Below are 230686 nucleotides of genomic sequence, written 5' to 3' on the forward strand. Positions count from 1 at the left end.
TGGGACGGGCTGTCGGCTTACCTGTATGACGGGAACCTGCAGATAGATAATAACCTATGCGAAAATGCGCTTCGTGGGGTTGCCCTTGGCCGGAAAAATTACCTGTTCGCCGGAAGCCACGAAGCGGCGCAGCGGGCAGCCATGATCTATTCCTTCTTCGCCATCTGCAGGAAACATGAGGTCAACCCCTTCCAATGGCTCAAATACACGCTGGAAAACATCATGTCCATCAACCACAAAAACCTCAAAGACTTATACCCGCAGAACTATAAAAAGATAGTTCAAAAATCAAACATGTAGTTCATAGGGCGGATACATCCACCAAGTCAAGCGACAACGCATCATCACCTATATGAGCCTAAAAGAATTAGATGATAGACTGTCCAATAGCGGCTTTATCAGGCTCCACAAATCGTTTATTATCTCATTTGCGCACTTAATTACGATAGAAGGCAATTGCGTAAGGATGTTAGATGAGGAGCGTCTAATCCCAATAGGCAGTGCCTATAAACAAGAATTTTTCAAGCTGTTAAACAAAAATCTTCTTTCGTCGCAGTGTACATCTTTTAATTGACTCAATCGCCTCAAACCTTCAAAAAAGCGTTCGAGTACCTGTACCAGCGGATCACAAAACCTCGCTGAACGTCAGGGCTTTTTTCAAAACCAAAAAATGTTGAGCTTCTATGCAAAGAGATTTGAACCTGTGAGCAAAATGCATCGCCTAAAAGAGTTCTAACTTTGCGCCATTATTGAAAATAAAACTTAGAAAAGATGAAAAAAGTCGTATTAATCACTGGGGCATCTGCAGGGATGGGCAAAGAAACCGCAAAACTATTGGCGCAAAACGGTTATGAAGTATATGGGGCGGCGCGTAGACAAGAAAGATTGGAAGATTTAAAGGCATTCGGGGTCAATCCTATTGTTTTAGATGTAACCAAGGATGAAACAATTACAGCTTGTGTCAAGCACATTTTAGCAGAAACCGGTGGACGGATTGATATTTTGGTCAACAGTGCAGGGTTTGGTTCGCACGGTGCCATCGAAGATGTTTCCATCAACGACGCTAAACATCAGTTGGAGGTCAATGTCTTTGGAGCCATGAGGCTTACACAATTGGTGTTGCCTTATATGCGCAGGAATAAATTTGGAAAAATTGTAAATATATCTTCGGTTGGTGGAAAATTGGCCGGCCCCTTAGGGGGTTGGTATCACGCCAGTAAATTCGCATTGGAAGGCTTGAGTGATAGTTTGAGAAACGAAGTCAAACCTTTCGGTATTGATGTTATTCTTATTGAACCGGGAGCCATTAAATCAGAATGGAGCAATATCGCCTATGATAATCTGATGAAGACATCAGGCAATGGAGCATACAAAGACATGGTATCAAAATTTGCAAATATGATTAAAAACAGTGATGATAAAAGTTCCGACCCTATTATTATTGCGGAACTGATCAAGAAGGCCATTGAATCAAAAAGTCCAAAAGCGAGATATGCAAAAGGTTACTTGGCTAAGCCCATTCTTTTTGTCAAGAAAATAACCTCAGATAAGTTAATGGATAAAATTCTCGCAAGTCAAATAAAGTAGTACCAAGTGAAATGGAAACGATAGACATTGTTCAGCATAATATATTGCTTTCTTACACGAGTAAGCAACAGTTTAGCCAAGAGCAATTTTGGAGTGAACATACATTGTCGATGCTTCTATCAGGAGAAGGGCGTGTCTACAACAATGAAGAAACACAACGATATACTCCGGGAACAATAGGATTGCTAAAAAGGAATCAGTTAGCCAAAACGGTTAAAATCCCTTCGGCTGACGGAAAGCCTTTTAAGTCCGTAGGTATCATTTTAGACCAGGAAACGTTAAGAAGATACAGTGCTGCGAATGGACTTGCCGCAACGTCGCCCTACACAGGGAAAACGATGCTTAAACTCAATCAAAATCATTTTATCTCAGGATTTTTTGATTCGCTTCTTCCCTATTTCGAACAGCCAGGACAGTTAACTAAACGATTATCAGAACTGAAAACGAAAGAGGCGATTGAACTTCTGCTGTCTCATGATCCCGGATTAAAAGAATTGCTGTTTGACTTCAGTGAACCTTTCAAAATCGATTTGGAAACCTTCATGAACAGCCATTTCACCTACAATGTGCCGATAAAACAATTCGCAAAATTAACAGGAAGAAGTATGTCAACCTTTAAAAGGGATTTTAAAAAAGCGTTCCACCAAACACCTGAAAGATGGTTAAAGGACAGGCGTTTAGATAAAGCACATTTTTTAATTTCAGAATTAAGACAGAGACCTTCGGAAGTTTATTTGCAAGTCGGGTTTGAGAACTTTTCGCACTTTTCTGCTTCGTTCAAACAAAGATTCGGATACAATGCTTCAACGGTTGGGCAGTGAGAACCATACGTGTAAATGACTATGTTTTTGCCGAATGACAAATGTCCCTAACTAACGATTGCTAACTTTGTGGAATGGAGAGGTTTATTGAATACATTTTACAGTTTGGGAATTTAAACCAACAGCAAATTGACCTTGTTTCAAGCAAAGCAACAGTGTTAGCGCTTGGCAAAGACGACTATTATTGGGAAGCCGGAAAGATGGTAAGACGCATTGGTTTTCTTACAGCCGGCGTGCTTCGGGTTTATTATTACACCAATAAAGGTGAGGAAAATACCCGATATTTTATAGATGAGAACCACCTGATTCTGGATGGCCCTGCCTTTGAGGGGAATTACGTACCCTCAGAATACCTGCAAGCCATGACAGACTGCGAGCTTGTCATATTCTCAAAAAAAAATTGGAACGAAATTTCCGAAACTATTGTCGATTGGGATAGTATCGTCCACAAAATAACGGCAAAACATCATAGGGAAAAATTAGAAAGGAGAAGTAATTTGGTTTCCCAGGATGCCACCACCCGCTACCTTGATTTTATCGAAAAATTTCCAACGCTGATCAATCGTATTCCGTTGTCTTATATTGCGTCATACCTGGGAATAACCCAATCTTCCTTAAGCAGAATACGAAAAAATATCCGCTAAAATTGCTTTTTGCCATATGGCAAATGGTTTCATTTTTTATTGAGCAACCTTTGTGGTATCAAATTAAAAATCAGTAAAAAAATGGAATCAAGAAAATTAGGAATTAGCGGACTGGAAGTATCTGCATTGGGGTATGGTTGCATGGGATTGAGCTTTCCGAATGCACCTGCCAAAGAAGAAAGCATCAGGCTAATCCGTTCAGCAGTTGAACAGGGCATAACGCTTTTTGACACGGCACAGGGTTATGGCGACAACGAACTCTTGGTTGGTGAAGCACTGGAGCCTTTGCGTAAGGGGGTTGTAATTGCAACCAAGTTTGGCTTTAAAGACGGAAATGTAAGGTTGGGACTGGACAGCCGCCCGGAAACCATCAAAGCCGCGGCAGAATCATCTTTAAAACGCCTGAAGACCGACTGCATTGATTTGCTTTACCAACATCGGTTTGACCCCAACGTCCCCATTGAGGATGTTGCAGGCACAGTAAAAGAGTTGATCCAACAGGGAAAAGTAAAGTATTTTGGTCTATGTGAGATAAACGCGGATATCATCCGAAAGGCGCACGCTGTTTTGCCTGTGACAGCTTTGCAGAGCGAGTATTCCATGTTCTATCGCGAACCCGAAAATGAAATTATCCCCGTATTGGAGGAATTAGGAATTGGTTTTGTTCCTTTCAGTCCCTTAGGCAAAGGATTCCTGACAGGAACAATCAACGCAGAGGTGGAGTTGGACAAGGCGGATACCAGGAATATGTTGCCTCGTTTCAGCAGGGAAAACAGAGCCGCCAACCAGGCATTGGTTGATTTAGTGGTTTCCATTGCGGAGGAAAAAAACGCTACGCCTGCGCAAATAGCGTTGGGTTGGCTGTTGGCCCAGAAGCCATTCATTGTTCCAATTCCTGGGACATCAAAGTTACATCGGCTGCAAGAAAACATGGGTGGTGCTGACATTTCATTGACTGCTGACGACTTGAACAAAATCAATGCGGCATTGGCGACTATTCGCATCGTAGGCGAACGCTATCCTGCACAAATACGGGATACGGCGGAAAAGAAATGAAAAAGAACACCCCGCTCATGACGTTGAAAAATTGCTTGGCAGAAGCCGCTTGATTTGAACATAACGTTATTGCAGACATCCTTGCTTCGCAGTACAAAGCAAGCCTTGGCATGCTTCGCCAAGCGATAAGCAAAGTACCGGAAGAACAGTGGAATACCGAAGAATACGGCAATCCAAACTGGCAAATTGCCTACCATATTCTATGGGGAGTAAAATTTATTTTAACAAATTATTAAATTTCTCGATAGCCGGCAAAACTGCTGGAACATCGTTAACAAAAGTCTTACCTTCGTTTCAATCAAGGTCTTCTTTGGAAAACTATCAATACCAAATAAACAGTCAAGCTATACAAGCTGAATAAACAATCAAGCAAAAGAAATATGGTTTAGACGTCTTAAACAAAGCCACGCGTTATATTTTTTGCGTACAAAATGCATATTCATGAGTCATAGATCGAATCTCCTGAAACTACTGGTATTATTTATGGTGCCTTGCTTTGGATCTCATCGGTCTACTGCCCAAACGGCAGTCATTTCTGGTATTGATAAACTGCATAAACGCACACCGGTTTTAGTCACGCGGTGGAACCCTACATTTGATGCACGTTATCAGCCTGCGTCAACCATCGCTCATGCTCATTATCAGAATGACAGTGTATTCACACTTGTTATTCCGGCGACGCGTCCTGTATCCGTAGATTTCCAAATGCCAAGCAGGGGATTCGCCCACAAATCGTGGGTTTCACCGAATGACAGCCTACGCGTTGAAATCGACCGGAATGCCGATTACCCCTTTTATTTTTCCGGGGAACATGCTTTCCATTACAATGTCTACCGCCAACTAAAAAGTTGGGAAGATGATTTATATAGCAAGGACATCCAAACGTTTGGTGATTTCAAGTCGGCATATCAGGGCATTGGCCACGCCGTAGATTCGTTATTGGAAGGTGCGGCCGGCGACCCCATGCTGTCCGCGTCATTTGCCGATGTGTTTAAGGAAGAAATTAAAGCCAAATACATCGCGGATTTAACGAATTTCATGAGGAAATTCGGCAAACAGGACCAATCGCTGGCCATGCAGGAAATTAGGCTTCAGCACGTGGAATTGGCCAATGACGATTTGCTTAGCTCCCGCTTTTTTACACTGGGGCTAACCGTCCCACTTCCCGTAGGAAAAGATAGCTCGTTGACCGAAATGGAGGAATTTGAACGAAATATAGATTATGTAGATGAACATTTCGAAAACCGCATCAGGGAATTTTTATTGGGTTCCCTGGCAGCCAAATATTCCGGAGTGTTTTCGGATAAGCCGCCGACTCACAAATTGGAGTATACCAGCGTTACACAAAAAATTGCCTCACAAATTACGGATACGGTATATAAACAATGGGTATTGGGCAGCCTCGATTATGTCAACAAACTAAATCAGCAGCTTCCGGACAAGGCACTCAATGCCGTTTTGACGGATGATCAGGGGAACGAGCTTTCCATGCGCCAGATCCTTGACGCCCATAAGGGCCGCTATTTACTAATTGATATATGGGCAAGCTGGTGCGTTCCGTGTCTTGCTGAGCTGGAACATGCCGGACAGACAAAAAGCAAACTATATTTTACAGTCTAAAGACTCTCCCCTATTCGAGTTTTTGAACATTGCAGGAGGGCAAGGTATACCACGCTATATCTTATTTGACGAGGAGGGTAAACTCAAATCCTTAAGCATGCCCCGGCCGAGCGACTTTAGCGCGTTTAAAGGTAGGCTGAATGATTTCAGAAGGGTTGAGATAACTTATTAAGGTGATAATGGATGTGGATATACCTCCTCCCGCTATTTCAAACGATGAGCTTATGGTTTTCTTTAATGTAAATTAACGCTTGGATAACATTACCCAGCTACCTTTGGCGCCGTACTAGACCATGAGCAGCGGCACGGCGTATGGACACCAACGATAATGCATCGACAATATACGAATCCAAGGAACAGTTACTGTCTCAACAGTCTTTGTTCGAAGCATACTATACCCGGCTGTGTGATTTTGCTCGGCGTTTTCTAGGCGATGTAGATATCGTTGAGGATGTGGTGCAAGATGTTTTCGTAGCCTATATCGAACGGCATACATCGGTTTCAAATCGGCCAGAATCAATCAAGGCATTCCTTTATCAATCCGTCAAGAATGCCTGCTTGAACAGGCTCAGGCACGAAAAGGTCACCGAGCGGTACGAAGCGACAAGGCCTTCGGAAGTCTTCGAAGAACACCACGCCCTTTCGTCGATGATTCATGCCGAAGTTGTTGGCGAAATACACCAAGCATTGCGGCAACTGCCTGAAGGATGCCGCATGGTGATTCGCTTGGGCTTTTTCGAAGGGCTGAACAACCCGCAGATTGCACATGAACTCAACATCAGCATCAATACGGTGAAAAGTCAAAAACAACGTGCGCTATCCTTATTGCGGACTTACCTAAGCCCGCAAGCCATGAGCTTGTTGCTTCCTATCCTACTTTTTTAAAAAAGTTGTTTTTCCGTTCCACCCACTTTCGGTATGTCCGTGTCTTAGGATAAAAGCGGAACATATATCATGGACGAAAAAGAGGCGCTTGATTTCTCCCAATCACTATTAAGGTACTTGCGGATGGAACTTACTCCGGACGAAGAGCGTGTTTTTTTGCAGTCCGTTGCTTCCGATCCGGCAAAACAAAAGTTACTGGACTATTACCGGAACACGAGTGCTTTGCAAAAAGACTTTGCCTATGCCGAACGACTGAACGTGACCGCTGCCTGGGAAAAGGTGCATGCACGGACAGCGCCGCACAGTTCAGCGCATAATCGTACGCAAAGAAGAATGGCTAACTGGAAATGGCTTTACCGGGCAGCGGCATTGGTCGCTGCGGTGGCAATGGCGATGTGGTGGTATAGCAGCCGACAAGATGGCCGTGTCATAGCAGACAGCCAATTTGGCTTCAAAAACGATGTACTACCAGGGGATGACCGGGCAACACTCGTGCTATCCAATGGCAAGACGGTATCGCTGGACCAATCCGAACGGTCTATCAAAGAGGGAAAACACGCCATTTCCCAAACGAAAAACGGAATGCTTAGCTACCTGCAGCAAAACGGTGTTGACCCTTCGCATTTCAATGAAATCAGGGTTCCTTACGCAGGGCAATATAAAGTGACGCTGGCCGACGGCACCGTCGTATGGGTCAATTCTGGCTCAACTTTAAAATTTCCAGTTCAGTTTAGTGGCAACGAGCGGCGCGTCTTCTTGGATGGCGAAGCCTTTTTTGACGTAGCTAAAGACCCCAATCGTCCCTTTTTTGTCGAGGCTGAAGGAAAAACCATCGAAGTGGTTGGTACCCGGTTTAACGTTTCTGCATACTCCGAAGAGGTGCAGGCTACTTTGGTTGAAGGGGCCGTCAAGATTATGGATACACGTTCGGTCCGCCTGCTCACCCCGGGTCAACAGGCTGTGTGCAAGCCGACGGGTATCGATGTGCTGCCGGCCAACCTGGAACGAGTCACCGCATGGAAAGACGGATATTTTGTTTTCGACGGCAACCATATACAAACCATCATGGAACAGATTGCGCGCTGGTATCAGGTACAGGTGCATTACGAAGGCAAGATACAGCAAGATGTTTACAGCGGTAGTGTACCGCGCAACTCCACATTGGGCGGTGTATTACGCATGCTCGCTGATGTAAGCGACCTGCGATTCGAGATTGATGGAAGGAATGTCATCGTATCAAATAACCACTAAAGTAAAATTACGTTCACTTAAACACTAACAGCATGGGATAATAAACGTACAAACAACTCCTAAGTAAGCCCCAAAAAAAACGCCGGAAGTGAGCCACCACTTCCGGCAATACAGAAGGGCTATCAACAGAGAATCAGTAGAATTCAATGGTATAATAGTAACCCTTTATTTGTGACGAAAGTATGAAATATTTGACACAAGTCAAAAACTTGGAACAGGCAAGTTTTGGACTTGCCTCGACCAGTAACATTCAATATCCGCTAATTTTCAGGATCATGAAACTGGTTATGTTTTTAACCCTGGCGCTGGCATTAGGCGCCCATGCCACGAGCAAGGCACAGTTGGTAACACTCGTTGTCGAAAAGGCAGATATCAAAGATGTTTTCGATGAGCTACAGAAGCAGACCAACTATCGTTTCTTATACAATGAACGTATTTTCGAGCAGATGAATCCGGTTTCATTGCACGTGAAAAATGAAAGCCTGGACAATGTACTGGACCGGTTGTTCGAAGGCAAGGATATCGCTTACCGAATGCGGACAGACGTGATCACCATCCGGTCGACTCGCCGCCCCAGGTATTACAACAGCTTGACCAAGCAAGACCTGACTGTCATTGGTACCGTCACCGATTCGGTCGGTCCCATGACCGGTGTTTCGGTATTCGTCAAAGGCAGGCCGTCTATCGGCACCACAACCGACCTGAACGGCAAGTATGTACTGGAAATACCCCAAGGCGAGGTCGTGTTGGTCTTCAGCATGGTGGGATTCGAAACCATGGAAATACCGGTGAGCGGGAAAAAAGTGATTGACGTGTTGATGAACGTAGACCAAAGCGGCTTGGACGAAGTTGTGGTGGTTGGATACGGTACCCAAAAAAAGGAGTCAGTGATCGGCTCCATTACCACAATAAACCCAGGGGAGTTGAAAGTTCCTTCGAGCAATCTGACAACGGCCTTAGCGGGCCGGGTGGCCGGTATGATCGCTTACCAGCGTAGCGGGGAGCCGGGTGCAGATGACGCGCAGTTTTTTATCCGGGGTGCCACCACCTTCGGGTACCGACAATCTCCGCTGATCCTGATTGACGGGATGGAATATACGACAACGGACCTGGCGCGGCTGCAACCGGACGATATCAAGGAGTTTTCTATCTTGAAAGATGCTACGGCAAGCGCAGTATACGGCGCCAGGGGCGCCAATGGTGTCATTCTGGTCACTACCAAGGGCGGTGCGGAAGGCAAACCCCGTATCAGTTTCCGGGCAGAAAACTCCATTTCAGCACCTACACGGCAAGTGAAACTGGCGGATCCCATCACATACATGCGGCTGAGCAACGAGGCGGTGCTTACCCGCGATCCGCTGGGCGAGATCATCTATCCTCAGAGTCAGATTGACAATACCATTGCAGGAACCAACCCCATCGCCTTCCCGCAAGTGGACTGGCAAGAAGCGTTGTTTAAAGACTATACGCTGAATCAACGGTATAATTTCAACCTGAGCGGGGGCGGGCAGGCGATGACCTACTACGTCGCCGGCACGTACAACCGAGACAATGGCGTCTTAAAGGTAGACCCGAGGAACAATTTCAATTCCAATGTGGATCTCAATTCATACAACCTCCGGGCGAATATCAACATCAACGTATCCAAATCGACCAAAGTGGGTGTTCGTCTTAACGGAAACTTCGACGACTACAGCGGACCGCTATCCGGCGGTGAAGATATCTTCAAGATGGTGATGCGGGCTCCGCAGACTCGCTTTCTTCCGTATTATCCAGAAACCCCTGACGACAGGGGGCTGAATCACATCAAGTTTGGCAACACGTTGGCCGGAAACGCGGTAAATCCTTATGCCGAAATGGTGAAAGGGTACCGCGAGTACAGCCGGTCGCTGATGGTTGCACAGGTAGAACTCGACCAGGATCTTCACTTCATTACCGAGGGGCTATCGTTCAACGGAATGATGAACACCAATCGGCGAGCTTATGCATCGGTAGGGAGGCAATACATCCCGTTTATATACGCCATGAATTACTACGATAAGCTGACCAACACCTACCAATTGATACCCCTTAACGACGGCCCTGCATCTTCCGGTGGTGGCACCGACTGGTTGGATTTCGTGCGCGGCGATGAGACGGTAAATGCTGTATTTCACTTACAGACAGCTTTGAACTACAACCGTTCGTTTGCGGAAAAGCACAATGTCTCGGCCATGGGCATTTTGGTGATGAGATCCGAAACAGAGAGCAATGCGGAAACGTTGCAGGAGTCATTGCCGTATCGCAACCTTGGCGTCTCCGGTCGGGCCACTTACAATTATGACAGCCGTTATTTCGTCGAGTTTAACTTCGGCTACAATGGATCCGAGCGATTTTCAGCGCAAAACCGCTACGGCTTTTTCCCATCGGCAGGTGTTGCTTGGGCCATCTCAAACGAACATTTTTTCGAGCCGCTGTCGTCATTCATCAATAAGTTGCGGGTACGCGCCAACATCGGGCTGGTCGGCAACGACGCCATCGGTAGTGCCAGTGACCGTTTCTTTTACCTATCGGAGGTCAACATGAATGAGGGTGGGTATGGATACCAATTTGGCACCAATGCAGGCTATGGGGGCGCGGGGTACAGCATCAGCCGCTATGCCAATCCAGCAATCACCTGGGAGACTTCCCGCAACACCACATTCGGTTTGGAGCTGGGACTGGGAGGACGATTTAACCTCATAGCCGAGTACTTCATGGATCATCGGTACAACATCCTGATGAATCGAGCGTCCATACCTGCTACCATGGGCTTGCAGGCCACGCCGAGGGCCAACGTAGGTGAAGTAAAGTCCCGGTCTACCGACCTCCAGCTGGATTACAGCAACAATTTCGGGCCGGACTTCTACCTCTCGTTCCGAGGCAACTTCACTTTTTCCCAAAACCGCTACGAAGCGTTTGAAGAACCGTCCTATGCTGAGCCTTGGTTATACCGAAAAGGGCATTCCACGTCGCAGCGCTGGGGATATATCGCCGAACGGCTTTTCGTCGATGATTATGAAGTGGCGAGTTCGCCGGTACAGAACTTCGGCGATTTCATAACCCGTGGTGGCGATATCAAATACCGCGATATCAACGGGGACGGTGTCATCAATTCATTGGATCAGGTTCCAATCGGCTTCCCTACGGTACCTGAAATCGTTTATGGCTTCGGCTTCTCCACACGGTACAAGTCTGTCGACTTTTCAGCGTTCTTCCAAGGGTCGGCGCGCTCCTCTTTTTGGATAGACGTCAATGCAACGTCTCCTTTTATCAATTACCGTTCGCAGGCAGAGATTGACGCAGGTTTCCTAGCCGGTAAACAGCTGCAGAACCAATTGCTCAAGGTTTATGCCGATAGCTATTGGTCCGAGGAAAACAGGGATCTGTATGCGGTGTGGCCACGATTGTCTTCAGTTTACAACAGCAACAGCAACCAGACCAGTACCTGGTTTATGCGAAATGGGGCGTTCCTTAGGCTAAAGAGTGTAGAGCTGGGTTATACCTTTCCCAGGTCGCTCGTCGAGCGCATTCAAGTGCAAAACCTGCGGCTGTACGGCTCAGCAACCAACCTATTTACCATCACCGGATTTAAGTACTGGGATGTCGAAATGGCCGGCAATGGGCTCGGCTATCCGATCCAACGTGTGATGAACATCGGTTTACAGTTAGATTTCTAATATCGATTACATGAAAGCTATTCGAATAAGCGCAGGCATTTTATTGGCGGTGTCGCTCAATGCCTGCAAGGACTATCTTGATATCATACCCGACAATGTACCGACCATCGACTATGCGTTTCACCTACGCTCGTCGGCTGAACGGTATCTGTTTACATGTTATTCCTATTTGCCCAATAATGGTCGAGTAGACCTCAATGCCGGATTCAACGCCGCAGATGAAGTTTGGTACTTCCAGCAGATGGGTGGAGCCGGCAGCGACTTTAATGCGTCGGTGTTCAATGTGGCTAGGGGAATGCAGAACATTCAGGATCCGCTGGTGAATTACTGGAATGGGGCTAACCAAGGGAAACCCTATTTCCAGGCCATCCGCGACTGTAACACTTTTTTGGAAAATATAGACCAGGTGGTGAACTTAGAAGAGTACGAAAAAGAACGGTGGATCGCCGAAGTAAAGTTCCTGAAGGCGTACTACCATTTTTTTCTTGTGCGAATGTACGGCCCTATTCCCCTGATCCGGACCAATCTGCCGCTGGAATCATCACCGGAGGACGTGAAAATCTATCGGGAACCGCTGGATGATTGTTTTGCGTATATCGTCGAACTGCTTGACGAGGCCATTGCCAATGAAAGCCTGCCCGATCACATCGGAGGATTGGAAAACACGGAGCTTGGCCGAATCACCCGCGCAATTGCTTTGGCGGTAAAAGCCAAGGTGTTGGTGACGGCGGCCAGCCCGCTGTTTAACGGCGGCAACCCTGGCTTCTTCACCGTGCAGGACAACCAAGGCCGCGAGCTGTTCAATACTGAACCTGATCCGCAGAAATGGGTACGGGCGGCCGACGCTTGCCGGGAGGCTGTTGAATTTTGCGAAGCGCAAGGTTTCGGCCTGCACCGGTTTGGCGGCAGTTTTTCCTATACCATCAACGACACCATCAAGACGCAGTTGGATATCCGGACGGCCGTCACCGAGCGAGAAAACAACCGGGAGGTCCTATGGCCGCTGACCAATAGCCGGCTCGGTGATATTCAGCGCCTATTCTCGCCCCAGATTATTCCTGGCGACCGCGGAGTGGAGGCGGTGACCCCCAAGGGTTCTGTAGCGCCTACGCTGAAGATGGTCCGGCAATATTATACGGACAAGGGGCTACCTATCGAATATGACCGGGATTGGGTGGCCCAGTCCGACGAAGCGCTCGTCACAGCGACGGAGGAAGACCGGTACTATATAAAAAAAGGGCAGGCAACCGTTAGGCTGCACTATGACCGGGAGCCCAGATTCTATGCCTCGGTCGGATTCGACCGCGGAATCTGGTTCGGCAATGCCACGAACAACTATGATGTGACCCTGGAAGACGACGGAAATAGTGGTATGTTGTACATACAGGGAAGGTCAGGCGAACTTTCCGCACGGCAAGGTGTGAACGGATACTCCGTCACTAGTTACCAGCTCAAAAAACTCGTTGACATCCGCACAGTGCAGACACCACAGCTGCCGGCCACAAATATCCACGCTTACAATTGGCCGGAGTTCAGGATGGCCGACCTGTACCTGCTTTATGCTGAAGCACTCAATGAAGTGGGTGGCTACAGTGCGGAGGTCTCCAAGTGGATTAATAAGGTACGCGAACGGGCCGGTATCCCCCCTTTGGAGAAATCCTGGGATGAGTACTCCACACAGCCAGGGTACTACCTGGATAGGAATAACCTGCGGCAGATCATCCGGCAGGAACGGACCAACGAACTGGCTTTCGAAGGTCATCGTTACTGGGACCTCAAACGATGGATGATTGCGCATACCAGCGGTAATCTGAACGGGCCGGTACACGGTTGGGATATTGAGCAGCGCGATGCTGAATCCTTTTACAGACCGGTGCTCCTGTTCAATCAGCGGTTCGCGATGCGTGATTACTTCTCGCCCATCCGCTTGTCTGAACTGCAAATCAACGCAAACCTGGTACAAAATCCGGGTTGGTAATCCTTTGGCAAAATTTATATCAATAAATAAAAAAAACTGGGTTATGACACAATTCTATATACGGCTGATACTTGTCCTGGCGGGCGTGTTAGCCTTGCTGTCCTGTTCTGATGACAATTTCGGTCCGATTGACCGGAGGGGCGGTATCCCCGGGCCAGTAAGTGACGTCCGGGTGGAAAACCTGGCCGGAGGAGCCAGGATATCTTACGTTTTGCCGTCCGATGAAAGTCTGCTTTATGTAAAGGCAGTGTATTTATTGAACGGAGAAGAAGTCGAATCGAAAGCGTCTTACCTGACGAATAATATTGTGCTGGAAGGCTTTGGCGACGAGAACGAGCGGGAAGTGACCCTCTATGCGGTAAGCCGTGCCGAGGAGACCTCCTCTCCGGTAACGGCAGTTATCAAACCACTGCAAGCGCCGGTATTTTCGGTGTTCGAGTCGCTGGACGTGCAGGAAACATTCGGTGGTATCGTGGTCAATTTCGAAAACCCGCACGCAGCGAGCAGGAGTGTAAACAGCAATGTGGTCGTCGGTACCCTGCGGTGGGATCAGGAATTGAATGAATGGGAGGAGATCGGCACGCATTACAGCGGATTGACGAAAGATCAATTTGCCGTGCGGGGACTGGAATCAAAACCTTATCGGTTCGGGATTTTCGTCAGGGATCGTTGGGACAATCATACCGATACGCTGGTGACCGAACTCACGCCGATTTATGAAGAGGAGATCAGCAAATCCAATTGGAGGGATGTACGGGGGCGTTATCCAGTGCCTCAAGTGGGCATTCTACCGGTGTCTGGAAATCCCATGTTGGAAGGTTTGGATTATTCCGGTGCCTATCCGATTACCAACCTGTGGGATGGCAATGTCGGTAGCTTTTTCCACACGAGATCGGGACTCGAAATGCCCATCTGGATCCCCTTTGATTTGGGGGAGCCCATTAAGCTGAGCCGCTACCAGATTTGGCAACGTTCTGTTGCTGGCGGATACTTCTCTCATGGCAACCCACATGAATGGGAAATATGGGGTACGAACACACCCGAGGATCCGGATAGCTGGGTACTGATCGCGCATGAGGTCATGGAAAAGCCATCGGGATTGCCCGTTGGTCAGAATTCGGCAGACGACCGGGCGGTTGCCGCGGCAGGTCAGGAATATGACTTTGTTTTGGACGCTCCTGCTGTTCGTTATCTCGCTTGGAAGCACATAGACAACTGGGCATCCATTCAGGGCGAATTTGGATTCCTTCATATCAATGAACTCTCACTTTGGGGACAGCGCAATCAATAATGAACATATCGAATACGCAAAAGATGAAAAAAATAAATGCCTTGTCGGTTCTCCTGTTAGCCGTCGTTTTGCTACTGCTCGGGCAGGCATGCGAGAAAATGGAAGACACCTATGCTCAATACCTACAGGGGGGCGAAATTATTTACCCCGGTAAAGCCGATTCCCTGCGGGCCTTTCCAGGGGATCAGCGTATCGCACTGCAATGGCTCATTGTATCTGATCCCAAGGTCGTGCGGACTGTGGTGTATTGGAATAATGGCACAGACTCGATAACAGTGCCCATCCAGAAAAGTGCCGACATAGATACGATTACTGTGATACTTCCCGATATGGAAGAAGGGCTGTATACCTTTGATGTCTATACGTACGACAGCCTTGGAAACCGTTCCGTCGGCTCGCAGGTCATCGGCGAGGTTTACGGGGAAACCTATCACCAAACGATTAGCAATCGACTGGTACGATCAGTTGAATGGCTGGATCTGCCTCAGGAAGGCGATATTCCGGCCTTTAAAGGTGCGCAAATCAATTGGTATGGGGTTAATATGCAGGCCGTTTTCATGGATATCCGGTACACACATGAGGATGGCCGGATTGTAGCGATCCGCGAGGAGCCCGTGCGTGTCAGCGGCCGCCCGCCGTTGTTCCGTGAAACCACGCGACTTCCGGATTGGCAGCGAAACTCCGCGATCACCTACCGGACTGCGTTCATGCCGGATACTTTAGCCATTGATACGTTTTTCACGGAATACACTGTCTATGCACCGCTATCAAGGGAGGAACAACCATGAAGGATCGATTTTTTTTAATGCTCTTGGCAGTATTCATACTGCTACCGGGATTTTCACTGCCTTCTTTTGAAGATGAAGAAGGTGCCTTCTCGATTGCGGTATTACCCGATACGCAGTTTTACACCGCTGAGGTGCACGGGGGAAAGAAAGAGATGTTTTTTGCTCAAACCGAATGGATTAGAAACAATCAGAAATCGGAGAACATCCAGTATGTAGTGCATCTTGGAGATATTGTGAACTACGGAGAGCAAGATACGTTGGCTTGGCAATACGCCGCTCAGGCGCTATATGCCCTGGAGGACCCCTTGCCCGGTATGCCTCATGGGATTCCCTATGGGACAGCTGTAGGCAACCACGACCAATCGCCAGGACAACGTGCACTGAGTGACAGGACAACGTCTTTTAACCGCTATTTCGGGGTTGACCATTTTAGGGGTAAACCTTGGTACGGCGGGCATTACCGTCAAGACAATGACAGCCATTATGATTTGTTTTCGGCTGGGGGGATGGATTTTGTGGTTGTTTACGTCGAATACGACATGCTGGATGAAGATCAGGAAAACATGAATGATTGGGCAGCTGACGTGCTGAAAGAACATGCCGACCGGAAAGCGATTGTGGTCAGTCATGCTGTCGTTGGGAACAACCGGAAGGCTGGTACCAACGAAAAAGGATTTGCTGAATTTTCGAAGCAGGGCGCCAGGCTGTACGACCGGCTGAAAAGATGCCCCAACCTCTTTTTAATGCTTGGTGGTCACGTCGGGCAAAATGGCGAGGGCTATCGCCAAGAGTGCTATGCTGGCCAAATGGTCAAAATCATGTTATCTGATTACCAAGGCCGGGAAAATGGAGGCAATGGATTGATGCGGCTGCTTACGTTCCATCCCAAAAAAGACCGCATCGCCGTGCGGACGTTTTCGCCATATTCCAGCCAAGAGGAAACCGACGAGGACAGCCACTTTACAAAACCACTTTTTATGAATACCAATGCCGGTCGTCAGTTTGATTTCGACAACGATGGCCGATCGGATATCACGACGTTCGATGCGGGGGTGTGGAGCGGTCCGGAAGGGCAGGTTGCCTTGGGACAAGCAGGCGACATTCCTGTGCCGGCCGACTATACCGGTGACGGACAGACCGACCGGGCGGTATTCCGGCCCGATGCCGGCATATTTATCATTGAGGGGAAGGATACAGTCCACTTCGGCCAGCAGGGAGATATTCCCGTGCCCGGTGATTACGACGGCGACGGGTATGCAGACATCGCGGTATTCCGCCCGGCCGTGGGAACATGGTATATCCAAGGGCTGGAGCCCGTCAAATTTGGTGGGCCAAGATCCATCCCGGTGCCTGGCGACTACGACGGCGATGGGAAAATGGATGTTGCGGTTTTCAATCCGCAGCGGAGTGTGCTGCAAATTTATATGATGGGCAATCAGCGCTTTGAGGGCTATGCGGCCGATGAACTGATTCCCGTTCCGGCAGACTATAATGTTGACGGGAGAACGGATATTGCGGCATTCCATGCACATAGCGGTGAATGGATTATCTATAACGTAGGGAAGGAAATCGTCCGGCTCGGGCAACCGGGGGATGTGCCGATTCCCGGAAACTATCACCCGAGTGGAAAAGCCGTGCCGGCGGTACTGAGGAATGGCAAGGTAGTACTTGCCGATGGCGGACAGCTCGCGCATCCCAAAATAGCCGGCGGTGAAGTGGTGAACATCCCGCCCGCCATCCGGATGACAATATTGAAACAGTGACCGATTTACAATACAACATAACACGGATAAGAACAATGACACGAATACATCTTTTATTGGCTGGTTTATCAATCCTTTGCTGCACGCTTTTACAGGCACAGGATAACGTGACAGGTTATGTGTTCCATGACGCAAACAATGACGGTATCCGCGATCGGAATGAGCAAGGACTGGCCGGTATCGCCGTGAGCAATGGCAGGGAAGTGGTAAAGACTGACCGGAACGGGCGCTACGAGCTACCGATTGGCCATGATGACATTATCTTCGTCATCAAACCTTCTGGGTACCGCGTGCCGCTCAATACGCATAACCAACCTCAATTTTATTACATCCACAAGCCGATGGGTTCACCCAGTAACTTGGAGTATCCGGGGGTTAAGCCCACTGGCGCGCTGCCGAAGTCCGTGGATTTCGCCTTAGTTCCCCAACGAGAGGACAGCACCTTTAAGATGTTGGTGCTCGGCGATCCGCAAGTCCTGGACCAACGTGAACTTGGTTTTTTTGAAAAAGGGATCGTTTCGGAAATCGCCGGCACAGATGACGCAGCGATGGGTATCACGTTGGGGGATATTGTCCAGAACGACTTGGGAATGCATCAGGATTATATCCTGTTGATGGGTAAGGTGGGTATCCCCTGGTATAATGTGATCGGGAATCATGACCTGAACATGGATGCTCCTGTTGATTCCCTCCATGACGAAACGTTTGAAGCAAATTTCGGCCCGGCCACTTACTCATTTAACTATGGGCAGGCTCATTTCATCGTGATGGACAACAACCTCTATCCCGATCCGCGCGGGCGCAAGGGCTTGTGGGCCGGCTACAGTGAAAAACAGCTTGCCTTCGTCGAAAACGACTTGAAGCATGTTGGTAAAGATCAGCTGATCGTGTTGGTTAATCATATCCAGATGAATATCGTCAATGAAAACTCCTTCCGCAAGCCGGACCGCCAACGGCTGTTTGAACTGTTCCGCGGTTATTCAAACGTCTTGGCCCTTTCGGCTCATACCCATCAGCATCAGCAGTTTTTCTATGGGAAGGAAGATGGCTGGCCCAACGAGACGCCTTTGCATGAGTTTAATGTTGGGGCTACTTGCGGCAACTGGTATTCGGGTATCATCAACGAACATGGCGTAGCCGATGCGACGATGAGCGATGGTACGCCGCGGGGCTATGTCTATTTGAATATTTCGGGTAACCGATATACGGCGAACTTTAAGGTAGCCGGTAAGCCAGCGGATTACCAGATTGGCTTATTTCACCGAAAAGTACTCGGTACCATCTGGTGGGAGGGCCGAGGCCGGATATACGCCAATTTCTTCATGGGACATAAAGGGAGTAATGTGGAGTATCGGATAGATGATGAGGAATGGAAACCTATGCGGTACATATTACAGCCGGATCCGGCTTACGTTGCCGAATTGTATCGCTGGGACACGGCTGACACGCTTTTCCCCGGCCGCCGGCCAACGGAGCCGGCCGATTGCTCTCACCTGTGGTGGGCCCCGCTTCCCAACGACCGTGGTTTGGGTTTACATCGCATCCAAGTACGGGCGACGGACGACTATGGACAGGTATTTGTACAAGAAAGCACCTATGAAATCAGAGCGGCAGAAGAATAATTAACTTTGCTGTCTGTCGCATAAAAAATCCCCGGCCAACAGCGGTCCGGGGATCTGGTTTTCATTTGCTCAAATCGGGCTATAACACTTCTGGCAGTCGCTGAGGCGATTCAATACGCACAGGCCGCTCACTGAAAAATACCCGCCCGAACATATCCTTCGCCCGGACCTGTAACGTATAGGTACCAACCGGGAGTTCTGCACTGATCGATCCCCGCCATAAGTGGTTACACGGCACCGCATTGGATGGACGCCTACCCGGCATCAGCGTTTCGGTTAAATCCCAACGAAGGAAACGTGTATAATACGATGGATCAATAGCTACATGGTGTACCATTGCTTCCCATTCGCCGTCACCAATCCGGTATTCCACGAGGCTGTCTTCAGTACCCATGAAGAAGTTCACAAAGAAATCAGCCCGTGTATCACGCCGGTGGGCGACGACCGAGGGGGCGAATATGCTCATTTGATAGGCTGCGTCTTTTCCCGCTACCTTATAATCGATCGTATAGCGATTCCCGTCGATATTCAAAAATGCATAACCCTTTTCTGTCCCGTCGCGCATCGTGGCATAAGGCACGTTGTTTTCATCCAGTTCACCCGAATACCAATCGCCTGACGTCGTCCCGGCGTTATATTCGTGTAACGGTTTTTCATGCAGCCAGCCCTCCGCTTTCGTGTAAAAGTTCTGCCGCTGCAGGTGGGTATGCCCGCACATCATCATGACGTGTGGATGGCGCTTCAGGCATTCAAATAACCTGTTCCGATCTTCCGTGCGGAACGAGCGCCCAGCCATCGGAATGTGGTAGGCGAGCACGATGAGCTTGGAAGTGTCCGTATGTGCCAAGTCATTCTTCACAAACTCCAACTGGTCTTCTCGGAATCCGCCCCAATAGCCGCTGTTCTTCCTGGGGTCAGGCGAAAGGATATTATCGAGTACGATAAAATGGGCATTTCCATATTCGAATGCATAATTCGCAGGCCCGAAATGTGCCTCGAAGCTTTCGTCGGTCAATGAGTCTACGCCGGTTTCCCAGTTGAGGTCGTGATTGCCGACCATGTTGTACCATGGAATACCAACAGCCGCCATCTCCTGCTTATAATCGGCAAAAAGAAGCAAGTTGTCGCCCACCAGGTCGCCCAAGCTGATTCCGAAGGCCACTTGGTCTACACCACGCGCTTCTTCCAGAATCCCTTTGCGGAACCAAGCGATATCCTGCTGTGAGTATACCTGTGGATCCCCGAATACCAGCGTGCGGAACTGCGACGGTTCTTCTTGCGGAACCAGTGCAAAGTTGACCTCCTTGGGCAGCGGACCGGTAGGTGCTACCCCGGGGTATTTCATCGTTGTCGGCGAACCTTCCGGTTTATGAATGTAGAAAAACTGCGGAAGCATCAGCGAATCCACGGGGACCCGGTATCCCGATGGTTTGATGACAAACAAGATATTGTCTTCCCCTACTGGAAGCACATAGCGCCCGGTGGCATCGGTTTGCACGACTTCCCGACCGTTACTCACCGATACATTGGGTACGCCCGTCTCGCGGCGGTCGCGCTTTCCGTTGCCATTGCTATCTACATAAACATAGCCCGTCGCTGTCTGAGCAACTACATCTGCTCCGCAGAGGAGACAAAATAAAAGTGTCCATGCCGCGATGTTGCGGACTGACCATTTGAGTCGATTCATTTTTATAGCCATTTAAATTATTTACGAAATCAAGGCATTACAAGTTTTTTTGCCTCACTGAAATTATACGCCTCGGGAACCTCTCCATTCATTGCTCCCCGAGCACCTACCCGTACATAGTAAGTATACCCACTTTGGAGTTCGACTCCGTTCGATGCTGTTGAAGTAATCGAAGCATCCACATTCAGAAACGCGTTTGCTGCTGCACCGGTCAATACCGATGTCAGACGGGTGTCGTAATTATTCGAACCAACGTATTGTGTCGTGCTGATGAATAACAGTACCTGACTCAAGTCGCCCTGATAGGCTGGATTGTCGGTACCCCTGGCGATGCGCACATTGGCCGTAACAGTGCCATTGGCATTGGGTATTAACGCTGGTTCTCCCCACTCGATGACAAAGAAAGGCTCGACGACAAAATCAACTTCTGTATCGCCCCTGACTTCGACGTTCTCGCGGCCCGCAACGGGCACAAATGGCCCCTGTGGCACCATCGTATAGGTACTGGCGAAAGTTTTATGATTGATGTAGCTTCCATCCATGCCCACGTTGAGGTAGTATTCCGAAGGATTATCACTATAGCCGTAATCAAGCATCTTAATCCGTACCGAGCTTGAGCCAGCGTTTGCAAATACCGGACGGCCCTCCGTATCGACGATTCGCCCGCGCACTGTTTCTTCAGGTGCCGCATAGTTATCAACTTTCATACAAGCGCTGAAAAAAAACAGGACTGCCACGACAGAGCCGCCGATTAACGATTTACATTTCATATTCAATAGTTTTTTAATATTCAAACCTTTATATTGTCGTATCTCAATAGCCCGGGTTTTGTATAAGATTCGGGTTTCTACTGATTTGGTCCACCGGTATTTGTAAGTAATACCAAGTTTCCAGAAACACCCGCTCGGCATTGCCGAGTTCCACGCCCTTCACGTCGAAAAACCATTTGTCTTCCGTCGGCAGATAGAACGCAAGCGCTCCCTTCAGTTTACGCACGGGATTATCTGGAAACAGGTCAGTAAACACGCGCCAGCGTACTTGGTCCCAATATGCCTTGCTCTCGAATGCCAGTTCCTTTTTCCGCTCGCGGCGTATCGTTTCACGGTTCAGCGCGGCTTGCGTCGTCATGAGGTCAGCCCCTGCCCGCCGACGGATCTGTTGGATGATATCATATGCCTCACCGAGGTAGTTACCCCCGTCATGTCCCAGCTCATGCAACTCGTACGCGGCCTCTGCTCGTGTCAGCAGGACTTCTGCATAGCGCATATCCACCCAATCCGATTCCGACCGGAAATTATCGACTTCCGCCGCAGGGATTGTGGGATCCATCAGCTTGCGGAGCAGGAATCCCGTCCGTGAGCCCCTGTTTTCGCTGCTGAACGCACCACTGAGCCCCGCGGCGCGCATGGTCTGCCCGTTGGGCAACGTATAATAGCGTTGTTCAATATCGCTGATCGAAGTCAGGAGATGACTATTGGATTGATAAAGGCTGAAGTTATCGTTGATATCATACAGTTTTGTTAAGCCATCTGCCGGGTAACTTCCTGTGTAAATGCCGCGATAGATTTCGATGACCGATCCTTTGTATACATCCCCCGGCAGCAATACCGTTGCGCGGAGCCGGGGTTCCGCATGCTGGAATGGCCCCATCGTGTTGTCATACAAGATATATTTGTTGTTTTGATCAACGAAATCACCGATCCCGTCGAATTCGCGGACCAAGTCGTAAGAAGGCGTAAGGCCTCCCGAAAGCCCGCCGTTGGTTAACTGCAACGGTCCGTAGATGGCATCCCATGAATGGGTCAGCTCGGGATAACGGAAGTACCGCACATAGATGGACTCCGAGTTGGGCACCTTATGGTGGATGTTGAGAAAGTTCTGGTATTGCGCTTCGGCATTCCCCTCCTGCCAATCATCGAAATAAAGCCGGTAGCCCCCTTCATCGACCATCTTGGCGGCTTCATAGGCCCACTGATAATACGAAGCGGCACGCGCCTTCGGAATCCCGCAGACCAAGGCACTGCCATTGCGGGTATCCTCCAGCCGGATGGTACTGAAATTGGCAATCGACGCTGCATACAGCATCGCCTGCGCCTTGTAAGCAGCGGCGGCATACTTGTTGAAGCGGCCATCCACCGACGTTTCATACATGTTGTCTATGGCATATTGAAAATCAGCTTCGATGGCGTCCCACACTTCTTCTTCTGAATTCCTTGGAAGTGCAGCAAGCTCAAAGTCGTCGATAACCTCGTTGACAATGGGGATGCCGCCGTACCGCTTCGCCATGGTCGCGTAGGCAAATGCCCGGATCATGCGGGCCTCGCCCAGCCAGTGCTGGACATCCCGCTCGTCATGATGGTCGGCGTATTCCATCAACGTCCGGATAAATACATTCACATCCCTCAGCAGTGCATACCCTTCCTGGAACCAGTGAGCCGCAGGGCGCATTTGCGTGTCGCGGCCGACTGCTTCCCCCGTGATACCTGCCACATTGTGGGTGACCCGTTCATTGTTCCATGCCCTGTTGTGGGAATATCGGAAATCCTCCAAAGGCAATGCAGCATACATCCTTGCGAAATAAGCGGTGATACCATTCCTCGTGGTAAATACATCTTCATCCCGCAAAAGATTAACCGGCGGTATATCCAAATTTGTGCACGAAACAAGAAAAAAGCTGGCTGATAAGAAAATCAGCAGTTTACGATGGTAATTTCTCATGTTAGTTTAGAATTTACAGGAAAGACTGATGTTGTAAGTTTTATTTAACGGGTACATGTAGCCGCCTTGGCTCTCCGGGTGCTCAGGATCGACGAAACTCACTGGGGAAAACGTCAGCAAGTTATACCCTCCTATCGAAAACCTGGCATTGCGGATGCCTATCCAGCGGATTACCGTGCTCGGAAGCGTATAGCCGAGCTCTACATTCTTCAAGCGGATGTACCGGTTGCTATATACACTGAATTCTGACTCCCTTCCCGGATAAGGTGAGCCCGGCATGGGATACCTTCCTGCAATGTACTCCGTTCGTTGATCATAAGGTTCAGCAGTAGGATCTACCGGACGCCATCGATCGAGAAACCGATCCAGCGTATTGTCATACCCTGACCATAGTGGCTGCCGCAGAATTTCATTGTAATATACATGCGATAAAGCAGCGCCCTGCCATAGCATAAAAAAGTCAAAGCCCTGATATGATAGGCTGGCTGTAAGCCCGAAGTTCAACAACGGCGCAGCACTGAATCCCATGGGACGCATATCCAGATCATCGATAACCCCATCGCCATTCCAGTCTACGTGATAGTAGTTTCCTGGAAGTTCGCTCCGGCTCGTATAAACCGGAAATTCGGCAATCTCCGAAAAGCTCTGGTATTGCCCTCCGGCTTCCAAGCCCCACCAAATACCCTTGTATCGATGCTGGGTGTTGTTTCTCCAATTGTGATAGTGACTCCGGTCAGCTGCACGCTCCACATGCATATCACGTAGCCTGGTCAATGCGATATTGCCCCCCACAGTGTACTTTACATTGCCCATCGAGCTGCGATGGTTTATCACCAGCTCATACCCATCATTCCGGTCGGAGTTGAGATTTTCCTGTGGAAATTCAGCGCCGATCATCCCGGGTATTGCCCCCTGCCGGGTAGCAAACATGCCGGTACGATTCCGTCTGAACACATCAAACGTAACGCCGAGCAAGCCGTCCCAGAGCGCCATGTCGAATCCGGCGTTGAACGTTTCGGATTCGAACCACGTGATGTTATAGTTGGGGATTCCGGTACTTGCAGCACCGTTCACGTAATTGCCGCCGAAGAAAGCCGCACCAACCGGATAATTATACCCGCTGACAAACTGGTAATTGATGCCCGAATCGTCGCCCATGACCCCGTAAGAACCCCGTATTTTCAATTCGCTGATTACGTTTAGGAACGAGTTTTTCCAAAAGTTCTCCTCTGAAATACGGTAACCTACGGAAGCGGCCGGAAACAACCCCCACCGGCTATTGGTCGGGAATCTGGAAGAACCGTCCACCCGGAACGCCCCTTCGACCAGGTATTTGCCTCGGTAATCATAATTCAGACGGCCAATGAACGATTCGTACGCGTAATCATACCGCAAGGATGGATCCATGCTTCCCTGCTGATTATCGGCGTCACCGGCAAATAACTCATCAATATCCAGTCTCAGTTGCCGCGACGCATAAAAACCGTCACCTTGTTGCCGGCGGCCTTCATGTACCACCACGGCATTGACATGGTGTGCATTGTTGAACGTATTGGTATAACCGAGTGAAAACCGGTAAAGGGACGAAAGTTGTTCATTAAAATCCCTTCGGATTGAACTTGGAGACTGGTGTATAAAAGGCGAATACGTACCCGACGATTCATCGTAACGGTACTGTTCATACGACCGTGAAAAATTTTTCTCCTCGTTCAGGCTATAATCATAGCTATAAAACACCTCCGCACTCAATCCTTTCAGAAACGGCGCATCGTATTTTAAAGATGCTGACGACTGGAACACCCTGTTTTGATACCGAATGTACCCCACGTAATCACTGTCGATCCACGCTACGGGATTATTGGCCTCTGAGATCGTGGTTTGGTAATAATACGGCATCGTACCATTGGCGTAGATCGGATCGATTGCGATCTGGCGCCAAGTTGCCCGGATAATCCGGTCGCTGCTAAATTGCGTCCGGTTTCGTTGATCGGTGATGGCGCTTGTCTTCAGATCAAATGTAAGGTCATCGGTAAGCTTGGACGTGAGGTTTGCCCGCAGATTAAACTTATCATAATTAAACCCGCGATCACTGTTGAAAAAGCTCTCCTGAAACTGATACCCGATGCTCGTAAAATACCTAGTCCGGTCGTTTCCATTGGAGATACTCAGGTTGTGCTGCCCTTGTGGGGCATGATTCCGCATGACGGCGCTGTTCCAATCGGTCGACTGCAGCTCACCGGAGAGAAAAGCATCGATCAACTCTTGAGAATAACGCCAAGTTCCGGCACCATCTACGCGATTCATGTCAAGCTCATTGGCTAAACGCATATAATCGACAGCACCGACGGTACGCGGTAAGCCTGAGGGCGCTTGTAAAATCATACTGCCACTGTAATCAATATTGAACGCGTTATCTGCGGCGCCGGTCTTGGTGGTCACCAGCACCACGCCGTTAGCAGCCTGGACCCCGTAAATCGCGGCAGAAGCGTCTTTCAAGATTGATATGCTCTCGATATCGTTTGGATCCAGCTTCTCAATGTTATTCCGGGGTACGCCATCGATGATAACCAATGGACTCCCCATACCACGGATGTCCATCGATGTGCCGAATAATCCAGGTTCGCTGTTCTGCTGCCTTACCCGTAGACCGGGAACGCGGCCGGTCAGTGCATTGAGTACATTCTCGTTCTTCGTCTGCACGATCTCGGCTTGCTGTATCGTCGCCACCGCTCCGGTAACGGTAGCGCGCTTTTGAGTGCCGTACCCCACGACAACGACTTCCGACAGATCCATCGCTTCAGGAACAAGAAAGATATCGGCCTCCTCACTACTGACGGCCAGTTCCCTGGTCTGGTAACCGGTGAACGAAATCACCAGGATTGCATCTTTTGGCAGTTGCAGAAACGAAAAACTTCCGTCTTCCGAAGCAACCGTAATCCGATCGGTGCCTTTCAGGCGGACCGTAGCACCTTCCAAAGGATTGCCGTGTTCGTCGAGCACCTTTCCCCTGAAGGGAAGTTGGAGAACGTCGGTACTCCTTGGCGGTATCGTTTTAGCACGATGCGCCTTTCTGGCGCTTGTCACTAAAATGGTATTATCCTGTATACTGTAGGCCAATCCGCGTGCGTCCAGCAGCTTGCTAAGCATCTGGTTCAATTCGCCCCGGCCCTGTATGGTTACTTTTTCCTCCGACATCGCCTCTCCATCCAAAAACAGGAAATTATAACCCGTTTGATTGCGGATTGATTCGAATATGGTTTCAAGGGAGACATTCCTGGCATTAAGCGAGACGGTCTGGCCGAATGTTGTTGCCGCACGCAGCTGTATGCATGATACGACCGTGAGCATCGCAATTAACTTCATGATGAATAGTGTTTTTCCTAACGCTTTTTTGTACGGTTTAAATAAATTCATCTTAAATTTGTAAAGGTTATACTATATAACTCTCCAACCCGGCATCCTCTTTCGCACTTTGTGATACGGGTTGAGTAATATCCTGTCCGTCCAGAATCTGATTCAGGGCGGGCTTTTTTTTGTCACTTTCTTATTTTATCATCGTTATTTTTTTTGGGGTTATCACTACTTGTTTTGTTGTTCTCGTTTTCCGCGCCTTACATAAAGTATCCGGTCCTCGATGTCAACGGTAACCTCGCCAACCTCTTCCAACATGGCCAACACCCGGTGAATCGGCAGGTCTCGCGACACGTACCCCGTCAACCGGCGGTTTTGGATGGATTCGGCAAACTGCACCTCTACATCATACCATCTGGACACCTGTTTCATCACGCCATGAATGTCCAGCCCTTTGAAACGGAACAGGCCGTTTTTCCAGGCCACAGCCTCCAGCGTATCGGTAGCCCCTACCTGTACCCGTGTCGAGCCATGATGCAAGACCGCTTCTTGCAGGGGACGCACCACATATTCCTGTGTGCCAACGTGCACATGTATGCTTCCTTCCAGCAGGGTCGTACGTGTTGTCGCTTCGTCTTCATAAGCATTGATATTAAACTGCGTCCCAAGCACTTCCACAGACTGGTGCTTGGTTCGCACCATAAAGGGTATGCGCCGGTTGTTTGCATCTGTCTGTTTGGCGACATCGAAATAGGCCTCACCGCTCAACGCCACGGCGCGGCCAGTTTCCGTGAACGAGGAAGGAAAACGTAAGGAAGAACCCGCGTTGAGCCACACCAGCGTTCCGTCTGGCAACCGAACTTTATACTTTCCGCCGTTTGGTACCTGAATGGTGTTCCAATCTGCACTGTCACCGTCAAGCTCGGCCCCTACCGGTCGGCCGTTGGCATACTGTAGTTGTTCACCTTCAACGACAAGCGTTTCCTGATCAGAAGCCAATTCAACCGTCTTGCCGCTGGAAAGGGTTAGGTAGGCCCGATCTTTCCCTGGGACGATAGCCTCCATCACTGCGGCGTTTCCCTCCGGCGTTTCTACCGCTTCTCTTTTGATGAGCTGATAGCTAACGCCAATGGCCAACAACAACGCTGCAGCAACGGCACCACGCCGGATATAACGGACAGCCGCGCTACGCCTGCTTACATCGCGCATCAGACGCCCGCGCAAGCGAGCCTGTAGTGACTCGGCATCTCGGTCTTCGCCAGGCCATGATTGGGCCCCTTCATTTCCTTCAAGGAACCAATTGTCCAGTTGCTTCATCTCGCCCTCCGAAATATTTCCCGCCGCCCACTTTCTGGCCAGTTCTTCAATCCTTTTATTCTCCGGATCGCTCATATGCATGCTTATATAAGTGTAGTGCGCAAAACAGCCGCACCACCCTTGGTCTGCCTATATTTTTTTTTGCCAGCTTGATGTTATGTGGATAATTTCAACCGGGCTCGTGATAAGTCCAATAAAGCCCAATAAAGGAACTACCGAATGAAGATGATGAACAGCGAAACAAGATGGGATAGCGAAACACGTAGTTTCCGCAATGCATTACTCAGGTGACCTTCCACCGTTTTTGGCGAAACGCGGAGATGTCTGGCAATCTGCTGGATGGAAAACCCATCTTCACGGCTGAGCTTGAATACCAGCTGGCACTTATCCGGCAAGGCTGCCACGGCATGTTCAATACGTTGCTGGCATTCTTTAAAACGGATGAGATCGCTTGCTCGGTCTGGAGCAGCCACGCCTGTTTGTTCCAGCTCCAATGTTTCGAGTTGAAGGATGCTTGGACTTTTTTTAGCCTTTGCCAGATGGGCAAAGATCTTATACTTCGCGATGGCGAAAAGATAATGCGCCAATGACGTTTTTATCACCAGTCGGTGGCGTGATTTCCAAAGATCGAAAAACACGTCATTCACGATCTCTTCCACTACCTCCGGAGCCTTGAGCTTGGCCAATGAAATAAGCAACAGCCTTTCCCAATAACGATTATATAGCTCGGCCAACGCCCTTGAATCATCGTTCCTTAACGCCGCTATCAGATCGAGGTCGCTTTGTTCGGTATAAGTCATATGCCACAACAGTCAGCGCAAACCTACTTTAGCAATAAAAATCTTTTGTTAAACCAGCATTAATCTTCGGTTGCTGCCACACAGACGTGCTTCTCCGAGCAAAGGCTATCATAGATCACTTACCTGTAAGACGGGGATAAATTTATCCCCTATTGTGTGTTTTTGAACGTAAGTATAATTTTGTGTCATGTATGAAAGAAAGATTTTACCGAACCTGAATTGTGGGCTTGACCTGGTGGGTGAGGTGTTATATGGTAAATGGAAAATGCGTTTACTTTGGTTTATCAATGAAGGCCATCAGCGCCCGAGCGAGCTGCAACGTAAAATTCCGGACGCAACAAGGCGCGTACTTAATATTCAACTAAAAGAGTTGGAAGAACACGAACTGATTAGCAAGGAAATATATCCCGTTGTTCCCCCCAAGGTAGAATATCATCTGACCGCTTTCGGCAGGACGTTAATCCCTGTTATCGGCGTCATCGGAAAATGGGGGGAAGAACACGAGGAAAAACTACAATCCGTAATCATGAAACGATATGAATGACCTTTTTTAACACTTACTGCAATTGCCGCTTGACGTGGTTCATCAGTTCATCAATATGAAAAGGCTTTTTTATGAAGCCTTCCGCATTGCAGCCGTTCTGAATATTTTCGAAATGGGCAGATATAAGCAAGATAGGGGTATGGCTGGTTTTCTCTCTTTTCCTCAATTTACAGCAAATTTCATAACCGTCGCCGTCAGGGAGCATAATATCCAACAAGTATAGATCGGCATGGAGCTGTTCCATCTCCCGCTCAAAAGGAACAGCCCTATCGAACAGTTTGACCTCGATATTTTCCTCGGTAAGCAGGTATTCAAGAAGTTCACCGATAGCAACGTCGTCTTCCAATACAACGACGGTTTTTTTTGTTGACATATTCATTGACAATAAAAATTAGGAATTAGATACATGAGCTAATGGAAGGGTAAAATAAAATTCTGTGTACGAGCCCGGCTCACTTTTTACCCCAATTTGCCCACCATGGCGCTCAATGATCGCTTTACAGAGGTATAGTCCAAGGCCGAGCCCCTGGATTTTCTCCACCCCTTCTGCACGGTAAAAGCGGGTAAACAGTTTCAATTGCTGGTCTGCGGTTAGCCCAATACCACTATCCAGGACAGAAAGCGTGACGGATGAGGGGCTGCGATGCAACCGGATGTGCACCATATCGGAAAAAGGAGAATATTTAACGGCGTTGCTGAGCAAATTGATAAGTACCTGCTCTATCCGTTGTTTATCGGCATAAATATATACCTCCGACTCAAGGCTCTCCAAATGAAACGTATGCGACGGAAAAGTATAGGTACAGACATTTATCGTATCTGCGACAAGTCTACCAAGACCGAACATTTCCTTATTTAACAGGAGCTTGTCTGCTCCAATTCTGACGACATCCAGAAGCTGTCCGACCAAAGTTTCAAGTTTTTCCACTTGGTCCGTTGCTTTGCTTATAAACTTTTGTGTTATGGGCTCTTGTGTCTTTTTAGCGATGATCTGGAGGTAGCCATATATCGAGGTCAGCGGCGTCTTTAGTTCATGGCTGGCCAGTGCGATAAATTTGTCTTTATGTGCGATGGCTGCCCGAAGTTCGTTCAGTAACTGGTTTGCCTGATGACGCGCATTGACTTCTACGGAAATATCCCTGGCGATTTTGGATGCGCCGATAATTCTCCCGTCACCATCCTTTATCGGTGATATCGTAAGCGAAATGGGTATACGCGTACCCGCTTTGTTTACCCGGATTGTTTGAAAATGATCGACCTTTTTACCTTTCCTAATCTGCCTTAGAATGTGATCTTCTTCCTTCCGCCGTTCTTTGGGTATCAGGATGGTAATCGGTTTGCCGATCACTTCTGCCTCACGATAACCGAAAATGCCCTCCGCACCGCGGTTCCAACTGGTGATGATCCCTTTTAAATCTTTACTGATAATGGCATCATCGGATGATTCGATAATTGCCGAAAGAAAAGCCTGCCGACTTTCCATCGTCTCGAATGTCTGCCAAACACTGTTATTTGCGTCATTTGTGCCCATAATTGGTACCACCCAAACTAAATCGATAAGACAACAGCACGACCCTACATTTTGTTTAAACAAACTTTTTGCAAGATCGCCGTCAACCGGTACCATGCGGAATACAAATGGCATCGGTGACAAAGGCCGTCACCGACACCAATATTGACAATATCGAGTTTTCCCTGTACCAAACAAACCACGGAAGCGGTTATCGGTGGCTCATAGCTTGAACGTTATCCCGGCATTGAGGACGGACACGCCGAACCCTAATTCGGTGTACAGACCGATGTTGTTGCTGAAAAACCAGCGGCCGCCCAAGTAGGCGGAGAATCCCAGGCCGCTGCCGTACGTGTTGGGGCCGTCGTAGCCCTCAGCTTTATAACTCGCGATATTATAAGCCAGCATCAGACCGCCGTAGACATCAAGATTAGGTACATTTTCAAACCCGTTGTAATGATAGGCGCTCCGGGCACCAACCACGGTATAGTTCCACCGTTGGGTATAGCCCGAACTGCGGTACCGGTATCCGGTATTGCCGATGTATCCGCCCAGGCTGATAACGCCCGGTCCGCCGACCTCCCAATTGCCGTATTCATACGACACACTGACAGCCGGCCTTGCGTTGCCCAGGCCGCCCAGGTTGGTTCCGAAACCGACACCGGCGTTGACCGCGCTGGTACCTTTTTGAAACGATTGCGCATACGCCCCCGTTGCCATCAGGGCAACACTAAGGATTAAAATTGTTTTCTTCATTTTGGGTTATTTATTTATCTCTTAATTAGCAGCATACAGAATATTCGGTCCCTGTTCGTAAAAACGGTCGCCCACATAGGAGTTATACAGTCCCCTCCAATCACCGGCTGCTGGAACCGTGGCATTGCCATCGCCATTGGTATCGCCCCCGTGGGCATCGTCTTTGATCGAGGTGAATATGGACGTGGAATGGAACTGTACATTCCGGGCATCATGCCGGGATATGCCGGAGCTTGTACCCATGAATTTGACCACGACACCCGGTCCAACGATGATAATTTTTTCGTTATAGGTTTGTATCCATTCACTAACTACGTACGGCACTTCGGTATGAAGCCAGGATGCCGTACCATTTGCGGCACTTCCGTCTGTTACATAAATACCATTGAGCGTGTTGGTTTCAGACGGATTCTCAGGATTGTGAAATACATTGCTGGGATCCAGCGTATACCGGATGCTCATATAAAGAGGTTTACCATTGTCATAAAAAGCGTTATTGGTAAATTTAGATACCGTTGGGTCGACCATCAGGCCGCCCGCATAAAACGCCGTGGAATTGTGGAATGACGCAGCGATGTTGGAGAAGGTATGGGCAAACCGGCAGTGATCAAAGGTGAAGGAAGCCGCCGTCCCTCCTATATTCACGGCGTTATAGTACCCACCGGAGTTCTGCCCGGCATAGAAGAAATCGCAAAACAGAAAGCTGTTGTTGGTGCCTCCGGTAATGTTGATTCCCCGCCAGTCTCCTTTTTCCGCTTTCGTGGCCGCACCATCGCCGTTGGAATCGCCACAGTAGCGGTCGTCCGCAAACGATGTGAACACGATGCGCTGATTGGCGGTTCCCTCTGCAATGATGTTGCCATCGATGACATCCAGCCGGGCGTCTTTGAGCTTGATGGTAACACCAGGCTCAATCGTCAAAGGCGCCCGCACGGAGATATTCCGTCCCACGATGACGTATACATGGCCCCTGCTCCAGACGGTGGGCTCGGTGATGTTGCTTTCTACCATCACCACATCGCAATGCTGCAATGCGGTGTCATCTTCATCCGGTTGAATGTCGTTTTTCTTACAAGACACCAGTGATAAGACCAGGGCCAGGAGTGCAGCCATTAACGTTTTCAACTGCCGGATGGCCCCGTCCTGACGGTGCCCAAAAAGGGTTATTGCAGCAGTCGCTTTTTTAGTGTACGTTGTTTTCATAACTTTAGTCATTTAAAAATTCCGTTATACTTGAGACATCAAACCATCAGTTGGTCCGACAGGCCAAAGGTAGCGTGGCAGCAAACTGCAAACACCCCCCTAAAGGGGGTTTTTATCACCGTGGCCGGGAAGTACTTTTGTCATGGAAAAATTAACCGCTTATGAAAAGAATACCCTTCTTTTGTCTCACCCTTCTACCACTGGCAGCAGGCCAGCCAGCGGACTCCCTGGAGCGGGAAGTAAAGAAAGGTGGGCTGACCGATACGGAAAAGATAACGATATACGATGATCTGAGCTGGGCTTACATGGACAGCGACATGCGGAAATCGGTCGATTTCAGCGCGCAAGGGCTGGCGCTCGCCAAACGAACCGGAAACGACCGGATGGTAGCCGTCTTCCACCGCAATATGGGCGTGGCGTATTACATGGGGTCGGTTTATGATTCGGCGGCCATCCATCTGGATAAGGCGATTCCCATCATACAGCGGATTGGCGACGATAGGCTGGAAGCCGTGGTCCATTCGGCCTACGGCAACCTATACAAAGTACAGGGCCTGTACAACGAAGCGCTGGACAACTATTTGAAGGCCGCAGCCTACTTTGAGCAGCAAGATAGCCCAAGGGAGCTGGGCAAGTTGTATTCCAACATTGGCGGCGTTTACCAGGTCATGATCAATTATGACCACGCCATGCGTTACTTTGAGAAAGCGCAAAAACTGGCCGAGCAGACCGGTGATCAGGAAGGGCTGGCCAGCGTGTACACCTCGCTGAGCGATATCCATTTGTATAAGGGAACGGATAAGCTGCAGTCGTTGCATTATGCACAAGAGGCGGTAAGGCTATACCAGGAAACGGGCAATAAGTTCAGTGAAAACATGGCCTTGCAGACCGTGGCCAAAGTACATTATTACCATGATGATTACTCAGCGGCCATGCCCATCGCTGAAGCGGCTTTACGGCAGGCGGAGGACCTTGGGTTTCCCAGCCTCATCGCCCATGCATTGATTATCGTATCCAATATCCACTACCATCAGGAGCAATATGCGCAATCTGCAACGACAGCCCGGCAAGTGCTGGAGCATGACTCAACCAACATCAACGTTCTGAGGAACGTGTACGCCAACCTGACGCGGGCTCACGCTTACCTCGGGCAGCCCGATTTCACGGCAAACTACCTGGATCGCTACCGCGAAGTGATGGATCGGTATGCCACCGAAACCTACCAGCAGGCGTTGTCGGCGATGGAAGTGAAATACGAAACAGAAAAGAAAGAACTGAAAATCGAGACGCTTGAAAAACAACGTCGGCTCTATACATGGCTGGGCGTGGCTGGCAGCATCATCTTCGTCTTAGCCTTGGCGTTTGCGGCCCTCCGGTACCGACTCGCCGTTAGCCGGCAGAAGCTGGCCGAACAGGAAACCATGCGCTTGCAGCAGGAAAAACAGCTGATTGCGGTGCAGGCGGCATTGGACGGCGAAGCGGCCGAACGCAGCCGGCTGGCAAGGGATTTGCACGACGGGCTGGGCAGCATGTTGTCTGTCGTCAAATTCACCCTGCCGCAAATGAAAAGTGGCGGGGTGCTGGAAGCAGTCGAAGTATCGCGCTTCCAAAAGGCGCTGGGCATGCTGGACGATTCCATCCGGGAGCTGCGCCGCATTGCCCATCATATGATGCCGGAATCGCTGGTACGCTACGGGCTGAAAGCGTCGTTATCAGACTTCTGTGAGGCCATTCCGACCGTCGACTTCCACTATTTCGGGAATGAAGCGCGGTTGCCGGAAAAGCTGGAAATCCTGGTCTACCGCTGCATTCATGAGCTGGTCAATAATGCGCTCAAGCACGCGCGGGCTACCCGCATTAATGTACAGCTGGTGCAAGAACCAAACCGGATATCGTTTACCGTGCAGGATGATGGCGTCGGCTTCGATCCCGGCACCGTAACCGAAGGCACGGGGCTGCAGAACATCCGGCAACGAGTGACCGCTTTTCAAGGGACAATGAACATTTATTCTTCGAAACAAGGTACTGAAATCCACGTGGAGCTCGAACTCACAACAAACGAACAAGATGATAAAAGTAGCGATAGTTGACGACCATAAGATATTGACCGAGGGGCTCCAGGGACTGATTGCTGAGTCAGGCATAGCCACCGTTGCCGGCGTGGCGCACAGCGCGGCGGCATGCCGCCTTTCCATCGGTTTCTGGAAACCGGATGTCGTGCTGCTGGACGTGGGCTTGCCGGATGGTAGCGGCATCGACCTGTGCAAGGAGCTGAAAACGCAGTTTCCCGGCATGAAGATACTGGCCCTGACCACACACAACGAATACACCGTTGTGCGGCAGATGCTGGACAACGGCGCATCGGGTTATCTGATAAAGAATGCCATGGCCGACGAAGTGCTGGCCGGAATACAAGCCGTTGCCGCGGGAAAAACCTTCCTCTGCCATGAAATTGACCTATTGATGAAGCGGCCGCAGGAAAAAAACATCTGGCTAAGCCAGCGCGAACGTGAGCTCCTGCGCCTGGTAACCGAAGGGTTGACCAATGCCGAAATTGCTGAGAAAATCTTTTTAAGTCCCGAAACCATCAAAGGTTACCGCAAAAATCTGTTACTGAAACTGGGGGCACGGAATACCGCGGTACTGGTAAAGATGGCCCTCGAACAGAAGTTAATCTGATCCCGCCCTGTGGCACAGAAATTCCACCGTGCCCCGGGCGCACTCCTACCCTATCCGCCGGCTTGCGGATAAGCATCTGGATCTCAACAACGCGATATACGGATTAACTCATGGATTGTGCCAAGACCTGCACCATCAGTTGACAAAAAGCACTTCAATATGTTGCATGTTTTCCAGCCTGCCCAGTACCTTTTCAACCTGCCGTCGCCTCACGGCTACGTCCATGGTGCAACGGTTATCAAAATCCTGCTTCAATACGCCCAACTCTTCCTCTTTCACGATACGCATCACCTCATTCATTTGCTCGTAACTGAACGATATGCGGTACACGTCTTTCACAGTGAGCTCCACGATATCGGCCGCACCCAACGCTTCCTGCGTGGCGGTCTTATACGCGTTGATAAGCCCCGGAACGCCCAACAGCGTACCGCCGAAATAACGGACGACCACCACGAGGATGTTGGTTATATCGTGCGACAGTAGCACGTTCAGTATCGGGCGCCCTGCTGTTCCGGACGGCTCGCCATCGTCATTGATACGGAAAACGGAACGGTCCGGCGTGAGCCTGTAAGCCCAACAGTGGTGCCTGGCCTTCGGATGCTGAGCTTTCAGGGAAGCGACCAGATCCTTTACCTCCGTCTCGCGTCGCAACGGATAGGCATACGCGATGAATTTACTTCCTTTTTCTCTGAATACGCCTTCTGCCGGGGCGGCTATCGTCTTATATGTGTCGTCAAACAGATTCACGAATAGGCAATGATAAAAACGGATACAACGGCCAAAAGTACCCCTATTTTATTGATCCGCGATAATTTTTCCTGGAAAAAAACCAAGCCGACAAGCGCGCCGAGTGCGATGACCCCCACGTTCATGCCCGTGAATACGGTGGACGGATTTTCGGGCAACGCCCGGTGGGCCATCATATAAAACAAAAAATTGCCGAGATTGAACGCACCCAGCACCAAGCCCCAGTATACGGCATGCATGGAAAAACGCCCCTTACCTTGTAAAATAACGATCAGGTAGCCGAAGGCAACCAGCATCGCCAGGCAGAAGATGACAAACAACGAAACGGTATACGGCGTGCCCGTATGCTGAGCAATGATCTTTAACAGGATATCGACCAAGCCATAACCGAAAAAAACGGATAGCGGATAAAGCCACACCCGGTGGTTGAGACCGTATTGGTTACTTCCCCGGTGCCAGCCGATGCTGCATAAAATGCCTACGAACCCTACAGCAACACCGATGAGCTTGCCGGTGTCGGGGGCTTCACGGAACAGCCAAAACGCAGCCAGCAATGAAATAAACAGCGAAAGCCGCTGCGCAACTTCCGTACGGACAATGCCGGTGTGCCGGATGGATGCGCTGAGCAGCACGAAAATACCCGGAAGCAGTACGGCCAGCGACAAATAAATGCCTACCGGAGCCTCCGTGATAACAACGTCACTGAAATCGGGCCGCAGCACGGCCCAGCTCCCCAAAACAGTAACCGGATAATTCCAGACAATAATCTGCCGGGTATCCACATGGTGCCGCCTGGCCAGCTTGAGAATGACAGAGACGGTAACACTACACACCACACTAAGCAATACGTATACCATATACCTGAGGTTTGTGCCGGCGAAGTTAAGGATAATGCGGCCTATTTTTGCTTTAATTGCTAAGTTTGGCTAAGTTTGCGTCCCTTAAACGTGTAGCAATTCAATGAGCATATCAAAGACATATAACCCCAAGGAAGCCGAAGATAAGTGGTACAGTTACTGGATGGAAAAAGGCTTTTTCCGTTCCACACCGGATGATCGCGAGCCCTACACCATCGTGATGCCTCCCCCCAACGTAACCGGCGTACTGCACATGGGGCATATGCTCAACAACACCATACAGGATGTGCTGATCCGCCGCGCCCGCATGCAGGGCAAAAATGCCTGTTGGGTACCCGGCACAGACCATGCCTCCATTGCCACGGAAGCCAAAGTGGTCGCGATGCTCAAAGAAAAAGGCATCGATAAGAAAGATTTAACACGTGAGCAGTTCCTTGAACATGCCTGGGAATGGAAAGAAAAATATGGAGGCATCATCCTCAAACAGTTGGAAAAACTGGGGGCATCGTGCGATTGGGATCGCACGAAATTCACGATGGACCCCGACCTGTCCGACGCAGTGATTGATACGTTTATCCGGCTGTACCGGAAAGGATACATCTACCGGGGTGTACGGATGGTCAACTGGGATCCACAGGGGCGCACCGCGCTCTCGGATGAGGAGGTCATCCGCAAAGAAGTGAATCAAACACTTTACTATGTCCGCTATGCCGTGAAGGATGCCGACGGTGATGCGCACGCCTACCTGACCATTGCGACCACGCGACCGGAAACCATCATGGCCGATACGGCGGTGTGCATCAATCCCAACGACCCGAGGTATGCTCACCTGAAAGGCAAGACGGCTTTGGTTCCGATTATTAACCGTGAAATACCGATTATCGAAGATGAGTACGTCGACATGGAATTCGGCACAGGCTGCCTCAAAGTAACTCCTGCCCATGATTTGAATGACTATGAGCTGGGGCAGAAACACAACCTGGAAGTGATTGACATCCTCAACGACGACGGCACACTCAATGAAAAGGCGCAAATACTGGTCGGCGAAGACCGCTTCAAAGCCCGCAAGTTGGTGGCCAAGCTGCTGGAAGAAGCCGGGCAGCTCGAAAAGACCGAGCCCTACAAATCGCAGGTGGGCTTCTCCGAGCGCACCGACGCGGCCATCGAGCCGAAGCTGTCCATGCAGTGGTTCTGCCGGATGCAGGAACTGGCCAGGCCAGCGCTGGACTATATGCTGAACGGCGAGGTCAAGCTGATTCCCGACAAGTTCATCAACACCTACCGCCACTGGATGGAAAACATCAAAGACTGGACCATCAGCCGTCAGTTGTGGTGGGGCCAGCGTATCCCCGCGTGGTACAATGCGCACAACGAATGGGTGGTAGCCAAGACTGAAGAAGAAGCACGCGAGTTATTTGAAGCGGAAGGCAAGTCTGCCGAGGGCATCCGGCAGGAAGACGATGTATTGGATACCTGGTTTTCATCTGGCTTGTGGCCCATGTCTGTATTTGATGGCACCCGCCATCCGGAAAATGCGGATATCCGCTATTATTACCCGACAAGTGATTTGGTAACGGCTCCTGAAATCCTGTTTTTCTGGGTAGCCCGTATGATTATCTTCGGCCATGAGTACAGGGGCATGCCTCCTTTCAAAAATGTATATCTCACAGGCATTGTGCGCGACAAATTGGGTCGAAAAATGTCAAAATCGCTTGGCAATTCGCCTGATCCTATCGAGCTCATGGCACAATATGGCACAGATGGTGTACGTGTGGGCATGTTACTTTCGTCGCCGGCAGGCAACGACCTGATGTTTGACGTGGCCTACTGCGAACAAGGCCGCAACTTCGCCAACAAAATATGGAATGCATTCCGGTTGGTGAAGGGGTGGGAAATCGCGGACATCCCCGCTTCATCCGCCCAACGTGAAGCCGCTAATTGGTTCGCGCATCGCTTCAACCAAGCGGTTGCCGAGATCGAAGGCCACTTTAGCAACTACCGCATATCCGATGCGCTGATGGCCACCTACAAGCTCATATGGGATGATTTCTGTTCGTGGTACCTGGAGCTGGTGAAACCTGCATATCAACAACCCATTGCCGCGGAAGCTTTTGAGGCGACCAAGGGATTCTTTGAATCTGTACTTAAACTCATCCATCCTTTTATGCCATTTATCAGCGAGGAACTCTGGCATGACGAACTCTTTGGCGTGAGGGGTGAACTTGATTGTTGCATCATCGCCGACTATCCCAAAACGGGAGCTTTCGATGAACAGGCGTTAGGCGATTTCACCGTACTACAACAGGTGGTTTCGGAGATCCGTAACCTCCGCAATGCTAAGCAAATTTCTCCAAAAACACCGTTGCCGCTGGCTATCCATGCTTCGTCAGGCATCGATTTCAACCGATATGCTGAAAGTATCCAAAAGATGGCCAATGTATCAGACGTCAGCTTCGTTGAAGGGAAACAGGCCGGAGCAACCAGCTTTTTGGTAGGAAAAGACGAATTTTACGTGAGCATCGCCCAACGTATTGACGTCGAAGCTGAACGCGAGCGCATCACCAAAGAAATCGATTACCTCAACGGATTTTTGAAATCCGTAAATGCGAAGCTTGGCAACGAACGCTTTGTACAGCATGCTAAGCCGGAAATCGTAGCTAATGAACGGAATAAGAAAGCGGACGCCGAGGCGAAAATCAAAATGTTGGAAGAAAGCTTGGCTAATCTTTAGGTCGGCCAGCGTGACCGTTGCCTTGCCTGTCATCTCCAGCGTTTTGGACCTAATACGTCTCATCAACGTCATTGTCAAGCCTAAACGATGCGAGGGCTTCCTCCGGCCAATGTAATGTGTTCAAAGGCGTATGGAGTTTGGATGATATCATTTTAACGTGGTTATCACCTGAAACCGCTAAAGCAATCCTGAAATTTGCCGGATTTCCGGGCACGCGGAAGGTGATGTCTACGCCTTTTCCCAAGGTTTTGGTTTCCAGCGGCTCACCGTAATGATTGGTTTTAATCAATTTCCATTCCGGCATTAGTCCATCATTGTCTTTCAGCAACCGCCAATCCTTACCATCGCGCAATAATACACGATACGTGACGGATTTATTTTTGCTGATTGTTGTGGCCGGCAACAATATTTTCAATTCGGGCAGTTCCCGTGGCAGTTCGGCACCGTCCCAGCGGTTTGCCAACCGGTGCATTTCAAATTTACTGTTCCCTGAACCATCCAGCAATCCATCAAACGAGACAAACCCGGGAGTTTGTTCGTCTTGCCAATTGGCAATAAAAAAGCCGGATCGGAGCTCAGGAATTGCTAAGTAATCGGAGGCATTTATTCTACTATAAAAATGCGGCGACTCAAGATTTTCTAATCCGGATCCCATAGCTGCTCCATCTCCTACCGCTAAACCAAAGCAGTCGATGTCAGGGATGTAATGGTGAAGCCAACCCATATGCTCACTTAGCTTACTGTCGACTTCGATGTCTACGCTAACGGGCCTATTGGGGTCCATTGATTTAATTTTAGCTACCAGCTTTTGCAGCCACAACACATAAGCCTCGTTATGGTAATACAGATCAGGCTTGTAATGATTAGCATACATTCTACGCAATGGGCTGTTTCCGATATTCCACATTATTATGGCCTCATTATCTTTCAAGGCTGCTACCGTTTTCAATATCCGGGCCGCATAGCTGTCCAACTCCGCACGGTTTGATATAAAATCAGCATTGCTGGGCAACCAAAAGCCATAGCTGACATCCAGCCCTTTTTGCCGCGCTACATGTAATATATTAAGGTCATAGAAAGTGGGGCCAAAATGCTTCACCGTATTGAATCCCATTTCCTTCATCTTGGAAAAATCGGCAGCAATTTCCTTTTTCCTCAACGCGTGACCATTTGTGGACCAGTTTTGCCCCTTCGTATAATTAACACCTTTGATATGATGAAATGACACGCCGCCGGAGCGCCGGACGGTGGTGTCCGCAGGGCGAGCAAGGGTCTCGTTAATCGGCCTGTTTGTAAGCCATTGGGTTTGCCTACGGGTATTGTTTAGTGCCTTACCTAAACTGCCGAAATCCTCGATCGTCCAGTCCAAAAAAACATCGCTTTCCGGATCCGGCGTATTATAATCGATATTGGCATTAAAAAAGACAACTGCCCCAATCTCCGGAAACCGCTCCTTTATGTCTTTAAAAGCCGTTTGAAACCAGTATGTTTGTTGGCCTTCCGCCGGTAACGAGCCCATTTCTGCCAACATAACGGGTATGCCTGATTGAAAAATAGGCTGTTCGTGGAAAGGCATGTAAAGCTCCTTCATACTGTACCATTTCCCGTCATTATTCCTTGATCCATAATTAAGGTTGGTCACTCCTATCCAATCTACATAGCGCCTGCCAGGGAAATAGGATGTTACGGCCTCGGGCTTCCAAGGATTCCAGACCCAAATAGCATTATAAGCTCCGCTACGGTTGAAATACCGGTGTATGTACCGCCAGGCCGCTTTAAATTCTTCGGCGGTATTCTGGCCGACCGCGGACCAAGGGTATTGCGGATTGTCTGCTTCGTGCGCAAACCGGATAAAAATCGGGCGGTTTACCGACTTGACCTGACCGGAAAAACGGGCCAGATAGTCGTCATAATCTCCTTTCAGAATAGCTGCAAACACGCGCTGTTCCTTGTCGTTATCGGATTTACCTTTCAGTTGATCAAATAGACTTTGCCTTGGCTCCCAAGTTATCATCGGGATGGAACCGAGCTCGTAAATGGAATCCAGCAGGTGGACGGGCAAATCACATTGAGGCTCGTCTCCCCAAGGTACATAACACGAGACGACACCAAAAGATATATTGCTTTGCTGTGCAAGCTCCTTCACTCGGCGCACCACCGTGAGCCCATTGGATTGCTGAGGAAAAAACACGCCAGGGACCAGGGTGGCGCTGCTATATTGCTCACCTGCCGAATACCCTTCTTTTTCTGGCTGGGTATTTATATGATAAAGGATGTAACATCCGATAAGCGCCGTAAGCATCAACGCCGTACTCCTCACTCCACGGTAAACATGCCGTCTAAATTTCCAGAACGATTTTTTGAACTCAGCTATGACAGCCATCAACGGTCTCAGCAGCCAATTGCGTTCTTTAAACCGCCTGAATCGATACTGTTGGCTTGCAACAATCGAAAACGACAAAATAAGGCAGTTGATCGCGGCGAAACCCGCCATAATAAAATTATACGGATTCCAGTCATTGGATAATCCGTAAGCAACAGCTGCCAATGACACCGCGATGACTAATAGATTTGGGATGTTCAACCGCCAGTTACTGTCTTCGCTATCATCTTTCGGCGTGGGGATATAAGGGACCTTTTTCCGAAGAAGGGTGTAAATCAACCCAGTAAGAAAGATCCACCATGTGCCTATCATCAACAAGCCTCCGACAATATGGACACCCCGCTCCTCTTCTTCCATCACCCACTTTTGGACAAAAAGCCGGATAAGCAAAATGGACATAAATAACGGAAAACCAATGGTGACGAAATTGAACAAGTCGAAATTTATGGGGCTCGTATTGAGCAGCAGGGAAATAACAGGTATCAAGAAATTAATTAAAATAAAGACACCCGACAAATAGTATATCGGTATGGCACCATAATGCAACTTTTGTTGCCAAGTAAATTTTCCGAAAAGGCGGGGATAGGAAGTCACGAACAGCTCAAAAACACCCCGCGCCCATTTCAACTGTTGGCTGTAATACGCAGATAAGGTAGACGGGACCAACCCTCGGGCAACGACCGCGGGCACATATACGGACTTCCAGCCTTTGGCGTGGAGTTGCATCGCCGTATGCATATCCTCCGCCAAACCCGCGGCGTGCCCCCCGATGGAATCCAACGCAGCACGCCTAAACGTACAATTAGCACCGATAGCAAGTACGGTACCGTATGTATTCATGGACATCATAATGGGGCCATAAAATTGATAAGTCTGCTGTGCGGCACCTTTCGCAATGAGCCCCTGGTCTTGATTTTTATAGGCTTGGACAATTTGTACGAAGCCCACGTTCGGATCGTTGAAGTGGGAAACTATGGGATCTAAAAAATCAGGGAACGGTACATGGTCGGGATCCAGAATCACACAAAGCTCCGCAGACGAATATTTTAATGCATTGTTTATATTGCCGGCTTTTGCATCTATTTTAACAGTTCTGGTGATGTGGAATACACCAAGCTCTTTGCAAAGGTTTTTTAGGTATGGGTCATCGGCCTCGTCACACAGGAAGGTTTGGTGGGGGTATTTGATTGCTTGAATAGCCATCAACGTTTCCCGAATCATTTCATAAGGCTCACCTGCGCAGAATGTCGTAAATATATCGACGGTAAACGGCCTCTCGTGCTTAGGTATATCTGGTACGGCAATACAAACGTAGTGAATCCATTCATGCACTATCTTGAGGCATGCGAAGACAAATGTAGCAATCAGCATCCAATACAGTGCCGGATATTCCGCGTTGGTGCCCAATATTTCTTTTAAGAAGAGCACCATGCATAAAGCGCCTATGGCAACCATCAGGCGCAGGGTATAACGCTCTCGTTTCGACGGCTTAATTACTGGTTTAGTTCTTTTCATTCGTTCCCACGACGTAAAAAGGCATATTGCACGTCGCAATATTGCCGTTATCATCATATACTGTTGCGAATATCCGATAAGGCCCTTCGCTGTCGGGTGTAATAAACCTAACATCCACACCCTCATTGCTTCGGAACAACCCGTTGACAGGCAATGGCTTGATCGTGTTGTTCCGTTCTTCCACCTTGTGCCAATCCTCCGGGAAAACCTCCCAGATTACCTTGGTGAATTTTGAACCATCCACCAGTCGCACCTTAGCCTCCACTTCTTCATTGGCGTTTAGGAAAATACTTGCAGGATGGTCCTGCCCGGCTAAAAGCATATCGCGTATTTTGGGCGCCGGCTCGACCGACGTCTTTCCTGTCCAAATCTTTTCAGCGACGGCAACGACCTCCGTTTTATGGCCAAGTTCATCAAATAAACTGAACCAAGTGTGGGTAGTCTCCTGCTTTTGTCCCCAATAAAAAATCAATGAGCCTAAAAAGCCGCTATCATCCAATGGCATTTGTTGTTCGTATCTCCAGCGGTATTGTTCTGCTTTATCGGTGCTCGTTGGTTCAATCCAAGCGCCCCATGCGGTCTGTGGCGTGCCATCCCAAGGGCCATCAATCCCCCATTCTGTAATTAAATAAGGCCCCCTCCATAGCCAAGAAAATCTTTTTAAGTCATCGCGCAAATAGGTGATCCTGCCGAATATGTTAAATGAAATGACATCTACATGAGTACGCATCTTAATATTAAAAATATCCTTACGCTGGAAGTTCACCATGGTGGTGGTGACGGGGTGATCAGGATCATCCCGGTGAATCATGTCGACGATGCCGTTAAAGGCTTTGTAAAAGTTGGCATACGCCGGTCTGTACGGGAAAGAAAGCTCGTTTCCTACGCACCACATGAGCAATGCAGGTGCGTCTTTGAATCGATTCACCAACGCCTTTATGTCTTTATACTGCTGAGCCACCTTCGATGAATCGTTGTAATAGTCCATATAACGGCTTTCTGGGATTGGCAAACCAACGATCACCGCAATTCCCAACTCATCAGCCTTTTTCAATATGGGGGCTATGCCGACGGTGTCCCATAGCCTGATGGTGTTGCCGCCGATTTGCTGCAATAAGTCCAACTGCGCATGGCCGGCGGCCCCTTTTATCTCAAACGGTTTTCCATGGCGATATAATGTGTATTTCCCTTCCTTCTTTTCAATGAAGACTTTGGCATTGCGCCTCGGTTTGGCGTCCGTACAGGCCACCAGCACCTGCAATAGCAACAAAAAAAAACAGGTATTTCTCATCGGATTAGGTTGCATCTTTCGGCCGACATGATTGTTTGCAATTTAGTTAGTCATCAGGAATAGACTGCTTCGCCCTTCAAATATCTTAATTGACTGAAAACCTGCGTAAAGATATGGTATTTCTAAAAACATCCAAACTGCTCTTCCTAATCAATTATTCCGTTAATGCTATCTCGCCGTTTAGACATTACTGCGCACTGTGAGGCCGGTGCTGTGGCGCAGCCTGCAAATTTGACTTTGAAGCCAGCCGGTTTTTTCATAGTTTAGTGGGCTTAAATTGAACTATTTCCGAAAAGTCATGAACAAACTATTGTACATTACCTGTATTGGTTTGATCGCCGTTGCTTGCCAGCAGGGGCAAAACCAACAAGAAGAGACCGCTGCAACCGATCCTAATGCGATCACCTGTGAAGGGATAGGCCCCGTAAAACTTACATACACGTACGCTGCGTTGGATAGCGCTGTCGGCGCCGGTAGCCTTGAAAATGGAACGATTGAAGAAGGTGGAAGCACGACACATATCACCAAGGTCTTCCCCAATGAAGCAGAAGAAATCACCGTATACTGGGCCGAAAGCGAAGAACCCTATACGACCATCACGAAAGTTGCGGTCGCTAATAATTTCGGCCCTTATCAAACCGCAGAAGGACTCCGTGTCGGTTCCACGCTGAATGAGGTAAAGCAATACAATAACTTCATGCCCGTCACCATGACCAATTTCTATAACAGCTTAGACGGCTTTGCAACCATTTTGGGGTTCAATGGAGGCGATCTGGAGGTTAACTATCCTTGCCTCGGCGGTAAACTTGACATCACCAAACAACGGGGCGTTGACGTCCGCACGTTGGATGAAATTAAGCCAGAAAACGAACTGCAATCATCCCATAAGCTATTTAACGCCATTGATGTGGAGGTAGTAGAGCTGAGCATATCCGCAAAATAAGCCACATATCGAGTAGGGGTTCGCTCCTACTCGATCCCTATTACACGTGCCACATTGTCTTTTAGCTTGGTCACGTCTGTTTTTAGTCCGCCGTACAACGACATCACATTGACCGACCGTTGCTGAATTTGCCGGAAATTATGCAGCCATCCGGCCTCCACAAACAAAAAGAAACCGCCGATCCGATAATCGGCCCCTACGCCTAACCTGAAGGTGGGCGTAAGGTGTGAAGTGCTTTCGATCGTTACTTTATGCTCAGCCGGAGAAACCATCGCACGAGGTTGTATCACGACGCCTGCACCGGGGCCTCCATAGGCATGCGCGTTTAGCTTACCAAATCGCTTCCGCATTCCGCCTGCAAGATTAAGAATGTAGAAATTGCTCCTACCCTTCTCCAAATCGTAAGCATAATCCGGATCGGGCACTTGTTGATCATACCGAAAGGTCAGAAAATCAAGCGATGGGTAGATAAAATAAGGACGTTTAGCCAGGGAAATATCTAAGCCCAGGGTGTTGGAAAATTTTGCCCGCAGTACCTCTTTCGTCTCGCCCAATGCGAACCCCCACCCCATGCCGCTGGTTACAAACACTTTCCGCTGGTCGGTGGAGTCTGTTTTTGACTGCGCAGCAGCATCGATCATCGTTAAGAGCGACGAAATGAGCAAATAATGTTTCAGCATAACTTTCCCTATAGATGATGACACTAAAACAGGGAAACTCGCGAAAAGTTTTCAATTGCTATAGATACGTCCGGCTTTGGGGTCCATGATTAAACAGCAGATCCACAATGCTTAGGCCGGCGATAAAGCCGTGTTTATTTTCGAATACTTGGTAGTAAGGTTTCGGATCGCCGCCCGCATGTCCCGTTTTGGGGTGGATGGCTTGCCTGAAATCCAAGTCGGACGGATAATTTTCGCGGTAGCTTTCGGTATATCCGACGCTCCTCGTTATCTTCAGCAACCGAAGCAGCAACTGCAATTGAAGCACGTTGTAATCAAACAGCCACTCATACCGTTGTTGGTAAAATGGCATAAAATCTTCTTCATAATATTCAAAATAAGCCGAGCTGCGGTATGCGGTCTGCAAACTCATCCAATGCAACCGTTGCCAGTCCGACTCATAACTGATCCGTACATCTTTCATCCGGGTATGTCCGCCACGGCCTTTTTTTACCGGCACAATAAGGTCCAATTTTCCGTTGGCCGAATAAACCGATGCCCGGGTGCGATAGGTCTGCTTGGGATAATGTTCGTATTGCTCAAGCAAGATTGGCATCGGAGCATTGTGGATAACACTGAAATAGGAAACCGGGGGCAAGTAAAAGGCAGGTAAGATGATCTGTTCGTCCATGTAACGCAAGAAATAAGTTTGTGCGGTAAAAATAATATAAATTAGGAATATATCATCCGAACCAACCTGCGCCTGAGGTCCGCACGGAACCCGCAGGCTCCGCCGCAATTAAATTGCATATAAAAGCAACTTTATCTAAGTTTGCAGTTTTACGCACTTGAATGGCCGTAATGCGAAAATCTTCCATTGTTTCTTTCTTTGTTTACCTGATTTCACTGCTGCCTTTTTGGGTGCTCTACGCGTTTTCAAACGTGCTATATTTATTACTATACTACGTCATTGGCTACCGGAAAGCGGTGGTATATGAGAACCTCCGGAATGCATTTCCGGAAAAAACGGATAGCGAACGCAGACAAATTGCACGGAAGTTTTACCGTTTTCTGCCCGATCTGATTGTGGAAGCCGTCAAAATGCGTAGTATATCGGCGGAGGCGGTCGAAAAGCGGATAGTTATCCATCAAAAGGAAGAGTTGGAACGTCATTTCAGGGCCGGCAAAGGCGTGATAGGCGTTACTGCTCACTATGCCAATTGGGAACTGGGCATTCACCGGCTGAGCTTACTCACGGAAAATCCGGTACTGATCATCTACAAACCGTTGCATAACCAGACGGTGGACCTCATCTACAACGCGATACGGGGCCGCTTCGGTGCCACGATGGTTCCGATGAAACAAACCCTGCGCAAAATCATTGCACATCGCCAACAACCGCACATCAGTATCTTTGTAGCCGATCAGACACCGATGTATAAGGATTCCAACTATTTTATCCCGTTTCTCAACCAGGATACGCTCGTATACACCGGAGCCGAGAAAATCGCTAAAATGACCAATTTCCCTGTCGTCTTTTGCCACATCGACCGCGTCAGGCGTGGCCATTATAGTTGCACATTCACGACGTTGGTTGAAAATCCCGCCGAAGTGCCGGGGCATGGCATCACGGATATTCATAACAAATTTACGGAAGATATCATCCGCAGAAAACCTGAATGGTGGCTATGGTCCCATCGGCGGTGGAAAAGGAAACCCAAACCATGAAGCATTATCCAAAGGTAGCCGTTGTCATCTTAAATTGGAATGGAAGGTTTTTCTTAGAGAAATTTTTACCTTCCGTATATAACAGCAATTATCCCAACGTAGAGTTTGTGGTGGGCGACAATGCGTCGTCCGACGATTCGGTGGACTTTGTCGCCGCACATTTTCCTGCGATACGCATTATCCGCAACAGCAGCAACCTCGGCTTTGCCGGAGGTTATAACGAAGTGCTGAAATCGGTGGATGCGGACTACTTTGTACTACTTAACTCGGATGTGGAAGTTACGCCCGACTGGATTACACCGGTCATTGAGCTATTGGAAGGCCACCCCGACATGGCAGCTGCACAACCCAAAATCCGTTCGTATTACCAACGCGACCATTTTGAACACGCAGGCGCCGGCGGGGGATTCATTGATTATTATGGCTTTCCCTTCTGTCGCGGGCGGATGTTGCACGTTGTTGAAAAGGACGACGGGCAGTATGACGATGCTTGCGAAGTATTCTGGGCCAGCGGCGCAGCACTTTTCATCAAACGCCAATGCTGGGAATTGTCGGGAGGGTTTGATGCAGATTTTTTTGCGCATATGGAAGAGGTCGATCTATGTTGGCGTCTCAAACTAGCCGGGTACCGCATCGGTTATTGCCCACACGCTGTCGTATACCATGTGGGTGGCGGTACGTTGGCTGCGAGCAATCCGAGAAAGACATACCTCAATTTCCGCAATAGCCTCTTTATGATGCAAAAGAATCTGCCCTTCCTCCAAGCAGTGTGGGTCTTGTTTGCACGCATGTGGATCGATTTTATTGCGCTTATCCATTTCCTCATTGCGGGAAAATCGAAAGATGCCTGGGCTATCAGTCGGTCGCACCAGCGCTTCTTTCTTGATTTTTTTAAAACCGCAAAAAAACGAAAGCAATATCGCCAGAAATTTGGCACCAAAGGTATCTATCGGGGCAGCTTTATATGGGCTTTTTATATCCATAAAAAAACACGATTCAGTCAGCTCAATCGCCGTAAGTTTCTGTAAAATACCGGCTACAGACAACTTTTTAAATAATAGTTTGTTACTTTAGTAATTTGTAGGCCAAAACAACAAACAATTAAAAACCATGAAAAGGTATCTCATTCTTCCGCTACTCGCAATTTGTATAACTGCTTGGGGTAGCCAAGCCCATCAGGCAGACGCACTTGCCGGAGCGTGGCACATGCAACAAGGCGACATCCAGCAAACAGCCGTGTTTGTGGATGGCTACCTATCACACAGCACCTATGACGTCAAAAACAAAAAGTTCATTGCCACAAGGGGTGGCACATATGACGTTGCAGACGGCAAGCTTACCGTTACGTGGCAGTATGATTCTGAAAAGGCCGCGAATGAAACGCCCGTAGATACTTGGCTGGGCCAAACCAGTACATTTGCGTACAAAGTGGCTAATACGCTCACCACCGATTTGTCAGGTTCGGAAGCCACTTGGCAACGTATCGATAACAACGAAGGTCCAATGGCGGGCGTATGGTACATGTCGGGGCGTAAGCAGGGCGATGAACTCGCCCAACGGACGTTACAGGATAGGCGGACGCTCAAAATATTGTCCGGGAAACGTTTCCAGTGGGTAGCTATCAACATCAAGACAGGCCAGTTTTCTGGTACCGGCGGAGGCACCTATACGTTCGGAAACGGAAAATACACAGAGAATATCGAGTTTTTCTCGAGAGGTGGAGATCGGGTAGGAATGTCCCTACCATTTGATGATCAAATCATCGATGGCCAATGGCACCACACCGGAAAAAGCTCTGCGGGAGATCCGATGTACGAAATATGGAGTAGGCTAAACGGTGATCGGTGAGCAATGATAGGCGGCCGGTATAGCCGGATGAAAACGAATAACCGGTTGCCGAAAGCCATAAAATTTGTATTTTCGCCGCTATGTCACCAGCAGAAGCAGCTATTCGGATCGAGGAATTAACCAAGGAACTCAACACGTACAACTATCAATATTACGTATTAGCTAATCCGACAATTTCGGATTATGACTTCGATCTGAAACTCAAGGAATTGGACGCCTTGGAGCAACAATTCCCACAATTTCTCGATCCGGACTCACCCACCCAAAAGGTGGGTGGAGATATCACGCAGCGCTTCGATACCGTTCGTCATAGATGGCCGATGCTTTCGCTCAGCAATACGTATAGCGAACAGGAATTGCGCGATTTCGACAATAGGGTACGCAAGGCCATTGGCAACGATTTTGAATACGTATGCGAATTGAAGTTTGACGGCCTCTCGATCAGCATCACGTACGAAAATGGTGTACTTAAGCGTGCTGTCACCCGCGGTGATGGCGTGCAGGGTGATGACGTGACGGCAAACGTACGCACCATAAAATCCATTCCCAACAGGCTAAAACCTAATGGATATCCTGACCTGTTCGAAATCCGGGGAGAAATATTTATGCACCGCGCGGCATTTCAACGGCTTAATAACGAGCGTATTGAAAACGGGGAGATGGCTTACGCCAATCCGCGCAACTTTGCAGCCGGCACGATCAAGCTGCAGGACTCCGCGGAAGTAGCCCGCCGCCCCCTGGACTGCTTTCTTTATTTTCTGTATAGCAACGAACGGAATCGGCTTTTCAGCAATCATTGGGACAGCCTCCAAGCGGTGAAAGCATGGGGATTTCATGTATCGGAGCATATGGCGTTGTGCTCATCGATCGATGAGGTGCTTGCATTCATCGCAAAGTGGGAACAAGGGCGCTACGACTTGAGCTATGACATAGACGGCATTGTTATTAAAGTAAATGATTACGGACAGCAGGAAGAGCTTGGGTTTACTGCTAAATCACCCCGGTGGGCCATTTCCTACAAGTACAAGGCCGAGCAAGCGGAAACCAAGTTTTTGTCCGTGAGCTACCAGGTTGGCCGCACCGGAGCAGTGACTCCCGTGGCTAATCTCAGCCCTGTATTGCTTGCGGGAACAACCGTAAAGCGGGCTAGCCTGCATAACGCGAACGAAATCGCCCGGTTGGATTTGCGGGAGGGCGACATGGTATTTGTCGAAAAGGGCGGCGAAATCATCCCTAAAATCACAGCCGTGAATCTCCTAAAACGGAAACCCGAATCCCAACCCATCAGCTATCCCTTGACCTGTCCTGAATGCGGGACGTCCTTGGTACGCAAACCTGGCGAAGCGGTGCATTATTGCCCGAATGACGAAGGTTGCCCCCCGCAGATAGTTGGGCGGATGCAGCACTTCATCGGCCGCAAAGCCATGGACATCGAAGGCATGGGCGACGAAACCATCGAGACCTTCTTCAAACAGGGGCTTCTCCATAACATCACAGACATTTATTCCCTTAAAGACAAACAGGAAACACTTGTACGGTTGGATCGCTTCGGCCAAAAGTCCATCGAAAATATGCTGGCCGGCATTGAAAAATCCAAGGAAAAACCATTTGAGAAGGTGCTGTTTGCACTTGGTATACGTTATGTGGGGGAAACAATCGCTAAAAAGCTAGCCTCACACTTTAAAAACATGGATGCGCTGGCGGCGGCTTCCAAGGAAGAAATTGAGTCAGTCTACGAAATTGGCGAACGGATCGCGGAAAGTGTGACCGAATATTTTGCTAAGGACGTCCACAGGGAACAGCTCGAACGGCTCAGGCAACATGGCCTGCATTTAGCTATCGAAGAAAAAACGAACGAACGCCTCGGCGACGCATTGTCAGGAAAAACGTTTGTGATCTCGGGCGTGTTTGAACACTTCAGCCGGGAAGAGCTGACCTCGCTTATTGAAAGCCACGGCGGCAAGCTGTTGAGCAGCATATCCGGCAAATTGGATTACCTGGTCGCCGGCGACAAAATGGGCCCGTCTAAACTGGCCAAAGCCGAAAAGTTGAAAGTCCCCATTATTTCGGAGCAGGAGCTGCTCAGCATGATTAATTGATCGTTATAAAATCATTTATTTACCTTAATTTTGGCGCGCTTATATAAACGCAATCATAATGGACGAACTTTATGGTGCCGGGGTGGCACTGGTTACCCCCTTTCATTCGGATGGAACAATTGATTACCTGGGCTTGGAAAAGCTCATTGAACACCAAATCAACGGTGGGATGGATTACCTGGTTTCACTGGGCACTACCGGTGAGGTGGCCACGCTGACCGAAGACGAACGAAAGGCGATATGGAAATTTACCGCGGAGAAAGCAGCGGGGCGCATACCGCTCGTTGCCGGTATCGGCGGCAACAATACCGTTGAGGTCGTACGCCAATTAAACGCGTTTGATTGTGATGGCTACACAGCTATCCTATCCGTAAGCCCCTATTACAACAAACCGACACAGGAAGGTATTTACCAACATTATAAAGCGATAGCGGCAGCCACTCCCCTCCCACTCATTTTGTATAATGTACCCGGCCGCACAGGTAGCGGCATAAGCGCTGAAACCACCGTGCGGCTGGCAAAAGAATTTCCGAATATTGTGGGCACAAAGGAGGCGTCTGGCAGCTTTGACCAGTTCAGCAAAATCCTGCGTGACAAACCCGATGAATTTTTATTGATTTCGGGAGACGATCCGGTTACCTTGCCCATGATGGCTTTGGGTGCGGCAGGGATCATTTCGGTAGTAGGCAATGCTTTCCCTACGGCGGTGTCCCAGCTTGCCAAACTATGCTATGAAAACCGATATGAAGAAGCCCGGACAATACATAACCGATTGATTCGTATCACCGAGCTGTGCTTTGCCGAAGGCAACCCTGCGGGGATAAAAACCATGCTTAGCGAACTGGGCATCTGCGGAGCATCGGTCAGGTTACCCTTGGTAGAAGCGAGCAGTCAGCTGACAACGACTATCCGGGAAGAACTGGCAAAAACTGACATTCGCTAAATCAGGTTGTGGGGAGTTTTATCCCCAAATCATTACTTTTTGTGGCGTGTGTAATATTCCACATGACTCCCTTTAGGGCGGCCTTGGCCAAATCAATCCTTCCTTTGGCCAGGTATCGGATGATGGCAACGGGCGTGGGAATAAGCAGGTAATAGCAACTAAAGAAAAACCTGGCCAGCAAGGGCGCATTGCGCCGGATGAACAGCCACCTGTTGCGCATCAGGAAATAAGTCTTTAAAGGACTTTCCTTACCTACGCTCATCGATTCCTTGTGGTAGATTTTGGCTTTTCCGGTAAAGGCCATTTTTAGCCCGGCACGTTTGAACTTTTCACACCAATCCAGTTCTTCGTAGTAGAGGAAAAAATGTTCCTCCATCAACCCTACCCTATCCAAATCGGTCTTGCGACACATCATGGCTGCCCCGTGGCAGTAGCCGGTCTCGTTGGTAGTATGGTCATATTGCCCTTGGTCATCTTCCATTACCTCGAGGCCTTTATTACGGCCGGTAAAGTAGTTTATCGGTGTATAACCAGCATACTGGATCTTGCGTTTGTCATCGAAATATAGGATAAGCGGCGAAAGGAGGCCGATGTCGGCATGGCGTTCAATTTCACCGCGCATCGAGAAAATGAACCCTGCTGTAATTTCGGTATCATTATTCAGAAACAGCAGATAATCGCCCTTGGCCTGTTTAATACCCAAATTGTTTCCGCCGGCAAAACCGAGATTTTTTTCGGACCGGATGTAAATCAAATTGGAATATTCGGCTCTAAAAAGATCGCCATAATCTTCGGTACTGCCGTTGTCGACAACGATGACTTCTACATCAGGCCCAGCGTATGCCCGTATAGATCTGAGCAAGTCAATGGTCATGCTGTTTTGATGGTAATTGACGGTGATGATGGAAACCATGCAACTATGTTAATTCAACTGATTTGCCTTTACTAAAACGGCACAAAGCTAATCCTTTCATCAAGCGGCACCGATAATAAGCTGATTAATTGTGAGAAAACGTCAATTTTCTACTACAAACAGGGGCATATTCCCAAAATTACTCACTGCTGTGTAGACGTATTTCGACAAAATAAAATTTATCAACCCAAATAGAAGACAACGATGGAACATTCAGGATACCTTTGGGAAACTATTTTAAAAAAAGCAGCTTCCTATGGGTTTACGGCAAAACGGATTTCAGCCGGTTTTCACTATCACTGACCTGTTCAGCACTGTTTTACAGGCCGGACATCTCGATACTATTGCCATCGAGTTTAATACGGATAGCCTGACTTACCGCGAACTAGACTTGCGATCCGACAGCGTAGCAAACGCTTTGGCACAATACGCCCCCGATGAAATGATAGTGGGCGTGAGCACCACGCGATGCACGGATATGGTGGTTTTTCTTTTGGGAATACTGAAGGCGGGTCGTTTTTACCTGCCCCTCGATCCCGCCCATCCTGACGAAAGGTTGCAACAAATCATCGCCGATTCAGGCATTCGTCACATCGCTTGCTCTTTGGGAGATACCAACCGATTTGAAAAACTGGGGCTGGCACCGATAACGTTGCCAACGGCAACAGAGCATGCGACAACGGTCCCAAAGGCGACCAGCTGCGCAGGCTATATCCTCTACACTTCGGGCTCAACAGGTAAGCCAAAAGGTGTAAAAATGGGTGAAACAGCTTTGGCGAATCTCTTACAATGGCAACGAAACCATTCTGTTGCGGCCACAGGAACGAAAACCCTTCAGTTTGCACCGCTCACCTTTGATGTCTCTTTCCAGGAAATTTTCGCTACACTGACCACCGGAGGTACACTGGTGTTGGTTGAGGACGATTTACGGCTCAATCCAATTGAGCTGTTGAAGTTTATTGAACAACGTGGAATCAATAGGCTATTTCTGCCCTTTGTGGCGTTGCAGCTGCTGGCAGACACGGCAGCGTTTTCTAACCTATATCCGCGATGTTTGCAAGAAATCATGACTGCGGGCGAGCAACTGAAAGTCACACCGCAAATCGTCAGTTTTTTTGAGCGTATCCCGGACGCTGTTCTTTACAACCAATACGGGCCTACCGAGGCGCACGTCGTGTCGTCACTCAAACTCGAAGGCCCTCCCTTAACGTGGCCGGAGCTACCGAGCATCGGTGCGCCGATATCCAATGTAGATTTGCTGATCCTGGATGAACAACAAAGGCTGGTAAAAGACGGTGAAATCGGCGAGCTTTATATTGCCGGTATGTGCCTTGCCGATGGATACCTCAATAATACGGCACTGACCGAAGAACGCTTTATTCACTGGACACACCCAGCGCATGGCACAATAAGGATATACCGCTCCGGGGATTTGGCCAAACGCCTCGAAAACGGAGCGATCGAATTTTTAGGCCGCATCGACCATCAAGTAAAAATACGTGGCTACCGCATTGAACTGGGCGAAATCGAACATGCACTTATCCAACTGCCGGAAGTCAAAGATGCCGTAGTCACTGCCGTAGGACAAACCGCTGACCAACGGAAACTCGCCGCCTATCTTTTGCTTAATCCGGACCAAACCTTCGATCCGCCTACGTTCCAAAAGGCATTGCGAAAGCGGCTGCCTGATTATATGGTACCGTCGGTTTTTGTCCAGTTGGATGCCTTCCCGAAAACGTCAAGCGGGAAAGTCGATCGCAAGGCCCTGCCCACTCCCGAAATGAAACGCCCTGATAGCGAAATCCCATACAGGGCACCAAAATCGATCATTCAGCGCCATTTAGCTACGATATGGAAGGATTTGCTCAACATTGACCGGGTGGGAATCGATGACAATTTCTTCGAGCTGGGCGGTAATTCCCTGCTTGCCCAAAAAACCGTCGTTTCATTGATGCAGCAGCATAAGATAAGCCTGCCGATTACCAAACTTTACCAGTACGGGACTATCGCCGGGATTTCGTCCTATCTCGAAGGCCAAGGTGAGGTAAACCCGCGGATACGCCCCGACATGAAAGCGCAGAAAAATAAACAAGCCGAACCAATCGCTATTGTAGGGTTTGCTGGGCGTTTCCCCGGGGCAAAAGACGTATGGGAGTTTTGGGACAACCTAAAGGAAGGGCGCGAGACCATAAAATTTTTCACCGAAGACGAGCTAGACCCATCCATCCCCCTTGCCGAACGCAGCGATCCGAACTATGTCAAAGCAAGGGGCATCTTGGAAAACGCTGAATGGTTTGATGAACGGCTTTTCGGTATTACGCCAATCTTAGCCCGGATCATGGATCCCCAGCAACGGATATTCCTGGAAATCTGCCGGGATGCATTGGAATCCACCGGTCACCTACCAGCCGTATATCAAGGCATTGTCGGCGTTTACGCCGGATCGGGCAGCAACACGTACTACCTAAACAACGTATTGAGCAATCCCGGAGAAGTGGCCAAAACCGGGGCCTTCCAAGCCCTGACCCTCAACGAAAAAGATTACTTAGCAACCCGAACAGCCTACCAGTTGAACCTCACAGGGCCAGCGGTAAGTGTTTCCAGCGCATGTTCCACGTCACTGTTAGCGGCAGCCCAAGCAGTTGAAGGGCTCCGCACCGGCCAATGTGATGTTGCACTGGCAGGTGGTATATCCATCACGGCGCCTATCAACAGTGGTCATGTTTATGAAGAAGGGGCCATGTTCAGCGACGATGGACATTGCCGACCATTTGACGAAGACGCAAAAGGCACCGTTTTCAGTGACGGTGCAGGGGTGGTCGTGCTCAAAAGACTGTCCGATGCAGCACAAGACGGTGACCAAATCTATGCGATAATCAAAGGAATAGGAGTCAATAATGACGGTGGGGTAAAGGCAAGCTTCACGGCGCCCAGCCCTGCGGGGCAGGCGTCAGCCGTTTCAATGGCATTGGATGACGCAGAGGTATCACCCGAAACCATCGGATATGTTGAGACCCATGGCACCGCAACGCCACTGGGCGACCCGATCGAGATAGAAGCACTGAAAATGGCTTTCGGCCAGCAGGCTACCCAACAATATTGCAAAATTGGCTCGCTCAAAAGCAATATGGGACACCTTACCCATGCCGCCGGCGTCGCGGGGTTGATCAAGACGGCCCTGATCCTGCATTTCAAAAAAATACCGGCTTCTATCAATTACAAACGGCCCAATCCGGCTATTGATTTCGAAAACAGCCCCTTTGAGGTTAATGATAGGCTCTCCGTTTGGGAAAGCGCGGCACCCAGACGCGCGGGCGTGAGCTCATTTGGCGTGGGTGGAACCAACGTGCATGTCGTACTGGAAGAATATGCGCATGCGCTGACCAAAACGGCAGATCCATCAACTGATGATGAACGGTGCCCGTACCTGGTCAATTGGTCTGCCGCTACCGAACAGTCCGCAGTGACCTACGGAAAGCAACTGGGCGCTTACCTGAAAAGCCATCCCGAAATAGCCGTTGGGGATGTCATTGCGACCCTAAACGCTACACGACAGCCGCTGAACCACCGCCACTTTGTCGTCGCAGCTGACCGCGACGATTTGCAGAAACAGCTAACAAATGGGTGCTCGAGACAACATTACCTGAATGAGCAAACATCAGACATCATTTTCATGTTTCCCGGCCAAGGTTCGCAATACGCCAATATGGGTAAAAAACTCTATGAGCGTTTCAGTGCATACCGGCACGCCGTTGACACGTGCGCTGCCTTGCTGGCAGATACGCTACAGGAAGATATAAGAGCGGTGATGTTTTCAGATGACGCCCAACGGCTTCAGCATACCCAATATACGCAACCTGCGATCTTCGTCACCGAATATGCATTGGCAACGCTTTGGATGAGCTGGGGCATACAGCCAACGGCATTCATGGGACACAGCGTCGGCGAGTTTGTCGGCGCCTGCCTCGCCGGTATTTTCTCGCTTTCAGATGCGCTGGCACTTGTAGCAATGCGTGGCCGGCTGATCAGCGGTCTGCCTACCGGCAGTATGGCGGCTATCCGGGAATCCGCCAGATTGATTGCACCGTCGCTTCCTGAAGGGTTGTCAATAGCCGCCAATAATGCGCCAAACCTGTGCGTCGTTGCAGGCCCTACCGATCAAGTTGCCGATTACATTCGCCAGCTCGAACGTGAAGGCATTAAGACCAGCTTACTTCATACAAGCCACGCCTTCCACTCGTCCATGATGGACCCTATATTGAACCAATTCAAGGCAGTCGTCAATCAGAAACCAAAACACGTACCCCAAAAACCGGTGATATCAACTGTAACGGGCACTTTTTTGGCTGATAGCGAAGCTACGAGCAGCGAGTATTGGGTACGCCATATACGCGAGATGGTCGATTTCTCGGGGGCGGCCACTTTTGCCTCACGGGAAATACCCGGCATCTTTTTGGAAGTAGGGCCCGGTGCAGCGACAGCCACTTTGGTAAAACAACATGCCAGCATCGAAGCATCGAGGGTCATCAGTGGCATCCGTAGTACCGCGTCAGTGGATGAACTGACCGCCTTGTATGAAAGCCTTGGACGAGTTTGGTCATTGGGATGCTCTCCAGATTGGAGCGCTATCCATGGTCAGCGCAGGGCGTTGCTTACCGATTTGCCTACGTATGCGTACGAAAGGAATTATCATTGGCTGGCTCCGCAGCCGAAAGAAACGGCCCCAGTGCAGCACAAACGGCCGGAACCCCTAACAGAACAGACTCAAAAACAACATGATACCATGAGAAAAACAATACTCATCAACAAGATTAGGGAGATTTTGGACGAAGCGTCCGGCATTGGCATAGATGATACCGCCATACATGACAGCTTCATCGAAATCGGACTTGATTCGCTCTTGCTGACGCAGGTTGCACAAACTTTAAAAAAGGAATTTAATCTGCCGATTACATTCCGGAAATTGAATGAAGAATATTATAATCTCGATCTTCTGGCAGATTACTTAGACAAAAATCTTCCTGCAAATCAATATAGCGCTCCGCAGCCACCGGCTCAGGCTCAGCCATCCGTCCAGCCGGTTGACCAGCATGCGCCCACGCCAGGGCACGCTGTCGCTTCCTTTCAGCAGCCGGTATTCAATCCGCAATCCACAGGTGCTGCTTCTCAGGTGGCATACGACAGTATAGCCCTTATTTCACAGCAAATTAACCTGATATCCCAGCAAATTGCATTGCTCCAGGGGGTCAATATGCCGGGCAATCAGCAGCCAATCATGCAGCATGCTACAGCGCCTCACGGATTGACTTCACTGGCCGCCGCCGCCGCACCGGCACCGAAACCAGCCGATGCAACCAACGTGGCACTTTCAAATGAAGAACTGGTTGAGCTCAAGAAACCCTTCGGTGCCACCGCTCGCATCGAGAAGCACGCATCAAATTTGTCCGGCCAACAGCATGAATATCTCAACAACCTGATTGAGAACTATGTCAACAAAACTGCCAGAAGCAAAGCTTACACCCAAGAACATCGGGCTTACATGGCCGATCCACGTGTTGTATCGGGGTTTAAGCCTTTAACGAAGGAAATGACCTATGCGTTAGTGGTCAACAAATCTGCGGGTTGCAGGCTCTGGGATATCGACGGCAATGAATACATCGACGCACTGAACGGTTTTGGCTCCAGTATGTTGGGCAACCAACCGGAGGTCATAAAAAACGCCCTGCTCAGTCAGATTGAAGAGGGTTATGAAATCGGCCCCCAGCACGAAAAATCAGGAGAAGTCTGCAAACTTATCTGTGAATTTACCGGCATGGACCGTGCAGGCCTGTGCAACACCGGATCGGAAGCGGTCTTGGGTGCAATGCGGATTGCGCGCACCGTTACCGGCCGGTCTACCGTTGTTGCCTTCTCGGGTTCATACCACGGCATCGTAGACGAAGTAATTGTACGCGGCACCAAAAAACTGAAATCGTTTCCCGCAGCCCCAGGCATCATGCCAGAGGCCGTGCAGAACATGTTGATACTCGATTACGGCACTGAGGAGTCGCTCCGCATCATTCGCGAGCGGGCAAACGAGCTCGCCGCCGTGCTTGTTGAACCGATCCAAAGCCGCAGGCCCGAATTTGTGCCCATTGAGTTTCTCAAAGCCTTGCGTGAAATCACTGAACAGTCCGGCACCGCATTGATCTTCGATGAAGTTATATCTGGCTTCCGCTTCCACCCTCGCGGTGCGCAGGGACTTTTCGGCATCACGGCCGACATCGGAACTTACGGGAAAGTAGCCGGGGCCGGTATTTCCATTGGTATCATTGCCGGTAAAAAACGCTTTATGGATGCGCTTGACGGCGGCTTCTGGCAATTCGGTGACGAATCCATGCCCGAAGCCGGCGTGACCTACTTCGCAGGTACATTTGTACGGCACCCGCTCGCACTTGCAACCACCAAGGCATCGCTCGAATACCTGAAGGCACAAGGACCGCAATTGCAGGAAAACCTGAATCGGAACACCGAATACCTGGCAAACCGACTTAATGCGATTTCGGAACGGTATGGAACCCCTATCTTTGTGGCCCAGTTCGGTTCACTTTGGAAGATCAAATACAAAGAAGAGTATCCTTATACCGAACTGCTTTTTGCACTCATGCGCTACAAGGGTATCCACATTCTGGACGGGTTCCCTTGTTTCCTGACAACTGCGCACGAAAAAGCGGATATTGAACGCATCATCCAGGCATTTGAGGAAAGCTTAAAAGAACTGATTGAAGCTGGTTTCATACCTACTTACCGAGATGGCCAAGCCAATAATCGGTCACTTACCTCGGCACCCACAATGGAACCGCCATTTCCCAATGCGCGGCTTGGAAAAGATCAGGAAGGGAATCCAGCTTGGTTTGTTGAAGACACCAAAAATCCCGGTCAGTATTTACAGGTAGCGTACCAATAAGAAGATGAACTCAACAACAAATTTGCAACTAATTCCGGTTGCTTACGACCCGTTTTCCGGCGGTGAAATTGAAAAGATCATCTCCCCTATTGAGCCCCAACAAGAAATATGGCTATCATGTATGATCGGCGGCGATGAAGCTAACCGAGCATACAACGAATCGGTATCCATCCGCTTCTCGGGCGTACTCGATATAACGGCGCTAAGTGATGCTATGCGTACTGTTATCCAGCGGCATGAAGCTCTTCGTTGTTCGTTCAGCAGGGACGGCCGGTCCATCTACATTTATATGAAAGGTAAAAGCAACTTTATTGTCAAAGACTTAAGGTCGCTGCCCCTTGATATTCAAAAGAAACAGCTTGACAAATACCATGAAACAGATGCCAAAACGCCTTTCGATCTTGAAGAAGGCCCGTTGGTTAGAACCACGCTTTTCCAGCTGTCCGACACCGAACACTTGTTTACGCTAACAGCTCATCATATCATTTGTGATGGATGGTCCTTAGGTACCATATTTGAAGATCTCAGCAGATTTTATTCAGCGGCTGTGCAGGGAACCATTCCTCAAGCGACCGAATGGACAACTATGAGCACCTATGCGGAGGAGATACGTTCGTTTGTCGATTCAGCTGACTACATTCAAACCACGCGCTATTGGCTCGACAAATACAAGGGGGGCATACCACAATTGGCATTGCCTTTGGATTTTCCACGTCCGAAAATGCGCACATACAAAAGCAGACGGGATGATTACCGTATTGATAAGGAGTTTGCAGCCAAAATCAAGGAACTGGGCGCTAAAGTAGGTAGTAGCTTCGTGATTACGTTATTGACTGCATATGAAGTGTTTATTCATCGGCTTACCGGCCAGGACGATATTGTTATTGGCCTTCCGGCCGCAGGGCAATCTGCCACCGGACATTTCAGCTTAGTAGGGCATTGCGTCAACTTACTTCCTATTCGGAGTAAGATCGATGGCCAGGTATCATTCTTGGATCACCTAAAGCGACGCAAATCAGCGATTCTTGATGATTTAGATCACCAACAGATCTCATTTGGAACGTTACTCCAAAAGCTGAACGTCAAGCGCGACCCGTCACAGATCCCGTTGGTCTCCGTGGTATTTAACATTGACATGGGGATGAATTCGAATGTATCATTCTATGGAACCACACATCGCCTGATATCAAATCCCAGGGAATACGAAACTTTTGACATCTTCTTAAACGTCTCAGGTTCTGAAGAAGCGCTGACATTGGAATGGTCTTACAACACACAGTTGTTTAAACCGACAACGATTGCGGCGATGATGAGGCAGTTTACAGATCTCTTGAACACCGTTATTGCGCAGCCTTCCGTGAAACTGATGGATATCTCGATCAATCAGGACGCTGAAGCCGATATCAGCCGGCACACGACGGAAGTAGCCTATCCTAAAGACAAGCCCTTCACTGCATATATTACGGAAATTGCCGCAGCAACGCCGGATAAAACCGCGATTAAATTCAAAAACAAGGCAATAAGTTACCGGGAGTTGGAAGAACGCTCAAACCAATTGGCGAATTACTTGGTTGCCAAAGGCGTGACGACAGGAGCTATTATCGGCGTAGCCTTGGATCGCTCTATCGACATGGTGATTGCCTTGCTTGGCGTCGTTAAGTCGGGAGCAGCCTATATACCCTTAGACCCAAACTATCCGGTTAACCGTATCGAGTTTATGCTTCACGATTCGGCGGCGAAATTCTTGCTGACCGAATCGAAATACAGCCGTCTTTTCGACAGCCAGGCGAAGGAGTTGCTTTACGATGAACTGCTTACCGATCTGGGCGCTTATCCAAGCGAAACACCACAGCGACTTATCCAAGGCGACAACCTTGTTTATGTGCTGTATACCTCCGGGTCTACCGGAAATCCGAAGGGCGTACAAATCGAACATCATAGCCTTTCAAATTTATTATTGAGCGTGCAACAAGAACCGGGCATTCATACCAATGATACCTTACTCGGCGTTACGACGATTTCGTTCGATATTGCGGGGGTTGAACTTTACCTGCCATTAATTGCGGGCGCCACTCTATTACTGGCGGATGCCGAGACGGCTCGGGATGGCAAGCAATTGCTCCATTTGGCCACAAAGGAACATGCAACGATTATCCAAGCAACCCCAGCTACGTGGCGCATGATGCTGGAATCTGGCTGGACGGCTAAATTGCCTATCAAAGCCATTTGCTGTGGCGAAGCCTTCCCAAAAGATCTCGCATATAAACTACTTGAAAAATGCCAATCCGTTTGGAATATGTATGGCCCGACCGAAACGACCATTTTTTCTACCGGAAAAGAGCTAACGAAGGATTCTATTGACCAGATTACCATCGGCAAACCCATCGCCAATACAAGGGTGTATGTACTGAACGAGGCCTACCGGCCTCTGGGAGTAGGCCAAGAAGGGCAGCTTTTCATTGCTGGAAGCGGTGTGGCCCGAGGCTATGTAAACCGTCCAGCGCTCACAGCTGAAAAATTTGTTGCGGATATCATGGAGCCCGACACAAAAATGTACGCGACGGGTGACCTCGGCATTTTACTCGATAATGGTGAGTACCTCTGCTTAGGCCGTATCGATCATCAAGTCAAAATCAGGGGACACCGCATTGAGCTGGGAGAAATCGAACACCACTTATCCACATTGGACGGCATAAAAAATGCCGTCGTCATGGCTCGCGAAGACGCCCCTGGCAACCAACGTCTTGTGGCCTATTTGATCATCGAACGAACGAAAATATCGCGAGAAGATGTTAAAATTTGGCGAGAAGCACTTTCTACCAAACTACCAAATTATATGCTTCCCAATGATTGGGTAGCGATCGACGCTTTCCCTCTCACGGCAAATGGTAAAATAGACCGGAAAGCTTTGCCGAAGCCTTCGACCTCGTCCGCCGTTGAAGGGGCTCGCCATGAATCAGCACTCACGACGAATGAACAAAAAGTGTTCGACATTTGGGCCGCTGTCTTCAAGACAACGGATATTCGGAAAGACGACGACTTTTTTGAGTTAGGTGGGCATTCCCTCCTTGCCGTCGAAGTGATAACACGGATAGAGAAACAGCTAGGCAAACGTCTGCCGTTAGCTAGTTTGTTTAACAGCCCTACCATAGAAAAATTAGCTTTACTCCTTGACGACGAAGAAACGCTTCAATGGAACTTACTTGTGCCCATAAAGCCCGAGGGGAAAAAACCGCCTCTTTATATCGTGCATGGCGCGGGAATGAATGTGCTTGCATTCCAACCCTTATCCAATCACCTCGACCCTGATCAGCCAGTGTATGGGCTGCAAGCCAAAGGACTCGACGGCGTAACCGCTCCAGCAGAAACCGTGCAGGAAATCGCAAAAGACTATGTCGATGAAATTTGCAAGCACTATCCCTCCGGCCCATACGCCATAGCCGGATATTCAGCGGGAGGCACCATAGCCATCGAGATGGCTAAGCAGCTTAAAGACGCAGGGCAAGAGGTCCTCTTCGTAGGTCTTATTGACTCCTACCCTCACAATGTCTCCAATGACTATAAAACGGTATGGAATCGAGGCTTAGGCCATTTCTTGAAATTCATCTACATGAAGGCAATGCATGTACTTGTTTATTTATTCAAGTACCCAAAAACATATCTTCGCGATCGCTATAATTACATAAGGGGCTTCATTTACAATATCTTTAAACGTTTTTTCCCCGACACCGAGCTGATTGACACGGAGCCGGCGCATATCAAGGCCATTCAGTGTGTGCATGAGCGGGCTATGCGGCATTACCACATCCCATATTATGACGGTGCGGTCTGGCTCTTCCGGACAACGGTAAAAACCACGTATTTCCTTAACTATCGGACGAATGCTTGGGATACGAAGTTATTCAACAGGTTTTCGGTAGTGAATATCGATGGCGAACATTCGGAAATTTTTAAACCGGCGTTTGTAAAGATACTCGGAAAAAGGCTGCAGGCAGAATTAAACCATGCAAAAACGATGCAAGAAGCCTCAACAGATCGCTGCGTAGGCGAAGCTTAAGCGTTGTCGGTTTATCGCTACAAATCAAAATATAGTAGAGACAAAGTAAGATTTCACACGGCGCTTTACACTAATTTTGGCCCATGCTTGCTACAAGCTCTGTAAGATAACTAACTATACAGGAGCAGCAGCTAAACGCTTGAAAGATGCAGTATCCAGATGTAACATTGTTAATTACACACTACAACAGAAGCAGTTCCCTTGAAAAATTGCTGTCAAGCATCAGTGAACAGCGCTTAACGTTCGGTGCCATTGTGGTATCAGATGATGCCAGCAACGCGCTTCACTCGGCCCACCTCAGGGAATTGTGTGATATTTATCCGATTCAATTGGTCACCGCAGCGAAGAATGGGGGCCTTGGCCATAACATTAACAAGGGACAACGTGCCGTCAAAACACCGTATACACTATATGTGCAGGAAGATTTTCAACCAACCGGTGCATTTCCTCGTGCCTTTGGCGATGCGTTAGAGCTAATGGAAGACGACCGCACGCTGGATTTGGTAAGTTTTTATGCCTATAAACCATATCCGTATACCCGGCCATACCGAAAAGGGTATTCTGAAAAACTATTTAAACCGATGCCTTGGTATGCCAATCACCTAAAATTCTATGTATACAGCGACCATCCGCACCTCCGACGTAACGAATTCCAGAATAAGTTTGGGGCTTATGCAGAAGGTGTTAACAGTGACAGGACCGAGCGGCTTATGGCACTTTCTTTTATCAAGAACAAGGGAAGAGCATTGGTCTACGACAATCACTATGGATTGTTTGTCCAAGAAAACACAACAGACGAGCCAAGCACGGCTACATTCAGGAGCAACTGGCGACAAAGCTCCAATTGGGCGGTAAAGACCATCCGATATGCCTATCTAAAATGGAAGGTTATCGACCAAACCTATCAGCTCGCTACCTTTAAGAAAAATACACATTAATCACATTGATAATGGCTACACATACAACACATTTCGATAAAATCAGTCTATTGGTCACTCATTTCAACAGAAGCAAGTCTTTAGAGCGGCTGTTGTCTAAATTACGCGAACACGGCGTATCCTTTGCCGAAACTATTGTTTCCGACGGTGGGAGTAATTCAGAACACTTGAGATACGTGAACCACTTGCGATTGGATTTCGGGTTCACGCTGCTAACAACAACCGAAAATAAAGGCTTGGGCAACAGCATCAACGTGGGGCAAGATGCCGCAAAAACCCCTTATATCCTTTACATTCAAGAAGATTTTGTCCCCAAGAGCGACATCATTCCGGTGCTGACTGATGCTTTTAATATCATGGAACACGAAGAAGAATGGGACATTATCAGGTTTTATGCATTCCCTTGGGCGCGTTTCCCCTACCTAAAGCCTTACAAAAAGGGATTTTCAGAAATGGTATTCCATATTGCGCCTTGGTACACTGACCACACCAAATTCTTTGCATACAGCGACCACCCACACCTCAAACGCAGATCGTTTCCCGAGAAATTTGGTCGTTACTACGAAACATTAAGTGGCGATGTAACAGAGATGAAAATGTGCCGCTCATTCTTACGCCATAAAGGGAAAGGATTGTATTACCATCATGACAATGACCTTTTTGAGCATGATAATCCATTGGAGGAACCCGGACAAGTGCGGGAAGCCCAATTAAAGCGCCAGCGCTTACGCCAGTTACCTGCGCTTCGATGGGCTTACCTGAAATATCGCATGCTGCGCGACACGGTGCTGCTTTTACAGAACAAATAAACGCAAGGAAATATGAGCATGTTAAAAACCCCTGCTTGGCTACGACAACATATCCATCCTTACGCTTCGGCCGAAGCAATCCCGGAGAAGTGCTTCGATGACATCAATGGGCGGCTTGACCAGCTTAACCGTGGCGAATCACCATTGGTCTCGATCTTAATTGCAGCATGGAATGAAGAAGTCAACATTCTGAACTGCATATCCAGTCTTTCCGCGATGGAAAGCTCATTGCCTTTCGAGATCATCGTCATCAACAACAACTCGACGGACCGCACACAGGAAACTATCGACAAACTTCACGTCAAATCGCTTTTCCAGCCTATCCAAGGGTGCGGACCGGCCAGGCAAATGGGGCAAGAGCATGCTAGCGGCAAGTATATCCTATTGGCGGATGCCGACTGTATCTATCCTCCCTGTTGGCTGGATGAGATGATGGCAATGCTGCAAAAACCGGACGTAGTGTGTGTCTACGGCAGGTATTCGTTTATTCCAGAAAAGGGGTATCCGAGATGGAAACTTTACCTGCTTGAGCGGATGAAAGATATCATTGCGGAATTGCGGCATTTCAAACGTCCTTATTTAAATGCCTACGGCATCAGTATGGGTTATGTGAAAGAGCTCGGCTTAAAGGTCGGTTATGTGATGTATAAGATCTGGGGAGACGATGGACGGTTATGTTTTGATCTGATGCAATACGGAAAAGTAAAACAGGTAAAAAATAATGAGTCCAGGGCGTGGACGAGTCCGCGAACCCTTCAGCGTGACGGTAGCTTTCGCAAGGCGCTGGCTTCGCGGATCAAGATCGAACTTAAGCGGCTTGGCTCCATGTTTACCCCACATCCGCCTCACGACACAAAAACATCACAAAACTGACCCGGGCATAGATATGGAGTTTCCCAACGTTACGCTGCTAATCACTCACTACAACAGGAGCCAATCCCTCGAACAGCTACTAACGACTATTAATGCACTACAGCTGTCTTTCGGAGATATCGTCGTATCGGACGACGGAAGTGCTGCCAAACATGCCCGCGCCCTTACGGCCCTGGAAAAAAAGTTTGGCTTTCGTCTGATCACCACTCCAGTAAATAAAGGGTTGGGGCACAACCTGAATAAAGGTCAGGATGCGGTTAGAACACCATATACGCTGTATGTGCAAGAAGACTTCATTCCGCATGAGGCATTCGGACCGATACTGGAAAAGTCCCTGAGTATCATGGAGAAGCGGAGTGATTTGGATATCGTCAGGTACTATGCTTACCTACCGTTTCCCTATCTGAAACCGTTCGACGAGAATTTCGGAGAGATGTTTGTTCCCTTGAGTGGTATTCATTACACAAAAATTTATGCCTACAGCGATCATCCTCATCTCAGAAGGAGCGATTTCCTAACAAAATTCGGACGATATGCAGAAGGACTCAAGGGAGACCGCACGGAATACAAAATGTGCATATCGTTCATTCAATGTGGGGGCAAAGGACTTTTTTATCGTGATTTCAAGCGACTATTCACACAAGCTAATTCGATTTCAGAGCCCAGCACCATGCACCGCGTAGCTTGGCGGCAAAGCAAGAATTTGCTCATATCCGTTGCACGCGACTTTTATCGGCAAATCAAATACAATCTGGATATTTTATTCATGAGGCCATAACGAATCACTAACATTTTTTTCAAACTGCATGGGAATTAGAGGCAATATAACGAAAAACTACTGGATAAAATCCGGCTTGTTAAGTTTATTCCAAAACATTTTTAACGTTGCGTTCGGCTTCGGCGGCTTTTATTTTTTGATTAGAGTACTCAGCAAGGAGCAGTACGGCACTTATGTGCTTTTCCTGGCTACTGTATCCATCATCGAGCTTACGCGGAATGGGCTGCTGCAAAATGCAATGATCAAATTTATCGCCGGAGTTGAAGAGCGCGAAAAGCCGGCCGTCGTTTCTACTTCCCTGTTAATCAACCTAGGCATCACCTCATTGCTGTCATTGATCATACTGGCATTGGCCCCAATTTTAAGCTATGTTTGGGATACGCCAGCGATCACTACAATGCTCTATCTCTACATCATCGCTTTCTTCATTTCGGGCATCCAAATGTTCTTTAATAGTGTAGAACAGGCCTATTTAAACTTCAAAGGGCTGTTTTACTGTAGCTTTACTAGCCAGATCATCAGTTTTGCCTACATCTCGACCTGTTTTTTTCTCGGCATCGAGATTTCTCTGATTAGCTTGGTGCTTGTCAACATACTGTCTACTACGATCAGTACAATACCTGCTTGGCGATATGCCCGACATAACCTGCCCGCATTATCACTCAAGCTCCATATCAACTGGATGAAAAAGATGCTGGATTACGGGAAATACGCCATGGGAACATCAGTAAACGCTTTGTTATCAAGCACGATAGATCAAATGATGTTGGGCGCTTTGCTATCCCCTGCTTCCGCAGGTAAATTCAATATTGCACTGCGAATTAGCAACCTTGCCAATATCCCCAGCAATGCGATGGCAACAATCGTATTCCCGCAGGGCTCAAAACGTGCAGAAACCGAAGGAAACACGGCGCTGAAATACCTGTACGAAAAATCGGTGGGCAGCATCCTCGCAATATTAGTGCCTGCTTTATTATTCATTTATATACTGGCTGACCCGATTATTCACTTTGTCGCGAGCGAGAAATATGCTGACGCTATTCCGCTACTCAAAATCACACTTATTTACAGCCTGTTTATTCCGTTTAGCAGACAGACCGGAACCATCCTCGAATCAGTAGGAAAAACAAAATTGAATTTTTACCTCGTTCTATTTACCGGAATTTTTAATATGTTGCTAAATTTCTTTTTCATCAGCCGATGGGGCGTATTGGGTGCCGCTTATGCGACCTTAGGGACAAACTTTGTGTTCTTCGGCGTGTCCCAGTACTTCAACAGGAAGCTATTCAACGTCAGTTTGCTTAATCCATGGATCTATGCCATCCAGTTTTATCCGGAAATCTTCCGAAAACTCTTCCCGCGTAAGCCGGCGCCTCGGTATGAAATAAAATGAGTCACCAAACAATAGGGGGATTTTACTTTGAAAACGATACAACGAATTTAAGCCCCCTATTTTAAATAATCCTAAGGAGAAAAATTTTCTTTAAATATTTATATCCATATACTGACTGTTCGAAATTATCGTTTACTTTGAAAGGCTGTTTACCGAACAGACATTTTTTTACAGTATACGATATGACAAGGTTCGACCTTAGGTTGTTTTTGACATTAGCCCTTAAGGGCTGCATCATGATGGTAACATCTTCCTGCGACACATCTCCCAAAGCTATCACTCCTGCCCCTCAAGATTCGGTAGTAACCGGAACACCACCACCAAACAACGGCGGTCTGCCCGAACCCGATGGCCCTGCCGTTTATTTAGGCCAAGCGAACAATGAGGAGTTGATTATAGATGGTCAGAAACAAGATTTTGACTGCCATTCCACCATTTATATCAAGGGCGGGAATTACCGCTCGATAGACATACGAAACCTGGAAAGATCAGCGGGCTGCCCACTGACCATTACGAACCAAGGCCGGATCACGCTCGCCGGCAAAAATGCCGAGCTACGTATTTCCAATGCATCGCATGTAACAGTAACCGGTGATGTGACCAATGGAAATGAAAAAGGATTTAATTTTCTTGACAATTCTTACCGGGCCTTAATACTTTCCGGCCGGATCCATCATGTCACCTTAAGCAATATGGCTTTCAAGAATATCAGCGACTACGTCATCTCTTACAACAATCAAACGGTATTTGATGGCAGTGACCAAACGGCCACCAAAAGCTTACGCATTCTGAAAATGGATTGTGAAGCGTCAGGGCCATTTATCAATTTCAGCGGCCGGAAAGAGGGCAGCACGGTCATTGGTTTGTACAAGGAACTGGAAATAGCTCACGTCAATTATTACAACTCACCGTCTCCAGGCATTATTGTATTTGTACCGAATGCAGAAGCATTCAACATCCATCACAATACCATCAATAATGTAAACACGCAAAATGAGCATCACAATGCCATGTTTCAAATCCATGGGAACGGCCAATTTCACAATAATTATATCTCCAACCACCAAGGCAACGCCTTGCGGTCGCGTCCTTTTTCCTTCGGAAATACCGTTAAAGAGGTACTTATCTACAATAATATTGTAATCAACTCGCGTAAATATTCGGCTTTTGAAGTACAAACATTTGCTGAAGATCTGATTCACAGTGCAAATACAGTTGCAAATGTGAAGGTATTTAACAACACCTGCGGCAACCTAAACTTATCATCGGACTGGTACGGCGTTGTCCTGGACGCCTATACAATCTCAGGAGGCAAATGCGACGTATTCAATAATTTAGCCTTCAATTTGCCCGCGCCTCATCCGAAAAGCCCAATTGTGAGCTACATGGCCATCAATACGGATGATCTAACCGAGCACAGCAACTTTTACTACGAAAGTGCCGCCGCTGCAGGTATTATTGACGAGACCACGCTAAGGCTCTCTTCACAATCACCCAACAAAAATAAGGGAATTAAAGTAACAGGGCTCACAACGGATTACTACGGAATATCACGCGACTCCGAGCGACCTTCTGTGGGCGCGGTCGAATAAGTGTCAGAGATCGCCCCTTTTCAACGCCTCCACTGCAAAGTGGCAAGCCCTCGCTGTCAACGCCATATACGTAAGCGAAGGGTTTTGACAGGCAGAAGACGCCATGCAACTGCCATCGGTGACGAACAGGTTCTTGACGACATGCAACTGATTGAATTTGTTTAATACGGAAGTGTTTGGATCATGCCCCATCCGTGCCGTTCCCATTTCGTGAACCGTGCTTCCTCCAGCTTTCGAATAATTAAACCCATAAACATTGACAAAACCGGCATCCTCCAGCAATTGCATGGCTGTTTCCTCAATATCTTCCATCATTTCGTGCTCGTTGGTCCGATAAGAGAAAGATATTTTCACCATTGGCATGCCCCATCTATCCTTTTCTTCCCGGCTCAATGTCACTTGATTATCATGGTACGGCAGGCATTCGCCCCACCCTCCCATCCATACCGTCCACGGTCCCGGTTTCGTCAATTGGTCTTTAAATACGGTCCCAAACCCATCAAGTACTTGCCCCCTTTCCTGCCATTCCTGCCGCTCGCCATGCCCTTGCATATTGTATCCCCTGAGAAATGGGAGTCCCTCATGACCCCGCAAATTGCGGAAGCGTGGTATAATAAAGCCACACGGCCGCCGCCCTTTATAATAGGTATCGGCAAAGCCCCGATGTTCGCCGTAGGCGCCCGCATACGAATGGTGATCCATCAGGTTGTGCCCTAACTCTCCACTATCATTGCCTAATCCATTCGGAAACCGGCTTGAAGTTGAATTCAGCAGAATGGCCGTGGTTGCTATCGTCGACGCATTTAAAAAGATAATCCGCGCATAGTACTCGGTCGTCTCCAAGGTGATAGCGTCAATAACCCGCACGCCGTAAGCCCGCTGTTTGGCATCGTCATACAATACTTCGGAGACCACAGCATTGGGATGCAGTGTCAAATTTCCGGTAGCCATCGCTGTGGGCAGGGTGGCACTGTTGCTGCTGAAATAGCCGCCGTAGGGACATCCCCTTGAGCACAAATTGCGGTTCAGGCAGCTGCCTCTGCCATGCCATGGTACCGTCAGATTAGCCACGCGAGCAATAGTCAGCTTCTTCTGTGCGTCGCGCCCATGAATTGACTGAGCCAAGTGCTTTTCAATACAATTGAGCTCAAAGGGCGGTAAATACTGACCGTCCGGCAATTGCTTTAGGCCTTCCGCTTTGCCCGAGACGCCCACGAAACGTTCGACATAATCGTACCAAGGCGCAATGTCGCGATAACGTATCGGCCAATCGACTCCGATCCCGTCCTTTAGGTTGGCTTCAAAATCAAGATCGCTCCAACGATAGCATTGCCTCCCCCATACCAGCGACCTCCCTCCGACCTGATAGCCGCGTATCCAATTGAAGGGCCGCTCTTGTATATAGGGGTGTTCCTGATCGTTGACAAAGAAGTGTTTGTTGCCGGCGTCAAAGAATAAACTCTGAACAGGACTTTCTTGCTCATCCTGCTTGGACGGATAAATACCATATTTAAAGTCCCAGGGATGATAATGTGCGGTGGGATAATCCTTAACGTGTTCTACATTTTTGCCGCGCTCCAACAGTAAGGTGTTCAGCCCTTTCTCACACAGCTCTTTTGCCGCCCATCCGCCACTTATCCCCGACCCCACGACTATGGCATCGTACGTCCTGCTGTCTCTTTCTTTGCCGACGATATTCATATATTGAACGTCCTTTATTGTTATTTAGTTGCCCAGGACCGTTGACCGAGCAAGACGAGCGGCACACAGGGCTGATAGCTTTGCGGTGTGGCTTGATAATTTAAGCAGCGCGTGGCTCCCAGTAGCGATGTGCAATACCCCTCAACGGTATAGGCTTTTAAGTAACTGATAAAAGAAAAACCAAACAATTTACGCTTCACCTTAATTAATAACGGGTGCAAAAACAGCTGCTGGTCTTCCAGGCATTCGAGGATTTTCACCCGCTGGTCCATCGTGCAATTCATAAAAGATTGCCCATAGCCTTTCCGAGATAGTTGTTCAATGTCGCCAAGCCCATCAATAAAAAAGTTCTGTTCTCTCCGGTCGAGGTAAAAAATAACCTTCCCAATAACGAAATCAGCTACGCCCGCTTCTTTGGCCCCCGGTGAGTCGGTCGCTGGAATAATGGTTTCAACAAGCTCGCTAATCAATGGCCTCATGGCGTTCAGTTTGCCCAAATCGGGCTTTCTGCTCGTATAAATGACCCATTTCAATAATGGGTAGGCAGTTATCACACCCACCAACACCATGATCAGATAAAGCGCACGCCGCCTCGTCATTTTTCCGTTAGGTTTTCTATCTCCGTAATCTGTTTGACCACCGAATGCTGGGTAGCTACTGAAATTTTGTTGGCTTTCCGGGCTTTAAATAGTGAAACAAGCTGAAGGGCCATAAACCGGGGAATCCGCCATAACGATCGATACACCCGGCGATCTAACTTACTATGCCATAATGCATTTAAAAAAGCAACGACAAACAAACTCAGCCCTACCAGCCAAAACGCTGCATGCAAAGGATAAACAAGGAGGTCGACCATCAGGAAAAACAATGCACCCAGCAAAAAGATAAATAAGGGCGGTCGTAACAGGGTCAAACCGAATAGCACCTGGTTGACATCCAACTTTCGTAGTCCGCTCGCCAGTAGCCGGAAACCGAATCCCATGTACTTAAACCATGTATTGATCCACCGCGCACGTTGGTTGACCAACTGGGTAGCCTGTGCTGTTTTCTCATCATATACAATGGCGGATGGCGCGAATGCTATGCGATATCTGCGTTTTACAAGCTCATATTGTAAAACTTTATCAAAACCGGCACCAGTGATGTCCAGGTTACCCAGGCACTGCTTATACAATTCAGTTGTGAATGCCATCCCCGAGCCAGCCAAGGTAGCGGAAGATCCGACACCAAATAACAGCGCACCATCGTAATAGTGGTAATAGCTGTCGCGGGCAGCATCCAAGCACGCCAGCGTAGTGTCGAGATTCTTGGGCTTGCGTATCCCTTGGACGGCAACAAAGCCGCGGTTGAACCACTGATCCAATTCACGAAGATAATCGGGATGTACTAAGTTGTCGCTGTCGATAATCGTAAGCCGCTCATGTGGACGCCTAAACCGATCGATAGCATAGAAGTGTGACCGTGTATTGCTGGCTAATACTTGCTCGGGCTGAAGGAGGACTATCCGTTCATCCTTGATGTCCAAGGCGGAGCAATCACAGTTGTCTGCAACGACATATACCATAAACCGGTTATAACGCAACTTTAATATGGAATCTATTACTGCGGGCAGTGAATCCACCTGACCGTAGGCCGTCACGATAATTGCGTAATCCGTTTCAGTAACGGCGGCACCGCCCGACATGGGGCTGCGCCGCATCCGGGTTATGGTTACATACAACAAATAAAGCAGTATGGGAGCAACAAGATGTACGCCCACTAACAGTTGCATTCCGAACCAAAAAAAATCAAAAAAGTCCATTAGCTATTTTTAGTCGTATTCTCACTGAGCACCAGCTCATGCAAGTTTCATTGCCTTATATATTTTTTCAACGCTATTTTCCCAGGTGTGGTTACCTGCAATATCGGCGCGTCTCCGCCTTACAGCCACTGAATCTTCTTGCAAAGCCAATTCGATTAAGCGCGGATAGTCGTGCGCACTATCTGCCAAATATACGATATCGCCAAACTCTGCCATGGCCCTTGTTCGTGTTGCGACGACCGGCTTGCCTAAAGCAAGATATTCATCAACTTTCCGTGGGTAATTACCTATAGTCAGGTCATTGACCGCTTGTGGGTTAACACAGACATCAAACCGGCTAATGTAGTGTGCCAGTGTTGAAAGCGGCTTTAGCCCGATGAACCGTACATTGCTCAATTCGTGCAACTTGCTTTTTTGAAACACCTCATCTTCGGGTCCCACCAGCACCAGCGTCCAATCGGTACGCTCAGACGCCAGCCGCTCAAGCAACGATACATCAAGCCGGATACTTTGCAACGCACCGACGTAGCCGATTATCGGCGTATCGATACCTTGCAGTTCAGGAGGAACAGGGTAAGTTTTACCAAAAGAAAAATATCGGAAATCGCACCCTTGGCCTACATAATGTGCGTTGGGGTTATACTGCTTACAATAATCAGCCAAGTACAGCGAGTTAGCTACACAGACATCATTCATGGCAATAACCCGCGGTTCCAACCAAGCGCCATGTTTCTTCCAATACGGCGTGGCCAAGATATAGTCCCTTGAATAATACACGCTGCGCTTGGGTTTTAGCAGATCTGCTAAGTAGTGACATTTGATGATCTCATTGTCATTGAATAGGTAGAACTGGTCAAAGCCAAGCCGTTTAAGTGCTTTCCGTATGGCATCGGCAAAACGCCGGTTGTTAGCTTGATTGATCTTATCGAAAAGCCACTTGTTGCTGAGCCAGTTGATTGACTCCACCATACAATCAGGGTAAAGATTCCAAAGGTTTGGGGCAAGCTCAATCAGCCCTTCAGATTTGCCGGAAATAACATCTAGCCGCTTCCGGATCCCTGGATCATTTCGCGACCGCATCGATGTGATCCTATCCAATGGCGAATTGACATACAAAACACGGTTGTGTTTGCTAAATACCAGGGCTATATCCTTGCAATTGCTGCCGATTGCCGTATCCCAAGGCTGCTGGCCTACAATGACGATATTCTCATTCACCATGTTGTCGTGTTTTGCTTGTTTCGGAGTAGCCCGGCTCCGCTATACGCTTGTAGTCTGATATGCCTCGAATAAACCCAACAATCAGACAAATAATACCTGGAACTAAAAATATTTCAAATGGCATGATATGATTTGCTTACTTTTAAAAGATTGATAACCAACCGGTCTAGCTATCTACGCTCACTATCCATTTTGGGGCCCAAGTAGATCAACGCCCAAGAAACATACACCACGAGTGATGCGGGTATCCGGTTGATAACCTCGTTTCCGTAGCTTGACACAAAAATCCCTACGGTGCCCGCCAACAACGCGATCAGTTTTATTCGCAATCCGGGATCACGGATGCGCCAGATATACCCGCCGCATTTGCCTTGGATATACAGCATCATGCAAAACCAAATAGTCAAGCCGACAACTCCATACATTGCCCACACTTTCACCCAGTAGCTATCCGGCTCAATGGTGGAGATAAACTTGTCACTGTTATATTCGTGGCCCCAAGTACCGATCACGCCCAAGCCTTCGCCGAACGGTTTGTTCTTCAGATGATCGTTCAAAATTTGCTGATTCTGAAAGCGGAGGTTAAGTGATGCATCCTGAGGGTCAAGAGCGGTCCGCAAACGGTAAATATGATAATTGCCGCTACCGATGTGCGTATACTTCAAAAACGCCAGTGCGCAAATCCCCATGATTAACCCAAGCGTCAACACCTTAAAGTTCTTAAAAAGGAAAATAGCTGAGAATGCGCCAAAGACCAGCACAAAGAGCGCCCCTCGCGTACCTGAGATGAGCATACCATACAACAGGATACCGCCAGCAATCAACAACAACCCTCTTACCCAAATTTTATAGGGTCCAAAACAAAGAATCAGCGCGACCAAAGCGATATGTGCCTGAGACGCACCAAACATGCCTGCATCGGTATAAAAAGAGAAAACTCGCAACTTGCCCCATATCAAATGTGTGCTCGCCACCTGCTCCAAAAAAGCCTGCTCGCCTGGTAACAACCCGATGCGCAGCTGTCTCAGTCCATTCAGCGCGGCGAGCACCGACAGGGCGATAATCAGCACAAGAAAGATATTGAGATGCCGTTCTTTATTGAATACGAGAAAGACCAACGGAATGATAAGCAACGCATGAAGTGCAGCACCCCGCAACTCCTGTACCCAGCCCATAACGCTTGCGCCCGAAGGATTGGCTACCTGCAGCACACTAATCAGAAACCATAACAGCGTAAGTCCTACCAAATCATTACGCACATGGCGCCAATCTGCTTCAGACGCATTAAACAGTGCAGCTATCCAGCTGATCACCAAAAGCCCTTCGACACCTATTCCAAATGGAACAGACACGATCTCCCGGCCAAAAAAGGGAAGAATAAAACTGTAAGCTACTGTTATCAAAACCCCTATTTCGGGCCTTTTGAAAAGCACAATAAGGAATGCGACCGCTGCCCACAGCAGCGCCGCAAGCGCACCACCTAGGATATCCCAACGGAACACCACGTACCCCGTGGCCAACGCTGTTGCTATCCCTGCAAACAATAGCAGGTTTCCGATGGTGAGTCTGGATTTCAATGTTGCTAACTGCTGATGCGCCATAGAACTATCGATTAGTTTACCGAGATGTTGGGCCGCACTTTCACCTGATTAAGCACCCACCCCATAAAACCTTTCATACCAACAAGGCTTTCCAAAAATCCACTGTCGGCGTCACTGAAGGATTCTCCGGACTTAAACACCGCGATGCTGCAATCGGTAAACATCAGCCATTCTTTAGCCCGGTTGACATCTTTCAAACTATTAATGTCAATCAGTATGATGTCAAATGTGTCACGCAATATTTCGAATCCGGCGATCAAGTTGTTGGCGTCTCTCATTTCCAGCAAGGATGTGTTGTCCGGGTTACGCTTCAATACGGTAATCAGATCTTCCGCCTTGATTTCTTTTTTCACCAAAAACTTTTCAAACTGATTGGCACCAACTTTATCTTCATTAGCGATGAGTGAAGCAAGGTCGTTGCAATCGTCTCCAATCATCAGCACCTTCTTGCCAGTGAGCGCAAACGCATAGGCTAGACTGGAGGCGACAAATGTCTTGCCTTCCGACCCGGAAATACTGGTAATACCCAGCACCTTCCATTGATTATCGACCATTGTGTTCGAGATTTCAAAACGCAGCGCCCTTACCAAATCTTTATATACTTGACGACTGAAGTCGCTTTCCTCGCTTTCCCAAATTGTCCGCAGGTCCTTGCTTTTACCTTTCACCAAACTCAATGCGCCCAATACTTTATGCCCGGTTCTTGCTTGTAACTGCCTCGAATCGACGATTTTGTTGTCCAACAGGAAAAATATCAGAAAAGCGGTAAAGCAAATCGCCATACTTGCGATACCTGAACCGGCTATATACAAACTTTTCTTCGACGGTTCCGGCAGACCCGGTAATCCTTCTTGTATGATCCTTAAGCGCAATCGCCCTGCATTTTCGGTATTGGCTTGGTTATAGCGATTCAGCGCTTCCGTGTATTCTTGAACGGAAAGCTGTGCCTCGCGTTCCAGATCCTGTACACCTGCTTCGGCAGGGGCCATGGTGTAATACCTGCTTTTCAGCGATGCCAAATCGCGTTCGATGGCAGAAATACTGTTTTCGGCCCTGGCCAGTTCGATTTCCAATGTGGTCCGCTCCTGTATCAGGTTTTGCCTGTTTGCCTGTGGATTGTTCAGCTGCTTATTCGAAATTCTCGCCACAATAGTCGAGCGCACGCGCTCCAGAGAATCCACCGCACGCTTATCTTGCAGGCTAAAATTATTGTCGACGTAGCGTTTACTGGCCAGTTCAATTTCCCTACCGATACGCAACAGCTCATTATTCTCGGCAGCTACCGCCGAATTCACATCTGCATCATTTGCATTTCCTAATTTTTCGTTGATCCGCCGTATAGCCCCGCTGATGGACTGAACATCGCTGAGCGCCTGCGATCGCTTGGTTTCGTATTCGGCAATTTGCTGATACAATGCTTCAGCCTGCGCATCGATATTGACCACACCGCTGCTTGATTTGTAATTACGAAGCAAGGCGTTTTTTTCATCCATAATGCGCTTTTTCTCAACCAACATCGAATCCAGCAACGCCATCGTACTGGTTTCGTTCCGCGTTGCGGTCAGGTAATAATGGCCTATGAATGCTTGGGAGAGCGTATTGACAGCATAGACCGACAATGCGGAATTTTCCGAAATAAATTCTATATTAACAATATCGGTTTCCCCCCTGCGCGAAATGCTTAGGCTCTCAAGCAAGCGATCTTCGTCATATCCAATCATAGCTAAGTAGTCGAAAAACGGGTAGTCACCGTTATCCAGCAACGACATCGGTTTTCCTGCCGCAAGCCGCTGCTTATACCATTGGATCACCTCATTCCGTTGCTGCACGGTTAATTGGGCCAATTCTTCAGGTAAAGGACGGAATGCTCTTTCCGGACTTTCTAAGTCATGTAAAATGAGGTGGATGGACAGCTTGTTGATGACATTTCTGGATTGCATCATCTCTATCAAGCCGTTGAACTGCTGCATCACCCGATAATAATCATTGGCGGAAGCACTGAGCAACTCTTGCGTCCTGTCGGCGATCCCCGTAGCGATTTGAGCCTCCGACCGATATTGGTCAGGAAGATTCTTGACCAGAAAATAAGTAGTCAGCAGGCAACAAACGGTCACCAATCCGATTATCCACAAACGTCGTTTCAGGAATCGTAAAAATGCGGCTATGTCTATCATAAGGCACTATTTCTCAATGTCAGTTAATTTTACTCCAATGATTTCCTCCAAGGCATCCTTAGCCACAAGTAAATTCATCTCGGCTTGTAGTATTTCAGCTTGGGATGACGACACAGCGGATTTAATGGTGGAATAGCTTTCGATATCGACTTCCCCTCGTTCAAACTTCAGCTGCGCATCCTGCAACAGCATTTTGCTATCACTTGCGGCTTGAGTTTTTACTTTATAATCTTCAAGCACGAGGATATATTCATAATAGCGTTTTTTCACCTCGTTCTCCAGTGTGCGTTCATAGGCCTGCCGCTCCAGCTGGGTGATTTTGTAGTCTGCTTTGGCCTGCTTTGTCAAAAAGGGTCGTTGGATTAAAGACGACAGGTTGATGTTGATACCGTATTGGAACCCGTTGAATACATAAGGGTTATCGGGGCTGAGCGCAGCTCTTTCATTCGGCCGGTAAAAATAAGATACATTGAACATGTCGAGATATCCTACCGGTTGCGAACGGTAAAGGCTCTTGGCTTTCTCTTCATTAAGTTCCATCACTTTAAGCTGCGGATAATACGCTTTTGCTAATTCAATGAAACGCTCTAATTGCTTTTCGTTCATGTTGCCGATGACCGTTGCGTCTTGCGCCCTGACCATCACCGAACAGACCATGAGTAGACAAACGGTTAATTTAAATTCCTTCATTTTTTTATTTATTGTTTAATGGCACGCACGCAAAACATACGCGATCGTTTGTTAGATGATTAATTATTCTGACCTTAACTGTTAAGGTCTCTTTCTGTTTTTCCATTTAAAGCAGATGACGTTACTGATTTCATCAAAGCAAAGTTGGAACTTATTTCGTTAGCAATGGTGGATATTCCTGCTAATTTTCTTGATTTGTAGAAATCCACCTACAAACCAACAACCTATCCGGTCGACGCCAACTTATGTGTCGGCAGCAGTACTACGAATGTGATTTTATAATTTTAATTTATTTTAGAAGAAGTTTAATTTAAACAACTATTTTTACCGAAATAAGTGCAAAAAAAGACGTGAAATCAAAGCCATTACAACTAATTTTCCTTAAAATGAATATTCTTTTATGTGTCTTATGCTTCGTTTTGGGAATGGGAGCGTGCACCAAACAAATTGAAGGCGAAAAAGCCATTCCGGAAGACAGTTCCGGCTCCATTGACATACCGCCTGTAGCCGGCATACGGATGAAGGACGTGCTTGGTATTAACGGATTTGAGTGGGAGTTTTTGGTTAATAACGAAATCGACCCCGTTCGAACCAACTTGATAAAACCGTTTGGAGGATTCAGGCACTATCTGGACTGGGGACGCATAGAAAACGAAGAGGGAGAATATGCATTCAGTCCCACGCTAAGCGGAAATTGGGATTATGACGCCATCTACGCTTGGTGCCAACAAAATGACGTTACGGTATTGGCGTGCGTGAAAACGGTTCCTGGTTGGTTTTTGGACAAAAACTATCCATCTGATTTGCATGACGCAGAAAATGTGCCCGCAGCTTACAACGCCGATCGTACCGATCCAGCCTCGTACATCCAGCTTGCAAAAATAGGCTTCCAATTTGCTGCGCGCTATGGAAAAAATAAGAACATCGACGCCGATTTGGTGTCCGTGGTTCCAAAACCGAGCTGGCGCCCAAACCAAAAGAAAATCGGTTTAGGTCTTGTTGATTACATCGAATGCAACAATGAACCAGACCGGTGGTGGAAGGGCCCGAAAGCCCAACAGACCCCCGAAGAATACGCTGCTAATCTTTCCGCATTTTACGACGGCCATAAAGGAAAATTAGGCCGGGACGTAGGTGTAAAAAACGCGGATCCGACCATGCAGGTAGTCATGGGCGGCATAGCCAAACCGGATGTCAATTTTGTTTTGCAAATGGTCGAATGGTGCAAAAAGCACCGTGGGTATCGCCAAGACGGCTCGGTGGACCTGTGCTTTGATGTGATCAACTATCACCATTACTCCAATAACAAACAGAGCGATTGGTCTGCGCCTGGAATCAGGGGCGAAGCGCCGGAGGTGTCTGATTCGCCGGCATACGCCTCAGCTTTTGTAAAGATGGCTAAGGAACATTTAAACGGCATGCAGGTATGGGTCACTGAGTTGGGTTATGACGTCAACAGCAACAGTCCGCAACGAGCAATGGCCATTCAAGACAAATCGGCCTTGGTGACCCAAGCCGATTGGAGTATCCGGTCTGCATTGATGTATGCCAGAAGCGGCGTCAGCCGGATACATTTCTATATGTTGAACGATGTCGACACGCAAAGCCCCGTGCAATATGCTTCTTCAGGGTTTGCTACACCCGAAGGACGCAAACGACCCGCATTGAACTATGTCACCCAAATAAGGGACCTGATGGGCGATTTTGTATATACCAAGACACTGAATAACGATCCATTTGTGGATTTATACACCTTAGGAGACAATAAAATCTACGTACTCACCGTGCCCGATGAAAAGGGCCGCCAGGAACGCTTCGAATTTGACCTGTCCGACGAAAAAGTCAGTCAGGTAAAAATCCATGAGTTACAACCTGCATCCAGTCAATTGAGTACCAGAACAGAAGCTGTACAGGGCGGAAAGTTAGTGATTACCGTCTCCGAAACGCCGATCTTTGTTGAGCTCTAGGCTGGGATTCTATCGGGACTTTGTATACTGGTACAGCCAGCTATAAATATCCTGATCGAAACGGTCAAGCGCCGGGTTTTCCCTTCCCATTCCGGAGCCGTCGTATGTCATACTCCAGGAGTCGTGTCCAACGCTTGGATACAAGGTCATCTTTGCCTTCACACGCGGATTTAATGCATTGATAGCTGATACAATTTCATAAGCCCGCACAACAGGAACATCCGGATCGTTTTCGCCATGGAAAACCCAAATGGGGACTCCGGAGAGATTGTTCACGTAATTGCTACGCAACGAGCCACGACCGCAGATGGGAACTGCCGCCGCAATCCTCGCTTCGTTTCCGTATTCCCCTAAGTAATCGAAAATCCCATATGCGCCCATGCTAAGGCCTGTCAGATAGACGCGTTCACGGTCTATTTTATGCGTGCTTAACAAAAAGTCGATAAAAGCCTTGAGCGTGCCGGGGGCCCACGAGCGGGCATCGGTTTGCGCCGAAACGACCAAAAATTCCTGTTCAGGCGCCCAAGCACCTTCTTTAATCAACTTACCCGGACCATGTACGATGGCCAAATCGAGCGTCTCGGGACTGTTCCTGCTGCTCCCCCTTTCGCCCGACCCATGCAGCACCACAAGCAACGGATAGGACTTTTCTGTTTCTTGGTAAGCCGTCGGAATGAACAGATAATACCCATAATTACCTTCGGTCGTTCCTTCGTAAAACGGTATATGGTAACCGCCCTTCACTGCATACTTTCCAATATCTGCAGGTATAGACTGATCAATGGAAACGGGATTCGGCTCACCGCCGGACTTAGATGGCTCATCATGGTTTTGTTTACACCCTAAAATTCCCAGCCCAACCACCAACATAACAAATTTTAACATCATAATAATTAAGAAAATATAAGTATATGTACAAAAAAACTAAGCACTAGCAGACCGCCTTTTGAGTATGCCCAGCGATAAGAACCATCGAGCAAAATTTTTACCGATGTCGACCAATGTAGTTGGAAAAACAAAGACGTGAATAACCAAAATCCACCACACCTGTGCATGTTGGGACGCCGCAACCAACAGCAAGGATACTGGCCAGAACGATTGGTAAAAAAGCTGAAAAACCAACTGATATGCACCGGTTTGTGGCGTAAGCACTATGGTGGGTCGTATGCCACGGAGAAAATACCCAAGGAGCAGCGAGGCTCCGTATACCATCAAAGCCATGTAAACAACAAATTCCCCAATACTAATGAGCATGGCAGCAAATGCCGTCAATTCTAGCGCCAGTATCATCCGCTCTATGGGACGGAAAACCGTTGGTGGCACATGGACGGCAAACGTGTGCAGGTTTGATGCGATGTCATTTTCGCGATCCTGATACTGATGCCACAAAATACCCCTGAGCCCGTGGAAGAACGCCCACGCGCCCACACAGACGGACCACCCAATATCCGGTGTAGCCCCGGCATAATGACAGATCGCATAAACCATATAAAGCGAAGGAAACAAATGAGCTCCGGCAGCGTCTGCTAAGGCACCGGCCAGTCCCCTGTTTTTTAAGCGGATTGGCGGTAGTGAATACAAACTAAACACGATCCACGACATGGAATAAAACAGCAACGATAGCGGATCAATACCTAGCCTAAGGGCTGAGAAAAAGCCGACAACCAGACACAACAACAGTAGCAGCCAACGCAAAACTGGCGGTACATGTTGCATTTTATTCCGTTTGCCATTAGCCAAATCCACTTCAATGTCTGTGATATCATTGATAAGGCTTACGTATATAGCCCCAACGATAATCGAAAATAATAGAAGCCCGATGTAGCCCACGGCATCATGCAGCGGAACCGGTGTCTGTAAAACGGTTGCATACGCTACCGCGAGCAATGTAGGCAGCTTGTTCGACCACCAGTCTGCCACCCGGATGTAAGTCAGTAACTTCATGATTGGATTTTCACGAATGATTCGCCGCCGGCTGCCATCCGCGATCTTCTATTTCGGATGGCGGTGAGCAATAGCTTGGGTATTTGATCAAGCGTAAACCAGCTACTTATACCGATGGATTTGTAAAATAATTGCCAAGATGACCGAACATTTCGATCGCGGATGAGGCGATGTTTTGATAGCTCCATGAGCGTTGCCACGTAGCGCCTCCGCATGAGCATTAGCTCATCGTCAGCCAGGTATTGCTGATATCTGTCAATAATACGGGCTTCATCGTCCACCAAAATTTCGAGCACTTCGCTCCTTTTCCGACCGTCATAGATGTTCGCGTGGTGCACATGTTTTTGCCACAACTTTTCCAACGTGAATGCCGCCTTGCACGGTTTGGTAAATATCATATCGAGGTATAGGCTCCAGTCTTCACCTATCCGGATTCGTCTGTCCCATCCTGCTACAATAGAAGACTTTCTAATGACCGCCGACGAGGTCGGTGATGGGCAGGATACCAAAAAGAGCGATCGGAGATCTGTATTGCTTAGGTACCGCCAGTTCCCCTCGCTATTTTTTAATATAAACGGCTTTACGTATGGATCTCCTGCAAGAAAATCGAACCAGGTACCATCCCTGCCCACCTGAAGCCAATTGGCAAAGACAAAGTCAAGTTGATCACCGACGAGCCGATCCATGCATTGTTCCAAAAAGTCAGGGCACCATACGTCATCGGAATCAAGCGATGCTATAAATTCGCCCTTCGCTCTCGCCAACCCAAGATTCCGCGCAACCGATTGCCCGGCATGTTCAATATAGATATACTCAGCTGCATCAAACCGACCTACCAATTGGGCCGTATTGTCAGTAGAGCCATCATCCACTACAATTACCTGGATATTGGGGTATGTCTGGGCGAAGATACTCTCAAGAGCCTTATGCAGAATATAAGCCCGATTATAAGTAGCTACGATAACACTGACAAGAGGTTTAGTTGTTAGTTGCATAATTGATTAGTTAACATATTGACAAATACTTTTTCCGGTGATTCAGGAACTATTTCGGCAATTTCTGCTGCAGCCACCCTTCCCATCTCTTCCCACTCGTGCCGTCGATTCCAGGCGCGTTCCATTGCTTCTTCGAAGGATTCTTCATGAGCATAGCCAATAAAGCCCGTCTTTCCGTCTTCCAAAAACTCCGCATTTCCCCCTACATGGGTAGTAATGACGGGCCTTCCGGCAAACATCGCCTCAACAATAGTAAGCGGCAACCCTTCACACCTTGACGGAAGCACAAGCGCATGGTGACGTCGCCATACTTGCACCATATCATCACAATACCCCTCGAAACTGACCTGTACTACGTCAAAGAACGCCGCCAAATCGCGTAATGCTTTTTCATCCTTGCCAGCTCCGATAAAGGTCACGGAGACAGATCTGCTTTTCCATTTAGGTTTGCTGAGTATCCGCAGCAGCATGTCCTGCCCCTTGTCTCCGATGAACAACCTCCCCACGCAACATAGGCGAACTTCATCACCTAAGGTTGGATAGTCTACATAATGTGTTGATTCTACGGGATTAAACACCACCTGAGCGTTGTCCAAACGTATAGCGAATTGCTCCTCTGTCAAGCGTTTGTTATGCTGGGAAACAAAGTAATTAGCGCGGGCGTGCCGATACAATGTCCGGAATAACTCGCGTTGTAACGGCGATGGCCAGTAAAAATCAACCGCTTTATGTGAAACAATAGCATATGGAATCTTTAACAGCTTACAAGCATAAGCGTACGCCATCCCGTCAAAATTAATACCTTGAGAAATCAAGATCAACCGGGGGCTAACGCCATGGGAAAGTGTCCGGAAAAAGGCATAGTATGGATCTGAAGCCAACAGCGGAAGCAATGCAGGGTTAAACAAACCGTTCAGCTTAATCGAGACTTTCCTCCATAACTGCTCGAATCTGGATCGTCTCGGGCATAACTCAATAAACTCGACGCCCTCCCTTTTATGGGCTGCGATACGCGGATGTGCTTCATGCACAACCGCTTTATAGACCACCACTTCATAGCCCTGCGCTTGAAGATGGGTTACACTTTTTGACCACAGTTCTTCACAACCGCCCCATTCATCGGCTATCGCTGTTACGATACCAATGGCATTGGCTCGCCGTGTGTCCAAACGCCCGCGCAAGGTATTAGCAATCGCTGCTTTCATAAATCAAATCGGTATTGAACAAAGCGGTGAAATAACCATTTTTTGCAATTAATTCTTCAGGGATTCCCTCTTCTACCACTTCCCCTTCCCGCAACACATAGGCGTAATCTGCCTGCTTGACCGTCGAATACCGATGGCTGACGACAATGGCACCGCGTGTCCCCAAGAAACTCCGTAGCGAGGCAAACAATCCATTTTCTGACTGTGTATCCAGCGCGCTTGTCGCCTCATCCAACACAAGAAACCTCCCGGGATGATACAAAGCGCGCGCCGTGGCCAATTTTTGCCACTGCCCGATACTTAATTCGCTTCCACCCTCGAATACCCGACCAAGTACCGTTTGATAATCTTTTGGCAGCGCACTGATGAAGCCATGTGCACCTGCTTGGCTTGCTGCTTGTTTGATAGCGGCCGACTCGTGATTGGCCAAATCGATGTTGCCGAAAGCAATATTCTCCGACACGGACACATGATACCTGCAAAAGTCCTGAAACACCACACCGATCTGCTTCCGGTAGGCATTGCTTGAAAACTTCCTGATATCGGTTCCTTGCAGGGTTATCCGTCCGGAAACCGGATCATACAACCTATTTAGCAATTTAATGATGGTACTCTTCCCGGCGCCGTTCGCTCCAACTATCGCAACGATTTTCCCTTGGGGAAACATGAGGTTGATGTTCCGCAATACGAGTCTGCTATCAAAAGGATAATGAAAGCTTACCTGTTCAAATTTCAACACCAGCGGTTCATCGTCTTGAGGGACGGCCCGTGCCGCTTTCGGATCATCAAATGTGCTTTTCAGATCCAACAGGTCAAATATCGAATCCATGAATATACTATTCTGGTAGACGGTAGATATACCGTTGGTTGTTGCTTGCAATGCAGAAAACAGCTGCGGAAACATAACTAAAAATATAGAAATATCTCCGACCGTAACAGCCCCGTGAATGGCCTTGTTAACCATATATGCCATGCAAGCAAAAAAACCAATACTGGCCAGCGCGGTAGTAGCGATCTCTCTCGTGGTTTGCTGTTTGGTTAACTTGTACCGTTCGGTTAATAACCGCATTCGGATATTAAAATAACATTGTTTCAAGTACGCGCCTAATCCGTAACTCCTGATTTCTTTGGCAGACGATTCAGCGGTGATCAGCTGGCTATAATAATTAGACGCTCGTTCTATCGCCGTGTTTCTAATCCGAAGTGCTTTCAGCTTGTCGGAATAAACGATGCGAACCATCATTGTAGGAAGCACAAAACAGGCCATGATGGGGAGTAAAAGCCAATCAATCGCAATAAATAGATAAGCGATCGCTCCCAAGCTTAGCAGATTTTTTGCGGTATCAACCAACGCCATCAACACCGCATGAGGACGTCCATCTCCCGCTTCTTTCGCACGCTGCAGCTTATCAAAATAACCCGGTGATTCATAAAAGGACAAATCCAATTCCACGGCTTTTGCGTGTATGCTGTCATTGAGGTGTTCGGCTACTTTGGCAGATTGAATTTCGGATGAGTAAAATGATATAGCCCGGGCAATATTATAGAAAAGAGTCAGCGCTCCGGCTATCAGGATTTGGCGTATTACGGCTTCTACATGAGTACCGAGATGCCCGCCGGATTCGGCAATAATATCAATCAGTCCTTTCAGTGCATATAATGAGCTGAACAAGAAAGCGGTCTCAACCACTATCATCGCCACGACAAATAACATCCCCCTTCCCTCAAGCGACCAGATAAGCCTAAGTGTACGGGCGATCTGCAGGTTTGATTTTAAATCCAACAATTGTTTAGTAAAGCTTGACACCATCTGAAATGTAACTTCGATAATCTGAGGTTGATTTATTTGTTAACGCCGTCTTTTTATTTCAAGCAAATCTCGTTAAAATTGCACGATGATTGGATTTATTGATAACTTGATTTTTTGGTTTGTAGTAAATAGGCTACAATAAACGGATATAAACGATGCCCACCGTCGCCCACCTTATACTTGCCTACCGTAATCCGAAACAATTAGCTAGGTTGGTCTCCCGGTTGCTGCATCCCAAGGCTGAAGTATTCATCCATATCGACCGCAAGGCCGATATACGCGTTTTCAAAGCGGCCTTACCCAACCGGCAGGACATTCACTTTATAAAAAAGCGGGCCTCCATCAATTGGGGCGGCTACAGCATGGTACAGGCTACGTTGAATGCTTTTCAGGAAATTCTGCACTGCAAATCGTATGATTTTGTCAACCTGATGAGTGAGTCTGACTACCCGCTGACTACGCCAGATCAATTGATTGAATTTCTTGACCAACATCGAAATAAAACATTTGCGGAATTTGTACAGGAAGGTGACCCTTGGTGGGCGGAAGCCAAGGAAAAACTGAGCAAATACCACCTTGTCGATGTCCGTTGTAAAGGGAAACATCAGTTCGAACGCTTGTTAAACGGTATACTGCCGCAGCGGAAAGTCCCTTTGGGGATGACAATCGTAGGCCGCTCACAATGGCTTATCTTGTGCCGGGAACATGTCCAATATATCCAACGCTTTCTTGAAGACAATCCGGTTGTCAGGCGCTTTTTTCGTTACACTTGGGGAGCAGACGAGATTATTTTCCAAACTATCCTTTTCAACTCCCCTTATAAGGATCGACTGGTGAACAACAATTTAAGATACATCGACTGGAGTGAAGGGAAATCTAGTCCGAAAATTCTAAAAACAGAAGACTTGCCATCATTGAAAGCCTCGCAAAAATTCTATGCTCGGAAATTTGACACCGATGTTGACCATGTCATAATGGATCGTATCGACCAATGGATTTTCCGTGTTCCGCAAGAAGAATGAAGCAAACCCGTAGTCTAAACTTTTTCTTTCTGCAACAAAGCAGGAACAGTTTTCAGTAAAATCTTCAAATCCATCCAGAAAGAGAAGTGCGTAGCGTAGTCATTATCCAAGCGCCGACGCTCTTCATCTGACATCTCACTTTTCCCGCGTTTCGTCACCTGCCATAGCCCGGTGATTCCAGCAGGCCCTAAAAACCGCATCGCCCATTCGTCAGACGTTAATTCTTGCGCTTCATAGAGCGGTAACGGCCGGTTTCCCACTAATGACATATCGCCCCTAAACACATTAAAAAGTTGCGGCAGCTCGTCTAAACTGGTGTTGCGTAAAAACGATCCCAATCGCGTTACACGCGGGTCATCTTTAATCTTGACAAATGCCGATGTCCCTCCATTTGCGGCATATTGGTTCAAGGCGGCAAGCTTTTCAAGTTCTTTATCCGCATTTACCTTCATGGATCGGAACTTGTAAAAACTAAAAACCTTGTACCCTGTTCCGGCACGTTTACTCTTATAGATAATTGGTCCTTTCGAATCCAGTTTAATCAGTAAAGCAATGACGGCCATCAATGGAGCTAACAACAACAATAATGTACCTGAAAATAAGATATCAAACGCCCGTTTGGACAATGGAATTTGATACGGTTGTGCCTGTCCCTCCCGTGTGCGGACCGAAGCGTGCTTATCCCCGATCAACTTGAACTTGACAAGAAATTTCAGCCGTTCTTCGATATTCGACACGTTGAATGGATAGCAATAAATATCGCTCACATACGGCGCAAACATCTCGGTCAACAACGCCCTGTTATTTTTGAATCCAAGAAGGATAATACTGACAGAACGCGAAAGGGGGTTAGCCTTTATTCCTTTGATAAACGAATGAATGCTTGACAACTCGTCTTCCACTTCCAGGATAAGGATATCGGGAATGCTGAGAATGGACTGGTTTTCGACGTGCCTTTTGACATCAGCCAATTTGCTGAACCGGATAACATCAATATCATCATGGAGCGCCTCATCCAATTCATCGACGAATTTGGTTCCCAGATAAGCTACGGAAATCGTTAGAAATTTATTTTCTTGTTTTATCTTAGTTAACAAATCCATAGGACGATGTGTTAAATATACCTCCGATAACTTCTTTTAAAACAAGCGGATCAAATGGTTTACGAAGACATTTATTGACCGAGTAGGGCAAGCGATCCAGTTCTTCCAAGATATTCTCCGAGGCAGACAGTACGATGACCGGAATATCGCTATATAAGCCACTTATCTTGATACATTTCAAAAATGACTTTCCATCCATAAAAGGCATCATCCAATCCATGATAATCAAGTCGGGCAATTGATGTTGTTCAAGCCAAAGAAACGCTTCGAAGCCGTTTGCGGCGACCTTCACATCAAAATCCTTGGAAAGGATAAAACACAGCAACCGCTGTATGGTTGGTTCGTCTTCTATTAACAGTATTTTTTTCTTCATACCTCGCTGGATGGATGAGTAACGTATTTTTCAGCAGCAAATCTCCGTCATTTTTCATAAAAAGAACCTAAAAAACCCTGCAAATCAATCCAATTGTAGCGATTCCACTACACGGGTTCGCGACAACTGGCTAAAACTAAAGTCCGCTATGCATCCATGGCATAAGAATCCGCCCCATCTTCCAATTCCCGCATTTAATCGCTATTTTTGATTGCTAATCCATGCCATACATCGTTTCGAATAAGGTTGGAGTCGCTGATTAGCATATTATATAAATGACAAATACAACAGTTATTTCCACTTGGTTGGACGAAACGAAATGGACCGATGGCTGGAACATTATCCAGCGCGGCACCCAAAGCGGGCAACCGGCTATTTGGGTGGTTGATCCTTCGGAGGCGAACGCGCGGTTAATGGGACAGTATGCCAACATCCTAAGCCGTGAAGAGATCCTAAGGAGCGAACGGTTCCATCAACCCGCTCATGCTACGCGTTTCAAAGTCGCCCATGCACTGCTTCGACTGCTGTTGGCGAATTCAACAGGTACTTCCGCCAACACCGTCCACTTTGAAAAGGGCCATCATAACAAGCCCTTGTTGTCCGCTCAGGCTAGCAGCGCCATGGAATTTAACTTGTCCTATACAGCGCACAAGGTCATGATTGGGACGGCCCCTCATTCCATCGGTATTGACATCGAGTGGTTACAACGCCCATTGGATATCGAAGATATGCTAACGGCATGTTTTTCTACGAACGAAATTGCCTATATCAAATCCCGTACGAACGATATGCTGCTACGTTTTTATACCTTATGGACCAGAAAGGAGGCCATTTTGAAATTAACCGGTGAAGGGATAGGCGAACATCTTCCGCATTTTGAAGTATTGGACGGTATTTGCGAGGCAAGGAAGGAAGTGATCGGTGGCCAGCCGCCGGACCGTATCTTCCTTTATTCATTTTGTATCGGCGATGACTTTATCGGATGCGTGGCCACCCCGATGCCGGTTAATCGTTTTTTTCTTTACAGGATATAGCCTGCTTCCGGCTCACGATAGCACGTCGTGCAGAAAAGTAACGCATTAGCTATGCCATGAACGAAAAAAGCCACGGCAATATATACTGCCGTGGCTTTTATGTATCATTAACCGCTCGCTCGTTAGGCCCCTTCTTCGGCGCTCGCTTCCGCGGTTTCAGCTTTTGCTTTCTTGGCTTTGGCAGGTTTATCAGCGACTTCTCCATCCGCCTTAGCTTCTACTTCAGCCGCTGCTGGCTTTTGCGCAGCCGACTTAGGCTGCTCAGCTGCCACCGTTTCCTTTTCAAACGGCACCACCGAAACGTACGATTTGTTATTTGCCTTTTTGCGGAACACCACTTTGCCATCGATCAAGGCAAACAACGTATGATCCTTACCAATGCCCACATTGACGTCAGGATGGTGTTTGGTACCACGCTGACGGACGATGATATTTCCAGCGATGGCCTGTTGACCACCAAATATTTTCACTCCTAAACGTTTGCTATGTGACTCACGGCCGTTCTTCGAACTACCCGCACCTTTTTTATGTGCCATGTCTTTACTTAGTTTGTATCGTTAAAGGCTAATGCCTAAGTTAAACAATCTTTCCTTTAATTATAAGGTAATGCCCGTAATCTCAATTTTGGTAAATTGCTGACGGTGCCCATTTTTCTTTTTGTACCCCTTACGGCGTTTCTTCTTGAAAACGATCACCTTATCACCTTTCAAATGTGACAAAATTTTAGCCGAAACTTTGGCACCTTCCACCGTAGGGGCTCCTATGGTAAACTTACCACCATTTTCTGCTAACAATACATTGTCAAATTCAATACTAGCGCCCTCATCCCCTTGCAAACGGTGTACAAAGAGCTGTTGGTCTTTTGCAACTTTGAATTGCTGTCCGGCTATATTTACTATTGCGTACATTGTTAATGGATTAATAAATTAAATTTGTCTCTAAAATTCGAAGCGCAAAGATAATGCTTTATTTCTATTATTCAAACAAAAAGCATAAAAATTATCCTGACAGAACTTTGATATCAAAAAGTTTATCCCTAAATTTGCAACCCGTTTCAAGACGGAGTATTTTAATTCATTCTATTTTAAACGAAAAGTATGCAACAGTACGAAACCGTTATCATTCTTACCCCGTTGCTTTCTGAAGAAGTTTCGAAGGAGGTTATTGCCAAATTCCGGAACATCCTTACTGAAGGCGGAGCCGAAATTGTCCATGAAGACAATTGGGGTTTGAAAAAACTTGCGTATCCGATTGAAAAAAAGACAACCGGATTTTATCACCTTACAGAATTCAAGGCTCCAGGTGAATTGATTGGTAAACTGGAAATTGAATACAAGCGTGACGAGCGAGTAATGCGTTTCCTGACCATCAAATTAGACAAACACGCCATTGCTTACAACGAAAAGAAACGCAGTGGTGCTTTCAACAAAAAGGCTGAAGCGCCTAAAACAGAGGAGGTAGCAAACTAATGGCAAACGAACAAATTCAATACGTGACCGCCCCCAAGGTGGAGGACAACCGTAAGAAATACTGCCGCTTCAAGAAAAATGGCATCAAATACATCGACTACAAAGACGCCAACTTCCTGTTGAAATTTGTCAATGACCAGGGCAAGGTGTTGCCCCGCCGGCTTACCGGTACTTCGTTGAAGTTTCAGCGTAAGGTAGCTCAAGCAGTAAAGCGCGCACGCCACATTGGTTTGTTGCCTTATGTCACAGATTCACTAAAATAGGGAGGGAAACGACATGGAAGTAATTTTAAAGCAAGATATCAAGAAGTTGGGTGAAAAGGATGACGTTGTCACCGTAAAGCCCGGATATGGACGCAATTACCTCATCCCCCAGGGATTCGCGGTATTAGCTACCCCGTCTGCCAAGAAGGTGCTCGCCGAAAACATCCGTCAAGCGCAATTCAAGCAGGAAAAAATCAAAAAGGACGCTACGCAATTGGCCAATAAGCTGGAAGGTGTGAAATTGACGATTGGCGCGAAGGCCGGTGAAACTGGAAAGATTTTTGGTTCGGTAAACAGCATCCAAATTGCCGAAGCATTGAAAAAGCAAGGTTTTGACGTAGACCGCCGTCGCATCACCTTTGAGCAAGACCCAAAAGTGTTAGGCGAATATGTAGCCAACCTTAACTTGCATAAGGAAGTAAAGGTTCAGGTGCCTTTTGAAGTGGTTGCTGAATAGCAGACCGAATAGTATCTAACAAAAAAAGCCGTCCCATTATCTGGGATGGCTTTTTTGTTAGCTTGGTAACATCAGAGAACGTAATCCAATACGTATCCACAGCAAAACAAAATCCAGCGACAATCCAAGCGACAAGCAGGCTAATCGCCCCTTTCCCACCAACCAACCTATTACTTTTCGGATTCTATCATATCAAAAAGCCGGATTAGATCTGCTTCTTTCTTAATATTCAATCGGTATTGCTTCTGGCGCTCTGCAATATTTTCACCTGGAAAAATTCTCTCCAAGTCATCGACCGTCTTAAATTTAACCAGTTGCTGATCCACAACAGTGTAGTAGGTTGATGATGTTAACACGTTTTTGATTTGGTTAGGCTGGCCGAATGTCGCGGCTTGATCAACTAGCGACTTCACCGTTTTCTTATACAATGGAGCTTCTCCGTCAACGAGTATTTCAAGATACCCCACTACCCCACTTAATTGGATAAAATTCAGTGTATCTCCCGTTGTCGGCTCAATAAGCGAAAAACCCGAGACCGGCTTATTAAAAGCTAGTGTGTTCCCTGCCTTATCTTTAAATACAAGTTGCTCCGCCAACATATCGTATAATAGATCGATATTTGTATAACTGCTACCGTCTGATAAGGTAACACGTCCTTTCGCCCAATCAGCAAACAGATAAGGGGATCCTTTGATACCTTGATATGACTGTCCCTTAATGGGCGTACCTCCAACAGGATCGGCCGATATCGTCCATTGACCGAAACTGGCATTTATAAAAACACCTAAGCAGAGAAAAAAGAAAAGAGCTTTCATAACATTCAAAAAAGGGAATCACTTCATAAAAAGTAATTCCCGATGTCAAAGAATATTTAATTTACCAATGTGGGGTTGGTTTACTCAATCCCGATATACACTGTAAATTCTTCGTTGTTAAAAGTGAAAACGCCATTACTTGTCGAAAATGTTCCGGTTATTGTATAGATCCCGTTCGGGTAGGGAACGAAATGAACAATTGCGTCAATATTATAAACCGGCTCAATGATCCCGCCGTCAATAGTAGCGTATGCTTGTGTAATAAAAAACGAGTTGGTTCCACCAGATGGTTCAAACACAAAATCAAAACGGGCATTATATGGTGAATTCGTATAAACAATGCCGGAATAACGGTAATCATGCTTAACTCCACTTTTAGGCAAATGCATTTTAGATTCAACAAATTTTGTTGGAAATACAATCATTCCCAAAATGATGGCAAAAAAGGAAATTCTTTTTTTCATAGTATCCTAGCTATTAAGTATCATCAAAATCTCAGGGACTAACATATGGCCACAACATTGATTGAATACAAAAAATGCATCAATCTATTATAGTTTATTATAACAGGATAAGGCCAAACTTTCATCCGGCCTTATCCTCTATTAAGTTAGTTTACCAACGCTGGATTCGTTAGAATCTCAGCAGTAGGTATCGGATAAACATACCTATCATCCGACGGTTCAATACTGGCACCAGCGCCAACAGAAACGATGGGTTCAAGCCTGCGTTGCAAATCAGGAATGCGGAAACCTTCTCCTAAAAGTTCTATCCGCCTTTCTGTTGCGATAGCCGTTAGAATGGCTTCCCTTGAAGTCAATCCCGCAAACTCATAATCAGGATCTGAACGATGCCTTACGGCTTCTAAGAGTGCTATTGCACGGCCTTGATCTCCAACCTCAGCTTCCGCTTCAGCTAAGTTCAATAACACTTCGGCATAACGGATGATAGGCACCCAGTCGTCATAAGGTGAATCCCCACTCCATTTTGTCAAGATATGCCAAGCATCACTGTATACTTCCGTAAGGCTTCTACGCGCATCAGACTCCGGCCAAGCTTCGCGGTCGGCATAAATACCAGGAGCCGATTGATTGAGGTAATATTCAATATTCCCTACATTGTAATAATACCCAAGCTGATTCTGCGTGCCCGGAGCGTTTGTGTCTGCCATAGGAAATGAAAAAATGTTCTCCAATGTATTATATTGCGTGTACAAGGCCATCACGTCCGCTGATAGCACATGCGCAACATTGTTCGGGGAACTGAATGGAGCCGACGCCGAAACAATTTTATTTGCTTCTGTAATGACGTCTCCATGTCTCCCCATTGCCAGATACACCCTTGTTTTTAATGCTATTGCGGTATTTTTGTGCGCACGCGTCGTATTATTAGAACCTTGCGTAGCAGGCAATCCAGCTTCTGCGTCGTTCAGGTCCTGCAGAATTTGGGCATACACATCGGCCACAGAGCTAGCAGCAAGTTCGTTGTTTGCAGAGTTTGTCTCCGGCTGCAAGCGCAAAGGCAATCCTCTAGATTGCCCATTATCCAACGTATATGGCTTTGCAAACAATTGAACCAAAGCGTAATAAGTTAATCCACGAATGAATTTAGCTTCAGCTCGATATTGTGCTTCCAATTCGTCACTGACTGCATCTGGATAGTTGTCGAAGTCGGCCAAAAATTTATTAATCCGGTTGATGGTTAGATATCCCTGGCTCCAGAAATTGGCAATATAAGTGTCACTTGGATCATTTGTAAATTGGTAAGAACTGTAACCAGTCACCACGTTTGATGTCCGATTCCTAAATTCCTCCCCGCGGATATCGTTATATATCAAATACCGGCCACCGAATAATGCGCCGTTTTTGGCCGACCCATATAGCCCGTTTACTTGGGACAAAATGCGTTCCGGAGTTTCGAACGCCCTGTCTTCCGGAATAGATGTCTCCGACGGATAACTTAAAAAATCATCCCCGCATGAAGATAACAGCGTAACTAAAGGCAGTGATAGTACCGCAACTTTTACGATAGTAGACTTAGTTTTTGAATATATTCGTTTCATGTGATATTCATCATTATAAATTAAAACCCTAAACTCACTCCGAACGTAAATGCGCGTCCCTGCGGAATCGAGTTCCGTTCAATACCGGAAGCAATGTTTGAATTTCCGTTAGAGGATATTTCCGGATCTACACCAGTATAACCTGTAATTAAAAAGAGATTATTAGCTTGTACATAGAGTCTTAGGGAATTAATACCGCTTGCGCCAAATACCGATTGAGGTAACCTATAACCTAGGGTAGCTGTTTGCAGACGTAAAAAATCCCCTTTTTCTACATTAGATTCTATTAGGAATGCCGAACCATTGGATACGTTATCACTATAGATTGCCCTCGGGATATCGGTGTTGGTATTCGTAGGAGTCCAAGCGTTTAACGCTTCTGTTGAATTATTCCAGACCCGCTGATCAAGCAAACCAGCCCGAGTACCATTATAAATATAATTTCCTCCTGAAAAAGTAAAATTGAGTGCCAAATCCCAATTCCTATATGAAAGGTTATTGTTAAAGCCTCCGTACCAAGTTGGTATCGTATTTCCTAGCGGGACAGCAGCACCTGTAACCGACGAAGTCGGCACTGGCGTACCATTCTCCACTAATGTATAAGAATTTGCACCGCCTAAATGTTGATACTGCACTTGCCGACCTTGATTATCGATAAAAATTCGACGACCATTCTCAGGATTGACGCCAGCTGTCCTAACACCGTAAATCTGTGCAGCAGAGTATCCAACCTGAGTATAACTTGACAGCTCTAATGAACTAGTATATCCTAAAATTGGATTCCCATCGCCAACCAATGCAGTAACTTCATTTTTCAACGTGGCAAAATTCAGATTAGTCGACCACGTAAAGTCGCCCTTTTGAATGGGAACGGCGTTGACCGCAAATTCAAATCCACGGTTGTACATAGCGCCAACGTTTAATAGAATACTGTTTCCTGGAATACCTTTTGAAGGGGCTTGAGGAACTTCCAAAATCATGTTGTCAATATCCTTATTAAACCAGTTCGCTTCCAAGCTCAGTCGGTTGTTAAAAAACCCTAAGTCAAGACCAACGTTGGTTTGTTGACTGGTCTCCCACTTCAATTCATTGTTCCCCGCCTGAGAGTAAGAAATACTGGGCACACTGCCATAAATACCGGTTCCAAACAAATTGTATGCTCCATAATAACTGTTTAAGTTACCGTTGCCGGTCCGGCCCCAACTTGCTCTGACTCTAAAATTCGAAACAGTATTTGCGATTGAGCCGGACTTAAAAAATTCCTCTTCAGAAATGGTCCATCCCAAGGAAGCTCCTCCGAAATTACCCCAACGGTTATTAGCTGACAATGCAGAGTTCCCGTCCCTGCGGAAGTTACCACTCACAAAATATTTGTTGGCATAGTTGTAGCTCACACTACCCAAATATGCCTCAAATGCCAAATCGTTAATGCTATTGCCACCTGCAGTATTCGTCAGGAAACTGCCTTGATACTGGTTAAAAAATGGATCACCCAAGTCTTGGCGTTGCCCTCCCCATCCCGCTGTACGCGTGCGTTGAACATCAGATCCGAGAACGATATTTAAATTATGAACTCCAGCAAAACTTTTCTGATATTGTAAAGTGTTAATCCAGTTCCAGTTATCTGAACGCACTTGTTGATTAAACGCGTGCCCGTTAGTAGCACGGCCGTCGCCGTTTATCGGGTTCCAAAAACGGTGGTTTTCTGTATTACGCAAATCCCAAGTATACGAAGTCTTAAACGTCAGTCCATCAGCCAAATTTAATTCTGCGGCCATGTTTGCAAACAATCGATTCGTCTCGGAATAGTTTTTATCCAAATCGATCAGCACCTGAGGATTAGACCATTGCATCGCCACAAGGTTGGCTCCTCTTCCGATCGAATTAGCTTCGGTGTTATAATCTCCGTTCTCGTTATAAACCGGAACGTTCGGTGCCTGCGCCATTGCAATGCGCCCTAAACCAGAGGATGCGAAAGCCCCGCCAGAATAAGATCCACTGTTTGGTGCATTATTCTGGTTATTGGTATAATTAATATTAGCCGACAATTTAAGCCAATTAGTCGCCTGGTGGTCGATATTGAAGCGAGCACTTCTTCGCTTAAAATTATTAGCTCTTAAAAAACCATCTTGATCCGTGATACCTGCTGAAAAATAGTATACAGTTTTTTCTGAACCTCCTGAAAACGTCAGGTTGTGGTTTTGAGAAACAGCAGTTCTATATACAACATCATTCTGCCAATCTACATCAACTAAATTACCATTTGCATCTTGCGTTGCAACAAATGCATTACGTGGAGCTCCGGTAAAATTAGGATTGACTTCAAACGCATTATCAATCGCAGCGTTCTTATATGCAATGTATTGCTCCGCATTCAGCACCTCAGGAAGCCTTACGGCATTTGTTACACCAACCCATCCGTCATAAGTAACACGAGGGCGGCCTTGGCTTCCTCTTTTCGTAGTGATAACGAGTACCCCCGCTGCAGCCCTAGATCCATATATTGAAGCTGATGCCGCATCTTTTAAGATGTCGATTGACTCGATATCAGCAGGATTGATATCAGATAAGGGGTTATTGGTCGCCGCGTTTGAGGAAACATCCCCGGTCGAGATAGGAATACCGTCGACCACAATCAGAGGAAAGGAACTTAGGGAAATAGAGCTCAACCCGCGCACACGGATAACCGGTGGGTTATTCAATAAGCCATTGGGTTGAATGATATTAACACCAGCAGCCTGTCCTGTGAGCCCTTGGCTAAAGCTTTGCACAGGGCGATCAGCTATTTTAGAGCCGCTGACCGTAGCGGCGGCCCCGGTGAACTCCGTTCTCCGCTGCGTTCCATACCCTGTAACTACCACTTCGCTTAGCGCCGTGGCATCCGTGGCCAATACCACAGTGATGTTGTTACTCGACCCTAACGTTACCGTCTGCGAAACATAACCAAGGTATCGAAATTCCAGCGAGGTCACAGACGCGGGAATATCGATAGTAAACGTACCCAAGTTGTCTGTTTGCGCGGCTATATTGGCACCAACGGCCAACACGGACACGCCAGCGATTGGGCTTCCATCGTCTTCGGCTGTTACCCTACCGCTGATTCTCCTGTCTTGGGCATACGCCGATCCGATCAACAGTATACCCAGCATAAAGAAACATAGTAATTTTTGTTTCATGTGTTTGTGAATTTGGTTAAAAAAATAAAGAATTAATTTTTAGAAGTCGGTATAAAGGCAAACCCAACCTATCGTTAATCGGATGGCGCCCATATACCTATCTTACTCACCAGGTTTAACAATAAGGGAATAAAATCTTAATTGAAAAAAAGCCTTGACAGCCCTAATTAATATCATGGTTGATACCATCCTTTCCAACATTGCACTTTACGTTTGAAACACCCTGCTAAACCACAAAATCTGGCATGAATCATTTGCCGATTGATTGAATCCGTTAATATCAATCAAGCCTACAAACTAAATCAACAAAACCGATACAATGCGTTCAATAAGGTGTTTTATGTGTGTCTTAATTCTATCGCTGCGTCAAAAATACAATGTTCAACCATTTAAACAAATTTTTCAGCAAAAAATGTTAAAAAAAGTTAATCTTTTATTAGCATTGCGCTCAAAGAAATTGCTACTTTCGTCATAAAATCCTTCAAAAAGCAAACATGCGTGCAAAAACCATCATTATCATCATCATAACCGTCTTGGTTACGGTGATTCTCATGAAAAACATGGACGAGGTCAACTTCTGGATATTCGGCACGCGAAGTGTCCCCAAGTTAGCCGTACTCGGTATCATGTTTTTTATCGGTGCTGTGGTAGGTTTTCTGCTTGGCCGGCCTCGGAAAAAGCAACAAACCGAAAAAACGGACCAGCAAATCAGCCCGACGTTTGAAGCTAAAAAACCGCTGGATCCCGCGGATGAGGACTACATCAATTAATGAACCGGAAAGACAGGTGATGCAAGCCGCCTTCATACTGGTAGGCCACCCGGGCGTGGTAGCGCTGGGCTATTGCATTGACCACGGCCAAACCGAGTCCTGTGGATGACGCGTGGTCCGTTGGTCGATAAAAACGGGTAAATAACTTGTCTGTTTCCAAGGGTTGCGCGCGGCCGGTATTGGCTATTTCAAAACCATTATCAGTCACCCTGACCCGGATACTTCCCCCATCGTGGTTATGCACGATTGCGTTTTTCAATAAGTTAGCTATCAAAACGTCTGCCAAGTCGACATTGAACAACACGTTCAATTGAGCTTCCTCTCGGATTTCCAAGTTGATGCGCTTGTATTGCAGCAGTTCGCCGAAGTCTTCGATTTGCTGTCGCAGACGCGCGTTGAAATCGACCCGCTCTTCCTTGGAAAACTGTTGGTTTTCTATTTTTGAAAGGAGCAGCAACGATTTATTGAGCCTGGTCATCCGCTCAAGGTGTTGGATAGCATTGGCCAGCAGCTGTACCTGGGCGTCTTCGCCCTGAACTTGCTCAAGCAATAATTCCAGTTTATTAAGCGCAATCGCCAAGGGAGTCTGCAACTCGTGCGAAACGTTTTCAATAAATTGTTTTTGATTCTGGAAAACAGCAATATTGGCCTTAAGCAATGCTGCCACCGTATCGTTCATATCCCGGAATTCCGTTACCCGCGTTTGCGGCGGGCTGAATACGTTATCTTCCCCAAGCTTGAATCCGCGGAGTTCGTTTTGCAGTTGATAAAATGGTCGCCATATTTTCCGCAACACCCAATTGTTGATGATAAATGCGCTGGCAATAACCGCAAGATACAGCCAAAGCAACGCATGCAACAGATCAGCCACCAAATCGTCCTCCTCCACCATCGAAGCAATAATTTTGAGCTCATAGTACCGGTCGTTCCTGGTCGAAAAATAGGTGGTAAGCATGCGCACAGTTTCGAACTCTTCTTCATACTCCATATACATGGCTGTATCCTTAAACACTTCGGTAGCCCGCAATGCCCACTCGCGCTTTATGGGCCGTATGGCGTAATTACTTTCTCCAAAGTTTCGCTTATTCAACAACGAAGTGTCCTGATGCGCTTTTTTGATAATCAAGATTTTATAATTCTCCAAGCCGTCATCAATGCTGTCATACACCTCATCCATCATGCTGAAATAAAAAACCACCGCCCATATGCTTAAAATGAAAATCAGCGAAGCCGACAAATATAACAGCGTGTGGTTGAGCAGTTTCATTTAGACGGTTAGCTTATAACCTACACCATAGATAGCCTGTATCTCCAGATTCGCACCATGTTCTTTCAATTTTTTACGTAGGTTCTTGATCTGCGAATAAATAAAATCGAAATTATCTGCATTGTCAATATGGTCGCCCCAGACGTGTTCGGCCAGGGCGGATTTATAGATAAGCCTGTTTTTATTGACGATGAAAAAAGCCAAGATGTCAAACTCTTTTCGATTAAGGTGGATATCGTTACCGTCGACACGGAGCACCCGGCCATCAAAGTCCAACTCCATATTGTTCAGCGCGATCACGTTGCGCCCGCCCAAGGCCTTTCGGCGCAGTACGGCCTTAATGCGGGCATTCAATTCGGCCAGGTGAAAAGGTTTGGTCAAGTAATCGTCAGCGCCGAGTTCAAGCCCTTCCAATTTGTCGTCCAACGAATCTTTGGCCGAAATGATAATGACATTGTCCCGCTTTTGTTTCGATTTGAGGACCTCAAGCAAACTAAGTCCGCTTCCATCCGGCAACCCCACATCCAAAAGGATGCAATCATAGTCATACAGGGATACCTTCTCCATAGCCGAATGAAAATCGGAAGCAGTTTCCACGATGTACTGTTCTTTACACAAAAACTGCATCATGTTATCCCGTAATCCTTGTTCGTCTTCTACGATAAGCAGTTTCATTTCAAGTGTTTTTTATACAAGCCCCAGCGCGGGAGCTTGGGCAACAAAAAACCCATAGGAATACGCCCATGGGTGATATGATTGGTATGTCAAGTGCTAATTAATTCTTCTTTTTCACCTCTTCCTTCACATCTTCGACGGCCTTATTGACTTCACTACCGACCTTCTTAGCCGCATTTTTTATGTCTTGAGCGGCCGCACTGGAAGCTTCCTTTACCTCTTCTTGGGCACTTTTGACACCTGCTTTTATACCTTCTTTAGCCTCATCGAAAGTCGATTTTGCGTCGTCTCCCAACGCTTCCGCCTTTGCGCCGATTTCATCGCCTGCTTTTTCTATACTGTCCATCGCCGAATCGATCTCTTCCCCTACCACATGATCGTGATGGTCATGATCATGGTCATGGCCTTCATGGCCGTGGTCATGTGCTGAATGGTCATGGTGATCCGATTCAGCGTTTGATTGGCTGTTATTGCAAGCCGAAAACGCAAGCGCACCTGCGAATAATGCTATGAATGCTATTTTGTTCATCAATGTTTAATTTATAATAAGCACGCACAATATGCGTACCAATCCTAAAATTAGTCTTATTTATAGATACTTTTTTTCGCTGCCTCCAACGTATTTTTCAGCAACCCCACGATGGTCATCAGCCCTACCCCACCCGGTACCGGCGTGATCCATGACGCCAGCGGGGCAACGCGCTCAAAGTCGACATCCCCATACAGTTTATATCCCGATTTGGTTTCGCTGCTGATTTCGCGATTGATGCCTACATCGATGACGATGGCGCCTTCTTTAACCATATCGGCCGTGATGAAGTGCTTTTTTCCTATGGCCGCTACCACAATGTCGGCTCGCCTCACCTCATCTTTGATATTTTTTGTCCGGCTATGGGTCAGTGTCACGGTGCAATTGCCGGGACTGGCATTGCGGGCAAGCAGAATGCTCATCGGACTTCCGACGATATTACTGCGCCCTACGACCACCGCATGCATCCCTGCTGTATCGAGACCATAGTACTCAAGCATCAACAAAATGCCATAGGGTGTAGCGGGTATAAAGCAAGGGAGGTTGCGTTGCATCCGGCCGAGATTGACCGGGTGAAAGCCATCTACATCCTTCCGGTAGTCAATTGCTTCCGTGATCCGTTCGGGATCAATGTGTTTTGGCAACGGTAATTGCACAATGATACCGTCTACCCCCTCGTCTGCATTGAGCTCCCTAATCTTGGCGATCAATGAGTCCTCGGAGATAGTTGCCGGATAGTGGATATTGGTCGATTCAAACCCCACAAGCTCGCAATTGCGCATTTTACTGGCTACATACGTTTCGCTTGCACCGTCATTCCCCACAAGAACCGCTACCAGATGGGGCTTCCTTCCTGTTGAAGCTAAAAACGCTGCTGCTTCTTGTTTAATGCCTTCTTTTATTTTTGCTGATACCAGCTTGCCGTCGAGTAATTTCATATTGATAGCTTTAGGCTTTAGGCTTTTAGGCTGTATGTGCAGACAGGGAAGCCCATCGCTTACAGCTTACAGCGTAAAGCAATCTGATTAATCCAATTTCAAAACCGCCATAAACGCAGACTGTGGGATTTCCACGTTACCCACCTGGCGCATACGTCTTTTTCCTTTCTTTTGCTTTTCCAGCAGTTTGCGCTTACGCGAAATGTCCCCGCCATAACACTTGGCGGTCACATCCTTCCGCAATGCACGGATGTTTTCACGTGCAATGATTTTAGCTCCGATGGAGGCTTGTATTGCAATTTCAAATTGTTGCCTTGGCAGCAACTCTTTTAGCTTTTCGCAGATCTTTTTGCCGAATTCGTACGCATTGTTCCGGTGAATGAGGGACGACAGGGCGTCGACCGGCTCACTATTCAGCCGGATATCTAACTTCACCAAGTCTGATTGCCGGTATCCAATTTGATGATAATCAAATGAAGCATAGCCTTTGGATATCGTTTTCAGCTTATCATAAAAGTCAAACACAATCTCACCCATCGGCATCTCGAAGACCAGTTCAACCCGATCTGCTGTGAGATAAGACTGGTTGATGATGACACCACGCTTCTGGATACAGAGCGACATCACCGGGCCGACAAACTCCGCTTTCGTAATGATATTGGCTTTGATATAAGGCTCTTCTACATAGTCCAGCTTGCTTGGATCGGGCAAATCTGAGGGGTTATGGACAATGATTTCCTCATGGTCCTTGGTGAGGTATGCTTTATAAGACACGTTGGGTACCGTCGTGATGACCGTCATATCAAACTCCCGTTCCAATCGCTCCTGAATAATTTCCATGTGCAGCATACCGAGGAATCCACAGCGGAAGCCGAAACCCAAGGCTGCCGAAGATTCCGGTTCGAACACCAGTGAAGCGTCGTTGAGCTGCAATCGGTGCATACTTTCACGGAGCTCTTCAAAATCTTCCGTATCGACCGGATAGATACCAGCAAATACCATGGGCTTTACTTCTTCAAATCCTTTGATAGCCTCCTTGCTCGGACGGGCAACGTGCGTGATGGTGTCGCCTACCTTCACTTCACGCGCCTCTTTGATGCCGGAAATAATATAGCCTACATCACCTGTCCGTATTACTTCCTTAGGCACTTGATTAAGCCGCAATGTCCCGATTTCATCCGCAATATACTCTTTGCCCGTGGCAATGAATTTCACCCTATCGCCCTTGCGTATCTCTCCATTCTCCACTTTGAAATATGCCATGATGCCTCGGAAGGAATTAAATACCGAATCAAAGATCAGTGCCTGTAACGGAGCCTGCGGGTCGCCCACCGGGTGGGGGATCCGTTCAATAATCGCATCAAGGATATCCCTGACCCCCAATCCGGTTTTGCCCGATGCAGGAATAATGTCTTCCCGCCTTCCACCGATAAGGTCGACAATCTGGTCTTTGACCTCCTCAGGCATCGCGCCGGGGAGGTCCATCTTGTTCAACACCGGAATGATTTCCAAATCGTGTTCCAACGCGAGGTACAAGTTGGAGATGGTTTGCGCCTGAATACCCTGCGAGGCATCGACGATAAGCAGCGCACCTTCACAGGCCGCAATGGAGCGCGATACTTCATACGAAAAATCAACGTGCCCCGGGGTATCAATAAGGTTCAGCACGTATTCTTGTCCGTCTTTCACGTAATTCATCTGGATGGCATGGCTCTTTATGGTGATGCCACGCTCCCGCTCCAAATCCATGTTATCCAACAACTGGGCCTGCGCTTCGCGCTGGCTGATGGTATTTGTATATTCCAACAGCCTGTCGGCCAGCGTACTCTTCCCGTGGTCTATGTGTGCAATGATGCAAAAATTGCGGATATGATTCATTCAAAATAACGTTATACGAAGCGATCGCATGGGACCTGCATTTCACCGCCTTTGGAAAGGCACCGGCATGAATGGTCCATACAAAACGACTTCAAACGGCAAAGATAATTTTTTGGCCGCATATTTTTCATGATGTTTGTACCTTTGGTGTAAACAACGATGCGATTACCATGCAACTGTCCATCATTTTGACCAATAAATACCGACTATTGAGCCTTGCAGCTATCGTGGACGTATTTGAAACCGCCAATCGTTTCTTGCAAGAGGATGGCAAGCCCGAGTTGTTCAACATTACCTTCGTCGGCACGACGGCAACCAAGGTACTTCCTGACAGCTTAAGTCATATCGCTTACGCAACAATCGAACGGGAGCAGGTTTACGACCTGATTTTTGTGCCTGCTTTCGGACCGGTAGACATGGCGAAAACCTTGGAAGAAAACAGCTGTTTATTCCCGTGGTTGCATGCGCAATATCAACGGGGCGCCATGCTGGCCAGCAATTGTACGGGGGCATTCCTCCTCGCCGCCTCGGGACTGCTCAACGATAGGCGGGCGACCACGCATGTAGACGCCGCCGATAAACTGGCGACTTACTTTCCGAAGGTCAAGCTTGAACAGGATGCGGTAGTGACCCATGACGCCAACATCTACACCAGTGGCGGCGCGACGAGCGGTTTCCACCTCATGCTGGCATTGATTCAGAAATGCTGCGGCAGGGAAATGGCCGTTCGCATCGCAAAAACGTTTTCCATCGACATGGACAGGGAGAACCAGGCGCACTTTAGCCATTTTGCTCCCGTGGAAACGCATGACGACGCACTGGTGATGCGCGTCCAGCACAAAATCAAAAGCCAATTCCCTGAAATCAGGAGCATCGAGGAAGCTATCGCTGATATTCCGGCCAGTAGACGGAATTTTGTGCGTCGGTTTAAGCAGGCCACAGGCCTCACTCCCATCCGTTATCTACAAAAAACCAAAATCGAAGCGGCAAAGAAATTGCTGGAAAATACCGAAAAAGGATTGTTTGAAATTATGCTCGCGGCCGGATACAATGATATGAAAAATTTCAGGCAGCTATTCAAAGAAAACACCGGCATGACACCTAAGGCATACCGGGATAAATTCGCCATGCGGTTCGAACCCATAATCTGATCACGATGCGTACGATAACCGGATATACCCTTTTTGTGCTCTTGCTCGCTGCGTTTCACGTCAACGCGCAGCCGACCCCTGGGAAAGAAAAGCTTGTACTCACCCTTCCGGCCGAATACCGGTGGAAAGACAAGACGATACCGAAGGACACCAAAGGGATACGGGGCATGTCCTATACAGTAAGGGGGAAAAATGCGCAACTCGCCCCGGTGAAGACGGTCACCACTACAACCATCGATAAGCGTTATTACCCGATGAAAGCCGAGGGGTCGCCAGCGGAAAAGCTCGAATTCGAAAAAGCCGGATGCCCCGGTGCAACGCTCGACGTGATTGATAAAAAGACCGTAGATGGCCGCACAGCAATTCTATACGCGATTAAGGATACGAAGTCCGCGGATGGTGACTGCGGAACAACGGTATTGCTGACCTATGTAGCCGAAGGGCCCACGGCATTGCATACCGTTGAGGTGGCTATTCCGACGGCGCATTTTACGCAGGAACTATACCAGCTATGGTGTGACGTATTGCTGCAAAGCCGTATCGAATAGCGAAAACCAACCTAAAGCACTATCCGTTCGCCTCGCTTAGCCGATTCCCTTGCCGCATGCAAAATCTCCACGACAATAAGGTTGTTGGCGAGGGAAGACAAATCGTTTTCCGTATCCATGGTTCCACTAAGCACCGCTTCCAAGTAAGCGAGGTGATCGCGGAAATACCCGTTCTTCACCGGTATATTCGTCTGGCTACCGGGGCTTGAGTAACGCACCAGTGTACTACCGTCTATTGGCATGAAACGAAACGTCCTCGCCATATACCTGTATATCTTTAATGCTGTACGGCCAATCCCATGAGGCCTGAATGATGCCGGTGACGCCTCCCTTATATTCCAGTATGATTGTGGCGTCGTCATCCACATTCGGATATACCGCCGGTTTTAATTGGCGGGTAACGGCCGTCACCGCCAAGGGCCGCTGGTTTTTCATCAGCCACGTCATCAGGTTGGCACCATAACAGCCGAAATCTATCAACGCGCCGCCTCCATTTTTTTCCGGATCAGTTAGCCAACTTAAAAAAGCCTCGCTGCATCCAATTTCTTTTGGCCCCTGATGCCCATCCTTGACGATCACTTTTTTCAATGTGCCGAGCGCTCCTCCATCTGCCATTTGTTTTAATGCCTGGTTACTTGGATACCAGGTCGTCTCGTAATTGGTATATACCGCCGTCCCATGTGCTGCAGATAAGGCAGCGATGCGTTGCGCTTGTTCGTTATTAATCGCCAAGGGCTTCTCTACCATCAGCGGTATTTTCAACGGCAAGCAGGCCTCCGCAATCTTCACGTGCTCGGAGATGGCGTTGTAAGCCAGCACGACGTCAGGGCGAACGGCCTGGAGCATCTCGTCGACCGTTGAATAAAACAACGTGTCCGAAAGTTTATAACGTGCCTGAAAGCGACGTATCAACGCCTGATCCGATTCGGCGATGCCAAGGATGTCCACCTCATGCCGCTGATAAGCGCTTAACAGCGGATGGACATGATCATGGCTCAATCCGGCAACTGCCACTTTTAAGCCTTCCCGTGCAAATGCATCATTGAATAGCAATAACGAGAAAATGAGGGACACATATCGCTTCGAATAGGTTGGCATCATCATTGTACTTATCTTCACCATAACTATGAATTCATGTAATTCCGCATAAACAGATTAAGAACCAAGTATATGGAAAAAAATCATAGTTATGTATGATCCACTCCATATAATTTATCAGATATTTTCCTATGTTTACAACAGCAAAGTTATTTCACATGAAAACCGTAAAGAGTTGTATATTAATGGCCTATATCGGGATATTGGCCGTATCTCATCAAAGCTGCAAGCCGAAACAAGTCGTACTCCAGCCTGCCGCTGAAGTAATTGAAAGGGAAACCCCGGCAGAGCGGGTTGTTGCGGAGCCAAAAAAAGAAGAGCCTAAAGCAGCACCTACCCAATCGGAGCCGGCACCGGTAGCACCGCCAAACTACAATTTCAAGAATATTCAATTTGAGTATGATTCGCACGTATTGAAAACGGAATCTTATGCCATCCTCGATCAAATCGCACGGGAAATGCAAAAAGATCCCAATGCCCGATTTGTTATCGACGGCCATGCTTCTATCGAAGGTACCGCTGCTTATAATATGGAATTATCTATTGATAGAGCGAATGCCGTTAAATTATATTTGGTCAATTCGGGAATCAGTGGAAATAACCTAACCGTCAACGGCTATGGGGCTACCCGGCCTTCAGCATCTAACGATACCGAGGCCGGCCGGGCGCTCAACCGGCGTGTAGAAATCAAGCATGTAGATTAAGGGAGGGAAATGGCAGATTTAAAGTATAACCAACGGGGGGTTTCCGCAGGCAAAGAGGACGTACACCATGCCATCAGAAATTTGGATAAAGGGTTATTTCCAAAGGCCTTCTGCAAGATTATACCCGATATATTAGGCGGTCACGACGCTTGGTGCAACATCATGCATGCAGACGGGGCGGGCACGAAATCATCGTTGGCTTACGTGTACTGGAAAGAGACCGGCGATCGGTCGGTATGGCGCGGCATTGCCCAAGATGCGATTGTCATGAATCTCGACGATTTGCTGTGCGTGGGCGCGACGGATAACATCTTATTATCGTCGACCATCGGACGCAATAAGCATCTTATTCCCGGAGAAGTGATTGCCGAACTTATCAATGGCACGGAGGAGATCCTCGCTGAGCTTCGGGAGTTGGGTGTCGGTATCTATTCCACGGGTGGCGAAACCGCCGATGTTGGCGACCTGGTACGGACCATCATTGTGGATAGCACGGTCACCTGCCGGATGAAGCGATCGGACGTCATCTCCAATCACCGCATACAGGCCGGCGATGTTATCGTCGGATTGTCCTCCTACGGGCAGGCCACCTACGAACGGGAGTACAATGGCGGCATGGGCTCGAACGGGCTGACCTCGGCGCGGCACGATGTGTTCCATAAGGCAATTGCTTCCAAATTTCCGGAGAGCTACGATCCGGCCGTCCCTGACGAGTTGGTATTTGCCGGCTCCAAGGGGCTGACTGAGACGATTGACATCCCGGGCCAAGGCCCTGTGACGATAGGCAAGCTGGTATTGTCGCCTACGCGCACGTACGCTCCTGTCATTAAACAGGTCTTCGACAACTATCGCCCGCAGATCAATGGCATGATTCATTGCAGCGGCGGAGCGCAGACCAAGGTGCTTCACTTTATTGACGATTTGCACGTCATCAAAGATAACTTATTTGATGTGCCGCCACTGTTCAAGCTTATCCAGCAAGAGTCCAATACCAGTTGGGAGGAGATGTACAAAGTATTTAACATGGGACACCGGATGGAACTATACGTGCCCGAATCCATAGCCGCAGACATTATCCGCATTTCGGAACAATATGGCATCGCCGCACAGGTCATCGGGCGTGTAGAATCCTCGGCCGCAAAACAGGTCACCGTTGAGTCTCCTCTTGGTACGTACGTTTATTATTGACCCAGCCCACGTCTAAGGCAACAACCACCCCCTTTATGTTGAAAACCATCGGCTGGAAGGAAACCGTAGATTTGCCGGAGTTGGGTATCACCGATATCCCCGCTAAGGTGGATACTGGCGCACGTACATCCGTGCTCCATTGCAGCCACGTTCAATTAATCAAGAAAGGCAGGAAGCAATATGTCGAATTCCGCCCGTTGGATGGCCATCCCGGTCATCAAACGAATACGTATGTCTTCCCCTTTCATAGCGAGCGGCGCATTCGGAATTCGTTTGGACAGGAGGAAAATCGCTATATTATCAAGACCACCATCTTGTTTTTCAACGAACTGCATCCGATTGAACTGTCCCTGCGCGACCGTTCAGGCATGGAGTTTCCAATATTGTTGGGCCGATCGTTCATCCGGAGGAAGTTCCTTGTAGACGTTTCTCGGGCAAATCTGTCAAAAAAATCAACCAAAGACAGCAAGTAATCCAAACATTAACCCGTCCTTATTGTTTCTATCGACGATTAATCGCAGCACCACGTGAAAATAGCCGTATTATCGACAATCAAAAGCCTATATTCTACCCGCAGACTGGTGGAGGCCGCCCAAATGCGCGGCCACGAGTGTGTGGTCATCGATCACAGCCAATGTTATGTAGGTATCAAACAAGGAAAACCCAGCATCCATTACAAAGGACAGGACATCTCCGATATTGACGCAATCATCCCGCGTATCGGGGCTTCCGTCACCTTCTATGGTTCGGCCATTGTCCGTCAATTTGAAGTAATGGGCGTTATATCGGCCAACCCAAGCCAAGCGATCACGCGGTCGCGCGATAAGCTTCGCTGCATGCAGATACTCTCCGGGGCTGGCATTGGCATGCCTACCACCGGTTTTGCCCGCCGAACACGTGATGTAGACGACTTAATTAAAATGGTTGGTGGCCCGCCCCTGGTCATCAAACTGCTGGAAGGCACCCAGGGTATTGGCGTCGTGTTGGCCGAAACCCGTAAGGCGGCTTCATCCGTTATCGAAGCATTTTACGGGTTGGGCAATAATATCCTTATCCAGGAGTACATTAAAGAGTCCCGCGGAACAGACATTCGTGCTTTTGTCGTGGATGGCAAGGTGGTCGGCGCCATGAAACGTACCGCCAAAGAGGGCGAATTCCGGTCAAACTTACACCGAGGTGGCACCGCGGCTGTAATAAAGCTGAATAAAGCCGAACGGGAAACCGCAGTGCGGGCGGCACGGGAATTGGGACTGACCGTATGCGGGGTGGATTTGCTGCCCTCAGACCGGGGACCACTGGTGCTCGAAGTCAACTCATCTCCGGGGCTTGAGGGCATCGAAAAGGCCACGCACAAAGACATTGCCGGCGAAGTCATCGCCTTCCTTGAGAAACAATACATCTTAAAACAACAAACCAAAAAAGAACGGAAGGCAAAGGCAGGCCCTAAACTTTAAAAACACTATATTTACCGGCCTAAACAGTTTAATAACCATGACAAACAGCATATTAAGCGCCATTCACTGGAATGTAAGCCCTGAGATATTCAGTATCGGCAGTTTTGAGGTCCGGTATTATACCCTGTGTTTCCTGCTGGCTTTTGTCAGCAGTTATTTCCTGATGCTACGTATCTTTCAACGCGAAAACAAGTCACAGGAATTGCTTGATCAGTTAAGTATCTACATCTTCATTGGTACCTTGCTGGGTGCCCGCTTGGGGCATTGTTTATTTTACGAGTTCGATTACTATAAAGACCACCCGTTGGAGATGATCTTGCCCTACACCTATGTCAATGGCAAATTTACCCTTACAGGTTTCCACGGGTTGGCCAGCCATGGCGGCGCTATCGGTATTTTGGCTGGCATTTTCCTGTTTTGCCGCAAAACGAAAACCGATTTTCTTTGGCTTACCGATAGGCTCGTGATCGTCATTCCGTTGGCAGGCGCCTTTGTACGCATCGGCAATTTCTTTAATTCAGAAATCATAGGCTTACCTTCCGATTTGCCTTGGGCCGTAGTCTTCGAACGTGTAGACCAAATCCCGAGGCATCCTGCACAGCTATACGAGGCCCTGTCATACGTGCTTATATTTGTCTTGTTGTGGAATATCTACCACAAGAAGCCCGCGTTGAAACCAGGATTCATTTTCGGCTTATTTCTGATCCTGCTCTTCGGTGCCCGATTTGTCCTTGAATTTGTCAAAGAAAACCAAGAAGCGTTCGAAGACGGGATGACCTACAACATGGGACAATTATTGAGTCTGCCCTTCGTCGCTGTTGGTATTTACCTCTTATTCAGGCCAGCTAAGAAAACAGCGTAACCGTCGGCAGACCGGCTCAATAGGTAGCTGTAAGCTGTGCTGACAGGTTTCGGGCCGAACAGGGGCTTTCGCGGGATCCGAGGGCAGCTTTGGATACGCAACGCAACTGGAGGACTCGCTCCGTTCATCCCCCAGGTTGCTTATGCGCATCCAAAGTGCCCGGACAAAATGCTTAAAAGGCGCCCCTACCAATTGAATAAAGAAAGTAAAAAGCCGAAACAAAGCTGTAATTTTGTAACTGCATGGCAGCTACAACAAGGCATCGTCTTTTTACCTTCATTATCCTTGGACTCTTATCGGCTGTAGGCCCTTTTTCCATTGATATGTACTTGCCCGGTTTCGATGCCATCGCAGCCAGCTTAAAGACCACTGTAGCACACGTCCAACTCTCATTAACGTCTTTTTTCATCGGCATCGCTTCCGGCCAGCTCGTTTACGGGCCGCTGCTCGACCGTTTCGGCCGTAAGCCACCATTGATTGTCGGGCTGGTTATTTATATTGCAGCATCCATCGGTTGTGCCTTGACCAACTCCGCAGACAACCTGATGGTGTACCGCTTTATTCAAGCACTGGGCAGCTGCGGCGGCATGGTGGCATCGCGCGCTATGGTCAGGGACTTTTTCGGACCGTCGGAGAGCGCCAAGGTCTTTTCCCTGCTGATGCTGGTCATCGGTATTTCGCCAATCCTGGCCCCTACCGTGGGCAGTTTCGTCATCGCACATTGGAATTGGCATGGTATCTTTATCGTATTGGCGGTCATTACGGCGTTGATATTGGCCGTAGTCGCTTTTTTCCTTCCCGAAAGCAAAGGCCCCAATCCAACCATGTCGCTAATGCCCCGGCCCATTACCCAATCGTACTGGCAGGTCTTCAAGACAAGACAGTTTTTTACTTACGCATTTGCCGGCGGCTTGGCCTCTTCGGGGCTATACGCCTATTTGGCCGGATCGCCTTATGTCATGGTGTCGCTCTATGGGTTGAACGAAAAGCAGTACGGATTGGTATTTGCGTTTATAGCGTCAGCATTAATTGTTGCAAGCCAGTTAAACAGCGTGTTGCTCAATAAACACAGCAGCGAGAAAATAGCCAGAATAGCGTTGATGGCACAATCATCCGTCGGACTCATCCTGACTATCCTCTGTGTCACCGGATATATCAATTTATTGGTGATGATTGGCCTGATTTTTCTGTTCTTGGGCTGTCAAGGTTTTGTGTTCCCCAACACATCGGCATTGGCGCTCAGCCCATTCAGCAGACTGGCTGGTAGCGCCTCGGCATTGATGGGCAGCATCCAGATGGGCTGTGGCGCGCTATCATCTGCCTTGGTAAGCTATCTTCACGATGAAACCACGGTACCGATGGCCGCGGTGATGGCAGGCTGTGCCTTGCTGAGCTTAATTATCTTGTTAGCAAGCTCTCCAGCGCCAGCCGGTAACCATCCAACCCGAAACCGCAAATAACCCCTTTGCAATTTTTTGCCAAATAGGAATGATGTCGGTAGGACTCCCTGGCGTACACATTGGAAATATGCACCTCCACCACCGGGGCCGTTACCGCCGCAATGGCATCTGCTATTGCCAGGGAAGTGTGGGTGTACGCGCCGGCGTTGAGGATGATCCCCTCCGTTGCGAACCCGACCTCATGAATTTTGTCGATGATAGCGCCTTCATGATTGCTTTGGAAATAAGACAACGCCACTGCGGGATAGGCGTCTCGCAGTGCCGCCAAAAACGTGGTAAAATCCTGATCGCCGTAAATGCTTTTTTCCCGTATGCCTAAGAGGTTCAGATTCGGGCCGTTGATGATGGTAATCCTGCTCATACTGCAATATCAAAAAAAATAGTCTGTTTTAAAAATCATAATAGAAATTGCGGAACGAGCCACGCAAGCCCAGGGTAATCATGCCCGTCTGGGGATGCCTGCCCAATTCAGGGATTTCATGCCGGCGGTATACCGCACCGGCTTCAATCCGCAGGTTATATTTCGGATTAAACAAATAGGATACCCGCCCATCGGCAAAGAATAAATTGTTTTTAACTCCCTGGCCGATGTAATTGCCATACTCGTTGGCCGGTATCAGATACGATTTGAAAATATCTCCGCCGAAATTCGCTTCGGCATCTGGATCTGTACCGAACTGGCCCCATATCCCCTGGAATGAAAAATCAAACCGGCCGTATGAATAATTTAGTATACCCACCAATTCCCGGAAGTTGGCCCCCCAGGGGTGCGCCAACGGCTGCCCGTAATTGCTGTAGTTGCTTGCCGGATCGAAGTGCGCATAAGTATACGGGCGCGCCGTATTGTATTCTGCCAAGAAGTTCAGATCTTTTATGCCAAAAGCGTCAAATCCTCGGAAACCAAGTTGCGCCCCCCATTTGTTGGTCACATGCCCGTTGGTTGAGAAGAAATTCTTGGCCACGAATTCCCCCAAAAGGAACTGCCCGTACACCGATAGGTTCTTCAGGGCTTTGTATTTGGCATTTAATCCCAGGTGCATTTTGTCCGGAGAAGATGTATTGGTCAGTTCCACCGGTCGCATAAAAATAACCGGGTTAAAATAGTTAAAATCAAACCCCCGCCGCCCCGCGGCATTTTTGGCTCCCCACACGACCGATTGGAATAAGCCCACAGATAGCCTATTGTCAACATTCCAATCCAGGTATTGGAAAGCCCCCCATTTCCAGTTGTCGCCGCCCCGTGTCGGCAAACCGGTAATCGGGTCATACGTATTCGAACGCGGATGCATGGGATCCATCATGTACGTCCACATACTTAAGTATTGGACATTTCCCAAATTTCCGGTCAGCTTCAACGCCGTATAGTTTGATGAAACATCAGACAGCAGCATCGAACGGTATCCATCGCCAATAAACTGTTTGTCGTAGGCCAGCGTAACATTGAGGTATTTATTTACGGTGTACGACAATACCGCCGAAGAATACATCCAGTCGCTCATCTTCGGGTTGGAGTAGGACGTCTTGCCATGGCCTTGACCAGGAACGATGGCTTGCTCAAAAACATAAGCATTCAGGTACTGCGGAAACACCGCTTGATTCTCGAAAAAATTCACATAAAGGAAAAACTTATCCTGTATGGTCAGGCCCGCTTGTGCACCCCTGGTGTTTACCCAGGTCGTCCGACCTCCGCCGGCAAAATCACGCCCAAGCTGAAAATCAGGCAGAAAATCGGCATAAAACGTGTGATCGTCTTTTTTGATATCAATCAAATGCTCATTATACAGCTTGCGGCCCCACCATGAAGTCCGTTCGGTCACACCCAACTGCATCAACGAATCATACCGCGGCTGCAACGCGCTGTCAATGATGAGCGGTTTCAACGCGGTATGAAGCCTTGTATCGCTATGGTACAATACGTTATTGAGTTTCTGGTAAAACTGATAAGAATAAGGCTGATAGGTTGATTGCGCGTTTCCGATATAAACCGCACAACTTAATATCACGACGGACACCGTCCGTATGCAATTATCGTATAGACGTTCTATCATATGAAAAAATCAGACAACAAAGATAACATTGCCATCCAAGAATTAAGCCATATTATGGATTAAAATGGTTTGCTGGCGCTAAAACGAATTGGCAGCTACTTGGTATTAGTTTTTTTTGCATATTGCGGCACTGAAATCGGTGCAGATGAATCTGCAGTACCCATAAATGAACCAGGTATCATGAAACGAAGAACATTTATTCAAAACACAGCGATGTTAAGCGCGGGGCTTTGGGCAAGTAAGTTTTCGATGGCTTCCAACGCGCAGGAATTTCCGACGGTACGTGTATCGCCCAACGAGCGGCACTTCTCCAGCGAAGCGATCGAGCAGGCTATTCAAGAATTCCAACGTCAAGTGGGAGATAAAGAACTCGTATGGTTATTTGGCAATTGTTTCCCCAATACGCTTGATACCACCGTCTATCCCGAAGACAAGGACGGCAAGCCTTACACCTATGTGATTACCGGCGATATCGACGCCATGTGGCTCCGCGATAGCTGCGCACAGGTCTGGCCTTACCTACCTTTTATGGCTGCCGACAAAAGCCTTCAACGGCTGGTCGCAGGTCTGGTCAATAAACAGAGCCAATGCATCAACATCGATCCATACGCCAACGCGTTCTACAACGACCCCACCAAGGTGGGTGAATGGGGCAGTGACCACACCGACATGAAGCCGGGCATCCATGAGCGCAAGTGGGAAATCGACTCCCTTTGTTATGCGGTCCGCCTGGCTTACGCGTATTGGAAAGCTACGGAGGATACCTCTCCGTTTGGTAAGGAATGGGTGACCGCCCAGCGGAATATCCTGAAAACGTTCAAGGAACAGCAGCGCAAAGACAGCCTGGGGCCTTATCGGTTTGAACGGACCACCGCACGCGGATCGGATACGTTGCAGGTAGACGGATACGGGTACCCTGTCAACCCTGTAGGACTTATCTGTTCCAGCTTCCGGCCCAGTGACGATGCCACTGTCTTTTCGTTTCTCATCCCCTCCAATCTATTTGCGGTGGTGAGTCTGCGCCAATCAGCAGAAATGCTCGCTCACCTCGCCAATGAACAAGCGCTCGCTACGGAAATGCTTGACTTGGCCAATGAGGTGGAAAATGCCGTAAAGGAATACGGCATCGTAGACCATCCGATGCATGGAAGGATATACGCTTATGAGGTCGACGGGTTTGGCAGTTACATGATGATGGATGATGCCAATGTACCCAGCCTCCTATCGCTTCCCTATCTCGGCGCGGTGGATGTCAACGACCCGATTTACCAACGGACACGCGCTTACGTACTTTCCGAAAACAATCCGTTCTTCTTTAAAGGTTCGGCCGCGGAAGGTATTGGCGGGCCACACATCGGACGAGACATGATTTGGCCCATGGCCATCACCATGCGGGGTTTGACGGCTATTAACGATGCAGAGATAAAATCCTGTATCGAGACCTTAAAAAACACCCACGGTGATACCGGCTTTATGCACGAGTCGTTCCATAAAGATGATCCGAAACGGTTCACCCGTAAATGGTTTGCATGGGCAAACACACTATTTGGCGAATTTTTATGGAAAACCTACAAAGAAAAGCCATATTTGCTGAAGTAAACGGGGTTGAGTGACCTCCGACTACTAAAAAAATGGGGCCCATAGGTATATTTGACTCTGGTTATGGCGGATTGACGGTCTTCCGGGAAATCGTGAAGAAACTGCCGCTGTACGACTACGTATATTTAGGTGATAACGCCCGCGTGCCTTATGGCACGCGGTCATTTGAAACCGTATATGCCTATACAAAGGAATGCGTCGAAAGCCTGTTTAGTATGGGATGCCATTTAGTGGTTTTGGCATGCAATACGGCCTCGGCCAAAGCGCTCCGCACCATCCAGCAAAAAGACTTGCCCCATTGCCCCGATTTGCGCAAGGTTCTGGGCGTCATCCGCCCCACAACCGAAGTAATCGGTCTTCACACCTCGACACGCCATGTCGGTATCCTGGCAACCCCCGGAACGGTGAAGTCCGCTTCATACCCGATCGAAATCCGGAAATTTTTTCCCGACATAACGGTGTTCCAGCAAGCATGTCCGATGTGGGTTCCCTTGGTTGAAAATAACGAATTGGATTCTGAGGGCGCCGCCTATTTTGTCGAGGCAGATATCAAGCGGCTACTCCATCAATCTCCCGATATCGACACGGTCATATTAGCCTGTACGCACTACCCGTTGCTCCTGCCGCTCATCAGACGTTTCATGCCGCCATCTATCCAAATCCTACCGCAAGGCGGTCTGGTGGCCGATAGTCTGGCCGACTACCTCAAGCGCCATGCGGAAGTAGAAATGCTTTGCACGAAGAATGGCCGCACGCATTTCTTTACGACAGACAACGCAGCAGATTTTGAAGAACGGGCCGGAAGGTTTTATGGCCAAGCCGTCAAGGCGTCCGAATTGAAAATGCAATTTTAAGAAGCTACTACTATCGCTTCGCTGTCACAATGGTGACCTCAACCCGGCGATTTCGTTGCCTGCCTTCCTTGGTGTTATTGGGGGCCACAGGTTTAGACTGGCCGTACCCATTCGTCGTAATTCGGGTTTCGTCCAATCCTTTTTCGACAGCATATTTCTTTACAGACTCGGCCCTTTTTTCAGACAACCACTGGTTATACGTTTCTGTCCCCGTAGCATCGGTATGCCCGTCCACAATGAGTGTCGCCCCGGGATAGTCGTTCAAAAGCGCCACCAATTTGTCCAGTTCATTTTTCGCCTGGTCGGTCAAATAAGAAGAGTTCAGCGGGAAAAGCACGTCCGCATCAAACGTGACCATAATGCCCCGATCGGTCATTGCAGCATCTTCAAAATTGCTTTGCACATGCTTCAGGCCATCCTGCGTACCGTCAACGGTTACTTGAGCCCCTGGATTGACTGCCATTTGTTTGTTTTTGCAGGAAAACACCGCGGCAGAAATAATGAATACAAACGTAAAAATGCTATATCGTTTCATGTTGAGAATTGGATGACGTAAAAATAAAAAAACTACTCAATTGAAAAATGATTTTCAATAACCTTTTTTATGTCCGGATGATCGGAAAACAAATCCCAGATTAATCCACTGCGTCCATTTTCAATCATCACCACTACCGCCGCCTGATTCATGGCGTCGTATTCATCTGCCAGCGTGTTTTCACCGATCGCAATCCATTTGCGGAATCCATATTCCGTAAACAGCGCAGGCCCAAGCTGATGGTAGAATGCGCGGATGGACCGCATAGCATCCTCCGGCAGGTAACCATAAGTGGCCGATGCGATAGCGGGATTAACCGCCACCAAGGTATCAGTCGTATCCGAGCGTGTTTCCATCCCCCAGATATCTTTTGAAAACCCACAACATTGATGCTCGTTGTCACGCCGCTGATACGCTTTTGCAAGATTGACGTTGTTGACGAAATAATTGGTGAACCTGTCTTTTTTATTCCTCGGATCAAATGCCAAAAACGGCTTGTATGCTTCCAGCAATGAGGTATCGACCGTTCCAACGGCTATTGGCAAACCATACACGGTACTGTCCGAAGTATAGGGAAATTCCAGATAGCTGGGTAATGAAGGGCCGCTTCCCTCGCGGATCTTCACCGAAAAAACACGGTTGTCTGCCCGGGCCAAGGCCTGGGTCGAATCCACCAGTGTCCTCCGTACCCCCAACCCCCGGGCATAAGCATCCGGTTCAAGTGCAAACTGGGGCGAAGCCAACGCCAGTATATAACAGATAAAGTCGGCATTGAAGCCGCCTAATGGTGAAGCTTCCGTAAATCCGGTAACGGGCGACCAGCGGTCAAGTAAAATATGTTCGTGCCCTTCGATGGCAAATTGATTCCAGGCTACGCCCGCCCATAAGGAATCAATTTTTTCAGTCAGCGAGTCGGTATCGTCACTATCGGCCTGAAAATATTGCTGCGCGACCAGCAATCCCTGCATCAGGAATGCCGTGGCCTTAAGGTCTGCCACGGGAATGGTATCGACCGCAAAGACTCCTTTGCCCGTACGGCCGTTTAGCTCAGCGGGGTACGCCCCGTTGTACCGTTCTACTTTACCCAAAAAATCCACGATACGCTGGAGCCTGCTTTTGACCAACGAACGTGACACAAACCCTCGTTCAACCCCCACGATATATGACAAAATGCCCAAGCCCGTTTCTTTCACGGAAACCGTGGCGTCATCCGTACCGAAATGTGCCGAATGCATGCCGCTGTTTACTTCCGCCCGTTCCCAGAAGTAATTGAAATGTGCCGCTTGCACAGCATCCAACAACGCCTCATCACTGGACGTTTCCGGCGAAGCCTCCACGATATTGGAAAATGGCGATTCGAGGTAATCATAATCTACCCAGGCTATCTTGTAATAGTACGTTTTATTTGAATGGGGCACAAAATCAGTACATTTTTGCACAAAAATAGGCCGGATAGCGACAGGCTCGAAATGCGTGTTGTCTTCTGACCGATAGATTTTAATGTACCGTATGCTGGGGGTGAGCGGCAGTTGCCAGGTAAGGTCCACATGCCTGTCGTACGCTTTCGCCGTCGATAACACGGCTGGCGACGAAAGCTTCACACGTGGCGGCTTAGCGGGCAGAAATTCAATCTGATCGATGTATAGCCAGTGGGTGCCGTTGTCTCCCGTCCCCTGAGAAAACCGCACACCGTCGATTGCCTCATCCATGCGCAAGCCGCCGATAACCCGCAATGGCAATCGTACATTCAGCCACATGTTTTGCTGAAAGTCAACCACATATTTAGCCAAATCTATGAAATTGCTAAGCGTATCCTTCTGCCGCAAAGCTATTCTGGGCAACGCGCCACTTTCCGTATCTGACGCAACAAACAGCTTGAACGTTAGCACGTCATCCGCTTTTGGTTGATAGTGATTTGAACTGTTGGGATAGTCGATCTGCGCATACCAGTGCCCCTCCGGCGAAGCTGTATACTTCAAAGACAACGCATTACCGGGCGTGAAATACACCGAATCCGACACCGGCAACCTGCCACCGACATTTTCCATCCAGCTTCCGCCTTCGTAATGCACCTGACTGTAGGCATAGCTCCCCGGCAACACACTGTTTTCAAATAGTACTTCTGGATAGGTTTCTGCTATGGCCGAAAACGCCGACACGAAAAAAAAATAAAAAGATAACGTAGTTGCTCTAATCATACGCATGACTGAATAATGCCTCGTACTAACAGGACAAAGGTACACAAAAACCAAGCCATTGCTGGTAGTAGGCGATAAGTGACGGGCAATCACTGACCACTACCGATCACATTTTTAAATAATCAATACAATTCCCTAACTTAGCGGCCTGATTTTGCAAAGGCATTTATGGAGACAACGTTTGATTTTGAAAAACCCATTGCAGATCTGCAGCTACAGATCGAAAAAGTGCGCCAAGTAGCCGACAAGACCAAAGTGGATATGAGCGCTACGTTGACGGAGTTGCAGGATAAATTGGAAAAAACCAAACACCAAATATATAGCAATATGACTGGTTGGCAAAAAGTGCAGATGTCGCGTCATCCCGACAGGCCCCAGACGCTGGATTATGTCAGTCAGATTTGTGAACAATTCATTGAACTACATGGCGACCGGAATGTAAAAGACGACAAAGCCATCGTCGGCGGTTTTGCCACCATTGGCGGCCAGCCCGTCATGATCATTGGTCATCAGAAAGGCAAGAATACGAAGGAAAGGCAATTCCGGAATTTCGGGATGGCCAATCCCGAGGGCTACCGCAAAGCCTTGCGTTTGATGAAATTGGCCGAGAAATTCAATAAGCCGGTCATCACATTGATTGATACCATGGGCGCCTATCCGGGCATAGAAGCCGAAGAACGGGGGCAAGGCGAAGCCATTGCCCGTAACCTCTTGGAAATGGCTGTCCTGAAAGTACCGATCATCTGTATTGTTATCGGTGAAGGCGCTTCCGGCGGTGCATTAGGTATCGGCGTAGGTGATAAGGTGTATATGCTTGAACACACGTGGTATTCGGTCATATCGCCTGAATCCTGTTCCTCCATCCTGTGGCGTAGCTGGGATTACAAAGAACGGGCTGCCGAGGCCCTCAAATTGACAGCCGCCGATATGCTGAATAATGGTCTTATCGATGGTATTATTCCCGAACCATTGGGCGGGGCGCATCACAATCCGGCAGAAATCGCCGAATCGGTCAAACAACAAGTGCTTGCAGACCTGGCTATTTTGCAGAAAAAGCCAGCCGGCCAACTGGTTTCCGAACGCATCGATAAATTCAGCAAAATGGGCGTCGTTATTGAATAACCCCGGGTACGAAGAAGATTCAGCTCGTATTCTTACGCACTTACGACCTCCCGCGGATTCTTGGCATTCCGGCCGTTTCCTCACAGCAGATTTCCGTTTGCTCAACAAACGTCTAACCTGACTCATTCTGTTAAAGGTTAGCCGTCCGTCGCAGTAAAGCATCCGCTAATGATAGCCGACTACGCTGGTCAGGGCAATCGGGTCTTGTTTTATGAGCGTTATCCACATAGGTCAAAAGATTCCGTTTTAGGTCCAGGGAAAAGGTGTTGGACATTAATGAAATTTTTTATATTTTTACATCATGGAACAGTTTTCATCCTATATCGCAATCGATCCTAACATCCGTTTCGGAAAGCCGTGTATTAAGGGTACGCGTATTGCTGTTGTTGATATTCTCCAATGGCTGGCTTCCGGCATGACCAATGCTGAAATCCTTGAAGACTACCCACTATTGAAAGAAGAGCACATTCGGGCTGCACTTGCATTCGCCGCCAACCGGGAAGCCTTCATCAGAATTGTAGCCGCATAGCATGAAACTGCTTTTGGATGCAAACTTGTCCTGGCGTTTATCAAACAAACTTAAAGTCTACTTTGAAGATTGTTTACACGTAGATTATATCGGCCTCACCGTACCTGCCAAAGACATTGATTGATATTGGAATTATGCTTTGGCTAACGACTTAATCATCGTTACCAATGATGATGATTTTCTCAATCTTGCCAATGTGAAGGGTTTTCCGCCAAAAGTGGTTTTATTAAGGACGGGCAACCAAAGCAATGTCTTTTTGGAGCAATTACTAATCAGACACAAGGAAGACATCGACGGGTTATTCGGTTCGAACGAATACGGTTTCCTTGAAATCATATAACCAATCCGCTGGCACGCACATATGCATGCTGTCCATAATACAACATGCCTTGGTTTGCATCCCGACCATGGTCATCTCCAGCGTGACTTGCAAAGGATGTCTGCATCAGTCGCGAAGCGGCCGGACCCCACGTCTTTAAAGCGCCCTATCCAAATGCACGTACCCGCCATCCACGTGGATCAACTGGCCCGTGGTGTGGCTCGAACAAGGTGACAGCAAAAACACCACCATGTTCGCTATTTCCTCGGCCGTGGTCATCCGTTGTCCGAGCGGAATTCGTTCGGTAATTTTCCGCAACATCTCGTCAGGGTTAGGCAATGTTCGAATCCATGCATCGTACAGGGGCGTAAAACACTCGGCCACAATCACCGCATTTACACGAATCCCATATTTTAATAATTCCACGGCCCATTCCCGTGTCAGTGCATTGCGGCCTCCATTAGCCGCGGCATAAGCCGACGTATTGCCTTGTCCGGTTTCGGCGGTTTTGGAGCTGATATTGACGATGCTGCCTTGGCTTACTTTCAAGGCTGGCAGTGCATGATGAGCCATCAGGTAATAGTGGATAAGCGATTTATGTAAGCTATCCACAAACTTTTGGTAACTGCCGTGTTCCAAGCCGATCCCATCGTTTACACCCGCATTATTCACCAAGCCGTCGATACGTCCGAACCGGGCCAGCGTTTCGCTGACAGCGCGTTCGCAATCCTCCGGACGGGCCAATTCGGCTTCTACGCTGAGTGCCTGCCCGCCCATTGCTTCCACTTCAAGCTGCACCGCGGTATTATCGGCCTGTTTTCGCCCTACAATCACCGGAATCGCTCCCTCGGCAGCCAAGGCCAACACAATGCCCTTGCCGATGCCTTTAGCTCCCCCCGTTACGATGATTATTTTATCGTTCAAATTTAAATTCATGATGGTTATAATTTATAAAAGTCTACGGCATTTTTATACCATACCCGCTCTTGTTCGGCCGGTGATAACCGACCAACCAGGCCGTCCACCAACGCAAGCACCTGTGCATAGTCGGCCGCAACCAAGCAAACCGGCCAGTCCGAACCAAACATCATCCGGCGAGGTCCAAACACCTCCATGGCGTGTTGTGCATAATACCCAAAATCCGAGGGCTTCCAGTCGTTCCAGTCTGCTTCGGTAACCATCCCCGAAAGTTTGCAGTACACGTGTTCATGTCGGGCCATCGCCTCCATCTGCGCGGCCCAAGGTTGGCGAGCTCCGCTTTTGATATACGGTTTGGCCAAGTGATCAATCACAAATGGCTGGTTAGGAAAATACCCGACAAACTCCAACGCCGCTTCCAGTTGATGGGGCTTGATGAGTATGTCATAGGTATAACCGTAGCCGGCCAGCATTTCAATGCCGTTCAGGAACGCCGGGCGCAATAAAAAACGGGGATCCTCCTCCCCTTGCACAATATGCCGAAACCCTTTTAGTTTGGGGTATCGGCTAAAGTATGCCAGGCGTTCCGAGACATTGGCCGACTGCAAATCTACCCAGCCAACCACGCCTTCGATAAACGCGTACCGGTCGGCCAGATCCAGCAGAAACAACGTTTCCGCCTCCGATTGATCGGCCTGTACAGCTACACACCCCGATATACCATTGGCGTCATATACCGGCTTCAAATCGACCGGCAAAAAATCGCGCTGAATCGGCGCCATATCATTGGTTATCCAGGCATCCCTTACGGGTTGGTATTGCCAAAAGTGCTGATGTGCGTCAATACGTTTCATCGTTTGAATTCGAAATCTATCAGCTTTGATAAGCTTTTACGCTCTGGCGGGATACACCTAACCCGTCAGCGCCCAACTCCACCACATCACCGGGTTGGAGATAAATGGGTGGGTTAAAACCCAATCCCACGCCTGCCGGGGTGCCCGTGGATATGACATCCCCCGGCAACAGGGTCATAAACTGGCTTACATAGCTGATAATGAATGGTACACTGAAAATCAAATTTTTGGTATTGCCGTCCTGGTACGTTTTGCCATTCACCGTAAGCCAAAGCCTGATGTTATTGATATCTTCGATTTCGTCTTTTGTCGCCAGAAAAGGGCCTATCGGAGCGAACGTGTCACACCCCTTGCCTTTGTCCCATGTACCTCCGCGCTCCAACTGGAATTCACGTTCGGAAACATCGTTGTGCAGCACATATCCCGCCACATAATCAAATGCAGCGGATTCTTCTACGTAAGTTGCTTTTTTGCCTATCACGATCCCGAACTCCACCTCCCAATCGGTCTTCGTTGAATTTTTGGGTATGATGATATCGTCATAAGGCCCACTTAACGATGTGGTAGATTTCATAAAGATAATCGGTTCCGTAGGTATTTGGGCACCGGTTTCTTCGGCATGATCACGGTAGTTGAGCCCAATGCACAGGATTTTCGAAGGCCGGGCTATCGGGCTTCCTAAGCGCGTACCTTCCGGCACCGGTATGAGCCTGTCCGCGTTGGCTTTGACAAATTCATCCAATCGAGCAAGGCCGTTATCCTCAAAAAAAGCTTCGTTATAGTCGCCACCAAAGGCAGACACATCGTAGTTTATGTCGCCAAGCTGCACCCCTATTTGTTCGCGGCCGGGGTCGCCGTATCGAATCAGTTTCATGGTTATCAAAATTAATTATTCAACTTTACAAACCCTCCGTCTATCGGATAGTCATTTCCCGTGATAAAGCCCGCTTCATCCGAACATAGGTACAACGCCAACGACGCGATTTCCTCCGGTTGTGCCATACGGCCGATGGGCTGGCTTTTGGAAAGTGTTTCAAACATTTCAGCCTCTTTGCCCGGATAGTTTTTCGCGATGAACCCATCCACGAAAGGGGTGTGCACGCGCGCAGGTGAGATGCTGTTACAGCGTATCCCGTATGGCAGGTAATCACGCGCAACCGACAAGGTCATCGCTTGGACGGCCCCTTTGCTGGTAGAATAAGCAAAGCGATCGGTAATCCCGACAATAGCAGCGATGGAAGCCATATTTAAAATCACTCCTCGTCCTTGCTTTTTCATCAGGGGTACAACGGCATACAGGACGTTATATGCCCCTTTCACATTCACCGCATAAATCCGGTCAAAATCCGCCTCCGTGGTGTGCTCCAGATCACCCACATGAGCTATCCCAGCATTGTTCACCAAAATATCCGCAGTGCCGATTCCCCTGACCACGTCACATACCATTTCCTGCTTACTTACGTCACAGGAATGCACACTCGCCTGCCCACCAAAGGCACCGATCGCTTCCACCAATGTGTCAGCAACAGCCGTATTCAATTCCAAGATGTGAACAGCAGCCCCCTCTTGGGCAAAACGTAAACTGATAGCCCGTCCTATCCCACTGCCTCCCCCCGTGATAATCGCTGTTTTTCCAGCTAATTTTTTATTTGACATATTCATTTACTATTAGCTAACAAAAAAAAATGCACGCCATCGTTTACAGCCTAAACAGCCTACCGCTTACAACGATACCCCCCTGCGCCAAGGAATGAAATCATCCTGGCCCAGTTGCACCGCTTTGGGCTGCACGTTGCCACTTGCCACCTCGATAACAAAACGCAATATACGATGCGCCACCTGTTCAATCGTTTCCGTCCCTTCGATGATAGTGCCACAGTTGATATCGATAATATCCGGCATACGCTCGAACAACTTGGTGTTGGTCGCCAGCTTGATGACCGGCGCTATTGGGTTTCCGGTAGGCGTTCCTAAGCCGGTGGTAAACAGTACGACGTTGGCTCCGGCAGCGACTTCCGCTGTCGTACTTTCGACATCGTTTCCAGGTGTACAGAGCAGGTTTAATCCCGGCTTGTTCGCCACACCCGGATAGTCCACTACCGCTGTCACCGGCGAGGTCCCTCCCTTTTTTGCCGCCCCTGCCGATTTGATGGCATCGGTAATCAATCCATCACGGATATTACCAGGAGACGGGTTGGCGTAAAATCCCGATCCGTCCGCCTCTGCCTTGGCATGGTACGTTTTCATCAGTTCCATAAACCGCAGCGCTGTAGGTTCATCGACACAGCGGTCGCTCAATTCCTGCTCCACACCACATAATTCAGGAAACTCAGACAGGATCACGGAGCCGCCCATCGCTACCAGCATGTCGGAGACGTAGCCCAGTGCCGGATTCGCCGAAATGCCCGAGAAACCATCCGAACCGCCACATTCCAAACCGATGCATAGCTTGCTTAACGGGGCGGGGCGCCGGCGCTGCTCGTTGGCGTTCATCAATCCGGCAAAGGTATGCTTCAAGGCCTGCTGGATTAAATTGGTCTCCGTGCCCAGCAGTTGTTGTTCAAAAATATACAGCGGTCTATCAAAATGAGGGTCACGCTTGGCAATCTCCTCGCGCAAAATCGACGCTTGGGCATGTTGGCACCCCAGGCTCAACACCGTGGCACCGGCGACATTCGGGTGCGTGATATACCCCGCAAGCAACCCGCAAAGGGCATCCGAATCAATCCGCGTGCCTCCGCATCCCATTTCATGATTAAGGAACTTAACACCATCTACGTGCTCAAACAGCCGCTTTCCATCCCCTTGCGCCTTACCCATAGCGATATCGGCGTTTAAAACATCCTCCACCGTCGCGCCAGCGCGATACAATTGAATCAGTTGGTCGACTTCTGGCTCATAGTCCCGTGACCGCTTACTATATCCCAATTTTTCCTCCAAGGCACGTTTCATCACCAACACATTACGGTTTTCGCAGAATACCAAGGGAATGACCAACCAGTAATTTGCGGTACCTACCGTGCCGTTTGAGCGGTGATACCCCATGAAAATCTGGTTTTCGAATCCCGACACGTCGGGCTGTTGCCAATCCAACTTGCGTTCCCGCAGTTCAAAAGGACTCGCGGCGTGATGGATATTTTCCGTCGTGATGGTTTCGCCTTGCGGTAGTGCACGCACGGTTTTCCCTACCAGCACGCCGTACATCCGTATCTCACCCCCTTCGTCCAATGGCTCAAGCGTAAACTTATGCTTAGCCTTTACGCCACTAACCACGGAAAACCGTTTGCCATCAAACACGACTTCAGTACCGGGAGCAAGATCCTGCAAGGCTACAAGCACATTATCCGCCGGATGTATCTGTAAAAAAAGCTGCTTATCTGTTTTCATGTTCATTAACGCTAAGATCGAAAATTTTATCCATTACGACCCACTTTTCTCCCGGTTTCGCTCCCGGTATTGCTTTTTGGTACTTCCAGGTAAGCTGCTCCCAAGCTTGTACAAGTGGATTTGCAGCATCCGCCGCGGCCTTATCTTCAAACGAAAAATCGTCTTCTGTTTCAATAATCATGAACATCCGGTTGGCAAACCGGTAGATCGACATCCGGAGTATACCCGAGTCTGTAATCGACCGTTTAATTTCCGGAGCCACATTCCGGTGCAGTTGCTCATATTCGGCAATCAGTTGAGCCTCATCCTTCAAGTCCAATGCCAGTGCATAACGTTTCATATACTATTTATTTTAACGTTTTACGGCCCAATGGAGCCGTTGATGATATCGCTTATCCATGTGCAGGAATCACTTGCTGCACACGCTTATTATTCACATTCCGCAGGGCAAACAACAACACAACAACAAAGCATACGGCGGGCACGAGGTAAGCGGTCTGCATGGTGAACCGATCAGACACGCTTCCCATAACCAGCGGAACGATGGCTCCGCCCACGATGGCCATGATAAGCACGGAGGAGCCTTGTTTGGTATGCTTGCCCAGACCGCTGATAGCCAGCGAAAATACAGTCGGGAACATGATGGACATTAAAAACGTAACGCCTACCATCGCATAGACGGCAAACAGGCCATCGACCCAAACCGACAGTACCGTAAACAACACACTAAGTAATGCAAAACCAGCCAGCAGTTTAGCTGGAGCGATAAAACGCATCAGGAAGGTCCCCACGAAACGTCCAACCATAAACCCCAGCAGGGCAATCGCCAGCAAATTGGCCGCCGCCTTCTCCTGCACGCCGGCCACCTGATTGGAAAAGCGGATAAAAAAGCTGACGACACCGACTTGTGCCCCCACATAAAAAAATAGGGCGGTCACGCCAAACACGAAATTACCGTTTGACCAAAGGGATCGCCCTTTAATGCCGCCGTCCGGTATGTCGGACGCTTCTTCGTCGATTTCGGGGAGTGGCGTCCGCACAACCAATAGCGCAACCAGCAGCACCACGGTACCGATAACCATGTAGGGCACGATTACGGCGTCGGCCTCCGCCTGCAAATAGGCCTCCAACTCGTTCGCCGCCATCGTCGCCTGTTCTTCCACATCAAGTGTCTTCCCGGAAAGGATGTACCTCCCCCCGATGAAGGGCGCCAGCGTAGCAGCCAACCCGTTGAATGACTGCGCAAAATTGAGCCGTTGAGTAGCTGTCTGCGGACTGCCTAAGACACTTATATACGGGTTAGCGGCTGTCTCCAAAAAAGTAAGCCCGCTGGCGATAACAAAGAGCGCCAGCAGAAACAGGCCGTATGCGCGCGTGTTGGCGGCCGGAAGAAACAGCAATGCGCCGACAGCGAACACAACCAACCCCAATACGATACCCTGTTTATAGCCAAACCGCTTCATGAAATAACCAGCCGGCAACGCGACGGCAAAATAAGCAATAAAAAACGCAGAATCCACGAAGGCGGACTGAAAATCAGACAATTGGCAAGCCTTTTTAAGATGAGGGATCAATATCGGATTTAGATTATGCGCAAACCCCCATAAGAAAAACAGCGAGGTTATCAAAATTACCGGTATCAAGGTATGTCGTTTCGTCATCGTGCCCATTCGTATTGGTTAGTGTCCAAAGACCAAGCAAAGAAAGCAAAGAAAGCAAAGAAAAGCTGCCAACATCTTAGCGATGTATTCAGTTATATTAGCGCCTTTTTCGTATAATTGTTATTTATTATGTTTTTTTGGCTGACCAATCGGGCAATAGCATGAAACCTCAGTTACTAAAAGTAAGCACAGGGCCAGCGCACTCCTTTAGCGCGCGTCGTGATACGGTGCCCTACGTCAATAACCGCTGGCACTATCACCGGGAGATAGAACTTATCCATTTTGAAAAAGGACGGGGCACGCAGTTCGTTGGCGATAGCATCCGCAATTTTGCGTCGGGCGACGTCGTATTAATTGGTTCCAACCTGCCGCATTACTGGAGCTTCGACAGCAACTATTTTGACCCATCCAGCCGCGAGGAAGCCGATATCCGTGTCGTGCATTTCAATGATGATTTTTGGGGAACTGATTTTCTTGATTTACCCGAAAATACCGGCATCAAACAGTTGCTCCAAACAGGCAAACAAGGAATAGCAGTTAGCGGCCCAGCCCGTCAATGCGTGCAACGGCTTTTGGCAGATCTACTCGGCTCTGAAGGCCCAAAGCGTATTTTACTACTCATGGAAGCCCTTACCGCAATTGCTTATTCCAAAGATATCCAACTGCTTTCATCCGTTGGGTTTAACCCCCATTTTCAGCGAGGTGAAAAAGACCGCATAAACAATATTTATGATTTTGCCCTCAAACATTTCAAACAACGGATTGCACTGCACGAAGTGGCTGAAGTAGCCGGCATGAGCAGCAATGCGTTTTGCCGCTATTTCAAGTCGCGTACCGGAAAAACCTTTTCGCAGTTTCTCATCGAGATACGTGTAGGGCATGCCTGCAAGCTGCTCATTGAAAACAACATGAATGTCAAGCAAATCTGCTATGAAAGCGGGTTTCATAACTTTGCCGGATTCCACAAGTACTTCAAACAGATTACAGGAAAAAGCCCTTTGAATTATCAAAGGGCTTACCTAACGAAACCTTAGTTACGAACATGTACTTACCGGTGTCCTTCCAAACTCAATGAAAACGGAAAATCTTCTGGCTTGGTCCCACTATCGGTATTGGGTTCAGGGCCCATGTCAAAATGGAGCACCGCTCCCTGGATGAGTTCGCTGTATCTAAGATATTTAGCACTCCAACACCAGCTTTCCCATAAAATTACCGGATTCCATCAATTTATGCGCGTCGGATGCTGCGGACAACGGAAATACGCGGTGAACAATTGGTTTAAACAGTCCCCGCGCGACCAGTGGCCATACCTGGTGCTCCACGGCCTCGCACAATGCCGCTTTAAAGGCGCCATCTCTACCCCGCAGCGTGCTCCCCGTGATGGAAAGCCTACGTTGCATCAAAGCCATGACATTCAACTGCACCAATTTGCCTGCTACCGCGTTGATGAATACGAGCCTGCCCTCCTCCGCCAGCAACGATAGGTGCCGCTCAAAATAAGGCGCGCCTATGCTGTCCAAAATGACGTCGATCTGTTTTCCGGCAAGTTCTTCAGCAAAATCACGCTCGTTGTAATTGATACAGGCCACAGCCCCCAGCCGCTCACAGAAGTCGCATTTCTCACGGGTTCCTGCCGTGGCATACACCTGCGCACCGAAGCGTTGGGCCAATTGGATAGCCGTTGTGCCGATGCCTCCACTGCCGCCATGCACCAGCAATGTCTCGCCCGGCTGCAAATTTCCCCGCTGGAATACATTGTGCCAAACCGTCAGTACGGTCTCCGGCAAACAGGCGGCCTCCACAAAATCAAGGTTAGCCGGCATGGGCAGACAGTGGCTCGCGTCTACCGCCGCAAACTCGGCGTACCCCCCACCCCCCAATAACGCACACACCTGATCTCCCGGCGCCCATCGCACCACATCAGTGCCGCACGCCTCCACAGTGCCTGCCACTTCCAAGCCCGGAATATCCTGTACGACTCCGTGCGGAGCCGGATAATTACCTTTCCGCTGAAAAATATCCGGGCGATTAATACCAGCGGCCCGCACCCGGATAAGCAGCTCATTCGGACGAATTGCCGGCAGCGGACGTTGTTCGACGGAAAGCCCATCGGCGTCGCCATAAGTGGTAATGGTTACTGCTCGCATCATGATTTTTTAGAAGGATATTTTTGCAAACGAATATTAAGTGATAACATAAAATACCTGGCCAGCCGATTATTGCGTACATCGAGGATGTCAGTACCCAAAACTTCACGCGTAACCCCGGTGTTCTGGTTAAACAAATCAAATCCCTGGATACGGAGCAGCGCCATTTTATTCTGCAAAAACGTACACTCGATATATGCGTTCAATAAGGTCGGGTTTGCATTGACGAAACTGCTGTAGCCCGTATTGAGTCGATGAGAAAGGTCAAAGCCAAAAGCCCAGTTATCGGAGAGGTAGCCTTTACCGGCCAACCCGAACAATACCGAATTGGCATTGATACCGTCCCGGTTGTCCCAATTGCTTAACGAATAGCGTGTACGGTTAAACGTGTAGCTGCTGTTAAATTCTGTCTCAATGACGTCTTCCAACGTATAGCGCAGTTGTAGCGCCTGCGAATAAATAAAATTCCGACCGAAATTCTTCCTGTCATTGATGTACGAAATATTGTTTACGTAATCCGTGGTGCCATTGATATTCAGCTGCAAATCGTCGTTGAACACCGGCGTGCTAAACATGTAGTAGCCCCGCGCATCAAAGTACCCGGAAGCATTGCGGAAGCTCGTTTCCTGTACGGTACTGCTGGGGTTCGACCGATTGGTCACAATTTTATTCTGGATTTGATTGAGCGCGAGCTGCGCTTCGAAAAATTGGTTTTTTCCCATTTTCGTTTGCCGAAAACGGGTAGTAATCCGGTTGATAAACTCCGCCTTCAATTCCGCGTTGCCAATAATGATATTCTGCGAATTGGTCAGATCCCGGATGGGCTGTATTTGGGAAAAATTAGGCTGATTGTTCGTACCTAAATATTCGATGGACCATTCGGTCTCGTCATTGATGCGAAACCGGAAACCGGCGCTGGGAATCAGGTTGACGTTGCGATGCTGCGTCGTTGTGTCAACATCAAGTGTGTGCCCCTTTAAAAGCAGCGGTTGTACGCCAAATCCCAACGTGTATCTGAACCGCTTGCTTTGCTCCATTTGGTAAATCAACCCTACGCGGTTACTTTCAAAAAAGTAAGCATAATCCAGGCTCAGCGAATCTACAAACATTTCCCTGCTCGTATCCCAGACACTGCGACGGCTGTCAATGGCTGTATAGTTGTATTCATAGCTGACCTCTAAGATACTTTTATCGTCGATAGGCTCAATGTATGCGGCTTTCAAGCGGCCCACGCGGTTTTGGTTGTCGCTTTCCACCTGCTGCGAAAATGCATAGGCCCCATCGTCAATGGGTTGCCCCGTAATTGCATTCATGCTTTCAAAAACATCGTTGATGTCTTCCAATTTATCCCTGGCAGCATACTTACCCTGCATATTCAGTACAAATTTACGTCCCGGCTTGTGAAAGCTCCTTGAATACAAGACATCCATATCGAAGTTGGGCGATGACATTTCTTCGCCTGATCGATAGACACGTTCGCTTACAATCCGCTGGTTTTTAATCGTATCGTTGCTGTGATGCAGGGCATTGACCGTACTATACGAAATGTTTGGACTTACTTTCAGGTAATTGTGATCATCCAACTGCGCTTCTATATCCCAAGCCATTAGATGATTAATGTTGTCGGTATTGACCTCCCTGGCCTCTTGATTAACGATCGTATAAAAATCAAAAACACTCTGCAGCACCGAATTGCTTATGGTTCTGTTCTTTCTGTTCGTAAACGTATACTTCCCATATATACTTACCTTTTCCGAAATATCGTCCGAATAGCTGACCCCCGCTGAGTTGGTGGTATTCACCCCATCCACCGGATCCATCATCCCGGTTAAGTCCGCGCCGCCCCGTTCTCTGCCGCCCGCACCGCTTGGCGCGCCGTAACTGAATAGGCTTGTGTTGGTGTTATTAAACGACCCAATCAGGGAAAATTCCTGCCCATCGTTGTAATTATTTACGCCCATGCTGCCAATATACCGGTTTTCGGTGCCACCACCACCCGTCACCTGACCAAAAAGCACACGCTTCTTATCTTCTTTTAGGACGATATTAAGTATTTTCTCCGGTTCCGTATCCTTTATGCCTGTGCTATTGGCCATGTCGCCATAGTAATCGATGACCTGTATAGACTGGATAAATTCAGCCGGAAGGTTACGTGTGGCAGTCAACACTTCGCCACCGAAAAAATTCTTGCTATCGACCTGCACCCGGCTAATCTGCTTCCCATGAGCAATCACCGAACCGTCCCGTCGTACCTGTATATTGGGCAGTAGTTTGAGTGCTTCTTCCAGCAGCGAGTTCTCGCGTACCTTGTAGGCATCCATATTATATTGCACCGTGTCCTCCTTAATAACGATGGGTTGCACCCGGTTAATGACGACTTCTTTAAGCAACGTTTGCTGTGGCGGCAGAACCATCGGGAGCAATTGCATGGCCGATCCGGGGAAGGTAGCCGGGTAGGATCGCTCCACAATTTTATAACCAATCATACTAAAGGTAAGCCGGAATTCCGGCCCGATGATATCCGAAAACCTAAAGGTTCCATCATTACTGGTAACTGTCAATAAGGTATCCAGTATGGACGTAAGACGCACATTTACACCTGCCAGGGCAGTACCCGCCGTGTCGATTACAATGCCGCTTATCTCTTTGCGCTGATGCTGGCTAAAGGCCTGCAACGATACAAAAAGAAACACAAAAACGAGGAGCCTATGTATAGCTATCGATGGCAACTTTTCGTCAGGATATGATGAGTTGGTTTGGAATGTCTTCTAATATTTTGAAATCCGAATCCGCTCCTTATTTAAATTAACAACGAAAGATAGTACTTAATCCGTATGTGTGCAAAAAAAATCGGGCTGCCTTTCAAAAAAGACAGCCCGACGATACCGGCGATCCGGCAGAATAACTACCCTTCATAGCTCACCTTCGGCACATGCTTGTCAATTTCCCAGCGTCCTGTTCCGTCTTCGCCAATCACGTCAAACATTTCCAGAATACGCCGTGCAACGTATTCCTCTTCAATTTGCTCCTCGAGAAACCATTGGACAAACTGAAAAGTCACAAAATCCTTCAACTTGATGCATTTGTCAGCTATGTTGTTGAATTGTTCGGTCACATACATCTCCTGCTCCAGCATTTGCTCAAAAACGCCACGGAAGGACTCAAAGTCAGCGGGAATGTTTACGATTTCCGGGGAAATCGCCTTTCCGCCCCTGTCGTTCACATAGTTGAAAAGCTTCATCATGTGTTTCCGCTCTTCCTCCGACTGCTTCGAAAAAAAATCGGCACTGTAATCGTACCCTTGGTCATCGCACCAGGAAGACATTGCCAGATAGACGGACGAAGAATGTGCCTCCACCTTAATCTGTGCGTTCAGTATGTTTTCTATCTCTTCGTTCAACGAAGTTTTCAATCGCAATAAATCTTTCATATGCTTATATTTTTCCTGATGGACAATACCATCAGCCGTTCTTTATTTGTTACTACAAAAATACACAAACAAAGTACCAAAACGCTCAAAATAAAAACAATACAAATTCAGTCTAAATTATTGACGACGGGTCGTGAATCAAGCTAAGGCACCTTTGGATGCGCACAAGCAACCGGGGATTAGCGGAGCGAGTCTTCCCGTTGCGTTGCGTAGCCAACGTGCCGCCGCAACCGCTCGAATCGGTACCGAAGTCAGGCTACCCGGCTGGGGGTTCCTTTCATGCAAGCCTGCACCATGCTGTTCAACGTGATCATAAACTTCGCCCCATCCAAAAGCTCACGGAGGTTAAGCACATCGTTGATCGTCAAAACAAAACAACGAGGCGTACGAAAGGGCATCACGATAGTAAAATCTGCCGTACGCGACGAATCAATGATCATTGCAGAAATGTCGATTGCATCAATCTTCTTTTTGAAGTCCAAGAAGTCGCCGACCTTGAATGCCGTAGTACTTCCGGCAAACTCCAACCAGTAACAATTTTGCCTGCTGCACTGATATACAGCGCCATGAGCAGTTTTATAGACTTCTTCGAAATTAGCTAAAGGACAGATCATTTATCCAACCACTGTATGATTCGGAGGCGAATATACAGATTATTTATAATCAGTCCAACTTGAATTTATTTTATATAAGCTTCGGCTACACGCATTAAGCGATTAGGCTGTAGGCGTTGGGCCTGCTGCCTATCGGCTTACAGCCCATCACCTGCCGCCTGTTGCCTGTCGCTTGCAGCCTATAGCAAACTATTCCGGTCGACCTTTTCCACCTTACTGCCGTCCCTCAAAATCTTGCTGATAGCGTTGAATGGGCGGGACACAACCTCGTCTCCTTCGTTGAGTCCAGAAAGAATGCGTATATACATGTCATCCTGGATTCCGGTGGTTACTTCCACCTGTTTCACGGTGCCATTGTTGTAGACAAATACATATTCTTTCATTTTTGGTGCCCCTGTCGCAGCAGTGTGCGGCGAGTCGGCGGTTGGGGTATTGGCGGCTGTTGTATCGCGACCACTTGCTTCACGGGTGGTGACGGCCTGTATGGGCACAGCCAATCCGGTGTCTTGCTTGGTATGGATATCCACTGTAGCCGACAGGCCGGGACGGAAAGGCGAAGGGTTCGGCTGGTCTTTTTTCAATAAATCCTCATAGGATTCAGACAGTATCCGCACTTTCACATTGAAATTGGTGACCTGGTCGGTCCCCGCCGTCGTGGTCGTGGTCGTGGCTGCCGTGGTAGAGGAACTGGCTATTTCGGTGACAACGCCCCGAAATTCCCGGCCTTGAAATGCATCTACCTCGATGGTCGCTTCGTTGTTTAGCGCTACCCGCGTGATATCGTTCTCGTTGACTTCCACGACCACTTCCATTGAGCTCATATTGGCAATACGCATGATTTCGGTACCAGCCATCTGAGCCGTTCCAACCACACGTTCGCCCAATTCCGCTTGCAATAACGATACGACACCGTCCACCGGCGCATAGATGGTCGTACGCGCAAGATTGTCACCGGCTTCATTTACCGATGCCTGCGATTGGTCTATACCGTATCTCGCGGCGAGGACACTCTGCCGTTGAGCCTCCAGGCTTGCCAGCGCACTTTCATAGTCTGCCCGGGCTTTATCAAACTCTGCGGCTGATACCACCTTCCTTTCAAACAATTCCTTATTTCGGTTGAATGTAGCCTCGATATTGACAAAGTTGGCCTCCTGTTGCTTCAATTGCTGTTCGGACACGGCCAGACTGGCCCGCTGGGCATTGAGCGATGCCACCGCCCGATCGTACCCCGATTGCAGGATATCGGGCCGTATACGGCAGAGCACCTGCCCTTTGGTTACCACGTCACCTTCCTTAACGTTAAGCTCTACAATCTCACCGGAAACTTCAGAGCTAAGCTTTACCTCCACTTCAGGATGGATTTTCCCACTGGCAGACACTTGTTCGTTTACCGTCCGCTTCTCCGCCTTCTCCGTCGCCACTTTAATAACGTCACCCTGGCCAATCCAGCCCATTTTATTAGCGATGATGACCAGCACCAGCAGGATTACTGCACCAATCACTACATATTTAAGTGTGTTTTTTTTCTTTGCCATAGTCTATCTATATCTATTATCTATGATTTGCTATTAATTGTTTAGTCTTCAAAATCAATTTCATTGCCCAGGTAGAAATCAATCACCTTGCTGCGGAATAACAGGTCGTACCGTGCCTGGATATGATCAAACTCAGCCCTGTTCATCGTGGTCTGCGCAGTAAATAGTTCCACGGAATTGGCCAAACCGACTTCATAACGCTGGTTGATCACTTCAAACGCGTCTTTAGCGGACGTGAAAGCGGCTTCCGTAGAATGATATCGCTGTTCTGCCGAACGTAGGTCGAGCACAGCCTGATTAATGATCTTATTTAAGTTGTTTTTAGCGAGTTGCTCACTTGCCAACGCATTTTCATACCCTATTTTAGCCTTGGCCAAGGTAATCCGGGTGCGCAGGTTATTGAAAATCGGAATGCTCAATGTAAGGCCTAATGACTCACTCCTGTTGTTTCGCAACTGCTCACCAAAAGGGCCGAAAAAATCCACGGCCTGCGACGAAAAGTTGGTACCAATCCCGCCATTGAGCGACAACGTCGGATACAAGGCACCTCGTGCGATGCTAATATTCTGTTTTGCGACCTGCGACAGCATCTGCGCCTGCCTGATATCCGGGAAAGTGGATACCGCTTGCCGATAGATTTCGTTGGCCAGGTAATTGCTCTCAACGGCATTGACATCAGGCAACGCGGGATTTTCAAGCGTAATCTCCACGGAAGGATCCATTTCCATCAGTTGTTTTAGGTTGAGCATTGAAAGTTCGAACGCATTTTGCGCGGTTGTCACATTCAACTCATCCGTAGCCACCTGGTTTTTCGCTTGTGAAAGGTCGGCGAGTGTATTGTTACCCACTTCATAATTTGCCTCAGCGGCTTCCAATTGCCGTTGCGACAGGGACAGCTGTTGTTGACTAGCCTCCAGCAGTCCCTGGTTGGTCAACGCTTCCAGATAAGTCGTTACAACAGAAAGCACCAAATCGTTCCTAACCCGGTCTACATTACTTTCATCAGCCATCAATTGGTATCGGTTGGCCCGTATCTGGTTTAATCGTTGAAAACCGGTAAATAAATCGGCATTCGAATTGACCCGCCCGCCGGCTGAGCTGACTGACTGCGTCACCAACCTACCGGCAGTCTGGTCGAATGTCAAACCCCAATTGAACCCACCGTTTATTCCGGCGTTGAGGGTCGGGTATAGGTTCATTCTGGCTTGCCGGAGATCTTGCTCAGACAGCGCCTGTTGAAACTGCGCCTGCCGCACTTGCAGGTTTCTTTCCAATGCTTGGGAAATCGCCGTTCTAACGGATACTTCCTGTTGCGCCGCCCCCTCCAGCGAGGCCAGCAGCATCATACATAAACAAGCGACGGAATACGTTAGGTGTAAAAACTTCTTCTTCATCAAAATATATTAGTAGTACCTGGCCATGACGTACTCATAGCCCTTTTTTCAATTGAATGCGCATTAAGTCTCCGAATCTGGTCAATATTTATTTCTTTTGTAGCCTATGTACACAGTCAGCGCTCCCCTTGTCTTGCAGTGGTTTTATCCCTCGCTTACCTGGCATCGCGGCCGTGTTGAAAAACGTATTTTTCTCACCTTTGACGACGGCCCGATACCGGATGTTACACCGGGCATCATAAATACCTTGAAAAATTACGGCGTCAAGGCTACGTTCTTCTGCGTGGGCGAAAATATTAAAAAACATCCTGATTTATTCGACACCCTGCTGGAAAATGGCCATCGTATTGGTAATCATACCTACAACCACCTCAACGGATGGAAGACGAAAGACGAAATATACCTTGAAAATGTGTTGCAATGCCAGCAATTGACGCAGACAAATCTTTTCAGGCCGCCCTACGGGCGAGGTACGCGTGCACAATATGCGACATTGCGCAAAGACTACGAAATCATCATGTGGGATGTCCTTAGCGGTGATTTTGACACCAAGCTTGCTCCCGAAAAATGCCTGCGGAATGTCATCAATCACGCTCGCAACGGCTCCATCGTGGTTTTTCACGACAACATAAAGGCTGTCCCGCGTGTGTCCTATGCGTTGCCGCGTGCCATCGAATATTGGCTGGGGCAAGGATATACTTTTGGCGTTTTGTAACAATGTGCCGCCTTTCTACTGCACCACGGTTGAAATTTCAGACACCGCACAGGCGCTGAAATAGCCGAGAGCCCCTTCGCCGAATACAGAAGGCGGGTTGGCCGGAGCGGCCGTACCGGGATTGGTCGTTTGTACAGCGTTCCAAAAATCAAATGTCGCCTTGTCGATACACTGCATCTGGACGGTCACCAAGTCCCCGGCGACCAATTTAAGGTCAAAATCGATAAGGTCTTCACTGACGTATCTTCCGTCGTTAAATTTATCTTGGGCGACATGCACCATTTCGAAAGGGGTGCCATTGACACTCCACAAGTAACGGTAATAATTGGGGATGTAAGGTGGATCTTGGAATTTAAGCGTGATTAGTTTCTCCTCCTCGCCGAATATGTTTCGCAGGGCCGTTCCGATGGAATCTGCGACGACCAAGGTCGGCATCGTCGATACCGCCGTAAATACCTCCCCCCCTAACTGGACACGCAGCTCATATCGTTCGTTTTCTCTTCCGCGAAAATTGTTAGCGATATAAATACCGGGGGTTTGTTCAATGAAATGAAAAACCCCGCCGCTTCCACTCGACACGTGTACATCTGCACCAGACACAGGGTCAAAAGGACGATCCCTGTCAAACGCCACCGTACGGCTGATGGTCACCTGCTGGCGATTCGTCCGGTTGTTGACTTCCCCGACGATAACCAATTGTGTATGAGCATCATTGAGGTTGATATCAATCACATCTTCGCAACTCCACGACAAGCTAAGAAACAAGACAATCGAAATAATACGGTACCTGTGCATTGTTTAAAATTTAAAATTCCATGTGACCGATGGGATGATGCCAAACAAGGCTATCCGATACGCTTCTGTAATGTTCGGATTGTGCTCATTTTCCCGGAAGTCGATAATATACGCGTTTTTACGATTATAAGCGTTGTAAATACCGAAGGTCCAACTCGATTTGAAACGCTTACTCACGTTTGACTCCCATGTCGCACCCAAATCCAGCCGATGGTAATCGGGCATCCGGTATCCATTCCGTTCCGTGTAGTACCAAAGTGTACGGCCATCCACGCTGTATTTGCCGCTCGGAAAAGTCACCGCATTGCCCGTGCTGTATACAAATGTGGCTGAGATATTCCACGCAGGTGATAACTGGTACATGGCCACTGCGGATACATCATGCGTACGGTCTTGCCGCGCAGCAAACCAGTTGCCTTGATTAATATCATCAAAACGCCGCTCGCTCCGCGAAAGCGTATAGCTTAGCCAGCCATTGAGCTGGCCTTCCCGTTTTTTCAGCAACAATTCTGCACCGTATGCCCTGCCGATACCGTAAAGCAGTTCCGCCTCGATATGTTCATTGGCCTGCAAATCAGCCGTATTTCGGTAGTCTATCTGATTTTGCATTCGTTTATAATACGATTCTACCGAAAATTCATAGCGGTCATCCGAAAAATTTTGGTAATACCCAATTGCCGCTTGATCGGCCATCTGTGGCTTGATGTTGTTGCTGCTCATCACCCATGCATCCGTCGGCAGGCTGGACGTTGAATTCGTTAGCTGGTGTAGGTGCTGGACATTGCGGTTGTACGATAGCTTCACGCTGTTGTTGCGATGCAATTGATAGCTCATCGACAGCCTCGGTTCCAGATTGAAATAATATTGTACGACATCGCCGCGTTCATACCGCCGACCATCCAACACATCGCCATCAGCATCATATCCGTAAAACATACCTGGCCCCAATAGCAGGAAGTTATTGGCTCGTAGTCCATAGACAACGCTCAGCCGATCCGTGGGTTTCCATTCATGCGAAAGGTATCCTGCCAGCTCCATTCCCTTCCGGCTGTCAAGCCGGAGGCTGTTGACCGACGAATTTGCACCGGCATCGATATTCGCCGGGGAAATTTCCTGTCTGAGTAAATTGACGCCGAAACGCCACGTGCTCCTGTCGGACTGAAAAAACTGAAAGTCCTGCTTGACATTATAATTCAGGATACGGGAAGCTATTGCGAAATTGAGGTCATTGTTGTCAATATTGACATGGTAGTTGAAGTTGCTGTATATAAAAGACGTATTGGAAAACAAACGGCTATTCAACACATGGTTCCAGCGCAATGTAGCGGTAGCATTCCCCCACCCGAAGCCAAAGAGACTGGCGTATCCCATGACATCCCGGCCGAAATAACCCGAAATGAAAAGGGTGTTTCGATCGTTTATCCGGTAATTGGCCTTGGCATTTAAATCATAGAAATACAAGCGGCTATTGTTGATGCTTTCGTCATCCGCAAACTTCAGAAAGAGGTCGGCATAAGTCCTGCGCCCACTGAGCATAAACGATCCGCGGCCGCCGGCTATCGGCCCATCCATCTTCAATCTCGACGCGATGAGCCCTATCCCCCCTTCCATCCCAACGCGCCTTTTGTTGCCATCGAGCATGGAAATATCAAGCACCGACGCCAAACGCCCGCCGTACTGGGCAGGCATCCCGCCTTTATAGAGGTTTACATCTTTGACAGCGTCGGAATTAAACGTCGAGAAAAAACCAAAAAGGTGCGATGCATTATACACCATAGCTTCGTCCAGCAGGATCAAATTTTGGTCGCCCGCCCCGCCCCGCACGAAGAAGTTACTGCTGCCTTCACCTCCAGCCAGTACGCCGGGCAATAGTTGAATCGTTTTTAAAACATCTTTTTCGCCCATCAACACCGGCACGTGCTTAATCTCATTGACATCCACGCGAGCCACCCCCATTTGCGGGCTCCGCACCTGCTCATTGATTGCCGGCTGGCTTACCACCACTTCGTCCAGCAGTTCACCGCTTGACAAATCGATGTCTACACGCTTATCCTCGCTCAGGCTGACGGTCGTTTCATGCGACTCATACCCGACATGCGAGACAACGAGTACGTGAGGTCCTCCAACAAGGGTAAGCGAATAAAAGCCGTAATGATTTGTATGGGTGCCAATGGCCGGCTCCGCCTTTAGCCGTAAGCTCGTCCCTACCAGCGTTTCGCCTGTATGTGCATCACGGATGTAGCCGCTGATTGTATAGGTTGGTTGGCCCCATGTACTGGATGAGAGGCCAATCAAAACAACCGACAGAAAAAAATGGAGCTTACCAAGTAACTCAACAGACATGTCTTATACGAATCAAATTAAACTCCATTTCGGCTTACAATATTACCTATTTTTGCCTAATTAATTGCGAAATATCCTTGATTGCCAAACACAAACGCGAATGACCACAGCATTTTGTCAATGCGCCGGTAAGGGCGACGTTTTCCTTTTTATCAAAAATAATGTCTCAAAACGCCCGTTTTTGAAAATAAGTTCGTAGTATTGGCCCAAAACAAACTCATAAATCATAAACATCACAGAATCTCTAACATGGAAAATCTTAAAAAATCGCTATCGATTGGCTTAGCAGTCGCTGTGCTGGCTGCTTGTGGCTCCGGACAACAAACCAGTGAAGCACAAGACACCAGTGCAACAACAACCGCTGAAAATGACGGATGGGTATCACTGTTCGACGGCCAAACCACCGATGGTTGGCATACCTACCTGCGGGACACCGTATCAGCCGCCTGGGTAGTTCAAGACGGCGAATTGCGATTCAATCCTGAGGTGCCTCGTGAGCAACGCGGCGATATTGTGACGGATGGCGAGTATGAAAACTATGAGCTTGAGCTCGAATGGAAGATTTCTTCCGGCGGCAATAGCGGCATCATCTTCGGGGTACACGAAGATCCGAAGTTCAGCGCTACCTACCAAACCGGCATTGAAATGCAGATACTGGACAACATCGACGCCGCCGATAACAAAATCGAAAACCACCTTGCCGGATCACTGTATGACATGATTGGCAGCAAGGAGGTGTCGCAACCCAAACCGGTCGGCGAATGGAATAAAGCCCGTATCCGCAAAAACAACGGACAGATCACCCTGTGGCTTAATGACGTCCAAACTGCGGACGTGACCATCGGTACCCCCGAGTGGGAGCAGGTATTAAATGCAAGCAAGTTCAAAGATTGGGAAGGATTTGCAAAATATCCAAAAGGAAAAATTGCATTGCAAGACCACGGCGATGTCGTCGCCTTCCGTAATATCCGGATTAAAGAACTTTAGTTGGCAATGGGTGGTGCGTAACCAGCGGCCAGTCTTGGCTGACCGGCGGCCACGCACCACCCATCACTATACCGCATACCGCCACCCTATTCCAGGTATGCCCCCTGCCTCATCAGCAACGCACGGTATTTATTAAAGACGGCCGATTTGGAAACGAATCCCATATAATTCCCATGGCTGTCCACCACGGGGAGTATCCAGATATCCTCCCGATTCATCTTTTGCATCACCGCTTCCATGTTGGTATCCATGCGGATAATATCCACCGGCTTTTCAGCCAGCTCCTGCATTGTCTTGCCTTCCTTTTCAGGGCTTTCACCGAGCAATATCTCAAATAGTCGCTCACTGTATATGATACCGAGCAGTTTGCCATCGGCATCCACCACTGGAAAGATATTGCGCTTGGTGTGGATAATGTCATGCCGCCTGTCCGTTGGCCGTTCGTCTGGCCGTAGGATGGTAAAATTGCGTTCCAGCACATACCGAAGTTTCATCATGCTCAGCACTGTCCGATCCTTATCTTCGTGGGTGAGCAGGTCACCTTGTTCGGCCAGCACCTTGGTATAAATGGAGTATTTCTGTGTTGCCCGATTGATCAAATATGAAATCGCTGTGACCAACATCAGCGGCACCATCAAGGCATACCCGCCCGTGATTTCCGCGATGAGGAAAATAGCCGTCAACGGAGCGTGCATAATACCGCTTAGTGCCGCAGCCATGCCGGCCACCACAAAATTGGCCACATTCAGTTCAATCATGCCCGTAAGGTTTATACCGTAAGCAAAGGCAAATCCCAATAACCCGCCCATGACCAAACTCGGACCGAATACCCCGCCATTTCCTCCGCTACTGAGCGTGATAAGCGCTGCGAAGGACTTCGCAAATACGGTAACCACGGCATAGATGACTATCAGGATACCAACATGCCGGTAGTCCGCAAAAATGCTATTAGCCAGCAACGAGTCCATCCGTCCGTCAAGAATCTGCTGGATAGCCAGGTAGCCTTCGCCATAGAGCGCAGGGAAAAGAAAAATCAGGAGGCCAAGGCTTATCCCCCCTATCCACACCTTCTGGTAAGGGTTTTCAACTGTTGCAAATACTTTCTTGGCCCACGTACTTACCTTGGCAAAGTATATCGAAAAGCCGCCAACGATAACAGCTAACAGCAGGTAAAAAAACAACGCCTGAAATTCCCAATCGTCCGTCACCAGATGAAAAAGAGGCTCGCTATATAGCAGCTTTGACACCACTGATGCTGTCGCCGCAGCCATCAGCAAAGGAATAAATGCAGGAATAGAAAATTCGGGCAGTAAGATCTCTATGGCAAAAATCATCCCTGCTACGGGACTATTAAACGCACCTGCAATACCAGCCGCAGCTCCGCAAGCAAGCAACATCGTCACTTCCCGGTAATTGAGTCCAAAGAAACGACCCGCATTGGCGCCAATGGCCGAACCGCTGTAAGCAATCGGAGCTTCCAGTCCGGCAGAGCCACCGAAGCCGACCGTGAGCGCACTGGTAATGATCTGTGAATAGATGTTGTGCGGTTCAATACGGCTCGACTTGCGTGAAATGGCATAAATAATCGGTGTCATGCCATGCTCGAAGGTGCCTTTGCGAATAAAACGGCGCACATACAACACGCTCAGCAATATCCCGATCAGGGGAAAAAACAGGTATAGGTAATATTTGTATTGCCATTGCACGTCATTTTGTAAAAATGCGGCGATCGAGTGCGTCAGCCCTTTGAGGGCTGCAGCAGCCAGTCCGCCTATGATCCCTACGATGACAGCGAGAACAACCAGAAAATTCCGGTTAGAAATTTTCTGCATCCGCCATTGGTTGAGCCGATGAATGATTTGCTGGGGTTTTTGCCGCATGACTTACTGGTCAATCAATTTCCATGATATCCTTCTTCTTTTTGGTCCTGAACCGCTTGGGGACAGAAGCGATAATTTCCCGTTCAAGGGCGTCGATGGCCTGCCGCTTTAAAAAGTTATGCGTGGTCACCAAACTGATTTCGCGCACAGGTTCGGGCGACTTGAAATAACGTACCCGGCCGAGCTGGTCCTCATCAAAATCGTCGATGCTCAATTCCGGCAGGATGGTAGTCCCCGAGTTGCTATCGACCATCCGCTTGAGCGTTTCCACACTTCCCGTGTTATACGCCAATGTACCGTCCGGATCCATACTCCGCTTGCGTTGGCATATGTTCAATACCTGGCCACGCATACAGTGCCCCTCGGTAAGCAGCCATAGCTTATCTTCCAATACATCTTCCGGCGTCACTTCCTTCTTTTTGATTAATGCGCTTTTGGGCGATATATACGCTACAAACGGCTCGTAAAACAAGGGGCGTTCGACCAGTGCTGTATCATATACGGGGGTGGACAACACGCCACAGTCGAGCAAATTCACCTTTAGCTCGCGCACAATCTTTTCAGTCGTATACTCCCATATCTGTAATTGCAATTTGGGAAACTTCTGCATGAAATTACCCAGCACACGAGGCAGCAGGTACGGTGCAATGGTCGGAATTACCCCGATGCGAAGCTCGCCTTCCAATTCGCCCTTTTTCAATTGCACCAGTTCATTTATTTTACGGCTCTCGGTAAGGACGACCCGCGCCTGTTTGATAATTTCCACACCGACTTCGGTCGGTACAATCGGTTGCCTACTCCGATCGAAAATACGGGCACCGATCGATTCCTCCAGTTTCTGAATTTGCATGCTTAACGTCGGCTGGGTCACGAAACATTTTTCAGCGGCAGCCACGAAACTCCTGTAGGTATCTACAGCGATAATATATTCCAATTGAACAAGTGTCATCGTATCGAAAAAATTGATACAAAGATAAAAAAAGCCTTTAGAACCATGCCGCGTCCGCGGAAAAACAACGAATATGCCCTGTTTGGCAGATCGTAAGCCAAAGGATTACCATTAAATTTTATTTTAAACTTAACTACCTTTTACTTGCATTTTATCTTTCATCGTATTTTTATCGTAAAGTCATCGTATTTTCATCGTATTTTATACGATAAAAATACAATGGATATTAGTTTTACATGGTTAAATCCTAAATTGAAGTAAGTATTATAATCGTTTTTATTTAATTTCTTATTGGTAAATTGTTCCGACATTGTATTCCTTTTTTACGGCATCAACACAGCGCCAATAAAAAGCAGTACAGCAAGAGCGTCTATATCGGAAAGAAATAAAATTGATATATTAGCCGCCGATAAAAATCGGATATGCGACTCGATTTGGCTGAGCACTATATTCTAAATCGGTTGGAAAATGAGCTTCCGCCTGGTTTGACCTATCATAACGCCTTGCACACTGCCGATGTGTACGCAGCAGCGAGGCAGATAGCCGTGCTGGAAGGCATACCTGATTTACAGCTTCAATGGCTGCTCACGGCAGCGCTTTACCATGACGCAGGCTTTTTGGTTCAAACCAAAGCACATGAGCTGTCGTCCTGTGCTATCGCCCAGGAAACACTACCTGGCTTTGGCTACACCGACGCCGATATAACCGTGATTTCCAAACTCATCATGGCCACGGAGATCCCTCAACGGCCCCGGCAACATCTGGAAGAAATCATTTGTGATGCAGACCTGGACTATCTCGGCAGGGACGATTTTTTTGATCGAAGCCTGTTGCTCTACCAGGAAATGCACCATTTAGGCACTATTTCTTCGCGCGAGGAGTTCGAGAAAATCCAAATTGCGTTCCTGGACAAGCATCATTATTTTACGGAAACGTCCAAACGGCGCAGAAACGCCAAAAAAGAAGAAAATTACAAAAAACTATTAACATAACTATCTGATAACCGGCGAACCATGATAACTAACCAGTGGCGGGCCATTGCCCAGGACATCATTTATGTGATTTGTGGCGTGTTGTTTTGCGGATTTGCACTGAAGGGCTTCCTGATTCCCAACCATTTTTTTGATGGTGGTGTGACGGGCATTGCCTTACTTATCCATGAGATCTACAACTTCAACATCGCATACGTCATCGTGTTGGCCAATCTGCCGCTAATCGTCATGGGTGCCTTTCAGGTAAACGCCAAATTTGCCTGGAAAACCCTCGGCTGTGTGATATTGCTCGGCATTTGCCTGTTGTATGTCCCATATCCGCCCATCACGTCGGACAAACTGCTCGTCTCTATCTTCGGCGGCGTATTTATGGGATTGGGTGTAGGTCTTTCGATGCGGGGCGGGTGTGCGCTTGACGGCATCGAAGTGCTAGCGTTGTACACGCTCAAACGAAGCAGCTTCACCATCAGCGAAATCATCCTGGGTATCAATATTGTCATTTTCCTCATCGCGGCTATTCACCTTGGGCTCCCGACGGCTCTTTACTCCATCCTGACCTACTACACGGCTTCACGGACCATTAGCTTCGTCATTGAGGGGCTGGAGGAATACACGGCCGTAAACATTATCTCTTCCAAGAGCGTCGTCATCAAAGATCGGTTGGTCAATGAAATGGGGAAAGGCATCACGGTCTATAAGGGCGAGCGAGGATTCCTGCAAGGCAGCTTTGACGTAAGCCATCCGGTAGACATCGTTTTTACGGTGGTCACCCGGTTTGAGGTCAGGCGCCTCAAAAGCCTCGTACGCGACATCGACCCCCAGGCCTTTGTGTACACAAACACCATCAAAGAGGTGGCCGGTGGCGTGCTGAAAAAACGTGCCAGGGAGCATTAGTCCGCGCAGCCGGCATATCACTCGATTACTTCGTAAACGGCTACGGGCAACGCCTTGTTCTTTAAGCTCACCGCTCCCAGTTCTTTCAGGTTGAAGGACTGCTTTGCCTGCTGATATACGTGCTCCGGCACCAGAATCTGGTCGGCTTTGGCGACAGACTGGAGCCGCTGGGCTACATTTACCGTATCGCCGATGACGGTATAATCCAACCGCTTCAGCGAAGCTGAACCGATATTGCCGGATATCATCTCGCCCGAATTGATACCGATGGATACCTGGGGCTTAAACGCTTTATCGGTAAAACCGGCAACCGTCACCCCGGCAATGCTGTCTTTCACGGCCAACGCCGCATCAATGGCCCGGTCAATGTGATACTCGCCCCGGAAGATGGCCATCACCGCATCGCCCATGAACTTATCGATATGGCCATTGTGGTTGATGATTTCTTTGACAATGACGTCAAAAAGGGTATTGAGCATCTTCACTACACCGTCAGCACCCACATGTTCGGTAATGGCGGTGAATCCGCAGATATCGATAAAAACGACCGTGCCTTCAATGGTCTCGTTCGCCATCAGGCTCTTTTCGAATTCCTGATGGGTCATGAAGTTGAGTACATGCTCGTCGACGTACATCTTCAGAATGTTATTCTCCTTGACGGCTTGCAGGGTTTCCCGGAGTTGCCGTACATGATGCAGGGTCTTCTCGATGGTCGTGTCCAGATCGTCAAAATTGACCGGCTTAAACACGAAGTCAAATGCGCCGCGATTCATCGCCGTGCGGATGTTGTCCATATCGCCGTAAGCGGAAACCATGACGGCTTTGATGACCGGGCTGGCTTCGGGCAACTTGGTCAGCAACGTCAGCCCGTCCATGCCGGGCATGTTGATGTCGGTAAGGATAACGTCGATGTCGTCTCGCGCTTGCAGCAGCGCCAACGCCTCGTTACCATCCCTTGCAAAAACAAACGTGTAGATTTTTTCCCGTATCTTCTTCCGAAATTTCTGCCGGATGAGTATCTCGAGATCAGCCTCATCGTCGACAACCAAAATATTAGCCATGCGCCTCCAACCCTTTAAGTTTATCTTTCAATACATTAAAATCCAGCGGCTTGGTCAGGAAGTCATCGGCGCCAAGCTGCATGGACTGCGAGCGGTTTGCCTCATCGCCGTATGCCGTGACCATCATGACGAACGGCGGTGCCGCCCGGTGTGCCGTCCGGATGTGACGGAGCAGCTCAAGCCCGCTCATACCCGGCATATTGATATCGGAGAGAATGAGTACGACCTCGGAATCTCCCGATGTCATGTACTGCAAGGCTTCTTCGGCGGAAAGCGCAAAATCGAATGCCAACTCACCGCTCCTGATCTCCCTGCGGAATCGTTGCCTGAATAACGGCTGGATGTCTACCTCGTCGTCTACTACTAATATCTTCATGATGCCGGTATGGTGATGGTGAATGTTGCATATTTGCCCTCGGCGGTATCTACCTGCATTTCGCCGCCATGCATCTTGTGGATGATATCATAGCTCATCGAGAGCCCCAAACCGGTACCCTGGCCCGTAGGCTTGGTGGTAAAAAACGGTTGATATATTTTGTCCAAGATGTTCTTTGGGATGCCCAGCCCATTGTCATGTACGGTGATCGCGATGGCCTCTCGTCCGTCCGCCCGTCGAACGTTGGAGGTGGCTACCCGCACTAAGGGCGTATAATCCGCAGGAGCTCCCTTTTTTTTCTCACTCACTGAATAAAAAGCATTGTTAAACAGGTTGAGCAATACCCTCCCCAAATCCTGCGGTATGACCGCCGCGGAAAGCAAATCGTCAGCAAAGTCCATCTCCATGGTGGCATTGAACGATTTATCCTTGGCACGCAACCCGTGATAGCTGAGGCGTAAGTATTCGTCGGCCAACAAGTTGATATTTATCACCTCCTTTTTACCGGCACTGGCGCGGGAGTGCTGCAGCATGCTTTTGACGATACCATCCGCCCGCTTGCCATGGAGGCTGATTTTTTCCAAATTTTGCGTCAGATCGCCGATAATCTCTTCAGCTTCCTCCAACTGTCCGGCGGGCAACTGGCTAAGCGGGCCGGCTTTTAACTCATCAAGCAGCTCAACGCTGACCTCCGAGAAGTTGTTGACAAAATTCAGCGGATTCTGGATCTCGTGGGCGATTCCAGCCGTCAGCTCACCCAGGGAAGCCATTTTTTCCGACTGGATAAGCTGATCCTGCGTACGCCGCAATTCATCCAAGGTCTGCTCCAGCTCTTCCTTTTGCTTGACCAACTCCGCCGTACGCTGCGCCACTTCCGCTTCCAGATTGACCTTCATCTCGGCCATGACGCGAAGCCGAGCCTCCTCAGCCTCCCGCCGCAAGCGCTCCTTTTCCAGTGCCCGGCGCTGGTTGCGATTAACAAACCACATGGCACCAAACCAGAGGATGCCAAACAACTCGGCGTTGTCAAAAAAGTCATCGTTTTCCCGATAAAAGTCGCGGTTAACTGCCTGTACGACATCACTGAGCAAGGACAAGACCATGTAAGGCAGCATGGAGACCATGAAACTGCGCCCCACCCGCAATTCCGGCCGTACGTATACCAACCACAGCAGAGCAAATACACCAAGTCGTATCCCGTGTTGGATAATCGCCGAATCGGTAAGAATATCCAACAGCAACAACCCAATGGCAATGCCCCGGCCAGCCATGACGTATCGGTGAACATCATAGGGCGCCTCCTTTGGATCGATTCTTTTCCCAAGGAAATTGATCAGAAGCAATGCAAATAGCGGTTCGAGTAACATGCTCATGCTGCCGTTGGTTTGGGCCAAACTTAGCTAAATTTGTTTTCACCTGCAACACCATGACGGGGCTGCCAGATCAGTGCGATCCGGGAACAGCCCGATTAAACGACTGCCGGAATTGCAACGGCGAAACGGTGGTCTTCGTCTTGAAAAGTTTACTGAACGATTGCGGATGCTCAAAGCCCAATCCGTAAGCGATTTCACTGACGGACAAGTCTGTCGTCGACAGTCTTTCCTTCGCCTTTTCGATTAGCCTATCGTGAATATGTTGCTGGGTGTTTTGTCCCGTGAGCACCTTGAGCAAACTACGCAAATAATTAGGCGAAATATTCAGCTGCTCAGAGACATATTGAACCGTAGGTAGCCCTTTGGTTATTAAGTCGTCGTCGTTGAAATAGTCCGAAAGCAATTTTTCAAACCGGTCAAGAATTTGATGATTGGCTATTTTTCGGGTGATGAATTGACGTTGATAAAAGCGTTCGGCATAATTCAGCAGGGTTTCTAAATGCGAAACAATAATATCCTGGCTGAACTTATCCATGTTTGTATGATACTCGTTCTTGATATTCGCTACTATGCCGTTGATGATCGCTTCTTCTTTATCGGAAAGGAACAATGCTTCATTGGTGGAGTAGCCAAAGTACGCATACTGTCTGATTTTTTTAGCAAGCGGCGTATTCCATAAAAAATCGGGGTGTATGAACAGCATCCAACCTTCAAGACCCGCAGGTACGCCGTTTTCTTCACCACGGAGAATTTGCCCAGGCGCCATAAAAGCCATCAATCCCTCATCGAAATCGTAGCGCTGCTGCCCGTAATGAAGTTTATCGCACCCCCTTTTCAATGATATGACATAAAGATCAAATAGCACGGCATTTATTGCTGAATCATTTTTAATCCCCGATACGTCAACGATACCGAGGAGCGGGTGATGAGGCTTCGGAAGCCTCATTAACCGATGGATTTCCGTTATGGATTTTATCCGGTAGGGCTTTACATTTGCCATAACACAAACTAATTTTTGAATGGATATTTGAGCCAAATCATGAGTAACGGCATCGCCAAAAACGGAATTTCTATCAACGCCGTTTTGTAATTCCCTGCTTTCAGCGATAAGGCCATAATAAGGAGAATCGACATGGCATTCAGTACATTCGCCAAGAAAAATGTTTTTGGAATCAGCAGCAAAGCCCCAATCGCAAAGGTCAGGATGCCAAAGAAGGGAATGACGGGTTCATTGATGCCCAGTTCATTCATCATCTTTAACGATTCGGGATTGTTTTTGTAGTTAAATATGCCCCACCCGTGCCTGAAATTCAGCGACACGGACACAATCAATAAGATTAACGAAATGATGTTCTTTACCATTTTAATGCAGGATATACGCGTCTATGATGTAACCCGCAACTAACGCAATCGGAACACCGATTAAGGCACTTGCCAATGCCTTTCGTGCCTTATTGGGGAATTGATTTCTGTGCCTAAAATACAGAAAAAATCCGATTGGTGGAATGGCATTGGAGAGCGCAAACCAAAACCTTGACAGGCCGTCTTTTTTGTTTTCGTTTTTCATTGCTTGTTCAGTTGTTTAAACTTTTTAAATTCCCGGTGTCCAAACTTTAAAAGGGTATTAGGCATCAGTCTGCTCACGAATTTGACCAGGTCAATCAAGGTCGGCTTGAGTTCCGGTTTATCTTTCAAAAGGCCTTTGATGACGACAGCTACCATTTTATCCACAGGCATCATTTGTTTGGGGTTAGGTTGCAATACCCAATCATTTTGAAGATTGGTGTTAACACCCGGCGGTATCATTTCAAATACCTTTACATTGGTATCTTCCAATTGCAACCGCAAAGCTAACGTATACGCTCGGACGCCTGCTTTTGCGGTACTGTAAATCGGTGCTATTGAATAGGGCATCAATGCAATACCCGAGGAAACATTGACAATCGCAGCCGATTTCTTCGTGAGCAGATGCGGTAAAAACTGATGCACCATTTGGATGGTTCCAGTAAGATTGACGGCAATTTCACGGTTGATGTTTTCCAAATCCAATGTTGCGTCCTGCACATCGATCAACCGCATCAATCCGGCGTTGTTGATGAGGATATTCAATTCTGGAAATTGTGCCGTAACATCCAGGTAAAGCTGTTCAATGGCTGCTGCATTGCTCACATCGCTTTGAAAGGTATGGACTTTGGGAAACTGTTTCCTTGTTCGGTTCAGTGCATCAAGGTTACGTCCGGTGACGATAATGTTTGCATCTTGTTCGGTCAGCTGTTTTACGAGCTCCAAACCGATTCCGCTGGTTCCGCCCGTAATCAGGACGGTGCTGTTTTTTAATTCCATTTTGCGATCTTTTTGATACTGCAAAAATGCGGTGGCTTTCAGCGGCAGATTTAGCCTAAACGCCTTTTGTTGTAGCCGAAAATAAGCGTTTCGGAAATGCACCTATGCGGCAGCATGTAGAAATTCTGCGAATGCTACCGCGGGATCGGGAAGCATTCAACTGATCGATAATGTCCGGTTAAGGCACCTGTCAGTTCACGAAAAAAAAGCTCCGAACAGTACGTTCCGGAGCTTTAAACTTAGGAGCCGACGATGGGATTCGAACCTACGACCTACGCATTACGAATGCGTTGCTCTACCAGCTTAAATTACTGGTTATTAGTGGTGTATTGTTGCTATGAGCCAGAATATGAGCCAAAATGCATCAGTATGAAATCAAACCCTATTGCCCAACAGACTTAAGTAAACGTGCCTATCTAGCCATATACATTGAAGGCCGGAGGTACCGCGAGTACAACGGGCAGAAGATAGCTGTCGACCTGAAACCAAACAGAGCTAAATCCGCTAAGGAACGTAGAGCGTTATTAGGAAAATTAGAATTTGAGTTCCGCAAGAAGCTAAATGATGGCAGTTATCAGAAGTTACTGAATAAATCAGGTTCCCATGATAGCGCAGATAGGCTATCGCTGGACGAACTATTTAATAGTGCATTGAATCAAAAAAAGACATCTAATCTTAGTAAAAGGTATGTTAGTGATTTAAAAAAACTCAGCCAAGACTTCCTCAGTTTTCTTAAAAAAGATGAGCGTGACGGAGGAATTAAACATTTGAAAGCTCTGAGAATACAACAGTACCTCGATAATTTCAGAAGAACGCCCCAACAGTATATGAACAAATGGAGGCATATGAGTGCTTTGATTGGAGTCTTAAAAAGAATGTATGATTTTGACGCCGACCCTATGAGAAAAGTAAGCAAGATTAAAACCAAAGCTACCTTACACAAAATCTACACACAAGAGCAATTGCGCGACGTATTAGATTATTTGAAGGTGAACCATGAGAACATGTATCTATGCTGTTTAATAAGCTATGGCTGTTTCCTTCGACCTCATATCGAGGTGAGGAATTTGAAAAGCAGCCACTTTAAAAATAATTGTACTGAAATCCATTTGTCAGGCAACGAGAATAAAAGTGGCAGGATACGGGTCGTTTACGTGCCTGATTATGTACGGGACGCAGTTTATGATAGAGTCCAAAATTTAAGCGCTGACCAAAATTTATTCTCGATGAAACAGATTCCGTTTAATGTGTATTACTTTAATACCGTGTGGTCAAGGCATTTTAAAACTATGCTCGATTTAAGCTTGGTAGAACAAAATCAAACCATCTATTCGTTCAGACACACAGCAGCAGTAAACGTTTATAAAAAAACTAAGGATTTGCACTTGTTACAGCAGCTTTTGGGGCATTCAAACATGATAGTGACGCTTAAATACTTACGAGGATTAGGCGTACATAATATGGAGGAATTGAAGGAGGTGATGCCTGTTTTATAAGAAATGCAAGCAGTCTAAAAAATACCTGACAAAGCCGAATCTGGAACAACTTTTGATGTAATGACTCGCTTTTTAAAAGCTCGTTCTTTGAAACCATCTCTTTATGTCTGATTTATCATTGGATTTAATTGGCGCGTAAACAAAGCGAAAAAATGCTGATCAGCTCGCGCATAAATAAAAATTAAAATATATGAGAAAAACAGATAAAGACAAGAGAGAAACTGCAGAGTTTGCAGGGATTGCAACATTGGCAACCCCATTGGAGAGAAAGACACCCTATTTTTCTAACAAAGTATTCAGCGATTTACCTGATATTTTACGGAAATCGACAAATGTATTCACGGAGAGGAGGGAGAAAGATGTGTTTTTAACAGGCGCGCTAGGTGTATTAAGTGGGTGCTTCCCGAATGTATATGGCTTGTATGACGGACGGGAAATTTATCCAAATTTATACACTTATGTAAGTGCACCAGCGGCAAGCGGTAAGGGCACATTGGCTTTTTCCAAGTATTTAGGGATGAAATACCATGAGCTGATTAAAGCTACCCATATCGAAGGGCAAGCCCAACCGGTTCTGTTCATTCCTGGTAATACAAGTGCCGCTGCTTTTATGGGACATTTACAGTCTAATAAAAATGGCATCTTCTTCGAGACCGAAGCTGATACAATTGGAAATACTTTCAAACAGGATTGGGGTGGGTTTTCCGACTTATTGCGTAAAGGGTACCACCATGAGACTTTCAGTTCCTCTAGGAAAATGGATAATGAATTCATTGACATCGAATCTCCCAAGTTGTCACTTGTTTTATCAGGTACGCCTGAACAGATACATGGGTTGATTCACTCTGCGGAGGATGGATTATTCAGTAGGATTACCTTTTATACATATGATGGCGGTGGTTCTGTATGGAAAGACGTATCGCCTTATGCAAATAGGGTGAATTACAAAGAGTATTTTACAGAATTGGGCAATGAGTTGTTTGTGGCTATTAATGCTTTACTTAAATACCCTAAAATAGAATTGCAGTGGAGTAAAGACCACTGGGACTTTTTCAAGGGTGTCCAAGAAGAATTTCAGTTTGAAGCCCTAGACAGGCTTGGAGATGGAGTTATTAGTGTAGTAAGGCGTTCAGGATTGATGTGGTTTAGAATAGCTATGATATTTTCTGCTTTAAGACAATATGACGCAATTTCTAGTGCCAACAAGATTCTGTCATGTAATGACACAGACTTCTTAAATGCTTATGAATTAATGAATACTTACAAGGAGCATAATCTTTTTATGTATTCCTCACTTCCTAAGCAGCAACCTCGAGTAACACCTGCAAATAAAAAAGACATGGTTTTTCTTGAAGCCTTACCGAATGCTTTCAGTCGACAAAAAGCTATTGAAATCGGTGAGGCTTTGGATATCAAGGGACGAACTGTAGACTATCGCTTAAATAAGTATTTGGAAATGGGGCTATTATATTCTGCAAAATCAGGATTTTATAGCAAGCCTCAACTGGCAGCTTCTAAAAACTAATTAAGGAAAGGTCTTCAAGCAAAGTTTGCAACACTTGCAAATGTTGCAATACTTGCACAACCACATATCTATTAATTTAGGTATGTGGTTTTTTTTTGCCAATTTTTTTTATTTTTTTTTCAGCCAACCTAATCGTCCCCCTCCCTTGTGGAGATGCCCCCTACTAAATCTTAGGTTCGGGCATACCGTGCCTGAATGCATCAATCAACAGAATTTCTCACTTAAAAATTAAATCATGGTAACTATCACAGGTTATGAAAAACGGGAGAGTGACAAGGGCGAATTCTTCCTATTACAGCTACAGGGAGACGTCGAGTTCATGTATTCAAAGAAAACAGGCAGACCTTATGCTACGGTAAAAAAGTGCAGTATCCCAAGCACATTTGATGAAGCCACCTGCAAAGCCATCATCGGTAAACAAATGAAAGGCTCAATCGCCAAAGTACAGGTGGAGCCTTATGATTATACCGTTCCCGAAACCGGAGAGGTCATGCAATTGGATTACCAGTACACCTACTCACCAGAAGAAGAATCAACGGTGGAGCAAACGGTATTCGGTCAACAGGTTGAAGCCTGATATGGGTGCCAACATTTGTAAAAGAGGATAGTGGTTTTAATAAGCCATTATCCCTTTACTATTTAATCCTACCAAATCATCTTTAATCCTATCAAATCATCATTTTACTAAATCAATAATCACTAAACATGGAAACACTTGAATTAAACGGTTCATCCGGTACTTTAATAGCGGATAATCAACCATCGACTTCAAAACCATTCCTTGAGGCAAACACAGTTGCCGCCACACTGGATGAAATCAGGGACAAGCATCTGATACCCGTTTTCGCCAAAGACAACCAGCCTGTCATCAGTCAATCTGATTTTATTAGTCTTACAAGCGATGTGGTACAGCACTTCTTTCAGCATGAGACTGTATTACCACCATCTATCAGAATAAGCCATCCAATTAAAGGCAGGATACCCGAGGCCAAAGACAAACCTGCACATCTATTGAGGGAAGAAGAAAAGACCATCTACTACGAACGTATGGCATTCATCTTGGAGATTCCAACAATATCGGACACGATCAACGGCAATCCACTATCACTTACTGTTGGAGGTATCAAAGCACACAATCAGGACAACCTGTATGCCAGAAAGGGAGTGGAAGAGCATTTCAAATTATTCATAGGGTTCCAGAACAGAGTATGCACCAACATGTGCGTATGGACAGACGGCACAAAGGAAACATTGAGGGTCAGGAGCATCGATGAACTTACAGAGGCCATAATCGATATTATCAGCAGCTATGATGCCAAACGCCACTTAGACAGGCTATCGGGTTTTACAGAATATAGCATAAATGAAGACCAATTTGCTTACCTGATAGGCCGTGCAAGGATGTACCAGCACATGCCAAACCAACAGAAGAAAAATCTCCCTCAATTGCTGTTCGGCGATAACCAGATTGGGATGGTGGTCAAGGAGTACTACAACGATTCCGCGTTCAGCAGGGAAGATGACGGAAGCCTCAATCTATGGAAGCTTTATAATCTGTTCACCGGAGCCAACAAGAGCAGCTACATCGACGGTTTCCTAAACAGGGGATTGAATGCCTATGGTTTTGTCAGTGGTATCAGGGAAGCGATGGATAGTGACGGGGATAATTGGTTCATGCTATGACTGATTCGGTGGCCTGTATGGAGATTTCATATGGGCTACCATTATCTATTTATAAAAATAAAAATTATTATGGACGGATACCGTTTATATAGGTATGTTGATAACAGGAGCATACTGGTCATAAAATCCGATGGGAAGCTGGTCAGGGTATATTGCCCGTTTCCGGTGATGGACGAAAGAAAAGTGATTCTGACGGTGGAGGCGATAGCCATGGGAAATGACGGTTTTCCAAGTTATCTGATTGATGGTACATATTACAGTTATAGCTTATTCTTGATTTTAGTATAGGAAACGAAGAATAAATCGTATAATAGTAGCCAACTTATATCAACCAATAATTTTAGGTTCTATGTATGAGTTTGATTTAAAGAACTTACCGGATGAATTCGTGTTTTTTTTGGAAGGAAATAACCAACCAGAAGTAAATCAGGCAATAAAGGAAAATTACCTTGTCATCAGCAGAGCTTTCAAAAGCCATAAAAACAAATTATTATTATATCACAATGGCCTGACACAGTATGTAGAAACGTTTAAACAGGATTATAAAAATCACCTAGAATACCATTTCCCTTATTTAACTATTCACGAAATTGGTAGGGAGATCGAGACTATTTCAGCTTTGCTTTCTTTGGTGCCTCAGTCTGCTGATGTGAACCGAGTTTTGCAACAAGCACTTGGTGTACCGTTGGATAGGCGAAACGCCCCTTGTTTTGCGATGCGCAGATATGGTAAAAACGAATTTTACTTCTACAATCATGAAGAATATAATAATGCTACTGATTGGGGTGTCCAAATTGCCAATAAACAGGATATCTATTTTGATATTTCAGACTTTGACGGCGAAATACCCCCTTACGACCCGGATTATGACGACCAATATCAAAGAATATCCAATGAAATAGAAGCCAAAATCAAGCTGCTCGGAGAAGCGAAAGCTTATGACTTGATGGCCAAGCTGCTGATTAGTTTGGCCAAGGAAAGCGGATTAGAGGAGGCAGAATTAAGGCGCATGGTCGGTGCTTCTTCTACCTTGTCAAAAAGATTGGAATCTCCAAACGAAACCGTGAAAAGATTGAGCAGGTTAGTCATAGACAGCCAACACCGGATTCTTTTACCTGATTACCACAATATAGAGATTAAAATGCCTACCTTATCCAAGGTGCTTTACTTCCTCTATTTGAGGCACCCCGAGGGATTACTTTTTAAGCAGTTGCAAACACATTGGCTGGAAGCACATTGGCTGTATTTCAAGATCACAAACAGGACGGATACAGATGAACTGAAAAGAAGCATGTCTGACCTACTGAATCCGACGAGCAACTCCGTACATGAGAAATGCTCGAGAATTAAAGAAGCATTTGTATCAGTGATTGACGATGATATTGCGCAATATTATTATATCACAGGTAAACGCGGGCAGCCTAAACAGATTAAATTGCCCCGCGAATTAGTGCAATTACCTTGGTAATGGAATTGCAAGGTTGCAAAGGTTGCAATTTTCGCTAAACCTTTTCAGACTTTTGATGCATGGGAAAATTATCGTTATCAAAGTCGAATAATTCCTTTAACGGGATATCCAAACCATTGGCAAGAGCCGAGGCGGTACTGATTGTCGTATTCACCTGTCCCAATTCCACATAGGAAAGCTGGCGGTAATCAATACCCGACAATTCAGCGAGTTTCTCCATTGACAACCTTCGTTGTTTGCGGAGTTTCCTAACCCTTGACCCAAAGGCTATTATCAATGCTTCATCCTTGGTATTAATCACATACCAAAAGAGAGGTATATTATCGTTTTATGTTATGAAATATATTTCATATTTTTATCAGTAATTATGAATTCTTCACCAAAACAACCTGACACAGATAGAAATGATAAGTTTCCATTAGGGTGCGGTATCACATTGTTTATAGCAGCATATGCCGCAGCACGAATTTTTACTGACGCCACAGATAACGAGGTACACCTTTTCTTCTGCTTAATACTGGTAATAATTGTGTTTGTCGCTTTTATTTCACGTAAATAGCCTTTTAATTAACAAAATACTTCAACAGATTACGGATTCCCGTAGAAATAGGAAATATCATATAGATAATTTTAGAAACGTTATTCAACTAGATTTATTTATGAAAAAAATACTGCTACTATTTATTGTATCCATCTCTTCAAACCATTGCTTAGGACAACTCACTGTTACTGTTGGTGTTAAATACAAATCAACAGACGGTTCTTATTCAAAATACTATTTCAGAGAAATCGACCTAGTAACAGGAGTTGAACTTAATAACGCAACAAATACCCGAGAATATGATGTATATTCTGACTATGCTCTCATTTGGTTTGACCAAACACAAGTAGCAATAGTAAAACTTAAAAGCAAAATACAATCCGATGTCAATAGGATGATGGGAAAGCCCATCGATAAAACTCTTTTAGAGATAAACTGCCAAATAGCGGGATATAATAAAGAAGGCGTTGACCAGAACGGAACCGAGTGGAAGCTTTGCTTTTATTCACATGACTTGCAGTCATTGTGTAGTTAATAAACAAGCGAATATGACATTTTTACCGTATCGCCAATTATGAGTAAAGCCTATCTTATATCTAAAATAGGAAAATAACAGAAATTTCTATATATAAATACGCCTCTATTAATCACATTCAATCAAAGTTAACCTTAATCAAAGCTTTATAGAAAATGTTAAATATCAGAACCCCAATTTACTTAATAAGCATCCTAAACTGCATGATGTTATGGGCTTGTTCAAACAATGACGCACGTAACTTAGGTTTTCGAGGTCAATCCCAAAATCAGTCATTAGATTCCGCTATAAGCAGTCAATCTGATGAAAAATATTCAATCGAGGAAGAGCAAAAGGTTTATGGCAATGTAAATTTTGGGATTTCAAGAAATCAATATCTGCGACTAATTCCAAAGGAAGTCAATAAAATTGGAGATTTTGAGTTTAAACTTATTCCAAGTTTTAATCACAGGGGTGAACTATACCGGTTGTCCATAAGAGGTGTTGAGAAGCAGGTGGAGGGCAATCATGATTCTAAAGGGTATCTCATCAAGTTAGCAGAACAAAAGTACGGGGTCGCCGACACATCTTACAGAAGTCGATTTGACGTAGTGCAGAAAAAAAATGAGAAAGTACTCAAATCATTCCCAAGAGAAGTGGAGTCCTATGTCTGGAATATTCATAATAAGCAAATAATCGTATCCAGTGAGGTTTTAAACAAACAAGATGACTTCGAAATAATTATGGGAAAGACAAATATGTTTGTTTATCCAATTATGACAATTACTCACAAAAAGCTGAACGAAGATTTTAACAGAGTAGAATTAGAAAAAGAGAATAAAGTACTTGAAAAGGAAGCAAATAAATTTTGACCAAGAATCATGAACTATTCTGACGAACAGATAATTGCAGAAGCAAATAAAATAAAAATCGATTATTTAACTAGAGACGTGTTAGCTAAGAAAACAACATTTAGCGTTCCCGTGAGAATGGGGGAAAACCACTTTTACACAGTGATTTATGAAATAGAAAAAAGAAACGGGCTGTCACCTATAATGACAAACCCTAAAGTTATTAGATAGCACATCGCAGTAAACACCTTAATTTAAGCATGTCACCTAAGCAACAAATTCTGATTGAATATCTAATTAAGCAGTTGGGCTTCGAGGATGATAATTTCTTAAAGCAGTATATCGATGAATTGGAAAAGACCATACCCGTATTTACACCAGATAGAGGACCTGATTTTGTAATGGAAAACATTATTGACCTTTTATTTTTGGAATTAAACACAATGAAAAACAGGAGATTAGAAAGTAGACTTATAGGTGACTTTATCTCCGCTACCGATATAGCCGCTTTCACCTACTGCCCTGTTAGTTATGCAATAGCAAAATCTTTTGTCCTACCTAAGCCAGAATCAGCAATAATTGGCACGTCTTTACATAGCAAAGGATATATCCTAAATTTTACAGGAAATAACAACACACTAGGTAATGAACAAAATAGCAATCAGCATAATAAGAAAGCAAACCTCGATTATCTTATAAACGAGGAAAATGAGCTGCTGTTTGACACATTAAAAAAATCAGAGTTGGTATACGCAGATTTTGATGGGTCAGGAAAGCCGTTCAAAGGTAAACGAGGTGCATTTGTTGGAAAACCAGATTATATTTTCAGGGACGAAGTTGGCAATTTCTTCGCCGTTGAAGAAAAGTATCAATATCGTCAATATTCCAGCAGCATCTCTCCAAATTTTTACGACAATCATGTCAATCAAATAGTCTCATATATTTATGGTATCCCAAAACCCAAAATCGCCTATGGATTTTTAGTTTATTGGAAATACGACTTCCATAACAACGATATATACATTCAAGAATGTCAAGTCAAAAAAATCAATAAAACAGCTCTAAATAGACAAAACATACTAACTGTGTTTAGAGCTATAGAACATTTCATGAATGAAAAGCTAATTAATTTTGATAAGTCATCAAGAAATCCAAAAAAATGTGCGAATTGCGTCTATCGCCTATACTGCGGACATAAAACTGGCTATTTCACGAAAATACCACTTCCTTACCCTCCTGATGTAGCGAGCAGAATTAAGTCCGTAAAATTACCTAAGGTTTTGGAAGTCAAAAACATAGGGCACAACTATAACTTTATTCAAATGGACGTTAAAAAAACTTGGCTCTGTGATAAAAACCGGATATTCTTGTTTAAGCTTGGAGATCAAGAAAGATTCGAAGAAGTCGTCATTGCCAACTATCATCAAATAGAAGACTTTGAAAAAGTCTATGGCGTTAAATTTATTACCCATAAAAAGATAGTGCAAATAGCTAATCTATCCAAAGCTGAACATCAGAGAGATGCGTTTATAGACAGAACGTCTATAATGGAAGAGCGATTGTATTACGAAGAATTGGCCCGACAGTCGTTTAGTGGGAAAGACATAATCGACCCGGTATACATACTCAGGCAATATGATGATTTTCGTATTATTTTTTGGGGAGCCGAATCTTTTAGAAAAGAGGGGAAAATCGTGTTCCCTTTTGAGTGTCTATTGCCGCTAAACAATATTATAATGAATAAGGATTCTAAATTTTGCTTCATAAGCACATAGCAACTACGATTTATTTGAATTTTAAACGTTTTCTAACGACCCACTTCCCCCAAAGCAACCTAAACGCATCCCTAGGTGAAGTTCGGGCAGATTATGAATTACTGATCTCTACTTGGCTTGGATATGACAAACATACTAAACAAGATTTAGAGAAAGCATCCCAATTAGCTATCAATATATTTGAAGACTTGTTTTTAGGCCATGCAGAGCCTTTATACGCGCTGATTAACCAATGGGATATACGTAGGGATATTTACATGTTCAATCAATTCAGAGGGCTTAATAACGGTAATTACGAGGCTTGGGAATCATTTGATGAAACCCATGAGGTACAACGGCAACAAATCATCATTGAAACCACACTAGACAACATCAATTACAAAAACATCATCAGCAAATTTGTAGAAAGAGATTATGACGATACTCCGGATTTAATAACAAGCAGGATATTTTTCATCCATCCTGACAAGCACATGTACTACTTGTATTTTGATAGCGAAGTTTGTGTAGGAAGCAAAGATGTAACCAAGCTAATCCAGTATTACCATAAATACTATCGATATATCAATAATGCAAAGAAAACAGAATTTGAACAGTTTATTCTATAAATCAATAAATTACAACTATGGATACATCTTAAAAAGTGAGACAGAAAATGAGCCAGAAGTGAGCCAAATCAAGAATTAGCAACTATATTTATTAATTACTCATAGACAATACAAACACATTGAAATCAAACAAAAAACCCCTACTATTTGGAAATAGAGGGATTTAAAGTAGTCTGACTGCGAGCCGACGATGGGATTCGAACCTACGACCTACGCATTACGAATGCGTTGCTCTACCAGCTGAGCTACGTCGGCATCGGCAAAAAATTTACGGGCGCAAACTTAGCTAAAATTGTATTGATATGCAATAGCAAAGAAAGGGCTTACGACAAATTTCAGATTTCGAGAAATTGACAATATCCATCCGTTGGATTTTTGGCTGGAACGTTCACTGCGTTTACGCTCCTAGGCCAAAAATCCAACGGATGGAAACAAACGGAACTTCCGCTCAAAATAAACCTTATCAGGCCAATGTTACCGTCAGTTCAATCGTTGCCTTCAGCAACTTTGACACCGGACAGATTTCCTTTGCTTTTTCGGCGATTTCCTTAAACTCGGCTTCGTCAATACCATCCACTTCCCCGGTAAGCGCCAGTTGTACGGTCGTGATGGTTCCGTCTTCGAAAATTACCTTGGCCTCGGTATCCAGGCTGGTCGGTTGGTATCCTTTTTCGCTAAGCAAAAAGCTAAGCTGCATGGTGAAGCAGCCTGCGTGTGCGGCGCCAATCAACTCCTCGGGATTGGTACCCACGCCGTCTTCAAACCGGGTTTTGTACGAATATTGGGTTTGATCCAATACGGTACTCTGCGTGGTAAGCGTACCACTACCGTCTTTTCCCGTGCCTTTCCAATTGGCACTTGCATTTCTGGTAAACTTCATGGTATTCGTGATTTTTATGTAAAGTTATAAAAGGGGAACAAGTTTTGCGCTAAAATTGTTTATAAATTCGCAACATGGACGGGCTTCTTTACTTTGACAACAACGCAACAACACCACTTGACCCACAGGTTCTCGACGCCATGATGCCTTATTTCACCATGCACTTTGCCAATGCGTCCAGCATGACCCACCGCGCAGGCAGGCATGCCGCGGCAGCGGTGGATAAAGCAAGGGAACAGGTGGCCGCACTCATCGGGGCATCGCCCCGCGAAATTACGTTTACGTCGGGAGCCACGGAGGCCGTCAACATGGCATTGAAAGGGGTATTTGAGCACTATCAAGCTAAGGGCAGGCACTTTATTACCTGCCTTACGGAGCACAAAGCGGTGCTTGATACCTTCGCCTATCTGCAACGAAAAGGTGCAGAAGTCACGTACTTGCCGGTAAGCACTGCCGGCAGCCTTGATTTAGCTGAGTTGGAAGCCGCTATCCGCAAGGATACGATACTGATTGCACTGATGTATGCCAATAACGAGACCGGGGTCATCCATCCTGTCCAGCAAATTGCCGACATTGCAAACAAATACGACGTCCTTTTTTTTTGTGATGCCACGCAAGCAGTAGGTAAGGTGCCTGTCTACGTTGGCGATGGGTATCCGGACTTGCTGTGCCTCAGTGCACATAAATGCTACGGTCCCAAGGGTGTAGGCGCATTGTATACCAAACGGCGGAACAAACGCATACAGACCGGTGCATTGCTGCATGGCGGTGGACAGGAGAATAAGCTCCGTGCTGGCACACTTAACGTACCCGGCATCGTGGGACTGGGCGAGGCAGCAGCAATTGCCCAACGCCAACTCGCCACCGAAGCACCGCGGTTGGGTACCCTACGGGACACCCTGGAAACCGGATTGATGGCACTGGATGCGTCATTCGTCAACGGCCGCGGAGCGCCGAGGCTCCCACATGTAAGCAACATCACCTTCCGGCACCTGAAGGCAGACCAGGTTATGGTGAACGTACCGGATATCGCCATCGCGTCGGGTTCGGCGTGTGTGAGTGGTACACGCGATCCTTCTCATGTGCTCAAAGCGATGGGGCTTTCAGACGCTGACGCCCACGCCTCCATACGGTTCAGCCTCGGCAGATTCAATACCGTGGCAGAAGTCGATACTGCCATCGCACAGCTTACATCGGTTATACCGCAGTTAAGGGCTTCGTCGCCCATCTGGCAACTGTACAAGGCAGGTCAGGTAGATTAATGAATTAGCAATTGACAAAAAACACGACAGATTGGCTACGAAAAACACGAACAACATCTTAATTATCGGCGCGTTTGACCGTTATAATTACGGGGATTTGCTGTTCCCCCTGGTTATTGAGGCGCAGTTGAAAACCTATGGCCAGCCGTTCGAGGCGTCCTATTTTGGTATTGTAAAAAGCGACCTCAGCGCCCTGGGCGGCAAACCCACCGAAGATATTCGGGCATTCTACCGCAAATGTGAGGAGGGCACAGGCCATACCAGCGTCATTGTTGCCGGCGGCGAAGCGGTGGCCGTGACGTGGAGCTCGCTATTGCTGGCGCTTAGCAGCCTATTCAAGCGCACGCATCGGTTCCACAACCGCATAAACAAAGTCATCGACCTCAATGCTTTCGCCAAACGGGCGCTACATGGCAAAACTGCCCTCCCCTTTGTCTTTACCAAAGCTGACTTTAAGGGTATAGACCGGGTTATCTTCAACTCCCTCGGAGGCTCCGAATTGAATCCGGCGATTTTTGACCAGGTTCCGGACCTCCGCGATAAATTGCGCCAGATCGATTATTTTGCCGTGCGTGATGAGGCCACACAGCGCAATCTCGCGTTGCAGCACGTGCAAACACAGCTTTACCCGGATTCGGCTATCTTGATGTCCACCTTTTACCCCAGCACCGTGCTGGCCAAACAGGTGTCCCCCGCCGTCAGCCAGTACGTCGCCGAGAACAAAGGAACATACGTCTTCTTCCAGGTTAAAAACAATCATGCGAAGAACAAGGAACAGCACATTGCGCAGCAGTTGGATTTGATTGCTGCACATTCGGGATCACCCCTCTGCTTTTGCCCCATCGGCAAGGCACTCAACCACGACGATCACCTGGCGTTAGGCCGCATCGCACCGTTGCTGAACCACCCTTGCACCCTATTTGACGAAGTAAGTATCTGGGACATCATGTATTTAATCGCCAATGCAAGGGTCTACATCGGCACCAGCTTGCACGGCGCCATTACGGCCATGAGTTATGCCGTGCCGTATGTCGGCGTTGCCGTGCCGAAACTAAACAGCTACCTGCAGACGTGGGGCGTAGCGGGAATAAACCGCACGGTGGCGTTGGATGGCCTGTACGAAGGGTTTCAGCGTGCTGTGGGCACCGACAGAGCCGCGCTCAACCAATCACGCGAACGGCAATTGGCGGCCGCCCAAGCGTCGTTTTCGCATATCCGGCAACTGGTCTTCCAATAATGGCGGTAATGAATCCTCAAATCCTCACACCGGATGTGCAGCAGTACCTGCGCACCCATGAAGCTATGCCTCCTACGGAAATGGCGTTGCGTAAAAGTCCTTTTCCGCACGTTTCCTCCCTGGAATTGGCCCAACAGCTGGATGGCAGGCAACGTAGCCGGAAAAAACTGCCGCTGTGGTATGATATACCGGGGATTTATTATCCGGAAAAACGCGCCATGGAGCAGGCATCCTCACAGACTACCGCCCAATACAAGGCAAGTTTGATCCGCCAGCAAAGCCGTATAATCGACCTAACGGGCGGCCTTGGTGTCGACACCTATTTTTTCGCACAACGCGCCGAAACGGTGATCCACTGCGAAAAGAACGAAGCACTTTCCCGGATCGCGGCACACAACGCATTGACACTGGGCATACGCACGATCAGCTTCATTGCGGATGACGGCCTTGCTTATTTGCGCAGCCAAGGCGACAACGCATTTGACTACGCGTATATCGATCCTTCACGGCGGGTAGAAAGCCGCAAGGTCTTCCGGCTGGAGGACTGTGAACCCAATGTGGTGGAAGTTCAACAGGACTTGCTGCAAAAAGCGGGAAAATTACTCATCAAAGCCGCTCCATTGCTGGATATTTCCGCAGCCCTCCAAGCGTTGAACAAGGTCTCTGAAGTGCACATCATAAGCGTCGACAATGAATGTAAAGAATTGCTGTTTGTCTTGGATAGCGCTTATGCAGGCACGCCGCAACTGGTAGCGGCCGTACTGAAAAACAATGTGACACGCACCTTTTCCTTCGAAATGAGCGAGGAGACCGCCGCCGTCTCGCACTTGGGACTGCCCGAGCATTACTTGTACGAGCCGGATGCGGCATTGCTCAAATCCGGCGCATTCAAACTCATCGGGCAGCGCTATGGCCTGAAAAAGCTCCACCAACACACTCACCTCTATACGTCCACGACCCACCACCCGGACTTTATGGGCAAGACGTTCCGGGTGGACCGTGTAACGCCCTATACTGATTTCAAAAACGACAAATCGATACGGCATGCCGCAGTCAGCACTCGCAATTTTCCGCTAAAAGTCGAAGCATTGCGCAAGCGGCATCGGATACACGACGGCGCGGATATGCATCTGTTCTTTTGCACAGGCCCTGATGATGTGCTTTTGGTCATCTTTGCATCAAAATGCTGATGCCGACTTGTACGTGAAGTGCCTAATGCGGTACTTTGCATCATGTCCAAGCAACTAAAGCTTTCCGCACTTGACCTCTCCGTCATCATCGCTGGCGGTGACGCCGCATCAGCCATTGCCCGCACGGTAGACGTTGCCCGGTATGTCGAGCAATTAGGCTACGAACGTATCTGGCTCGCCGAACATCATAATATGGAATTCATCGCCAGTTCGGCTACATCCGTGCTTATTGGCCATGTAGCCGGCAAGACGGAACATATCCGTGTCGGCTCGGGCGGCATCATGCTGCCTAACCATACCCCGCTGTCGGTGGCCGAACAATTCGGCACACTGGAAACCCTGTATCCGGGACGTATAGATCTCGGCTTGGGCCGTGCGCCGGGAACAGATCAACTGACCGCCATGGCGCTGCGCCGCAACAACCTCAATACCGCTTACCATTTTCCTTCGGATATCCGTGAATTGCAGTTGTATCTCAGCCCTGAAAACAGCGACGGCCGTGTACGGGCATTTCCGGGGGAAGGGCTTGACATTCCTATCTGGGTACTGGGCTCCAGCACCGACAGTGCCTATTTAGCGGCCGAGATGGGCCTACCGTACGCTTTCGCTGCCCATTTTGCGCCACAGCAGTTCCGCACCGCCATTTCACTTTACCGCCAACATTTCAAACCGTCGGCACAGCTCGACAAGCCCTATGTGCTGGCTTGTGTCAATGTCATCGCCGCCGATACCGATGAAGAAGCGCAGGTATTGGCGACGAGCATGTACCGCATGTTCCTGGGCATCGTTACCAATACGCGCCGGCCATTGCAACCGCCCGTCCCCTCGATGGACCCTTACTGGACGCCAGAGGTCGAACATGCCGTCAAACAGATGACCGCCTGCACGTTCATCGGAAGCCGCGAAACGCTGGCCGCACAGCTCTCCCGATTCGTTGATGAGACCGGCATCGACGAGCTGATGACCACCGGAAATATTTACGACCAGGGAGCGCGGTTGAAGTCTTATCGCATTCTCCACGAGGTTTTGTCGTGACATCACCGTGGGCGAATCACTCCAGTCCGCTCACGCCGCCCGAGACCACCAGCTTCATGGCATCAGTGGCGCTCATATTTAGCCGCTTCACCCGCTCAGACTTTACAACAACCACCTGACCGGCAAATGAGTAAGAATAGGGAAAGTAAACAATTACTTCACCCTGTAATCCGATCTTGGAAAGGTCCCGTTGCGTAAGGAATCCGATTTTTTTCAAGCCTGTTTCATTGACCTCCACAAGCACCGGCTCATTGAATTTCTTAGCATCTCCCACAAATGCTTCCGTAAAATCTTTGATGGAGGAATACAGGGTGCTAAACAAGGGGATGCGGTTGAGCAAATTGTTGAGCCAATTGGATATCGGCTCGGTGACGACATTTGTAAATACCATCCCTACAACGACCAGCACGGTAATCACGGTAAGGATACCCAGGCCCGGCACGTAAAGCGGCCTTCCCTCCTCGTCTTCCCAAAACCAACTGCTCAGGTTGAGTGCCGAATCGATGCTTGCCACAATCCAGACAATCAGAAATAATGCTCCTGCAAGCGGCACGACCACTAAGGTGCCTTTGATGAGGTAATTAAAGAATAAACGTATCGTTCGATTTTTCATATGTTAGTTTGGTGTGTTGTATGACGTGTATGGGGACTGCGTATGAGCATTGGAGCATCGACTCCGCCGCAGGACTACCCGTAATAATAGACTCTTTTTACCCGCTGTGATATGCCCGTCAGCAGCTCATAGGGAATCGTACCAATGGTTTTTGCCAACCGGTCGACATCACCAAACACAATGACCTCATCCCCTTCCCGGGCATCAACGCCACTGACATCCAGCATGGTCATATCCATGCAGATATCCCCCACTGTCGGTACAGTCTTGCCTTTGACCATCATGCTTCCCACACCGTTACCGAACCGCCTGTCATAACCGTCCGCGTAGCCAATATTTACCGTAGCAATGGTACTGTCCTTCGTCAGCATTCCACTCCGATTATACCCTACGCTTTCTCCGGCAGGTACCTCCCTGATTTGCGTAATGGTCGTTTTTAAGGTGCTTGCTTGCTGCAACACCAATGCCTTATGCCCCTCGTTATGAACACCATATAGCCCGATACCTAAACGTACCATATCCAAATGCGCTTGCGGCCATCGTTGAATACCCGCGGTGTTGGCGATGTGACGGATAAAAGGGTATCGCAATGCATCAACCAGCTTCCCGGCAAACAACTCAAACGCAGCCAATTGCCGCGCAGTAAATGCGTCATGTGTGGCATCGCCAGCTGCGGCCAGGTGAGAAAACACAGACTGCACTTTTACTTCACCTGTTTCTTGCAAACGACTAATTAACTGTTCAATATCACTTACCGAAAAGCCCAGCCGGTGCATTCCCGTGTCCACTTTGATATGTATGGGATAATCAACCAACTGCTTGCCTGCCAATACCCGGATAAAGTCATCCAGTACACCGAAGCTGTATATTTCCGGCTCCAACCCATGAGCCAAAAGCGCATCGAATGAAGCCGTCGTAGGGCTCATAACCATGATGGGAAGCGTAATTCCGGATTTCCGTAACTCTACCCCTTCGTCCACATACGCCACAGCCAGGTAATCCACTTTATTAAACTGGAGCAAGCTCGCCACTTCATAACTCCCACTGCCGTAGGAAAACGCCTTCACCATAGCCATCAACTTCACATGCTTGGGCAGCAAGGCCCGATATTGATTCAGGTTATGCTCTACGGCATTGAGGTTGGTCTCCAACACCGTGTCATGCAATTTTGCCGTAAGCACTTGACTGATGCGCTCAAACGCATATTTCCTGGCACCTTTCAGGAGAATGGTCTCATCCTGGAAGCGCAAGTCAGCGAGTGATGCCAGAAAAGACGCGGTATCCGCAAACGCTTCATGCCTGACAAAGTCAAACCGCGGCGATTGACGCATCAACCCGGGACCAATCGTAATCAGCCTGGTAATCTTATTATGAGCAAGCAACTTAGCAACCGCTGAATAAACTTCTTCTTCATGTCCGGAAGCTCCCGGTATATCAGACAACACCAGCGTCCGGGAGGCATGTTGTTGCTGCTGTTGCAGAAAATCCAGCGCGATATGCAACGATGACAAATCGTTGCTGTAGCTATCGTCTATTACGGTGCAATTGTTAATGCCTTTTTTCATTTCCAGTCGCATTTCGACCGGCTGCAATGAAACCATCCGTTCGGCTATGACCGCTGAATCATATCCCATCGCCAGCATGGTCGCCCAGCAGCATACGGCATTTTCCCTGGCAGCCGCATCGATAAACGGAATGGTGATTTGCACAAGCTGCCCCTCGTATCGCGCGCGTATGCAGCATTTGCGTCCGGCTAACACGTCGTGGCCCATAACGTGCAACAGGGCGTCCCCCGCTCCCCATGTCATATGCCTCCCCGTGGAGGGTACGGGAATACCGGCTATATGATCCGGTGAATAGACGGCCTGTTTGGCTCCGTTAAACAAGCGGAGCTTTTCACTGATTTTGTCTTTAGCCGAAGCGAACCCATCGTCATGCGCAGGACCTATGTTGGTGAGCACAGCGATGTCCGGTTGGATCATCCGATGTAATACCTCCATCTCCCCTTGCTGACTGATGCCTGCTTCGATTATGGCCAAATCACACGTGTTATCCAACTGCCACAGCGATAGCGCTACCCCGATTTGCGAGTTATAGCTTTTGGGGCTTCGCGCAATGCGGTATTCCGGGGCCAGCAACTGTGCCAGCCATTCTTTCACGATGGTTTTGCCATTACTCCCCGTAATGCCAATCACCGGATAAGCAAACTGATTGCGGTGATGCATGGCGAGTACCTGCAGCGCCTCCAGGGTATCCCCCACAACGATAAAATTTGCTCCGGGAAACCAGGTTGTTTCCGTTTTCCCCTCAGCCACTACAAAATTACGCACTCCGCCGGCATATGCTTCCTTGACATATTGGTGGCCGTCACGCCGGCCTTCCAATGCAAAGAACACGCCATGCTGCGTATCAGAAAGTTTACGGCTATCGTACAGCAATGAACGTACTTCAGCCGACTCATCATTAAAATAAACCCGCACCGTGGGCATCAGCTCGGAAATCCGCCGAATGGTATATGATTGTTCATGCATGGCACGAATTTCAACATTTTTTGGGTTCTGCAAGAATTTTTTGCCATTTTGGACCTATGGAAGTGAAGGAAAAGGCGCGGGCCAAAGCCGAGCAATACTGCGCGTATCAGGAACGGTCGCAACAGGAGGTACGGGACAAGTTATACGGTTGGGGATTGCACCAACAGGACGTGGAAAACGTTATCGCCGATTTGATTGCTGCCGGTTTCCTGAATGAGGAACGGTTTGCACTGGCCTATGCATCAGGCAAATTTCGGATAAAAGGCTGGGGCCGCCACAAAATCAGACAAGGCCTACTGCAAAAATCCGTATCGGCGCCGCTTATCCGTACAGCATTAGCCAGCTTGGATGATGATGCCTATCGTGAAAAATTATACGAATTGCTGCAAGCAAAAGCCCGGTTGGAAAAGGAAAAGCACCCCTATAAACGAAAAAACAAACTGCTTCGTTATGCCTTAAGCAAGGGATACGAAAGTGAACTGGCCCTGGAACTATTGAGTGACAATGAATTGTGATTTTTTTGAAAAAAGTATTGACAGAAGCTGAAAACTCCCTATATTTGCATCCACAAACAGCAAGCGAAAGTAGCTCAGTTGGTAGAGCGCAACCTTGCCAAGGTTGAGGTCGCGAGTTCGAACCTCGTCTTTCGCTCCGGACGGAACCCCTCCTATCGATGATAGGCGGGGTTTTTTCGTGTTTGAGGGATTTGGAAGGGAAACTCCCACCAAAACTCCCACCAAAAAAACCACTGGGACGAGGATAGGTACGAGGATAAAGGAGATGGCAAGGACGGTCGAACGCTTTAAGGAGCCTAAGATCGTCCGCGCCAAGCGGGGCTGGTTCATCGCGCTATATTTCCGCTGGCCGGAAACCCATCCGGAGAAAAAAGGACCTTACAAAAAATTTGAGATTTCCGCAGGGCTCAACCGTATCCATGACCTCGGCAGGCGCGAACGGGAAATGCAGGCCCTGCTGGCCGAGCTGAAAAAGCTGCTGAAAGGAGGATTCGATCCGTTTTTCGAGGATGCCGAAAAAAGCTTCGTTGGTGAAATCGAGGAAAAAAAGGAAAGAAATAGCCGAAATCAGGTGGGCGGAAATCGCCCCGCCCCCGGAAACAGCTTCCGGAAACCTATATACGGCCACCGGCAAACCTTGGGAAACAGTGCCCCCCACAGCCGAAGGCTGGACGCTGGAAGAGGGCATAAAGCGATTCCGTAAATACTGCAAGGGCAGGAACCTTTCCGACCGCACGATAACCACCTATGACTCTTATATCAACAATTTCTCGGATTGGTTGGTGGATTCCGAGCTTATGGGATACCCATGCAGCAAGTTTACCGAGTTTCAGGCCAAGGATTTCCTCGATGAACATTTCGATGAGGAGGAATGGTCTCCGCGGACCTACAACAACCACCTCGATTTCCTGCTGACGCTTTTCAACCGCATCCAAAAGCTCGAAAAGGAAGAAAGCAGACGAAATGGTGGCGGCAAGAAAATCGAATATGAAATTGACATCAGGGAAATAGAACCGAAAAAGGACAGGGCCGAAAAAAACCGGTATTACTCCCCTGCCGTTGCCGAACAGGTAAAAAAAGCAACCAGGAAAGACAAGCGGCTTTACAACTACATCAGGTGGATTTACTATTCTTGCATGAGGCCGAAGGAAATCCGGTTTCTACAGGCGAAGCATATAGACCTCCATGCAAGGCAGATAAAAGTAATTGCCCCGTCTGGGAAAACAGGCGAACGGTTTGTGCCGATTTGTGATGAACTGTACGATTTGATTATCGAATCAGGGCTTTCAAAACTTCCCCTGAACCATTACGTATTCGGCAAAGGTGGAATTCCTTCCGATGAAAAAGCACCCAAAGACACGTTCAGCGGGCTTTACAGGCCCATAAAGAAACTGATTGGCCTGGATGATAAATATACCCTATATGGCTGGAAACACACCCGGGTCGTGAACCTGCTGATGGCAGGGTTTACAGATGCAGAAGTCATGTCGCTTACGGGGCACCATGATTACGAGAGCTTCAAAACCTACAAACGGGAATTGAAAATCGACACATCGGCCATGCAGGGTAAAACAGTGGAGTTCTAAAATTCAGCATCCAAATCCCCTAACAATGGCATTTATTTATCGCCAATTTCATTGATTTTATAACTACCGGTTGGCGCGGTTTCAATCCATTTCCCAAAAACCTCTCTCGGTTCACCAGTCCGTTTGTTTGACATCGTCAATTTATATGACACAATGCGCCGGCGCATTTCAATATCAGTGGAGAACTTTGATTGTCCGGCTGGAGTAGATACCGAGACTTTAATATCTGGAGTATACGGGGAAGCATGGCACTGACGGATAAGGCAAAGTAACGGACCACGAACAAGAAGTAACCGGGCACAGCTGGGACGAAGCCGAACGGACCGAATCAAAAAAAAGAGAAAATACCTTTGCAGATGAGCAAAACACGCTATATTTGCAGTCTGAAAAAAGCCGAGCTTGATCACCATCAGCATGAATGGTGGAACTGGTAGACACGGAGGGCTTAAAAGCTTGCACAAAATAGCCATGCTCGGATGGTGGAACTGGTAGACACGCAGGACTTAAAATCCTGTTCGCCCTAAAGCGAGTGCGGGTTCGATTCCCGCTCCGAGTACAAAAGGCCGCTCAAATTGGGTGGCCTTTTTTTATGCCGGGTCAAACATATAAAAGCGTGGGTAAATGATGATTTTTTCTCATCACCGAGAATTTAGCGAGGTCACACGCTTACAAGGCTTCTTCCAAATCCGACATCCAGCGCAGCGGGCGATGCTCCACGCGTCGGAGAGCTGGCTATTGACGCCGATGGTGCCGTTGAGCTGGTAATTGCCGCTGTCGTTACGGAAAGCCCCACGCGTAGCGTGAGCGCAACCCAGACCCATATGTGTTCGATCTATCGAGGTGGTGGTTCGGGGACCTAAACGAGTTCGCTATTTTAAAAAAATTGCTATGCGAATGTAGGGACAAAAACGATTGACTCAAAAATATTTTTTTCAATCAATCACCATTGTAGCCATCTACTACATCATAAGCAAATACGGTTTTTTGTTTGCGCGTGAAAAGAAAAAAGATTTGCATTTTTCGTTTGACAAGTGTAACTTTACACTTTACAATAAGGCATGATTAAAAGCTTCAAGCATAAGGGGCTAAAATTGCTCTGGGAGGACGGCAAAACGAGCAAGTTGCCAGCCGAACAGGTTGCCCGTATTGAGCGAATGCTTGAAATCATCGACAGTGCATCACAGGTGCCGGAGGATTTTGGGGCATTCCCCAATTGGAATATCCACAAGCTATCGGGCGACCTGAAAGACTTTTGGAGCGTGAAAGTAAACAAGAACTATCGCATCATCTTCCGTTTTGACGGGCAGCATGTACATGATGTGGATTACATAGACTATCATTAAGGAGGGCAAAACATGAAACGTAAAATGCGCCCCGTCCATCCGGGCGAAATATTAAGGGAGGAAGTCATCAACGCGTATGACCTGAAAACAGGCGAAGCCGCTAAAATGTTAGGTGTCTCGCGGCAGACGCTTCACAACATCATTCACGAAAAATCCGACATCACGCCTGACATGGCGTTTCGGATTTCACAGGTGTTTGGCGGCACGGCGGATATTTGGGCGAATATGCAGACCAAATACAATCTGCATCTTGCAGCCGAACGCGCCAAGTCATTCAAGCTAAAACCCTATCGTGGGCAATTGCAAAGCGTTTAATATGGCCGATGCCGGGTTTCCTGTTGCCCATGCGGGAGAAGTGCTAACACTCAAAGATACGGAATTTAGGTCAAACAATTTGTGGTTTTTCATGGTTTTTGCCGGTTTAATAATTATAAGGCTTTTTTTTCATTAAAACGCAAAATCACTGAGTTTCAACGGTTTTTACTTGCCCGACCAACGTTTTAAAGCACAGATAAAACATAACACAATGGTAACCTATTCGTAATCACCAGCAGACATTAGTTAAGTTCCTTGCATAGCGACTTACACATCAACTGCATGGATGTTTCTTCAATTGTTATGTACTTGGGCTTTGTCCTGGCGTCTTATTCTGTCGTGGGAAATGACACCATCCAGACCCTAGGTACTTTTTTAAGTTCCAATGAACGAAAAAGGTGGTGGGTACTCTGGGCATTTGCGGGAGGCATTCTCGCGTGTACCCTTATATTTGGGTATTTGAACCATGCGGGGGATGTTTCTTACGGCAGGCTCGAAAAATATCCGCTACCCGATCCTTTTGAATGGTATTTTCTATTGCCGCCTATTATCTTACTACTCCTAACCCGTACGGGGATACCGGTGAGTACTTCTTTTTTGATTCTGACCTTCTTCAATCCGGAAAACCTGACCAGTATGGTGACCAAATCGGTCTGGGGGTATGTCGTGGCTTTTGTGGCAGCGCTGACGCTGTATTTCACGATTTCGAGGTTATTAAATGCCCTGAAATACTCGCTTATGGCGGACTCCCTTGCTGAAAAATCAGGATCTGAGCTGGTAAGCCGCACAAGCGGAATGGTGGCCTCGCAGTACAGGTCGCTAAAACTCTATGATGAAAGCATTGCATACCTGCAAAAGGCCCTGAAAAACGCGAACCGCCTCAAAGGAACGAACGTACCGACCACCAAGATCATGGTCTACAACGAACTGGGAGCCATTCATTATGAAAAAGCGGATTACGAAAAAACCATTGAAACGGTAAAAGAGCAGCTCGCATTGATAGCCGAAGCCGGACAGGCCTTTCCCGATTCGTCGTTTCAGCACATGCTCGCAATCCACCTGCGGCCAGCCTACCTGAATCTTGGGAGATCGTACTATGAACTTGAAGAGCTTGACTCTGCAAAATCTTATTTCAGCAAAGCGAAAGACCTTTATGCGCAAAGCAGACAGCCCTTACCACCATGGCAGGAGACCGACTTGAATATAAAGCTTGCCGACATCGAAATTGCCGAAGGCGACGCAGATACGGCGTTGGCATACCTCACTACCGCCACATCCCTGGTTGCTGAACTTAACGACAGGGAACTGGAGCACGAACTGGATATCGTTTTCAATAGGTACTACGAGCTCATAAACGATTACCAGAAATCCGATAGCATAAAACGGAAAATAATCGCCCATGTGGCCGACAGGCATCATTCCTCCGCGGAAGCATCCCGGTATATTTTGCAAAAAGAGAAAGCCAACGCTGACTTGCTCAAAAGCAAGAGCGATCTGCTGCTCGTGCTTTTGGCACTCACGCTGCTGGATCATTGTCGTGGTCATCATTTTTCAGAAAAAAAATAAAAAGGCACGGGCCAACTTCGAGCGAATCATAGCGGCACATAAAAACCCGGAACTCAACACGCAGATGCGGGAAAAACAAACGGATCAATCACACGTCCGTCGGGAAAACGGCAACAACCGCCTGCTCGCCGAAGATACCGAAAGGGAGTTGCTGAACAAACTCGTCGTTTTCGAAACCGGGACAGCCTTCACGGAAAAGAACTTCACGATATCCAAACTGGCCGCCCTCATGGGCACCAACACCCGGTACGTCAATCACATCTTGCAAAACCACCGAAACAAAAACTTCAACGACTACTTAAACAGTTTGCGCATCAAATTTATCATCCAAAAGATGATCGACAACCCCGAGTTCCTGAACTACAAAATTAACTACCTTGCTGAGCTCTCAGGTTACTCATCGCATAGTCGTTTTGCGCAGATGTTTAAACAGGAAACCAACATCTCCCCGTCTCAGTTCATTAGCAGACTATCCCAGGAGCAGGAAAAAAGGCGTTCAGCTCCATGAAACTGTCCATAACCACTCTAACTGTATCACTTTTACGAAAACTGATAGTGTTATGTTTGTATAGGCGCAACAATAGTCGGACGTTTGCAGTGTCTCGTAACCATCCACATTTGGTTACCCGAACATTGGCAACATGGAAAAAACGCAGCATGAATTCCAGCTATTGTCACTCCAGGCTTATACGATGGAAAGCCCACATGTGCAGGACGATGGTGATGCCGGTTATTTCACCGTCATCCGAACGTTCACACCGTTGAAGCTCGCTATCGGATCGCAGCATTACGAAGTACCCGGTGACAAACTTGTGTTTATCCGTCCGACAAAGACGATACGCATGTTGTCCGTTGAAGATAGCCGTGGTTTTGTCGTTTCCTTCACCTCATCGTTTTATGAGCGGTCCGGATCGGACTCGTACATCCTCAACTCTGCACTTTATTATGATAAAGAGAAAGCCCTGCAGGTGGCCGGCACGGGCGATACGGAAACCGATTTCAGGCGGATGATCAATAACCGGCTTGAAAGGTGTCCGGACAAACACACCAACCTGTATGCCGCTGTAGCTCATGCTTGCGTAGAATACCTGCTACTGGAAGGGCTCCTGTGGTTGCAGTTGGAACCGGCAACTATCAGCAACCGGGCATTTTCGCCGAACCGTACGGTGAATACATTCTTAATCCTCGTGAATCAGCACTGCCAGCAACATACTGACGTGGCCTACTATGCCCAACAGTTGCATATCGCCCCCCGAAAGCTCTCCGATCTCTGCTACCAGATCCTGGGCAAGTCGGCTAAGCGGGTCATAACGGATATCGTACTGACGGCAGCGCTTCATTGCATACGGAACAGTGACCTGTCCATATCGGAAATCGCGTACGAAATGGGGTTTGCCGAAGAGAGTAACTTCCGCCGGTTTGTCAAAAAACATACCGGCAGGATCCCGTCGGCCTTCAGGAACGAACTCGACCTGCACCATCGAACCAATAAGCTAACGGAAAAAACCAACCCAGCGGGCGAACAACGCTGCATGATGGTCAATCACTTAATGACGAAGGGCGCATGATGGCAACACTTAGTGAAAAAATACAGCTTGTTCTGGCAGATGATTGCGCCTTCCAGCGGAGAGCCATCAGCATGTTGGTCGAAAGCCTCCCTGCTTTTGAGCTTATTGCCGTGGCTGAAGACGGCCTGTCTTTAATAAACCAGCTTTGCAAGCTCCAAACGCTTCCCGGGGCCTGTATACTTGACCTTCATATGCCCGAAATGGATGGAATCACGACGGCCAACGAACTCTCGGGGAGGTTTCCGTCGATAAAACTATTCGGATACACGTCAACCGAAGACAGGCAAGCGATCGATCAGTTCAAAGGAAACGGGGCATTGTCCGTATTTCCAAAGGACCAGCCGATAGCGATGCTTGAAGCCATTGAACATTACATCAGGGAAGACGCGTAAACCACGCATGGCCAATGTACGAAGCAACTTTTTTGGGGTTACTCCGGAAAAAAGACATGAAAACAACATTTTTGAACCCCACAAACCCCATCCACGATTCGCATTTTTGCAGCGGCTCCCATTCAGGGAGTGTTTTCAATAAGGTAGATGTTCTCTGGGGTGGAGCCCTCCACTCCAGAGATTTTTTTAAGCATACACAATGAAGAGCCTATTAATCATTGTACTCCTGGCCGGAGCACTTTTTATCACTTCCTGCCAATCGGCCGGCTACGACCCCGAACCGGCTGGCAACGCCAATGCAGCAATCACCTCCCGCTACGATATCGTAACCCGTTCGGCAACAAATGCGCGGGGCGATACACTGACGATGACTTTCGACAAAGCCGCTGGTATAGCCATGTTCATCCTGAAAAGCGACACGATATGGCTGGAAGCTGACGCCACGGCATCCGGTGTCCGGTATAGCAACGATCGGTATCGCTATACCGAACACCACGGGGTACTGCGGCTTACGAAAGATGGCCAGCCGCTGTTCGAACACAAAAGGTAACGGCCTTCCCTCTTCGACGACGGCGGAAGACACCGCGAACCGTTACCCTGCTCCGCGGCATCCCGACATTCGCGCAATGCGCAATGATGCCGTTCCAGCAAAAGCAAATCAGAAAAAATGATAGGAATATAGCTATTTTGAACACCCACAAAACCTATTGTTTTCATGATCTTTACCGTACATAACGCAAGGAAAGTGCTCCATCCGGCACATCCTTGAAATATCGTATCACATGACTGTTGGCGTACCCGAAACTTGCACCATGAAGCTACCAAGCAACGAGCAACGTTTATCTTCAGGCTCGCTATCCGACGATAGTGCTCCACGCAAACAGACCGTGCGGGAAAACCAGAAAGGCCCTATAGCGCAAGTCTTTCTCAATAGCTTAACCGTAGCGGAGATCTGCCGGCGTACAGCCAATGTGACGGACGACCGGTATCGCGAGGCATTCAGGAAAGGGATTCCCATGTTTTACCACGACATGCGCACAACCAGACCCAATGAATTTATCCGGGCTAACCCCGACGGTTCGGAAGATTTGGTATGTTATGACATCGCCACTCGGGGTTACACGTTGACAAAGCACCTCCTGCCCGCCGGCAAAGGACGCTGGGCTTATCTATCGTGCGCAACTAAATAAACAAGGCATATTTGAATTGAAGGCGGGACGAGTCAAGCATGATTAACCTGTCATCGGCTTCTTCGCCCACGCATATTCCCCGAAATCCACTTCATTGAAATCGGGCTCGAATGATTCCGGACAGCTGATTTTCATCAGGAACTCGAACGACGGCGGGTAAGGTTCAGCCAGCAAACTACCTGTGGGAATGTAAGGGTAACTGTCGAGATAGGTTTCCACACGGTTCGGCGATACGCGGCGATGGATATGGACGCGGTGAATATGGTCCGGATGCTGGATACCTGCCGCACCCAGTAGCTCACCGGCAGCTTTCACGGTTTCATTGTGAAAGTTAGCCACGCGTATCTTTTTGTCGGCGACCACCAGCCCCTTCATCAGTTCGGGGTCTTGCGTGGCCACGCCCGCCGGGCAGGTGTTGGCGTTGCACTCCAGCGCCTGTATACAACCCAGCGCCATCATCATTCCCCGAGCGCTGTTGCAGATATCGGCCCCAAGCGCAAAATTCTTTACCAGATCAAACCCGGTAGCCACCTTGCCCGTGGCGATGATCTTGATGTGCCGTTTGAGGTCAAAGCCCGTCAGGCAATCGTACACAAAGGCCAGCGCCTCGCGCAGCGGCATGCCCACCGAGTTGGAAAACTCAAGGGGTGCGGTACCTGTGCCGCCCTCTCCTCCATCCACGCCCACGAAATCCGGATAGATACCGGTCTTCACCATGGCTTTGCAGATGGCTACAAACTCACTCCGATGCCCAATGCAAAGCTTGAAGCCGACAGGTTTGCCGTCCGACAGTTCACGCAGTTCTTTCACAAACCCCAGCAAGCCGATCGGCGTGGAAAACGAACGGTGATACGGTGGTGAATCCACATCCTTTCCCGGTTCCACCATCCGTATGCGCGCCACTTCTTCCGTCACCTTCGCCGCGGGGAGCATGCCCCCATGGCCCGGCTTGGCACCCTGGGAAAGCTTGATTTCGATCATCTTAACCTGCGGATGCCGTGCTTTCTGGCTGAATGCCTCCGGGTTGAAACGCCCGTCGGGATGCCGGCATCCGAAATATGCGGTGCCGATCTGCCACACGACATCGCCGCCGCCACGCAGGTGGTAATCCGTCAGTCCTCCTTCGCCGGTATTGTGGTAAAACCCACCGATTTTGGCTCCTTCATTGAGCGCGACAATTGCGTTTCGGCTCAAAGAACCGTAGCTCATCGCCGAGATATTGAAGACGCTGCTGGAGTACGGCTGTCGGCATTGCGGCCCGCCTACCGTTACCCGCGGCTTTTCATTCACCTTAAAATAGTCAAGTGCATTAATGCTGTGGCTCAACCATTCGTAGTTATTGGCATACACATCCAATTGCGTACCGAAGGCGGTGGTGTCGCGTTCACGTTTGGACCGCTGATAGATCACACTGCGATGAAGCCGGTTAAATGGACGTCCGTCTGTATCGCTCTCCACAAAATACTGCTGGATTTCAGGGCGGATACTTTCAAATAAATAACGCAACCTCCCGAGCAACGGAAAGTTCCGCCGAATGGCACGCCTGGTCTGGACAATATCCATGATGCCCAATCCAATCAGGGGGCCTAAGACCACCAGACTCCATAATATCGGCGGCCACAGGAGTCTCACGGCCAACACCGTGGAAACAATAATTACAGCGCCGTATATAAATTTCTTTCGCATGGGTTATATCCGTTTTATTCAACGCGTCCACTGAAATGCTTTCGAAAAGTGTGGTTTGCACGAACCGCAAAACTACCTGCCGCCCATTAAACGAAACTTAAACAACCATTAGAACTTGATTAAAAATCGCCAGCGACATTAAAACGACATTAACGCGGCAGTGTACCGGCCAGATAAAAAAACATTTATTTCATACTGCCTGTTTCCCTAAATCGGGTGTGCCAGCTGAATGCTTCTTCAAGGATATGCGGCGTATGGCCTCCCCGTAATGCCTGGGCCCGGTCAAAGTAAGACTGCAAAGCCTCCCGGTAATCCGGATGCACACAGTTGTCGATAATCGTTTGTGCACGTTCGCGGGGAGCCAAGCCGCGCAGGTCAGCAAGCCCGATGTCTGTGACCAGGATATCGACGTCATGCTCGGTATGATCGACATGTGATACCATAGGCAACACATGTGAAATATTGTCATCCTTGGAAGCAGCCTGGGCCACGAAAATGCTGAGGTAGGCATTTCTTGCAAAGTCACCCGAACCGCCTATGCCATTCATGATGTTTGTACCGCCGATGTGTGTCGAATTGACGTTCCCGTAGATATCAAACTCGATGGCTGTATTAATCGCGATGACCCCCAGACGGCGGATTAAACCGGGTGTGTTGCTGATGTTCTGCGGTCTCAGCACAATCCGGTCTTTATACCTCTGCAAATTACTGAAAACCCGGTCATAGCATTCGGACGAAACGGTGATTGAAGATGCTGAAGCAAAACTCATCTTTCCGCTATCCAGCAAATCGAACGTACTGTCTTGCAAAACTTCCGAAAACATCCGCAGGTCGTAAAAATTGCTGTCCTTGAAACCGGATAGCACCGCATTGGCTACTTTGCCAATACCGGCCTGCAAGGGTAGTAACCTATCCGTAAGATGGCCCTTTTTGACTTCATCTTCAAAAAACCGGAGCAAATGCTGGGCGATGGCCGTGGTCTTGGCATCCGGTGGGGCAATATCAGCCGGACTATCCTGGATATCGGTAAATACGATGGCGGCGATCTTGTTGATATCAACCGGGATGGAACGCCTGCCAATACGATTCTCCGGCGCCACAATTGGAATCACATTGCGGTGTGGATAATTCTCCGGCTGGAAAATATCGTGCAGGCCGTAAATGGATTCGGGCACTTTGGTATTGATCTCGATGATTATTTTTTTGGCTAAACTGAGAAACGTCACCGAGTTGCCTACCGAAGTCGTTGGCACGACGCTCCCATCACGTTCAATGAAGGCTGCTTCTATCACGGCAATGTCCACCGGGGGAAGACATTGGTTATGCAGCAGTTCGGCACTTTCGCTGAGGTGCTGGTCGATAAACAACACCTCTCCTTTATTGATTGCTTCCCGAAGTATCCGGTCTACCTGAAACGGCATTCGCTTGGCCAGTGCGCCCGCACGGGTAAGCTTGGCGTCGGTGTCATGCCCCAATGAGGCGCCGGTCATCAACGTCACTTTCAACTCCTCCTTTTCCGCACGTTTGGCCAATGCGTCGAGCACCACTTTGCTGTCACCGGCTTTCGTAAACCCGCTTGCTCCCACCACCATACCGTGCTGGAACAGCTGGGCGGCCTGCTCGGCGTTGACGACCTTATCAAACAATTCTTCGGCTTTGATTCTTTCGTATGACATGGCATTTATTTTTATCTCCTTGCAATAATAAGGGTTATCTGTCCGCTACAGTTATCGTTTGACGTCATATTTTTATCCGTTTTAGACAAACAGTCGTATTTTCTGCTTATTTTAGCCCACAAAAAGCGATTATAGCAGCGGATGGGACATTACGTAAGCAGGTATTATATTACGGAAGTGGATCGTTTTCCGGATACGATTTATTGCCATCACGCCGTGATGGGCGAAAAATTCATTCCCGAGCACGAGCACAAAAAAGGCCAGTTCCTCTACACGGAGGGTGGCGTGGTATACCTCAACACCCCTCAACAGTCTTATTTTTTACCTGCAAGGCACTACATCTGGATTCCGGCCGGTGTACGGCATAGTATTCATCCCAGCACACCCAAGGTCATCATGCGCAACCTGTATTTTCCGGTATCTGCATGCGATGACGTTTTTTTTTCCAAAACGGCTATCTATCCGGTCGACAATTTATTGATGGAGTTGATGATGTTTACCAACCGCTGGAACGGCAACATCCGCCCGGAAGAGGAAAGCAGGTACAGTATCGCCAAGGCATTCAAAATGTTGCTTCCTGAGCTTGGCAGGGGCGCTTTACCGCTGGCACTGCCCTACCCGGGCGATAGCCGGCTGGTAAAAATCGTGGAATACCTCGACGAGCATGTTGCCGACAACATCGGGTTTAAACATGTTGCCGATCATTTCGGCGTAAGCGAACGGTCATTAGCGCGTTTATTCCAAAAGGACCTCAACATGTCTTTTATCCAGTATTTTACCATTTTACGGATGCTGAAAGGCTTGAAATTGTTACTTGATGACAAGCTCAGCATCAATGAAGTGGCCTCAAAAGTGGGATATAGCAGCCTGCCCACCTTCAGCAATACCTTTACTAAAATCATCGGCGTAAGGCCGAGTGAATATGTCAAGCACCGTGGGCTATGGTACAAATAACACAAATCAATTGACACTAACCTCAATGGCGATTACATGAAAGCACCCTTTATGAAAGCACCCCTTATCCTTGCTGCAGCACTTGCTTCAGCAGTAACAGCCTGCACAGGCGCCAATGATCATGACGAGTTGAAATGGATCCAGCTCTTTAACGGCAAAGACCTCACCGACTGGACCGTAAAAATTGCTAAACACGAAGTCGGCGAAAACTACGCCAATACATTCCGTGTGGAAGACGGCATGCTGAAAGTACGGTATGATGGCTATACGGACTTCGACTTCCAGTATGGCCACATTCACTACAACACGCCTTACTCGGCGTATCTCCTTCGCGTAGAATACCGCTTTACCGGCGAGCAGGCTCCCGGCGGCGAAGGTTGGGCTTGGCGCAATAGCGGCGCCATGCTGCATGGACAGGATCCGCAGACGATGCTCAAAGACCAGGACTTCCCGATTTCCATCGAAGGTCAGCTGCTTGGCGGTGATGGCACAAACGAACGGACTACCAGCAACCTATGCACACCCGGCACCAATGTACTGATGAAAGTTGATGGTGAGCTGTTTACCCCGCATTGTACCAATTCGTCATCAAAGACTTATCATGGTGACCAATGGGTAACTGCTGAATTTCTCGTGTTGGCAGATTCCGTGGTGCATCACATACTCGAAGGCGATACGGTGCTGACGTATTATAAGCCTCAGATAGGCGGCGGAAGCGTATCCAACTATGACCCGGCCGTGAAGGAGGATGGCAAATTGCTGAGCAGTGGATACATCTCACTACAGAGTGAAAGCCATCCTATTGATTTCCGGAAAGTGGAGTTGCTCGACTTGGAACCGTACATGCAGGACAAGGCAAAACTCCAGCAGGTGCTGCAACGGTTGCGGAAAGGCGCCCGGTGACCGGCCAGCGCCAGCGAAGCACAAAAAAAAAAGCCGCTCTGCTATCCAGGGCGGCTTCTCGCTTATGATATCTGTAGTATTATGACAAGCTATTCACATGTTTGGTCAGCTTCGACTTATTATTGGAAGCCTTATTTTTATGGATGACGTTTTTCTTTGCCAAACGGTCGAGCATAGAAATCACCCGGGGCAACAGTGCTTTTGCCTCTTCGGCATTGGTTGTCGTCCTCAATTTCTTGATTGCATTACGCGTTGTCTTCGCTTGGTAACGGTTCCGTAAACGCTTCGCAGCGTTGGACCGAATTCTTTTAAGTGCTGATTTATGATTTGCCATCTATTTAGCTTAATAGTTCTATTTCAATTTTCAGACCGCAAAGTTACCACCTTCTTTTTAATATTCAAAACAAATCCTAAAAATTTCACCATCGCCGGGCTTCGGGGTGCACGGCACGTTCAACCCTTGGCCGATCAACGTTGTTTCTTGAGCGTTGTTTCCGGCGGTGGGCTTTTTTGGCCTAGGAGCGTGAACGGAGTGAGCGTTCCAGTCAATGAGCGTTCCAGTCAAAAAGCCCATCGCCTGAAACAAACGAAAGCTGCCGTCCCCCCTACGCTACCGGGCTCCCAAACTTTCTCTATCTTTGCCGCATGCAGAAATTATCCATGGATCAATTGCAGCGGCCATCAGTCGCGGCATTCAAGGAACAGGAAAAACTGCCTGTCGCGCTAGTGCTGGACAATGTGCGCAGCATGCACAATGTGGGCTCGGCTTTCCGTACATCAGACGCCTTCGCACTCGAACGGATATTATTATGTGGCATTACGGGCACGCCGCCCCACCGGGAAATCGAAAAGACTGCACTTGGTGCTACCCAATCCGTGGCGTGGAGCTACGCAGAAAATACGGCGCAGGCTATCCAGTTGCTTCGTGAAGAAGGCTACCGGATTCTGGCTGTGGAACAGGCCAAAGGCAGCATCCCGCTCCAGCAATTCCCCCCGTTAACCACCCAAAAATATGCGTTGGTATTCGGCAATGAAGTACACGGCGTGGCCGACGAGGTGATGTCCCTCGTGGATGCATGCATCGAAATTCCCCAATCCGGCACCAAGCACTCACTCAACATCGCCGTATCTATCGGTATCGTGTTGTGGAGCTTTTATAGCAAGCTTTATCTGTCCGCAACGAATTCGGGGTAAAGACAAACTTGCATATCAAAGCAATTTTATCTAAGTTTGCGGTACAAAAAACCAGAGCAATGAGTGTATTAGTAAATAAGGATTCGAAAGTAATCGTACAGGGCTTCACGGGCAACGAAGGCACCTACCACGCTTCGCAAATGATTGAATACGGCACCAATGTGGTGGGTGGCGTGACACCCGGCAAAGGCGGGCAGACACATTTGGAACGTCCGGTGTTTAACACTGTACAGGAAGCTGTAGATCAAACCGGCGCTAATGTGTCCATTATCTTTGTTCCACCGGCCTTTGCTGCAGACGCTATCATGGAAGCTGCTGCCGCCGGCATCGAAGTCATTGTATGCATTACCGAGGGTATCCCTACTAAGGATATGATTCAGGTAAAATCTTATCTGGGCGACAAAAAATCAAGGCTCATTGGGCCGAACTGCCCCGGCATCATCACTGCTGACGAAGCAAAAATCGGCATCATGCCCGGATTTATCTTCAAAAAAGGCTCGGTAGGTGTAGTATCCAAATCGGGTACACTCACCTATGAGGCTGTTGATCAAACGGTCAAGGCCGGATTGGGCATCACCACGGCCATTGGTATCGGCGGCGACCCCATCATCGGCACCACGACCAAAGAAGCCGTGGAATTGCTGATGAACGACCCAGAGACCGAAGGCATCATTGTCATCGGTGAGATCGGCGGTGGCATGGAAGCTGAAGCCGCGCGCTGGATTAAAGAACATGGCACCAAACCGGTGGTCGGCTTTATCGCCGGCCAAACAGCGCCCCCGGGGCGTCGTATGGGCCATGCCGGAGCTATCGTGGGCGGAGCAGAGGACACGGCCGCTGCAAAAATGAAAATTATGCGCGAATGCGGCATTCGCGTGGTAGAATCGCCAGCAGAAATCGGGAAAGCCATAGCAGAAGAATTGGGCGTTGGTGTATAAACCGACACCGCCAACTATATAACGAGGCGTTGGGCAATCATCCCAACGCCTTTTTTATGATGGTGCCATATTCCTGACAATTTACCTACCTTTGCAAGTATGCTATCCGATACCGAGGAAAATTACTTGAAGGCGTTGCTCCGTCTCACCGGCGAACACGACGGTGCAGGTGAAACGGGCACCAACCAATTGGCCGGCACGCTCAACGTACGACCGGCTACGGCTACCGATATGCTCAAGAAATTAAAGGAAAAACAGCTTGTCAATTACGAAAAGTACGGCAAAATATCACTTACCGACACAGGGCGCGATCTGGCGGTAGCCATAATCCGGAAACACCGGCTCTGGGAAACGTTTCTATTTGATAAACTGGGCTTCAGCTGGGATGAGGTACATGATGTCGCCGAGCAGTTGGAACACATCAAATCCGAAAAGTTGGTGGAACGGCTTGACAAGTTTCTAGGATTTCCGCAATTTGACCCGCATGGCGACGCTATTCCCACGGCCGATGGCGATTATGCCAGCGAGGCCCGGTTTATGCTCGCCGAGGCCAGCGTAGGCAAGCAATACACGATTGTCGCGGTAAAAGACAACAGTCCGCCGTTTCTGCAATACGTAAGCCAAATCGGCATCGGCATTCACAGCCAGGTGGCGGTCCTGCACCGATATGAATTTGACCACTCCATGACGTTGGCCATTAACGGCACAAGCATCAATATCTCGGACAAGGTCGCTCAAAACATTTATTGTAAACCGGTTTAAGCTTTTTTAAGCGGTAAGCCGTACGCAATGAATACGCTATACACTATATAAATACGCTATGGCACTATCATCAGATATCAATATCAAAAATAAGAAGGCTTTTTTTGAGTACCATATATTGGATACCTACGTAGCCGGCGTCCGTCTTCTTGGTACGGAGATCAAGTCCATACGGGAGGGCAAAGCCAACATCAATGATTCCTTCTGTTCATTTTTTGACGATGGCCTGTATATCCGCAACATGCACATCGCCGAATATTCACACGGATCCTTCTACAACCACGAGGCCAAGCGCGACCGCCAGCTGCTGCTCACAAAAAAAGAACTTAAAAAATTAAAAACGAAAAGCGAAGAGCGTGGGTTTACCATCATTCCCCTGCGCATGTTCATCAGCAAACGGGGATTTGCCAAAGTGGAAATCGCATTGGCCCAAGGTAAAAAAGACTTCGATAAACGGGAAACCATCAAGGAGCGGGATACCAAACGCGAACTGGCCCGGGTGATGAAAGGATAAACAACCCGGCCATACCCGGATTTATTTCGTCAGCAATAGACGATAAGCCCCCGGGGTTATCCCCTCATGCTTCTTGAATATCCGGATAAAATAGTTCAGGTTATTGAAGCCCGACCCAAAACAGGCTTCTTTTATTGTACTGCCGGCCGCCAGCAGCTGCTTGGCTTGGTTTATCCGCTCCAGAATAACAAATTCCATGGGACTGATACCCATTTCATGCTTAAATGCACGGTAGAAATGTGGTTTGCTAATGTGGGCGACCTGGCTCAGCTCGTCTACACTCAGGGAATGGGCTATGTGCTGCCTGATATAAGCAACCACCTGCCCTATCCGGCTGTCCGGCTGGGTGGCGTCCGTTGCCGTATACCGGTTTTGCAACTGGATGATCCGGATGAGCAGCTCCTTCAGGGTAAGGTCTGCGAGCACATCTTTATGTACATCCCCGCTCGTGCTGATGGCAATCAATTTATTGATCAGCACGGCCAGCTCCGTATGGTTATAGAAATGATATTTATCAAACGTCAGCTGCCAGTTTAACGCTCCCAAACTACGCGGGTGGTATTCATTGAGGTAGTTGATGGTATCGGCAATTTGCTTCCTTCCAATAGCCAAAGCCGTACATTGGGTTGGTTCGTTATCAGACGCAAGGGGAAAATCGATCTCCATCCGCACCGATGGCGGTACGATGACCGTTTCGCCGGGTAAGTAATCAAACCCCGGCTTCCCGAACAGGTGCATCACCTTCTTACCGCGCAGCATGCTCGTAATCACCAGGTCATCGAACTGGAGGGGCACCAGCTCACTCCGCTTATACGTCTCAAAGACATTCAGCTCACAGCTGTTGAGCGTGTATGCACGCCGGTTTTCCACGAGCGTACGCAACTCGCGCTGACTGCTCAATGGCAATGGTCGTAATGTATTTTTACGGTTCATCGCTTGGTTTTTACCAAAGATAACCCACATGCCCTTGCTTTTGTGTCACGAAAATGCAATACCTTCTGCCTGCATGCGATACGATAGCTTTGTGCTATCACATGATAGGATAGTGCTCAGTAAAACACGGCCTTCTTGTTACCTTCGAAAAAACATGTTCACCAATTATTAAATTAATATTAAATCGTTATGGCACTAATCGAAAGACCATCGTTCAAAGAACGATACGACAATTACATCAACGGCACGTGGACACCCCCTGTCAACGGCAAGTATTTTGACAATATTTCTCCTATCGACGGGAAAGCATTTACCCAAGTGGCCCACTCCACCGCTGCAGACCTGGATCTGGCTGTCGATGCCGCAGCTGAAGCGTTCAAGACGTGGAGCAAGACATCCGCCACGGAGCGGAGCATCATCCTCAATAAAATCGCGGATCGCATCGAGGCCAACCTGGACTTCCTTGCGGCCGTCGAAACGGTGGAAAACGGCAAAGCTGTCCGCGAAACGCTGAATGCTGATATCCCACTGGCGGCGGATCATTTCCGTTATTTTGCCAGCGTTATCCGTGCTGAAGAGGGTTCGCTGTCCGAGCTTGATGCCCACACCGTGTCACTGATCGTACACGAACCCATCGGCGTCGTGGCGCAGATTATCCCCTGGAATTTCCCCTTGCTGATGGCGGTGTGGAAACTTGCGCCGGCATTGGCGGCAGGGACCACCGTCGTGCTCAAGCCCGCTGAAAGCACACCAGCATCCATCCTGGTGCTCTTCGAACTTATCGGGGATCTACTGCCCGCAGGCGTGGTCAACATTGTCAATGGATTTGGGGCGGAGTTGGGCCGGCATCTTGTGACCCACCCTAAGGTAGCCAAGGCGGCCTTCACCGGATCGACCGCTACCGGACGGCTGGTGGCCCAATATGCTACCGAAAACATTATCCCGGTTACGCTGGAACTGGGAGGCAAATCACCGAATATCTTCTTTAACTCGGTGCTCGACCATGATGATGAGTTCTTGGATAAGGCCGTCGAAGGCGCGGTCCTCTTTGCCTTCAATCAAGGGGAAGTATGCACCTGCCCGTCGCGCCTGCTCATCCAGGAGGACATCTACGACCGGTTCATCGAACGCGTTATCCAACGCACCGAAGCCATCAAGACCGGCAACCCCCTGGATACAACGGTGCAAATCGGTGCCCAAGCGTCCAAAATACAATTTGATAAAATCAACGCCTACCTTAAGCTGGGCAAGGAAGAAGGTGCCGAAGTACTTACCGGAGGTGAAATAAACCACCTTGGCGGCGATCTGGAGCAGGGCTATTACATCAAGCCCACCATTTTCAAAGGACACAACAAGCAACGCATCTTCCAGGAAGAGATTTTCGGCCCCGTTTTGGCCGTGACGACGTTCAAAACGGAAGAAGAAGCCATCGAAATCGCTAATGACACGCTTTACGGCTTAGGAGCCGGCGTCTGGACGCGGGATGCCCATCAGCTCTACCAAGTGCCGAGGGCCATACAGGCGGGCCGCGTATGGGTAAACCACTACCACAGCTATCCGGCGGGTGCACCATTCGGGGGTTACAAGCAATCTGGCTATGGACGGGAAAATCACAAGCTAATGCTCAACCATTACCGGCAAGCGAAAAATATCCTGATCTCGTACAGTAAAAACAAACTTGGGTTCTTCTGACCCTCCAACCGTGGGACGCCCCAATGGCTCCCGCTCAACCGGCAGGCAATTGCCTACCGGTTGAGCCATACGGCACTCCAAATCCTTGAATCATCCGTTCTGACCAACAGCAAAGGTATAGCCCATGAAAACAACAATGCAGCGCCTCGACGCCACAGACAACGCAAAGGCCCTCGTCAGACAGCTCGCCGAAACGCATGGCGACCTCATGTTTTACCAAGCCGGCGGCTGCTGTGAAGGTACACAGCCCCAATGTTTTGAAAAAGGCGGATTCTTTCCCCGCACCAACGATGTATGCATCGGCACCGTGGAAGGTTACGAATTTTGGGTAGACAAAGACCTTTTCGAATATTGGAAACATGCCCATTTCACGCTGGATGTGACCGATGGTTTTGGCGCAGGCGGGTTTTCGCTGGAAACGCCACTGGGAAAAACGTTTCAGGTACACTACCGGGTTTTCGCCGAAGAAGAACTGGAAAAACTACCGCCCGTAAAACGGAATATCCCGTAGCCAGGGTCACCCCAGCACCGGGACCGGATTTTTATGCTCATCAATCGCCACAAAAGTAAAGGTGCCTTTTATCGCTAGTTCACGGTGATCTTCATACATCTGTTCGACGAAAATCTCCACTTCGATTTTGAGGCTGGTGCGCCCCACGTGTACTACCTTCCCTATCAGTTCCACAATCGTTCCGGCCGGTATCGGCTTGGTGAAATCTATGCGATCGGACGAAACGGTCACCAATCGCTTCCGGCAAAACCGGGTCCCGGCGATAAAGGCCACTTCATCCATCAATGCCATGGCCGTACCGCCGTACAGCGTATCGTAATGATTAGTGGTATTTGGGAAAACCGCCTTAAAGATGTGGGTTTCGGATTGTTTAATGCGTTCGGCTACGGACAGGTTTGCGGCATCGCTCATGATCATGACAGTTAACTAATTAATATTTATCCCTATCCCTTTTAATAACAGGGATGCATTGAAAATCGTACACTCGCCGGATTTCAGCTTATAGTCAAAAAGCATCTCGTCTCCTTTTACCTGGATATCGAAATGGTAGTTGGCGAGCACACCGGGATAGTCATCGGCCAGTTTGGCGAGCTGCAAATCGTGCGTGGCCACCATGCCCACGCCTCCATCTGCAATCAATTGCTTGATAATCGCTTTTGACCCCAGGTATTTATCCATGGAATTGGTACCACGCAACATTTCGTCGACGAGGAAAAACGTATCGGCTTGGTTTTTTACAGTCTGCAACACCAGCTTTATCCGGTTGAGCTCGGCCTTGAACGTAGAGGTACTCTCGTTCAGTGAATCGGCGATACGCATGTAGGTGACTAAATGGAACGTCGATAGTCGCATCTCCCGGGCGCAGACGGGTGCCCCGCAAAATGCCAATACGGCATTTATCCCCACGGTGCGCAGAAACGTACTTTTCCCGGCCATATTCGAGCCCGTGATAAGGGCCACGCGATGATTTTCCTGCCGGTAGTCATTCGTTACGGCGGCATGGCCGGGAATCAGGGGATGCGCCAGTGCGGTGGCTTGCACGGTGGGCTTTGGCGCTTCACATACCTGCGGGAAAGCCCATTGCGGATGGTTGCGGCTCAAGGTCGCCAAGCTTACCAACCCTTCCATTTCGGCGACGGTATAAAATGCGTTGAGCATATCCGTACCGTATTGCTTGCGCCATTCGAGGATGGCAAAAGCCTGCCGTAAATCCCAAAGGGCGACCATGTTGAGCACGGCCCCTACCAGCATATTCAACCGGTAATCCAGCCGGTCAATCAATCGCCCAAGCTCGCGGAAAGCAGCGGAAACTGGCTTGTCCTTTCCTTTGGCATGGAGTGATGACGCCAGCTTCTCACCCAACTGGCTTTGCCACGCTCGGCTTTCGATCAGTTCAAACGATGCGGCAAAAGCTCCGAGCAGCCGGCCGGCCTTGTTGACTTCCCCCGCAATACGATTGATGGTTCTTCCATGGCCAATCGCGATAAGAAAATGTGCCAATGCAAGAACAATTGCGATGCGTGAAAAGGCAGGTACAAAAATGGCCAATCCGACAGCCAGAGCCATCAACCATGGAACAGCGCTAACATAGCGGCGCAGCACGAAGTTGCCCAATGTGACCTGTTCATTAGTTAAGAAGCGCTCAAACTGTGTTTTAAAATCGATCCCATGCCGAAGGTTAAACCACAACTTGGTCTGAAACCTTTGGCTCCAGCCGGTATCACCGGCCAATTCCTTTACGGCATGTTGCCGCATGGCTATCGTTGCCGCACCGGCTGGCGAAGACAACCATCCGGCCAACAAGCGGTTGGCCTGCGCCGTGGCGCAACGGTTGATCCTGGCGAATAACGACGACGATCCGAATACATCCAGGTCGCCTGTATAAGGGTGGTCGCGGTCCATGAAACGCTCGCCGTGGGGATACCGGTTGGGGTTGCCGTCTGCAATGGCGATTTCGTTTAGATTGACAGCCAAAAAGTCGTCCAATGCAGCCTTGCGTGCTTCCAGCTTACTCTGCCGCCACACCAAGCCCATAAACAGCACAATAACGAGAAAAAAAAGCGCCAGAACAAGCCACAGTTGCTCGGATTGAACGGCCATGAACAGTGCGGCCCCTCCGCAGATGATGGCCACCAGGCGCAGCAGCGAATTGTTGTTTATCGCCCTGCGCAGCGCTGTCAATTGAACTTCGGTATTGGCTATATGCTGACGATAGTGCTGGTAAATGTTTTCTGACATGTCGTTTTTTTCATTATGCTGACGGGGTATTCACGCTCACCATGCCTGGTCGCCTACCAAAGGAACAAACCGGAAGGTATCCAGCTCTATCCGTTCGTACTCCTGCTCACCAACGCGAAGGATGGTGACCATCTTTTGCTCTTTTTCACTCCCTACCGGAATGACCATGACACCACCGATACGGAGTTGCTTAAGCATCACCTCGGGCACGAACGGTGCTCCGGCAGTCACCAAAATTTTATCGTAAGGCGCATGGTCCGGAATCCCTTTGGACCCATCCCCCAGAAAAAAATGGGGTTTATACCCCATGTATGGCAGCACCTGAATGGTTCGATTATAAAGGTTGGCCTGCCGCTCAATGGTATATACATCTGCCCCAAGCTCCAGCAGGATACACGTTTGGTACCCCGATCCGGTGCCGATTTCAAGCACCTTGTCTCCGGGCTGGATGTGAAGCAATTCTGTTTGGTAAGCCACGGTATAAGGCTGTGAGATCGTTTGGCCATCGCCGATGGGAAAGGCGATGTCTTTATACGCCTGGTTCCAAAATGTCTCATCAAAAAAATAGTGCCGAGGCACCTTGCCAATGGCTTCCAAAACCTGTTTGTCTTCAATTCCCCGCCGCTTCAGCAGTGCTACCAACTGCTTGCGGGCACCGCGTTCACGATAGTTGTCAATAAATTTATATGCCATTACGGCCCAAAAATAAGGATATTAAACGAGATTAATGCCGATCGGCTGTATTGCCCAGGCTTAATCCAGGGAAGCTGCTATCGTTCCATTAATATATCATTTTATTTACTATTTTCGCACGGTATAAACTTTTTGCGCATGAGGTATGTTCTTTTAGTTGCTATCCTTTGTATTACAGCCGATCAATTGGCTGCTCAAGTAACGCGAATTGATACGGTCAGCTACCCCAATCCGATTATTCCCAAAAGAAAGCAATATAATTTTAATACCGATTTCTGGTACACCATAGCCCTGCGGACGTACGCCTACGAGCAGTTCCCGCAATTGCTCAACCAGCCAACGGGGCAGTCGCCCACGTTGCGTTCGTCGTTTAATGGTGTCCTTTTCAAAATTAACGACAACCAGGTGGCTTACCGCCTGCAAGCTACTCATTTCAACAACGATATCACGTTTGATCACGAATGCGATGGATGTGCCGAAGTAGCGGGCAAATTCCGCAATACAGCTATCAAAGTGGGAGCCGAAAAAAGCGTCAACTACTCACGTTTTCAACCGTATTTCGGGGGCGACTTGGGCTTTATGATCCAGAAGTTCAACACCAAAGATCAGGATCCGGTGGTGTTTGCCGAAGACAACAAAAATGCGGTGCTCTTTTCGCCCTTCATCGGGACCAAGCTCTACGTGGTTCCGCGGGTCGCTATCGGTATCGAGGCAAACTTCAACATCGCGTATTCGTACCAAAAGGTCAACACCTATGCCGACAACTCGTTTACCGGCGATCCGGAGCAAACCAAACGCTACCGCTGGGAGTATTTTTTCTCGCCGGTGGCCGCCGTGACCCTCCAGTATAACTTCGGCTTAATCAATCAGTAGGGATCGACATCAATTTGTACGCGTATCCCTTTATTGAGTTTGTCTGCCTCGAATCGCAATAAGGTTGCTTTAACCAATTCTTTGACCTTGACCATGCTGGTACCTGTGCGCTCCACCTTAAGCAGGATGCTGTAAATGTAGTAATTGCGTACCCGCGCCACCAACGGTGCCTCGGGCCCATATACACGCGGCCCCAGCCCCTCGCGCAAAACCGCGGCCAACCGATGTGCCGCATCATGCACGGCCTGCTGCTCCTTATGTTTGACATCGATCTTAAACAACCGGTAAAATGGCGGGTAGGCGTAGTTTTTCCGCTCAGCCACCTCCGTCATGAACATCTCCGCATAGTCATTATGGATGACCTGTTGGATAATGCGGTGATTAGGCGCGTACGATTGGATGATAACCTTCCCGCTGTCATTGCGCCGCCCGGCCCGGCCACTCACCTGCGCAAGCAACGAAAAGGCTCTTTCGTAGGCCCTGAAATCCGGATAGTTGATCAGTCCGTCGGCATTGATAATGCCGATGAGGCTTACTTTACCAAAATCCAGTCCTTTGGCGACCATTTGCGTACCCACCAAGATATCATAGCGGTGTTCGTCAAAAGCGTTCAGGACCCGATCAAACCCATGTTTGCCGCGCGTCGAATCCAAGTCGAGGCGGCCTATCCGCGCATTGGGCAGTAGGGTCTGCAGTTCTTCCTCCACCCGCTCGGTACCAAAGCCCTTGCTCTCAATATGGGTAGAACCGCAAGCCGGACATACCTGTATGGGGTCTTCAGAGAACCCGCAGTAATGACAGTGCAATTTGCCGCTGCTTTTATGGTACGTCAGGCTCACATCACAATGGATGCACTTGGCAATATAGCCGCAGGTCTTACACTGCAGAAGGGGGGTGTGCCCCCGCCTGTTCTGGAAAAGTATAATTTGTTGCTGCCGGCCTAACGCATCTTCCATGGCCTGCAATAGGGTGGTACTGAAATAGGAAAACATGTTTCCCTTGCGGCTTTCTTCACTGATGTTAACGGTGATAATCTCCGGCAGCTTGGCATTCCCGAAGCGTTCCTTGAGTGCGACCAGCCCATATTTGCCCGCCCGGGCATTGTAAAAACTCTCAATAGCCGGTGTCGCGGAGCCCAATAGCACATTAGCGCCGTGAATATGCCCCAGGTAAATGGCCGTATCCCGGGCATGGTAGCGCGGCGATGGGTCAAATTGTTTGTAAGAGACTTCATGTTCTTCGTCGACGATGACGAGCCCCAATGCTTGAAAAGGCAGAAAGACGGCCGAACGCGCACCTACTACAACCTGATATTCGTTGTTGCGTATTTTATGCCACACTTCGGCACGCTCATTATCACTGAAGCGGGAATGGTAGACGCCCAATTTGTTGCCAAAATGCATCCGCAACCGCTCGGTAATCTGCGCCGTCAGGGCAATTTCCGGCAAGAGGTACAGCACGCAATTTCCTTGAGCGACCACCTCCTCCATTAAGCGGATATACACCTGCGTCTTACCCGAGGCGGTGACGCCGTGCAGTAAGACGACGTCCTTGGTACTGAACTGGTCCTTGATACGCTCAAAAGCATCCGACTGCGCAGCACTAAACGTAAAATCACCGCCGATTTCGACATCTTCGCCATCCAACCTACTGACTGCTTTTTCCTCCTGCACAAATATTCCTTTCTCTACCAACGCTGAGATGGTCGCCGCACTGCAGCCGCTGGCCTCCATCAAGTCGGCCTTGGCTACCTTGGCTTGCTGGCGGCGCAACTGGATGTAAGCCAATACTGCGTCCTGTTGTTTTGGCGCGTTATTGAGCGAATCCAGCAACAGCCGGAGGCCCAGCTCGTCGGCGTAGTCCTCGTGAAGGTGAACAAATAATTTGACCTTGGGCTTATATTTCGGCATTACTTCTTCCGAAATCAGAATCAACCCTTTATCAAACAGCTTCTTTAGGATGGGAAATACGGTTTTTTGGCCCAGGAGTTTAACGATATCGCTTACTTTCAGTTCAGGCGAGATATCCAAGGCGTCCAGAATAAGAAATTCCTTATCCGACAATTCGCTGCGATCCACCGGTTCGCGATGGGCCGCGATGACCTTGGTCTCACTGGCCAGCTTCAGGGCCGCAGGTAAAGCCGCCTGCATCACCTCGCCCAACGTACATAAGTAGTAGGACGCTATCCAATCCCACAATCGGAGTTGTACCGGATCAACAATGGGCCGCTCATCCAATACATCAAGGATATACTTCGCCTCATACCGTTCCGGGGCCTGATCGGTCACCCGGTAGACGACGGCAGAATAGACCTTGTTCTTCCCGAATTGGACGATGACACGTTTGCCCACCCCTACCCTGGCATTCCACTCATGGGGAACCCGATAGGTATAGGTCTTGGAAATCGCTAACGGCAATACCACATCGACAAACAATGTGGTACGCATATTGACATCGCCTTCCGTAAATTCAAGCATATCAGACAAAATCGGGAACGTGTTATCCCTTGTTCTTTATCGTGGCCACAAATAAGCCAAGCCAGCCCAGGATAAAACACACCCCACCCAACGGCGTGATCGGGCCAAGAATAGCCGGATTTCCAACAGCTGTAATTGCTCGCGTACTTAACAGATACAATGAGCCGGAAAACAAGAGGATTCCCAGCGTAAAGGTAACAAAGGAAAACCGGATGTATGTATTTTTTGCCCGTGAGAATGTCGCCAAAAACAGCAATGCGATGGTATGATAAAATTGATACTCCACTGCCGTCTCCCAGGTCTCAAGACCGTCTTCACTGATCTTCCCTTCCAAACCGTGCGCCCCGAAAGCGCCTAATACGACTGCAGCAAGACCAAAAAAGGAAGCCGTGAGTATAATACGTTTATTCATCAGTACGTCAATGAGTTAATTAAGGCCAATATCTGATCGCAATATTTGCCAAACATAGGCATAATTGGAGTTATTTGCAAGACAGTTAATAAAGTCCGGCAGCGATATAACAACGTTTCCAAGAGCAACAAAATTGCGAAAAATTTTCGCTTTCGGCACTTTTTATGTTAGGTTTGCAGGAGATGAGGAATACCATTATCGTCACATCGATTGCATTTATAGCCGTGGTGGTCGCCTCTGTTTTTTATTTTTCCAGCCTCAATAAGGGCGATCAAACCAAGCGGAAGCCTTTTTTACACATCCCCGAAGATGCGGTCATGATGGCGACTTTCAAAAATGATGAGGCAGTGGACGGCGTTTTCTCCGATTTTGAACTATTTCGGGCGATACTCGGCGATGATCATAGCCGGCGCCTCCGCGATCTCCAATACACCTTATTGCGCGACGAACAGCTTGCACCTTATACCCTCGGACAGGAAATCCTGATCTCCTTCCACCTCGGCGAAGACCAACTCAACTATTTAATGGCGGTCCCGCTTACTGAATCCCTGCCTGTACAAGTATTATTTGACGCGGTACGCCGCATCGACAGGCGCTATGAGCCACGGTGGCTGGATTCATTGTCGCAGCAATCCTTCATGCTGCGACTCCCCGATAGTACAGCGCTTTATGTGGCAGAATCGGGAGATGTATTGTTGGCGAGTTTCAGCGAAGCCCTGCTGAACGATGCATTGAATCAAGATGTTCCCCGGCTCGCTGCGGGGGCCATTGACTATTTCTTGCGGATAGACAACAAAAACGCACCGCTGACTTGGTATATCAACCACGGCCAGTTGTTTGGTTTGGCTACCGGTGCTATGCATACCGCGCCTCAGCATACCGAGCAGCTTTTGGATGGGCTGTCTGGGTATTCTGCGTTACATATGAATTTCAAAAGTGATGCCCTGATGTTCAGCGGCAATAGTACACTCGATAGGGATACCGCCGCTTACTTATCGCTGTACCGCGAGCAACGCCCTATTGAACAGACCTTGGCAAGCGTATTTCCGGCCAATACCGCTTCGTATCTGACCTTTGGCATCAGCGACTTCACGGCATTGCATAGTGGCATCACCCGGCTGCTTACCGACCGGGGAGAGCTCAACCAGATGCTCGAACAACATCGGCTAATCCAACGCGCATCGGCACTGTCTGTGCAGGACGAATTGCTACCGGAATGGGGCAACGAGTTTGCGGTGATCGAATTAGCCAATCAAGCAGAACTCGCTATCATAAAAGTCAGCGATTCCCTGTCTTTTGCCAATACCATTCGACGGATCAGCACCGCTTACCCTGAAGGGCTGTACCGGCTCAACCATTCCAATTTGCTCTATTATAGTTTCGGGGATCCATTAAAAACGTTCGCCCGCCCTTATTTCCAGCTTGTCGGCCAATATTTCGTTTGCGCCAACCAGCCCGTTACCCTCAGGCAATTTGCAGCGGATTATGCCGCACGGAAAACATTGGCCACCACCCTTGACTATATTGATTTTGAATCCCTGCTGGCTAACCAAAGTAATGTCACCTGGTTTGTAAACAATCAACTCGCCGCGAACACCATTGCAAGGCGGCTGAATCCCCCATTTGCAGCGGCTTATCGCGACACCACTAATTTTGGCTACCACCGGTTTTACGGATGGTCGTTCCAGCTCTCCGGCGCTGCCGGAAATTTATTCACCAGTTTCTATGCCAAATACGCCCGCAAAGCGGCATCCGCCGCCGCACAGGAATGGGCATTTGACTTAAACGGCAACCTCATCACTAATCCCGAGGTGTTCCATTACAACGATACGAGCGAATTTATCCTGGCACAGGACGCCGGTCACATCCTCCATGCAATCAATAGCAATGGCCAGAAGCTGTGGAATGCGCAACTACCGGGCCCAATATTGGGCAAGATCCGGCAACTGACAGACAGCACCATCGTATTGACCACGGCAAAAAGGCTATACCGGATAGACACCGACGGCAATCCGCTGCCTGGATTCTCGTTAGTGCTTCCACGTGATGCGACCCACGGTGCCACCGTTTACGAAGATGACCAGCAGGTCCGCATTTTTATACCCGCCAAAAACCGCATACTGGCCTATGATGGCCGTGGATCGCGCTTAGGGGGCTGGGACAATAAAACGGTTACCGGTGATATCCTATTTGATATAAAAACCGCCCATGTAAACGATATACACTACATCATCGCAGCCACGGATGCCGGCCGGGTGTATTTCTTCAACGGCAACGGCCAGCCAATAAGCGTCGAAGACGGTGGACGCGGTGCGATATCCCGGAATCCGATCGGTCTGTACCTGCCGGCCGACGACCCGGATAGGTCATGGGTGGCTACCACAGACACCTCCGGCACCGTACATACCTTTACTTTCGGGCGGCAGCATGCTGAGCAGCACATCGGACCACGGACTTCGACGCATACCGTTGACTTCGTCAACATCTCGGATAACCCAATCCCAGACTGGGTTTTTACAGACCATGGGCAGCTATCCGTTTATCAAGATACGAGCTTGGTCTACCATTACGAATTCGGGCAACGCCTGGCGGCACGACCGCTGTTTTTCAGGCTTGCCCATGGCGCACACCAGATCGGCATAGCGACCGAAGGCAACCGGTTGATTTATGTATTCAACCCTGATGGAACCATTGTCGATGGTTTTCCGTTGGAAGGACATTCCCATTTTTATTTCGGCCCATTGCGAAAGGACGGCCGACGTTATTTGCTGTACAGCACCGGCGACCGTAAACTGTACGCCGCTCGCTTCGATTAGGATTCACGCTTATTCAAGCGGGCACGCCAACGCAAAAACGGATGTTCAACCAAACAATTGAGCAACAAAGCACCTAATACCGAGACCACCGCGCAGATCAACACACGCGTATTGCCGGCCTTCTCCAATCCAATGACATCCAGTGGCTGCTGCATCAGATGGTTCAGAAACTTGTGGCAAAGGTAGATGCCGTAGGACAACGCCGCAATGACAGCGCTCGCGCTCCAGCGGACACGGTACAAAATACAGGATGGGGAAAGCGCAGCGAAGACCAGCATCCCATAGGCAACGGACAATATGGGATAGCCAACCACAGTCGGCCAAAACGTCAGCCGATCGCCCCGGAAAATGAAGTATGCTACCGCGACCAACAATAATCCGCCTATCAGCAACAAGTTACCGCGTCTGGCCTGCCAAGCACACCAACGCGGACGATAGTTCATTATCGATGCTATGGCTACGCCCACCACGAGGCTATCCAGCCGGTTATACGTCGGGTAATAGATCCATTTATTATAAGCCACGAATCTATTCTCCGTAATAGCGGCATCGTAAAAAGGCTGCATGACCTGGAGCCATAGGATCCCCCGAATCAACAGTCCAAAAACCATAATACCCAGAAAAATCCAGGGGCCATGACGCCAAATCCGTGATCCGGCAAGTGACCACAGCGTGAGTGGCAACAGCAGGTAAAATTGCTCTTCTATCGCCAGCGACCAAGCATGCGAAAACGTACCCTCATTGCCAAAATCCAAGTCAAAGTTTTGTGTGAATGTCAAGAATTGCCATAGCGGCGCGATGCCATCGCGCTCCCGGATGAACGGAAAGGCAAAATAGAGGAATACGACGAGAAAATACGCCGGAAAAATACGCAACGCGCGGTTCAGGTAAAACTCGCCGAAGCGGATCGCGCCTGCATCGAGCTGGCGCATTAGCTGGTTGCCAATCAAATAACCACTCAACACAAAAAACAGGTCAACGCCGGTCCAGCCAAACAAGCCGACTTCATCGACCCACCCCGGACGCTCGTAAGCACGGTAATGACAGAGAAACACCAAGATAATAGCCAACGCACGGAGGTGGTCCAAACCCGCCAGGTGTTTGCCATCGGCATCCGAAATACGCCGCCAATACCCGATCATTGCTCATCCGTCAATTGCAATGCCATCAGTCCGTTTTGGGCTTCATGGTCAAATTGACGGTTTTCGATCCCGACAATGGCCGAACGCCCATGCCTGGATTGTTGGTATATTGGGCGGTAATCCGCAGTACCGTTTGCTCGTCATCACCACCAGCAGGCGGGCGGGCTACGATGGTGCCCTTGACCGGAAGCGATTTCCGCTTAGCCGTTTGGTCATCCGCCAATGACATGACCCACTGCACAATCTGGCGAGCCTCGGATTCTTTCATATCGGGGTGTGCAGGCATAGCCACTTCGCCCCACACACCGCTGCTGCCTTGCAGGATTTTTTCAACCAGGTAACTGGTAGCCTCGCGCTGGCCTTTGTACTTGGACGCCACAAGGGCGTACGAAGGACCTACACTCGGTTCATTGACTTTATGGCATGACTGGCAATCCGAAGCCATCATCAAGCTTCTACCCAGTACAATCTCCGATACCTGTTGATGGCCCATGGAAGCCCCGGCCAAATCGGTCCCTTTGATATAATCGACGGCGATTACGAGGTTAGCCGTGTCTATCGTGCGGCCACGATCATCCACCTTCACCTCGTACCCGATAGATTCTCCCGGCGTGTATACCCCCGATGTATTGGTCAATATAATATCGACCACCGGGTTGTCGTTGCCCGCATAAACGGTCACCGGATTGCTCTCGGACTGGCCCTTGCCGTCCGCTACCGTGACACTGATGGAATATTCGCCCATCTTATCCAGCGTGTAGGTCAATTCAGGACCAGCCGTCTGTTGAGTCGCGTCGCCGATCTTCCAGGTATACGTAAGCTTGTCGTTCTCGTTGTCTTTCGCCTCCACGGTCGCCCTTACCGTGAAAGGCACACTCCCATTGCTTTTCTCCACGGTGATTTCACCGACCTGCGGCGGCAGGTTGCCGGCAATGTAGTCGATGCGGACGATACCCGCATCCGGGTTCTTGGCAAACCAACCCCTGCCATATTCCAATATATATAATCGGCCGTCCTTGCCCACTTCCATGTCAATCGGGTTGGCAAACGACTCGCCTTCCATAAAGGGTTCCATCTTATCGAAATCACCATTGGGCAACATCGTTACCGCTTTTATCCATCCCCTTATCCAATCGTAGATAATCAATTTTCCATCATAATAACCGGGATACCGGGTGGCCTTCGGAAACATGTCCGTATAATAGACTGGGCCGGCCATGGCATTGCGTCCCCCGGTGCCTACTTGCGGGAAATCGGGCGAAGCAGCATACGGATACCAGATGTATGCCGGTTGCGCCGGCGGCAGTACCTGCAGCCCCGTATTGTTCGGCGAATTGTTTTCCGGCTTTTCCGGATCAAACGGCTCCCCCGAACGGCCGGTGTCATAGTCAAACGGCCGATAAGCATAGTTATCCCCCACAAACAGCGGCCACCCAAAGAACCCGGCCTGCCGTGCTTGGTTTACTTCGTCGTATCCGCGGGGGCCCCGGGTGTCGAGGCTGTCATTGTTTGCATCAGGCCCTACTTCGCCCCAATAGAGGTAGCCCGTTTTTTGGTCTACCGCAATGCGGTAGGGATTCCGGTTGCCCATCACGTAGATCTCAGGCCGCGTCTTGGCTGTGCCCTTAGCGAAAAGGTTGCCATCAGGCACTTCATAGCTTCCGTCCGCCAACACTTTGATGCGCAGGATTTTGCCTCGCAAATCATTGGTGTTGCCTGATGAACGGCGGGCATCGTATTGCTCATACCCCGGACGGCCATCTAAAGGTGCGAAACCATGATTCTTGAAACGAGAGGGATCCGGCTGGTCAAAAGGCGTTGAGTTGTCACCTGTGGAGAGGTATAGCAATCCATCGCCGCCGAATGCAATGGATCCACCGGTGTGGCAGCAAATATCGCGCTGCGAATAGAATTGCAGCACAATCTTTTCCGAACTGGTGTCCAACGTATCGTTGTCGTACACAAACCGCGATAGCCGGTTTACCGACGTATCAGCCGGACTATAAAATGCATATACGTACTTATTTTTCTCAAAATCAGGATCCAGTGCCAATCCCATGAACCCTTCCTCGGCATTCACGTTGGGCACTTCGGTACGGTGGTATACGTTAAGGTATCCCACCTGCTTGACCGTTTTCGCTTCCTGGCTGTATCGCATCAATTCTCCCCGCCGTTGAGCGACAAGAATATCAAAATTGGGCAGTATGGCCATCTCCGTAGGCTCGAACAGTTCGCCCTGGAGCAACTGTGTTTTTACAAAACGTTGCCTTTCCGGTACCGGCTGCGTTTTCGCCTTGGAGTAGTTCAGCTTCAAGTTATCACCTATTGCATAGTTGATTCCACCCAACAATATCTTTAATTGCAAGGAATCACTGAAGGAAGCATCCGAATGTCCAAAGGCCGTGAAGAAAGACCGCCCCCCATCATAGTCATGATACCATACCATGGGATGGTTTTCGCCGTTTTCACCACCTTCATAGCTTTTTTCTTCAATGCTGACCAATACCTTCACGTCGGGGTTGAGCTTCTTGAAATTATACCATTCGTCATGGTAAGTGAATGTAGCAGGTAATCCTTCCGTAGCCGGATGCTGAGTGTCCACCACGTGGAAGGTTGCTTCCTGCGGCTTGGGGTGGTTTTGGAAATACCCGCCGACCAGCCGACCGTACCACCCCCAGTCGTATTCTGCATCCGATGCAGCGTGGATGCCCACAAAACCACCACCGGCTTGGATATACCGCTCAAAAGCCACCTCTTGATAGTGATTAAGCACGTCGCCCGATGTATTTAGGAATACGACCGCCGAGTAATTTTTCAAGCTGTCTTCGTTGAACCACTCGGCATTGGTCGTCGTATCGATATCATAGCCGTTTTCCGCAGCAAGCTTGATCAAGGCCTCATTACCTGCCGGTATGGATTCGTGGTAAAACGCGGCGGTTTTGCTGAACACCAAAATTCTCGGCTTGCCACTACGTTTGTTACAAGCGTTTAAAACAAAAAGAGCGGCCAAGGGTAAAATCAATAAAAACGATTTAGTGGAGGCCAACAAAGAAAGTCTTTTCATGCTACGGTTTATCATCTATATCTGGATTGCAAAAATGATAATTTTCATAATAATTCCGTGATAAAATTAAAATATACTTTGGTAAGTTTTCTGGTACAATCGGTTATTCCCTGTACATCCGCCCAAATTCCCAATTCTTTACAGATTTGGACGGTTATTTCACCGCCGATGACAACAACTCGTGGGAAGAAGGATCAGATGGAAACCTACCAAGACCTGGCAATGGTCATCGCCTGGCCGGATAAAACAGCACGCGGTGACGAACGTTGGATGGCCCTGCTCAAGCAACTCCGCATTGTGAAAAACTTGAATTTCAAGGTCGGTCATGCGGCTATTATCCTGATTAATCATCAAACCGGTTCGCTGGCTTACTATGATTTCGGCCGTTACATTACGCCCCGTGGTTATGGGCGGGCCCGGGATGCCGAGTCCGATCCCAGGCTTAAGCTATTCACAAAAGCGCAGTTGAGCAGCCAAGGGACCATCACCAATTTGAAGGCGATTTTAAGCGAACTTCAACAAATGGAATACGCTACGCATGGCGGGGGGCGGCTTCTTTTCTCGCTCATCACGGGAATCTCCTTTTCAGCATCAACGCGATTTGCGCAGCGCATCATCGCTCATGGCCCAATACAATACGGGGCTATTGCCAAAGGCAACAACAGTTGTTCGCGTTTCGTGGCCCAGGTCCTGCTGGCAGGCCTGCCAAGCCGGCATCCTGCCCGGAAACGGATTGCGCTGCCGGAAAGCTTCAAAGCAAGTCCGGTCAGCAACGTGGTAAATGCTGCGCCCAATGGCGTTGTCTATTGCGACCAAGCGGGCGTATTGACGATGCTTCGGATGACGCGTTGGCAATCGCTACGTTTTCAAGTCGATCTCCTGTGCCACAACCTCTCGTCGGCCAAAGCCAAGGAATTGCCGTGCGACAAGAAGCCCGGCAGTATGGACGAACCAGTCAAGCCAGTACAAGTCCCCAAATCCGCCCAATGGTTGGGTGGCATTGGGGAGGGTGCTTGGTACGCGCTGGAAAACAGCGGTGTACAGGACGGGTTAGTCCTGACCAAGTATGCCGCTGACGGCAGCGAAGATTACCGCGTCGACTGTGTGGCCAGCCACCCTGTAAACCTCAATCTGCCCTTTCAGTTTACATACCATTGCCATTATCAACGGCACATTATTATACAAAACGGAACGCAAATTGTACTGGAAACATTTAGCCTTCCCATTAAGCGTACAGGCGTCGCTTAATGCCAGCATAACAAACAAACACTATGGAGTTAACTATTTTAAAATCAAAAATCCACACCGTAAAAGTCACCGAAGCAAACGTCGCATATAATGGGTCAATTACCGTAGATGCCGATCTACTGGATGCCGCCCAAATCAAGAAATACGAACAGGTTTATGTCAACAACGCGGTAAACGGCAGCAGGATCATGACCTATGTGCTCCCGGGGAAACGCGGAAGCGGTGAAGTGTGCATGAATGGTGGGGCTGCGTTACATGCTAAGGTCGGCGATACCGTACATATTCTGAGCTTTTGTACCGTAAGCGAAGAGGAAGCGGACAGCTACCAGCCGGTATTGGTATTCACCAAAGATGGCAACCAAATTGCATCCGTGGAGCGATACAACTATTGACGGGTACGGGTTCTGCACACACCACTTTTTTGTCCGCAAACCGGCGTAAGGCAGCGATGGCAACAACTCATACTATTTTATTTAGTATCTTTGTCCAAAAGAAGATAGCGTATGAGACGATCTGGCATCGCCAATCTGCCACTGCACCACGGCCACGTACCTGGATGGCTCGCCGAACGGATGACAAGGCTCGGGCTGGCCATTACGGAATGTATCCTGCAAGATTTCGGAAAGCAGGAATACCTGAAAAGGCTGAGCGATCCCTTTTGGTTTCAAAGCCTGGGGTGCGTGATGGGCATGGATTGGCATTCGTCAGGCATCACCACTTCCGTACTCGGCGCCCTGAAAAAGGCAGTCAACCCACTGTCGAAAGAGCTGGGCATCTATATCTGCGGCGGCAAAGGCAAACATTCGAAAAACACGCCTCAGGAGCTATATCGCTATAGCGATAAGCACGGGCTGGACGGAGCCGGGTTGGCGCGGGCCTCGAAGTTGGTCGCGAAGGTGGATAATTCTGCCATCCAGGATGGCTACCAACTCTATTTACATGCGTTTATCGTCAACGACGAAGGGGGATGGACCGTCGTACAGCAGGGAATGAAGGATGCAGACGCCACGGCCCGGCGTTACCACTGGCATAGTGAGGGGTTTGCGTCCTATACCGAACAGCCCCACAGCGGCATTTGTGGCGCAAACCAAGGGAAAATCATCGACATGACGGCGCTGGAAGCGAAACCTACGAAAGCAGCCATCCTCAGTTTGTGTACGGAAAAGCCGGCAACTGTCCTGGCTGAGCTGTCCACGCTGTCGATGCCCAACCGCCACCATGTCACGGCAAACGACATCAATCTCAAACGGCTGGGCGCCATGCTTTGGCTTACGCACGAAAGACAACCTGCCGACTTCGATGAGCTGCTGCTGTTGCAAGGTGTGGGAGCCCGCACCTTACAGTCGTTGGCGTTAGTCAGCGAAGTGATTTACGGAACACCGACCCGGTTTGACGACCCCGCGCGGTTTTCATTTGCCCATGGCGGTAAAGACGGACATCCTTTTCCCGTACCGACAAAAATCTACGACGAAACCATCGATGTACTCAACCGAGCGGTTCGACAAGCGAAGCTCGGACTGCATGACAAAAAACAGGCAATACAAGCGCTGAGCAGCCTCGCATACCGAGCTGAAAAAGACTTCGTAGCACGTGACAACCTCAATGAACTGCTCGAAAGAGAGCGGAACAATGCATGGCAATATGGAGGAAAAACCGTCTTTGGCGATTCCATGCCTCCCGTAAATAACCAATTAAGGTTGTTTGATTGAAACAACGCGGCGCATCGTGCTGGCCTAATACGGCGGAGGGCTTACCGATGTCCATCCTCCGTCGACGATAAGTGTCTGTCCGGTAATGTGCCGCGCTTCTTCGCTGACCAGAAACAGCGCAGCCGCAGCGATATCGGCTGTGGTTGCTGGCCGCCCCATTGGCGTTAAACGTGACCAGACCGCTTCATATTCCCTATCCGTCACCGTCCGCTCTGTCAACGTCGCACCGGGGGCCACGGTGTTTACATTGATCCCGAACGGTCCCAACTCCACCACCAAGTGCTTTGCAAGCATCTCCAACGCTGCTTTGGACATGCCGTAGGCTGCCAGGTTTTTGTGTGCCTGATGGCCCGTCGCCGAGGAAGTAAAGAGTATTGTCCCCCCTTTTCCCTGCGCAATGAATTGTTTGGCTACCGCTTGCGCGAGGAAAAATGTACCGCCCAGGTTTACATCCATCACTTTGCGGAAGGATTCCGGCGAATACCCCAGGAAGTCACCAAACAAGGTGATTCCTGCATTGGCTATCGCAATATCGATACGCCCGGTTTCGGAAACAGCTGTCTCAACAAGCTGTGTAATGACCCTCAAGTCGCTTGAATCTCCCGGGCAAGCGATGCATTTCCCCACATCCTGTAGTTGCCGGGTAGCATCGGCCGTCAATGATTCGTCGATGTCGTTGAGTAACACGGTTGCTCCTTCGAGGGCCAACCGCTTGCATAGTTCAAAGCCGATGCCTTGGCCAGCACCGGTAACAATGGCCGTCTTGCCAATAAATCTTGTTGATGCCATCAAATTCGGTAATTACGTATGCGTATCGTTAATCAGTGTGAGTCGCGTGAAACCGTGCTCCCCGAACCGCCCTTCAGGAAGTCAAAATCGGCACCCAGATGAGCTTGCTCCACATGGTCTACATACAGCTTGGCATACCCCCGTGTAAACGCGTTGGTGGCGTGTATGTGCGATGCCCTCCGTTTCTCCAGCTCAACGGCATCCACCAGCAGGTCAAGCCGCCGGCCAGCAACATCCAGCCTGATGAGATCGCCATCCTGTACAAGTGCAATCGTGCCTCCGTCGGCAGCCTCTGGCGATACGTGCAACACAACGGTCCCAAACCCGGTTCCACTCATCCGGCCATCCGATATCCTTACCATATCCGTAATCCCCTTGGCAAGCAATTTCCTTGGCAACCCCATGTTCCCTACTTCCGGCATCCCCGGATAGCCTTTAGGCCCTACGTGCTTCAGCACTAAAACACTGTTTTCATCCACGTCGAGGTCAGGATCATCGATCTTGCGCTTATAATCCTCAATATCTTCAAATACCACTGCTTTTCCTGTATGCTGCATCAGCCGCACGCTGGCGGCCGAAGGCTTAAGCACTCCACCGGCTTCACAGAGGTTGCCTTTCAGCACTACCACACCCGAAATCTCATTAAAAGGCTGGTCCAGATCTGAGATGACGCTTCGGTTTAAACTTACTTTTCCGGCGATATTATCCCCTACGGTACGGCCATTTACCGTGATGCAGTCCTTATGGAGATGTTTGTCGATGGCGTTCATCACTGCGGGCAGTCCACCAGCATAGTACAGGTCTTCCATAAAATAGTTGCCGGAGGGCTGCAAATTTGCCACCAGTGGAATATCCCTGGACAACACGTCGAAGTCATCTATCGTCAGCTGCACGCCAATCCTTCCGGCTATGGCGAGCAAGTGGATAACGAAATTGGTCGATCCGCCTATTGCCGCGTTTACCTTAATGGAATTTTCAAAAGCTTGGCGGATGAGTACGCTGGACAACGTTAAGCCATCGTTTACCATCTCGACGATACGCCTGCCGGACAACTGGGCAAGCACTTTCCTGTTGGCGTCTGCTGCGGGTATCGCCGCATTTCCAGGCAACGTAAGCCCCAGCGACTCAACCATGCATGCCATGGAAGAAGCCGTTCCCATTACCGCACAATGCCCCTGGCTCCTGCACAAACCGGCTTCCGCTAAATTCAACTCTTCCTCGGTCATGATACCCGTGCGCACGTCTTCCGAAAACCGCCATACATCGCTGGTGCCGATATCCCGTCCATTATACTTTCCTGTGAGCATGGGGCCACCCGACACGACGAGCGTGGGAAGGTCAACGCTGCATGCACCCATCACCAATGACGGTGTCGTTTTGTCGCAGCCGCATAGCAAGACCACACCGTCAATGGGATTCGCTCGGATGGACTCTTCCACATCCATGCTGGCCAAGTTGCGGAATAGCATCGCCGTCGGCTTCATGAGGGTCTCACCCAGCGACATCACGGGAAACTCAACCGGATATCCCCCGGCCTCAAGGACACCCCGCTTTACCGATTCGGCCAATTCCCTGAAATGCCCGTTGCACGGGGTAAGCTCCGACCAGGTGTTGCAGATACCAATGATAGGCTTCCCTTTGAACTCGTAGTCGGGTATCCCCTGGTTCTTCATCCATGCACGGTAAATAAATCCGTCTTTCCCCTTTCTACCGAACCATTCTTGACTCCTTAATGATTTCGCAGACATTGAAAATATGTTTAGTTTATAATTAGCAGGTATAGTTAAAGCTACTTCGCTCAAAGCTATAAAAAATTTCCGAGTTTACCGTGCCTACGATACAACAGCGGTTTGACGGCCCAATCATTTAATTAGAAAATTTTTGTTTTCACTGGCCAAAAATTCCTTAATCGGATTTTTTGTAGTAGGTTTGCACACTTTTAGCAATTGAATGTTTACACCGGAAGCGCTTAAGAAGGAGCTGGCCAAACCGAAGCATATCGTTGTCACCACGCACCATAAACCTGATGGGGATGCATTGGGCTCATCGTTGGCTGTCTACCATTGGCTGAAAGCCAAGGGCCACGCCGTACACGTCATCGTCCCATCCGACTTTGCCGCTTTTCTTGATTGGATGCCCGGCAGGCAGGATGTAAAGATATATTTGGACGATAAAGCGGCCCATGACGCATTGATTGCCGAAGCCGACTTCATCTACTGCCTTGACTTCAACGGATTGGCTCGCATCCACGCGATGGAGGAAGCGGTAAGGCAAGCCCCGGGTGCCAAAATCATGATTGACCATCATCTCGAGCCGGAAAATTTCGATGACTATCGGCATTGGGATAGCCAGGCCGCCGCTTCTGCACAGCTGGTGTACGACTTCATTGCCAATGTCATGGACGAACATCAGTCCATCACGCCAGACATCGCCACATGCCTGTATACGGGCATCATGACGGATACTGGTTCTTTCCGGTTTCAGACGACCACGCCGGCTACACACCTCATTGCGGCAGACCTCATCACGCTGGGCGCACAAAATTGGAAAATACACGAGGCAGTATATAACAGCTACACCGAAAACCGCCTTAAGTTTCTCGGGTTCTGCTTGTTGAACAGGCTTGAAGTACTCCACGAGTATCGTACCGCACTATTCAGCATCTCCCGTGAAGACCTCAATCGGTTCCAAATCACGACCGGCGATACGGAGGGGCTGGTAAATTATGCCCTTGCCATCAGCGGCATGAAGCTTGCGGCATTAATTATCGATCGCACCGAACAGGTAAAGCTCTCGCTGCGTTCCGTGGGGGACTTCCCCTGCAATGAGGTATGCAAAACGCATTTCAACGGCGGCGGGCATCGCAATGCAGCCGGAGGAAATTCAAATGAACCACTGACGAACGTGGTACTGAAATTCAAATCGATATTGCCGGAATATAAAGCACTTTTAATACCATAATTTTAATTACACACAAAAAATGAAGAAATCAATTTTTAGTTTAGGGCTTGCAATCGTTGTGCTGGCCGGTGCCTGCCAGCAATTCAAGACGGGTGAAGGGGGTTTGAAATACAAAATCGTGAAGGATAACGGCCAGCCAAAAGCACAGACGGGAGATTTGCTATCCGTAAACCTGACCGTCACAACCGACAGGGACTCCTTGCTTTCCAGCACCTACAAAATCGGATTGCCGCAGATCGTGACAATTGCGGCCGACTCACTGCCGGGCCTGTATCCCGGCGATTACAATTCCATGTTTAAGATGCTGGGCGAAGGCGACAGCGCCGTATTCCAACTTGATCTGGACACCATGGCGGCCAAAACTATGCAGCCGAAGCCGGATTTTGCCAATAAATACGTAACCTTCAATGTGAAGGTAAACAAGCATTTCAAAAAGGGCGAATTAACAGACAGCGCATTATACGCCGAAGTAAACACCTATTTCGATGCTGAAATCGAAAAATTGAAAGCGTCAGAAGAAAGCAAAATCAACAATTACATCGAGAAGAACAATTTAGAGCCATTGAAAACGGCATCCGGACTGCAATACATCATTACCGAAGAAGGTACCGGTGAAAAGCCTGTTGCCGGAGATACCGTGAAGGTCAACTACACAGGTGCATTGGTAGCTTCCGGAGATGTATTCGACACCTCCATCAAGGAAGTGGCCGAAAAGAATAAGATATTTAATCCGATGCGCCCGTATGAGCCTGCCAAATTTGCCATTGGCGTACGCCAGGTCATCCCCGGTTGGGACGAAGGCTTATTGCTGTTGCCTAAGGGAACGAAGGCTAAGCTCATCATCCCTTCGCAGTTGGGCTACGGCGAACGCGGCGATGGACGTGGTGTCATCCCGCCTTTCGCACCGTTGGTTTTCGACGTCGAGCTTATCGACATCCTTAAGCCTGCAGCACAGGATACCACCGCGCAGCAATAAAAAAACAGAACGCCTTCCACCCGGAAGGCGTTCTTGCTTTGGACACATTGCCGGCTCCGGCAACGAAATGCCCGCCGGCATGTTGCATATAAAAGGAATTTATCTAAGTTTGCGTCATGGCAAGCATTTCACTGACCGATACCCATACGCACATCAATTATCTATATGGCACGCCGGAGTTAGATCATCAGATGCAACGCTGTTTGGCCAATGGCGTACAGCAACTGCTACTTCCCAATGTGGATAGCGGTTCAATCTCCCAGGTATTGGATACCGCCGCCGCTTATCCGGACAACTGCTATCCCATGATGGGGTTGCATCCCTGCGATGTAAAAACGGATTACCTCACCCAATTGGCCACCATCGAAAAAACAATAGCCAACCATAGCGTCTACGGCATTGGCGAGATCGGCATTGACCTCCACTGGGACAAAACGACCTTACCGCTACAACAGGAGGCTTTCCGCATACAAACCGGATGGGCCAAAGCCTTAGGATTGCCGGTATCCATACACTGCCGGAATGCTTTTGACGAGCTCTTCCAGTTACTCGACGAGGTGCAGGACGGGCGACTCACCGGTGTACTACATTGCTTCACGGGAAATAAGGAACAAGCCCAACGCACGATCGCCCTGGGGTTACATTTGGGTATCGGCGGGGTGGTTACCTATAAAAATGCCGGGCTTGATACGGTCGTCGCCGCACTAGGTCTCGAACACCTCGTCCTGGAGACCGACTCACCCTATCTCGCACCGGTGCCGTATCGCGGCAAAAAGAATGAAAGCAGTTATCTATTGTATATTGCACAAAAAGTTGCAGATTTGCACGGCGTACCATTAGAAGCCGTGGCCGCTGCCACCACGGCAAACGCTAAGCGGGTTTTTGGGATTTAGCCCGCACCAGTCAAGATAACCATAACACTAACCGGATGAATAATATATTCGTAATTTACACGGGAGGGACTATTGGAATGGTCAAAGACGAACAGAACGGCACGTTTATGCCATTCGACTTCGACTTGATCGCCAAGAATATTCCCGAACTTGCACGGCTCAATTACAACCTCAGTGTACATTCGTTTACCCCCATTATCGATTCATCCAATATGCAGCCCGCCATTTGGCTGGAAATGGCCAGTATCATTAAGGACAACTACGATGAATATGATGGCTTCGTTATTCTCCACGGCTCAGACACCATGGCATTTTCAGCATCGGCACTGAGTTTCATGCTTGAAGGGCTCCAAAAACCCGTGATTCTGTCGGGCTCACAGCTGCCCATCGGTGAGATCCGCACGGATGCCCGCGAAAATCTCATCACCGCCCTGGAGCTTGCATCAGCCAAGAAAAAAGGGCGATCCCTCATCCATGAGGTATGCATATTCTTCGACAACAAGCTCTTCCGGGGCAATCGTTCGTTCAAATACAATTCGGCCAAATTCGAGGCATTCCGATCACCCAATTACCCGGTGTTGGTCGAAGCGGGGGTACACCTGAAGTATAACCAAGAAGCACTGCTCGACAACAGTGACAAGGAATTTATTCTACACACCAAGCTGGATAATGCCGTATCGGTGCTTAAGTTATATCCCGGTATCAGTCCGCAGGTGGTACGCGCTGTACTCGAATCCGAGGCCAGGTCCGTCATTATGGAAACCTTTGGCTCAGGAAACACAACTACCGCACAATGGTTCCTTGATCTGATCGGCGAGGCTATCCGCAACGGTAAGAATATCCTCAACATTTCCCAATGCAAAGTCGGCAGCGTCGAACTGGGGCGCTATGAAACCAGCAAGTACCTTAAGGAAATGGGTGTGCTCAGCGGCTATGACATGACGTTTGAGGCTGCCGTAACCAAGCTCATGTACCTGCAGGGCGAGTTTGAAAGCCAAAGCGACGTAGCCTACTGGGCTGAACAGAACATCCGGGGAGAACTTACGGCATAAACGGTACGGCTACCTGTCCGTTTTCACCGCCTGCCTGGCAAGCAGCTTCCATTGCCCCCCGGCATGTTGCCAAACCGTCAATACATGCAAGCGGATTGTGGCACGCGGCTTACCGGCATCCTCCGTTTCGGCATCCAATTGATGGCGTACAATCGCAACATCCCCTGAAGTGGTGACCTGCTGATCCGAAAGCCGGATGTCCAGGAAGTTGGAGGTACCGTCGACCAACGCCGATATAAATTCCTCCTTGTTTTCTATTAAGCCGCTGGAATGCCCATAGGTGAGCGACGCAGCGGTCAACTGGTCCAGTGCCTCTGCATCGGCTTCGACCAACGCCTTTTTGAAAGCTTCGATTGTACCCGCTATGGATGGTTCCTGGCCCGAGTCCGGATTGCCTGGATTACAGGCAATCAATCCCACGACGGCCAATACAATCATTAATTTATACCTTTTCATCATTCAGTTGTTTATACCATGTTATCATATCCTGATATCCCTTCCGCAATATAGCCAAATCCGAATCCACGGCCATGCAACGGTATCCCATGGACACGAAGTTAGCAAAATCATCCCTATTGCGCAAAAGGATCCCAGCTTGCTTACCGTGCACTTCGGCCGCGCGTGCCACCTGCTCCAACGCCTCCTCAAAGCCCAGCTTATCTCCCGCAGGCTGATGAGCCAGTGCCAGCTTCAGATCCCCCGGTCCTACAAATAAGATATCCACGCCATCTACGGCCGCTATCTCGTGTGCATGGCGTACCCCCGCTACATCCTCTATCTGAGCAAGAAATAGGGGTTTGACATCGCGCGGGTCTACCGGAGGCTCCAAGCCATACCGATAGGTACGCACCGTAGTCGAATAACCCCGGTGCCCCATAGGCGGATACCGCATCGCCGCCACACATTCAGCCGCCTGCCGCGCAGACGTGACGTGTGGCAGCATAATGCCGTCAGCACCCCAGTCCAGCACCCGGGCTATTGTAGCGGCCTGCAGGTCGGGCACCCGGACAATCGCACAGGGCTCCCTGCCGCCGATGGTTCGCAAGAGCTCGGGAAGCTGCGCTTCGGGCGCGCTTCCATGTTCGAGATCGAGCAAAAGCCAGTCAAAAGGAAACTGCGCGGCGAGGTCCACGACGACCGGAGATCCGATGCTCAGCCAAGTCCCCAAGGTGACCGAGCCATCCAGAAATCGGTCATATTTTCTAACGTCGTATTTGTTCATAATGTGTCAATTGATTTATCTCCCCGTAGGCCTTCGCAAGCACTGTCTATACGATCAAGCGTGAATTGTTTAAGGCCTTTATGTTTCGGATTGTTCAAGAAAAACTTGTCCGACTTTTCAAAATAATTTCCTTTCACCCGGATGACGGACTTGAAGATGATATTGCGCAGCAGGTGCAACCAGAACCGCTGCTCGAAATCAGGAGGCAGGGCTTTCACGCGCTGATAGCCAGCTATGGCCGATAGCACCACGTCGCCGGAATGGAAGCACCCCAATAAAGAAAGGTCATCAGTCGGATCGCCAGACACGGCATCGTCCCAGTCAATAACGGCGGTAATCTGATTATCATTTCCGAGAATATTCCATAGCGCGAGGTCCTTATGCACCAGACATCCGGTGTCCAACTGGAGCAAGGGTCTGAAGCCGTTTACCAACTCCTTTAATTCGGCAACCTTATATGCGCTGATGAATCCACTGGCACGAAGATACTCCAGATGCACATCCCAATTCAGGAAAAAGTACTGCTCATAAGCATCATGATACCCTTCCAATCTACCCACCGAATGCAGCACATCAGGATTGAAAAGCCCGTATTTTCCCGGTTGTATGGATTGCCAAAGCGCCACATACCTCCCAATTGTGCCCGCCACAGCCAGTAGGTCCAGCTCACCCCGCTTGTCTACCACATTCAAGTCGCTACTGTCTACGCAGTCCATCACCTGAATGGCAAAAGGAACCACCGTGCGCGATACATCGGTGAGATAGATCAACGGGCAGGGAATGCCCTGCTGCCTTACCATCTCCATGACCTTCGACTCTACAGCCATGTAGTTGTCACCCTCAGGGCCGTTTTCCAGCCGAACGAAATAGTCACCGTCCGGATAATGTGCCGTGAAGGTAATGTGATTGCCCTGCCCGTTTGCAGGTTCGATGTTGATAAGCCCATTCCTGAAATGACGGTTGAGGTAGTCACGCACCTGAATGGTGATTTCCGGTAGCGACGAACCGGCAGTACTGCGGGTATTCTCGGAAGCAAAAGCGCGGTCCGATTTCCAATAGTAAATATTCTTGCGCCCAGCCATTAATCTTTAGGAGTTTTGCGGTGCCACCATGAAGCTAAAATAGATCCCGTTACGTTCATCAACGGTCCAAAAATAGCTGCCGCCAGTCCGAGGGTTGCAATACGTCCCATTTCCTTGGACAGCCCAGACGCCAAGCCGCCGTTTTGCATCCCCACCTCGATTGCGATGGTCCGGCAATCCCGCTCTTTGAGCCGGAATAGCCGGGCCGTCCAATACCCCACGGTGTATCCCAGGACATTATGAGTGAGGACCAGCATCACAAGCAGGGGCCCCACTGTCAGTAGGTTGTCGCGCCCCGCAGCCGCGATGACAACGATCGAAAATGCGATACCGAACATGGACACATAGGGCATGACGGCAGCAAGCCATGGCGTTTTACCGTGGAACAACTGATTGAACAGCAAACCGATACCTACGGGTAAAATAACCATCTTCAGAATGTCCCACATCATTTTTAGGGTATTGATTTCGATGAATTCACCGGCAAGGGTCTTCATGAGCAACGGCGTGAACAGTGGCCCCAGCATGGTGGCTATCGACGTAATTGTGACGGACAGTGCCACATTCGCCTTGGCGAGGTAAGCGATCACGTTTGACGCCATGCCGCTAGGTACGCAGCCAATCAGCACGATACCTGCAGCTATTTCATTGGGCAACCCGCTCAGCTGAGCAATGGTATAACCCAAAACCGGCATAATGGCGAACTGACAGGTTACCCCGATCAGTACCGGGGTTGGCATTTTAAGCAAGCCGGCAAAATCCCTCAAACTCATCGTTGTACCCATGCCGAACATGATAAGCTGTATGGACGGCGTGATCAGCGTAGACAGGTCAAAATTGCCCCACCGCGTAAAATACTGCGGGTAGCTGACTGCAGCTGCAAAGCATGTCAGGATAACCATCGTGTAGCTGAAGCCTTTGAGCGTTGGGTAGCCTTGGAAGGCTATGGAAAGGAAAATAAAAAAAAGAATCAACAGCGGTGGTATAAACGGAAGATTGCCCGTTAGTGCGGCTCCACCGCAAGCCACAACCGCCACAAGAGCTGAATAAAGAAAAAATTTACTAATATGCATATTTACCTTTCGTATCAATTATCCCATCATATTCCGGTCCGCCCGCTCCTACGTAACCGTGGCTTGCTCCACTTTCGTCGGGGCTCACCCAAAAGGCGTAAAGCTTGCCGTTGGTCAAGTGAAAGCGGAATTTCACGGGTGTTCCAGCCAAAGATGACAAATCATTACCGCCTTTCCATTCCACCTTGTACAACGTGCTGTCTGTTCGGATAGGCTCGCATGCCTTTGCAGCAAACTGCTTCACCACCCGATTACTTTCGTCGAGCACTTCTACCCGCAGCTCGCCTTCCGGGCAATCGACGTTGATAAACAGGTGTCTACCCTTGAAGACAACCGGGCGGGTTACCAACGTTCCGCCCCGCCTATCCGCATCCATGGATGCAAAGCCATCCCGGCGCAGGGTAGCCATGCCGATACTGGCGCCGGTATACATCCCTGTCCTTCCATTGGGATCCACACCCGAGTACCCACAATAGGGAAACCATAATTTGTCGCCCATTACCAGGCAGACCCCCATTGTGCCATGCAGGTAGCCGCGATCCCAATCCCCTTCCTTGCGTGTCGCCTCAATAAACGGCCGGCGGTCCGGCCTGTGCCAATGAAAACCGTCGCGGCTGAATCCCAATTTCAACTCCGTGATTTTCGGAAACCTACCTTCTTCACACACCCTATTATATGGCCCCAAATGGATATAAAATTCACCGAGCAAGATACTCTCATACGCCACGGCATTGAGGCTGTAAAGCTGAGCCGGGTTGTCTATCGCCGGATCGGGCGCATCCAGCGTATCGGCATTTACCCAATATACGGCATTGTCAAAGGCCGCGCCCTTAATAAATTCCTCGCTTTCGGAATAATATCGGGCCCGCCCCCTTTTTGTGCTCTTTTTAATGCTGAATGTCCATACATTACGGAAGGGATTATGGAAAAATGAGGTATAGTCTTCGGCATCGGCCGTATACACGCCTGTTGACCAAACCTTGCCATCAGCAGCGGTATGTAACGTATGCCTGGGACCGTCAGCCCGCTTTTCGAAGTACGTTTTCCAATCGCCATCGACCCAGCGCTCGATGATTGCCTTATACCGCTGCATGCTATCCTGTGCGTTCACATCCAGCCATATTGCATTGTCCCCTCCAGCCATCAACGAACCTGGAGGCAGAATCAGGTTCCCGCCCGCAAGCCCCAGATCGGGTCGCTCCCATGAAACCAGATCCGTACTCGTAGCCATCGCCAGGGCACCGCGCCATCCCGCCGTATAGAACATCTTAAAGCGCTTGTCGGCCGGGTCGTAGAACACCCCTCCGTGTCCCAGGTATGTCACCGCACTGTTGTCATGGTATGTTGCCAGCTCCTGCTCCGTCTGGGGGAAGAATACCGGGTTGCCCTCGTATTTTTCCGGCCGATGGAAAACCCGGTCCAGGTCGGTCCGCTCAATCAGGAAATCATCTACAAACAGCTGCCTTCCCACATCAATAGGAATGACCTCAGGCGGGTTTTCAAGATAAGGCACACGCATCGGCCCCAAATCAGCGGGGTCCTGATCGCGCGGGGGCCACACTTCAGGCAACCGGATTCCATTGTACAACAAACGCGAGGTGTCGCCGTGCGCTATCGCCAAGGTATCGCGCCGTGCTGCCAAATGGTCCGTTTGAGCCATTGCGTCATCCGCAGCCGACGACATAGCTAGTCCAAAAACACCATAACAAACCGCCTTCCGGACCCTGCACACGGCCAATGGCCCAGCCCATCTACTCAAAGTCAAAAAAAACGTAAATCTCATTCCTTGCTCTTAATTATTTCATTTATTCGATATGTCGCTTGCAACGGACCCCGAAGGCGGAGGCAATTTATCCAGCCCCCGAGGTCGGCTGATCAGTATCCTCGAACCGGACTCCGGACTTTGGAAGCGTCCTTCCAGTATGTCGGCCTCCGTGAAACGTGCCATCAGTATTTCGCCGTCCAGCTCACGGTTCCGGTCGTAGGCTATATATATGGTACCATCAGAAGCCTGGAAGCCATCCGGGTAGGATACTCCCCGCCGCTCGTCGATCATTAAGCCTCCCTTCCAGCTTTTACCATCGTCTTCTGAAAGATAAGCGGTCAGTTTAGAACGGAACGCCGTGCGCTCATCCAGCGCGCCGTGCCGTACCATTAGCAGACGGCCCGATTGCAGCCGCCGGATGAAATGGCGGGAGCTGATATGTGGCATGTATCGCTGCGGTGCAGACCAGGTCCTACCCTTATCGGACGAGACGCTCTGCCAGATACCGTCACCTGTCCTGGCGGTCATCCACAGCGTGCCGTCTCGGCGCTCGATGACCTGATGTTCATCGAACTTTGGTTTGGGAAAACGTACGCCTCCCCTGCGCTGCCATGTCTGGCCCCGATCGTTTGAAACGAAGACGTTGGCCATTCGGAATGTGTCCAGCTCGGGGAACGCTCTCTTATAAACCTCATCCTTTATTTTGCCGCGGTCCCATAGCGACACCGGAAGCATCCATGTGCCATCGGAGAGGACTACCGGTTTGTTGAGCGCGCAGCCGTGCCAGAGCCGTTTTGGCGCTGACCACCGTGGCTCATCGCTGTCAGGGTTTTCGCACACTGTGTACCACAACCCGGCCCGGCCATCGAAGTACGTCATGGACTGATCGAAAAACAACCACAGATTCCCTTGAGGATCCGTCCACAGGTTTCCCACTATCGTCCGTCTGGCATCACTGAGGCTTGGGTCGTGCGGATCGATCACCACCCTTGGCTCAGACCATGTCTGTCCATTATCGTCACTGGTATTCAATACAAAAAAGGCATCTTCATTGTCACCCCCGCCCACCCAACAGGCCCAAATACGCCCATTTGGCGTGCGTTCGATGCCAATGGTCATGCCGTAGTCTAGTCGGTCATAACCATATGTAGGAAGCGGGTTTGTATTGACGATGGGCGTTTCCATGGCTGGCTCTGCACGCTCTTCTACGTTGATCTGATTTCCCTGTGCGCGACTAGCTACATTGAAATATACGATAAACGACAATGTCGCCACCGCAATGCCTATGCACTTAACTAAAACCGACTTGCAATTCATATATCCGCTAATTTTGCTCAATATCTAGCGGCACTAATCCGCCTTTGTAATCTTGACATGACCCAGAAAAAACCGACCTACCTGTGTTGGATCAGACTTAATTTCTATCTGTGTCTCCTTAGTGGCATTCAATACCCGGAATTCCCTTGTTGTCCAACTATCTCTGGTGGTCACCTCCAGCTGGCTGACCGATGATATACCGCCATTAGCAACGCTGACGTACAACGTCTGCGAAGAACCACCCCAAATGGCCAAATCGACCGACACATTAATATTTACGCTTCCTTCGCCAATCATGTCCAGCGGTGGCGTTCGGATGTATGCATCCCTGGATGACTCTGTACCAATTTTCAGATAGCCGGGGCGTTCATACACTTTCGAGCCTTCCCACCCACTGATGCCGCGCAACTCCTTATAAGCCTCGGATACAAGCGCAAAAAAATCCGGGCAACCGTCCGTGTTGATACCGCATTCAGCAACCGGTTTGCTTTCGTCAATAATGTACCTATTGTCGTCATCCCGAGTAAATTCGCCCTTAACACCCGGCTGTTGGTTAATATAATCTCCTCCCCAAATCATTTTCTCGAAGTCCTCCTCAAAATAAACGGATCCGATGGTATCATCTTCATCGTCGTCTTTATGCTCCTCATCTTTGGCACAGCTCCATAATGAAGTCACAAAAAGGATAAGCGCAAAAGACCTCAACATCGTCCTCCAATTTCCCGTGCCATATTGTTTTGCAGTTAGCAGATTCGCTGTTGTAACGCGGTTTTTATTTATTCCGTTATTCATGATTCTATCGTCTAAATAAGTTAAATTATTCGAGTTCGAGTGCGCTCAATGGCACACGGGTAATCCCCATATCTTCTTTGCCAATGGAATACATGGTGTATAACCAGCCATCGCGCACGATGGAGCTGGAGTAGGCATATCCAGGGTTCCGTCCGCCTATACCGGAAAATCGATGTCCTGTAGGAGATCCTGTCCGAAGGGCATATACCCGGTCGAAGGTATAGCCGTCTTTGCTGATGGAAATGGTCATGGGGTCGCGATCCAAATACAGGGCTTGATCATATCGGTTGACGTTTTGGTTACCAATGAGCAATACGGTTCCGTCTTCCAAGGTTAATGCTTGTGCACGGCTAGGCGAGTCCGGGATATCGGTTGGATAGGGTGCCGCCCATCCACCGGTTCCATCGTTAAAACTCACATACATCCTATTGGTGTGCACGGGGTTATTGGCATGCCCCCAGTCCCTCAGCATGAGCACCAAACCGCCATCCTTGGCCCGGTAGATAAAACTTTCGATCAAACTTTGGCCGTCAACCGCTGTTCGCTGTACACCCCAGCTTGCATTGGCCCACCAACTGATTTGGTCGTTTTCACGATACCATCGATATAGGCGCTCGCCGATAGGCGAAGGAGCAGTTGGCGCATCGTCGCCTTCCATGAATACGGGAAGCGATCCGTTATTGGGCAGGCTTTGGACCAAGAATGGCTCGCCCAACGTTCCTTCCTCGCTCACTGCCCGAGCGATGGGATATACCCCCGCACCGTGCACATACGTGATTGCATAAAGGACATCATCGATGATCGCCCAACAATCAGGCTTGAGATGTATGCCGTTTTCCGAACGCGGCAACACCGGGCCCGGAGCAGGAAACAACTCTTCGGCATCCGTCCAATTTCCCCATTCATCAGCGTGGGCATAGAGCACCCGCTGCCCGGGTGCATCTTCGCCAAATTCATGATTGCCCCACATGGCATAAAACCGACCGTTGTGGTGAATCAGACAGGCATAGTGATTGTATGCACCATCTTCACGTACCGAAGGCTGCCACACCACATCATGCTCCGCGTCCGAAAGTATCGGAAACCCTGCCCCATTTCGGATGTCAACCGTGGCCATGGGTGCCTTCCACATCGGAACCACCGGCGTGCCCTTGCTGGTAAACTGATCGGTTTCAACATCCCGCGTGCCCACTTGGATTTTAATGGTTCGGTCGTCTTCTTCCTTAGGTGCATCAGCTTGGCCAGCTTTACCACATCCACAGGACTGTAACAGAATGAAAAGCCCTACAGTCCAAAAGATATGGTGTTGTTTTGTTATCCGTGTCATTTTGTGTTTGCTTTATTGTTTTATACGATCTATGATACCCGCCATCGCTCAGTAGCCCGGATTCTGTTCCAGCCTTCTTCCGATATTGGCATCTATGGCCGATTGCGGAATGGGCCACCATTGGTGATGATCCTGGATTGAATTTCTGGTGAGCTCCCTTATGCTATATTGCCTTACCCGGTCTACCAACCGGCCCATACGCACCAATGTCCGCCGCCGGGGTTCTTCCGTAATCAGTTCCCGCGCACGTTCGTCGAGGATGAAGTCTTCCGTCACATCAGCGGCATCTATCAACGTTGCGTTCGCACGCCCCCTCACCACATTAATGTCGGTTGCCGCATGTTCTCGATCACCCATCCTGAAATAAGCTTCCGCGCGCAACAAATACGTCTCAGCAAGGCGGTATACGATAAAATCCTGATAAGTGCGGCCGGACCAGGAAGTGCTGGTATGGGTCAGCGTACCCACATCGCCTTCGATCTTGCGCGGATAGGGATAAATATTCTGCATGGTATCGATTTCTGATGTCTTCGGTTCTACAACCTGCCCGAAGTAAGCCGATGAGGGGTTGGTGTACCGGAGCTCCCTCCGCATGTTATGCACGGAATTGCGCATGTCGTTGTTCCAATCGCTGGCCCATACGTCGTAGAGGAAATAAGGCGTGGGCCGGACTTGTCCGGTACCTCTGCCCAAGCTATCGACGACGACCATGCCCGACCGACCATCCGGGTCAGTAAGCCGCTCATACCAAGGTCCCCAGTTCCGCAGCCGATTATTTCCGTTGCTTCCCCCCTGGCCGCCTATGGTCATGTCTTCAAATTGCCAAACGTAAATAGATTCCAGGTTACCTGAACTTCTGTTTTGATTACCGTCCTTGAACAAATCCGAAAACGGGTCACCGGGTTCATTCAGCTTAGTACCAAACCGCTCGGTCATCAGTTGGTAATGACCCGAATTGATGACCCGATCAGCACTTGCCACCGCATTTTCGTATTGGCCCAGACTGATATAGACTTCCGTCAGCAGGTGGTCCGCAGCAGCCTTAACGATCCGGCCTTCCTTTTCGACAGCGACCGGCAGCCACTGGGAAGCAAACTCGAGGTCTTCCCGTGCAAAGTCCAGTACTTCCTCGCGTGAATTGCGCACAAAGTCCGTTTTTGGGCTGGTATAGATGGTGTCGACAATCGGTACACCACCATAAAGATTAGCCAGCATATTATGCGTGTACGCCCTGAAAAATTTAGCTTCTGCGATAATGGCATTTTTGCGCTCCTCACTGCTCCATATATCAGCCAGTTCGGGATTTTCGGCATATACAATAATCGTATTGGCCTGGAGCAGCATATCCTGATAAGCCCAGTTCCACACCCATTCGATGTGGTTTTCGGTGGGCGTTTGCAAGGTATTGTAGTTGTTGCTGCTGACCGAACTGTTTCCAAACGAGGCGACGTCAGTGGAAGTCTGCATGATGTAAAAGTAACGCGACGCATCGCGAGCCGCCATTTCATCGCGCGCCGCCTTATGCAGCGCAGTCATATAGGCTTCAAAGCCCCTTTCAGACGTCAAGATGCCCACGGTGCTGTAATCCGATAATGGCACCTCTTCGAGGAAATCCGAAGTGCATGAGTGATGGGCCATTAGCAATACCGCTAAAACCATCACATTACCTATCTTCTTAAGCGTTTTCATTGTATCGTCTTTATGTAGTTAGTTTAGTAATCGTTTAAAAGCCCAGTCTTAAACCCAGTGTATATGATCTGGCAATCGGATACCGATCGGTAGAGACCGATTCCGGATTTGTGCCCAACCAATCGGTAAAGGTCAACAGGTTTTTGCCGCTCAAAAACACACCGAGCTGGGTCAACCGATGTTTCGACAGGAATTCCGATGGAAACCGGTAAGCCAATGATACATCCTGTACGCGGATGAAATTGCGGCTCAAATACCAGCTATGCCCGAGGACGCTTCGCCGGTATTCGAGCGAAGGCCTCGTATTGGAGCGGTTTTCCGGGGTCCACCAACCTCCATCGAACATATTACCGGGCCGTATCGGATCCAAGCTATTACTATAGAAGTCCAAATCGTTGAACGTCGCAATCCAACCCTGCATCGCATTGATAAAGATCGACAGATCAAAGTTGCCGTACCTAAAATTGTTGGTTATGCCCCAACGGAATTTAGGTTGGCCTCCCTGTCCGATAATGGTTCGGTCATTATCGGCTTCGACGCGGCCATCTCCATTAAGGTCCCGGAACCGAGCGAAGCCCGGTTCGTATCCCGCAGGAAGCTCATCGCCCTCCTGGTAGATACCATCAAACACGTAGTCGTAATATACGTTGATCGGCTGGCCAATAAACCACCGATTCCCCAGATCATCATCTTCCCGGCCGTCGCCGTCGGCATCCACGCCGTAGAGGCTCACAATTTTATTTTTATTACGAGAAAGAACAAAATTGGAGGTCCATTCAAACTTTTCCTTTTTGATATTTACCGTGTTCAAGGTCAATTCGATCCCTCTGTTATTTACCTTGCCCAGATTGGTCCAGATGGAGGAATATCCAGTCATTATCGGTATTGACCGCTCGACCAGTAGGTCACGGGTATCCATGTTGTACAGTTCGACAGTGCCACCGATCCGACTATTGAAGAGCTCAAAATCAACCGCCAAATTAGACGTGTAAGTCGTCTCCCACTTGAGGTTTTCATTGGATATATTTGATGGGTATATACCCAACGCCGATTCTGGCCCATAAACGTAACGGGTGATGTTGGCCAAGCTCAACGATTGATAAGGCGAAATCGCTTGGTTGCCCACAGCACCATAGGAAACTCTCAGCTTGAGCAAATCCACATAGCTGCTGTTTTGCAGAAATGACTCGTCGGATGCGATCCACGCGAATGCTGCAGACGGGAATGTTGCATATTTATTGTTAGCCGCGAATACGGAGCTACCATCCCGCCTTGCCGTCAAGGTAACGAGGTACCGGTCTTTCAGCCGGTAATTGATCCTTGCCATCGACGAGATGCCTGACACCTTTTGAGCAGAAGAAGATACCGTTTGAAGTTCGCCGACATTAAGCCGATTCCATCCAAATGCATCAAACTCCAGCTGATCTGCACTCGCTGTCGTGGTCTCCTGGTTTTCGCGGTTTGCGCCGTACATCAACGTGACGTCAAACGCATGGTTGTCTCCCAATTTGAACTTGTAATCCAAGATATTTTCCAGCACCCAGTCCTGCGCTTTCCAGTTCCGCTTAGAGGCAGATGTCGTATTGGCTTCGGGCAGATGGATGTCCTGAGCGGTAGCTTGGTAATCGCGAATCCAACGATAATTCGCCGAATAGTTGACCCGAAAGCTCAACCCATCAATCCAAGGAACGTCAACCAATGTAAAGAAATTGGCAAAGAGATTATTCCTGTAATTGTCGTTTTCCGAAAGGTAATTGTTTCGCATGGGATTTGCAGATACGCCTTGGTCCTCCGGTACCGTAAATTGCGTGGGGGATCCGTCCTCACGATACCACGTTCCATAGGGACTTTGTCTCGAAGCCAATGAAATCGATGCAGGTACACCGGATTGGTCATTTTCTGAAAACATCGTATTGGTACCGATGGTCAACCAATCTGTAATCTTATTTTCAAGATTCACGCGGAAAGCCATTCTACGGAGGTTGTCATCGTGTACCAACCCATTTTCGCGCGACATGGAAGCGGAGAGGTAATAGTTCGTGTGGTTGGTATTGCCGGCAAGGCTCACATCTGTTGAAAAGATCCTACCCTGTTGAGCGATCATGTCATATGGATCTACAATACGGCCATTCCGGTAGTTTTCGGCTTCTGTCAGCGTCAAATATGTGGCGACATTGTCTGGATCAAAAGGTACGCCCCTGAGCCTGCGGATTTCCATTGACTTTTCGAGATAGCGCTCCGGCGTTAGTAGCTGCATCCTAGCCGCCCAGTCGGACAGGCCGTAAAACGTATTCAGGTTAATGTTTGGTTTTTCGGTTTTGCCCCGCTTAGACGTGATCAGGATCACGCCATTCGCTGCTCGTGAGCCGTAGATAGCCGCCGCACTGGCGTCTTTCAGGATCTCCATGGACTCAATATCATTGGGATTGATATCGATCATACTTCCGTTAAAAAAAATACCGTCAAGAATGATCAATGGATTGTTCCCGGCACTCAAGGACCTGGGGCCACGTACTAGAATGGTTCCATTCTGTCCAGGCCGGCCATTGTCTGTAAACTGCACGCCGGCTACCCGGCCCCGCAGTGCCTGCGTCACGTTGGTATTAGGCAGGTTCTCAGTTTCCGCCATATCCACCTTGCTCACCGACCCGGTAACGTTGCGGCGCGATTGGGTGCCATAGCCCACGACCACCACTTCGTCTAAGGATGAAGTGCTGGCCATAAGCAGCACATGAATTGTTTCATTCTGCCCTACAGCCA

At 48.5% G+C, this 230686-nt stretch carries 199 protein-coding genes, 3 tRNA genes and 1 pseudogene (1 of these 203 cut by a window edge); 103 read left to right on the top strand and 100 right to left on the bottom strand.

The window, feature by feature from the left end; genetic code table 11:
* The 15 genes from B5X72_RS09045 to B5X72_RS09115 form a co-directional block, all read left to right on the top strand.
* Positions 1-300 (top strand): IS66 family transposase (locus B5X72_RS09045; RefSeq protein WP_139378621.1); only part of this gene is annotated, 300 nt, incomplete at its 5' end.
* Between the two features lie 16 nt (positions 301-316).
* Complete coding sequence (locus B5X72_RS21180; RefSeq protein WP_394332953.1) at positions 317-574, top strand: LytTR family transcriptional regulator DNA-binding domain-containing protein; 258 nt, start codon at positions 317-319, stop codon at positions 572-574.
* A 197-nt stretch (positions 575-771) separates the two neighbouring features.
* Entirely contained in the window at positions 772-1587 is an 816-nt protein-coding gene (locus B5X72_RS09055; RefSeq protein ID WP_079716565.1) for an oxidoreductase, read from the top strand.
* An 11-nt stretch (positions 1588-1598) separates the two neighbouring features.
* Entirely contained in the window at positions 1599-2408 is an 810-nt protein-coding gene (locus B5X72_RS09060) for a helix-turn-helix domain-containing protein (RefSeq protein ID WP_079716566.1), read from the top strand.
* 74 nt (positions 2409-2482) lie between these two features.
* Positions 2483-3052, top strand: coding sequence for a Crp/Fnr family transcriptional regulator (locus tag B5X72_RS09065; RefSeq protein WP_079716567.1), 570 nt, complete (start codon positions 2483-2485; stop codon positions 3050-3052).
* An 81-nt stretch (positions 3053-3133) separates the two neighbouring features.
* Complete coding sequence (locus B5X72_RS09070) at positions 3134-4108, top strand: aldo/keto reductase (protein WP_079716954.1); 975 nt, start codon at positions 3134-3136, stop codon at positions 4106-4108.
* Positions 4109-4549: 441 nt separating this feature from the next.
* Positions 4550-5728, top strand: a complete 1179-nt coding sequence (locus B5X72_RS09075) for a TlpA family protein disulfide reductase (protein ID WP_079716568.1) — start codon at positions 4550-4552, stop codon at positions 5726-5728.
* Positions 5729-6040: 312 nt separating this feature from the next.
* Positions 6041-6613 carry an RNA polymerase sigma-70 factor gene (locus B5X72_RS09080; RefSeq protein WP_079716569.1) on the top strand — a complete coding sequence of 191 codons (573 nt, stop codon included), beginning with the start codon at positions 6041-6043 and terminating at the stop codon, positions 6611-6613.
* 69 nt (positions 6614-6682) lie between these two features.
* Positions 6683-7864, top strand: coding sequence for a FecR family protein (locus B5X72_RS09085; RefSeq protein WP_079716570.1), 1182 nt, complete (start codon positions 6683-6685; stop codon positions 7862-7864).
* Positions 7865-8139: 275 nt separating this feature from the next.
* Positions 8140-11562, top strand: coding sequence for a TonB-dependent receptor (locus B5X72_RS09090; RefSeq protein ID WP_245826906.1), 3423 nt, complete (start codon positions 8140-8142; stop codon positions 11560-11562).
* Positions 11563-11572: 10 nt separating this feature from the next.
* Complete coding sequence (locus B5X72_RS09095; RefSeq protein ID WP_079716572.1) at positions 11573-13540, top strand: RagB/SusD family nutrient uptake outer membrane protein; 1968 nt, start codon at positions 11573-11575, stop codon at positions 13538-13540.
* A 43-nt stretch (positions 13541-13583) separates the two neighbouring features.
* Complete coding sequence (locus B5X72_RS09100) at positions 13584-14831, top strand: DUF5000 domain-containing lipoprotein (protein WP_079716573.1); 1248 nt, start codon at positions 13584-13586, stop codon at positions 14829-14831.
* 23 nt (positions 14832-14854) lie between these two features.
* Positions 14855-15619, top strand: a complete 765-nt coding sequence (locus B5X72_RS09105; RefSeq protein ID WP_176146142.1) for a DUF4998 domain-containing protein — start codon at positions 14855-14857, stop codon at positions 15617-15619.
* Positions 15620-15642: 23 nt separating this feature from the next.
* Complete coding sequence (locus tag B5X72_RS09110; protein WP_217698120.1) at positions 15643-17382, top strand: metallophosphoesterase; 1740 nt, start codon at positions 15643-15645, stop codon at positions 17380-17382.
* Positions 17383-17417: 35 nt separating this feature from the next.
* Entirely contained in the window at positions 17418-19004 is a 1587-nt protein-coding gene (locus B5X72_RS09115; RefSeq protein ID WP_079716576.1) for a calcineurin-like phosphoesterase C-terminal domain-containing protein, read from the top strand.
* Positions 19005-19083: 79 nt separating this feature from the next.
* On the opposite strand, the gene B5X72_RS09120 is transcribed toward B5X72_RS09115, so the two are convergent.
* The 6 genes from B5X72_RS09120 to B5X72_RS09145 all read right to left on the bottom strand — a co-directional run bounded on the left by B5X72_RS09120 (position 19084) and on the right by B5X72_RS09145 (position 28877).
* Positions 19084-20691: a calcineurin-like phosphoesterase C-terminal domain-containing protein gene (locus tag B5X72_RS09120; protein ID WP_176146143.1), complete on the bottom strand. Its 1608-nt coding sequence runs from the start codon at positions 20689-20691 to the stop codon at positions 19084-19086.
* 29 nt (positions 20692-20720) lie between these two features.
* Complete coding sequence (locus tag B5X72_RS09125; RefSeq protein ID WP_176146144.1) at positions 20721-21398, bottom strand: DUF3823 domain-containing protein; 678 nt, start codon at positions 21396-21398, stop codon at positions 20721-20723.
* 106 nt (positions 21399-21504) lie between these two features.
* Positions 21505-23409: a RagB/SusD family nutrient uptake outer membrane protein gene (locus tag B5X72_RS09130; protein WP_079716579.1), complete on the bottom strand. Its 1905-nt coding sequence runs from the start codon at positions 23407-23409 to the stop codon at positions 21505-21507.
* Between the two features lie 6 nt (positions 23410-23415).
* Entirely contained in the window at positions 23416-26772 is a 3357-nt protein-coding gene (locus tag B5X72_RS09135; RefSeq protein ID WP_176146145.1) for a SusC/RagA family TonB-linked outer membrane protein, read from the bottom strand.
* A gap of 216 nt (positions 26773-26988) precedes the next feature.
* Entirely contained in the window at positions 26989-28152 is a 1164-nt protein-coding gene (locus B5X72_RS09140) for a FecR family protein (protein WP_176146146.1), read from the bottom strand.
* Positions 28153-28289: 137 nt separating this feature from the next.
* Positions 28290-28877 carry an RNA polymerase sigma factor gene (locus B5X72_RS09145; protein ID WP_079716582.1) on the bottom strand — a complete coding sequence of 196 codons (588 nt, stop codon included), beginning with the start codon at positions 28875-28877 and terminating at the stop codon, positions 28290-28292.
* A gap of 187 nt (positions 28878-29064) precedes the next feature.
* Here B5X72_RS09145 and B5X72_RS09150 point away from each other — a divergent pair, with 187 nt between their 5' ends.
* Entirely contained in the window at positions 29065-29421 is a 357-nt protein-coding gene (locus B5X72_RS09150) for a winged helix-turn-helix transcriptional regulator (RefSeq protein ID WP_079716583.1), read from the top strand.
* Between the two features lie 13 nt (positions 29422-29434).
* On the opposite strand, the gene B5X72_RS09155 is transcribed toward B5X72_RS09150, so the two are convergent.
* The 4 genes from B5X72_RS09155 to B5X72_RS09170 form a co-directional block, all read right to left on the bottom strand.
* On the bottom strand, positions 29435-29794 hold the full coding sequence (locus B5X72_RS09155) for a response regulator transcription factor (protein ID WP_176146147.1): 360 nt from the start codon (positions 29792-29794) through the stop codon (positions 29435-29437).
* 18 nt (positions 29795-29812) lie between these two features.
* Entirely contained in the window at positions 29813-30952 is a 1140-nt protein-coding gene (locus tag B5X72_RS09160; protein ID WP_176146148.1) for a PAS domain-containing sensor histidine kinase, read from the bottom strand.
* Positions 30953-31153: 201 nt separating this feature from the next.
* The gene (locus tag B5X72_RS09165) at positions 31154-31687 is read right to left on the bottom strand and encodes a hypothetical protein (protein ID WP_139378622.1); all 534 of its coding nucleotides are present in this window, start codon (positions 31685-31687) and stop codon (positions 31154-31156) included.
* A 21-nt stretch (positions 31688-31708) separates the two neighbouring features.
* Positions 31709-32890, bottom strand: a complete 1182-nt coding sequence (locus B5X72_RS09170; protein ID WP_079716587.1) for a hypothetical protein — start codon at positions 32888-32890, stop codon at positions 31709-31711.
* Between the two features lie 161 nt (positions 32891-33051).
* Here B5X72_RS09170 and B5X72_RS09175 point away from each other — a divergent pair, with 161 nt between their 5' ends.
* Positions 33052-34980 (top strand): tetratricopeptide repeat-containing sensor histidine kinase, encoded by a 1929-nt coding sequence (locus tag B5X72_RS09175; protein WP_079716588.1) that lies wholly within the window; start codon positions 33052-33054, stop codon positions 34978-34980.
* Positions 34958-35569, top strand: coding sequence for a response regulator (locus tag B5X72_RS09180; protein ID WP_079716589.1), 612 nt, complete (start codon positions 34958-34960; stop codon positions 35567-35569). Before B5X72_RS09175 ends, B5X72_RS09180 begins: the two co-directional genes overlap by 23 nt.
* Before the next feature lie 135 nt (positions 35570-35704).
* Here B5X72_RS09180 and B5X72_RS09185 read toward each other — a convergent pair whose 3' ends face one another.
* Both B5X72_RS09185 and B5X72_RS09190 read right to left on the bottom strand, forming a co-directional pair.
* Positions 35705-36316, bottom strand: a complete 612-nt coding sequence (locus B5X72_RS09185; RefSeq protein ID WP_079716590.1) for an IMPACT family protein — start codon at positions 36314-36316, stop codon at positions 35705-35707.
* Positions 36313-37173 (bottom strand): EamA family transporter, encoded by an 861-nt coding sequence (locus B5X72_RS09190; RefSeq protein ID WP_079716591.1) that lies wholly within the window; start codon positions 37171-37173, stop codon positions 36313-36315. Before B5X72_RS09190 ends, B5X72_RS09185 begins: the two co-directional genes overlap by 4 nt.
* Positions 37174-37276: 103 nt before the next feature.
* On the opposite strand from B5X72_RS09190, the gene B5X72_RS09195 reads away from it, so the two are divergent.
* The gene (locus tag B5X72_RS09195) at positions 37277-39904 is read left to right on the top strand and encodes a valine--tRNA ligase (RefSeq protein WP_079716592.1); all 2628 of its coding nucleotides are present in this window, start codon (positions 37277-37279) and stop codon (positions 39902-39904) included.
* Positions 39905-39953: 49 nt separating this feature from the next.
* Here the strand turns inward: B5X72_RS09195 and B5X72_RS09200 are convergent, their stop codons facing one another.
* Both B5X72_RS09200 and B5X72_RS09205 read right to left on the bottom strand, forming a co-directional pair.
* Complete coding sequence (locus tag B5X72_RS09200; RefSeq protein ID WP_079716593.1) at positions 39954-43802, bottom strand: glycosyltransferase family 2 protein; 3849 nt, start codon at positions 43800-43802, stop codon at positions 39954-39956.
* Positions 43789-45093 carry a glycoside hydrolase family 2 TIM barrel-domain containing protein gene (locus B5X72_RS09205; RefSeq protein WP_139378623.1) on the bottom strand — a complete coding sequence of 435 codons (1305 nt, stop codon included), beginning with the start codon at positions 45091-45093 and terminating at the stop codon, positions 43789-43791. Before B5X72_RS09205 ends, B5X72_RS09200 begins: the two co-directional genes overlap by 14 nt.
* Before the next feature lie 298 nt (positions 45094-45391).
* Here B5X72_RS09205 and B5X72_RS09210 point away from each other — a divergent pair, with 298 nt between their 5' ends.
* Positions 45392-46036, top strand: a complete 645-nt coding sequence (locus tag B5X72_RS09210) for a hypothetical protein (RefSeq protein ID WP_079716594.1) — start codon at positions 45392-45394, stop codon at positions 46034-46036.
* Between the two features lie 26 nt (positions 46037-46062).
* On the opposite strand, the gene B5X72_RS09215 is transcribed toward B5X72_RS09210, so the two are convergent.
* Positions 46063-46716, bottom strand: coding sequence for a hypothetical protein (locus B5X72_RS09215; protein ID WP_079716595.1), 654 nt, complete (start codon positions 46714-46716; stop codon positions 46063-46065).
* 58 nt (positions 46717-46774) lie between these two features.
* Positions 46775-47386 (bottom strand): WbqC family protein, encoded by a 612-nt coding sequence (locus B5X72_RS09220; protein WP_079716596.1) that lies wholly within the window; start codon positions 47384-47386, stop codon positions 46775-46777.
* Between the two features lie 161 nt (positions 47387-47547).
* On the opposite strand from B5X72_RS09220, the gene B5X72_RS09225 reads away from it, so the two are divergent.
* The 5 genes from B5X72_RS09225 (at position 47548) to dapA (ending at position 53313) form a co-directional block, all read left to right on the top strand.
* Positions 47548-48423 (top strand): lysophospholipid acyltransferase family protein, encoded by an 876-nt coding sequence (locus tag B5X72_RS09225; protein ID WP_176146149.1) that lies wholly within the window; start codon positions 47548-47550, stop codon positions 48421-48423.
* On the top strand, positions 48420-49451 hold the full coding sequence (locus B5X72_RS09230; RefSeq protein ID WP_079716957.1) for a glycosyltransferase family 2 protein: 1032 nt from the start codon (positions 48420-48422) through the stop codon (positions 49449-49451). Before B5X72_RS09225 ends, B5X72_RS09230 begins: the two co-directional genes overlap by 4 nt.
* An 82-nt stretch (positions 49452-49533) precedes the next feature.
* On the top strand, positions 49534-50271 hold the full coding sequence (locus B5X72_RS09235; RefSeq protein ID WP_079716597.1) for a hypothetical protein: 738 nt from the start codon (positions 49534-49536) through the stop codon (positions 50269-50271).
* Positions 50272-50351: 80 nt separating this feature from the next.
* Positions 50352-52370, top strand: a complete 2019-nt coding sequence (ligA, locus tag B5X72_RS09240; protein ID WP_079716598.1) for an NAD-dependent DNA ligase LigA — start codon at positions 50352-50354, stop codon at positions 52368-52370.
* A 58-nt stretch (positions 52371-52428) separates the two neighbouring features.
* Positions 52429-53313, top strand: coding sequence for a 4-hydroxy-tetrahydrodipicolinate synthase (gene dapA, locus B5X72_RS09245; protein ID WP_079716599.1), 885 nt, complete (start codon positions 52429-52431; stop codon positions 53311-53313).
* Between the two features lies 1 nt (position 53314).
* Here the strand turns inward: dapA and B5X72_RS09250 are convergent, their stop codons facing one another.
* The gene (locus B5X72_RS09250; protein ID WP_079716600.1) at positions 53315-54226 is read right to left on the bottom strand and encodes a glycosyltransferase family 2 protein; all 912 of its coding nucleotides are present in this window, start codon (positions 54224-54226) and stop codon (positions 53315-53317) included.
* Between the two features lie 256 nt (positions 54227-54482).
* On the opposite strand from B5X72_RS09250, the gene B5X72_RS09255 reads away from it, so the two are divergent.
* From B5X72_RS09255 to B5X72_RS09290, 8 genes are all read left to right on the top strand, one after another.
* Positions 54483-61172: a type I polyketide synthase gene (locus B5X72_RS09255; protein WP_079716601.1), complete on the top strand. Its 6690-nt coding sequence runs from the start codon at positions 54483-54485 to the stop codon at positions 61170-61172.
* 4 nt (positions 61173-61176) lie between these two features.
* Positions 61177-65229: a non-ribosomal peptide synthetase gene (locus B5X72_RS09260; RefSeq protein ID WP_079716602.1), complete on the top strand. Its 4053-nt coding sequence runs from the start codon at positions 61177-61179 to the stop codon at positions 65227-65229.
* 146 nt (positions 65230-65375) lie between these two features.
* Positions 65376-66167, top strand: a complete 792-nt coding sequence (locus B5X72_RS09265) for a glycosyltransferase (protein ID WP_079716603.1) — start codon at positions 65376-65378, stop codon at positions 66165-66167.
* Between the two features lie 11 nt (positions 66168-66178).
* Positions 66179-66976, top strand: coding sequence for a glycosyltransferase family 2 protein (locus B5X72_RS09270; protein ID WP_079716604.1), 798 nt, complete (start codon positions 66179-66181; stop codon positions 66974-66976).
* 12 nt (positions 66977-66988) lie between these two features.
* Positions 66989-67849 (top strand): glycosyltransferase family 2 protein, encoded by an 861-nt coding sequence (locus tag B5X72_RS09275; RefSeq protein ID WP_079716605.1) that lies wholly within the window; start codon positions 66989-66991, stop codon positions 67847-67849.
* A 13-nt stretch (positions 67850-67862) separates the two neighbouring features.
* Entirely contained in the window at positions 67863-68627 is a 765-nt protein-coding gene (locus B5X72_RS09280; RefSeq protein WP_079716606.1) for a glycosyltransferase family 2 protein, read from the top strand.
* Between the two features lie 28 nt (positions 68628-68655).
* On the top strand, positions 68656-70020 hold the full coding sequence (locus B5X72_RS09285) for a flippase (protein ID WP_079716607.1): 1365 nt from the start codon (positions 68656-68658) through the stop codon (positions 70018-70020).
* 236 nt (positions 70021-70256) lie between these two features.
* On the top strand, positions 70257-71612 hold the full coding sequence (locus B5X72_RS09290) for a hypothetical protein (RefSeq protein ID WP_079716608.1): 1356 nt from the start codon (positions 70257-70259) through the stop codon (positions 71610-71612).
* 3 nt (positions 71613-71615) lie between these two features.
* Here B5X72_RS09290 and B5X72_RS09295 read toward each other — a convergent pair whose 3' ends face one another.
* The 7 genes from B5X72_RS09295 to B5X72_RS09325 all read right to left on the bottom strand — a co-directional run bounded on the left by B5X72_RS09295 (position 71616) and on the right by B5X72_RS09325 (position 80800).
* Positions 71616-73313, bottom strand: coding sequence for a GMC oxidoreductase (locus tag B5X72_RS09295; protein WP_079716609.1), 1698 nt, complete (start codon positions 73311-73313; stop codon positions 71616-71618).
* A 20-nt stretch (positions 73314-73333) separates the two neighbouring features.
* Complete coding sequence (locus tag B5X72_RS09300; protein WP_079716610.1) at positions 73334-73912, bottom strand: gluconate 2-dehydrogenase subunit 3 family protein; 579 nt, start codon at positions 73910-73912, stop codon at positions 73334-73336.
* On the bottom strand, positions 73909-75084 hold the full coding sequence (locus B5X72_RS09305; RefSeq protein WP_233632466.1) for a glycosyltransferase: 1176 nt from the start codon (positions 75082-75084) through the stop codon (positions 73909-73911). The genes B5X72_RS09300 and B5X72_RS09305 overlap by 4 nt, the downstream gene beginning before the upstream one ends.
* A gap of 66 nt (positions 75085-75150) precedes the next feature.
* Positions 75151-76335: a glycosyltransferase gene (locus tag B5X72_RS09310; RefSeq protein WP_079716612.1), complete on the bottom strand. Its 1185-nt coding sequence runs from the start codon at positions 76333-76335 to the stop codon at positions 75151-75153.
* 170 nt (positions 76336-76505) lie between these two features.
* Positions 76506-77936 carry an O-antigen ligase family protein gene (locus tag B5X72_RS09315; RefSeq protein WP_079716613.1) on the bottom strand — a complete coding sequence of 477 codons (1431 nt, stop codon included), beginning with the start codon at positions 77934-77936 and terminating at the stop codon, positions 76506-76508.
* A gap of 11 nt (positions 77937-77947) precedes the next feature.
* On the bottom strand, positions 77948-80110 hold the full coding sequence (locus tag B5X72_RS09320; RefSeq protein ID WP_079716614.1) for a GumC family protein: 2163 nt from the start codon (positions 80108-80110) through the stop codon (positions 77948-77950).
* 6 nt (positions 80111-80116) lie between these two features.
* The gene (locus tag B5X72_RS09325; RefSeq protein WP_079716615.1) at positions 80117-80800 is read right to left on the bottom strand and encodes a TolC family protein; all 684 of its coding nucleotides are present in this window, start codon (positions 80798-80800) and stop codon (positions 80117-80119) included.
* Positions 80801-81186: 386 nt separating this feature from the next.
* On the opposite strand from B5X72_RS09325, the gene B5X72_RS09330 reads away from it, so the two are divergent.
* A complete protein-coding gene (locus B5X72_RS09330) occupies positions 81187-82767 on the top strand; it encodes a hypothetical protein (protein WP_079716616.1) in 1581 nt (526 codons plus the stop codon).
* A 9-nt stretch (positions 82768-82776) separates the two neighbouring features.
* On the opposite strand, the gene B5X72_RS09335 is transcribed toward B5X72_RS09330, so the two are convergent.
* The 5 genes from B5X72_RS09335 to B5X72_RS09355 are packed head-to-tail and all read right to left on the bottom strand — an operon-like array spanning position 82777 to position 88694.
* Positions 82777-83655, bottom strand: coding sequence for a carboxylesterase family protein (locus B5X72_RS09335; RefSeq protein WP_079716617.1), 879 nt, complete (start codon positions 83653-83655; stop codon positions 82777-82779).
* Between the two features lie 36 nt (positions 83656-83691).
* The gene (locus B5X72_RS09340) at positions 83692-84711 is read right to left on the bottom strand and encodes a UbiA family prenyltransferase (protein ID WP_079716618.1); all 1020 of its coding nucleotides are present in this window, start codon (positions 84709-84711) and stop codon (positions 83692-83694) included.
* Complete coding sequence (locus B5X72_RS09345) at positions 84708-85706, bottom strand: glycosyltransferase family 2 protein (protein WP_079716619.1); 999 nt, start codon at positions 85704-85706, stop codon at positions 84708-84710. The genes B5X72_RS09340 and B5X72_RS09345 overlap by 4 nt, the downstream gene beginning before the upstream one ends.
* Positions 85697-86911: a glycosyltransferase family 4 protein gene (locus B5X72_RS09350; RefSeq protein ID WP_079716620.1), complete on the bottom strand. Its 1215-nt coding sequence runs from the start codon at positions 86909-86911 to the stop codon at positions 85697-85699. The genes B5X72_RS09345 and B5X72_RS09350 overlap by 10 nt, the downstream gene beginning before the upstream one ends.
* Positions 86892-88694, bottom strand: a complete 1803-nt coding sequence (locus B5X72_RS09355; RefSeq protein WP_176146151.1) for an ABC transporter ATP-binding protein — start codon at positions 88692-88694, stop codon at positions 86892-86894. The genes B5X72_RS09350 and B5X72_RS09355 overlap by 20 nt, the downstream gene beginning before the upstream one ends.
* A gap of 182 nt (positions 88695-88876) precedes the next feature.
* Here B5X72_RS09355 and B5X72_RS09360 point away from each other — a divergent pair, with 182 nt between their 5' ends.
* On the top strand, positions 88877-89743 hold the full coding sequence (locus B5X72_RS09360; protein ID WP_079716622.1) for a beta-1,6-N-acetylglucosaminyltransferase: 867 nt from the start codon (positions 88877-88879) through the stop codon (positions 89741-89743).
* 14 nt (positions 89744-89757) lie between these two features.
* Here B5X72_RS09360 and B5X72_RS09365 read toward each other — a convergent pair whose 3' ends face one another.
* Complete coding sequence (locus B5X72_RS09365) at positions 89758-90846, bottom strand: sugar transferase (RefSeq protein WP_079716623.1); 1089 nt, start codon at positions 90844-90846, stop codon at positions 89758-89760.
* Positions 90830-91219: a response regulator gene (locus B5X72_RS09370; protein ID WP_079716624.1), complete on the bottom strand. Its 390-nt coding sequence runs from the start codon at positions 91217-91219 to the stop codon at positions 90830-90832. Before B5X72_RS09370 ends, B5X72_RS09365 begins: the two co-directional genes overlap by 17 nt.
* A 275-nt stretch (positions 91220-91494) precedes the next feature.
* Between B5X72_RS09370 and B5X72_RS09375 the strand changes: the two genes are divergently transcribed.
* Positions 91495-92253 carry a 4'-phosphopantetheinyl transferase family protein gene (locus B5X72_RS09375; protein WP_079716625.1) on the top strand — a complete coding sequence of 253 codons (759 nt, stop codon included), beginning with the start codon at positions 91495-91497 and terminating at the stop codon, positions 92251-92253.
* 122 nt (positions 92254-92375) lie between these two features.
* Here the strand turns inward: B5X72_RS09375 and rpmA are convergent, their stop codons facing one another.
* Positions 92376-92789, bottom strand: coding sequence for a 50S ribosomal protein L27 (gene rpmA / locus B5X72_RS09380; protein ID WP_079716626.1), 414 nt, complete (start codon positions 92787-92789; stop codon positions 92376-92378).
* Between the two features lie 60 nt (positions 92790-92849).
* Positions 92850-93161 (bottom strand): 50S ribosomal protein L21, encoded by a 312-nt coding sequence (gene rplU, locus B5X72_RS09385; RefSeq protein ID WP_079716627.1) that lies wholly within the window; start codon positions 93159-93161, stop codon positions 92850-92852.
* Positions 93162-93350: 189 nt separating this feature from the next.
* On the opposite strand from rplU, the gene rpsF reads away from it, so the two are divergent.
* Genes rpsF through rplI form a run of 3 tightly spaced genes read left to right on the top strand, consistent with a single transcriptional unit; the run spans position 93351 to position 94442 of the window.
* Positions 93351-93722, top strand: a complete 372-nt coding sequence (rpsF, locus tag B5X72_RS09390) for a 30S ribosomal protein S6 (protein WP_079716628.1) — start codon at positions 93351-93353, stop codon at positions 93720-93722.
* Entirely contained in the window at positions 93722-93985 is a 264-nt protein-coding gene (gene rpsR / locus B5X72_RS09395; protein WP_079716629.1) for a 30S ribosomal protein S18, read from the top strand. The genes rpsF and rpsR overlap by 1 nt, the downstream gene beginning before the upstream one ends.
* Before the next feature lie 13 nt (positions 93986-93998).
* Entirely contained in the window at positions 93999-94442 is a 444-nt protein-coding gene (gene rplI / locus B5X72_RS09400) for a 50S ribosomal protein L9 (RefSeq protein WP_079716630.1), read from the top strand.
* Between the two features lie 170 nt (positions 94443-94612).
* On the opposite strand, the gene B5X72_RS09405 is transcribed toward rplI, so the two are convergent.
* The 4 genes from B5X72_RS09405 to B5X72_RS09420 all read right to left on the bottom strand — a co-directional run bounded on the left by B5X72_RS09405 (position 94613) and on the right by B5X72_RS09420 (position 100495).
* A complete protein-coding gene (locus tag B5X72_RS09405; protein WP_079716631.1) occupies positions 94613-95257 on the bottom strand; it encodes a hypothetical protein in 645 nt (214 codons plus the stop codon).
* Positions 95258-95337: 80 nt separating this feature from the next.
* On the bottom strand, positions 95338-95721 hold the full coding sequence (locus tag B5X72_RS09410; protein WP_079716632.1) for a hypothetical protein: 384 nt from the start codon (positions 95719-95721) through the stop codon (positions 95338-95340).
* A gap of 146 nt (positions 95722-95867) precedes the next feature.
* Positions 95868-97319, bottom strand: coding sequence for a RagB/SusD family nutrient uptake outer membrane protein (locus B5X72_RS09415; RefSeq protein ID WP_079716633.1), 1452 nt, complete (start codon positions 97317-97319; stop codon positions 95868-95870).
* Positions 97320-97339: 20 nt separating this feature from the next.
* Positions 97340-100495 (bottom strand): SusC/RagA family TonB-linked outer membrane protein, encoded by a 3156-nt coding sequence (locus B5X72_RS09420; RefSeq protein ID WP_079716634.1) that lies wholly within the window; start codon positions 100493-100495, stop codon positions 97340-97342.
* A 494-nt stretch (positions 100496-100989) separates the two neighbouring features.
* Between B5X72_RS09420 and B5X72_RS09425 the strand changes: the two genes are divergently transcribed.
* Entirely contained in the window at positions 100990-101265 is a 276-nt protein-coding gene (locus B5X72_RS09425; protein ID WP_079716635.1) for a LapA family protein, read from the top strand.
* Here the strand turns inward: B5X72_RS09425 and B5X72_RS09430 are convergent.
* From B5X72_RS09430 to lepA, 5 genes are all read right to left on the bottom strand, one after another.
* On the bottom strand, positions 101258-102532 hold the full coding sequence (locus B5X72_RS09430) for a sensor histidine kinase (RefSeq protein WP_079716636.1): 1275 nt from the start codon (positions 102530-102532) through the stop codon (positions 101258-101260). The two genes, B5X72_RS09425 and B5X72_RS09430, sit on opposite strands and share 8 nt — an antisense overlap.
* Positions 102533-103207: a response regulator transcription factor gene (locus tag B5X72_RS09435; protein ID WP_079716637.1), complete on the bottom strand. Its 675-nt coding sequence runs from the start codon at positions 103205-103207 to the stop codon at positions 102533-102535.
* Positions 103208-103307: 100 nt separating this feature from the next.
* On the bottom strand, positions 103308-103736 hold the full coding sequence (locus B5X72_RS09440; RefSeq protein WP_079716638.1) for a hypothetical protein: 429 nt from the start codon (positions 103734-103736) through the stop codon (positions 103308-103310).
* A 56-nt stretch (positions 103737-103792) separates the two neighbouring features.
* Entirely contained in the window at positions 103793-104674 is an 882-nt protein-coding gene (locus tag B5X72_RS09445; RefSeq protein ID WP_079716639.1) for a bifunctional 5,10-methylenetetrahydrofolate dehydrogenase/5,10-methenyltetrahydrofolate cyclohydrolase, read from the bottom strand.
* Between the two features lie 87 nt (positions 104675-104761).
* Entirely contained in the window at positions 104762-106552 is a 1791-nt protein-coding gene (gene lepA / locus B5X72_RS09450; RefSeq protein WP_079716640.1) for a translation elongation factor 4, read from the bottom strand.
* A gap of 170 nt (positions 106553-106722) precedes the next feature.
* Between lepA and B5X72_RS09455 the strand changes: the two genes are divergently transcribed.
* Both B5X72_RS09455 and B5X72_RS09460 read left to right on the top strand, forming a co-directional pair.
* The gene (locus B5X72_RS09455; RefSeq protein WP_079716958.1) at positions 106723-107703 is read left to right on the top strand and encodes a GlxA family transcriptional regulator; all 981 of its coding nucleotides are present in this window, start codon (positions 106723-106725) and stop codon (positions 107701-107703) included.
* Between the two features lie 5 nt (positions 107704-107708).
* A complete protein-coding gene (locus tag B5X72_RS09460; protein ID WP_079716641.1) occupies positions 107709-108251 on the top strand; it encodes a hypothetical protein in 543 nt (180 codons plus the stop codon).
* An 11-nt stretch (positions 108252-108262) separates the two neighbouring features.
* Here the strand turns inward: B5X72_RS09460 and B5X72_RS20925 are convergent, their stop codons facing one another.
* Both B5X72_RS20925 and B5X72_RS09465 read right to left on the bottom strand, forming a co-directional pair.
* The gene (locus tag B5X72_RS20925; RefSeq protein ID WP_217698121.1) at positions 108263-108514 is read right to left on the bottom strand and encodes a hypothetical protein; all 252 of its coding nucleotides are present in this window, start codon (positions 108512-108514) and stop codon (positions 108263-108265) included.
* Positions 108477-109373 (bottom strand): Gfo/Idh/MocA family protein, encoded by an 897-nt coding sequence (locus tag B5X72_RS09465; protein ID WP_217698122.1) that lies wholly within the window; start codon positions 109371-109373, stop codon positions 108477-108479. Before B5X72_RS09465 ends, B5X72_RS20925 begins: the two co-directional genes overlap by 38 nt.
* 134 nt (positions 109374-109507) lie before the next feature.
* Here B5X72_RS09465 and B5X72_RS09470 point away from each other — a divergent pair, with 134 nt between their 5' ends.
* The 6 genes from B5X72_RS09470 (at position 109508) to B5X72_RS09495 (ending at position 115017) form a co-directional block, all read left to right on the top strand.
* The gene (locus B5X72_RS09470) at positions 109508-110053 is read left to right on the top strand and encodes an OmpA family protein (RefSeq protein ID WP_079716642.1); all 546 of its coding nucleotides are present in this window, start codon (positions 109508-109510) and stop codon (positions 110051-110053) included.
* A gap of 9 nt (positions 110054-110062) precedes the next feature.
* Positions 110063-111241: an AIR synthase related protein gene (locus tag B5X72_RS09475; protein ID WP_079716643.1), complete on the top strand. Its 1179-nt coding sequence runs from the start codon at positions 110063-110065 to the stop codon at positions 111239-111241.
* Between the two features lie 35 nt (positions 111242-111276).
* The gene (locus B5X72_RS09480; RefSeq protein WP_139378624.1) at positions 111277-111714 is read left to right on the top strand and encodes an ATP-dependent zinc protease family protein; all 438 of its coding nucleotides are present in this window, start codon (positions 111277-111279) and stop codon (positions 111712-111714) included.
* 54 nt (positions 111715-111768) lie between these two features.
* Positions 111769-112695 carry a 30S ribosomal protein S6--L-glutamate ligase gene (rimK, locus tag B5X72_RS09485; protein ID WP_079716645.1) on the top strand — a complete coding sequence of 309 codons (927 nt, stop codon included), beginning with the start codon at positions 111769-111771 and terminating at the stop codon, positions 112693-112695.
* A gap of 37 nt (positions 112696-112732) precedes the next feature.
* Positions 112733-113557 carry a prolipoprotein diacylglyceryl transferase gene (gene lgt / locus B5X72_RS09490; protein WP_079716646.1) on the top strand — a complete coding sequence of 275 codons (825 nt, stop codon included), beginning with the start codon at positions 112733-112735 and terminating at the stop codon, positions 113555-113557.
* 242 nt (positions 113558-113799) lie between these two features.
* Positions 113800-115017 (top strand): multidrug effflux MFS transporter, encoded by a 1218-nt coding sequence (locus tag B5X72_RS09495; protein WP_079716647.1) that lies wholly within the window; start codon positions 113800-113802, stop codon positions 115015-115017.
* Here B5X72_RS09495 and aroQ read toward each other — a convergent pair.
* Both aroQ and B5X72_RS09505 read right to left on the bottom strand, forming a co-directional pair.
* Complete coding sequence (aroQ, locus tag B5X72_RS09500) at positions 114956-115378, bottom strand: type II 3-dehydroquinate dehydratase (protein WP_079716648.1); 423 nt, start codon at positions 115376-115378, stop codon at positions 114956-114958. The genes B5X72_RS09495 and aroQ overlap by 62 nt on opposite strands.
* A 28-nt stretch (positions 115379-115406) precedes the next feature.
* Positions 115407-117065, bottom strand: a complete 1659-nt coding sequence (locus tag B5X72_RS09505) for a gliding motility protein RemB (protein ID WP_079716649.1) — start codon at positions 117063-117065, stop codon at positions 115407-115409.
* A 180-nt stretch (positions 117066-117245) separates the two neighbouring features.
* Here B5X72_RS09505 and B5X72_RS09510 point away from each other — a divergent pair, with 180 nt between their 5' ends.
* The gene (locus B5X72_RS09510; RefSeq protein WP_079716959.1) at positions 117246-118664 is read left to right on the top strand and encodes a glycoside hydrolase family 125 protein; all 1419 of its coding nucleotides are present in this window, start codon (positions 117246-117248) and stop codon (positions 118662-118664) included.
* A gap of 32 nt (positions 118665-118696) precedes the next feature.
* Positions 118697-119518, top strand: a complete 822-nt coding sequence (gene murI / locus B5X72_RS09515) for a glutamate racemase (RefSeq protein WP_079716650.1) — start codon at positions 118697-118699, stop codon at positions 119516-119518.
* Positions 119519-119528: 10 nt separating this feature from the next.
* On the opposite strand, the gene B5X72_RS09520 is transcribed toward murI, so the two are convergent.
* Positions 119529-120053 carry an OmpA family protein gene (locus B5X72_RS09520; RefSeq protein ID WP_079716651.1) on the bottom strand — a complete coding sequence of 175 codons (525 nt, stop codon included), beginning with the start codon at positions 120051-120053 and terminating at the stop codon, positions 119529-119531.
* A 32-nt stretch (positions 120054-120085) separates the two neighbouring features.
* Positions 120086-122251, bottom strand: a complete 2166-nt coding sequence (locus B5X72_RS09525) for a glucoamylase family protein (RefSeq protein WP_176146152.1) — start codon at positions 122249-122251, stop codon at positions 120086-120088.
* Between the two features lie 168 nt (positions 122252-122419).
* On the opposite strand from B5X72_RS09525, the gene B5X72_RS09530 reads away from it, so the two are divergent.
* The 3 genes and pseudogenes from B5X72_RS09530 (at position 122420) to B5X72_RS21040 (ending at position 124242) form a co-directional block, all read left to right on the top strand.
* Positions 122420-123373, top strand: coding sequence for an acetyl-CoA carboxylase carboxyltransferase subunit alpha (locus B5X72_RS09530; RefSeq protein WP_079716653.1), 954 nt, complete (start codon positions 122420-122422; stop codon positions 123371-123373).
* Between the two features lie 301 nt (positions 123374-123674).
* The gene (locus B5X72_RS09535; protein ID WP_079716654.1) at positions 123675-123902 is read left to right on the top strand and encodes a DUF433 domain-containing protein; all 228 of its coding nucleotides are present in this window, start codon (positions 123675-123677) and stop codon (positions 123900-123902) included.
* A gap of 1 nt (position 123903) precedes the next feature.
* Positions 123904-124242 (top strand): annotated as a pseudogene (locus B5X72_RS21040) (DUF5615 family PIN-like protein).
* A 135-nt stretch (positions 124243-124377) separates the two neighbouring features.
* Here B5X72_RS21040 and B5X72_RS09545 read toward each other — a convergent pair.
* From B5X72_RS09545 to fucP, 7 genes are all read right to left on the bottom strand, one after another.
* Positions 124378-125157 (bottom strand): L-fucose dehydrogenase, encoded by a 780-nt coding sequence (locus tag B5X72_RS09545; protein ID WP_079716655.1) that lies wholly within the window; start codon positions 125155-125157, stop codon positions 124378-124380.
* Positions 125158-125162: 5 nt separating this feature from the next.
* The gene (locus B5X72_RS09550) at positions 125163-125993 is read right to left on the bottom strand and encodes an amidohydrolase family protein (RefSeq protein WP_079716656.1); all 831 of its coding nucleotides are present in this window, start codon (positions 125991-125993) and stop codon (positions 125163-125165) included.
* A gap of 19 nt (positions 125994-126012) precedes the next feature.
* Entirely contained in the window at positions 126013-126867 is an 855-nt protein-coding gene (locus B5X72_RS09555) for a fumarylacetoacetate hydrolase family protein (protein ID WP_079716657.1), read from the bottom strand.
* An 11-nt stretch (positions 126868-126878) separates the two neighbouring features.
* Complete coding sequence (locus B5X72_RS09560) at positions 126879-127649, bottom strand: SDR family NAD(P)-dependent oxidoreductase (protein ID WP_079716658.1); 771 nt, start codon at positions 127647-127649, stop codon at positions 126879-126881.
* A 66-nt stretch (positions 127650-127715) separates the two neighbouring features.
* On the bottom strand, positions 127716-129380 hold the full coding sequence (locus B5X72_RS09565; protein WP_079716659.1) for a UxaA family hydrolase: 1665 nt from the start codon (positions 129378-129380) through the stop codon (positions 127716-127718).
* A complete protein-coding gene (locus B5X72_RS09570; RefSeq protein WP_079716660.1) occupies positions 129367-129720 on the bottom strand; it encodes an L-rhamnose mutarotase in 354 nt (117 codons plus the stop codon). Before B5X72_RS09570 ends, B5X72_RS09565 begins: the two co-directional genes overlap by 14 nt.
* Before the next feature lie 52 nt (positions 129721-129772).
* The gene (fucP, locus tag B5X72_RS09575; RefSeq protein WP_079716960.1) at positions 129773-131041 is read right to left on the bottom strand and encodes an L-fucose:H+ symporter permease; all 1269 of its coding nucleotides are present in this window, start codon (positions 131039-131041) and stop codon (positions 129773-129775) included.
* Between the two features lie 161 nt (positions 131042-131202).
* Here fucP and B5X72_RS09580 point away from each other — a divergent pair, with 161 nt between their 5' ends.
* A complete protein-coding gene (locus B5X72_RS09580) occupies positions 131203-132075 on the top strand; it encodes an AraC family transcriptional regulator (RefSeq protein WP_079716661.1) in 873 nt (290 codons plus the stop codon).
* A 144-nt stretch (positions 132076-132219) separates the two neighbouring features.
* Here B5X72_RS09580 and B5X72_RS09585 read toward each other — a convergent pair whose 3' ends face one another.
* From B5X72_RS09585 to B5X72_RS09610, 6 genes are all read right to left on the bottom strand, one after another.
* Positions 132220-133191, bottom strand: a complete 972-nt coding sequence (locus tag B5X72_RS09585) for an NAD(P)H-quinone oxidoreductase (RefSeq protein ID WP_317043108.1) — start codon at positions 133189-133191, stop codon at positions 132220-132222.
* Positions 133188-135881 carry an outer membrane beta-barrel protein gene (locus B5X72_RS09590; protein WP_079716662.1) on the bottom strand — a complete coding sequence of 898 codons (2694 nt, stop codon included), beginning with the start codon at positions 135879-135881 and terminating at the stop codon, positions 133188-133190. The genes B5X72_RS09585 and B5X72_RS09590 overlap by 4 nt, the downstream gene beginning before the upstream one ends.
* Positions 135882-136093: 212 nt before the next feature.
* Positions 136094-136618 (bottom strand): ferritin, encoded by a 525-nt coding sequence (locus B5X72_RS09595; RefSeq protein WP_079716663.1) that lies wholly within the window; start codon positions 136616-136618, stop codon positions 136094-136096.
* 251 nt (positions 136619-136869) lie between these two features.
* Positions 136870-137232: a hypothetical protein gene (locus B5X72_RS09600; RefSeq protein ID WP_079716664.1), complete on the bottom strand. Its 363-nt coding sequence runs from the start codon at positions 137230-137232 to the stop codon at positions 136870-136872.
* A 179-nt stretch (positions 137233-137411) separates the two neighbouring features.
* Positions 137412-138767: an efflux RND transporter periplasmic adaptor subunit gene (locus B5X72_RS09605; RefSeq protein WP_079716665.1), complete on the bottom strand. Its 1356-nt coding sequence runs from the start codon at positions 138765-138767 to the stop codon at positions 137412-137414.
* A gap of 41 nt (positions 138768-138808) precedes the next feature.
* Positions 138809-140161 carry a TolC family protein gene (locus tag B5X72_RS09610; protein ID WP_079716666.1) on the bottom strand — a complete coding sequence of 451 codons (1353 nt, stop codon included), beginning with the start codon at positions 140159-140161 and terminating at the stop codon, positions 138809-138811.
* Positions 140162-140267: 106 nt separating this feature from the next.
* Here B5X72_RS09610 and B5X72_RS09615 point away from each other — a divergent pair, with 106 nt between their 5' ends.
* Positions 140268-140876 carry a polysaccharide deacetylase family protein gene (locus B5X72_RS09615; RefSeq protein WP_079716667.1) on the top strand — a complete coding sequence of 203 codons (609 nt, stop codon included), beginning with the start codon at positions 140268-140270 and terminating at the stop codon, positions 140874-140876.
* Between the two features lie 15 nt (positions 140877-140891).
* Here the strand turns inward: B5X72_RS09615 and B5X72_RS09620 are convergent, their stop codons facing one another.
* Positions 140892-141671, bottom strand: a complete 780-nt coding sequence (locus B5X72_RS09620) for a DUF4249 domain-containing protein (RefSeq protein WP_079716668.1) — start codon at positions 141669-141671, stop codon at positions 140892-140894.
* Between the two features lie 3 nt (positions 141672-141674).
* Entirely contained in the window at positions 141675-144014 is a 2340-nt protein-coding gene (locus B5X72_RS09625; protein WP_079716669.1) for a TonB-dependent receptor, read from the bottom strand.
* 249 nt (positions 144015-144263) lie between these two features.
* On the opposite strand from B5X72_RS09625, the gene B5X72_RS09630 reads away from it, so the two are divergent.
* On the top strand, positions 144264-145001 hold the full coding sequence (locus B5X72_RS09630) for a 3-keto-alpha-glucoside-1,2-lyase-like domain-containing protein (protein ID WP_079716670.1): 738 nt from the start codon (positions 144264-144266) through the stop codon (positions 144999-145001).
* Between the two features lie 86 nt (positions 145002-145087).
* Here the strand turns inward: B5X72_RS09630 and B5X72_RS09635 are convergent, their stop codons facing one another.
* Complete coding sequence (locus tag B5X72_RS09635; RefSeq protein WP_079716671.1) at positions 145088-146881, bottom strand: chloride channel protein; 1794 nt, start codon at positions 146879-146881, stop codon at positions 145088-145090.
* A 10-nt stretch (positions 146882-146891) separates the two neighbouring features.
* The gene (locus B5X72_RS09640; protein ID WP_079716672.1) at positions 146892-147830 is read right to left on the bottom strand and encodes a hydrogen peroxide-inducible genes activator; all 939 of its coding nucleotides are present in this window, start codon (positions 147828-147830) and stop codon (positions 146892-146894) included.
* 422 nt (positions 147831-148252) lie between these two features.
* Here B5X72_RS09640 and B5X72_RS09645 point away from each other — a divergent pair, with 422 nt between their 5' ends.
* Positions 148253-148822, top strand: a complete 570-nt coding sequence (locus B5X72_RS09645; RefSeq protein ID WP_079716673.1) for an HD domain-containing protein — start codon at positions 148253-148255, stop codon at positions 148820-148822.
* A gap of 21 nt (positions 148823-148843) precedes the next feature.
* Positions 148844-149716, top strand: a complete 873-nt coding sequence (locus tag B5X72_RS09650) for a YitT family protein (RefSeq protein WP_245826908.1) — start codon at positions 148844-148846, stop codon at positions 149714-149716.
* 17 nt (positions 149717-149733) lie between these two features.
* Here the strand turns inward: B5X72_RS09650 and B5X72_RS09655 are convergent, their stop codons facing one another.
* The 7 genes from B5X72_RS09655 to B5X72_RS09685 all read right to left on the bottom strand — a co-directional run bounded on the left by B5X72_RS09655 (position 149734) and on the right by B5X72_RS09685 (position 154869).
* Entirely contained in the window at positions 149734-150777 is a 1044-nt protein-coding gene (locus B5X72_RS09655; RefSeq protein WP_079716674.1) for an adenylate/guanylate cyclase domain-containing protein, read from the bottom strand.
* Positions 150770-151153, bottom strand: coding sequence for a response regulator (locus B5X72_RS09660; protein WP_079716675.1), 384 nt, complete (start codon positions 151151-151153; stop codon positions 150770-150772). Before B5X72_RS09660 ends, B5X72_RS09655 begins: the two co-directional genes overlap by 8 nt.
* On the bottom strand, positions 151150-152526 hold the full coding sequence (locus tag B5X72_RS09665) for a sensor histidine kinase (protein ID WP_245826909.1): 1377 nt from the start codon (positions 152524-152526) through the stop codon (positions 151150-151152). The genes B5X72_RS09660 and B5X72_RS09665 overlap by 4 nt, the downstream gene beginning before the upstream one ends.
* Before the next feature lie 70 nt (positions 152527-152596).
* Positions 152597-153526, bottom strand: a complete 930-nt coding sequence (locus B5X72_RS09670; RefSeq protein WP_079716676.1) for a helix-turn-helix domain-containing protein — start codon at positions 153524-153526, stop codon at positions 152597-152599.
* Between the two features lie 8 nt (positions 153527-153534).
* Positions 153535-153888: a hypothetical protein gene (locus B5X72_RS09675; RefSeq protein ID WP_079716677.1), complete on the bottom strand. Its 354-nt coding sequence runs from the start codon at positions 153886-153888 to the stop codon at positions 153535-153537.
* A gap of 1 nt (position 153889) precedes the next feature.
* Positions 153890-154093 carry a hypothetical protein gene (locus B5X72_RS09680; protein WP_079716678.1) on the bottom strand — a complete coding sequence of 68 codons (204 nt, stop codon included), beginning with the start codon at positions 154091-154093 and terminating at the stop codon, positions 153890-153892.
* Entirely contained in the window at positions 154090-154869 is a 780-nt protein-coding gene (locus B5X72_RS09685; RefSeq protein WP_079716964.1) for an SDR family oxidoreductase, read from the bottom strand. The genes B5X72_RS09680 and B5X72_RS09685 overlap by 4 nt, the downstream gene beginning before the upstream one ends.
* A gap of 359 nt (positions 154870-155228) precedes the next feature.
* Between B5X72_RS09685 and B5X72_RS09690 the strand changes: the two genes are divergently transcribed.
* The 6 genes from B5X72_RS09690 (at position 155229) to B5X72_RS09715 (ending at position 161041) form a co-directional block, all read left to right on the top strand.
* Positions 155229-156365, top strand: a complete 1137-nt coding sequence (locus tag B5X72_RS09690; RefSeq protein ID WP_079716679.1) for a tyrosine-type recombinase/integrase — start codon at positions 155229-155231, stop codon at positions 156363-156365.
* A 190-nt stretch (positions 156366-156555) separates the two neighbouring features.
* Positions 156556-157890 carry a DUF3987 domain-containing protein gene (locus tag B5X72_RS09695; protein WP_079716680.1) on the top strand — a complete coding sequence of 445 codons (1335 nt, stop codon included), beginning with the start codon at positions 156556-156558 and terminating at the stop codon, positions 157888-157890.
* Positions 157891-158125: 235 nt separating this feature from the next.
* Positions 158126-158467, top strand: a complete 342-nt coding sequence (locus B5X72_RS09700; protein ID WP_079716681.1) for a hypothetical protein — start codon at positions 158126-158128, stop codon at positions 158465-158467.
* A 128-nt stretch (positions 158468-158595) separates the two neighbouring features.
* Positions 158596-159573, top strand: coding sequence for a DUF3871 family protein (locus tag B5X72_RS09705; protein WP_079716682.1), 978 nt, complete (start codon positions 158596-158598; stop codon positions 159571-159573).
* A 69-nt stretch (positions 159574-159642) separates the two neighbouring features.
* A complete protein-coding gene (locus tag B5X72_RS09710; RefSeq protein ID WP_139378626.1) occupies positions 159643-159861 on the top strand; it encodes a hypothetical protein in 219 nt (72 codons plus the stop codon).
* 61 nt (positions 159862-159922) lie between these two features.
* Positions 159923-161041, top strand: a complete 1119-nt coding sequence (locus tag B5X72_RS09715) for a hypothetical protein (RefSeq protein ID WP_079716684.1) — start codon at positions 159923-159925, stop codon at positions 161039-161041.
* Positions 161042-161075: 34 nt separating this feature from the next.
* On the opposite strand, the gene B5X72_RS09720 is transcribed toward B5X72_RS09715, so the two are convergent.
* Positions 161076-161342 carry a helix-turn-helix domain-containing protein gene (locus B5X72_RS09720; protein WP_262497471.1) on the bottom strand — a complete coding sequence of 89 codons (267 nt, stop codon included), beginning with the start codon at positions 161340-161342 and terminating at the stop codon, positions 161076-161078.
* Positions 161343-161700: 358 nt separating this feature from the next.
* Between B5X72_RS09720 and B5X72_RS09725 the strand changes: the two genes are divergently transcribed.
* The 5 genes from B5X72_RS09725 to B5X72_RS09745 all read left to right on the top strand — a co-directional run bounded on the left by B5X72_RS09725 (position 161701) and on the right by B5X72_RS09745 (position 165330).
* Positions 161701-162117 (top strand): hypothetical protein, encoded by a 417-nt coding sequence (locus B5X72_RS09725; RefSeq protein WP_139378627.1) that lies wholly within the window; start codon positions 161701-161703, stop codon positions 162115-162117.
* A gap of 203 nt (positions 162118-162320) precedes the next feature.
* Positions 162321-162968, top strand: a complete 648-nt coding sequence (locus tag B5X72_RS09730; RefSeq protein ID WP_079716687.1) for a hypothetical protein — start codon at positions 162321-162323, stop codon at positions 162966-162968.
* 9 nt (positions 162969-162977) lie between these two features.
* The gene (locus tag B5X72_RS09735) at positions 162978-163178 is read left to right on the top strand and encodes a hypothetical protein (protein ID WP_079716688.1); all 201 of its coding nucleotides are present in this window, start codon (positions 162978-162980) and stop codon (positions 163176-163178) included.
* A 29-nt stretch (positions 163179-163207) separates the two neighbouring features.
* Complete coding sequence (locus B5X72_RS09740) at positions 163208-164722, top strand: PD-(D/E)XK nuclease family protein (RefSeq protein WP_079716689.1); 1515 nt, start codon at positions 163208-163210, stop codon at positions 164720-164722.
* Positions 164723-164736: 14 nt separating this feature from the next.
* Entirely contained in the window at positions 164737-165330 is a 594-nt protein-coding gene (locus tag B5X72_RS09745) for a DUF3885 domain-containing protein (RefSeq protein WP_079716690.1), read from the top strand.
* Positions 165331-165512: 182 nt separating this feature from the next.
* On the opposite strand, the gene B5X72_RS09750 is transcribed toward B5X72_RS09745, so the two are convergent.
* Together B5X72_RS09750 and B5X72_RS09755 are read right to left on the bottom strand one after the other, a co-directional pair.
* A tRNA-Thr gene (locus B5X72_RS09750) sits at positions 165513-165585 on the bottom strand.
* 208 nt (positions 165586-165793) lie between these two features.
* Positions 165794-166210 carry an OsmC family protein gene (locus tag B5X72_RS09755; protein ID WP_079716691.1) on the bottom strand — a complete coding sequence of 139 codons (417 nt, stop codon included), beginning with the start codon at positions 166208-166210 and terminating at the stop codon, positions 165794-165796.
* 74 nt (positions 166211-166284) lie between these two features.
* On the opposite strand from B5X72_RS09755, the gene B5X72_RS09760 reads away from it, so the two are divergent.
* From B5X72_RS09760 to B5X72_RS09775, 4 genes are read left to right on the top strand one after another with little or no spacing between them, the layout of a single operon-like run.
* On the top strand, positions 166285-167472 hold the full coding sequence (locus B5X72_RS09760) for a cysteine desulfurase family protein (RefSeq protein WP_079716692.1): 1188 nt from the start codon (positions 166285-166287) through the stop codon (positions 167470-167472).
* A gap of 31 nt (positions 167473-167503) precedes the next feature.
* The gene (locus B5X72_RS09765) at positions 167504-168709 is read left to right on the top strand and encodes a polysaccharide pyruvyl transferase family protein (protein WP_079716693.1); all 1206 of its coding nucleotides are present in this window, start codon (positions 167504-167506) and stop codon (positions 168707-168709) included.
* Positions 168710-168717: 8 nt separating this feature from the next.
* Positions 168718-169899, top strand: coding sequence for a THUMP-like domain-containing protein (locus B5X72_RS09770; RefSeq protein ID WP_139378628.1), 1182 nt, complete (start codon positions 168718-168720; stop codon positions 169897-169899).
* 42 nt (positions 169900-169941) lie between these two features.
* The gene (locus B5X72_RS09775; protein WP_079716695.1) at positions 169942-170934 is read left to right on the top strand and encodes an LLM class flavin-dependent oxidoreductase; all 993 of its coding nucleotides are present in this window, start codon (positions 169942-169944) and stop codon (positions 170932-170934) included.
* 16 nt (positions 170935-170950) lie between these two features.
* Here B5X72_RS09775 and B5X72_RS09780 read toward each other — a convergent pair whose 3' ends face one another.
* Both B5X72_RS09780 and B5X72_RS09785 read right to left on the bottom strand, forming a co-directional pair.
* On the bottom strand, positions 170951-171547 hold the full coding sequence (locus tag B5X72_RS09780) for a DUF502 domain-containing protein (protein ID WP_079716696.1): 597 nt from the start codon (positions 171545-171547) through the stop codon (positions 170951-170953).
* 74 nt (positions 171548-171621) lie between these two features.
* Positions 171622-174078, bottom strand: a complete 2457-nt coding sequence (locus B5X72_RS09785; RefSeq protein ID WP_079716697.1) for a bifunctional UDP-N-acetylmuramoyl-tripeptide:D-alanyl-D-alanine ligase/alanine racemase — start codon at positions 174076-174078, stop codon at positions 171622-171624.
* Between the two features lie 56 nt (positions 174079-174134).
* On the opposite strand from B5X72_RS09785, the gene B5X72_RS09790 reads away from it, so the two are divergent.
* The 13 genes from B5X72_RS09790 to B5X72_RS09845 all read left to right on the top strand — a co-directional run bounded on the left by B5X72_RS09790 (position 174135) and on the right by B5X72_RS09845 (position 182553).
* Entirely contained in the window at positions 174135-174593 is a 459-nt protein-coding gene (locus tag B5X72_RS09790; protein WP_079716698.1) for a regulatory protein RecX, read from the top strand.
* A gap of 63 nt (positions 174594-174656) precedes the next feature.
* Positions 174657-174729, top strand: a tRNA-Gly gene (locus B5X72_RS09795).
* A gap of 129 nt (positions 174730-174858) precedes the next feature.
* On the top strand, positions 174859-175296 hold the full coding sequence (locus tag B5X72_RS20765; RefSeq protein WP_176146154.1) for a hypothetical protein: 438 nt from the start codon (positions 174859-174861) through the stop codon (positions 175294-175296).
* Complete coding sequence (locus B5X72_RS09800; protein ID WP_176146155.1) at positions 175241-176179, top strand: tyrosine-type recombinase/integrase; 939 nt, start codon at positions 175241-175243, stop codon at positions 176177-176179. Before B5X72_RS20765 ends, B5X72_RS09800 begins: the two co-directional genes overlap by 56 nt.
* Before the next feature lie 470 nt (positions 176180-176649).
* A tRNA-Leu gene (locus B5X72_RS09805) sits at positions 176650-176735 on the top strand.
* A gap of 502 nt (positions 176736-177237) precedes the next feature.
* Positions 177238-177522: a type II toxin-antitoxin system RelE/ParE family toxin gene (locus B5X72_RS09810; protein WP_079716700.1), complete on the top strand. Its 285-nt coding sequence runs from the start codon at positions 177238-177240 to the stop codon at positions 177520-177522.
* Between the two features lie 12 nt (positions 177523-177534).
* Positions 177535-177837, top strand: coding sequence for a HigA family addiction module antitoxin (locus tag B5X72_RS09815; protein WP_079716701.1), 303 nt, complete (start codon positions 177535-177537; stop codon positions 177835-177837).
* Positions 177838-178119: 282 nt separating this feature from the next.
* Complete coding sequence (locus B5X72_RS09820) at positions 178120-179403, top strand: tetratricopeptide repeat protein (protein WP_139378629.1); 1284 nt, start codon at positions 178120-178122, stop codon at positions 179401-179403.
* On the top strand, positions 179375-179911 hold the full coding sequence (locus tag B5X72_RS09825; protein ID WP_176146156.1) for a helix-turn-helix domain-containing protein: 537 nt from the start codon (positions 179375-179377) through the stop codon (positions 179909-179911). The genes B5X72_RS09820 and B5X72_RS09825 overlap by 29 nt, the downstream gene beginning before the upstream one ends.
* 133 nt (positions 179912-180044) lie before the next feature.
* The gene (locus B5X72_RS09830; protein WP_079716704.1) at positions 180045-180971 is read left to right on the top strand and encodes a helix-turn-helix domain-containing protein; all 927 of its coding nucleotides are present in this window, start codon (positions 180045-180047) and stop codon (positions 180969-180971) included.
* On the top strand, positions 180968-181363 hold the full coding sequence (locus B5X72_RS09835; protein ID WP_079716705.1) for a response regulator: 396 nt from the start codon (positions 180968-180970) through the stop codon (positions 181361-181363). The genes B5X72_RS09830 and B5X72_RS09835 overlap by 4 nt, the downstream gene beginning before the upstream one ends.
* Positions 181364-181562: 199 nt before the next feature.
* Entirely contained in the window at positions 181563-181913 is a 351-nt protein-coding gene (locus B5X72_RS09840) for a hypothetical protein (RefSeq protein ID WP_079716706.1), read from the top strand.
* A gap of 262 nt (positions 181914-182175) precedes the next feature.
* A complete protein-coding gene (locus tag B5X72_RS09845) occupies positions 182176-182553 on the top strand; it encodes a hypothetical protein (RefSeq protein WP_079716707.1) in 378 nt (125 codons plus the stop codon).
* 42 nt (positions 182554-182595) lie between these two features.
* Here B5X72_RS09845 and B5X72_RS09850 read toward each other — a convergent pair whose 3' ends face one another.
* Both B5X72_RS09850 and B5X72_RS09855 read right to left on the bottom strand, forming a co-directional pair.
* Positions 182596-184239 (bottom strand): FMN-binding glutamate synthase family protein, encoded by a 1644-nt coding sequence (locus tag B5X72_RS09850; RefSeq protein WP_079716708.1) that lies wholly within the window; start codon positions 184237-184239, stop codon positions 182596-182598.
* 185 nt (positions 184240-184424) lie between these two features.
* Positions 184425-185915: a succinate CoA transferase gene (locus B5X72_RS09855; protein WP_079716709.1), complete on the bottom strand. Its 1491-nt coding sequence runs from the start codon at positions 185913-185915 to the stop codon at positions 184425-184427.
* 141 nt (positions 185916-186056) lie between these two features.
* Here B5X72_RS09855 and B5X72_RS09860 point away from each other — a divergent pair, with 141 nt between their 5' ends.
* The gene (locus tag B5X72_RS09860) at positions 186057-186869 is read left to right on the top strand and encodes an AraC family transcriptional regulator (RefSeq protein WP_079716710.1); all 813 of its coding nucleotides are present in this window, start codon (positions 186057-186059) and stop codon (positions 186867-186869) included.
* 51 nt (positions 186870-186920) lie between these two features.
* Positions 186921-187772, top strand: coding sequence for a 3-keto-disaccharide hydrolase (locus B5X72_RS09865; protein WP_079716965.1), 852 nt, complete (start codon positions 186921-186923; stop codon positions 187770-187772).
* Positions 187773-187851: 79 nt separating this feature from the next.
* Here the strand turns inward: B5X72_RS09865 and rpsT are convergent, their stop codons facing one another.
* The gene (gene rpsT, locus B5X72_RS09870; protein WP_079716711.1) at positions 187852-188106 is read right to left on the bottom strand and encodes a 30S ribosomal protein S20; all 255 of its coding nucleotides are present in this window, start codon (positions 188104-188106) and stop codon (positions 187852-187854) included.
* A 311-nt stretch (positions 188107-188417) separates the two neighbouring features.
* Between rpsT and B5X72_RS09880 the strand changes: the two genes are divergently transcribed.
* The 4 genes from B5X72_RS09880 to smpB all read left to right on the top strand — a co-directional run bounded on the left by B5X72_RS09880 (position 188418) and on the right by smpB (position 191180).
* Positions 188418-188966 (top strand): RNA methyltransferase, encoded by a 549-nt coding sequence (locus B5X72_RS09880; RefSeq protein WP_079716713.1) that lies wholly within the window; start codon positions 188418-188420, stop codon positions 188964-188966.
* 59 nt (positions 188967-189025) lie between these two features.
* Entirely contained in the window at positions 189026-189904 is an 879-nt protein-coding gene (gene sucD, locus B5X72_RS09885) for a succinate--CoA ligase subunit alpha (RefSeq protein ID WP_079716714.1), read from the top strand.
* Between the two features lie 99 nt (positions 189905-190003).
* Positions 190004-190666: a metal-dependent transcriptional regulator gene (locus B5X72_RS09890; protein WP_079716715.1), complete on the top strand. Its 663-nt coding sequence runs from the start codon at positions 190004-190006 to the stop codon at positions 190664-190666.
* A 58-nt stretch (positions 190667-190724) separates the two neighbouring features.
* A complete protein-coding gene (gene smpB / locus B5X72_RS09895) occupies positions 190725-191180 on the top strand; it encodes an SsrA-binding protein SmpB (RefSeq protein WP_079716716.1) in 456 nt (151 codons plus the stop codon).
* A gap of 21 nt (positions 191181-191201) precedes the next feature.
* Here the strand turns inward: smpB and B5X72_RS09900 are convergent, their stop codons facing one another.
* The gene (locus B5X72_RS09900; protein ID WP_079716966.1) at positions 191202-192113 is read right to left on the bottom strand and encodes an AraC family transcriptional regulator; all 912 of its coding nucleotides are present in this window, start codon (positions 192111-192113) and stop codon (positions 191202-191204) included.
* 189 nt (positions 192114-192302) lie between these two features.
* Here B5X72_RS09900 and B5X72_RS09905 point away from each other — a divergent pair, with 189 nt between their 5' ends.
* The gene (locus B5X72_RS09905; RefSeq protein ID WP_079716717.1) at positions 192303-193805 is read left to right on the top strand and encodes an aldehyde dehydrogenase family protein; all 1503 of its coding nucleotides are present in this window, start codon (positions 192303-192305) and stop codon (positions 193803-193805) included.
* A gap of 124 nt (positions 193806-193929) precedes the next feature.
* Positions 193930-194316 carry a DUF779 domain-containing protein gene (locus B5X72_RS09910; protein WP_079716718.1) on the top strand — a complete coding sequence of 129 codons (387 nt, stop codon included), beginning with the start codon at positions 193930-193932 and terminating at the stop codon, positions 194314-194316.
* Positions 194317-194322: 6 nt separating this feature from the next.
* On the opposite strand, the gene B5X72_RS09915 is transcribed toward B5X72_RS09910, so the two are convergent.
* The 3 genes from B5X72_RS09915 to B5X72_RS09925 are packed head-to-tail and all read right to left on the bottom strand — an operon-like array spanning position 194323 to position 197247.
* On the bottom strand, positions 194323-194727 hold the full coding sequence (locus B5X72_RS09915; protein WP_394332951.1) for an acyl-CoA thioesterase: 405 nt from the start codon (positions 194725-194727) through the stop codon (positions 194323-194325).
* A 15-nt stretch (positions 194728-194742) separates the two neighbouring features.
* The gene (locus B5X72_RS09920; RefSeq protein WP_079716719.1) at positions 194743-196554 is read right to left on the bottom strand and encodes a MutS-related protein; all 1812 of its coding nucleotides are present in this window, start codon (positions 196552-196554) and stop codon (positions 194743-194745) included.
* Positions 196555-196590: 36 nt separating this feature from the next.
* Entirely contained in the window at positions 196591-197247 is a 657-nt protein-coding gene (locus tag B5X72_RS09925; RefSeq protein ID WP_079716720.1) for a protein-L-isoaspartate(D-aspartate) O-methyltransferase, read from the bottom strand.
* A gap of 138 nt (positions 197248-197385) precedes the next feature.
* Between B5X72_RS09925 and B5X72_RS09930 the strand changes: the two genes are divergently transcribed.
* A complete protein-coding gene (locus tag B5X72_RS09930) occupies positions 197386-198120 on the top strand; it encodes a hypothetical protein (RefSeq protein WP_079716721.1) in 735 nt (244 codons plus the stop codon).
* Here the strand turns inward: B5X72_RS09930 and priA are convergent.
* Both priA and B5X72_RS09940 read right to left on the bottom strand, forming a co-directional pair.
* Complete coding sequence (gene priA, locus B5X72_RS09935; RefSeq protein WP_079716722.1) at positions 198114-200597, bottom strand: replication restart helicase PriA; 2484 nt, start codon at positions 200595-200597, stop codon at positions 198114-198116. The genes B5X72_RS09930 and priA overlap by 7 nt on opposite strands.
* Before the next feature lie 22 nt (positions 200598-200619).
* Complete coding sequence (locus tag B5X72_RS09940; RefSeq protein ID WP_079716723.1) at positions 200620-201009, bottom strand: DUF423 domain-containing protein; 390 nt, start codon at positions 201007-201009, stop codon at positions 200620-200622.
* A gap of 182 nt (positions 201010-201191) precedes the next feature.
* On the opposite strand from B5X72_RS09940, the gene B5X72_RS09945 reads away from it, so the two are divergent.
* Positions 201192-203825: a PQQ-binding-like beta-propeller repeat protein gene (locus B5X72_RS09945; RefSeq protein ID WP_079716724.1), complete on the top strand. Its 2634-nt coding sequence runs from the start codon at positions 201192-201194 to the stop codon at positions 203823-203825.
* Here B5X72_RS09945 and B5X72_RS09950 read toward each other — a convergent pair.
* Together B5X72_RS09950 and B5X72_RS09955 are read right to left on the bottom strand one after the other, a co-directional pair.
* Positions 203822-204967: an acyltransferase family protein gene (locus B5X72_RS09950; RefSeq protein WP_079716725.1), complete on the bottom strand. Its 1146-nt coding sequence runs from the start codon at positions 204965-204967 to the stop codon at positions 203822-203824. The two genes, B5X72_RS09945 and B5X72_RS09950, sit on opposite strands and share 4 nt — an antisense overlap.
* A gap of 25 nt (positions 204968-204992) precedes the next feature.
* Positions 204993-208031: a ThuA domain-containing protein gene (locus B5X72_RS09955; protein ID WP_079716726.1), complete on the bottom strand. Its 3039-nt coding sequence runs from the start codon at positions 208029-208031 to the stop codon at positions 204993-204995.
* Between the two features lie 168 nt (positions 208032-208199).
* Between B5X72_RS09955 and B5X72_RS09960 the strand changes: the two genes are divergently transcribed.
* The 3 genes from B5X72_RS09960 (at position 208200) to B5X72_RS09970 (ending at position 210988) form a co-directional block, all read left to right on the top strand.
* A complete protein-coding gene (locus tag B5X72_RS09960; RefSeq protein ID WP_079716727.1) occupies positions 208200-209279 on the top strand; it encodes a DUF6695 family protein in 1080 nt (359 codons plus the stop codon).
* A gap of 23 nt (positions 209280-209302) precedes the next feature.
* Positions 209303-209671: an aspartate 1-decarboxylase gene (gene panD / locus B5X72_RS09965; protein WP_079716728.1), complete on the top strand. Its 369-nt coding sequence runs from the start codon at positions 209303-209305 to the stop codon at positions 209669-209671.
* A gap of 111 nt (positions 209672-209782) precedes the next feature.
* Positions 209783-210988, top strand: coding sequence for a DUF763 domain-containing protein (locus tag B5X72_RS09970; RefSeq protein WP_079716729.1), 1206 nt, complete (start codon positions 209783-209785; stop codon positions 210986-210988).
* 24 nt (positions 210989-211012) lie between these two features.
* Here B5X72_RS09970 and B5X72_RS09975 read toward each other — a convergent pair whose 3' ends face one another.
* Positions 211013-211777 (bottom strand): SDR family NAD(P)-dependent oxidoreductase, encoded by a 765-nt coding sequence (locus B5X72_RS09975; RefSeq protein WP_079716730.1) that lies wholly within the window; start codon positions 211775-211777, stop codon positions 211013-211015.
* Positions 211778-211809: 32 nt separating this feature from the next.
* Complete coding sequence (locus B5X72_RS09980; RefSeq protein WP_079716731.1) at positions 211810-213525, bottom strand: IlvD/Edd family dehydratase; 1716 nt, start codon at positions 213523-213525, stop codon at positions 211810-211812.
* Positions 213526-213727: 202 nt separating this feature from the next.
* Between B5X72_RS09980 and B5X72_RS09985 the strand changes: the two genes are divergently transcribed.
* The 4 genes from B5X72_RS09985 (at position 213728) to B5X72_RS10000 (ending at position 217659) form a co-directional block, all read left to right on the top strand.
* Positions 213728-214738 carry a DHH family phosphoesterase gene (locus tag B5X72_RS09985; RefSeq protein WP_079716732.1) on the top strand — a complete coding sequence of 337 codons (1011 nt, stop codon included), beginning with the start codon at positions 213728-213730 and terminating at the stop codon, positions 214736-214738.
* 19 nt (positions 214739-214757) lie between these two features.
* Positions 214758-215714 carry an FKBP-type peptidyl-prolyl cis-trans isomerase gene (locus tag B5X72_RS09990; RefSeq protein WP_079716733.1) on the top strand — a complete coding sequence of 319 codons (957 nt, stop codon included), beginning with the start codon at positions 214758-214760 and terminating at the stop codon, positions 215712-215714.
* A 125-nt stretch (positions 215715-215839) separates the two neighbouring features.
* Complete coding sequence (locus B5X72_RS09995) at positions 215840-216607, top strand: TatD family hydrolase (RefSeq protein WP_176146171.1); 768 nt, start codon at positions 215840-215842, stop codon at positions 216605-216607.
* Between the two features lie 35 nt (positions 216608-216642).
* Positions 216643-217659: an asparaginase gene (locus tag B5X72_RS10000; protein ID WP_079716735.1), complete on the top strand. Its 1017-nt coding sequence runs from the start codon at positions 216643-216645 to the stop codon at positions 217657-217659.
* 9 nt (positions 217660-217668) lie between these two features.
* On the opposite strand, the gene B5X72_RS10005 is transcribed toward B5X72_RS10000, so the two are convergent.
* From B5X72_RS10005 to B5X72_RS10050, 10 genes are all read right to left on the bottom strand, one after another.
* Positions 217669-218118 (bottom strand): nuclear transport factor 2 family protein, encoded by a 450-nt coding sequence (locus B5X72_RS10005; RefSeq protein ID WP_079716736.1) that lies wholly within the window; start codon positions 218116-218118, stop codon positions 217669-217671.
* On the bottom strand, positions 218102-218881 hold the full coding sequence (locus tag B5X72_RS10010) for an HpcH/HpaI aldolase family protein (protein ID WP_079716737.1): 780 nt from the start codon (positions 218879-218881) through the stop codon (positions 218102-218104). Before B5X72_RS10010 ends, B5X72_RS10005 begins: the two co-directional genes overlap by 17 nt.
* Positions 218878-219963 carry a phosphotransferase family protein gene (locus B5X72_RS10015; protein ID WP_079716738.1) on the bottom strand — a complete coding sequence of 362 codons (1086 nt, stop codon included), beginning with the start codon at positions 219961-219963 and terminating at the stop codon, positions 218878-218880. The genes B5X72_RS10010 and B5X72_RS10015 overlap by 4 nt, the downstream gene beginning before the upstream one ends.
* A complete protein-coding gene (locus tag B5X72_RS10020; RefSeq protein WP_079716739.1) occupies positions 219963-221036 on the bottom strand; it encodes a bile acid:sodium symporter family protein in 1074 nt (357 codons plus the stop codon). Before B5X72_RS10020 ends, B5X72_RS10015 begins: the two co-directional genes overlap by 1 nt.
* Entirely contained in the window at positions 221026-222696 is a 1671-nt protein-coding gene (locus B5X72_RS10025; RefSeq protein ID WP_139378630.1) for a glycosyl hydrolase family 32, read from the bottom strand. The genes B5X72_RS10020 and B5X72_RS10025 overlap by 11 nt, the downstream gene beginning before the upstream one ends.
* A gap of 141 nt (positions 222697-222837) precedes the next feature.
* Entirely contained in the window at positions 222838-224118 is a 1281-nt protein-coding gene (locus B5X72_RS10030) for a sialidase family protein (protein WP_079716741.1), read from the bottom strand.
* Positions 224119-224151: 33 nt separating this feature from the next.
* Positions 224152-224826: a hypothetical protein gene (locus B5X72_RS10035; RefSeq protein ID WP_139378631.1), complete on the bottom strand. Its 675-nt coding sequence runs from the start codon at positions 224824-224826 to the stop codon at positions 224152-224154.
* Between the two features lie 109 nt (positions 224827-224935).
* Positions 224936-226237, bottom strand: coding sequence for an exo-alpha-sialidase (locus B5X72_RS10040; RefSeq protein ID WP_079716743.1), 1302 nt, complete (start codon positions 226235-226237; stop codon positions 224936-224938).
* Positions 226238-226285: 48 nt separating this feature from the next.
* Positions 226286-227926, bottom strand: coding sequence for a RagB/SusD family nutrient uptake outer membrane protein (locus B5X72_RS10045; protein ID WP_079716744.1), 1641 nt, complete (start codon positions 227924-227926; stop codon positions 226286-226288).
* A gap of 34 nt (positions 227927-227960) precedes the next feature.
* Positions 227961-230686, bottom strand: the 3' portion of a protein-coding gene (locus B5X72_RS10050) for a SusC/RagA family TonB-linked outer membrane protein (RefSeq protein ID WP_079716745.1). The gene runs 274 nt beyond the window's last position; 2726 of the gene's 3000 nt are visible here — the last part of the coding sequence; the start codon falls outside the window, past its right edge; its stop codon occupies positions 227961-227963.

The sequence above is a fragment of the Parapedobacter luteus genome (assembly GCF_900168055.1).
Lineage (GTDB): Bacteria > Bacteroidota > Bacteroidia > Sphingobacteriales > Sphingobacteriaceae > Parapedobacter > Parapedobacter luteus.

Coding starts and splice junctions, on each gene's coding strand:
- lgt (WP_079716646.1), top strand. CDS start 112,733: ATGACAAACAGCATATTAAGCGCCATTCACTGGAATGTAAGCCCTGAG.
- B5X72_RS09945 (WP_079716724.1), top strand. CDS start 201,192: ATGAGGAATACCATTATCGTCACATCGATTGCATTTATAGCCGTGGTG.
- ligA (WP_079716598.1), top strand. CDS start 50,352: ATGTCACCAGCAGAAGCAGCTATTCGGATCGAGGAATTAACCAAGGAA.
- smpB (WP_079716716.1), top strand. CDS start 190,725: ATGGCACTATCATCAGATATCAATATCAAAAATAAGAAGGCTTTTTTT.
- aroQ (WP_079716648.1), bottom strand. CDS start 115,378: ATGAGCAGGATTACCATCATCAACGGCCCGAATCTGAACCTCTTAGGC.
- B5X72_RS09850 (WP_079716708.1), bottom strand. CDS start 184,239: ATGCGAAAGAAATTTATATACGGCGCTGTAATTATTGTTTCCACGGTG.
- B5X72_RS09180 (WP_079716589.1), top strand. CDS start 34,958: ATGATAAAAGTAGCGATAGTTGACGACCATAAGATATTGACCGAGGGG.
- B5X72_RS09425 (WP_079716635.1), top strand. CDS start 100,990: ATGCGTGCAAAAACCATCATTATCATCATCATAACCGTCTTGGTTACG.
- B5X72_RS09100 (WP_079716573.1), top strand. CDS start 13,584: ATGACACAATTCTATATACGGCTGATACTTGTCCTGGCGGGCGTGTTA.
- B5X72_RS09710 (WP_139378626.1), top strand. CDS start 159,643: ATGGACGGATACCGTTTATATAGGTATGTTGATAACAGGAGCATACTG.
- B5X72_RS10020 (WP_079716739.1), bottom strand. CDS start 221,036: ATGCATATTAGTAAATTTTTTCTTTATTCAGCTCTTGTGGCGGTTGTG.
- B5X72_RS09635 (WP_079716671.1), bottom strand. CDS start 146,881: ATGCGGCAAAAACCCCAGCAAATCATTCATCGGCTCAACCAATGGCGG.
- B5X72_RS09975 (WP_079716730.1), bottom strand. CDS start 211,777: ATGGCATCAACAAGATTTATTGGCAAGACGGCCATTGTTACCGGTGCT.
- rpsF (WP_079716628.1), top strand. CDS start 93,351: ATGCAACAGTACGAAACCGTTATCATTCTTACCCCGTTGCTTTCTGAA.
- B5X72_RS09410 (WP_079716632.1), bottom strand. CDS start 95,721: ATGAAAAAAAGAATTTCCTTTTTTGCCATCATTTTGGGAATGATTGTA.
- B5X72_RS09125 (WP_176146144.1), bottom strand. CDS start 21,398: ATGAAAGTTGATAACTATGCGGCACCTGAAGAAACAGTGCGCGGGCGA.
- B5X72_RS09535 (WP_079716654.1), top strand. CDS start 123,675: ATGGAACAGTTTTCATCCTATATCGCAATCGATCCTAACATCCGTTTC.
- B5X72_RS09865 (WP_079716965.1), top strand. CDS start 186,921: ATGAAAGCACCCCTTATCCTTGCTGCAGCACTTGCTTCAGCAGTAACA.
- B5X72_RS09985 (WP_079716732.1), top strand. CDS start 213,728: ATGTTTACACCGGAAGCGCTTAAGAAGGAGCTGGCCAAACCGAAGCAT.
- B5X72_RS09290 (WP_079716608.1), top strand. CDS start 70,257: ATGATGGTAACATCTTCCTGCGACACATCTCCCAAAGCTATCACTCCT.
- B5X72_RS09090 (WP_245826906.1), top strand. CDS start 8,140: ATGAAACTGGTTATGTTTTTAACCCTGGCGCTGGCATTAGGCGCCCAT.
- B5X72_RS09890 (WP_079716715.1), top strand. CDS start 190,004: ATGCTATCCGATACCGAGGAAAATTACTTGAAGGCGTTGCTCCGTCTC.
- B5X72_RS09630 (WP_079716670.1), top strand. CDS start 144,264: ATGGAAAATCTTAAAAAATCGCTATCGATTGGCTTAGCAGTCGCTGTG.
- B5X72_RS09775 (WP_079716695.1), top strand. CDS start 169,942: ATGTCCAAGCAACTAAAGCTTTCCGCACTTGACCTCTCCGTCATCATC.
- B5X72_RS10005 (WP_079716736.1), bottom strand. CDS start 218,118: ATGATGAAAAGGTATAAATTAATGATTGTATTGGCCGTCGTGGGATTG.
- B5X72_RS09465 (WP_217698122.1), bottom strand. CDS start 109,373: ATGGTGAAGATAAGTACAATGATGATGCCAACCTATTCGAAGCGATAT.
- B5X72_RS09440 (WP_079716638.1), bottom strand. CDS start 103,736: ATGAACAAAATAGCATTCATAGCATTATTCGCAGGTGCGCTTGCGTTT.
- B5X72_RS09605 (WP_079716665.1), bottom strand. CDS start 138,767: ATGGCAAAGAAAAAAAACACACTTAAATATGTAGTGATTGGTGCAGTA.
- B5X72_RS09430 (WP_079716636.1), bottom strand. CDS start 102,532: ATGAAACTGCTCAACCACACGCTGTTATATTTGTCGGCTTCGCTGATT.
- B5X72_RS09505 (WP_079716649.1), bottom strand. CDS start 117,065: ATGATAGAACGTCTATACGATAATTGCATACGGACGGTGTCCGTCGTG.
- B5X72_RS09760 (WP_079716692.1), top strand. CDS start 166,285: ATGGACGGGCTTCTTTACTTTGACAACAACGCAACAACACCACTTGAC.
- B5X72_RS10010 (WP_079716737.1), bottom strand. CDS start 218,881: ATGAACAAATACGACGTTAGAAAATATGACCGATTTCTGGATGGCTCG.
- B5X72_RS09835 (WP_079716705.1), top strand. CDS start 180,968: ATGATGGCAACACTTAGTGAAAAAATACAGCTTGTTCTGGCAGATGAT.
- B5X72_RS09570 (WP_079716660.1), bottom strand. CDS start 129,720: ATGAAACGTTATGCACTGGCATTGGACTTGAAGGATGAGGCTCAACTG.
- dapA (WP_079716599.1), top strand. CDS start 52,429: ATGGACGAACTTTATGGTGCCGGGGTGGCACTGGTTACCCCCTTTCAT.
- B5X72_RS09260 (WP_079716602.1), top strand. CDS start 61,177: ATGAACTCAACAACAAATTTGCAACTAATTCCGGTTGCTTACGACCCG.
- B5X72_RS09910 (WP_079716718.1), top strand. CDS start 193,930: ATGAAAACAACAATGCAGCGCCTCGACGCCACAGACAACGCAAAGGCC.
- B5X72_RS09370 (WP_079716624.1), bottom strand. CDS start 91,219: ATGAAGAAAAAAATACTGTTAATAGAAGACGAACCAACCATACAGCGG.
- B5X72_RS09080 (WP_079716569.1), top strand. CDS start 6,041: ATGGACACCAACGATAATGCATCGACAATATACGAATCCAAGGAACAG.
- B5X72_RS09600 (WP_079716664.1), bottom strand. CDS start 137,232: ATGATCTGTCCTTTAGCTAATTTCGAAGAAGTCTATAAAACTGCTCAT.
- B5X72_RS09420 (WP_079716634.1), bottom strand. CDS start 100,495: ATGAAACAAAAATTACTATGTTTCTTTATGCTGGGTATACTGTTGATC.
- B5X72_RS09295 (WP_079716609.1), bottom strand. CDS start 73,313: ATGAATATCGTCGGCAAAGAAAGAGACAGCAGGACGTACGATGCCATA.
- B5X72_RS09405 (WP_079716631.1), bottom strand. CDS start 95,257: ATGAAAGCTCTTTTCTTTTTTCTCTGCTTAGGTGTTTTTATAAATGCC.
- B5X72_RS09840 (WP_079716706.1), top strand. CDS start 181,563: ATGAAGAGCCTATTAATCATTGTACTCCTGGCCGGAGCACTTTTTATC.
- B5X72_RS09560 (WP_079716658.1), bottom strand. CDS start 127,649: ATGTCAAATAAAAAATTAGCTGGAAAAACAGCGATTATCACGGGGGGA.
- sucD (WP_079716714.1), top strand. CDS start 189,026: ATGAGTGTATTAGTAAATAAGGATTCGAAAGTAATCGTACAGGGCTTC.
- B5X72_RS09565 (WP_079716659.1), bottom strand. CDS start 129,380: ATGAAAACAGATAAGCAGCTTTTTTTACAGATACATCCGGCGGATAAT.
- B5X72_RS09690 (WP_079716679.1), top strand. CDS start 155,229: ATGCATCAGTATGAAATCAAACCCTATTGCCCAACAGACTTAAGTAAA.
- B5X72_RS09205 (WP_139378623.1), bottom strand. CDS start 45,093: ATGAGAAATACCTGTTTTTTTTTGTTGCTATTGCAGGTGCTGGTGGCC.
- B5X72_RS09755 (WP_079716691.1), bottom strand. CDS start 166,210: ATGAAGTTTACCAGAAATGCAAGTGCCAATTGGAAAGGCACGGGAAAA.
- B5X72_RS09695 (WP_079716680.1), top strand. CDS start 156,556: ATGAGAAAAACAGATAAAGACAAGAGAGAAACTGCAGAGTTTGCAGGG.
- B5X72_RS09435 (WP_079716637.1), bottom strand. CDS start 103,207: ATGAAACTGCTTATCGTAGAAGACGAACAAGGATTACGGGATAACATG.
- B5X72_RS09235 (WP_079716597.1), top strand. CDS start 49,534: ATGAAAAGGTATCTCATTCTTCCGCTACTCGCAATTTGTATAACTGCT.
- B5X72_RS09790 (WP_079716698.1), top strand. CDS start 174,135: ATGGAAGTGAAGGAAAAGGCGCGGGCCAAAGCCGAGCAATACTGCGCG.
- B5X72_RS09625 (WP_079716669.1), bottom strand. CDS start 144,014: ATGTCTGTTGAGTTACTTGGTAAGCTCCATTTTTTTCTGTCGGTTGTT.
- B5X72_RS09660 (WP_079716675.1), bottom strand. CDS start 151,153: ATGAAGATATTAGTAGTAGACGACGAGGTAGACATCCAGCCGTTATTC.
- B5X72_RS09665 (WP_245826909.1), bottom strand. CDS start 152,526: ATGAGCATGTTACTCGAACCGCTATTTGCATTGCTTCTGATCAATTTC.
- lepA (WP_079716640.1), bottom strand. CDS start 106,552: ATGAATCATATCCGCAATTTTTGCATCATTGCACACATAGACCACGGG.
- B5X72_RS09270 (WP_079716604.1), top strand. CDS start 66,179: ATGGCTACACATACAACACATTTCGATAAAATCAGTCTATTGGTCACT.
- panD (WP_079716728.1), top strand. CDS start 209,303: ATGGAGTTAACTATTTTAAAATCAAAAATCCACACCGTAAAAGTCACC.
- B5X72_RS09675 (WP_079716677.1), bottom strand. CDS start 153,888: ATGGTAAAGAACATCATTTCGTTAATCTTATTGATTGTGTCCGTGTCG.
- B5X72_RS09325 (WP_079716615.1), bottom strand. CDS start 80,800: ATGAAGGAATTTAAATTAACCGTTTGTCTACTCATGGTCTGTTCGGTG.
- B5X72_RS09905 (WP_079716717.1), top strand. CDS start 192,303: ATGGCACTAATCGAAAGACCATCGTTCAAAGAACGATACGACAATTAC.
- B5X72_RS09830 (WP_079716704.1), top strand. CDS start 180,045: ATGGAAAAAACGCAGCATGAATTCCAGCTATTGTCACTCCAGGCTTAT.
- B5X72_RS09495 (WP_079716647.1), top strand. CDS start 113,800: ATGGCAGCTACAACAAGGCATCGTCTTTTTACCTTCATTATCCTTGGA.
- B5X72_RS09925 (WP_079716720.1), bottom strand. CDS start 197,247: ATGGCATATAAATTTATTGACAACTATCGTGAACGCGGTGCCCGCAAG.
- B5X72_RS09060 (WP_079716566.1), top strand. CDS start 1,599: ATGGAAACGATAGACATTGTTCAGCATAATATATTGCTTTCTTACACG.
- B5X72_RS09275 (WP_079716605.1), top strand. CDS start 66,989: ATGAGCATGTTAAAAACCCCTGCTTGGCTACGACAACATATCCATCCT.
- B5X72_RS09520 (WP_079716651.1), bottom strand. CDS start 120,053: ATGAAACGATATAGCATTTTTACGTTTGTATTCATTATTTCTGCCGCG.
- B5X72_RS09920 (WP_079716719.1), bottom strand. CDS start 196,554: ATGTCAGAAAACATTTACCAGCACTATCGTCAGCATATAGCCAATACC.
- B5X72_RS10035 (WP_139378631.1), bottom strand. CDS start 224,826: ATGTTGAGGTCTTTTGCGCTTATCCTTTTTGTGACTTCATTATGGAGC.
- B5X72_RS09130 (WP_079716579.1), bottom strand. CDS start 23,409: ATGAGAAATTACCATCGTAAACTGCTGATTTTCTTATCAGCCAGCTTT.
- B5X72_RS09915 (WP_394332951.1), bottom strand. CDS start 194,727: ATGAGCGATGCCGCAAACCTGTCCGTAGCCGAACGCATTAAACAATCC.
- B5X72_RS20925 (WP_217698121.1), bottom strand. CDS start 108,514: ATGGCGAGGACGTTTCGTTTCATGCCAATAGACGGTAGTACACTGGTG.
- B5X72_RS09460 (WP_079716641.1), top strand. CDS start 107,709: ATGCGTACGATAACCGGATATACCCTTTTTGTGCTCTTGCTCGCTGCG.
- B5X72_RS09330 (WP_079716616.1), top strand. CDS start 81,187: ATGAATATTCTTTTATGTGTCTTATGCTTCGTTTTGGGAATGGGAGCG.
- B5X72_RS09655 (WP_079716674.1), bottom strand. CDS start 150,777: ATGGCTAATATTTTGGTTGTCGACGATGAGGCTGATCTCGAGATACTC.
- B5X72_RS09525 (WP_176146152.1), bottom strand. CDS start 122,251: ATGATTAGAGCAACTACGTTATCTTTTTATTTTTTTTTCGTGTCGGCG.
- B5X72_RS09615 (WP_079716667.1), top strand. CDS start 140,268: ATGTACACAGTCAGCGCTCCCCTTGTCTTGCAGTGGTTTTATCCCTCG.
- B5X72_RS09610 (WP_079716666.1), bottom strand. CDS start 140,161: ATGAAGAAGAAGTTTTTACACCTAACGTATTCCGTCGCTTGTTTATGT.
- B5X72_RS09715 (WP_079716684.1), top strand. CDS start 159,923: ATGTATGAGTTTGATTTAAAGAACTTACCGGATGAATTCGTGTTTTTT.
- B5X72_RS09705 (WP_079716682.1), top strand. CDS start 158,596: ATGGAAACACTTGAATTAAACGGTTCATCCGGTACTTTAATAGCGGAT.
- B5X72_RS09310 (WP_079716612.1), bottom strand. CDS start 76,335: ATGGTGAATGAGAATATCGTCATTGTAGGCCAGCAGCCTTGGGATACG.
- B5X72_RS09770 (WP_139378628.1), top strand. CDS start 168,718: ATGAATCCTCAAATCCTCACACCGGATGTGCAGCAGTACCTGCGCACC.
- B5X72_RS09285 (WP_079716607.1), top strand. CDS start 68,656: ATGGGAATTAGAGGCAATATAACGAAAAACTACTGGATAAAATCCGGC.
- B5X72_RS09470 (WP_079716642.1), top strand. CDS start 109,508: ATGAAAACCGTAAAGAGTTGTATATTAATGGCCTATATCGGGATATTG.
- B5X72_RS09225 (WP_176146149.1), top strand. CDS start 47,548: ATGGCCGTAATGCGAAAATCTTCCATTGTTTCTTTCTTTGTTTACCTG.
- B5X72_RS09735 (WP_079716688.1), top strand. CDS start 162,978: ATGAACTATTCTGACGAACAGATAATTGCAGAAGCAAATAAAATAAAA.
- B5X72_RS09365 (WP_079716623.1), bottom strand. CDS start 90,846: ATGGATTTGTTAACTAAGATAAAACAAGAAAATAAATTTCTAACGATT.
- B5X72_RS10000 (WP_079716735.1), top strand. CDS start 216,643: ATGAATAATATATTCGTAATTTACACGGGAGGGACTATTGGAATGGTC.
- B5X72_RS09510 (WP_079716959.1), top strand. CDS start 117,246: ATGAAACGAAGAACATTTATTCAAAACACAGCGATGTTAAGCGCGGGG.
- fucP (WP_079716960.1), bottom strand. CDS start 131,041: ATGACGAAACGACATACCTTGATACCGGTAATTTTGATAACCTCGCTG.
- B5X72_RS09990 (WP_079716733.1), top strand. CDS start 214,758: ATGAAGAAATCAATTTTTAGTTTAGGGCTTGCAATCGTTGTGCTGGCC.
- B5X72_RS09950 (WP_079716725.1), bottom strand. CDS start 204,967: ATGATCGGGTATTGGCGGCGTATTTCGGATGCCGATGGCAAACACCTG.
- B5X72_RS09855 (WP_079716709.1), bottom strand. CDS start 185,915: ATGTCATACGAAAGAATCAAAGCCGAAGAATTGTTTGATAAGGTCGTC.
- B5X72_RS09845 (WP_079716707.1), top strand. CDS start 182,176: ATGAAGCTACCAAGCAACGAGCAACGTTTATCTTCAGGCTCGCTATCC.
- B5X72_RS09940 (WP_079716723.1), bottom strand. CDS start 201,009: ATGAATAAACGTATTATACTCACGGCTTCCTTTTTTGGTCTTGCTGCA.
- B5X72_RS09820 (WP_139378629.1), top strand. CDS start 178,120: ATGGATGTTTCTTCAATTGTTATGTACTTGGGCTTTGTCCTGGCGTCT.
- B5X72_RS09070 (WP_079716954.1), top strand. CDS start 3,134: ATGGAATCAAGAAAATTAGGAATTAGCGGACTGGAAGTATCTGCATTG.
- B5X72_RS09105 (WP_176146142.1), top strand. CDS start 14,855: ATGAAAAAAATAAATGCCTTGTCGGTTCTCCTGTTAGCCGTCGTTTTG.
- B5X72_RS09980 (WP_079716731.1), bottom strand. CDS start 213,525: ATGTCTGCGAAATCATTAAGGAGTCAAGAATGGTTCGGTAGAAAGGGG.
- B5X72_RS09165 (WP_139378622.1), bottom strand. CDS start 31,687: ATGAAGAAAACAATTTTAATCCTTAGTGTTGCCCTGATGGCAACGGGG.
- B5X72_RS09785 (WP_079716697.1), bottom strand. CDS start 174,078: ATGCATGAACAATCATATACCATTCGGCGGATTTCCGAGCTGATGCCC.
- B5X72_RS09065 (WP_079716567.1), top strand. CDS start 2,483: ATGGAGAGGTTTATTGAATACATTTTACAGTTTGGGAATTTAAACCAA.
- B5X72_RS09960 (WP_079716727.1), top strand. CDS start 208,200: ATGACAACAACTCGTGGGAAGAAGGATCAGATGGAAACCTACCAAGAC.
- B5X72_RS09645 (WP_079716673.1), top strand. CDS start 148,253: ATGCGACTCGATTTGGCTGAGCACTATATTCTAAATCGGTTGGAAAAT.
- B5X72_RS09475 (WP_079716643.1), top strand. CDS start 110,063: ATGGCAGATTTAAAGTATAACCAACGGGGGGTTTCCGCAGGCAAAGAG.
- B5X72_RS10040 (WP_079716743.1), bottom strand. CDS start 226,237: ATGACACGGATAACAAAACAACACCATATCTTTTGGACTGTAGGGCTT.
- B5X72_RS09140 (WP_176146146.1), bottom strand. CDS start 28,152: ATGAGCGATCCGGAGAATAAAAGGATTGAAGAACTGGCCAGAAAGTGG.
- B5X72_RS09315 (WP_079716613.1), bottom strand. CDS start 77,936: ATGGCGCATCAGCAGTTAGCAACATTGAAATCCAGACTCACCATCGGA.
- B5X72_RS09175 (WP_079716588.1), top strand. CDS start 33,052: ATGAAAAGAATACCCTTCTTTTGTCTCACCCTTCTACCACTGGCAGCA.
- B5X72_RS09215 (WP_079716595.1), bottom strand. CDS start 46,716: ATGCTGAAACATTATTTGCTCATTTCGTCGCTCTTAACGATGATCGAT.
- B5X72_RS09455 (WP_079716958.1), top strand. CDS start 106,723: ATGCAACTGTCCATCATTTTGACCAATAAATACCGACTATTGAGCCTT.
- rpmA (WP_079716626.1), bottom strand. CDS start 92,789: ATGGCACATAAAAAAGGTGCGGGTAGTTCGAAGAACGGCCGTGAGTCA.
- B5X72_RS09360 (WP_079716622.1), top strand. CDS start 88,877: ATGCCCACCGTCGCCCACCTTATACTTGCCTACCGTAATCCGAAACAA.
- B5X72_RS10045 (WP_079716744.1), bottom strand. CDS start 227,926: ATGAAAACGCTTAAGAAGATAGGTAATGTGATGGTTTTAGCGGTATTG.
- B5X72_RS09780 (WP_079716696.1), bottom strand. CDS start 171,547: ATGAAAAATCGAACGATACGTTTATTCTTTAATTACCTCATCAAAGGC.
- B5X72_RS09120 (WP_176146143.1), bottom strand. CDS start 20,691: ATGAATCGACTCAAATGGTCAGTCCGCAACATCGCGGCATGGACACTT.
- B5X72_RS09445 (WP_079716639.1), bottom strand. CDS start 104,674: ATGAAATTACTCGACGGCAAGCTGGTATCAGCAAAAATAAAAGAAGGC.
- B5X72_RS09155 (WP_176146147.1), bottom strand. CDS start 29,794: ATGTCAACAAAAAAAACCGTCGTTGTATTGGAAGACGACGTTGCTATC.
- B5X72_RS09055 (WP_079716565.1), top strand. CDS start 772: ATGAAAAAAGTCGTATTAATCACTGGGGCATCTGCAGGGATGGGCAAA.
- B5X72_RS09955 (WP_079716726.1), bottom strand. CDS start 208,031: ATGAAAAGACTTTCTTTGTTGGCCTCCACTAAATCGTTTTTATTGATT.
- B5X72_RS09900 (WP_079716966.1), bottom strand. CDS start 192,113: ATGAACCGTAAAAATACATTACGACCATTGCCATTGAGCAGTCAGCGC.
- B5X72_RS09075 (WP_079716568.1), top strand. CDS start 4,550: ATGAGTCATAGATCGAATCTCCTGAAACTACTGGTATTATTTATGGTG.
- B5X72_RS09595 (WP_079716663.1), bottom strand. CDS start 136,618: ATGAAAGATTTATTGCGATTGAAAACTTCGTTGAACGAAGAGATAGAA.
- B5X72_RS09145 (WP_079716582.1), bottom strand. CDS start 28,877: ATGACTTATACCGAACAAAGCGACCTCGATCTGATAGCGGCGTTAAGG.
- B5X72_RS09150 (WP_079716583.1), top strand. CDS start 29,065: ATGTATGAAAGAAAGATTTTACCGAACCTGAATTGTGGGCTTGACCTG.
- B5X72_RS09250 (WP_079716600.1), bottom strand. CDS start 54,226: ATGGTTTCCATCATCACCGTCAATTACCATCAAAACAGCATGACCATT.
- B5X72_RS09670 (WP_079716676.1), bottom strand. CDS start 153,526: ATGGCAAATGTAAAGCCCTACCGGATAAAATCCATAACGGAAATCCAT.
- B5X72_RS09280 (WP_079716606.1), top strand. CDS start 67,863: ATGGAGTTTCCCAACGTTACGCTGCTAATCACTCACTACAACAGGAGC.
- B5X72_RS09170 (WP_079716587.1), bottom strand. CDS start 32,890: ATGAAAACAACGTACACTAAAAAAGCGACTGCTGCAATAACCCTTTTT.
- B5X72_RS09545 (WP_079716655.1), bottom strand. CDS start 125,157: ATGAATTTAAATTTGAACGATAAAATAATCATCGTAACGGGGGGAGCT.
- B5X72_RS09190 (WP_079716591.1), bottom strand. CDS start 37,173: ATGGTATACGTATTGCTTAGTGTGGTGTGTAGTGTTACCGTCTCTGTC.
- B5X72_RS09650 (WP_245826908.1), top strand. CDS start 148,844: ATGATAACTAACCAGTGGCGGGCCATTGCCCAGGACATCATTTATGTG.
- B5X72_RS09345 (WP_079716619.1), bottom strand. CDS start 85,706: ATGCAACTAACAACTAAACCTCTTGTCAGTGTTATCGTAGCTACTTAT.
- B5X72_RS09350 (WP_079716620.1), bottom strand. CDS start 86,911: ATGAAAGCAGCGATTGCTAATACCTTGCGCGGGCGTTTGGACACACGG.
- B5X72_RS10025 (WP_139378630.1), bottom strand. CDS start 222,696: ATGGCTCAAACGGACCATTTGGCAGCACGGCGCGATACCTTGGCGATA.
- B5X72_RS09135 (WP_176146145.1), bottom strand. CDS start 26,772: ATGAAGTTAATTGCGATGCTCACGGTCGTATCATGCATACAGCTGCGT.
- B5X72_RS09195 (WP_079716592.1), top strand. CDS start 37,277: ATGAGCATATCAAAGACATATAACCCCAAGGAAGCCGAAGATAAGTGG.
- B5X72_RS09640 (WP_079716672.1), bottom strand. CDS start 147,830: ATGACACTTGTTCAATTGGAATATATTATCGCTGTAGATACCTACAGG.
- B5X72_RS10015 (WP_079716738.1), bottom strand. CDS start 219,963: ATGGCTGGGCGCAAGAATATTTACTATTGGAAATCGGACCGCGCTTTT.
- B5X72_RS20765 (WP_176146154.1), top strand. CDS start 174,859: ATGGCAAGGACGGTCGAACGCTTTAAGGAGCCTAAGATCGTCCGCGCC.
- murI (WP_079716650.1), top strand. CDS start 118,697: ATGGGGCCCATAGGTATATTTGACTCTGGTTATGGCGGATTGACGGTC.
- B5X72_RS09555 (WP_079716657.1), bottom strand. CDS start 126,867: ATGAAACTGATTCGATACGGCGACCCCGGCCGCGAACAAATAGGGGTG.
- B5X72_RS09415 (WP_079716633.1), bottom strand. CDS start 97,319: ATGAAACGAATATATTCAAAAACTAAGTCTACTATCGTAAAAGTTGCG.
- B5X72_RS09220 (WP_079716596.1), bottom strand. CDS start 47,386: ATGGACGAACAGATCATCTTACCTGCCTTTTACTTGCCCCCGGTTTCC.
- B5X72_RS09320 (WP_079716614.1), bottom strand. CDS start 80,110: ATGATAGACATAGCCGCATTTTTACGATTCCTGAAACGACGTTTGTGG.
- priA (WP_079716722.1), bottom strand. CDS start 200,597: ATGCTTGAATTTACGGAAGGCGATGTCAATATGCGTACCACATTGTTT.
- B5X72_RS09620 (WP_079716668.1), bottom strand. CDS start 141,671: ATGCACAGGTACCGTATTATTTCGATTGTCTTGTTTCTTAGCTTGTCG.
- B5X72_RS09210 (WP_079716594.1), top strand. CDS start 45,392: ATGAACAAACTATTGTACATTACCTGTATTGGTTTGATCGCCGTTGCT.
- B5X72_RS09375 (WP_079716625.1), top strand. CDS start 91,495: ATGACAAATACAACAGTTATTTCCACTTGGTTGGACGAAACGAAATGG.
- B5X72_RS09700 (WP_079716681.1), top strand. CDS start 158,126: ATGGTAACTATCACAGGTTATGAAAAACGGGAGAGTGACAAGGGCGAA.
- B5X72_RS09530 (WP_079716653.1), top strand. CDS start 122,420: ATGGAGACAACGTTTGATTTTGAAAAACCCATTGCAGATCTGCAGCTA.
- B5X72_RS09550 (WP_079716656.1), bottom strand. CDS start 125,993: ATGAAACGTATTGACGCACATCAGCACTTTTGGCAATACCAACCCGTA.
- B5X72_RS09585 (WP_317043108.1), bottom strand. CDS start 133,191: ATGATGCGAGCAGTAACCATTACCACTTATGGCGACGCCGATGGGCTT.
- B5X72_RS09730 (WP_079716687.1), top strand. CDS start 162,321: ATGATGTTATGGGCTTGTTCAAACAATGACGCACGTAACTTAGGTTTT.
- B5X72_RS09685 (WP_079716964.1), bottom strand. CDS start 154,869: ATGGAATTAAAAAACAGCACCGTCCTGATTACGGGCGGAACCAGCGGA.
- B5X72_RS09160 (WP_176146148.1), bottom strand. CDS start 30,952: ATGGGCACAAATGACGCAAATAACAGTGTTTGGCAGACATTCGAGACG.
- B5X72_RS10030 (WP_079716741.1), bottom strand. CDS start 224,118: ATGAATTGCAAGTCGGTTTTAGTTAAGTGCATAGGCATTGCGGTGGCG.
- B5X72_RS09815 (WP_079716701.1), top strand. CDS start 177,535: ATGAAACGTAAAATGCGCCCCGTCCATCCGGGCGAAATATTAAGGGAG.
- B5X72_RS09335 (WP_079716617.1), bottom strand. CDS start 83,655: ATGATGTTAAAATTTGTTATGTTGGTGGTTGGGCTGGGAATTTTAGGG.
- B5X72_RS09200 (WP_079716593.1), bottom strand. CDS start 43,802: ATGAAAAGAACTAAACCAGTAATTAAGCCGTCGAAACGAGAGCGTTAT.
- B5X72_RS09300 (WP_079716610.1), bottom strand. CDS start 73,912: ATGACGAGGCGGCGTGCGCTTTATCTGATCATGGTGTTGGTGGGTGTG.
- rpsR (WP_079716629.1), top strand. CDS start 93,722: ATGGCAAACGAACAAATTCAATACGTGACCGCCCCCAAGGTGGAGGAC.
- B5X72_RS09265 (WP_079716603.1), top strand. CDS start 65,376: ATGCAGTATCCAGATGTAACATTGTTAATTACACACTACAACAGAAGC.
- B5X72_RS09480 (WP_139378624.1), top strand. CDS start 111,277: ATGTTGAAAACCATCGGCTGGAAGGAAACCGTAGATTTGCCGGAGTTG.
- rpsT (WP_079716711.1), bottom strand. CDS start 188,106: ATGGCAAATCATAAATCAGCACTTAAAAGAATTCGGTCCAACGCTGCG.
- B5X72_RS09930 (WP_079716721.1), top strand. CDS start 197,386: ATGAGGTATGTTCTTTTAGTTGCTATCCTTTGTATTACAGCCGATCAA.
- B5X72_RS09740 (WP_079716689.1), top strand. CDS start 163,208: ATGTCACCTAAGCAACAAATTCTGATTGAATATCTAATTAAGCAGTTG.
- B5X72_RS09230 (WP_079716957.1), top strand. CDS start 48,420: ATGAAGCATTATCCAAAGGTAGCCGTTGTCATCTTAAATTGGAATGGA.
- B5X72_RS09810 (WP_079716700.1), top strand. CDS start 177,238: ATGATTAAAAGCTTCAAGCATAAGGGGCTAAAATTGCTCTGGGAGGAC.
- B5X72_RS09725 (WP_139378627.1), top strand. CDS start 161,701: ATGAAAAAAATACTGCTACTATTTATTGTATCCATCTCTTCAAACCAT.
- B5X72_RS09880 (WP_079716713.1), top strand. CDS start 188,418: ATGCAGAAATTATCCATGGATCAATTGCAGCGGCCATCAGTCGCGGCA.
- B5X72_RS09115 (WP_079716576.1), top strand. CDS start 17,418: ATGACACGAATACATCTTTTATTGGCTGGTTTATCAATCCTTTGCTGC.
- B5X72_RS09340 (WP_079716618.1), bottom strand. CDS start 84,711: ATGAAGTTACTGACTTACATCCGGGTGGCAGACTGGTGGTCGAACAAG.
- B5X72_RS09680 (WP_079716678.1), bottom strand. CDS start 154,093: ATGAAAAACGAAAACAAAAAAGACGGCCTGTCAAGGTTTTGGTTTGCG.
- B5X72_RS09085 (WP_079716570.1), top strand. CDS start 6,683: ATGGACGAAAAAGAGGCGCTTGATTTCTCCCAATCACTATTAAGGTAC.
- B5X72_RS09305 (WP_233632466.1), bottom strand. CDS start 75,084: ATGCAACTGTTAGTGGGCGTACATCTTGTTGCTCCCATACTGCTTTAT.
- rplU (WP_079716627.1), bottom strand. CDS start 93,161: ATGTACGCAATAGTAAATATAGCCGGACAGCAATTCAAAGTTGCAAAA.
- B5X72_RS09095 (WP_079716572.1), top strand. CDS start 11,573: ATGAAAGCTATTCGAATAAGCGCAGGCATTTTATTGGCGGTGTCGCTC.
- rplI (WP_079716630.1), top strand. CDS start 93,999: ATGGAAGTAATTTTAAAGCAAGATATCAAGAAGTTGGGTGAAAAGGAT.
- B5X72_RS09860 (WP_079716710.1), top strand. CDS start 186,057: ATGGGACATTACGTAAGCAGGTATTATATTACGGAAGTGGATCGTTTT.
- B5X72_RS09580 (WP_079716661.1), top strand. CDS start 131,203: ATGAAACCTCAGTTACTAAAAGTAAGCACAGGGCCAGCGCACTCCTTT.
- B5X72_RS09970 (WP_079716729.1), top strand. CDS start 209,783: ATGAGACGATCTGGCATCGCCAATCTGCCACTGCACCACGGCCACGTA.
- B5X72_RS09255 (WP_079716601.1), top strand. CDS start 54,483: ATGGGTTTACGGCAAAACGGATTTCAGCCGGTTTTCACTATCACTGAC.